Source organism: Streptomyces sp. NBC_00988 (assembly GCF_045162645.1).
Taxonomy (GTDB): Bacteria; Actinomycetota; Actinomycetes; order Streptomycetales; family Streptomycetaceae; genus Streptomyces.
Window position 1 is genome coordinate 6,404,250 of sequence record NZ_CP108730.1, and the last position, 225,561, is coordinate 6,629,810.

The following is a 225,561-nucleotide window of genomic DNA, read 5'->3' on the forward strand; positions in this document are numbered from 1 at the left end:
GCGCCGCAAGGCCAAGGGGTGGTGGAACCAGTACCCGGAGTTGCGCGCCCTGGTGGAGTACGTGGCCCTGGAGGACATCGCGACCGGGGTCCGTACATGGCAAGGCGCCTTTGTCCCGGGCCTGTTGCAGACCCCGGACTATGCACGCGCTCTCGCGATCGGCAACGCCGACTGGGACGACCCGGACGACGTCGAGCGCTTCGTCGAGGCGAAGATCGCGCGGCAGGCACGGCTGACGGACGCGAGCCCTCTCAACCTGTGGGCGGTGGTGGGCGAGGGGGCGTTGCGCCAACTTGTCGGTGGCCGGGAGGTCATGCGGGTCCAACTGGCGCATCTGGCGGAAGTGGCCCGCCGGCCGAACGTCCGGCTTCAGGTGGTTCCGTTCCTCGCGGGTTCCCATCCCGGCATGACCAGTGCCTTCAGCGTCGTGTCGTTCGCCGAGCCCGGTGCGATGGACGTGGTCTATATGGACACGACCTCATCTACCCTGTGGCTGGAGAGCGAGGCCGACGCCGCACGTCACAACACCACGTTCGAGCGGATCGCTCGCAGCGGACTCGCCCTTCGCGATTCCACCGCCCTGATCGAACGCATCCGCAAGGAGCTGTGAGCCGTGTCCCCCTTCGAGTTCGCCAAGTCCACGTACAGCAGCGGTAACGGTGAGTGTGTCGAGGTCGCTCGCAACGTTCCCGGCACGATCGTTGTCCGTGACTCGAAGGACGTGGACGGGTCGATACTCCGGCTCACCCCCACCACCTGGGCCGCGTTCACGGCGCACGTGGGTGCTGTCTAGCCCCGCACCCGCTCCCACATCGGCGAGTGCGCTTCCCTCAAGTGCTCCGTGAACGCGTCGACGACGATCGGGAAGAAGTCGGTGAACCGTTCGCCGGCTGATCCCCCTCCCATCCCGCCCCCGCCGAAGAACGCGTCCAACTGCTCCTCGGTGTGGAACACCGCGCGTGCCTCCGCGCACTCGGCGATCAGGCCCGGCAGCTGCCACGGGCACCATGGGTGGGTGTCCGAGATGACCAGGTGGAGGCCTTCCTCCAACGTGGCGTCCTGCATGTCGTCGTCGACGGCGAGTCCGTCCTGGCCGAAGTAGTTCAGCAAGAACTGGTTCAACCGGGGGAAACGCAGGGCGAGTTCACGGGCGGTCAGGGGTGTTCCGAAGAGCGTTTCCCGGTCGAACGGTGCCTTCCAGCGCTCCACATACGCGGCCACCGCCCGGTAGACCTCGGGTGTGCGGGCCGCCGACTGGGCCCTCGGGAAGTTCGTGAGGGAGGGGTGTCCGCCGGCCGGGTCGTGCGCGAACAGGTCGGCCGCCAGGTGGAGTTGGGTCGCGATCTCGTACAGGTTCCGGCCGCCGTCCTCTCCGGCGTTCCACAGTCCCCGGATCACCGGGAACAGGTCCCGCCGCCACGCTTCGGGGTCGTCAGGGACGGGTTTGCCGTAGTCCCCGTACTGCCTCAGCAGAGTTCGGGCGCCCTCAAGAGCGAAGTACCGCGTCAGCTCCCGGTCGTTCGCCGACATCGCCGACTCAACTCCTCACGTGACGGTCGTACCAGAAAGTCGTACGCAAGCCGCCGTACGACAAAGGGACCCGCCGCTGGAATGCGGCAGGTCCCTCAGTTACGGACAAACAAGCTGACTGGATGTCAGCCGATCGTCGCGAAGCCGTAGTTGAGCAGCTTCGTCGCGTCCGTCGAGCGCTGGGTGACCGACGACGACGCGAGGACCGTGCCGATGACCGTCTTGCCGTTGCGGGTGGCGGCGAAGACGAGGCAGTACTTGGCCTCGGGGCCGGAGCCGGTCTTCACGCCGATCGTGCCGCTGTAGCTGCTGAGCAGGGTGTTCGTGTTGGTCCAGGCAGCCATCGTGCGGGTGCTGCCGGTCTTCGTGATCGTCTTCGCCTTGTACGACTTGGTCTTGACGACCGTCTTGAACGTGGCGTTCTTCATCACGTTGCTGGCGAGCTTCGTCAGGTCGCGCGGCGTCGAGTAGTTGTTGCCGTTGCCGATGCCGTCGAACGAGTCGAACTTGGTGTTCGTCAGGCCGAGGGTCTTCGCCGTCGAGTTCATCTTGCCGATGAACGACTTCACGCGCGCCGCCCGCGTCGAGCCCGAGCCGAACTTGTCGGCCAGCGCGTACGCCGCGTCGCAACCCGACGGCAGCATCAGGCCGTAGAGGAGCTGGCGGACGGTGACCTTGTCGCCGACGATCAGGTGGGCGGAGGAGGCGGTGTTCGCGACGATGTAGTCGCTGTACGCCTTCTGGATGGTGACCTTGGCGTCGAGGTTGAGGTTCGACTGCGAGAGCACGACCTTCGCGGTCATGATCTTCGTGGTGGAGCCCGTCGACCGCTTGGTGTCCGCGGCCTTCGTGTAGAGCGACTTGCCCGTGGCGTTGTTCATCACAAAACCGCCCGCGGCCACGATCGACGGCTTGGTGACAGCCTGCGCGGGTGCCGCGGTCAGGGCGCCGGTCGCGAGCACGGCGCCTGCGGTCACGGTGACCGCGGCGGCTCTGCGGAAACGGCTGCCCTTGATGCCGGTAATGGCAGTAATCAACTGAGGTACCCCGAATACGTTGAATGCCCCTGAGGAGCGGCCAGTTGGAGGGGGGAAAAAGAGGCCGCACGTGTGTGACACGTAAGTAGCACAGAAGGTTGTGCGGTTGCTGGGCCGGGTTCCCCGAATGTGTGAAACGCCCCCGAGAACCGGCCGCGGAAACATACCCCCATGGACGCATCCCCGTAGACGCAACCCCGGCTCCCCTTGGTTCCCCTCAGCCCCCCTCGGTTCCGTCCGCATCCTGGACGTCCGTCCTCATGCGTACGTGTTGTATCTATGCTGTCCTCATGCCGTCGCCGTCCCCCGCTCCGTCCCTCGCCGCCACCGATTCCGCCCCTCTCGCCGTCAAGCAACCCCCGGCCGCCGACCGCGTCTACGCCCACGTCAAACAGGGTGTCCTGGACCGGCGTTACGAAGGCGGAACCCTGCTCACCGAGGGCGAGTTGGCCGAGGCCGTCGGAGTGTCACGGACACCCGTGCGCGAGGCCCTGCTGCGCCTGGAGGTCGAAGGGCTGATCAGGCTCTACCCCAAGAAGGGCGCCCTGGTCCTGCCCGTCTCCTCGCAGGAGATCGCGGACGTGGTCGAGACCCGGATGCTGGTCGAGCAGCACGCGGTCCGCAAGGTCGTACCGGCATCCCCGACGCTCATCGCCCGGCTCGAAGAACTCCTCGACCGGCAGAAGGAACAGGCCGCCGCGGGCGACCTCGCCGGTGCCGCCGTCACCGACCGCTGCTTCCACGCCGAGATCGTCCGCAGCGGCGGCAACGAGATCCTCTCCCGGCTCTACGACCAACTCCGCGACCGGCAGCTGCGGATGGGCGTCGCGATCATGCACTCGCACCCCGACCGCATCGCCAAGACGCTCACCGAGCACGCGGCGATCCTCGACGCGCTGCGCACCGGCGACGCCGAGGCGGCCGCCGGGATCGTCCACCAGCACGTCGACTGGTTCTCCCACCTGGCTCGGGGCGAGGTCCGATGAGCAGCAGCGGTAGCAGCAGTAGTTCCAGTTCCGCCCTCTCCCTTCCCGGTGATCCGCCCGGCGGCCGCGGCGCCCTCGCCGTGTGGGGCATCGGCGTCTCCGTCTACTTCGTCGCCGTCATCTTCCGTACGTCCCTCGGTGTCGCCGGCCTCGACGCCGCCGAGCGGTTCCACGTCAACGCCTCGGCCCTGTCGACGTTCTCGATCCTCCAACTGCTCGTCTACGCGGGCATGCAGATACCCGTCGGCCTCCTCGTCGACAGCCTCGGCACCAAGAAGGTGCTGACCATCGGCGTGGTTCTCTTCACCGCCGGGCAACTCGGCTTCGCCTTCTCGCCCTCCTACGGCACCGCCCTCGCCTCCCGCGCGCTGCTCGGCTGCGGCGACGCGATGACGTTCATCAGCGTGCTGCGGCTCGGCACCCGCTGGTTCCCGGCGCGACGCGGTCCGATGGTCGCCCAGCTCGCGGGCCTCGCGGGAATGGCCGGAAATCTCGTCTCCACCCTGGTGATCGCCCGCCTGCTGCACGGCATCGGCTGGACGGCCGCCTTCGCGGGCAGCGCGCTCGCAGGAGTCGTGGTCCTCGTCCTGCTCCTGCTCTTCCTGAAGGACCACCCGGAGGGCCACGAACCAGCCCCCTTCCCGCACCGGGGCGCCGCCTACGTCCGCCGTCAGATCGCCGCGTCCTGGCGCGAACCGGGCACCCGCCTCGGCCTCTGGGTGCACTTCACCACCCAGTTCCCGGCGATGGTGTTCCTGCTCCTGTGGGGCCTCCCGTTCCTGGTCCAGGCACAAGGACTGTCACGGGCCACCGCCGGCGAACTCCTCACCCTCGTCGTCCTGTCCAACATGCTGGTCGGCCTGGTCTACGGCCAGATCGTCGCCCGGCACCACACCGCGCGGCTCCCGCTGGCACTCGGCACGGTCGGTGCTACGGCGCTGGTGTGGGCGGTCACGCTTCTCTACCCCGGTGACCACGCGCCGATGTGGCTGCTGATCGTGCTGTGCACGGTGCTCGGCTCCTGCGGGCCCGCCTCGATGCTCGGCTTCGACTTCGCCCGCCCGGCCAACCCGCCGGAGCGTCAGGGCACCGCCTCCGGAATCACCAACATGGGTGGTTTCGTGGCCTCGATGACGACCCTGTTCCTGGTCGGCGTACTCCTCGACGCGACCGGCGACAACTACTCGATCGCCTTCTCGGTGATCTTCGTCCTCCAGGCGGTCGGCGTCAGCCAGATCCTCCGGCTGCGCCGCCGGGCGGCCCGCCGCGAGAGCGAACGCCTCGTGGCGAGCCGGGTGGAGACGGTCCACGTGCCCGCGTGACCCCGTGCCCGCGTGACCCCGCCCCTTCTCACACCGCTCTCACACGACTTTCTTACGCCAGTACGACGGGTACGACGGGTACCAGCGTGAGGTAGGCGAGCCCCAACACGCCCCGGTAGCTCATCCATTGGGCCCGGTGCCGGTCGAGGCGCTCGCGCGTCCCGGCGGCCAGCGGATGGTCGCCGTGCCCGGCGAGCCACACCTCCGCGTCCGCCTGGTACGCCGACTCGAACTCCTCCCACTCGTCCGCGTTCGCCGTCTCGGTCCACTCGGGCCGGAACCCGGCCGCCACCGCGTGATCGACGAGCGTCGCCAGGCCGTAGTGCTCGTCGGCGCGCGCCTCCGGCCACATACCGGCCAACTCGGCCGTCGTAGGCGGGCGTTGCCAGAACCCCTCACCCAGCAGCACACGTCCCCCGTCGGCGACGAGCCGCCGCAACTCCCGCAGGGCCTCGACAGTGTGCCGGGGAGGCTCCTCGGCACTGAGGGCCTGGCTCGCGCCCAGACACAGCACGAGATCGGCCGGCCCGCGCACTGTCCCCACGGCCGACTCCTCGACGAACTCGACCCGCTCCGCGAGCCCCAGCGCCTCGGCATCGCGCCGCCCACGCGCCAGATCCCGCGCGTTCACGTCGACCCCGACACCCCGCGCTTCCGGTACGGCGGTCAGGACCCGGAGCATCAACTCGCCCCAGCCACAGCCGATGTCGAGCACCGTGCGCGGCCCCGCACCGGCCAGTCGCCGTACGATCCCGGCGGCACGCGCCTCGGAGAGCGGGCTGTGGAAGGCGAGCCGGGTGAGCCGGGGAGGCCCGTCGTCAGGCCCGGCACTGTCAGCGGTCCCGGTGTTCTCGGTTTTGGACGTCACGTCAGACATGCGGCGGAGGCTAGCCACAGACGGGCGGCCGGCGACAACGAATTTCCGCGCTGTCCCGCCCCGCTGCTCCCGCTCCCCCTTGGTGACTGCTACTTGGTGACGGTGAAGTTCCGCAGTATCGAAGCCGACAGCTCCGGGTCGCCGTCCGCCTTGACGCGGTCGGACACCGAGTCGAGGGAGACCCGTCCGCAGGCCAGCCGGACGTACGTCTCCCAGTCGAGGATCAGGGTCGCGGCGGGGCCGAGCGCGGGGGCCGTCTCCAGGGTGCCGCGGCCCTGGATGTCGACGCGGATCGTACGGAGGAACTCGATCGGACCGTGCACGTCGAAGACGACCGCCGAGCTGCGCGGTGCGCCCGAGTCGTCGGCGACGACCTTCGGGAGCGCGGCGAGGAGCACGTCGCGGGCGACGTGCGCGCCGGGCGAGTCGAGGTTGCCGGGGCGGCCGAGGGCGGCGCGCAGATCCTGCTCGTGCACCCACACGTTGAACGCGTGGTTCCGCATCGACTCTTCGAGCGTGACCTCGGTGCTGACGTGGCCGCGCACCTTCGTGCCGGGTTCGCGCGACTCGTTCCGCAGCTGACGGTTGCGGCGGATGATCGTGTACTCCAGCTCGGACGTCATCTCCGGCGCCGTGTGGTGGCGTCGTACGTCGACCTGCATCTCCATGTACCGCTGGTGCTCGTTGGTGACGTGGTAGAGGTCGCGCGGGAGGGTGTGGATGGGGCGCGGGTCGCCGAGCATCTCGTTGTCCAGCCCGATGACATGGGAGACCACGTCACGCACCGACCAGCCCGGGCACGGCGTTCGCCGGTTCCACTCTCCCTCCACGAGCGGGGTGACCAGCTCGGATATCGCGTCGATGGAGTGGGTCCAGGCGTCGGCGTAGGGCTGGAGAGTGGGATGCAGACTCACGGAACGGGACCCCTCGGCGGTCGGTACAGGTCGGGTGGCGGGCGGCGTTGCCAGCGGGAGGTGGCTGTCGGCGGGTGTCTTGGAACGCTAAGTTACGCTGCTGTGAGGCACCCCGGCAGTGCTTTCGTGTGACGATCGTAGGCCCGTGTGAACGGCTCGAATGCCAGGACGGTGGTAGTGTGCGCGCCTCTCTCCTTCAAATCGCCGTAGAAGAGGGCGAATCGGTCGAATCTCGCCGGGTTCGGATGGCGTCCCTCGTCCGCGAGCAGGCCGGTGCGGATCTCGTCGTCCTGCCGGAGCTGTGGACGACGGGTGCGTTCGCCTACGAGCGGTTCGCCGAAGAGGCGGAGCCCCTCGAAGGCGCGACCTACGAGGCGATGGCCAAGGCGGCGAGCGACGCGGGCGTGTGGCTGCACGCGGGCTCGATCCCCGAACGAGACCCTGACGGCCCCCTCTACAACACGTCCCTCGTCTTCTCCCCCTCCGGTGAGCTTGCCGCCGCCTACCGCAAGATCCACCGCTTCGGCTTCGACAAGGGCGAGGCCGTACTGATGGGCGCGGGCAGCGAGCTGGTGACGGTCCGTCTGCCCGAGACGGTCATCGGTCTTGCCACCTGCTACGACCTCCGTTTCCCCGAACTCTTCCGCGGCCTCGTCGACGCCGGCGCCGAGACCCTCGTCCTCCCCGCGGGCTGGCCCGAACGCCGCCGCTCCCACTGGACCCTGCTGGCCCAGGCCCGCGCGGTCGAGAACCAGTCCTTCGTCCTCGCATGCGGAACGGCCGGTACCCACGCCGGAGTTCCCCAGGCCGGTCACTCGATCGTGGTCGACCCCTGGGGCGAGGTCCTCGCGGAGGCGGGCGCGGGGGAGGAGATCCTCACGGTGGACTTCGACCCCGCGAAGGTCGCGACGACCCGGGACCAGTTCCCGGCCCTCAAGGACCGGGTACTGGGGCTGGAGCGTCCGCGGCGAGCCGGGTGAGAAGCGGATTCCGTCAGGGTGTTCCGTCAGGGCGTCACTCCTCCCGATCGGGGCGTCAGTCCTCCCGCTCCTTCTCCGCCAGGTGGATCACGCAGACCGCCACCGCGATCAGCAGAGCCGCGTCCGCGTCGTCCCGGACGATGTCGACGCCGTAGGTCTCCCGGATGTGGAGCCAGCGGCGGGAGATCTGGGCGAGGAGTTCGCCGTCGTAGTCGACGCCGAACTCGCGGTCGAGGATCTTGCCGCTGACGTCGAGTTCGGTGCCGTCGACCAGGGACACCTTGTAGTGGTTGCGCAGCAGGGAGAACCGCTTGTGTCTGATGGTCGCCAGGGGCTCACCGTCCCGTTCGATGACCATCGTGTCGCGCAGGGCGAGCATCTTCTTGTGGATGTCGATGAGCACGCGCCCGTGCGTGTCCTTCAGCTCGAAGGTGTCCCGGATGCGCATGGCCTTGCCGTCGACCAGGAACACCTTGTTGCCGTTCTGGTCCTCGATCCAGTAATCCTCACCGAAGCCGAGGATCCGATCGCGTACGAGGAATCTCATGACATTACGGCTTCCCCGGCAGCCGGTCCGAAACGCCGCCGATAGGCCGACGGGCTCAATCCGGTCTCCCTCCGCAGCCGCACCCGCAGGTTCGCGCCGGTCCCCAGGCCGCACCTCGCCGCGACCACGTCCAGCCGTTCCTCCCCGCGCTCGATCAGCCGGCACGCCAGCGCCACCCGCTCCCCGGTCAGCCAGGCGAGCGGCGTCGTCCCGAGCTGCGAACGGAAGCGCCGGTGCAGGGTCGCCGGACTGACCGCGGCCCGGCCCGCCAGTTCGGCCACCGTCAACGGCTCCCCCAGCCGCTCCTGCGCCCACGCGAGCAGCGGCGCGAGCGACTCGTCGGGCACATCGGGCAACGGCCGCTCCACGAACTGCCGTTGCCCGCCGTCCCGGTGGGCCGCGAAAACGAGCCTCCTGGACACCGCGTTGGCGATCTCGGCGCCATGGTCACGCCGTACGACATGCAGCCCCAGGTCGAGCGCGGCGGCGCTGCCGGAGGCGGTGAGGATGTCCCCGTCGTCCACGAAGAGGACGTCCGGTTCGAGCCGCACGCGCGGGTGCAGGACGCGGAAACGGTCGGCCCACATCCAGTGCGTGGTCGCCCGGCGCCCGTCGAGCAGCCCGGCCTCGGCGAGCGCGAAACTCCCGGTGCACAGGCTCATGACACGCGCCCCGCGCGCGTGGGTGCGCCGGATGGCGTCGAGAACGGCGGCCCCGCGCGGTACGACGTTGTCGGGCCGGCCCGGTACGACGAGGGTGTCCGCCGTGTCCACCGCGTCCAGGCCGTGCGCCCCGGTGAGGGTGAAGAACCCGTGGTTCATCCGCACCTCACGCGCGGGCGTGCACACCAGCACCTCGTACAGCGGCCCGGGCAGCCCGAGTTCGGGCCGCGGTAGCCCGAACAGCTCGGTGGCGACACCGACCTCGAAGGGGTTGGTGCCCTCGTCGACGATCACGGCGACCTGATGCGGGCGATGCGGGCGCTGAGAGGATCCTTGCGGCATGTGCGATTCCTAGCACTCGTGAGGCCGCCCCGACACCCCGCAGGCTGACCCCATGACATCCACGGAACCCGTCTCCCTCCCCGCCGCCCTCGCCTCCTTCACCGACCGGTGGAGCCCCCGCATCGTCACCACCGTCAACGACTACGACGTCCGCGTCGCCAAGGTCGAGGGCGAACACCTCTGGCACACCCACGACCACACCGACGAGTTCTTCCTGGTCCTGGAGGGCGAACTGCACATCGCGCTAAGGGAGTCGGCAGGCTCGGGTGAACGCACGGTCGTCCTCCCCAAGGGCAGCGTCTTCACGGTCCCGCGAGGCACGGAACACAAGCCCTACGCCCCCGTCCCGTCCGAGATCCTCGTCCTCGAACCCACGGGCACGCTCTCGGTCGGCGACCACCACGACGAGATCCCGGACCACGTGGACGCCACGACGGGGCACGCGCTGTCGTGACTGTCAGTGGCCGGTGGCACTCTTGATCCATGACCGACGCATCCTCGCCCCGCACCTCCCGACGCGCCCGCGTCCGCGCCCCCGAGCTCACCGGCAAGGGCGGCTGGCTGAACACGGGCGAGAAGCAGTACAGCCTCGCCGACCTGCGGGGACGCATCGTCATCCTGGATTTCTGGACCTTCTGCTGCATCAACTGCCTGCACGTCCTGGACGAACTCCGTGAGCTGGAGGAGAAGCACCGGGACACGGTCGTGATCATCGGCGTGCACTCGCCGAAGTTCGTGCACGAGGCCGAGCACCAGGCGGTCGTGGACGCGGTCGAGCGGTACGGCGTCGAGCATCCGGTGCTGGACGACCCGGAGTTGGCCACCTGGAAGCAGTACGCCGTCCGCGCGTGGCCGACGCTCGTCGTCGTCGACCCGGAGGGGTACGTCGTCGCACAGCACGCGGGCGAGGGGCACGCGCACGCCATCGAGCGGCTGGTGGAGGAGCTGGAGACCGAGCACACCGCGAAGGGCACGCTACGGCGCGGGGACGGGCCGTACGTGGCACCGGAGCCGGAGCCGACGGTCCTGCGTTTCCCGGGCAAGGCGCTGGCCCTGCCGTCGGGGACCTTCCTGGTCAGCGACACCACCCGGCACCAACTCGTCGAGCTGGCGGCGGACGGCGAGACGGTCGTACGGCGGATCGGGTCCGGGGAGCGTGGCCTGCGCGACGGTTCGGGCGACTCCGCGACCTTCAACGAACCCCAGGGCCTCGCCCTCCTCGACGACGGCTCCGTAGTCGTCGCCGACACCGTGAACCACGCCCTGCGGCGGCTCGACCTCGACACCGGCACCGTCACCACCCTCACGGGCACTGGCCGTCAGTGGATGCAGGGCGAGCCCACGTCCGGCCCCGCCCGCGAGGTCAGCCTCTCGTCCCCCTGGGACGTGGCCTGGTGGCGGGGCAAGGTGTGGATCGCCATGGCCGGAGTCCACCAGCTCTGGGCCTACGACCCCGCCGCGGACTCCACCGACCCCACCGTCGCCGTCACCGCCGGCACCACCAACGAGGGGCTCGTCGACGGACCCGGACCCGAGGCCTGGTTCGCGCAGCCCTCCGGACTCGCCGCGACCGCCGACCGGCTGTGGCTGGCCGACTCCGAGACGTCCGCCCTGCGCTGGGTGGACCTTGACGGGGCCGTCCACACCGCCGTCGGCACCGGACTCTTCGACTTCGGGCATCGCGACGGAGCGGCCGAACAGGCGCTGCTCCAGCACCCGTTGGGCGTCACCGCGCTCCCGGACGGCTCGGTCGCGATCAGCGACACGTACAACCACGCCCTGCGCCGCTACGACCCCGCGACCGACGAAGTCACCACGCTGGCCACGGACTTGAGGGAGCCGAGCGACGCCGTGCTCGTCGGCGACGACATCCTGGTCGTCGAGTCCGCCCGGCACCGGCTGACCAGGCTGCGCCTGCCGGAGGAGGCCGTGCGCGTCGAGTCCGTCGCCCACCGCACCCGGCGCGCGGCCACCGAAGTCGCCCCCGGCGAGCTGAAGTTGGACGTCATCTTCCAGGCCCCGGCCGGGCAGAAGCTCGACACCCGCTACGGCCCCTCGACCCGGCTGCTCGTCTCCGCGACCCCGCCCGAGCTGCTCCTCGCCGGCGAGGGCGCGGGCACGGACCTGAACCGCACCCTGACCCTCGACCCGGCCGTAGCGGAAGGCGTGTTGCACGTCTCCGCGATGGCCGCCTCGTGCGATGACGACCCTTCCAACGAATACCCCGCCTGCCATGTCCACCAGCAGGACTGGGGCGTGCCAGTCCGCCTCACCGAGGGCGGGGCGGACCGTCTCCCCCTCGTGCTGGCCGGCATGGATGACCGAGACGACCAGGACGCCTGAAACGGGAGATCAGCGGCAAGGGCTTAGCGGCGGCGCGGGCGCGGGGCCAGCTTGTAGACGGCCATCCCCGCCGCCACCAGCGTGGTCGCCGCCACCATCATCGCCATGCTGTTCAGCCACAGGCCCGTCGCGGCCAGGGTGGCCCCACCGGCGCCGGTCGTGCCGGCGCCGACAACTCGTCCGTACATGAATATTTCTCCTTGAGTGATGTGAGAGACGTGAGGCTGTGTGAGGGGTGGACTAGGTGGCCACCCACTTCTCCTCGCTGCGGCGGGCCAGGCCCCACAGGGAGGTGAAGTAGACGGCGTGCTGGAAGAGGTCGTAGAGCATCTCCGGGACCATCAGCGCGGCCACCAGGACCGCGACGGGTCCGGCGCGGCGTACGGAGACGATCTTCTCGACCACGAAGATCAGGCCGATGGCGGTCCAGAACGGGGAGATGCCCGGGAAGCCGTAGATCGTCGTGTAGGTGGCCATGAAGGTCAGGTAGACGAGGAACGACAGGGCGCCGAAGCCCATCAGGAACTGCTGGAGGAAGTAGCGGGCGGTGACCTTGGTCCAGCCGTAGTCGCGGAGGTTCTCCAGGGCGCCGCGCTGCCAGCGGAGGCGTTGGTGCCAGAGTTTGGGGAGGCTGGTCATGACCTCGGTGGTGACCGCGCAGCCCGCCGGGGACATGGCGCGGTAGCCGAGGGTCTTGACCGCCTTGGTCATCTCGTCGTCCTCGGTGAGGGAGGCGAGGCTGTAGTAGCCGTCGCCGCCGCCGATGCGACGGTCGTGGCGGGCCTGACGCACCTCGCGCAGGACGCGGGCGCGGAACATCGTGCCGGTGCCGGTGAGGACCTGGGCCTTGCCGCCGGTGCGGTTCAACTCCCAGGCGTAGCGCTGGAACTCCATGCGCTGCAGGAGGCCGAGGAGTCCGCCGCCCTGTTCGCCGTAGAAGACTCCGCCGACGGCGCCGACCTTGCGGTTGAAGGTGGCCATCGCGGTCTCGCTGAACCAGGGGTTGAGGACGGTGTCCGCGTCCTGGACGAGCAGCAGGTCGCGTTCTTCGAGGTGGGGCAGGACCCAGTCAATGGCCTGGTTGAGGGCGCCGGCCTTTTTGTGCAGGTTGCCCTGCGTGGCGAAGACTTCCGCTCCGTGCGACGCGGCCACGGCGGCGGTGTCGTCGGTGCAGTTGTCCGTGACGACGACGATGAGGTCGGGTTTGCGGGTCTGGCGCCACAGGCCCTCGATCGCGGCGCCGATGCGGTCCGCTTCGTTGTGGGCCGGGATGAGGACCACCAGCCGTGGTTCGAGCACGGCAGCGGCCTCCCCCGTGAAGATCGTGAGACGGGCCCGGGGCTGCCTCTCCCCGGACCCTCAACTGCTCAGAGTCTTCACGAGGTTCACACAACCGCACAATACGACTTGCGTCACGGATTGCTCACGGTTGTCTGTGGATGTCTTGTGCGGGCGATTCGGCCCGAGTGCGGACTACGCCCACGTATCCACCGTGTACCCGCTCCGGACTACGTTGCTCAGGCGCCGCGGTAGCCGCGCGTCTCGTCGTCCTCGACGACGGTCGTCGAACCCGGTATCACCACGCGTCGGCGCCGGGCCATGCTGCTGAACGTCACGACCCCGATCAGCCCGACGACCATGAGAATGATGCCGACCAGGTCGAGATTGACCCCCTGCATGTGCCAGTCGGTCGCGAACGTGAGGATCGCGCCGACGGCGATGAGGATGATGCATCCGCCCAGGCCCATGAGTGTCGCCTCCCTGTCCGGTCCGGTCGGCCCGGTCCGCCTCCGGGTACCCGGGACGGCAACACCCATGCGCCAGGCGGGAGTTGACTAACCCTCCAGGAACGCGGTCAGCGCGTTGGCCAGCAGGAACGGGTCCTGGTCGCCGCAGAGTTCGCGGGCGCTGTGCATCGAGAGGATCGCCACGCCGATGTCGACGGTCTTGATGCCGTGCCGGGCCGCGGTGATCGGGCCGATCGTCGTGCCGCAGGGCATGGAGTTGTTGGAGACGAAGGTCTGGAAGGGCACGCCGGCCTTCTCGCAGGCGGCGGCGAACACCGCGCGGCCCGAACCGTCCGTGGCGTAGCGGTTGTTGACGTTGACCTTGAGGATCGGTCCGCCGTTGACCCGCGGGTGGTGCGTCGGGTCGTGCCGCTCCGCGTAGTTCGGGTGCACCGCGTGCCCGGTGTCGGAGGACAGGCAGACGGTTCCGGCGAAGGCCCGCGCCCGGTCCTCGTACGACCCGCCGCGCGCGAACACCGAGCGCTCCAGGATGCTGCCGAGCAGCGGCCCGTCCGCGCCCGTGTCGGACTGCGAGCCGTTCTCCTCATGGTCGAAACCGGCGAGCACGGGGATGTACGGCAGGTTCTCGCGGGCGGCGGCGGAGGCGAGCGCGGCCGCGCCGGCGTGCAGAGACAGCAGGTTGTCCATGCGCGGACCGGCCACCAGGTCCTGGTCGCGGCCCAGGTAGGCGGGCGCCTCCACGGAGTGCGTCATCAGGTCCCAGCCGGTGACCTCGCCCGGCGTGAGCCCCGACTCCTCCTCCAGGAAGGCGATCAGGTCGCCGTCGCGGACGTCGTCGCCGAGGCCCCAGATCGGCTGGAGGTGCCGCTGCTTGTCCAGCTTGAGCCCCTCCGCCGACACGGAACGGTCCAGGTGGATGGCGAGCTGGGGCACCCTGAGCAGCGGCCGGTCCACGTTCACCAGGCGCGTCGAACCGTCCCGCAGGGTCAGCCGGCCGGCCAGACCGAGATCGCGGTCCAGCCAGGAGTTGAGGAGCGGCCCGCCGTAGATCTCGACGGCGACCTGGCGAAAGCCGTGCCCGCCGGTGTCGGGACGCGGCTTGACCCGCAGGTTCGGGGAGTCGGTGTGCGCGCCGACGATGCGGAAGGGGGTGTGGGGGACCGCACCTTCGGGGACGAACCAGGCCACGATCGCGCCACCACGCAGCACGTACTTGCCGCCGGTCCCCGCGGCGGACCCTGATGTCCCGGTGTCCCAGGCGTCCGTCTCGGCGACCTGCCTGAATCCCGCCTTCTCCAGCCGCTCGGCGGTGTTCGCCACGGCGTGGTACGGCGTGGGACTCGCCGCCAGGAAGGACAACAGGTCGTCGGTGTGGCCGCGGTCGAAGCGGGAGGGTTCGCTCATGGGGTTCACCTTAACGACGTACGAGGGCCCGCTCCCGGCGCCGGGAGCGGGCCCTCGCAGGGGCGATGTGGGGTTTCGCGAAGCTGTTCCGGTCTGTCCCGGAACGTGGTGCGGGGCTGGTGCGAGGCTGTCTAGAAGGCTGCCTCGTCCAGCTCCATCAGGTCCAGTTCTACGCCCTCGGCCACCTTCCGGGCGAGGGTCAGGCCGGGCAGAACATTGGCCGCGAAGAACTTCGCAGCCGCGATCTTGCCGGTGTAGAACGGCTTGTCCTTTGCCGACGCCGTCTCCAGCTTCTCGGTGGCGATCGCCGCGCCCTTGAGAAGCAGGTAGCCGACGACGACGTCACCGGAGGCGAGCAGCAGGCGGGTGGTGTTGAGGCCCACCTTGTAGATGTTCTTGACGTCCTGCTCGGTCGCCGCGAGGTCGGTCAGCATCAGGCCGACGATGGCCTCCAGCTCGACGGCCGCCTTGGCGAGGTGCTCGCGGGCGCCCGCCAGGTCCTCGCCGCCCGTGCCCAGCGCGAGGAACTTCTTGATGTCCTCGGCGAGGGAGTTGAGGGCCGCGCCCTGGTTGCGGACGATCTTCCGGAAGAAGAAGTCCTGGCCCTGGATCGCGGTGGTGCCCTCGTACAGGGTGTCGATCTTGGCGTCCCGGATGTACTGCTCGATCGGGTACTCCTGGAGGAACCCGGAGCCGCCGAAGGTCTGCAGCGACTGCGCGAGCTGCTCGTAGCCCTTCTCGGAGCCGTACCCCTTGACGATCGGCAGGAGGAGGTCGTTGAGCGCGTGCTCGGTGGCCGTGTCCTCGCCCTCGGCCTCCTTGACGGCGATCGCGTCCTGGATCGACGCGGTGTACAGCACGAGGGCGCGCATGCCCTCGGCGTACGCCTTCTGCGTCATCAGCGAGCGGCGCACGTCCGGGTGGTGCGTGATGGTGACCTTGGGCGCGGCCTTGTCGCCGAAGGCCGCCAGGTCGGAGCCCTGGACGCGCTCCTTGGCGTACTCAAGGGCGTTGAGGTAGCCGGTCGACAGCGTCGAGATGGCCTTCGTGCCGACCATCATGCGGGCGAACTCGATGATCCGGAACATCTGGCGGATGCCGTCGTGCTTGTCGCCGATGAGCCAGCCCTTGGCCGGGTGCCGGTCGCCGAAGGTCATCTCACACGTGTTGGACGCCTTGAGGCCCATCTTGTGCTCGACGTTCGTCGCGTACACACCGTTGCGCTCGCCCAGCTCGCCGGTCTCGACGTCGAAGAGGAACTTCGGCACGAGGAAGAGGGAGAGCCCCTTGGTGCCCGGCCCATGCCCCTCGGGCCGCGCGAGCACGTAATGAAGAATGTTCTCCTCCATGTCGTGCTCACCGGAGGTGATGAAGCGCTTGACACCCTCGATGTGCCAGGAGCCGTCGTCCTGCTGGACGGCCTTGGTACGGCCCGCACCGACATCGGAACCCGCGTCGGGCTCGGTCAGCACCATGGTGGACCCCCAGGTCCGCTCCACGGCCAGCTGCGCGATCTTCTTCTGTACGTCGTTGCCCTCGTCGTAGAGGATCCCGGCGAAGGCCGGCCCGGAGCAGTACATCCACACGGCCGGGTTCGCACCGAGGATCAGCTCCGCGTACGACCAGATCAGGGAGGGCGGGGCGGTCGTACCGCCGATGGCCTCGGGGAGGCCGAGCCGCCAGTACTCGGACTCCATGAAGGCCTTGTAGCTCTTCTTGAAGGAGGCGGGCACCGGCGCGGTGTTCGTCTCCGGGTCGAAGACCGGCGGGTTGCGGTCGGCGTCGGCGAAGGACTCCGCCAGCTCGTTCTCCGCGAGCCGGGTCAGCTCCGCCAGGACGCTCTTCGCGGTGTCCGTGTCCATCTCCGCGAACGGACCGGTTCCGTACAGCTTGTCGCGCCCGAGGACCTCGAAGAGGTTGAACTCGATGTCGCGGAGATTCGACTTGTAGTGCCCCATGGCGACGACTCCGTAGAAAGATATGTACGTCGAGACTGGTACGACGAGACGTGTACTAAGCAGTAGCTACGATGATGCTACCCGTCGGTAATAAGACGCAACCCCAAGCCGTCCATCTGTGACTCGTTACTCTTGCGGGCATGTACGGCTACGACCAGAACGTGGGCGCTCAGCAGGGGTACGTCCCGCCCCAGCAGCAGATGGCCGGCGGCGTGGGCGGCTACGGCCAGCAGCCGCCGCTCTACCCCGAGCCGTCCCCGCCCTCGCTCGCGGACGCGGTGCGCGCGTTCACCACCGGGCAGATGGCGGCCGAGGACTTCCAGCAGGTCTTCGCGACCTCCAAGGTGTACTGCCCGCGCGGCGACAACCCGGGCTTCCTCGCACTCCACAACACCCAGCAGCCGGTGATCCCGATGTTCACCTCGCTCAAGGAACTGCGCCGCTACGCCGGCAAGGAGTCCAAGTACTTCGTGATCACCGGCGCCGAGGTCATCGACCTGCTGCCGACGGGCTACGGCTTCGTCGTCGACATGGAGGGCGAGCACCGGATGGTGTTCGACGCGAAGGCGGTCGAGCAGATGGTGGAGTTCGCGATGCGCCGGATGTACGGCTGAACAACTGCCCTAGTCGCTGAAGTCGGGGTCCCGATCCGACGAGATGTCGACGGGGTTTCCGGTGCCGCCAGGGCGTGCCCCGGTTGGCTGGAAGTGTGCGGTTCCGTCAGACAGCGGACGCGGCACACCGACGGGGGCCCGCATGGCGGCGGCACGGAACGTACTCATCACAGGTGGCTCGGCGGGGATCGGGCGGGCCTGCGCCCGGCGGTTCGCGCGCGGCGGCGACCACGTCTGGTTCACGTACCACTCGGGGCGGGAGCGCGCGGCCCGGCTGGTCGCCGAACTGGCCGGCACCTGCCGGCACCCGGCCCGGGCCTTCGAGTTCCGCCAGGGCGAGTGGGCCGACCACGAACGCCTGGTCGCGGAACTGCCCGGACCGGTCGACGTGCTCGTCAACAACGCGGCGGTCGGCTCGAAGACCGTCGAGCACTACGTCCCCGGGCCCGGCCACACCCAGGACGCGGCGTTCCTCCAGATCAACGCGGTCGGGCCGCTCTGGCTCACCGAGCAGTTGTTGCCGGGGATGCGGGCGCGCGGGCGCGGCACGATCGTCAACGTGGCCAGTGTCGGCGGGGGCGTCGCACAGTTCCCCGGCTTCCGGATCGCGGACGGCATGAGCAAGGCCGCCCTCGCCTACCTCACCCGCCACCTGGCCGCCGAGCTGGTCCACGACCCCGTCGACGTCGTCGCCGTCTGCCCCGGCGCGGTGGACACCCCCATGTTCGAGGCCAGCACCCTGGCCGGCCTCACCCCGCAGGAACGCGCGGCCCTGGAATCCACCCTGCCCCGAGGCCGCCTGATCGACCCCACGGAGATCGCCGACCTGGTCTGGCACCTGACCGGCCCACTGGCCGGTCTCCTCCACGGAGCGGTGCTCGACGCGTCGATGGGCCTCGGGGTACGGCCGGGCCTGCTCGGCGAAGTGGCGGAGGGCGCGGGGGCGGAGCGGTGACGGCGAGTTCCTGCCGGGGGATCGGTCCGGCCGTCGGCTCTCGCGGGTTGGTCTCGGCTTCCCGCCGGACCCCGCGTCGCGTGGTTGATCTTCCTGTGGGCAGGGTCGTCCGGTCGGTTCCGGTCGTGGGTTCCCGGGCGTTGGTCACGATGCCCTGTCGGGTCGCGCGTTCTGTGGTCGGTTCGCGTGCGGGCGGGGGCGTGCGGTTGGTTCCGGCTTCCGGGCGGGGGGCTGGGCCGGTCGCTGGTTCTCGGGCGTTGGCCTCGGTTTCCTGTTGGGGCGCGCGGCGGGTGACTGGTTCGCGTGCGGGCGGGACCCTCCGGTCGGTCCCGGCCTCCTGCGCGGGCGCGGGTCCGGTCGCCGCTCCTCACGCGTCGGCCCCGGCTGCCCGCCGGCCCCCGCGTCGCGTCGCCGCTTCGCCCACGATCGGAGTCGGCCCGTGACCCCGGTCTCCCGGCAAGCCGCGACTTCCCAAGTCTCCCGGCAGGCCGCCCGTCTGGTCGCCGGGTCGCCCGCCATCGCGGAGGCGCACTTCCGGGCGGAGGCGCTGCCGTACCACCCCCGGCTGCGGCCCGACGGCTGGCTCAATCTCGGTACCGCGGAGAACCGGCTCGTCCAGGACCTGCACACCGAGCCGCCCCGCCCGCTGACGGCCCGCGACACCCGTTACGCGCCCCTGTACGGCACCCCGGAGCTGCGCGCGCACCTCGCGCGGCACCTCACCGCGCCGGGTGAGCGGCCGGTCGACCCCGAGGACCTGGTCGTGGTGGCCGGGGCGACGGCGGCCCTGGACGTGGTGGCGACGGTGCTGTGCGACCCGGGCGAGGCGATCGTCGTGCCCACGCCCTGCTACGGCGCCTTCGACACGGACCTCGGGGGCCGTTCGGGCGCCCGGCTGCTCCTCGCCCCGCCGGACGGCGAGGACGGTCACGGGCTCTCCGTACGCGCCGTCGACCGGACGCTTGCCGAGGCCCGGCGCGACGGCGTGGAGGTACGGGCCGTGGCACTGGCGTCCCCGGCCAACCCGACCGGAGAGGTCCATCCGCCCGCGCGACTGCGGGAGTTGACGGAGGTCGCGGCCCACCACGGCGTGGACGTCGTAGCGGACGAGATCTACGCGGGCTCGGTGTTCGGGCCGCGCCCGTTCACCAGCCTGCGCACGGTCGCCGGGCACGCGCGCGTGCACACCGTGTGGGGCTTCGCGAAGGACTTCGGGCTGCCCGGCTTCAAGGCGGGCGTCCTGCACACCACCGACCCGGAGACCCGCGCCGCCGCCCGCGCCCTCGCCTACTTCGCCCCCGTCTCCACCCACACCCAGGCCCACCTCGCCACCCTCCTCGCCGACCCCGCGCGCGTGCACGCGTTCCTCGCCGAGAACAGCCGCCGCCTCGGCGCCTCGTACGCCCGGGCCGCGGCCCTGCTCGACGCCTTCGGCATCCCGTACGCCCCCGCGCAGGCGGGCTGTTCGATCTGGGCCGACCTGGGCGACCGGCTGCCCCGCCCCGGCTTCGCCGGCGAACGCGCGCTGTGGCGGGAGATCCTCGACCGCACCCACGTCAGCATCCTGCCCGGCGAGGCCTTCCACGCCCCCCGCCCCGGCTGGTTCCGCGTCTGCCACTCGCTCGACGCGGCCCTAGTGGAGGAGGCACTGACCCGTCTCGGCCGCCTGCTCAGCGAGAAGGGAGCACACCGTGACGACGCACGACACCACACCGGGCCCGCTCGACCGCTGGTATGAGCAGGCGGGCGTCCGCACCGGGGTGCGCCGCATGTTCCACGAGGAGACCGAGCGCGGCCGGGTCTTCTTCCCGGCCGCCCTGGTGCCCTACGCCCACCACGAGGCCGTACGGGAACTGCCGCCCGAGCGGCTGCGCGAGCTGACCGTGCGCCACCTCTACCAGTTCCTGCTGTCCACGACCCACCTGGAGACCCGGGTCGTCAACACGGCCGCCGAGGCCGTGGCCAACGGCCGCACCGGACTCGACCTGCCCGCCGCGCTGCGCCCGGACGCCTTCAAGGTCTATTGCGACGAGGGCTACCACGCCCTCTACAGCCTCGACCTGGCCGACCAGATCGCCGCCGTCACCGGCATCGCGATACCGGACCAGGACTACGGCGGCTTCGTCGAGCGGTTACGGACGTCCGCGCACCGCGCGCTCCCCGGCGCGCCCGCGCTCGCTGGACTCCTCCAGGCGGTGGTGTTCGAGACGCTGATCACGGCCGTCCTGAACGAGGTGCCGGGCGACCCGTCCGTGGTTGGCGTGGTGCGCGACCTGCTGCGCGACCACGCCCGGGACGAGGGCCGTCACCACCGTTTCTTCTCCGCCCTCTTCCGGGAGCTGTGGACCCACCTGTCCGCCGCCGACCGGATGGCCGCCTCCCACGCCCTGCCCGAACTGATCCGGGCCGCCCTGACCTGGGACCTCGCCCCCGTCCGCACCTCCCTGCGGCTGGCCGGCCTCGACCCCGACACCGCCCGCCGGGTCGCCGACGACTGCTGCGGGCCCGGCCCGGACCCCCGCCGCCTGAACGAGACCGCCCGCTCGACGCTACGGCTCTGCGCGGCCGTCGGCGTCTTCGAACTCCCGGGCATCCGCGAGCACTTCGCGGCCCACGGCTTCCGCGACGACGGCCCCGAGGAGACCCCGTGAACCCGACCCCGACCACCGCCACGACTCTCACCTACGGCACCTACCTGCGGCTGCCGCAGCTCCTCGGCCAGCAGTTGCCCCTGGCCCGGGCCGCGCACGACGAGCATCTGTTCATCACCGTGCACCAGGTGCACGAACTCTGGTTCAAGCAGCTCCTCGTCGAGCTCACGGACGCCCGCGACCGGATGCTGGCGGGCGAGAACGCCGTGGCGGTACGGCGGCTGCGCCGCTGCCGCGAGATCGAGCGGGCGCTGCTCGACGCGCTGGCGCTGCTGGACACCATGGCGCCGGGCGACTTCGAGGCGTTCCGCAGTGCGCTCGGCACGGCCAGCGGCGGGCAGTCCGCGCAGTTCCACGAGATCGAGGCGCTCTCGGCCCGCCGGGACCACCGCACCCGCTCGATGCGCTGGCTGACGGAGGCCGAGCGGGCCCGGCTGGACCGGCGGCTGCTGGAGCCGACGCTGTGGGACGGGTTCCTCGCGGCCCTCGCGGGCCTCCCGCGAGCGGGCCGGGCCGCGGCCTTCCGCGGCGAGGGACCGCTCGGGGAACTGGCGGACGCGCTGCTCGGCCATGACGAGGGCTGGGTGCTGTGGCGGGCCCGGCACGTCCTGGTCGTGGAGCGGCAGATCGGCAAGGGCCGGGGTACGGCGGGCAGTTCGGGGGCCGCGTATCTGCGGGAGCGCACCGGCGAACGGTTCTTCCCGGAGCTGTGGGAGGCTCGGGGCGCCGTGCTGTGAGCCCCTGATGTGCCCGCTGTGCGGGCGGGTCGGGCGGAAGTCCGGAGGGAATGTCCTCCGGGCTTCTTCTGTTGTGGGGTAGCAGAAAGTTCAACGCTCAACTAAACTCGACGCACAAGGAGGTCCCGACATGCCTGCAGTGACCGTAGAGAACCCGCTGACCCTGCCCCGCGTGGCCGCGCCGGCCGACGCCGTGGCACGTCCCGTGCTCGCCGTCTCGACCGCGCCCAGCGGTTTCGAGGGTGAGGGCTTCCCGGTGCGCCGCGCGTTCGCCGGGATCAACTACCGCCACCTCGACCCGTTCATCATGATGGACCAGATGGGCGAGGTGGAGTACGCGCCGGGCGAGCCCAAGGGCACCCCGTGGCACCCGCACCGCGGCTTCGAGACCGTCACCTACATCATCGACGGCGTCTTCGACCACCAGGACTCCAACGGCGGTGGCGGCACCATCACCAACGGCGACACCCAGTGGATGACGGCGGGCGCGGGCCTGCTGCACATCGAGGCGCCGCCGGAGTCGCTCGTCGTGTCCGGCGGTCTCTTCCACGGCCTGCAGCTGTGGGTGAACCTCCCGGCCAAGGACAAGATGATGCCCCCGCGCTACCAGGACATCCGCGGCGGCCAGGTCCAGCTGCTCACCACCCCCGACGGCGGCGCGCTGCTGCGCGTCATCGCCGGTGAGCTGGACGGCCACCAGGGCCCCGGTATCACGCACACGCCGATCACGATGATCCACGCGACGGTGGCACCGGGTGCGGAGGTCACCCTGCCCTGGCGCGAGGACTTCAACGGTGTCGCGTACGTCCTGGCGGGCAAGGGTTCGGTCGGTGCGGAGCGGCGCGCGATCCACATGGGCCAGACCGCGGTCTTCGGCGCGGGTTCGTCCCTGACCGTCCGCGCGGACGAGCAGCAGGACGGGAACACCCCGGACCTGGAGGTCGCGATCCTCGGCGGCCAGCCGATCCGCGAGCCGATGGCCCACTACGGCCCGTTCGTCATGAACACCCGCGAGGAACTCCAGCAGGCCTTCGAGGACTTCCAGAAGGGCCGGCTGGGGACGATCCCGGCCGTGCACGGAATGGGTGAGGGCGGCCTGTAAGCCTCACCGGAGCAGAAGTGACCGAAGCCCCGTCCTTGTGTGGACGGGGCTTCGGCCGTGTTGGCTTGGCGCCGGGATCCAGATTTCTCGGAGTCCGGCGGCCGGCGGATGTCGAGAACGTGCCACCGGCTCCGTCCCAGGGACATCAGCGGCCACCACCGGCCGTACAGGGCAGCCGCACGGGAACAAGGAGAGATCACCATGGCGATTCAGCGGATGGACAACGTAGGCATCGTCGTCGACGACATGGACGCCGCCGTCGCGTTCTTCGTGGAACTCGGTATGGAGCTGGAGGGCAGGGCGCAGGTCGAGGGCCTCGTCGCCGACCAGTGCACCGGACTCGACGGTGTCCACTGCGACATCGCGATGGTCCGGACCCCGGACGGCCACAGCCGCCTGGAACTGGCGAAGTACCGCAGCCCCGAGGCGACGAGCGCCGGCCCGCGCGACCGGCCGCACAACATCCTGGGCACCCACCGCGTCATGTTCGCCGTCGACGACATCGAGGACACGGTCGCCCGCCTGCGCCCGCACGGCGCCGAACTCCTCGGCGAGATCGCCCGCTTCGAGGACAGCTACCTCCTCTGCTACGTCCGCGGCCCGGAGGGCATCATCGTCGGATTGGCCGAGCAACTGGGGTGAGGCTCACACGTCCGATCGCAACGTCAAGGGGCGAGGGACGTGTCCTCCGCGCGCACCGGTTCCTCCTGGGCCGGTTCGCGCAGGAACGTGGAGAGCAGCATCGCGAGCACCGGCACCGTGGCGAGTACCGCGAGGGCGCCCCGGGGGCCGTAGTGGGTCGCGATGAGGCCCAGCAGGGGCATGAACAGTCCGCCCGCGCTCATCGCGAGGCCGAGGGTGACGCCGGCGGCGGTGCCGGGGCGGCTGGGGAGGTAGTCCTGGCCGAGCTTGATGAGGACGGCGAACGGGATGTTCGAGATCAGGCCGACCAGCAGCGCGAGGGGCAGCGCGGCGTATTTGTCGTCGCAGATCAGCATCAGCCACAGGGCGGGCAGCATCGCCGCGTTGCCGATCTGCACGGTGCGCACCATGCCGATGCGGTCCGCCAGCCGTCCGCCGAGCAGGGTGCCGGCGACACCGCCGCCGAGTTCGAGTGTCAGGGCGAGGCCGCCGAGGCCGCTGCTCGCCTCCAGGTGGCGGATCCAGTACAGCGAGATGAAGGTGTTCAGCCCGGTCGAGATGGTGGACCGTACGATCTCGACGGCGGTCAGGGCCGCGAACCGGCCCGGCCGGTCCCTGCCCTGGCGCCGGACCGCCCTGACCGCCGTAGCGGATGTGCGGTTGTGGTGGCGGAACAGGACGAAGCCCATGAGGACGGCGGGCGGGATGAAGAGGGCCGTGGCGCTCATCCCGAGGGTGTCCAGGGCCGGTGTGACCAGTGCCGGGGCGATGAAGAAGCCGACGCTGCCGCCCGCGGCGAAGTAGCTCATCGCGGTGGCGCTGCCCCCGGCCGCACGGCGTGCGTCGCGGCCCGCCGGCGGGTGGAACATCGCGATACCGACACCCGCCGTCAGCAGGAGGGCGAAGACCAGCGGGTAGGAGGGCGTCAGTCCGGACAGGCCTGCCCCGACACCCGCCAGGCCGACCCCCAGCGGCGACATCCAGCGCAGCCGGAACCGGTCGGCGAGCAGTCCGATCGGCACCTGCGGCAACGCGCTGCCGAGCGTCGCGGCAAGGGCCAGCCCCGAAGCCTGCACATAGCTGAAGTCCCGCTGCAGCACGAAGTAGGGGACCGCGGCGGGTACGAGGCCCTGGTAGAAGTCGTCGACGGCGTGGGCGCACGCCCAGATCCGCATCCGGCGCCAGTGCCCGGGCGGACCACCCGCCTCACGGGGAGTGTCTGCTTCCTGGATGGTTGTCACGCATCCACGATGGGCGGGAACACCCTCGGCGCGCTTCCCGTATTCTGCCTATCCATGTCGCAGATCCGCCACGAGCCCGTCGCGCCGACCACCACCCGGTTCCTCGGTGGCGGCGAGACCATCACCCGGCACCGCCACGACGACCACCAGCTGATCTACGTCAGCTCGGGCGTGCTCGCGATCACCACGGAACACGGCTCCTGGATCGCCTCCGACGACCGCGCCGTGTGGATCCCGGCGAACACCTGGCACGAACACCGCTTCCACGGCCGGAGCCGCTTCCACACCATCGGTTTCCCCGCCCACGGCAGGGCGCCCCTGCTCGACGCCGGACGCCCCACGGTCATCGCCGTCGACAGTCTGGTGCGCGAACTGCTCATCGCGCTCGCCGGCACCACCCTCACGCAGACCGAGACCCGGCACATCGAGACAGTGCTGCGCGACCGGCTGCGCCGCGTGACGGCCGAGCCCGTCGCCCTGCCCGCGGCCCGCGACCAACGGCTGGCCGACGCCTGCCGCCTCGTCGAAGAGGACCTGCACGAGCCCTGCACCCTTGCCCAGCTCGCCGGCCGCGTGCACACCAGCGAGCGCACCCTCTCCCGCCTCTACCGCGACGAGTTCGGCCTGACCTTCCCCCAGTGGCGCACCCGGGTCCGGATCTTCACCGCGATGGTCATGCTCGCCGAGGGCGCCACCGTCACCGACACCGCCCACGCCTGCGGATGGGCGACGACCAGCGCCTTCGTCCAGACCTTCGCCCGGACGGCGGGCGTCACCCCCGGCACCTACCGCGCGGGCATGGACAGGACCGCGGCCGGCGAGTGAGCGGGTGCTCCGTCCGGGTGACCAGGACCCGGCCGGGGCATGAAGGTGCCGCGCACGGAAAGAGACCGGCTGAAAGTGGACACCGACCGCAAGGAAGTCACCCGTGCGTATCCGCATGAGTCTGGCCGTCGCCACGGCAGCCACCTGTCTCGCCCTGACCGGCGCGGCCAGCCCCTCCCAGGCCCGTACCCCCGCCACCTCCACCGGACAGGCGGCGAGCGCCGCGCAGCACCGCGCGGACGAGAACTGCGGGGCGGGGGAGATCTGCTTCTGGCACGACAGGAACTACTCGGGCACCCCCTGGCGGTGGAGCCCCGCCTCCGGGTACCGGGACATGCCGTCCAACCTGCACGACCACGTGTACTCCTTCAAGGCCAACGCCAACGCGTGCTTCATCGACTGGAGCCCGCAGGAGAAGCGGCCGGTCGTCTCCGGCGACTACGCCAAGGCCTACGACACCAACTTCGGCACGAGGATCGACGCGGTGGGCCCCACCTGCTGAGTCCCTAGGGGAGCTTCTCCCGTCACTCGGGCGGGCCGTCCCCACAGGACGGCCCGCCCGATGCGTGATCGGCTGGGACCGTGCAGCTCCTCCCCGTTCCTGTACGGCGCCTCGCCGCCTGGTGCGCCGTCATCCTGCTCGTCTCCGGGGTCGGCTACGTCGGGATCCGGCTCTGCTCCGAGTTGCGGACCGCCGTGACGCCCGTGCTGCTCGCGCTGCTCGGGACCGCGCTGCTCGGGCCGTTGTACCGGCGGCTGGTGAAGGCGCACGTGAACCGGTCGGTCGCCGCCATGATCACCTGTGTCGCGGTCGTCGCCGTGGTCGGCGGGGCCGTGTACATCGTGGTGGCCGCGCTGATCGACACCGGGGACCAGATCGTGTCCTCGCTCAAGGACGCGGGGAACTCCCTCGCCGACCACTTCGGGGCCGCCGGCACCTCGGTGGACGACCTCGCCTCCAACGCGAAGGAACTGCTCACCAAGTTCGGCGGGACGGCCGCCTCGAACGTCATCAGCGGGGTCAGTGTCGTCGGCGAGACCATCGCCATGGCCGTCCTGGCGCTGCTGCTCGTCTTCTTCTTCCTCCGTGACTCCCACCTCGCCACGGGACTGCTGCGCTCGCTCGCCCCGCACGGCACCGCCGACCTCGTCGAGGCCATGGCCCGCCGTGCCTTCGAGGGCGTCGAGGGATTCATGCGGGGGACCACCGTCATCGCGCTCATCGACGCCCTCTGCATCGGCATCGGGCTGCTCGTCCTGGACGTGCCGGGGGCGTTCGGGCTGGCCGCGCTCGTCTTCGTCGGCGCCTACATCCCCTACCTCGGCGCGTTCCTCTCCGGCGCGGTCGCCGTGCTGGTCGCGCTCGCCGACCGGGGTGTCGTCATCGCGCTGTGGGCCCTCGGGGTCGTCCTCGCCGTGCAGGTGCTGGAGGGACATGTGCTCCAGCCGATGATCCAGAGCCGGACCGTGCAGATGCACCCGGCGGTGGTGATGATCGCGATCACCGCGGGCGCGTCCGTGGCCGGGATCCTCGGCATGCTGCTCGCGGTGCCGTTGACCGCGGCCGCCTTCGGTGTCGTACACGAACTGCGGGAGCGTTACGCGTCCCAGGACCCGAACTCCGAGACGCCGCCCGGGCCTTCGCCCGCGGTGTCCCCGTCGCCGTCGGACTCGTAGAGCTCGAACCAGATGCTCTTGCCCTCGCCCCTCGGGTCCACGCCCCAGGTCTCGGCGAGGAGTTCGATGAGGAGCAACCCCCGCCCGGAGGACGCCAGTTCGCCGGGGTGGCGCTTGTGCGGGAGGTCGTCGCCGGCGTCCGTGACCTCGACCCGCATCCGCCGCTCACCGGACTCGCCGGTCACCTCGGCGGTCAGCAGGGCGTCGGCGTCGGTGTGGACGAGGACGTTGGTGAGCATCTCGGAGACGAGCAGGACCGCGGAGTCGACCTGGTCGGCGCCGGTCCAGTCGTGGAGGAGTTCGCGCAGCTGCTGCCGGGCCACCGCGATCCGCTCGGGTTCGGCCTGCGCGACGGTGAGCACCGTACGGCGGATCTTCGGGGGGACGGTCGTCGTGTCGCCGCAGCCGCAGGCCTCGTCCTCGCGGGACAGCAGGAGTACGGCGATGTCGTCCTCGCGGCGGTCCGCGAGCGGCCCGGTGGTGTGGTGCGAGGAGGGCCCGTGGACGGCCTGGACGAGCGCGTCGGCGAGTTCCTCCAGGTCGCCCTTCTGGTTCTCCAGGATCGTCCGGATGCGCTGCCAGCCCGTCTCCAGGTCGTGGCCGCCGGTCTCGATCAGCCCGTCGGTGCACATCAGCATGGTCTCGCCGGGCTCCAGGGCGAGCGTGGTCGTCGGGTAGTCGGCGTCCGGGTCGATGCCGAGCGGCAGCCCGCCCGCGGTGGGCCGCATCAGCACCGTGCCGTCCGCCATGCGTATCGCCGGGTCGGGATGGCCGGCGCGGGCGATCTCCAGGACGCCGGTCGCCGGGTCGGCCTCGACGTACAGGCAGGTCGCGAAGCGCGGGTCGGCCTTCTCCGCGTCGCCGTTGGTGATGCCGTGCAGGAAGCGGGAGGCGCGGGAGAGGACGGCATCCGGCCGGTGGCCCTCGGAGGCGTAGGCGCGCAGGGCGATGCGGAGCTGGCCCATCAGCCCGGCGGCGCGCACGTCATGGCCCTGTACGTCACCGATGACCAGCGCGATTCTCCCTCCCCCAGAGGGGGTGCCCCCAGGCAGCGGGATCATGTCGTACCAGTCGCCGCCGACCTGGAGCCCGCCGCCGGTCGGGATGTAGCGGGCGGCGACGCTCATGCCCGGGATCTCCGGGCCCAGCGTGGGCAGCATCGAGCGCTGGAGTCCGTCGGTCAGCTCGCGCTCGGACTCGGCGACACCGGCGCGGGAGAGGGCCTGGGCGAGCATGCGGGCGACCGTGGTGAGGACGGACCGCTCGTCGGGCGTGAAGGCGACCGGGTAGGTGAAGGCGGCCATCCAGGCGCCCATCGTCCGCCCGGCGACGGTCAGGGGCAGGAACGCCCAGGACTGCCGGTGGAAGTGCTGGGCCAGCGGCCAGGTGACCGGGTAGCGCTCCTTGTACTGCTCGGGCGTGGACAGATAGACGGCACGGCCCGTCCGTACGACCTCGGCGGCCGGGTAGTCCGTCACCATCGACATGTGCGAGAACGGGTCCTCGTCGCCCGGCTGGTGCCCGTGGTGGCCGACGATCGTCAGCCGGTCGCCCGATACGCCGAACACCGCGAGGCCGTCCGGTGAGAAGCCCGGCATCGACAGGCCCGCCGCGACCCGCAGCACCTCCGCCGTGGACCGCGCCTCCGCCAGCGCCCGGCCCGCGTCCAGCAGGAACGCCTCGCGGGAGCGCCGCCAGTCACCGGTGACCGCCGTCCGCCCGGCCGGTGTGCCCGGCGTGGGCTCGGCGACCTCCTGGAGGGTGCCGATCAGCTCGTACGACCGCTTCTCGGGGTTGTAGGACGGCTTGGAGCGGCTGCGGACGACGCGGATGACCCGGCCCCGCTCGTCCATGATCCGGATGCGGACCTCGGCGAGGGTGCCCTCGGCTACGGCCAGCCCGACGACCCCCGTGATCTCGTTCCAGTCCACGGGGTGGAGTCGGGCCCGTGTCTGGGCCTCCGTGAGGGTGGTCTGTTCGGGGGGCAGCCCGAGCAGCCGTGCGGCCTCGGCGTCCACCGTGACCAGCTCCGAGGCGGTATCCCAGTGCCACAGGCCGGTCGCGAGGGCGGCGAGTACCTCCCCCACGGCGGGCAGGGGCTCACCAGTGCGCATTGCCCCACTCTAAGAAGAGGAGATCGAAACCTGCCACCGAGGGAGCCCGGAGTTAATGGTGGGGAGGCGATCTGTGGGTGGCCGGTACCCTTGGGACGTCCGGGCTCCGGCCCCGGACGTTTCACGTGAAACACTCCCCGATCCGCGAAGGCTGGATGAACGACGATGCATCGGTACAGGTCCCACACCTGCGGCGAGCTCCGCGCCTCTGACGTCGGCACCGACGTCCGGCTGAGCGGCTGGCTGCACAATCGCCGAGACCTGGGCGGCATCCTCTTCATCGATCTGCGCGATCACTACGGCATCACGCAGCTCGTCGCCCGCCCCGGCACGCCCGCGTACGAGGCCCTCGACAAGGTGACCAAGGAGTCGACGGTCCGCGTCGACGGCAAGGTCGTCTCCCGCGGCACGGACAACGTGAACCCGGATCTGCCGACCGGTGAGGTCGAGGTCGAGGTCGGCGAGGTCGAGCTGCTCGGTGCCGCCGCCCCGCTGCCCTTCACGATCAACACCGAGGACGGGGTCAACGAGGAGCGGCGCCTGGAGTACCGCTTCCTGGACCTGCGCCGCGAGCGCATGCACCGCAACATCATGCTGCGGTCCTCCGTGATCGCCTCGATCCGCTCGAAGATGGTCGCCCTCGGCTTCAACGAGATGGCCACCCCGATCCTGTCCGCGACCTCCCCCGAGGGCGCGCGCGACTTCGTGGTCCCGTCCCGGCTGAACCCGGGCAAGTTCTACGCCCTGCCGCAGGCGCCGCAGCAGTTCAAGCAGCTGCTGATGATCTCCGGCTTCGACCGCTACTTCCAGATCGCGCCCTGCTTCCGTGACGAGGACGCCCGCGCGGACCGCTCGCCGGGCGAGTTCTACCAGCTCGACGTCGAGATGAGCTTCGTGGAGCAGGAAGACGTCTTCCAGCCGATCGAGAAGCTGATGACGGAGCTGTTCGAGGAGTTCGGTGGCGGCCAGCCGGTCACCTCCCCCTTCCCGCGCATCCCGTTCCGCGAGTCGATGGTGAAGTACGGCTCCGACAAGCCGGACCTGCGCGCGAAGCTCGAACTCACCGACATCACGGACGTGTTCGCGGGCTCGGAGTTCAAGGCGTTCGCCGGCCAGCACGTCCGCGCGCTGCCGGTGCCGGACGTGGCGGGGCAGTCCCGGAAGTTCTTCGACCAGCTCGGCGACTTCGCGGTCACCCTCGGCGCGAAGGGCCTGGCCTGGGTTCGCGTGACCGAGGACGGCTCGCTTACGGGCCCGATCGCGAAGTTCCTCACGGAGGAGAACATCGCGGAGCTGACGAAGCGCCTGTCGCTGGCCCCCGGCCACGCGGTGTTCTTCGGCGCGGGCGAGTTCGAAGAGGTCTCGAAGATCATGGGCGCGGTCCGTGTCGAGGCCGCCAAGCGCGCGGGTCACTTCGAGGAAGGCGTCTTCCGCTTCTGCTGGATCGTCGACTTCCCGATGTACGAGAAGGACGAGGAGACCGGGAAGATCGACTTCTCGCACAACCCGTTCTCGATGCCGCAGGGCGGTCTGGAGGCCCTGGAGACCCAGGACCCGCTGGACATCCTGGGCTGGCAGTACGACATCGTCTGCAACGGCGTGGAGCTGTCCTCCGGCGCGATCCGGAACCACGAGCCCGACATCATGCTCAAGGCCTTCGAGATCGCGGGCTACGACCGTGACACCGTCGAGGAGCAGTTCGCCGGCATGCTGCGCGCGTTCCGCTTCGGCGCCCCGCCGCACGGCGGGATCGCCCCCGGCGTCGACCGCATCGTCATGCTGCTCGCGGAGGAGCCGAACATCCGCGAGACGATCGCGTTCCCGCTCAACGGCAACGCCCAGGACCTGATGATGGGCGCGCCGACGGAGCTGGACGAGACGCGGCTGCGCGAGCTGCACCTGTCGGTGCGGAAGCCGCAGCCGAAGTAGGAGACATCTGGCGGGAGTTGGGGCTCGGAACCGGCATCGGTTTCGAGCCCTTTCGCTTGCGCACAGGATTCACAGCGTATTCTCATGTTCATGTCATGGCGGGCGCCCCTAGCGTCCCCGGCATGACGGATTCCCGAGTACCCCCCATGGATTCTCAACCCCCCACGGACTCCGAAGTCCCGGAAGACAAGGGCCAGTTGGCACGCCGTACGGTCCTGGTGGCCGGCGGGGTGGCCGTGACGGCGGTGGGCGCCGCCGGAGCGCTGTCGGCGAGCGCCTCGGCGCAGGAGAACGCTCCGCGTCCGCACCCGCCGAAGGCGACCGCCTCGGGGGAGGCGTGCTACACGCTCACCTCGGAGCTGACCGAGGGCCCGTACTACATCGACGCCGACAAGATCCGCCGCGATGTGACCGAGGACCAGGAGGGCATCCCCCTCACCCTCGACCTCAAGGTGATCGACGCGGACACCTGCAGACCGCTGCGCAACGCGGCCGTGGACATCTGGCACTGCAACGCGACGGGCATCTACTCCGGCTACGAGTCGAGCAGCGGTGGCGGTGGCGGCCCCGCCCCCACCGGCGCACCGCCCTCCGGCACCCCGACCGGTGGTCCTCCGCCCGGTGGCGGCGGAGGCCACCAGGAACCGACCGACGACGACCGCTTCCTGCGCGGCACCTGGCACACCGACCGCAACGGCCACGTCACCTTCAAGACGGTCTTCCCCGGCTGGTACCAGGGCCGCTGCGTCCACATCCACGTCAAGGTCCACGTCGACGGCAAGTGGACCGACGCGGGCTACGAGGGTGGCCACACCTGCCACACGGGCCAGCTCTTCTTCGACGAGAAGTCGGTCATCGCGACGTCGGTCCTGGAGCCGTACGTCTCGAACACGGCGACCCGCACGACGCTCACCGAGGACGGGATCTACCCCCAGAACGGCCACGAGGGCGGCCTGCTGTACCTCCAGTACGACAGGCGGCGCATCGGGCGGGGCGTGCGGGGCCGGCTGACGCTGGGGGTGGCGCCGGACGAGACGAACGACGGGGAGGGCGGCGGAGGCCCGGGCGGCCCGGGCCCGTCGGCTTCCGCGTCGCCGTCGGCCTCGGCGAGCTGACCTGACGGACGCACGGCCTCATCCCGGCCCCGTACGCCTCCCGCACCCCTTCCGGCTCACCGCCATGGAAACCTCGCAGCCGACGCACAGGAATATCGATGTGCCCGCACAGAGGCAGGGCGTGTCATGGACGCACGGGGTCGGATCCGCCCGGCCCGTGACCATGTGAAGGCCTGGAGGAAGCGATGGGATACGTCGTGCTGCTCGCACTGCTGTTGATCGCCGGGGCGGCGTTCGCCGTCGTCGTACAGCATCGCTCGCGCCGGGCGCGCGGCGACTCCGACCTGTCCGGCCTGGACGCGGAGGTCGAGGCCAGCGGCTGGGTCCTCCGCCTCGGCGCGAGCCTGTCGGTCCCCGAGGCGAGAATCTGGGCCGGAGCCGGCGAAACGGCGACCCAAGCCCTGACCGACGCCGCCGAGTGCCACCGAGCCGCCGGCGCCCGACTGTCCGCGGCCCACACGGCGGACGAGTACGCGGAGGCGACCCGGGTGGCCAAGGAGGGCCTCGCCCATATCGCCACGGCACGGGCCGCGCTGGGGGTGGCCGCCGTAGCGGCGTAGGCGATCGGCTGTGGTGCTGCACCGGTGGCGTCTGCGGGGTCGGAGCGAGACCCGGGTCACATCCAAGGCCTGTCACATTCCTGCCGGGTCGTTCCGTCAGAGCTGTGTAAGCAGCAGCCACGACAGAACAGAGGAGCCCACCATGGGTGCCCGACTGAACGCCTTCGCCAGTCCTCTCGCCGGTAAGGCCCTGAAGCACTTCGTCGCCGCGGGCAAGGTCATCGAGGACTCGCCGTTGCCCCGTGCGACGCAGGAACTCGTGAAGATCCGGGCGAGCCAGATCAACGGGTGCGGGTTCTGCACCGACATGCACACCAAGGACGCGGCCGCCGCGGGTGAGACGGCGGTGCGGCTCCATCTCGTCGCCGCGTGGCGTGAGGCGACCGTGTTCAGCGACGCGGAGCGCGCCGCGCTGGAGCTGGCCGAGGAAGGGACCCGGATCGCGGACGCGGCCGGCGGTGTCCCGGACGAGGTGTGGCAGAACGCCGCCAAGCACTACGACGACGAGCAGCTCATGGCGCTCGTCTCGCTGATCGCCCTCATCAACAGTTTCAACCGGATGAACGTCATGCTCACGATGCCCGCCGGCGACTACCAGCCCGGTCAGCTCGCCTGACGCGAGCCGAGCAGCAGCGCCGCCAACGCCAGTGCCGCATCCCGGGGTGTGCCCAGGTCCAGGCCGGTCAGTTCGGTGATGCGGGCCAGCCGGTAGTCCACCGAGTTGGGGTGGAGGCCGAGGACCCGGGCCGTGGCTCTGCGGTCCTGGCGTTGTTCCAGGTGGGTGCGGAGGGTGGCCGTCAGGTCCGGGCGGTCGGCGAGGGGATCGAGGAGTGCCGCGATGCGGGCGCTGCCCGCGCTGGGGCGGGACAGGTGGTACTCCAGGAGTACGTCGTCCAAGTGGTGCGGGCCGGGCGCGTGGCCGCAGGCCCTCGCCACCCGCACGATCTCCTCGCCCACCCGCGCCGCGTCCGGGATGTCCTCGGCCCCCGAGGCGACCGTCGCGGCCAGCCGGAGTCCCGGGCCCGCCGCCTCCCGCAGTACGGCCGTCGCCGCGTCCGGCAACTCCGTACGGCCCGGTACGAGCGCGTGGCCGCCGGTGCCGTCCAGCAGCGCCGGTACCTCCGTGCCGAACAGCCGGTCCAGGGCCGTCTGCACCCGGCGCACGAGCCGCCGTACCGCGACACCGCCGGACTGCCGGGGCGCGAACCGCAGGTGTACGACCAGGACCGGACCCTCCCAGCCCTCGGCCTTCCGCGTCCCCTCCAGCAACGCCCTTGCCAGCGACCGGCGTTGCTCACCGCGCTCGGCCGCGATGGCCGCCTGTTCGTCGAGGTAGCTCTCGGTCACCGCGGCGATGACACGGCCCTGCGCGGCGATGAGGGCGCCGCAGAGTTCGGTCAGCGCGCTCTCCTCGCCGGGGCGGGCCGCGTCGGTGAGGGCCTGCCAGAGGACGTGGGCGCCGGATGTGTAGGTGCCCAGGAGGAGTTGGAGGGGCATGCCCTCGTCGGCGCGTTGGTGAGCACGGTCCTGGAAGTAGCGCAGGCCCCCGTCCGCCGTGGGGCGGAGGACCTCGCCGCCGGCCGCGGTCCGCAGGAACTGGCGCAGACCCTGCCGGGCCGTCGCCGTGATCTCCACGTCCCTTACGTCGACGGGCAGTTCCGCGTACCCGTGCAGATCCTCGAAGACGGTGCGGGTCATGCGCCGGGCCAGCTCGTTCACCCTCGGTTCGCAGCGGGCGGCGAGCGAACGGGCGGCCGGAGAAAGGGAGTCCACCCTTCGCAACCTATCCGGAGGCACCACCCGCCACTTGTGACGCGCCCCACTCGGGCTTTACCAAAACCAAAGACTTCGCGCGCTTCCCCGATCCGTACTTCTGACTGTCCGTACCGCCGACGGGCGGTCCATGACACAGGAGGTACGGTGCGCTTTTCGCGGAACGCGACGGGAACGATGGTTGTGGGCGGTGCCCTCAGCCTGACCCTCGTCGCACTGGCCTATCCGGCGATGCTGGGTGTGACCACGGTTTCCAGCTCGGCCACGCGCGTGATCGCCAACACGCAGTGGGGGCCGCTGACCGAGGCCGACCGGGACTTCGTGGTCAAGGTGCGCGCGGCGGGGCTGTGGGAGTACCCCGTCGGCCAGATAGGCCTGAAGAAGGGGGCGAGCCCGGCGGTCATCACCGCGAGCAAGCACCTGATCGACGGGCACGCGGCGCTGGACTCGACCGTCCGCAAGATCGCGCCGATGCTCAACATCACGATCCCGAACCAGCCCAGCCCGCAGCAGCAGGGGTTCATCAACACCCTGAACGGCGACAGCGGCAAGCAGTTCGACACGGACTTCGCCAACATCCTGCGCGTCACGCACGGTTCGATCTTCAACACGATCGCGAAGATCCGCTCCACGACCGAGAACACCCTCGTGCGGATCCTCGCCAACCAGGCCAACGCCACGGTCCTGGACCACATCACGGTGATGGAGGAGACCGGCCTGGTCAACTTCAGCCAGGTCCTCTTCCAGGAGACGACCCCGCCGAAGCTGCCCGCCGTGGACCTGACCCCGCCGCCCCCGGCCGCGGGCCAGCCGGAGGTGGTGCTCACCCCGCCGGTGAACAGCACCACCCAGCCGCCGGTCCTGCCGGGCGAGGCGTCACCCAGCGCCAGCCAGACCCCGACCGTGGGGTGAACCCGCTACAACCCCAGCCACACGGTCGTGTCCGGCGCCAACAGTGCCAACCGCCCCTCGCCCGCCGCCGGTTCGCTGCTCAGCAGCACCTCCCCCGGCGGCAGGGCGACCGGCACGTCCGACAGGTTGGTGACACACCGCCAGCCGTCGGAGCGCGCGAAGCGCAGCACCCCGGGCGGGCTGTCCGCGGCCCAGGTCAGGGACTCCCCTTCGAGCAGCTTGCGGCGCAGCCGCAACGCCGTGCGGTAGAGCTCCAGGGTCGAGCCCTCGGTCCCGTCCTGTGCCTCGACGGCGTACGACGCGAAGCTCGCCGGCTGCGGCAGCCACGCGGGCCCCGCCCCGAAGCCGTACGACGGACCGGCCGAGGTCCACGGCAGGGGGACCCGGCAGCCGTCGCGGCCCTTGTGGGTGTGGCCCTGCTGTTCCCAGATGGGGTCCTGGAGGACCTCGACGGGCAGGTCGGCGACCTCGGGCAGACCGAGTTCCTCGCCCTGGTAGACGTACGACGAGCCGGGCAGCGCCAGCATCAGCAGGGTCGCGGCGCGGGCGCGGCGCAGGCCCGCCGCCGTGTCGACGGGTGGCGTGCGGCCGTTCGACAGGAGCCAGGTGTTGGGGTCGGTGCCCGGTGGGAGCATCAGGCGCGAGGCGTGGCGTACGACGTCGTGGTTGGACAGCACCCAGGTGGCCGAGGCGCCTGCCGCGCGGGCCGTGGCGAGCGAGCCGGTGATCACCTCGCGGAGTTCGGCCGCGTCCCAACCCGCCTCCAGGTACTCGAAGTTGAAGGCCTGGCCGAGTTCGTCCGGGCGCGCGTACAGGGCGCGGCGGGCGGCCGGTACCCAGGCCTCGGCGACCGCCATGCGGGGCGGGGTGTAGGTGTCGAGGACCGTACGCCGCCAGTCGCGGTAGATCGCGTGGACCTCGTCACGGTCGTAGTAGGGGTGGCTGCCCGGCGGGATCGAGTCGAGGACGTCCTCGGAGTTCGCCGCGATGGGGCCCACGTCGCGGAGCGGCTCGGTGAGGTCCTTGGCGAGCGCGTGGGCGACGTCGACGCGGAAGCCGTCGACGCCCCGGTCGGACCAGAAGCGGAGCGTGGTGCGGAAGTCCTCCCGCACCTCCTCGTTGTCCCAGTTCAGGTCGGGCTGTTCGGGCGTGAAGAGGTGCAAGTACCACTGTCCGTCGGGGAGTTGCCGCCACGCGCTGCCGCCGAAGACCGACGGCCAGTCGGTGGGCGGGAGTTGACCGTCCTCCCCGCGTCCGTCCCGGAACACGTAGCGGTCGCGGGCGGCGGAACCGGGCGGGGCGGCGAGCGCCTCCTGGAACCAACTGTGCAGCCGGGAGGTGTGGTTGGGCACGATGTCGACCATGACCTTCAGGCCAAGACGGTGGGCCTCGGCGACCATCGCGTCGAAGTCGTCGAGCGTGCCCAGGCGCGGGTCCACGTCGCGGTAGTCGGCGACGTCGTAGCCGCCGTCGGCGAGTTCGGACGGGTAGAACGGGCTGAGCCAGAGCGCGTCGACGCCCAGCGCGGCGAGATGGCCGAGGCGCTGGGTGATGCCCTTGAGGTCCCCGAGCCCGTCACCGTCGGCGTCGGCGAAACTGCGCGGGTAGACCTGGTAGACGACGGCTTGCCGCCACCAGTCCGGGTCACGGGAGGACAGGCCGGTCACGTGGTCTCCTTATGAATTCCCGCTGCGCTGACGGAAGTTGACAGTCAACTTCCGGTGGACCCACGATGTGCACACGCTGTGGCGCATGTGACCAATGGGCCCGGTGTTTCCTTCGCTGCTCAGCTCCTCCACTCCTTGCCAGGCCAAGATGGGATAAGTATGTCCATAGCGAGTCGTGTCACCGTGCGTCGCCTGTTGGGGACAGGCGCCGCCTCCCTCGCCCTCGCCGCGGCGTCCGTCGGGGCGGCGTCCGGGGCCTGGGCCCACGGCGGTGGCGGTGACGGCTGGGAGTCCGGGGGCCACTACCGGCCCGGTTCCGGCGCCGGCACGGTCACCGAGACCGAGGGCTGCCAGTTCTCGCTGAACGGCACGGACTTCTTCCCCTCGGTCAAGGTCGACGACCAGAACCTGAAGCCCACCGACGACGGCAAGATCCACATCAAGGTCCGCACCGCCGGTGACGCGTCCACCTGCACCGCCTCGCTCGCCTCGTACATCGCCCACGGCCCGACGTTCGCCACCTCCGGCCAGCAGGTCTTCGTCGACTTCGACACGGTGACCGTGAAGAAGGGCCAGACGGACTCGCTCGACATCGCGGTGCCGGACGAGGGCTGCTTCGCGCAGATCGACCTCTACCGCGGCGCGGTCAAGTTCGACGGCAACCCCGCCGCCGGCGACGGCCTCGTCCACGGCGACCTGCCCAAGGGCCCCGACCACACGGTCATCAAGGACAAGCTGATCGCGGCCTGGAACGGCGGCACGAAGGACTGCACGACCACCGAGTCCCAGCCTCCGACCCCGTCGGCCCCGGCCTCGGTCCCCCCGTCGGTCCCCGAGTCCACCCCGCCGGCCTCGGAGTCCTCGACCCCGACCCCGAGCGCCTCCGAGTCGACCCCGGAGTCCGCCACCCCGACCCCGGCCACCTCCGAGTCCACCACTCCCGCGGCGGCGCCCTCGCCCAACGGCGGTGGCGGCGACCTCGCGGAGACCGGCGGCGGCAGCAACACCGGCGCGCTGGTCGGCGGGGCGGCGGTCCTGCTGGCGGGCGGCGGGGCGATCGTGGTCGCCACGCGACGCAGGCGGGCTTCGCACTCGTAGGAGAACAGAACAGTCGGGGACGCATCCCTGAGGGTTTCCTCAGGGATGCGTCCCCGACTGTCCGCGACCTGGTTGTTCCCCGTGCGGAACATGCCGCGTTTTCTGTTCCGGTCGAACGTCAGGTCCGCTGGAAGGCCGAGGACGTGAGGCCGTTGACGGTGGTGTCGCCCTGCTGGAAACCGATGCCGACCTCGTCCACGAACGGGTGCGGATAGTTGAGAGCAGGGGTCGTCAGCGCGTCCAGTTCGGCGAGGTGGGCGGCCTCCAGGACCACGTCGGCCGAGGCAAGGTTGTCCTCCAGCTGTGCCAGGGTGCGGGCTCCGACGAGGACAGAGGTGACGGGCTGTTGCTGACGCACCCAGGCCAGCGACACCCGGGCCACGGTCGTGCCGAGTTCCTTCGCGATGCGCTCCAGCGCGTCCAGGACGACGAACGTCGCCTCCGTCAGCAGCGGAGCGGCATACCCTGACCGCCCGGAATCCGGATGGTCGGTGGCCGTGCGGGAGTACTTGCCGGACAGGACGCCCGAGGCCAGCGGGCTCCAGGGCGTGATGCCCAGGCCGAACGCCCGGGCGGCGCCGAACTGCTCCCCCTCCACGGTCCGGGCGAGCAGCGAGTACTCCACCTGGAGCGCCGCGACGGACTCCCAGCCGCGCAGCCGGGCGGTCGTGGCGGCCTGGCCGACCCACCAGGCAGGCGTGTTGGACAGGCCGAAGCTGCGGATCTTCCCCGTGCGTACCAGGTCGTTCAGGGTCGAGAGCGTCTCCTCCAGCGGGGTGTGCCGGTCCCACATGTGCATCCAGTACACGTCGACGTACTCGGTGTTCAGGCGCCGCAGCGACGCGTCCAACTGCGTGAGGACGGCCTTGCGCCCTGCACCGCCGGCGTTCGGGTCACCGGGGTTCAAGGTGCCACCGAACTTGGTCGCGAGCACGATGCGGTCGCGCACGCCGGGACGTTGGGCGAAATACGCGCCCAGCGTCGACTCCGACGCCCCGCCGTTGTACTGGTTGGCGGTGTCGACGAAGTTGCCGCCCTCCTCCAGATAGCGGTCGACGATGGCGAAGGACTCCTCGGGCGCGGATCCCCAGCTGCCGTCGTCGAAGGTCATCGTGCCCAGAGCCAGGGGGCTCACCCTCAACCCCGTACGTCCGAGCGTGACGTACGTGCTCAGCTTCGTCATGCCGTGCCATCTCCTCTGCCGTGACCGGTACCGGCGACACATCGCCCAAAGCAGAGTCACCTGGGTGGCGAATCCGAGGAAGGCCGCGCCAGAGGGGGTGCCGCATTCCTAGGAGGGGGAGCCTCCCTCGACCGTCTCCAGCCACAGCTTCACGTACCGCTCCACATCCACGTCCAACCCCACGTCCACCAGGGCCTGTTCGCGAGCTCCGTCGTGGATCTCGGACTCGCCGTGACGCGGACGCCGGTCGACGATCGTCTGGCCGCGGGACGGCCCCGGGGCGAGGGAGACCTCGACCGGCAGAAGGCGGGTGGTGAGGCCGCCCGGGTCGGCGACCGCGCAGACCGCGCCCGCGTCGCCGAGGCCGCCGGTGGGGGTGGGGTCGCCGGACGCGGCCGGGTCGCGGTGGGCGAGGAGGTCGCCGGCGAGCTTCAGCCGGGGCTCCGGACTCTCCCGCAGCCGCTGCACATCGGCGGCCGGAACCTGCACCCGCTCGAACACATCCAATCCGTACATCGTGATCGGCACCCCGGCGGTGAGCAGGATCGCGGCCGCCTCCGGGTCGTGCCACACGTTGAACTCCGCGACCGGCGTGGCGTTCCCGACCGCCACCGCGCCGCCCATGAACACGATCCGCTCGATGTTGTCGGTGACCTCCGGGAACGTACGCAGCAGCAGCGCGATGTTCGTCAGGGGCGCGGTCGGGATGAGGGTGACCGGGCTCGGCGAGGCGAGGATCTCCCGGCGCAGCAGCGTCACCGCGTCCACGTCGACGGGCGTACGGGTGGAGTCGGGCAGCCCCATGTCGCCCATGCCGTCCTGCCCGTGGACGTGCGCCGCCGAACGCGCCGGCTCGATCAGCGGCCGGGCCGCACCCCGCGCGACCGGGATGTCACCGGCGCCGGCGTGGTCCAGGACGATCAGCGTGTTCCGTACGACCTGGTCGACGTCGGTGTTCCCGGCGACGCAGGTGACCGCGCGCAGGTCAAGGCCCGGGTGGCGGACGGCGAACAGCAGCGCCAGGGCGTCGTCGACCCCCGTGTCGCAGTCGATGATCACGGGGATGGGCTGACCGGTCACGTCAGGCTCCTCTCGGGGACGGTTCGGCGGATCAAGGCAGTTCAAGGCGGCTGAGCCAGTTCAAGGCAGTTCAAGGCGGTTCAAGGGTGACCTTACGCATCCGCCCACAGCGCGGTGCCGCGCGCCTCGACCCGGGCGCCGATGCGGTGCAGCAGCTCGGCGGGCGCCAGCGGCTCGATCCGCCGCCCGTCCCGCAGCCGTACGGCGACCAGGTCGGCGGCGGTCTCCCGTTCGCCGATCACCGCCTGGTACGGGACGAGTCGCGCCGCCCGGATACGGGCACCGAGGCTGCCCTGGTCGGGAGCGGCCAACTCGGCGCGCAGGCCCAGGAGTTGGGCCTGGCGGAGGAGGTCGTACGCGGGCCCGGTCTGCGCGTCCGACACCGGCAGGACGACCAGCTGCACCGGCGCCAGCCACGCCGGGAACGCCCCGCCGTGCTCCTCCACCAGGTGCGCCACCGCCCGTTCCACACTCCCGATGACGCTGCGGTGCACCATCACCGGCCGGTGTTTCGCGCCGTCGGCGCCGATGTAGTGCAGGTCGAAACGTTCGGGCTGGTGGAAGTCGATCTGGACGGTGGAGAGGGTGGCCTCGCGCCCGGCCGCGTCCGCGATCTGGACGTCGATCTTCGGGCCGTAGAAGGCGGCTTCGCCCTCGGCGGACTCGTAGACGACGCCGGAGGTGTCCAGGACCTCCTTCAGCATCGCGGTGGCCCGCCGCCAAAGGGCCGGATCCGCAACGTACTTGCCGCCTTCCCCCGGCAGCGAGAGACGGTGGCGGGAGGCGCGGATGCCGAGGTCGGCGTAGGCGCGGGTGATGAGGTCCAGGGCGGTGCGGGCCTCCTCGACGGCCTGGTCCAGGGTGCAGAAGATGTGGGCGTCGTTGAGCTGGATGGCACGGACGCGGGTCAGTCCGCCGAGCACGCCGGAGAGTTCGGAGCGGTACATGCCGCCCAACTCGGCGATGCGGAGGGGTAGTTCGCGGTAACTGTGCGAGCGGGACCGGTAGATGAGGGCGTGATGCGGACAGAGGCTGGGCCGCAGCACGACCTCCTCCGCGCCCAGTTTCATCGGCGGGAACATGTCCTCGCTGTAGTGCGACCAGTGCCCGGAGATCTCGTACAGCTCCCGCTTGCCGAGCACGGGCGAGTACACGTGCCGGTAGCCGGCGGCGCGCTCCAACTCCCTTACGTACTCCTCCAGTTCGTGCCGTACGGTCGCGCCGTCTGGCAGCCAGTACGGCAGGCCCGCGCCCATCAGGGGGTCGGTGTCGAAGAGGCCGAGCTCACGGCCGAGACGGCGGTGGTCGTGCGGGGTTTTCTCGCTCATGGGTTCCTCGCTCATGGGTTCCTCGCTCTACGACGGGCGGGGCGAGGAATCCGGCGACGACAAAGCCCCGGGGCACTCGCCCCGGGGCTTCGACTCGGTTCAGCAGTCAGCGCGCCGGGACAGTCTCCGGCGTCGTCGTCCAGGAGGACGGGAACGGCTTGGCGCGCTTCATGCGGCGGACGCTAGCAGCCGTACGGGGACCTCGGCGATGGATTTTCGGGTGCGGCCGGCCCCCACCGGACCCGCACTCGCCCCACAACCGAAGCACTGGCACTCACCCGGACGGCCCGGCGCGCTGGTGGGCGGGCGCGGGCGATGGTGCCGTTGGGGAACGCACCCCGTGCACGACAGCCCGCCCCAGGAGGGACCCTCGATGACCCGTTCCCCGGCCCGTGTCCTCCTCGTCGCGATACTCGCCGCGGGCGCCCCGCTGACCGCGGCCGGCTGCGCGAACGAGGCCATCCTGCACAAGGTGACGACCGCGCCCTCCCCCTCGGCCGTGCGGACGACCCCCGCCGCCCACGCGTCCCCCGCCGCCGCCCCCGTCCTCACCCCGGCCCAGGCGCAGGCCGCGCTGATCACGGACGCGGACCTGGGCGCCCCCTGGACCCCGACCCAGGGCACGGCGACCTGGCGGGACACGCTGCTGAAGGCGAAGACGACGGCACCCGACTGCCAACGGCTCCTGGACGCCCTCTACGCCGACGAACTCCTCGGCACCCCCGCGACCACCCAGGCAGTGACCACCCTCGACGACACCGACGACGAGGCCCAACTCCGTTACCAGGTGGCCGCGTTCCCCCCGGCGGACGTGAACCGCACCCTGGACTGGCTCCGGTCCCTCCCCCAGAAGTGCGCGGCCTTCACGGCGACGACCACCCGCTCCGGCACCCAGACCGTGACGGTCACGGAGGCCACCCCCCCCACCGTCGGCGACGCCCGCGAGGGCCTCCACCTCACCCTCACCGGCACCACCCCCGAGGGCGACCAGTCCACCCTCACCCTCGACACCGCCGCCGTCCGCATCGGCGACGACACCATCACCGTCACGAACGGCGGCCTGGGGAACGTCCCCGTGGACGCGGCCGGCCAGGCGCTGGAGACCGGGGCGCAGCGGTTGACGGAGGTGCAGAGGCAGGGGCGGGTACAGATCTAGGCGTCGACGGGTCGCCGGGCAGCCCGCGCCGCACGCCCGTCCAGGTGCACCACCACGCTCGCGTGGAAACGGTCCACGGATTCGTCGACGCTGCGGATGAAGCCCGATTCGGCGGTGCCCCGGGTGTTGCCCATGCCCCTGAACAGGGACAACCGGAAGCCGGTGATCTGTGCCCCGTTCTTGGGGAGGATGTCGGCCGGTTCCGGACGCAGGCGTTCCAGCGTGCCGCGCGGCCCGCCCGTCTGCCCCTCCAGGAGGGTCTCGACGTGCAGGTCGGCCGGTGCCTCGGCGAGCCGGCGGACCAGCCGCTTGGCCCAGGTGAGGGGGTAGCCCTGGTCGGGTGCGGCGATCTCGATGGACGTGCGCAGCTTGCCGGTGCGCAGGTCCGCGCAGAGGGCGAGGACACCGGGCGTGCCCTCGATACGGAGTTCGGCGTCGAGCCGTCCGTCGACACAGAGCCGGTCGGCCAACGCGTCCCGTCGCGATGCCGGATCGGTACCGCGCTTGGCACGCTGCACGGGCAGCACCTTCTCGCCCAGCTCGCCGCCGAGCCGTAGACACACCTGCCGGACCAGCCGTTCCCAGCTCTCCACGACCTCCACCGCGCGCGGGTCTCCCTGGCACAGGGTCTCCGCGTCGATCGCGTTGCGGACCGGTACCCAGGAGCGGCCCATGTTCTGGAAGCCGTGGCAGCCGGAGTTCTCGTGCTGGAGGTAGTGCAGCAGTTCCTGGAGCAGCCAGGCGTGCGCCGCGTTGCCGACCCCCTCGTGCCGGATCAACAGCTGTGCCTGGTGGGCGACTTCGGCCCAGGACAGATGCCAGAGGGCCACCTTGTGCTTGCGCCGCCCGTCGAGCTTGACCTCCACGAGCGGGCTGCCCTCCAGCTCCACGTCGTTGGAGAGGGTGATGACCGCCTCGTATCCGCGCCGGGCCGCTATGTCGGCGTAGGCCTGCACCTGGTCCAGCTTGAGCGGGTTGCCGTTCGTCTTCGTCTCGACGAGCGCGGTCCACAGCTTGCCCGCCCGCTCGACCCGGATCACCCCGTCGGGCCGCCGAGGCGACTCACCGTTGGGCAGCGTGACCTCGGTGAACGTCTCCATCCGGCCGACCGGCGCACCGAACGCGGCCGTCAACCGCCGCCCGAACTCCGGCACTTGGGCCATCACCGACAGCAGCACGGAGGTCGCCCGGGTCTCCCGCTCGTGGTCGCTCTTGAGCGCGGAGGCCGGGAAGAGCCCCGCACTCCGCCATGAGTCGTTCTCCGCGAGGGACTTCTTGGCCACCTTCGGCAGGGTGACCTTCTTCTTGGCCGTACGGGGGCGAGCGGGACGGGGCGCGGCCTCAACCCCGGCCTTGGCCTCAGCCTCGGGTACCGACTCGGCCGCCGGGCTCGACGGCTGCGCGGGAATCGCGGATACGGCTTCGCGCGTGCGGACGTCGGTATCGGACTCGGTATCGCCCTCGCCGTCAGACGTGTTCTCCGTGCCCGCGTCGTCGTCGATGTCGACGCCGAAGTCCGTTGCCACGCCCGCCAGTCCGGACTCGTAGCCCTGTCCGATCGCCCGGAACTTCCAGTCCCCGCCCCGCCGGTAGAACTCGCCGAAGAGCAGCGCGCTGACCTCACCCGGATCGTCGATCGAGAAACGCAGCAGGCTCTCGCCGGAGCCGTCGGCCAACGTCAGCCGTAAATCCTGCAGTTCGGAGAAACGGGCGCTCTCATAGCGGCTCGCCGCCACGACGATCTGTTCAACTCCGGCCGGAATAGCGGTCAGATCGAACGTGATCCGGTCCTCGCTGCCGTCCGCCGTCGGCGCCTTGCCGAGCAGCTGGACGCTTCCGTCTGCGGCGACGGGGTTGTTGTAGAAGTAGAAGTCCCCGTCGCTGCGCACTTTTCCGTCCGCGGTGAGCAGCAGCACGGAGACGTCCGCGTCGCCCTCTCCCGTCGGACTGCCCCAGCTCAGGCTCATCATCACCGAGCCGACGTCCTCGCTCAGTGACGTCAGACCGACGTTCCCACCCTTGACCATCTCGTGCATGAGGCCCCCCAGATGCACGGCCGCACAGTACTTCCGGCGGCCCCTGTTTCGTAGCGATGTGTGACGCGCTCCACACCCAGCGCATCAGAGGCACCTTAACGCGCAGGAATCACCCGAACCTCCAGAATGCGTCAACGCTTGTCATACGGGTCGGCCGGTTCTTTCACCTGCTTGACCGTTGTCGCGTCGAGTACGGGCGGCCACGCCCCGTCCGTCCCCAGCTTGCCCTTGGGTACCCACACGCCGGTGGCTGTGACCCAGCTGTCGGTCTGCGGGGCGCCGTCCGCCTCGTCGCCGCGGATCTCGACCTTGCTGATCGTCGCGTCGGCCGCGCAGCAGGTGACGAGGAGGCGGGTGAGGTACCAGGTGCCGTTGGAGCCGTGGGTGACGAAGCCGGTCATGCGGAGGGTGCGGCCCTTGAGGGAGTGGCCGGTGTCGTAGATCGCGCGGGAGCTGTACTGGGCGACCGAGATGTCCAGCGGGTTCCCGGCGGGGAGCGCCGAGAAGGTGCCTATCCCTTGCGCCGCCCGTTGTGCCTCCTCGCGTGACGCGCTGTACGAGCCCAGTGCGGGAGGTGGGAAGAGCAGGAGCGCCAGGGCGGGGAGCGTCAGCAGCCAGGCGATACGGGGGCCGCCGTGGGAGTGCGAGTGGGAGTGACCATGGGCGTTCTCCTCTTCCTCGCCCTCCTCTTCCTCACCCTCTTCCGCGTGCTCCTCCTCGTCCCTCTGCCGCATCCCCCGCACCGCCGCCGCGACCCCCAACAGCATCAACAGCACGCCGGATATGACGAGGTACGGCCTCAACGCCGCCTGCACGTACCGCAGATACAGCTCGCTGAAGAGGGAGATCCGTAGGACCGCGCCCCCAATCAGCAACAGCAGGACCGCCGAGCCGTAGCGCCTCACAGCAACCACCAACCCACCAGCGTGCTGCTGACCACCGCCACCAGCCACGTCGTCGAGGAGAAGCGGAAGGCGAAGGCTCGGCCGAAGGTGCCCGCCTGGAGGGCGATCAGTTTCAGGTCGACCATCGGGCCCACCACCATGAACGCCAACTTCGCCGCCGGCGAGAAGCCGCTCAGCGAAGCCGCCACGAAGGCGTCCGCCTCGCTGCATACGCACAACACGACCGCGAGGAACGCCAGCAGTAGGAACGACAGCCAGGACGAACCCGTGAAGATGTCCAGGATCGAGCGCGGTACGGCGATGTTGAAGGTCGCCGCCGCTGCCGCGCCCAGGACCAGGAAGCCGCCCGCGTGCAGGAAGTCGTGCTGCAGGCCTGCCACGAAGGCCTTCACGCCCGTCGGGGAAGAGGCTGCCGTCCGGGTGCGCTTCGGGAGGCGTAGCCACTCCTCCTTGCCGAATCTCGCCCAGAGCCAGCCCATCACCACCGCCGTCGCCAGCGATGCCACCAGGCGGGCCAGCACCATCTTCGGCTGGTTCGGGAACGCGATCGACGTCGCCACCAGCACCACCGGGTTGATCGCCGGGGCCGACAGCAGGAACGCCAGCGCCGCCGCCGGAGCCACCCCCCGCCGCATCAGGCTGCTCGCCACCGGTACCGACGCGCATTCACAGCCGGGGAGTACGACGCCTGCCGCGCCCGCGATGGGGACGGCGAGGGCCTGGTTGCGGGGGAGGAGTTTCGTGAACACCCGCTCGGGGACGAACGCTCCGATCGCCGCCGACACCACCGTGCCCAGCAGCAGGAAGGGGACGCCCTGGACGGCGACCGCCGTGAAGACCGTCCACCAGGCCGCCACGGCCGGGGTGTACAGGTCGATCGCGACCATCGGGCCGAGGACCGAGACGACTGTCGCGATCGCGATCAGCGCCGCGCCGCCCAGGACCGCGTAGACCATGGCGCGTACGGCCAGGCGCAGGCCGTCGACCACGGTCCGTTCGTTCTGCACGCGCACGCGCCTGTCTCATCCCGTTTCGCACGACTACGACCACACGAGTACCGATCCGTTGCACGGTAACCGTCGGCTCTGTGCGGTATCCCCGATTTGTCAAAGAGGAGGCTGTGCGGGGGCCGGGCCGAGGGTCGTCGTGCCGGGGGCGGTGCGGTGGCCGAGGCCGGTGCGGTACGCGTCCAGGGCCGCCTCCACCCGGCCGGTGCGGCGGAGCAGGTCGCCGAGCATCCGGCACAGGTCGGCCAGGTCGCCGGCGGCGCCCGCGCGTTCCAGCAGGCTGAGGGCGCGGACGTAGTGCTCCTCGGCCGCGTCCGTGTCGCGGGCGTCCTCGGCGATGATGCCGAGGAGGCGGTGGGCGGCGGCGGAGTGCAGGGCGCCGCGTTCGGAGCTGAGGTCGCTGAGGACGTCGTGGAGGAGGGCGGCGGCCTCGTCGGACTTGCCGCGTTTGTGGAGTACGTCGGCCAGCTCGACGGCGACCTGACTGCTGTAGAGGGCCGCGCGCTTCGCCGTCAGCATGGCCAGCGCCTGTCTCAACTCGACCTCGGCACGCTCCAGTTCGCCGTCCTGGGCGTAGACGTAACCGCGCATCCAGTGGCAGTTGGCGAGTTCGGTACGGAACTGGAGCTGCCGGTACAGATCGGCGGCCTTGGCAAGGGAGGCGTCGGCCTCGGCGACCTTGCCCTCCGCTATCAGCGTCCGCGCCACCGACCGGTGCATACGGGCCAGCAGCGCCGGGTCCGCCACCTGCGGCGCCAGCGCGAGCGCCAACTCCGCCGCCTGGGCCGCCCTCGCGTGCGCGCCCATGTCCATGTACGGCCCTATCGCGCTCGCGTAGAGCAGCAGCAGGGCATCCGGGTCGTGCAGGCCGCCCCGGTTCAGCTCGTCGAGGGTGGACTCCAACAGGTAGACGGCGTAACGGAGTTCACCGGTGAGGTAGTGGGCGACCGCTCGGCCCCGGATCGCCGGGACGCGGGAGGGGAGCGGTTCGTCGGCCAGTCGTTGCTCGGCGCGCTCGAAGTGCAGGCGGGCGGCGGTCAGGTCGCCGGTGTCGAGGCCGCACTCGCCGAGCCCGAGCAGTGCTATGGCCTCTTCGTCCGCCAGCCCCAGCGACACCGCCTCCTCCAAGAGGTCGGCGTACTGCTCGGTGGCCTCCTCCGACTCCCCTGTGGCCAGGGTGCGTTGGGCCTCGGTCAGGCGCAGGCGGAGTTCGGTGGCGAGGTGGGCGGGGCGGCCGGTCGCCAACTCCTCGTAGGCGACGCCGAGTCGCTCGGCGAGGTGGCGCAACGCGTCGTCGGAGGGGCGGACCCGGCCGGCCTCAAGCGTGGAGATGTACGCGGGCGTGTAGGCGGGCTCGGCCAACTGCCGCTGGGTGAGCCCGCGTTCGTGCCGCAACTGCTGGACCCTGCGCCCGATGACTTCCGGGTCGTCCCGTCTCACCATGCATTAATCATGCCAGTAAGCCGAGTTACAGACTGGCGAGTAACTCAGTTACATGGAGAGCGAGTTGATGAAGTCCTCGAAGTGGGCGCGGTTGATGGTGACAACAGCTCCGCCGGGGTTCTTGGAGTCACGGATCGCGACGCAGGGGGCACCGGTAGCGACCTCGACGCAGTCACCGCCGTTGGTGCCACTGAAGGACGACTTGCGCCACTCAACAGTGCCGAGAGGGGCACACTCGACGCATTCACCGCCGTTGGTGCCGCTATAGCTGGACTTCCGCCACGTCTGTCGGCCGGTCTCCATAACGCTCCTCCATCACGCGTGCGATCAGGTCGGCCGAGTCCTCCACCGAGAGGGCAGCGGCCTGCAATCGAGCGTATCCGACTGAACGTTCCTTGATGACTTCCGGGTTGGCGGTCATGTGCCCCTGGTCGTAGCCCTCGGAGTAGTGGATGTCGGGGTCGTCGTCGAAGCGCAGGAGGGTGAAAGAGCCCATCATTCCGGTGTGCGCGCCCACGGAGAACGGCAACACCTGAATGTTCACCCAGGGGTTGTCCCGGAAGCTCACCAGCCGGGCCAGTTGCTTACGCATGACCTCGCGGTCGCCGACCATCCTGAACAGCACGGACTCGTCCAGAATGACCCACACCGCAGGCGGCTGCTTCTTATCCAGAATGCGCTGCCGTTCCATGCGTGCCGAGACCATCTCCTCGACCTTGTCCGGCTCGTCGACGGCGAGCAGCGCTGCCGCGTACTCCGGTGTCTGGAGAAGGCCGTAGACCAACTGGCACTGATACGTCGAGATGTACGCGGCCTTCGCCTCCATGTCGGCGAACGCCTGGAACCAGTTGGGGAGTTGGCTCCGCAGAACCATGCCGATCATGCGGGTGAAGGACCCGTCCGTCATGAACGCGGCGTCGAGGCGCTCGGCGAAGTTCCGGGTCGGGACCTTCTGGGCCGTCTCGATCTGCCCGATGAGCGAGCCGGTGCAGTAGAGGATCTTGCCGAGGCCCTCCAGCGTGAGACTCGCCGCCTCCCTCAACCGACGGCATTCATAGCCGAAGTAGTCCAACGGGGATGCGCTCGGGTCGAGTTGGCGAACGTGGACCATGCGACAGTCCCCTCCGAGTAGTTACCGGCCTGTCGCCGAGAGTAACTACTTGACGCCGCCTGGGTGATGAGAATCACGAACTCTCCATAACGCTCGTAACGTACGGTGGAGAAATGTCCCCTTTGGCCAAGATCAGCGACTCGTACGCGCCGCGCTTCGCGGAGTTCGCGTTCGAGCCCGCCTTCGTGGCCGCCGTGGACCAGCACGTGGCTGAACTGCGTGAACGCCTCGCGGCGGGCGGCCCGGATCTTTCGCCCCCGCCACCGGACCACGCCGACCTCACGGACTACGCGCTCGGCTTCCTGGACGCGCTCGCGGAACTGGACTGGCGGGAGCCGGTCGGCCACGACTACGCGGTGTGCAGGCTGACCGCCATCAGCTGGCTGGTGCACCGGCACGGGCTGCTCCCCGAGCAGCGCCACGGTGACTGAAAAAGGGTTTCCGGTGACTCAACTCGCCCTGAAGCCCTTCCCGTTGCGCACTCCGACCCTCTAAGTTAGGCACGCATTAAGCGTGTTTAATTCGCTGCTGTTGCCGTCGCTGTCACTGTCGTTGCGAGGTAGGTATGTCCGCGCGTTACGTCAGAGGATTCTGCGCCGCCGTCATCGCTGTCGCCGCCCTGATCGGAGCGGCCGCGGCGAGCCCGGCCAAAGCGGCCGAGCCCGGACCGGCCCACGAGGCCACGCGGGTTCTGCATCTCCACGCGGCCCCGTAGGGCTGCCCCACAGATCTACGCAGGTCACATGCCCGACGACCCGGGCATGTCCCCTCGCCCATCGGTACCCATGTCCGTCCGCTCCCGCACCGGCTGGTTGGTCATCGCGTCCTGGCGGCCCGACTGGTAGGCCGTGAGGCTGCCCCTGGCGTTGGTGGTCTCGCGCTCGGCGGCCATCAGCATGCGTTCCATGCGCTGGCGCATCGGGGTGATCATGCCGCCGCCGACGCCGACGATCAGGATGCCGGCCGCGGTCGCGAGGGCGGCGTAGAGGACCGGCTGGGTGACCGAGGTGGCGATGCCCGCCTGGCCGAGGGCCGCGATCACGCCGAGCGCCATGATGCAGGCCCAGACGATGGTCGCGAGCATCTTGCCGTACGACATGGACGACAGGGCGCTGCCGACGATGCCGCGGACCGCGTTGGCGATGGCCATCGCGACGACGACCAGGACGACCGCGACGATGCCGCGAGGGAGCCAGGCGACGATGCCGTTGATCATCGTGCTGACCGGGTTGGAGCCGAAGACTCCGAGCGCGAGCTGGAGGGTGATCAGCATCAGCGCGTAGTACACGATCTTGCAGACGATGCCGGTCATGTCGTACTTGGAGTCCCGCAAGTACCGTTCCGTACCGGCCCGTTCGGAGAGTTTCTCCGAGCCGACCTTGCGCAGCACCCTGTCCAGGACGCGGGCGATCATCTTCGACACGAACCAGCCGATGGCCAGGATGACCAGGAAGCCGACGAGCTTCGGCACGAACTGCGCGACCTTCGACCAGGCGTCGTTCAGCCCCTGGGTGAAGTTGATGGCGAGGTTGGCTTCGGGAACAGCCATGGGCGGCACTTCCTTCGGTGGGTCCTAGTGGGTACTACCGGCCCCCTTGTTTTCTTCGTTCCTCATCAGTGGAGCAGCGCCGTGCGGGCGTGGCCGCGTGAGCTGGGCCGTACGGGTGAGGAGCGCCCCTCGGCGTGCGTCCTTCAGCGGATGCGGCGGGACGTTCCCCCTGTCCCGCCGCAGGCTCCCGCACGCACATCCGGCGCGCATACGCTGCCCCCGTGACCACTTCCCCCGCCGCGCGCACCGCACTCGACCTCACCGCCGACCTCCCGGTCCCCGACCTGGAGGACTTCTACCGGGACCTGCACCGACACCCCGAGCTGTCCGGCCGTGAACACCGCACGGCCGCGAAGCTCGCCGAACGCCTCACCAAGGCGGGCTACGACACCGTCGAGGGCATCGGCGGCACCGGCGTCGCCGGAGTGCTCCGCAACGGCGACGGCCCGACCGTGCTGCTGCGCGCCGACATGGACGCGCTGCCGGTGCAGGAGGAGACCGGGCTGTCGTACGCCTCCTCGGTCCCCGGCGCGATGCACGCCTGCGGGCACGACCTGCACGTGACCTGGCTGGCGGGCGCGGCCCAGGCGCTGGCCGCCGGGCGGGACACCTGGTCGGGAACGCTGGTGCTGGTGGGCCAGCCCGCGGAGGAGACGGGTTCGGGCGCGGAGGCGATGGTGGCCGACGGCCTGTACGAGCGCGTCCCGCGCCCGGACGCGCTGCTTGCCCAGCACGCGGCGCCGGGACCGGCCGGGTTCTACCCGCACGTGCCCGGCCTGATCATGTCGGCCTCGACGGACATCGACATCGTCGTCCACGGCCTCGGTGGCCACGGCTCACGCCCCGAGGCGACGGTCGACCCGGTCGTCACGGCCGCGTACCTGGTGACCCGCCTCCAGACGGTGGTGTCCCGGGAGATCGCCGCACGTGACTCCGCCGTCCTGACCGTGGGCCGTATCGAGGCGGGCACCCGGCACAACATCATCCCGACCGAGGCCCGGATCTCCCTCAACCTGCGCACCCAGTCCGACGACGTGCGGGAGCGGATGATCGCCGCGATCCGCCGTATCGCGTCCGGCGAATGCCTCGCCGCGGGCTGCCCGCGCGAGCCCGAGGTGACCCTCGGCACCAGCCTCCCCACGATGGTCAACGACGCGGACACCGACCGCCGCATCGCCGCCGTGCACACCGAGGTCCTCGGCGCGGGCACGGTCTTCGACCCCGGCCCGGCGACGGGCAGCGAGGACTTCCCCCGCCTGGTCCCGGACGGGGTGCCGTACTCCTACTGGTTCGTGACGAGCACCCCGGCGGACGTGTGGGACGCGGCCCCCGGCACGGACCTGATGGAGAAGTTCCACGCGGTCCCCAGCAACCACAGCCCGCAGTTCGCACCGGACCTGGTGACGGTGACGCCGGGTGTACGGACCCTGGTGTCAGGCGCGTTGGAGATCCTGACGGTGAACTGACTAGCCCATCAACTGGAGTTGGACCAGGTGCTGCTGTACGTGATCCAGGGCGCCCGCGCGGCGCCCTGGCACCCGGCTCCTCAACTCGGCCAGTTCGGGCCCGAGTTCACGAGCGCGGGCCGGTTCGTGGATCTGCCCCCACTGGTGATGGGCCCGGTCCACGGCCGCCTCGACGGCGACCGCGTCGGGTGACTGCCCCGCCGCCAGCCGAGCCGCAGCCACCGCGAGCCAGGCCCGGCAACTCCGCACCGGATCCCCCGCCAACATCGCGAGATCGGCCCGCACTTCGGTCCAGTGCAGCGCCTCTTCGGAACCCCGGCCGTATGCGCGTACGGCGGCCTGCTCGTGCTCGGCGGCGAGGGCGTCGGCGGCGGTGTGGCGACCGGATTGGACGGCAATGGTGATAACCCCGTGCGGGTCAGTGTTTTTCAGCCCGTCTGGGGGTCCCCCCTCTGGGGGAGTCTGAGGACGAGGCCCCTTCAGGGCCGACGGGGGTCTGGGGGCGGAGCCCCCAGGGACGCCCACCCCAACGCTCCCCGGGGTGGCGAGCACCACGTCCGCATACCCCTCCGCCCCCAGCCGCCCCACCGCCTCCTGATGCAACTGCTCAACCGGCGGACGCCACCCGCTGCGCAGAATCGTCGCGACCGCCTTCATGTACGACGGGACAGCCACGCTGCGCCGAGCCGGCGGCGGTGCGATGCGACCGTAAACGGTGTTCGTGCGGCCCGAGTCGAGTGGATGAGCCCGCAGCCACTGCCAGGTCTCCGCATCCGTGTGCAGGTCGAGGAACAACGTCGTCGTCCCCGGCGCCCGCAACCGCAACTCCTCGCGGACCCAGGCCCACGGGAACGCGGTGTAACGGACGGTCGCCGGCGTCGTACGAGCCAGGGCCAAGTGCGGAAGGTGCTGTTTCCGGTCGAGTTGGAGCTGGCCGGTGACGAACACGGTCAACGGCCCCGGTGCCGTGGCGGCGGCCCGCAACCGGGTCAGTACGGCCTGCGGCTCCAACGGGTCGGCGAGTTCGACAACGTTGGCGGTGTCCGTGCCGGACAGGACGGCCGGGTCGACGGCCGCGAGGACCGGCAGCACGGACGCCGCGTCCACCAGGCGTCCCTTGCCCACCGGCGAGGCCGCGAGCAGCAGCACCGTTCCAGGCATACGTCCTCCCCCGAACCGTCGAACACGGCGATCACGCCGATCACATCATTCACTTCGTACCGCAGCACCGTAACCTCTGCTCACCCTCTGCTGCCGCAAAGGGTGATGTCAGGACCGCCGTACCGCGAAGATCGTGGTGTCGTCGGCGAGATGTCCGCCGCTGTGGCGCAGGGTGCCGTCACGGACGTAGGCGACGAGGCGGTCCGGGTCGGCGAGGTGCGGATCGGCCAGGACACCTTCCGTGACAAGGGACTTGAGCGGGTAGAAGACGCCCGCCCCGTCCCGCGCCTCCGTCACCCCGTCGGTGACCACGAGCAGGGTCTCACCGGGGGCGAGGGTGATCCGGAGCGTCGGCGGCGGCCCGTCCATGTGGGCCAACTCGCCCAGCCCGAGCGGGAGTCCGTGCCCGGGCGGCAGGGACCGTACCCCGTGCGGGCCGACCACCAGCGGGGGTTCGTGACCGAAGTTGACGACCTCGACGGTGTCCGGTTCGGCGACGGGGAAGCTCAGCAGGATGGCTGTCGCGAAGCGGTCGATGCGGTCGTCGTCCTCTTGGCCGAGGGCGGCGAGATGCAGCCCGTGCCGGTGGATCCGGGTCTCCAGCCGCGCGGCGACGGTCGCCAGCTCCGGCTCGTGGTACCCCGCCTCGCGGAACGTGCCGAGCAGCGCCGCCGCGGCCTCCACCGCGCCGAGGCCCTTGCCCTGGACGTCACCGACGAGCGCGCGGGTGCCGTGCAGGCCGGGCTGGATGTCGTAGAAGTCGCCGCCGACGCGGGCGAAGGCATCCGCGGCGAGGTAGACGGCCGCGTGGTCGAGGCCGCCCCAGCCCGGCGGCAGCGGGCGCAGCAGCGTGCGGCGGGTGGTCTCGGCGACGTCCCGCATGCGCAGCATCCGGCGTTCGCCGCGGACCCGGACCACACATGCCAGCACGGCGAGGGCGCCGCCGACTCCGACGAGGATGAAGTCGGGCAGCCCGGTCTGGTACTGGCGCGGCCAGGCGTGGTCGGCGAGGACGTAGGTGGCGAGGCCGAGCACCGCGAACACGGCCGTGCCCCGCACCCCGCAGATCGCCGCCGCGATCCCGGGCACGAGCACGATCCACGAGACGGTCCGGAACTCGCCGCCGGTGTACCAGTCGACCAGCAGGATGGTGATGAGCACCAGCAGCGGCGGTATCCAGGCGACGCTCCGCCCGCGCACCCGCAGCAGGTGCTGCCGCCGGATCGCGTCGGGGTCGCCGTCGAGCGGGGAGCGCCCGAGGTCGCCGTAGCGCACCGGTCTGTGTCCGCGGCCGCTCACGGTGTCAGTATGCGACCGACATCCGGGCGCGCGGGTGCTCGTCCCGCTCCAGTTCGTCGACGAAGGCGACCGCGTAGTCCTCGGCGCTGATGAAGCTGCGGCCCTTGTCGTCGGTCATGAACCGGTCCCCGCCGACGCGGAAGCGCCCGGTACGGGTGCCCGGGGCGATCTCGGCGGCGGGGGAGACGTACGTCCAGTCGAGGCCGTCGTCGAGGGAGCGGTAGTAGGCGAGGACGTCGCGGTGGGCGTGCGCCTCCGGGAGGTAGGCCTCGGGGAAGCCGGGCTGGTCGCTGAGGGCCTGCCCGGGGGCGACCTCCAGACCGCCGGCGCCCCCGACCACCATGAGCCGCCCGACACCGGCCGCGCGGACGCCCGCGACGAGCGCCTCGTTCAGGGCGAGGAAGGGGCCGCGCGGGTCGCTGCCGTCGCGGGGCGGTACGCACGCGGAGGCGACGGCGTCGGCGCCGCGCGCGACCTCGGTCACCTTCGCCGGGTCCGTCGCGTCGGCCGCCGTGGCGGTGACCCCGGGGACGGGCGACTGGCCGGAGCGGCTGACCGCCAGGACCTGGTGGCCGCGGGCCGACGCCTCCGTCGCGATCCGGCTGCCGACCATGCCGGTGGCGCCGAAGAGTACGAGCTTCATGCGCCCCAGCGAAACACGCTGCAACGGAGGCCGCACGCCGACTTGCCACCGCCTCCGCCGGGGTGTGCATTGGTAGTACGGGGAGAGAGAGGAGTGCTCTCATGGCTCATGCGGCACCCACGCCCGGCGGAATGACCGGCCCGGGCAACACCACCGGCCGGGGCGGATTCACCAGCAATCTGCCCGACATCTTCGACGCACGCGTCCACCGCGTGGCGAAGATCGCGATCCCGGTCGTCCTGGGACTCGTCTACGGCTACTGGGCGGCGGCCAACCGTCGCAGCGGCGGCCCCATCACGGGCTGGAACATCCTGTTCGGCTTCGTGACGGCGCTCGCGTTCATCGTGCTGTGCCTGGCGGTCGCGCAGTTCGCGCCGCTGCTCAAGCGCGAACTGCACTCGCTGGTCAAGTCCGGCTTCGCGGGCGCGGCGCTCGGCTTCCTCTACAGCCAGACCGGCGAGAGCGTGCTGCGCTCCACGGCCATCGGTCTCGCGACCACGGCGGCCGTCTTCCTGGTCTTCTTCTACCGCTACTACACACGCGAGGACGGAGAGGGCAACCGCATCCGCTGACCCGGCACAGACAGCAACACCGGCACAGACAGCAACACGTGGGCCCCGGCACCGAGTTGGTGCCGGGGCCCACTCCTTGTGCCCTGTTCTTCTACGGCGCCCAGTTCCAGATGCCGCCGCCGGTCGACGAACCGGAGGAGCTCCAGCTCCACGAGCCCGAGGCGCTCCACGACCCGGAGGCCGACGTGCTCCACGAGGACGAGCTGTTGTCGTTCCAGTTCGGGTCGTTGTTCCAGTTGGAGTTGCCCGAGTTGCCGTTGCCGCCGTCGTGCCAGCCCGGACACGGGTCCGAGCAGGACGGCACGCCCTGGCCGCCGGTGTCGACGAACGCGGCGCTGGCCCAGGCCTGTGCGCCGACGAGCCAGTACCAGTCGGGATTTCCGTTGACGCTCTGTCCCCTGACCACGCATTGGACGCGGTCCTGACTGCCGGGTGAGAGCGCGTCGACGACGGGCGAGTGGGTGGTGGGCGACTCCCGCACGTTCAGTTCCGTGCGGGACACGATGGTGCCCCAGATCGGACTGCCGCCACCGCCACCACCGCCATGTCCTTCGGCGTACGTGGTCGGTGCTGCCGCTGCCGTGGTGCCCGCCGCCGCGACGGCGAGAGTGCCACCGGTGAGCAGGGCCGCGGCCAGAGTCCGCAGGGCCGGAGTGGTGCGCATGTTCGGCCTCCTTCTCCCCAGCTCCAGGAAACACCCGTTCGGGTGAAGCCTCCACCCGAGAGCGGACTCCCCAGTTCCGCCAAGGGTTCCGCGACCGGGACCGCCCATTCGGCTTGACATTTAACCCATACGCAGTCAAAAAACCCCGACCCGCTCGCATACGACGCCCCCCGGCCGTGTCCTGAGGAGATGCCCCCACGTCTCCGGAGCGCCCTGTCGGCCGTCCTCGTCGCCCTCTCCTGCTTCCTCACGCCCTTCGGCGCGCTGGCGGCCTGGGCGGCGTACGGCCTGACCGACTCCGGCCGCTACGTCACGACGATGGCACCCCTCGCATCGGACCCGGCCGTACGGAACGCGATCGCGGACACGGTCGGCGCGGGCATCCTGCGCGAGGTGCGGATCGGCGGGATCCAGGTCGGCGGAGCCACGGTCGGCGGGGTCCGGATGAGCGCGACACGGGGCGTGATGGCGCCGTTCGTGCACGACGCGATGCGCTCCTTCACCGAGACCGAGGCCTTCCGCGTGGCCTGGGACGAGGGCAACCGGGTCACGCACGACGCCGTCCTGAACGCCCTGCAGGACGAGGGACGGTCCGGCACCGTCACCGTCGACCTCGCCCCCGTCACCGCCCGGGTCAAACACCAACTCGCCCACGAGAACCTCCCGTTGGCGAACAACATCCCCGTCCAGCACACCCGGGTCGAGGTTCTCCCGGCCGGTGAACTGGGCCCGCTCCGGAGGGAGTTCCACGTGCTTGAGGTCGCCGGCTTCTGGCTCCCCGTGGCCGCCGCCGTCTTCGCCGTCACCGGTATCGCCGTCGCCGTGCGCCGCCGTCGCGCGATCACCGCGACCGCGCTCGGCACGGCCCTCGGCGGCGCGCTGCTCGGCCTCGCGCTCGCGATCGGCCGCCACTTCACCGTCGCCGACCTGCCGGCCGAGCTCTCCGGCGCGGCGGGCGGCGCGATCTACGACGCCCTGACCGCGACCCTGCGCAAGGTCGCCTGGCTGCTGCTGGGCGTGGGCCTGACGGTGGCCGCGCTGGCCTGGCTCACCCGATACGCCCGCCCCGTACGGGAGTTCCTGCTCCTCCGCCTCCTGCGAGACCGGCGAGCGTCCGCAACGCCCGCCGCAGATCGGGCACAGCAGCCGACGCAAGCCCAAGTCTGACCGCGTCCGGGGTCACCTTCGGATCGACGCTGAAGGCGGTCCCGGGCGTGACGGCGATCCCGTGCGCCGCCGCGGCGGCGGTGAAGGTGTCGGCCCGCCACGGCGCGGGCAACTCCCACCAGGCGTAATAGGTCAGCGGATCGGCCCGTACGGCGAACCCGCCCAACTCCTCGCCCACCAGCCGCTGTCGGGCCGCCGCGTCCGCCCGCTTGGCCGCGACCAGCCGTCCCACGGTCCCGTCCCCCATCCACCGCACCCCGGCCTCCAGCGCGAACCGCCCCGCGCTCCACCCACCCGACCGGATCGCGGCGCCCACGGCCTCGACCCGCCCCTCCGGCACGACGAGGAACCCGACGGTGAGCCCCGGCGCGACCCGCTTCGACAGCCCGTCCACGACGTGCACGAGACCGGGGGCGTGGGCGGCGAGCGGCGCGGGGGAGTGCGGATGGAGGAAGGACCAGATCCGGTCCTCGACGACGGGCAGCCCCAACTCCCGCACGACATCGGCGATTTCCCGTTTCCGCGCCTCGCTGGTCGTCACGGAGGTCGGATTGTGGAGCGTCGGCTGGAGATAGAGCGCGGAGAGGGGCGCTGTCCGATGCGCGGCGACGACCGACTCCGGGCGCAGCCCGTCCCCGTCCGCCTCCAACGCGACGAGCACGACCCCGAGCCGCCCCGCGATCTCCCTGACCAGCGGATACGTCAACGGCTCGACCCCGACGCGGCCACCCGGCCGGACGAGGGAGGCGAGGGTCGCGGCGATGGCCTGCCGGGCGTTGCCGCTGAAGAGGACGCGGTCGGGGGCGGGCCGCCAGGCGGGCGTGGCCAGCAGCTCCGCCACCGCCTCGCGAGCCGCCGCCGTGCCGGTGGCCGGGGCCGGGCGCAGCGCCTCGGTCAGCACGTCCGGGCGGAGCAGCGGCGCGAGCGCCGGGGCCAGCAACTCCGACTGGCCCGGCGCGGAAGGGTAGTTGAGCTCCAGGTTCACCGGGGCGGTGGTCGCCGCCTCGACGATCGCCTGCCCGTACGGCCCCGCCGCCGCGGCCCGGACGAAGGTGCCGCGGCCGACCTCCCCCACCACCAGCCCCCGGCGCACGAGTTCGGCGTAGACGCGCCCCGCCGTGGAACCCGCGATCCCGTGCCGACGGGCGAACGCCCTCTGCGGGGACAGCCGTTGGCCCGGCCGGAGCCGTCCGGAGGCGATGTCGTCCGCGATGCGGTCGGCGATCCGCCGGTAGTCGCCCACGGAGCCACCCCTCTCTCTCGTCTCCACATCGTCGTCGCTCGTCTTCTCTCAGCACATTGCACCGAGAGCAAAGATTTTATTGCACCGAGGAGTTGGGCGGATCTAGGGTCGATCACATGCCACCCCTTACTTCCCCATATCTCCCCCTTGTCCTCATCCACGGCCACCCCTTCGACCACACGATGTGGACCCCGCAGATCGAGGCGTTCTCCCCCGCCCGCCGGGTCATCGCCCCCGACCTGCGCGGCTACGGCAGTTCTCCCGCACCTTCCACCGTCACCCGTTTCTCGGACTTCACCACCGACATCGAGGAACTGCTGGACGAGCTGAAGGTGGAGACGTTCGTGCTGGCCGGGCTGTCCATGGGCGGCCAGATCGCGATGGACTGCTACGGCCGGTTCGGCGAGCGCGTCCGGGGCCTGGTCCTCGCCGACACCTTCCCGTCGGCGGACACCCCGGAGGCCGCTCGTACCCGCGAGGCGACGGCCGACCGGCTCCTCCGCGAGGGCATGTGCGGCTACGCCGACGAGGTGCTGGAGCGGATGGTGGCGCCGACCGCGGACCCGCAGGTCAAGGCGCACGTCCACCGCATGATGACGGCCACCGCCCCCGGGTCCGCCGCTGCCGCGTTGCGCGCCCGTGCCCAACGCCCCGACTACCGCGACCTGTTGACCCGGGTGACGGTCCCGGCCCTGGTGGTCGTGGGCGCCGACGACACCTACACCCCCGTCTCCGACGCGGAGGCGATGCACGCGGCGCTCCCGGACTCCACGCTGCGGGTGATCGAGGATGCGGCCCATCTGCCGAACCTCGAACGCCCCGAGGAGTTCAACGGGATCCTGGGGGAGTTCCTGGCACACGTGGGATGATTCGGGCATCTGCGTCCACCGGCGGAAGGTAACCCCTTGGGCACCGCGACCACCGAGTGGACCGCCGCCGACTTCGTACCCGAACGCCACCGCGCACGCCGCTTCTGGCGATGGTGCGCCGGACTGCTGTTCACGGGCGCGAGCGTGGTCGTGGGTTGCCGCACGGCCGACACGGACGCCATCACTCCCGTCCCCCAACTCCTCGCGTTCTTCCCCTGGTTGCTCGCCCCGACCGGCGTCGGACTGTTCCTCTCCCTCTTCACCCGCTGGCGGCTCGGACTGGTGTGGGGCGTCGCGCTGCTGGGCCTGCTGGCGTGGTTCATCGAGCCGTACGGGAAGAGCGGTGACCCGAGCGGTCCTGCGATCGCCGAGTTCCGCGTCCTGACCTCGAACGTGGAGTTCGGGCAGGGGACGGGCTCCCTGGTGCCGGTGATCCGGCGGGAGCGGCCGGACGTGGTGTTCGTCGAGGAGTGCGAGTACACCTGCCAGGCCACGCTGCGAAGGGACTTCGGCACCGAGTTCCCGTACCGGCAGGCGGTGGCGGCGGCCGGTTCGCACGGGTCGGTCATCCTGAGCCGCTTCCCGCTCAAGGGCACGAAGGGCGTCACCGGCACGATGGGCATGCCGGGCGCGGTGGCCGACGTGGCCGGTCATTCCGTACGGCTCCAACTCGCGCACCCCATGCCCCCGTTGCCGAACCAGGTCGGTCTCTGGCGCCGAGAGCTGGGCAGGCTCCGTACCTTTGCCGCCGCTGATTCGACCACCCCCACGATCCTGGCCGGAGACTTCAACTCCTCCCAGGACCACGCGGCCTTCCGCCGCATCCTGGACACCGGCCTGCGCGACGCGGCCCGCATGGCCGGGCACCCGCGCACCCCCAGTTGGCCGGAGCGGTTCACCCCCACCTTCGGCACCCAGATCGACCACGTCCTGCTGTCACCGGACTTCTCCGCGAACAGCGCCCGTTTCCTCGACATCGCCGACACCGACCACCGCGCCCTGCTGGTCGACATCACGCTCCACCAGCACGAATAGCCCGGGCGCGATCCTTTCTCCACGGGACGCGACGCTCATAATGGGCGCATGTCCCGCGAGTTCCCCATCGGCCTCACACCCCCCGACTGGCTGGTGAGGAACCTCCAACCCCAGCAGGCCCCCCTCAACTGGCCGGCCATCGCCCGCGCCGCCATCGCGATGGCCCTCCCCTTCACCATCGGCCTGGCCGTCGGTCAACCGGCCTACGGCGCCCTCGCCTCCATGGGCGCCCTCTCCGGCGTCATCGGCGACACCGCCGACGCGTACCGCATGCGCATCCTCAACATCGCGATCCCCCAGCTCTTCGGCGCCATCGGCGTCACGCTCGGCTCCGCGGTCTACGGCCACGGCTGGTACGCGGTCGCCGCGCTCACCGGCATCGCGCTCGTCTCCGGGATGATCTCGACGATCGGCGCGGTGGCCTCCGTATCGGGCCTGCTCCTGCTCCTCAACTCGGTGATCGGCGCGGGACTTCCGCTCCCCGGCGCGTGGTGGCTGGCCCCCGCGCTGATGTCCGGCGGCGGCCTCCTGGTCCTCCTCCTGGCCCTGCTGGCCTGGCCGTTGCGTTCCGGGATCCCGGAACGATCGGCGGTCGCGAACACCTACCGCACCGTCGCCGACCTCCTCGCCACCTGCGGCGACGACCCGACAGCGGCCTACGACGCGGCCCGCCGGGCAGTCACCCAGTCCCTGAACCAGTCGTACGACCTCGTCCTCGCCCGCCGAGCCCGCCACCACGGCCGCAGCCCCGAACTGACCCGCCTGCTGGCCCAGTTGAACGCCATCACCCCGGTGGTGGAGGCGGCCCCCGCGGTCCACCAGTCCGGCCAACCGCTACCGCCCCAGATCCGAGAGACGGTCCGCCACCTGGCCCACGCCGTGGAAACCGGCTACACGGGCCCGATAGGCCTCGACCTCCCCACCCCCACCGGCGAGACGACCCGCGCGGTCGACCACGCCCTGCGCCACGCGGCCGAGGTCGTCACGGCCCCGGACGTGGACCCGAGGGGCATCGACGACCGCCTGGGCCGCCCGGCGGCGCTCCGCATCCGCACGGCGAGGGCGGCGCGGAATGTGTTGCTGTCCTCGGGCTCCTGGCGCTACGGCCTACGCCTGGCGGTCTGTATCGGCCTCGCGCAGGTCCTGGTATCCACGGTCCCGGTCCCCCGCTCGTACTGGGTAGCCCTGACCATCACCTTCGTCATGAAGCCCGACTTCGGCTCGGTCTTCTCCCGGGCACTGCTGCGAGCGCTCGGCACGGTGGCGGGACTGGTGATCGCGGCGGCGGTGCTGTCGGTGGTGCCGAGGGGCTGGTGGGACGTCCTGGTCCTGCTCCTCCTGGCCCCGCTGATCCCGGCCCTGACCCCCCGCGGCTACGGCTACCAGACGATGGCGATCACCCCGGTGATCCTGCTCCTCTCCGACGTCCTGAACCACCAGGGCACGGCGCTGCTGCTGCCCCGGCTGGTGGACTCCCTGATCGGCTGCGGGATCGCGCTGGTGGCCGGTTATCTCCTCTGGCCGGAGAGCTGGCACACGCGGGTGGGGGACCGGTTGGCGGAGGCGGTGGCGGACACGGCGGGGTATGTGGAGTCGGCGTTCGGTAAGTCGGAGGGTTCCGTGGTGGGGGCGGGGGCGGAGGTCGATCCGGCGGCCCGCGCTCGTATGCGCCGCCGCCTCTACCGCGACCTGTCCGTCATCCGTACGGAGTTCCAGCGCGCTCTCACCGAACCCCCGCCCACCGGCCGCCTCGCCGCCGGCTGGCTCCCGCTGGTCGTGGCCGTAGAGCGGATCGTCGACGCGACGACGGCGGCGAGGGTACGGGTGAAACACGGAGCACCACCGCCGTCACCGGCCGAGGTGACCCAAGTGGCGCGCCAGCTCCGGGAGTTGTCGGAGGGCGTACGCGAGTCGGAGGTGCTGGTGGAGGTCCGTACGGATCTGACGGGCCCGGCGGAGAGCGTGTTGGAGCCGTTGCGGCAGGAGGTGGCGGCGGCACGGGCGATCGCGTCGCCGCACTGAGGCACAAACAGGCAGGTGAACGGGTGAGCGAAGTGGTGGCTGAAACAGGGGGTGTTGACGAGACGCGTCTCATGCGCCTTGCCCATGCCTAAGATCGCCGTCCGGGGCCGCTAACCTTACGTGTCCGTCCTGGCCAGGGATTGACGGCTTCAACTCACGCGAAGGGTTGCGCACATGGGCATTCTCACTCTCCTGCGGAATGCATTCGGCAGGTCACGCAAGGAGCGTGCCGCCGGAGCAGAGGGTGCGGAACGCACTCCTTCGCAAGAGCAGCCGACCGCGGTGGCTGTGGAACCGGACGCGAAGGTCCCGTCCCCCTCCACCGAACCCGACCTCACCTCGACGCCGAAGCCGTCACCCGCGGCAACGGCCACGGCCACGGTTCCGGAGCCCCGCCCGTCCTCCACCCTGGAGGACGACGAGCACGAGCTCGTGGCGCTGGCCTTCGACAACGTGTCGGTCCCGAAGCCGGCGACGTCGGCGGAAGGAGCGGAGGGTACCGGGGCTGCGGCCGAGCGCGAGCCGGTGGCGGCGACGGAGGCTGTCGCCGAGCCGACCGCCGAGCCGGTGACCGAAGTGGTTGCCGAGCCGACTGCTGAGGTGGTTGCCGAGCCGGCTACCGAGGTGACTGCCGAGCCGGTGACCGAGGTCGTGGTTGAGCCGACGACTGAGGCTGTTGCTGAGCCGGTCGTTGAGGCGAAGGCAGAGGCAGAGCCTGCGGTTGAGGTGGCGCCGGAGGCGGAGGCCGAAGCGGAGCCGGTCGCGGAAGTCGAGCCGGTTGTCGAGCCCGAGGCGGAAGTCGCGCCTACGGCTGAGGTAACGCCGGAGGCAGAGGCCGAGCTGGTCGCCGAGTCTGTCGCTGAGGTGGCACCGGAAGCCGAAGCTGAGCCCGTCGCGGAGACCGAGCCCGAGGTGGCGCCGGTCGCCGATGTCACGCCGGAACCGGAAGCCGAGCCGGAGCCCGCCGCGGAACCGGTGACTGCCGAGGTGACCGAACCGTCGGCTCCCGAGGCAGCTGAGCCGGTGGTCGACGAGGTGACCGACGAGGTGTCCGAGCCGGTCGCAGCCGAGGCCACCACCCCCGAACCCGCCGCGGAACCGGTGGCAGAACCCGTTGCCGAACCCGCAGCGGAACCAGTCGCCGCAGACGCGGACGCAGACGCAGCCGTGCCCACCCCCCTGGCCGCGGCCGCCGACGGCGAGTCCGCCCCGCAGGGGTCACCCGCACCCGACGACGAAAGCACCACCGGCGCTGCGGGTGGGGAAACGGTCGAGGCCGATGGCGTAGCCGAGGCGGTAGGGACCGGTTCCGCCGCGCTCGCCCTCTCCAAGGCCAACCTCACCGGTACCCGAGCGAAGCTCTACCTCGTCCTGGACCGCTCCGCGAGCATGCGCCCGTACTACAAGGACGGTTCCGCCCAGGCCCTCGCCGACCAGGCCCTCGCCCTGGCGACCCACCTGGACCCCGACCCCACCCCCAACGTCCACGTCGTCTTCTTCTCCACCGAGGTCGACGGCACCACGGACCTCACCCCCACCTCCCCCGAGAACGCGATCGACGAGGCCCACGCCGGCCTCGGCCGCATGGGCCGCACCAGCTACCACGCCGCCGTAGAAGCCGTACTCGCGCACTACGACAAGAACGCCACCCCGGGCACCCCCGCCCTCGTCGTCTTCCAGACGGACGGCGCCCCGGACGCCAAGACCCCGGCCACCCAGTCCCTCACGGACGCGGCCAAGTCCCACGCCTCCGTGTTCTTCGCGTTCGTCGCGTTCGGCGACCACGAGAACAAGGCCTTCGACTACCTCCGCAAGCTGAAGACCGACAACACGGCCTTCTTCCACGCGGGCCCGACCCCCCTGGAGCTCACGGACGCGGAGCTCTACGACGGCGTACTGATCGACTGGCGCCCGTAACCGCACAGCCGTAGGACAACGTGCCGCCCGCTTCCCACCCCGTAAAACGGGAGGCGGGCGGCACACCCATGTCGGATACGATTTCAAGGTTCGCAGTAACAGCAACACACCGACCTGGGAGCAGCCCCCCGATGGCTCGACACCTCATCACCAGCGCCCTTCCGTACATCAACGGGATCAAGCACCTGGGCAACATGGTGGGGTCCATGCTCCCGGCGGACGTGTACTCCCGCTATCTCCGCCAGCGCGGCCACGACGTCCTCTACATCTGCGCGACGGACGAACACGGCACCCCGGCCGAGCTGGCCGCGAAGGAGCAGGGTCTCCCCGTAGCGGAGTTCTGCGCGCAGGCGCACGACGCGCAGAAGGCGGTCTACGACGGCTTCGCGCTGGCCTTCGACTACTTCGGCCGCAGCTCCTCCCCGCAGAACCTGGAGATCACCCAGCACTTCGCCCGCCGCCTCAACGAGAACGGCTTCATCGAAGAGCGCGCGATCCGCCAGGTGTACTCGCCCGCCGACGGCCGCTTCCTCCCGGACCGCTACGTCGAGGGCACCTGCCCCCACTGCGGCTACGACAAGGCCCGCGGCGACCAGTGCGAGAACTGCACCCGGGTCCTGGACCCCACGGACCTCATCAACCCGCGCTCGGCGATCTCCGGCTCCACGGACCTGGAGGTCCGTGAGACCAAGCACCTCTTCCTCCTCCAGTCGAAGCTCCAGCACGAGGTCGAGGAGTGGGTCGCGGCCCACGAGGAGGAGTGGCCGCAGCTCGCGTCCTCCATCGCCCGCAAGTGGCTCACCGAGGGCCTGCACGACCGCGCGATCACCCGCGACCTGGACTGGGGCATCCCGGTCCCCGCCGACACCTGGCCGGAGCTGGCGGCGGAGGGCAAGGTCTTCTACGTCTGGTTCGACGCCCCGATCGAGTACATCGGCGCGACGAAGGAGTGGTCGGACGCGGCCCCCGCCGGTGAGACGCGCGACTGGAAGTCGTGGTGGTACGAGAGCGACACCGGCGAGAACCCCGTCCGCTACACGGAGTTCATGGCCAAGGACAACGTCCCGTTCCACACGGTGATGTTCCCGGCCACGCAGCTCGGCGTACGCGAGCCGTGGAAGAAGGTCGACTACGTCAAGGCCTTCAACTGGCTGACGTACTACGGCGGCAAGTTCTCCACGTCCCAGAAGCGCGGCGTCTTCACCGACCAGGCCCTGGACATCCTCCCGGCGGACTACTGGCGCTACTTCCTCATCGCCAACGCCCCCGAGTCCGACGACTCGTCCTTCACCTGGGAGCACTTCACCGCCACGGTGAACAAGGACCTGGCCGACACCCTCGGCAACTTCGTCAACCGGGTCCTCTCCTTCTCGAAGAAGCGCTTCGGCGACGAGGTCCCGGCGGGCGCGGCGGCGGGCGAGGCGGAGAGCAAGCTGGGCGAACAGATCGCGGACCTGCTCGCCGAGTACGAGACCCAGATGGAGTCCCTCCAGTTCCGCAAGGCCGCGGCGGCACTCCGCGCCCTGTGGTCGGCCGGCAACTCCTACCTGGAGGAGAAGGCCCCCTGGCTGGAGATCAAGACCGACCCGGAGGCCGCGGCCCTCACCCTCCGCACCGCGATGAACCTGATCCACCTCTACGCGGTGGTCTCCGAGCCCTTCATCCCGTCCTCCTCGGCGGCGATGCGCGCCGCCTTCGCCCTGCCGTCGGACACGGCGACATGGATCTCCGCGGACGAGGCGAAGTCACTGTCGGCCGTCCCCGCGGGCACCCCCTTCACCGTCCCCCCGGTCCTCTTCGCGAAGCTCACGGACGAGGACCTGGAGACGTACAAGGAGCGCTTCGGCGGAGACAAGGTCGGCGGAGACAAGGTCTGACCCGGTTGAACCCGGCGTGACTCCTCGGACTTCTCAGCCGAGCACGCTGAACGTCTCCTCCGCCCGATCTCGCCGCGCCGTCAACTCCCAGGCGGCGTCGGCGATTTCGTCCGGGTCGAGGGTTCGGTCACCGATGTTCCCGAACCGCTCCGGGGCGGCCGTCACCAGCTGATGGATGTCACCCCGCTCGATGAGTCCGCCGATGCACAGGTTGCCGACGTAGATCTTCCGGTCGGCGAGTGCCGCGTTGAGGGTCAGGGCGTAGTTGCGCAGGGCGGCGGACGAGACGGCGAGCGCGCCGAGCGTGGGCATCGGCACTACGGCACTGAGCCCGCCCGCGAACACCAGCGCGCCGCCGCCGCGCTCGACCATGCCGGGCAGCACCTTGTTCACCACGTCGACGGCCGGATACATCCAGCTCATCGCCTCCCGGACGTCGGCGGAGTCGGTCTCGGTGATCGACTTGGGGCGCGCGTCGAGGTCGAGGGCGCCCGGCCCGTAGTAGACGACGTCGATGTGCCCGTGCCGCTCCGCGACGGTGTCGAGAACCGACCCGAGCCGCTCGCTGTCGCGCACGTCGGCGACGTAGGACTCGGCTTCGATTCCCGCCGCCGCGAGCGACGCGACGTAGTCGGCGTGCCGGGTGTCGCTGCGGGAGACCAGCGCCACCGCGTACCCCTCGCGGCCGAAGCGATGGGCGACGGACATGCCGAGGCCGGGTCCGACGCCGATGACGACGGCGACCTTGGGTTCTGACGAGGTGGGTGCGGACATGGCGGAGCCCTTCGAAGGCGGAGGGGTACGACGGCGGACGTGCAGGACGGTGGACGGGTAGGACGGTGGACGGGTAGGACGGGGGACGGGTGCACGGATACGGGTAAATTGAGGACAGCCTCAACTTAACCTCGACCGTAGCACTCAACCTGAGGCCTGTCTCAAGTTCGTATGATGAGGCCATGCACCAGCCCGCACCGGCACCCGCCCCCGGCTCTCCCCCCAAGCCCCTGCGGGCCGACGCCGCCCGCAACCGCGCCAAATTGCTCGCCGCCGCAACGGAGTTGTTCGGTGAGCGGGGTCTGGACGCGCCGTTGGAGGAGATCGCGCGGCGGGCCGGGGTCAGCATCGGGACGCTGTACAACCACTTCCCGAGCCGGGAGGCGTTCTGGGAGGCGATCTTTCCCGAGCGGCTGGCGACGTTGGAGCGGGTCAACGAGGCGGCGCTGGCGGCCCCGGACGCCTGGGACGGTTTCGTCGCGTACCTGGAGGGGCTCTTCGCGCTGCAGGCCCAGGACCGGGGTCTCAACGACGCGCTGGCGCAACGGTTCCGGGCGGCGGGGGAGGTCGAGAAGGCCTGCAACCGCGGTTTCCGGCACGCGGAGCTGATCATCCAACGGGCCCGGGACAGCGGGCAGTTGCGCCCCGATTTCGAGCCGGAGGACCTCGTCACCCTGATCTGGGCGATGTCCCAGGTGATCCGGGAATCGATGGAGACGGCGCCCGACACCTGGCGCCGCTGCCTGGCGTTCTTCCTCGACGGTCTGCGGGCGGGTGCGGCCCACCCGATCGAGGTGCCACCCTTGACCCAGGGGCAACTCGGCGAGGTCGCACGGTCTCGCTGACCGACCCCGTCGTAGACGTGTTCGCGCCAACCCGTAAGGTTCCGCCATGGCAGTCCCCGAGGTCATTCCGATCGCCTACGAGCCGAATCAACGCAGCGGCGCCGTCGGCCGCTACGCGGACGGCCAGTTCCTGGCGTCGGTCACCTACGCGTTCCCCCAAGGCTTCCGTCCCGACGACGGCTGGGAAGAGCAGAAACGTCTCTACACGGTGCTCCACACCTTCGATCCCGCGGGCCGCTACCGCGACTCGGAGATCTGGTGCGCCGGTACCTGGGCCGAGCAGCAACGCGCCCCGCACGGCGACGATTCGGTCCTCTCCCAGGCCCGCATCCACCTGGCGAAACTGCTCCGCGCCCTCCCCCGCCGCAGTTACACCGACATCGCGATCCGCCCCTTCCAACGCACCGTCGACGGCGTCCTGTTCGGCCTCCTGGTCGAGGAGGACGAGGAGGGGAGCTGGGCGGAGCTGTATCCGGACCGGCACTGCTTCGGGCCGCCGTGGGACGGCACGTACGACAGCTGAGCCGCAACTCCCTCGCACCTGGCGGGTGTTCTCGCTTCGGCAGGTGCAAGGGCGGCTCGCTGCTCGCTGATTGCCGATCGCCGATTGCTGGTTCCTAGGACAGGACGCCGGCGCCGGTGGTCGTGGCGAGTTCCGTCGGCAGGTTCTTGGCGGAGGTCTCCAGGCCTGCCGTGAGGGTCGGCGTCCAGTTGACGGTGGTCTTCAGCTTCTTGGAGTTGGCGGCGTTGTAGGCGGCGACGAGGTTGGTGGCAGTCCCGTTCACGAGATTGCCGCCACCGGCGATGGACCCGGTCCCGTCACCGCTGAACAGCTTGCCGACCTTCTGACTCGCGGGAATCCTCCAGTAGTTGTCCTCGGCGACGACCTGCGCCTTGGCGCGCGAGTTGACGCTGTACTGGAGGACGTACCCGTTGAGGTTCGTGGTGTCGTAGAAGTTGTTGTAGATGTGGATCTGCCCGATCCGGGCGAGCGGAGCGCGCTGCACGATGCCCTTCCACACGTTGTGGTGGATGGAGACGCGCAGCTTGCCGACGCTGTCGGTGTCGCTGCTGCCGATGAGCATCGTCTTGTCGTGGTTGGTGAACTGGTTGCGCTCGACGGTCACCAGGTCCGAGCCCTTGGTGATGTCGAGGTCGCCGTCGTGGATCTGGTACTGGCGGCCGTAGTAGGTGGGGTCGGAAGTGTCGAGTCCCGGCGCGTCGGTGAACGTGTTGTGGTCCGCCCAGACGTGCGTGGCACCGCGCAGTGTCACGGCGTCGTACTGCGAGTTCCAGTTGCCGCTGGCCCCGTCCGTCGGGTCCCACTGCGGGAAGCAGTCCTGGGTGGCGGCGAAGGTCAGGTTGCGCACGATGACGTTGTCCACGCCCTGTATCTGCAGCATGCCGCCGGTGATCCCGGCCTTGGTGCCGGGCACGCCCACGACGGTGGTGTTGGCCGGCACCTTGAAGACGATGTTCTTCGCCTGCTTGGCCTGCGCGGCGGCCCGCGCCTTCTCCTGCGTACCGGAGGGCAGCTTGGAGGTGCCGTAGGCGGAGGGGGCGAAGGCCTTGAGGTAGGCGGACAGCGAGTACCCGGTCCCGGAGGAGTAGTCGGCGCAGCTCAACTTCTTCCCCGAGTCATCGGTGTTGGCGTCGATCGTGCCCTTGACCTTCACGATCCGCGGGGTCGTGTCGCTCGTGGACCCCAGCGCCTTCACGAGCTGCGCGCGGGTGCTCACGGTGAAGGTGTGCGCGGCGTCGGCCTTCGCGCCGCCGGTGGTACCGGTCCCGGATGAGGCCCAGCCGTCCTTGGCCGCGAGCTTCTGGTGGTACAGGTCGGCGGTCGCGGTGGTACTGGCCGCGTTCGCGTTCAGCACGAGGATGCCGGCGCCGATGCCCGCGGCGGTCGCGGCGGCGGTGACGACGATCGTGCGGCGCTTGCGGAGGGAGCGGCGGTGGGACGGGGAGGAGGGAGCGGTGGCGGCCACGGGGAGTCCTTCGGTGCGGTGAGGGGGTTACGACTCCTCAGTGGCCGTCAGGATCAAGAAGGTTGCCGCGAGCCGCCAACTTTCTTGATCCTGCGCACAGTTACGACCTACGGCCTATGACGACGCTGATGCCGATGCCGACGCGCTCGGCTGGGTGTCCGTGCTGTCGTGGGTCTCGTCCGGGGCGACGCCCATCGTCAGGTGGGCGCGGACACCCTTGGCGATGCGCTTCTTGTCGTAGTCGAGGTAGAGCAGGCCGCCTTCGTGGCCGTTCTGCGGATAGATCGTGTCCTCGGTGAGGGTGGTGCGGGTGGTGGTGTTCGTGGAGTACGGCGTCACGGCGGCCGACGCGAGCACGGACTTCTCGTCGAAGAAGAGCTGCCCGGTGTGGCAGGTGTGCCCACCCTCATAACCGGCGTCCGTCCATGTCCCGTCCACGTGCACCTTGACGTGGATGTGGACGCAACGGCCCTGGTACCACCCCGGGAACACCGTCTTGAAGGTGACGTAGCCGCGCTTGTCGGTCTTCCAGGTGCCGCGCAAGTACCGTTCGTCGTCGGTCGGTTCGGAGTGACCGCCGCCGGTTCCGCCGGAGGGGGCGCCGGACGGGGGTTCGCCGGTAGGAGTACCGGACGGTGTGTCGGTCGGGGTTCCCGAGGGCGCGTCGGTGGGGGCGCCGCCGCCTCCACCACCTCCGCTGCCCATCGCCTCGTAACCGGAGTAGATGCCGAGTGCGGTGCAGTGCCAGATGTCGACGGCCGCGTTCTTGACCGGCTTGCAGGTCTCCGAGTCGATCACCTTGAGGGTGAGGGTCATGGGAATGCCCTCCTCGTCCTCGGTGATGTCCTGGCGGATCTTGTCGGCGTCGATGTAGTACGGCCCCTCGGTGGTCTCCGAGGTGAGCGTGTAACACGTCTCGCCGGCACTCGCCTTGCTCCTACCGGGCGCGGTGGGGGTCGCCCCGTCCGCGAACGCACTCGCGGCGAGCCCGCCGCCCACACCGACCGCGGCGACAGCGGCTCCGCCCACGACGACGACCTTGCGCCGGGTCAAGTCCCGTTTGTGCGCGGGGGATTGGCTACGCGGTTGTTCCGGCGACTGGTTGGCTGTTTCGTTTCCCGTCATGCCCGGACGGTAAGTAAGAGGCCTGTAAGAAGCATGGGTGTGGGCTGTGGTTTCCCATGAATCCTGAAGACGTCTCCTCAGCGGGGGCCGGTGCGCTGGTCGCGCATGCGGTGGAGGAGGGCGGCGAGGGTGATGGGGGTGAGGGGGAGTATTCGCCCCGGGGCGTCGCTCTCGCGTAGGAGCAACGAGGTCTCACCACAGGCGAGTTCGACGCAGTCGTTGCCTTCACCGCCGCCGGAGAAGGATGACTTCTGCCACTGAGCGGGGGTGATCATGGCTCTTCCTCACAGATTCTTGGCCAACTGGTGAATGAGGTCACGTGACGGCGCTGGGTCGAGCGACTCGCCCTTCACTTTACGGAAGAGCTTTCGAAAGTGCTCCAGTTGGGCCTCGGAGTCGAGGAACGCGGTGCCGTGCGGAGCGTCACGCACCACGGTGTCCAGGCGGGGTACCACTCCACCCAGGTGCACCATCGCACCACCGGCTCCCGCGAAGGCGTCCAGTTCGAAGGGGATGACCCGCACTGTGACGTGTTCCGCCTCCGACAGCTCCAGGATGCGGGCCAGTTGAGCACGGAAGGCGGTCCGGCCGGCCACCCTGATACGGAGCGCTGCCTCGTGGATCACGGTCTCGTACGGGATGGGGTCGAGGCCCTCGATGATTACCTTCCGCTTCATCCTGTGGGCCACTCGGTGGTCCAACTCGCTCTCGGGGAACTCCGGGTTCATATATGAGAAGAGGTCGCGCGCGTAGGCCTCCGTCTGGAAGAGGCCGGGCACATGCGTGACCGCCACGTCGTGCCGGAACGTCGCGTGATGATCCAGCTCGGCGAGGTCGAAGTAGGCGGTGGGAAGAACGCCTCGGTACTCCTCCCACCAGCCGTTCGTCCTGTCTGTCGCCATGGCCACGAGAGCGCCGACCAATTCGCCGTCCGCGCAGGCGAAATTGGCGGCAAGCCGGCGCACGGTGTCCTCGCTGACCCCGGCCACGCCGGACTCGATCTGACTCAGTCGCCCTGCATCGGTTCCCAGCGCCGCCGCTGCTTCGCGTCCCGTGAACCCGGCTGCCTCACGGAGTTTCCGCAGTTCGGAGCCTAGGCGTGCCTGTCGCGCGGTGGGCTGATGTCTCCGCGGCATGGATTCCCTCTCGTTCCTCAACAGCCCTGGGACGGTGCCCCGTTCGTGGGCAGATTACGGCAATAGCTTGCACTGGACCAATGTTGGACCCTACCGTCGGTGATGCGCCGCACACCCTGCGAAACCCCGGGTGACCGGAAGCGCACCGCTCCGTCCTGCCGCGACGGCTGCGGCACTGCCACCGCCCCCGGACATCAACTCCCCACCCCGCGTAAGGAGTTCACGCATGCCCGAAACCGAACACCCCGCCCCCTGGGAGTACTCCCTCAACATCCCCAACGACCCCCGCTCAGTCACCGTCTGCCGCCGCACCCTCCGCCTGATCCTGACGATGCACGGACTGATCGGCCTGGTCGACACCGCCGAACTCCTCGCAACGGAGCTGGTGGGCAACGCCGTTCGCCACACGGAGGGTCCCGCCGCCCTGCGAGTCTCCTGGGCGCCCAGCGTCCTCCGCATCGGTGCCTGGGACGCGAACCCCGAACCCCCGGAACCCCCAAGGGAGTTGGGCAAGCTCCTGGACCTGGAGGAGGGCCGGGGGCTGGGCCTGGTCAAGGCCTGCGCCGACCTCTGGGGCTGGCAGCCCCTGTCCAGGAACGGTCACCGGGGCAAGTACGTCTGGTGCGAACTGGGCCGCTCGGCCTGAACGTCCCTCTGTTGAAGGCAAGTTGAAGGCAAGTTGAAGGCAAATGGAGGAGCACCATGGGTTTCGTCAACTACTTCCCCGGCCGGGGCCACCTCATGGAGCGGGCCTACCTCGCAGGCGAGGCCAAGGGTGCAGCCAAGGGAGTCCTGCGCGTCCTGGAAGTCCGTGGGTTGGCCGTCTCCCACGATCTCCGCGAGCGCATCACCACCTGCACCGACCTCGACCGCCTCGACGACTGGCTCGAACGCGCCGGCACGGTCGACCGCGCGGAGGAACTGTTCGCCGGAGAGACGGACGACGCGGAGGGTCCAGAGGACGCCACCACCCTCTGAGCCTGCCCCCGCCCCCCGATCCCGCCGCTTGACCCGCCCCCCAACACCCTGTCATTGACGCAATGTTGACCGGTGTATGGCACAGCATTGGCGAACCCCCGCTATACGTTCGGCCCCATGCCACCACTCCCCCCACACCCCCAGCAGCGGGCCCGCCAGCAGGCCCCCCTCCCCGTCCTCCCGTACCGCAAGCCCACCAAGGGCCGTGACTACTGGGTGCTGAACGACGTGCTTCCGGATGCGGATGCCGTACGGGAGCGGTGTCTCGCGAAGGACGACTGGGTCAAGGGGTATCCGTACACGTCGGAGACCTGGCCGGGGCTGCGCACCATGCCGGGGCTTGAGCCGGCCGAACTGGGGCGGATCGAGCGGCTGGTGAAGCAGGCGATCGGGGTCAAGGAACTGTGGGTGGAGAAGGCGCCCGGCGGCGGGACGCTCAACCACAACTGCATCCAGGTCGTGGGAGAGGGCGAGAGTGAACCCCGGCCGCACACCGATTCCCGCGCCCTGTGCCGGTACGCCGCCGTGCTCTACCTCAACCCCTCCGTGCCGAAGGACTGCGGGACCAGCTTCTACCGGCAGCATCTCCCCGGTGGACGCCTCGGCGGCAACGTCGTCCAAGCCCCGCACAACAACCTCGTCGAGGCTCTGGGGACGCGGTTCGTGGCGCCGGACGCCTTCGAAGAGGACGTGCGCGTGCCGCACAAGTACAACAGCCTGCTGCTCTACCACGCCAACCTCGTGCACAGCGCGACCGGTTACCACGGCAGCACGCTGGAGGAGAAGCGGATGACCGCCGTCTTCTTCTGGATGGCCTGACCCCAACACCCCCGTTCCTACGGCGACTTCCGCCCCCGCCCCTCCGTCAGCACCGACGAAGAAGAACCCCGCTGCCTCATCCACACCCCGAACGAGAGCGTCGACCCGACGGAGATCGAGCACATGGCACACGTAGAGGCGCTGTTTCTACGGGAGTTCGCGAAGTCGCGGGGCCGCTGACGGCGCACCGGCACGCGGTGGCGCCGAGGACGCGTCAACCGGTCGCGACGGACGTTCCGCCCCAGTCCTCCGGGGCGACGTCGGCGAGCGTCTCCGAGAACGTCCACCGGTGGCCCGCGAGGTCCTGGGCCGTGTACTGCCGTTCGCCGTACTCGAAGTCGGTCGGTTCCATGATGATGCGTGCGCCATGGTCCCGGGACCGCTCGTAGTGGGCAGCGACGTTCTCCACCCGCACCGTCACCGAGTGGGTGACCTCGCCGGGGCGCGGCGGGCGGCGATCATGCCCCACGTCTCCGACGATCACGGCACCGTCGCCGAACGCGAGCTGTGCGCGGTGGTCCTCCCCGATCCGGACCCGCTCGGCGAACCCGAAGGCCGCACCGAGCCAGGCGACCGCCTCGCGGACATCGGGATAGATCAGGACGGGGATGACCGTCGACGCCGGAATGGAGCGATTCGGCTTCATGGCTGGCTCCCGTCGTTCTGGCCGCGCCGCGCGACCGAAGTACGGACGCACCAGCGGACGCGGAAGAAGGTCGTCCCACCTCTGCCTCAATCTACGCCCTAGTACCGCAGCGCCGTCCCGACGTCCGCCTTCACGCCGCCCGACAGCTTGCGGTTGCTGCGGGCGGTCGCCGTAGCGGATTTGTGGGCCGGGATGTGGGATACGGTGACGACGACGGTGTCGAGCAGGTTGCCGCCGTCGTCCTTGAACTCCACTTGTACGGCGAAGGACTTGGCCGAGCTGTCGGTGTTGTCGACGGTGACTTCTACGGTGCTTCGGCCGGCCGAGTCGGTGGTGGGGGTGGCGAGTCGGACGGCGTCCTTCGCGTCGACGCCGTTCTTCACGTCGTCGAGCTTGCGGCCTGCCTCGGCGGTGGCCGACGCGATCGCGCCGGTGGCCTGGGCGCCGATGGACGCGACGGCGGAGGCGGCCTTGCTGGTGACGGAGGCGGGAGTGCTGTCGTCAGAACAACCGGTCAACCCGGCCAGACCGGTTAGGCCAAGGGTGACAGCTGCCGCCACCCGCACCGCACCGCGCCTGTTCCAGGCCATGTCGCCTCCATGAGTGTCGGGTCGTCCCCCAGGTGGTCCCACCAGTGAAGGCCCGTTGCCGTACGGCCGCATGCCGGCGTCACCCGAACGGCACCGCGCTGCTCGCGGCCCCGGGCCATCGGGGGTGCGCTGGCAGTCACACGCGCGGAGGAGGCAGGGGTGACGGAACTCGACCGGCTGCGGGCGCGGGTGGCCGAACTGGAGGCGGACCGGCGGCGGGGACCGGGGCGCCGGGTGCGTTCGCTGGTCGCGATCCTGCTGGTCGTCGTCGGGTGTGTCCTCGCGCCACTCGGCGTCGTGGCCGCGTGGACGGCGGACACGGTGGGGGACACGGACCGTTATGTGAAGACCGTGGCGCCGCTCGCCTCCGACCCGGACATCCAGAACGCCGTCGCGAACCGGGTGACCTCGGCCGTGATGGACCACCTCGATCTCACCGCGCTGCTGTCCGGTGCGGCGCCCGACTAACGCCCGCTGCTGGAGAAGGCGTTGGGGGCGCTGGGCGGTTCGCTGGAGGACTCGGTCCGTGCCTTCGTCCACGACAAGGCGCAGGCGGTCGCGGCCTCGAAAGCCTTCGCCACGATCTGGAAGGACGCCAACCGCCGTGTCCACAGCACTGTGGACAAAGCCCTGACCGGCGGCGGCGGCGGGGGCGGTGCGGTACGGCTCGACGACGGCGCGGTGACGCTCGACGTGGGCCCGGTGGTGGACCAGGTGAAACAGCGGCTCGTCGACGAGGGGATGACGGTCGCCGGGAAGATTCCCGAGATCCGCACGTCGATCACGCTGCTCAAGAGCGACGACCTGGGTAAGTACAAGACGTACTTCCGTCTGCTCCAACTCGCCGGTACCTGGCTGCCGTTGGTGGCGGTGCTGCTCGTCGCGGGCGGTGTCCTGCTGGCGATACGCAAGCGGCGCGCGCTGGTGACGGGCGCGCTGGGCGTGGCCGCCACGACGGCCCTGCTCGGCATCGCGCTACGGGTCTTCCGGGCCGTCTACCTGGACGCGCTCCCGGCGGGAGTGTCACCGGGGGCGGCCGGCGCGGTGTACGACGCGCTGACCCGTTTCCTGCACACGACCGTACGGATGGTCGTGGCGCTGGGCGTGGTGGTCGCGCTGGGCGCCTGGCTGACGGGTCCGGGCCGCCGGGCCGGTCTCGTACGACGGCTGTGGACGTCCGGGATCGGGGCGGTGCGGGCGGTGGCCGACGGGGCGGGGCTGCGGACCGGGCCGGTGGGGCCGTTCGTGCGCCGGTACCGGGCGTGGATCAGCTGGGTGCTGGTGGGCGGGGCGCTGCTGGCGTATCTGCTGTGGTCGTATCCGACGGGGTGGGTGGTGGTGGGGCTGGGACTGGTGGTGTTGTTCGCGCTGGCGGTGGTGGAGTTCCTCGCGGCGGAACCGGGGCCGGGGCCCGAACCGGGTGCCGCGTCGGGTGTCACCCGTATGGCGTAACTCCCCTGGTGGAGGGGGTGCGGCGGCCGGATGGTCGAAGCACCACACACCACAGAGAGGTGGGGTACGGCCATGACCCAGCAGCCGCACTCGACGCAGCAGCCGCACTCGCCGTCCGCCGGCGGCCAGGAGCAGCCCCAGGCCTGGAACGACTCCGGCCAGGCCCCCGGCACCCGCGGTCACGTCCCGCCCCCGCCCGGCGGCGGCCTCGCGATGGGCGGCGCGGTCTTCGCCGGCGTCCTGATGCTGATGAACGGCGTCATCGCCATCCTCCAGGGCATCTCCGCGCTGGCCAAGGACGACGTCTACACCCGCGTCGGCGACTACATCTACAGCATCAACCTCACCGGCTGGGGCGTCATCCTGATCTGCCTCGGCGCGGTGGGCGCGATCACCGGCTGGGGCATCCTCCGGGGCATGAGCTGGGCCCGGGTCTGCGGCATCGTCCTCGCGAGCCTCAGCGCCATCCTCCAGTTCATGTTCCTCCCGTACGCCCCGGTCTGGTCGGTGATCATGATCGCGATCGACGTGTTCGTGATCTGGGCACTGGCGGCGTACAGCCCGGCGCGGGCCGGAGCGCAGCAGTAGCACCTGGGAAAGCCCCGCACGGCAATGGAGCCGCGCGGGGCTTCCGGAGGTTCTTACGAAACAGGGACGTCCGGCGCCCGGAGCCGGTGCGGGGCGGCATCGGCGGGGGCGGGGTGCGAGGCTGGCCCCATGCAGCAGTCGTACGAGAAGGTCGGGAAGGCCGAGGGGGCGCTCGGTGCCCGGGTGCTGGTCGTCGACGACGATCCGACCGTCGGCGAAGTCGTCTCCGGGTATCTCGACCGGGCCGGGTATGTCGTGGAGCGGGCCGCCGACGGGCCGGAGGCGCTGGCCCGGGCCGACGCTCACTGGCCCGATCTCGTCGTGCTCGATCTGATGCTGCCGGGGATGGACGGGCTGGAGGTCTGCCGGCGGATGCGGGGGCGTGGGCCCGTGCCGGTGATCATGCTGACCGCCCGGGGGGACGAGGACGACCGGATCCTGGGGCTGGAGGTCGGGGCCGACGACTACGTCACCAAGCCGTTCAGTCCCCGGGAGCTCGTGCTGCGGGTGGAGTCCGTGCTGCGGAGGTCCCGGACGCCCGTCGGGTCCGCCATCCCGCTGAGCGCCGGCGGACTGGGCGTGGATCCCGCCGCCCGCCGCGCCACCAAGGACGGCGTCGAACTCGCCCTCACCCACCGGGAGTTCGATCTTCTCGCCTTCTTCCTGCGGCATCCGGGGCGGGTGTACGGGCGGGAGGACCTGATGCGCGAGGTGTGGGGGTGGGACTTCGGTGATCTGTCGACCGTCACCGTGCACGTGCGGCGGTTGCGCGGGAAGGTCGAGGACGATCCGGGGCGGCCGCAGTACATCCAGACGGTGTGGGGGATCGGGTACCGCTTCGATCCCACCGGCACCGAGGGGGACTGACCGCTCATGCGCGACGCCCTGCTCATCGCTCTGTTCGCCTTTCTCGGAGCCGCGGCCGCCGGGGTGCTCGGTGCCGGCGCCCTGTGGTTGCTGCGGCGGCGGTCGCTCACCGCGTCCGTGTCCGTCGTCGCCGCGGTCGCCGTGACCGCGATGCTCGCCGGGACGCTCGCCGTGGCACAGGCGATGTTCCTGTCCCGGCACGATCTGTCCGTGGTCACGACCGTGGTCGCGATGGCCGCCGTGGTCTCCCTGCTCACCGCGCTGCTGCTCGGCCGCTGGGTCGTCGCCCGCAGTCGTGAACTCGCCCTCGCCGCCCGCGACTTCGGCGACGGCGGCGACTACTTCGCCCCCGCGCGCCCCGCCACCGCCGAACTCGCCGACGTCAGCCGCGAGTTGGCCGCCACCAGCGCCAAGCTCGCCGAATCCCGCGACCGCGAGCGGGCGTTGGAGTCCTCGCGCCGCGAACTCGTCGCCTGGATCTCCCACGACCTGCGCACCCCGCTGGCCGGTCTGCGCGCGATGTCCGAGGCCCTGGAGGACGGGGTCGCCGCCGATCCCGGCCGCTACCTCCGCCAGATCCGCACCGAGGTGGAACGCCTCAACGACATGGTCGGCGACCTCTTCGAACTCTCCCGCATCCACGCCGGATCGCTCGCCCTCACCCGCTCCCGCATGTCCCTGTACGACCTCATCGGCGACGCCCTCGCCGGCGCGGACCCGCTCGCGCGCGAGCACGGCGTACGGCTGGTCGGCAACCGGATCGAACCGGTGCCCGTCGAGGTCGACGGCAAGGAGATGAGCCGGGTGCTGGGGAATCTGCTGGTCAACGCGATCCGGCGGACGCCCGCCGACGGCACCGTGGCCATCGCCGCCGAACGGTCCGCCGACGGGGTCGTGCTGTCGGTGACGGACGGGTGCGGCGGGATTCCCGAGGACGATCTGCCGCGCGTCTTCGACACCGGCTGGCGCGGCACGCACGCCCGGACCCCGCCCGCCGGGGCCGGGCTGGGGCTCGCGATCGTCCGCGGGATCGTCGAGGCGCATCAGGGGCGGGCCGCCGTACGGAACGTGTCGGGCGGCTGCCGGTTCGAGGTGACGTTGCCCGCGGCGGAGGTGTGAGCCGACCCCAGGGTGAACCTGCGCGGTGAGCCCCGGGTCAGGTCACACGTGGCCTATGCCGCCCCCGCCGAAGGAACCGCTCCTCCCGGGCAGCCAGCGCAGCCGGCTCTGGTCCTTTCCCGTTCTGGTCCCGGAGTGATGGAGCTGGTACGGCATCAGCCGCTCCTTCTCCTCCGAGGCGACGGGCATCTCGTCGGGCTCCCGCATCTCGCGCATCTCGTGGACGGCGCCGCCGACGGGGAGGTGGGGCTGCTCCTCGGGGAGCGGCCGTGGAAGTTCCTGGTCCCGGACCTTCATGCCGAAGTAGATGGCCCAGACCAGCGCGCCTGCGATCAGCAGGCCACCGAGAAAGGCGGCGCCCAGGTCGAGCGTGTTGTGCGACGCGGCCAGCAGTTCATACGTTGCCGTGCTCATACTTCGAGTATCACTCTTTCGGTGGGAATGTGGTGATCCGGGTCAGATAGTTCGCCACTTCTGCCGGGTCCCGGGTCAGCAGTGCCATGTGGTTGTCGGGGCGGACCAGGACGAGCGCCGGGTCGGTGACGCCGTACGCCCGCCGCGCGTGACCCTCGTGGTCCCGCAGGTCGCCGCCGTCCACCGTGAACGCCTGGAGCAGGTCGCCGTGCTCGGCCCCCAACTTGCCGACCGCGTCCGCGAGTTCGGAGCCGAAACCGAGCAGGGTGAAGCGTGGGTCCGCGTACACCTGGAAGAGCCGGACCGGGTTGCCGGCGGCGTCCAGACACGGGGCGTCGGGGGCGCGGTCGCCTGGGCGCAGGACGGCGGGGTCGCCGGTGGTGGCGGGGGCGGCGAGGGAGCTCCAGCGGTAGCCGGTGCCCATCGGGGGCGGGGCGGCGGCCTCGACGCCGGTGCCGGGTTCCCTGACCGCTTCGCGTACCCGGGCGTACAGGTCGGTGCTGATGCCCAGGGTCCAGGCGGCCACCGGGAGGCGCTCCTCCTCGTAGGTGTCCAGGAGGCCGGGGCCCGCCCGCCCGGCGGTCGCGAGAGCGAGTTTCCAGCCCAGGTTGTAGGCGTCCTGGATGCCGGTGTTCATGCCGAGGCCGCCGGCGATCGGGTGGATGTGGGCGGCGTCCCCGGCCAGGAAGACCCGGCCGACGCGCATCCGGTCGACCATGCGGACGTTGACCCGCCAGACGGAGAGCCAGGTCGGGTCGGTCAGCGTGACGCCGGGCACGCCCGCGTACCGGTCGAAGATCCGCTGGAAGCCCTCCAGCGACGGCGGCAACGGCTCGCCGCTCGCGTCGAGTTCGGGGCCGGCCTGGAACTGGAAGGAGTTCGTGCCGGGCATGGGGCAGAGCATCACGCCGCGCCCGTCCGACGCGAACCACTGATGCCAGACGTCCCGGCTGATCCCCTCGGCCTCGACGTCACCGACGACCATCGACTGCGTCTCCTCCGTCGTACCGTCGAAGCGCACCCCCATCGCCCTGCGCACCCGGCTGCGTCCGCCGTCGCAGCCGACGAGATGGCCGGCCCTGATCCGCTCCCCGTCGGCGAGGACGGCCGTGACACCGTCCTCGTCCTGCTCGAACCCGGTGACCTCCGTGCCGGCTTCGACGCCGACCCCGAACTCCGCGAGCCGCTCGCGCAGGAGTTCCTCCACCTGCCACTGCCCTATGAGGACCCCCCGCTCGTACGGCGCGTCGGGGGTGGGGCGGGCGTCCGCGAAGGGGTCCGTGTCGTTCACGTGCGCGCCGTCGAAGTACTTGCGGAACGGCAGCCGTGTCGTCCCGGCGGCGAGGGCGCGCTCGGTGACGCCGACGTCCTCCAGGACCTCCAGGGTGCGCGGCTGCAGGCCCTTGCCCCGGGATTCCCGGTGCGGGGCGGGTGCCGCGTCCACGATCCGCACCCCCGCACCGCGCCGGGCCAGCTCGATGGCGAGGGTGAGGCCGGTCGGTCCGGCGCCCACGATCAGCACACCTTCGTTCCGCACCACGTCGCCGGTCATGAGGGGTCCTCTCGTCGTCGTGCGTCCATGGAACATCGGCCGGCAAGAAAATGCAACCCGGTCTCAGAAGATTCTCGGTCTCATTCAATCCCGAGCCTCATCTCCGTGTAGGCTGGCTCGCATGGACGAACCCGCCGGTCTGCGCGAGCGCAAGAAGGAACGCACGCGGAACCTCATCGCTCAGGAAGCCCTGCGTCTCTTTCGCGCGCAGGGTTTCGACGAGGTGTCCGTCGTCGAGGTCGCGGCGGCGGCCGAGGTCTCCAAGGCCACCCTGTTCCGGTACTTCCCGACCAAGGAGGACCTGGTCCTGCACCGTTTCGCCGACCACCTCGGCGAGGCGGCCCGGGTGGTGCGCGAGCGCCCGGCCGGTCTGACCCCGACGGCGGCCCTGCGCGACCACTTCCTCGCCGGACTCGCCGCCCGGAACCCGATCACCGGCCTGAACGACCACCCCGAGGTGCTGTCCTTCCAGGACCTCATCTACCGCACGCCCAGCCTCCACATCGGCATGCGGCTGCGGTACACCAGCCAGGACATCGACGCGCTCGCGGACGCCCTGCCGGCCGGCGGCGGCTCCGGCTCCGGCGGTGCGCCACCGATCGTCAGACGCCTGGCCGCGGCCCATCTGATCGCCGTACAGCAGGAGTTGGGGCAGGAGAACTGGCGGACGATCACGTCGGGACGGACCGCCGACGAGGCGTACGACGACGCCGTCGTGGCCGCGGAGGGGGCGTACGGGCAGCTCATGACGGGGCTGGACGCCGTGTAGTCGGCGGACATGCGGACAGCCCCGCCCCGAGGACGCACGGTCCTCGAAGCGGGGCTGCTCTGCGCCCGGCGAACCCCAATACCTGGGGAAACCTGGGCTAGTTGGAGAAGTACAGGTACTTCCACCCGGTGTACGTCGTCGAGTTGACGTTGTCGCCGGACGAACCGTTGATGTACGCGGCCCGGATACGGGCCTTGATGCCGGACTCGCCGGGGGCGCCGAGGTTGACCGCGACCTTGCCGTTCGTGTTCAGGGCGAAGTACTCCGAGTCGGAGTCGTACCACTGACCGTTGTAGTAGACCTGCAGGTCGAGCCGCTCCTGGCGGTTCTTGTAGTAGGTCATCGTCGTGGTGACGACCGGCGCCGAGTTCTTGTGGAACCAGTAGTACGACGTCGAGCCGATCTTCGCCTTCTTGTAGTGCTTGGTGATCGCGGTGGAGACCTTGACCTTGGCGTACGCCGTGGCCTTCACCGTCTTGGACGCGTAGCGGGCGTCACCGGCGAAGACCGCGCTGACTGCGGTGTCGCGGGTCATGTCCACGGTCACCGTGATGTTGCCGCTGGAGTTGACCTTGCCGGTCTTGACCAGCTTCTTCGGCTTGTCGCTGCCGAAGGGGTCCGAGTAGATCGCGACCGTGCGGTTCTTGTACGTCTTGCCGAGGTGCGCGGTGAACTTCACGTCGGCGCCGTACGAGTACAGCTTGCCGTTGTTGTTCAGGCTCAGGGTCGTGGCCGAGCGGGAGACGGCGACCTTGTCGGAGGCGCTGACCGCCGCGTGCCCGGCGTCGCCCGCGTAGGTCACCTTGTACGTGACCGTGCCGCCGGCCGGCGGGGTGTCCGTGAAGGAGTAGGTGCCGTTCGCCTTCACCGTGACGGTGGGCAGCGCCTTGCCCTTCGTGGACTCCAGGTCGGTGCGCGTGACCTGGAGCTTCGCACCGGCCGGGAGTGCGACCGTCGCCGAGAGCTTGCCGGTGACGGTGAGCTTCTTGGCGCGGGGGGCGGAGGAGGGGGCGCTGACCGTGAGGGTCGGGACGTTCTTGTCGGGGTCGGTCAGCACCTTGAGCGTGTAGCCGCCGCCGGACTTCCCGACGAGCGCGAAGATCCGCGAGCTGTCCGGGGACCAGGTCAGGTCAGCCGTGCCGTAGGAACCGATCGAATACGAGCGGATCGGCTTCGTCGTGGAGGGCCGGTACGTCGTGATCTTGTCGCCGTAGGCCTGGGCGATGAACCCGTTCCGGGCCACGTCGGCCTGCTGGCCGGCCGGAAGGGTGCCGGACTGCGTGAACTTGCCGTCCGCGTAGGCGTCCAGGAGCTGGCCGTTGACCAGCACCTGGTCGGCGCCCGCGACGAGGTCGATGTCGCCGATGCCGTTGTTCAGGGTGTAGTCGCCGTCGTACCAGGCGGTGAGCGCGGGCGTGCCGCTCGATACGTCGACCACGGCCATGGAGTCGGTGGAGATGCCCGTCTCGCCGATGGCCAGTACGCCGGGCCGCAGCGGGTCGGTGTCCAGCAGGGCCTGGCCCCAGATACCGACAGAGGTGCCCTCGGTCGGGAACTGCGCCATCGTCACCGGGTCGGTGCCGCTCGCCGGGTCCACCGTCGGGTCCACGGAACCGAGGTCGCCGTCCCACTGGTCGCCGTAGGTGAACCACACCTTGCCGCCGGAGAAGGCGATGTGGCGCGGGCCGGTGTCGGTGGGTATCGCGTAGCGGGTCTTCACGTCGAGGGTGGCCGCGTCGATCGCCACGATCTCGTGGGTGTTCTGCACCGCCGCGTACACGGTGGCCCCGTCGTCGGAGACGGTCAGGCCGGTGACCGAGCCGATGCCGCCCACCGAGGCGAGGACGTTGCCCGCGTAGTCGGTGGCCGCGACCGTTCCGGCCGAGGTGTCACCGACGAAGACCCGCTTGAGGGCCTCGTCCGCGACCAGGCCGCCGGGCGAGGTGACGTTGGCGGTCGCCGCCGAGGCCGTACCTGTCGCTACGACGCTGAGCGCCGCCGAACCTAGAAGGACCGCGAGCGCTGTCGCGGTCGAGATGCTGCGCATCCGCACGTGCTGTTCCCCCCACAAGGAAAACCGGTCCGGGGACCGGGAGTTGAGAGCGCCGCGCAACACCCGGACGTGACCGCGGATGAGAGACGCGGTGACGCGCGGGGCGCGGCTGCTGGGAGCAGCGTATGACATGGCTGTGACAGCTGGGAAAGGAGTTATGGGGTTCTCGTGTACGCGCGGTGTTCGGGAGACCCTCGCTCGCCATGACGAGGGGGCGTCGATGAGCGCTGCTGCCGGGCGACGGCGGGTGCCGGTGTGGCTGGGGATCGGTGTGGTCGTGCTCGCGGTGGTGGGCGGCGGGGCGCCTGGCTGCCGCGGGACGAGCTGTTCCATCCGCTCGGGGACGCGCGGGCCTGCGCCGGGAGCGACCTGAGACTGCCGGGCGTGATCACCCGGGGGCGCGACGATCCCCGCCGACGCCAACTGCGTCCACCCGCGTACCGGCCCGGGTCGTGGTCAACTGCACCACGCCCTGAGCCGGTTCTGTGACGTCGGCGGTACGTCAGTTCTGGTGGACGACGTTGTGGCCCGGCCCGCCCGACAGGACGTCCGTGCCCGTGCCGCCCCACAGGGTGTCGTTGCCGGAGTTGCCGTAGATCGTGTCGGCGCCGGCGTCGCCGTAGAGGACGTCGTTGCCCGTGCCGCCGTAGATGAAGTCGTTCCCGGCGCCGCCGTGGATCCTGTCGTTGCCCGCGCCGCCGTCCGCCGCGTCGCCGGTAGTGGTGATGGTGTCGTTGCCGTTGCCGCCCTGGGCGATGGTCCCCGCGGCGGCCTTCAGGGTGTCGTTGCCGTCGTCGCCCCAGCCCACCGAGTACTTGCCCAGGGTGAGGGTGTCGTTGCCGGTCCCGCCCGAGACGTAGTTGCCGTCGACGCTGCCGTCGTCGGTGGCCTTGTCGTTGCCGGCGCCCAGGTCGACCGAGGCGAAGTAGTAGGTCTGGTCGGTCTTGTTGTGGTAGGCGAGGGTGTCGTTGCCGTTGCCGAGCGTCAACTGCACGGTGGGGTACGGGTCCTGGCTGTCCAGGGTGGTCACCGTGCAGGAGACCTTGGTGTGGTCCGAGGCGCTCGGGTACGTGCAGCCCGTGCCCGCCTTGATGGTGACGACGTCGTCGATGACGTACGTGATGGTCGAGAGGTTGCCGGTCGTCGCGGTGACGACCACCTTGTTGGCCTGGCCCGCGGCGGCCGTGTACAGGACCTCGTTGCCGCCGTTGCCGAGCGCGGCGGTGGCCGGCACCGTGGCCGCGCCCGCCGTCCCGGCGAGGAACAGCGGGGCGGCCAGCGCGGTGCCGAGCGCGAGCGTCAGCGCTGAGGCGGAACGCAGCGTACGGCGACGGGAAGAACGAGAGGACATCGCACAACCTCCGTGGAACGTAAGGGGAGTTGACGGAAATCGAGGTGCCCGAAACCGGTGGATCCGGATCCCGGCACAGCGTCTGACCGCCCCTCCGTGTCCTTGGTTGTGCGTCCTTTCGCACGGGTGGCGTGTCCCCGCGAAGTGTCAGCCGTGATTCAGCGCGAATTCATGAACTGGCCCGCCGATCACCTACAACCCTCGCTAAGGGGTACGGGCCAGTTCGTCTGCGTCACGGTGGAACGCCCACCGCAACTCCGGTTCCATCACGCCCCGGAAGACCCGCCGCACCGGCGGGGTGCACAGCGCGGTCACGACGACGGCGGCGACCACGGTCACCGTGACCTCGCCGAGGGGGCCCCGCATCCATGAAGGGTCGTACCAACCCCAGGACTTGGCGCCCTGCGCGACGAACCCGTGCAGCAGATAGCCGTAGAGCGTGCCCGCGCCCAGGGCGGTGAACCAGGTGCGGCGGCGCGGCACCCAGGCGAGGAAGCAGGCGACCAGGAGCGTCGAGCAGGTGAACAGGGCCAGCGTCATGAGCGGCCCTTCCCAGCCGGGCGCGCCGAGTTGCTCCGCGCTCGCGTTGTGGAACAGCCAGGCGTAGTCGAAGCGCGGGACCGCCCAGTACGCCACGGCGAGCGCGACGACGAACACCGGCACCGCCAACTGCCGTACCTCGGGCCGCCGTACGAGCTGGAAGTGCTCCGGCTTCAGACACAGCCCGAGCACGAAGTACGGCAGGAACTGCAACACCCTTTGCAGATCAAGGTCGTTGCCGATGGACGGGGACAGCGTCGCCAGCATCGCGATGACCAGCGCTACCGGCAGCGGCCGGCGTACGTGCTTCCAGATCGGTGTCGTGAGCCGCCAGACGAACAGCGCCGCCAGGAACCACGTCAGATACAGCGGGTCCAACAGGCTGACGGCGCGGTCGGGTTGGTGGTCCGTCCAGCGCGTGTAGAGCGTGTACGCCGTCTCGAACACGACGTACGGCACGACAACTCCCCCCAGCAGCCGCCTGATCTGCGGCGGCGTCGCGCGGAAGCTCCGCGAGAAGTACCCGGAGATCACGATGAACGCCGGCATGTGCACGGCGTACACGAGCGTGTACAACGCGGTGACGCTACGGCTGCCGGAGCGCAGCGGCTCCCAGGAGTGGCCGATCGCCACCAGCACGATCGCCAGGTATTTGGCGTTGTCGAAGAAGGGGTCGCGTTGCTTTCCGGGAGCGCGCTCCGCCGCGGGGACGGTGGTGGGGGCGGGGGACGGCAGGGTGGAACCGTGGGCCCGAGGGGAGCCGGGGGTCTCGGCGGAGGCGGTGGAAGAAGCACGCATTCGGCTCGCCTCACCGCTCCGCGGCGGTTCAAACATCCCGCGCGCCTCTTTTTTCTCACCCTCTTCTCGCCCCCTTCCTGCCTCCTGCGGGCAGCCTGGCCTGCCGGAACGCTGCCGGAGACCGCACACGCGCCTGACACGCCCGCGCTGCCACAGTCGTCGTATGACCGAAGCCCGTGAGGTGACCTGCCGTCCCCGCTCGCGCCGCGCCCTGTGGGTCTCCGTCGCGTTCGGGGCGGCGGGGGCGGGCGCCGCCGGGGTGTGGACGGCGTACCGCGGGCCGGAAGGGGTGGCACTCGCGATCGGCGCGTCGCTCGGGCTCATCGGTCTCGCGGCGCTCCACGTGGTCACCGCCCGGGTGGACGCCGACGCGCACGGTCTGCGGTCCCGGACGTCGCTACGGCGGTGGAGCGTGCCGTGGGCCGAGGTCGCCGATCTGCAGATACGGCTGAAGAGCCACTCGCGGGGCGCCCAGAGCCGTCGCGTCAGCGTGCTGCTGCGGAACGGACACAGACGGACCCTGCCGCTGCCGACGGACTCGTCCGGACTCCTGGACTTCCACGACCAGTTGGACGCTCTCCGCGCACTGCATCACCGCTACGGAACCGACGTTCCGGAGTCTGCTTCGGCGAGTGTCCGCGTCGTCTCGGACCGTACAGCCGGGCGCGTCCGGGCCGTGGCGGCGGGCTGGTGCGTGGGGCTGCTCATCGTGGCGGCCGCGGTGGCGGCGTCCGTGTCGGGCGTCGCGGCGGACCAGCGGGCGTGGGAGGCGGCCGTCCCGTGCACCACCGCGACGCCCGACGCGGAGCGCGGGGAGTGTCTGACCTACGTGCCGGCGGTGATCGCGCGGACCGACCCCCACCCGCCCAAGGAGACCAGCTGGGTGTACTTCGCCGACAACCGGCCGTTCGAGCGCATCATGGTCCCGCGCGAGGCGGCCGACGGTTTCCACGCCGGGGACAAGGTCCGACTGACCTTCTGGCGCAGCGACGTGATGGCGATCACCGGATCGCGGTACGTCTGGCACGAGGACGTCCAGTCCGCCGGAGGGATGGCCGCCGTCGCGGCCATCGCCGCCCTGGCCGCGGGTTACCCCGCCGCCCAACTGCTGCTGAGCCTGCGCGGCCGCCGCCTCCCCGGCGACGAAGTCCTGCCCTCCGCCCTGCCGTTCACGCTCGTCCTCGCCGGTACGGCCCTGTGGCTGCTGCCCCTCTGCTACCTGCACCCCACGACCCTGTTCGGCTCCGCCCCGACGATCGCATGGGCGGCGGCGGGCACGCTCGGCACGGCGGCGCTCGTCGTCTGGGCCTGGCGCGCGACCCGCGTCCGCGCACCGCAACCGGCCGAAGTGACGGCTGCACTACCCGCGTTGGACGGGGAGGTGTTCCTGTCCGCCCGCTTCCTGGAACACACCGACTACAACCCGCACGGCTTCGGCACCCACATCGCCCTCGGCGCCGGCCCGCCCGCGGTGACCCCGGGTCCGGGCCGGTTCGCGGCGCGCCGGATCCCGGTGGAACGGCTCACCGTCCGGACGGTACGACGGGTGCGCGGCGGCGACGGCGACACCGTGCCCGGCGACTGGCACATCGCCGAACTCGACGACGGGGGGCGGCTGGTGAGGCTGGCGGCGGCGCCGGACGACCTGGCGCGCGTGCTGCGCGAGCTGGCGGTGGTGCACGAGCCGTCAGTGCGCGAGCCGTCGTAGACATCGTGGAAGGGGTTCTCGGCGGGGTGTCGTAGAGGCGTTCTTTGCCAGGAGATGGCATTCCCGCTGGTCAGCCTGTCACTCGGGGGAGTTATCGTCCGACCTGCTTGTTCACACTTTCCACAGGAGCTTCATGCGCCTCAAGCAGGTCTCGCTCACGGCGGCGATATCGGTCGTCGCCGGGCTGACCACCGCAACCGTCGGCCTCACCGGCACCGCCGCCTGGGCCGACAGTACGGCCGCGCTGCCGTTGTCCCACTACGCGCACCTGCTGGTCGACACCGCTCACCAGCACCTCTTCTTCAGCCAGGGCGCCGGTTCGACCGGCATCGTGGTGACGGACCTGGCAGGCAACCCCGTCACCACCCTCACCGGCGAACAGGGCGCCACAGGGCTGGCGTTGTCCCCGGACGGCGGCACGCTGTACGCGGCGCTCGCGGACGGCGACGCGGTCGCCGCGATCGACACGGCGACGCTGACCGAGTCAGCGCGCTATGGGACCGGGACGGGGAGCGGGCCCGTCTCCGTCGCGGTGGCGGGCGGGAAGGTCTGGTACGGCGGGACGGTGGACGGCAGGGGAGCCGTCGGGTCCGTGGACCCGGCCGCCGCCGAACCGGTCGCAACACCCCAGTCAGTGCTGGCCAATTGGCCCGACGCGCCGCAGCTCGCGACGGGCGGCGGTGTGCTCGCGGCCGAGGAGTTGAGCACGAACACCACCGACGTGGCCACCTTCGACGTCTCCTCCGGCACGGCGACCGCCATGACCCATCTGGGGGTCTCCGGCGGTTCGAGCACCGGCTTCCAGGTCACCGGCGACGGCAAGAAGGTGCTGCTCGCCGATTCCAGCGACGTCGCCCTGCGGGCCTACCGCACGGCGGACATGGCGATGGCCAACCCCTCCGTGTACTACACCGGCGGAATTCCCTCCGGGCCCAACTCGCTCACCCTCGACACCGACGGCACGATCGCCGTCGGCAGCACCGAGGGCTCGGCGCCCGGGGTGTACCTCTACGCGGGTTCCCAACTCGCCGAGAACTACGTCAAGTTGCCCGCCGGGACGCTGGCCCCCGACGGCCTGATGTGGGGAGGCGACGGCGGGACGCTCTACGGCGTCACGCAGGACTCCTCGGGCGCCTACACCCTCAACGTGCTGAGCGCGCCCAAGCTCACCGACACCCAACTGGCCCTGGGCTTCTCGGGATACGCGGTTCCCACCCGCCCGTACACGCTCACCGGCTCACTCACCACCAAGGGGTTCGTCCCGGCCGGCGCGAAGCTCCAAGTCACCCGGGACGGCACCGAGTTGCCCGACGCGACCGTCGGCGCGGACGGCACGTTCTCGATCAGCGACACCCGGGCCGACGAGGGCACGAACATCTACCAGGTGTCGTACGCCGGGGACGAGGCGCACCGGCCCGCGACCGTCTCCCGGAGACTGGACGTGGCACGGCTGTCGACCACCATCGACTACCCGGCGGTCAGTTCGGCGACGCCCCACTCGGTGGTCTTCACCGGCACCCTGTGGAGCTCGATGCTCGGGGACACCTTCCCCGAGGGGGCCGTCGTTCAGGTGTCCCGGACGAACGAGGAGACCCAGGAGACGGTCCGGCTCCCGTCGGTCACCGTCGGTCCGGCCACCTCGACGTACACGGTCACCGACGCCCCGGGCACCGCCGGACGATTCACCTACCACCTCACCTACGCGGGCGACGCCCTGCACCAGCCGTCGTCCGGCGAGCCGTCCCTGATCGTCTCGCCGTACACCCCGACCCTGACCCTCAAGCCCCCGACGACCGCCACACGCGGCGCCGCGCTGACCTTCGGCGGCACCCTGGGCGACGCCCCGTACCCCGCGGGCGAGACGGTCACCGTGTCCCGCACGGACGCGGCCCACACCTCAACTCCCGTCACCTGGACGGTTCCTGTGGGTACGGACGGGAAAATCACGGTCAAGGACACCCCGTCCATCGGCGGCGCCAACACCTACAAGGTCGACTACCCGGGCGATGCCGCCCACCAGGCGGCCACCGCGTCCTCGACCGTCCAGGTGTCCCGCGCCGCGACGGCCGTGTCCGTCACCAGCAACGAGTCGACGTACACCTACGGCGCGACGGCCACCGTCACCGCCCACCTCGGCACGACGTACAACAGCCGTACGGTGTCGATCTACGCGACGCCCGCGGGCGGCAAGAAGACGCTGGTGAAGACCGCGGCCGTCGACAGCAAGGGCAACCTGAAGGCGACGTACAAGCTCACCCACAACACGACGTTCACGGCGTCCTTCGCGGGCGACTACCGCTACGCCCCGGCGACGGCCACCCGCGCCGTCCACGACCAGGTGGGGATCGCCGAGAAGCTGGGCGGTTACTACACCAGCACCAAGTACGGCACGGTCACCTACCGCGTCTACCACCACACGGTGAAGCCGCAGGTGACCGGCACGGTGACGCCGGACAAGTCCGGGCAGTGCCTGCGGTTCCAGGCCCAGGAGTACTACAACAGGGCCTGGCACACGCTCACCACCTCCAGCTGCTTCTCCCTGGCCACGGGCAGCGTCGGGGCGACCAGCCTGAGCCTCACGAACGCGGTCAACCAGAAGTTCCGGGTGCGGACCGAGTATGTGGCGAGCGCGAAGGACACGACCAACGTGAGTACGTGGGGAGGGTGGCTGTACCTGACGGTCAGGAACTGACCGCCAGGTACAGGCAGTTGGGACCCGTCCGGCGTCGGCCGGCCCTGGTCGGGTCCGCTGCTACGGTCGCACGCATGACGCTCTCGGTCCTCCCGGCCAGGCTGTTGATCTACGAGTGCATCCGGTCGACGAGGTTCTTGACCGCGTCGAGCGGTCTCTGCATGTGCGCTTGCTGCCGGACACGGTGGTGCGCAAGCGTCGTTCCGCGGGGGCTCGGACAGACCGTGACACCTGGGTACGGATCGAGCGACGCCTGCTCGACAAGATCCCCGACCAGGGATGGAACGGTACGGAGTCCGCCGCACGTCTGGAAGGCATCCCCCGGCCCGAGTGGCACGGATGCGTGGTCTGGCGGGACCCGGCCGGACCGGTGATGTGGCGGGCCGACGAAACCGAGCTTCTGCCGGGAGTTCCCGGCGGCGCCGCCGTGTTGAGCGCGGCCCCGGGGGCTGCCGGACGAGTGGTGGACCGCGTTGAACACCTCGTTGGACGCTCTGGCGGCACAGAACACGAAGCGTGTCGCCACACCGGACACCGTCACCATCACCCAGGCCCTCGTCACCGAGTCCATCCAAGGTGCCTTCACCGGCGACTTCGATACGACCGTCGAGCGCTGGGTGCCGGCCCATGCGGATCTGAACTGGGCCAACATGACCGCGCCGACGTTCAGCCTCTTCGACTGGGAGGACTGGGGCAACGCCCCGCTGGGGCCTGGACTCGGCCTCGCTCTGGGCGAGTTCGCTTGCCGTCCCGGCTCTGGCCGACCGCGTACGGCACGAACGCCGGTCCGACTTCGGGAGCCGCGAGGGCAAGTTGATGACGCTGTTCGCCTGCTCGAAGATCCTTGGGCCGTATGCGCAGCTGGAGGACCCGGGACGGGGACCTGCCCGGTGCATGGCCGAGCGGGTCATGGGAGAGCTTCAGGCAGGCTGAGCGCAGGAGCGGTCTCGGAGGAGTGTCCGAGGCTTGCCCGGATCACCCTGTCGCTCGCGCGCAGAGCCGCCGTCAGTTCTCCTCCCAGGTCGTCCGAGATGGTCTCTGCCCCAAGGGCACAGGCACGCTCCAGTGCATGGCAGTCCTGTACTTGCCGGTCTGTGGCGATCGCGGTGAACAGGGGATGCGCCAGGTTCTCGCGGGCCGCGTAACCGTCTCCGGCGTCCGTCATCCTGCGGTGCAGGTCGTCCACGATGCGATGAGCGGCGGGCGCCTTGGCGGAACCGATCGCGTCAAGGACGGTAAGTCCGAGTCGGGTGTCGAAGACGGTCATCCCGGGTTCGCTCTTCCGCTCGGAGCAGGTCGTCAGCAGGCTCGTCAGGTGGCCGTCGACCAGTTGCCCGGCGTCTCGGCGGCACAGGACAGACAGGCATGTGGTGACGGCTTGCTCCCATGGATCGCCGGGCATCGTGGCGGTGAGGAGAGCAGTGGCCCGTGCCGTGTCACCCTCAACTAGGGCGGCCAGTACGGCGACTTGGCGTCCGTCGAGCATCCGCTGGCCTACGCCGCGGTGGGCTTCGATGTGTGTCAGGGCCTCGGCCCAACGTCCCTCGGTGGTGAGGGTCCGCGTGCCGTCGGCGAGGAGCACACGCCACAGCCACGCCTGGACCTCGTGGCGGTCTTCGTCGGTCGCGGTGAGGTCCGCCGGTACCGCGATGCCCTCGAACCCAGCCGCTGCGCCCGCGCCGACGGCGTCGTACAGGTCGAGCAGTCGTTGGCGTCCGTCGTCGCCGTGGCCCGCGCGGATCTGGAGGCGGGCGAGGTTGACGACCGGTTCCAGCCCCCGAATAGCACTCATGCCGGGCAGGGGGCAGGCGCCGAGGTAGGCGGCGGCGTGCTGGTGGCACATCTCGCGGGCGAGGTCGGGGAGGTCGAGGTCGGAGGCGATGAGCGCGGCTTGGTTGTAGACGGCCGATGCGAGGCCCTGGTTGGTCTCCCTCACTGCAGTGTTGGCCAGGTCGGTGAGCGCGCGTACGCGCTGAGGCAGAGGTAGGCAGGCGGGCCGGAATCGGGCGACGAGTGGGAAGCGCTGGGCTATAGGTCCGTGCGGGTCCATCTACTCCTCCGGCGCGAGTGGGAACTGGTGAGGAGACGGTGGCCGCCAGTCGTACGCCGGCGGCCACCTTCCGCTACGTGCCGGGCGTCACTGCCAGTCGACGACGATGCGGTTCAGCGGCGTGTCGAGAGTGAAGGGGTCGGGGCGCTGCTCGATGGCGGGAGCGTCGAGGGGCTGGATCTCGAACGTGGCCTCGCGGCTGCGGTATTCGCGGTCCCAGGTGCGGATGGCGTCGGCCACCTTCGCGGCCAGTTCGTCGCTGCCGGGACCGTGGCCGATGACCCCGAACTCCCAGAGCTTGCCGCCCTCGGGGGTCTTCTCCTTCGACGGGCGCCGCGCCAGGTAGGTGACGGCGCCCTTGTTCACGACAGCGGTCGACGAGGGGTAGGGGTCCTCGGTGAGCAGGTCGCCCTTGGCGCTCTGGGGGAACAGCATCCGGATCAGGCCGGAGGGGAGGGAGCAGGTGACGAAGAGTTCCATCCACTCCGGTGACTCCATGGCCTGGACTGTCATGCCGGTCCATTCCTCGGTGCGCGGCTGGTCGAGGACACCGGTCAGCGCGTGGGCGTTGATGTTCAGCCCGGCCGGGGCCTGAAGCCGTACTGTCCCGTCCGCGCTGAGCGGGATGACTCGGCGGTCGTCGTCGGCGATGCCTCGCCTGAGCGGCATGAAGGTGTTCATCTCGCTGCCGAGGGAGACCCATCGGCCGTCGCGCTGCTCGTAGGCGATGGAGCGGGACACCGTGCCCTTGAGTCGCTGGGGGACGAGGAGCCGTCCGCCGGGGGCGAGTTGCCGCAGCCAGGCGTGCGGTACGCCGTGGGCACCGACGGTGGCGATGATCCGGTCGTACGGTGCTCCCTCGGCGTAGCCGAGTGCTCCGTCGCGGGTTACGGCCTCGACGTTGGTGATCCCGGCGGCGGCGAGGTGTGCGCGGGCGCCGTCCACGAGGTCGTCGTCGACGTCGAGGGTGGTCACGTGTCCGTTCGCGCCGACCAGGTGGGCGAGCAGTCCGGCGTTGTAGCCGGTGCCTGCGCCGAGTTCGAGGACGCGCTGGCCGGTCTGAACGTCGAGCTGGTCCAGCATGAGGGCGACGACGCTTGGCTGGGAGGCGCAGGAGATCGATGTGCCGTCGGTGTCGTACTTGATGTGCACCGGTGTGTTGGCGTAGGCGTCTTCGAGCGATACTTCAGGCACGAACACATGGCGGGGCACGGTCCGCAACGCGGTCTCGACGGCGGTCGTGCGGGCGTGACCCTCCGCGCGAAGCTGGTCGACCAGGGCGTTGCGGAGGCGCTCGGCGTCTACTGCGGGGGTGGTGATCGTGTCGGGGTTCACCGCGCTGACGCTATCGACGCCGGCGTTTGCCGCGCCGGGCGACGCGGTGTTGTCACTCGTTCCCATGACTACCTCTCGTGCGATGTTGGACAGTGCGCTCTGGTCGTCCCGGAGGAGACCGGCGCGGTTGGCGTGGAAGATCACGTGGTGGGCGATGACGGCCCGCAGGCCGCGGGTGAGTCCGGCGTTCGCGGCGAGGGAAGCGAGTGCGGCGCCCGCCCTCTCGAACGCGGAGACCCACCCGTCGTGCCCGGCGAGCGGGCCGGTGGAGCAGCACAGTCCGTGGGCTTCGGCGGTCATCAACTTCCGCATGGAGGGCACAAGTTCGGTGTCCCGCCCGAGGGTCGGAGGCGTGGCAGCCGGTCGGAGAGCGGCGACCTTCGCCCACACATCACCCTGCTCGAACCAGTCCAGGCCGGCCGCCCGCATCATCGCGCTCGCCAGCAGCACGCTGGTCTCCCTGCGGCCCAGATGCTCCGGACCGGGCTGGTAGGTGAGCAGATGGCGGCTGTCTTGGTGGAACAGGTCGTGGGCAATGTTCATGGCCTCGGGGCCGCCGAAGGCGTCGGTCTCGGGTTCGTAGACGCAGGGCAGCCACGACACGACCGTGCCGTCGTCGACGAGATCACTCAGCAGCGCTTCGACGATGGGTGAGGGCTCATCGGCGACGTAACGCAGCGGCCAGGGCTGCTTGTTCATGAACCACCAGCCGGTGAGATGACCGTCCGCTTCAGCCGCAAGCAGCACGGGGGCGAGGCATTCGGCGATGGCTCGCTGGCCGCTCTCACGGTCGACGAAAGTGATGTTGTGTTGCTGCCAGCGGTCGGGGCGGTCCGGGGGCATGCGGAGGTCCTTCGGTCGATGCGGTCAGGCGATGAGCAGGCAGGCGTCCCAGGCGGATCGGGGTGGTGTGGCGGTACTGGGCGCGATGACGGCCAGGGCGATGCCTGCGGCGCCGTCGAGGAAACCGGGGCCTCGCTCCTCGTCCCGTATGAGCGTCGAGGCGGCGTGTGCGGGGTCGGTTCCCGGCGGGTGAACTACGGCCAGGAGTACGGGAATTGCAGCGCGGAGGCGTCCGACGGTCGCGGGGTGGGCGTTGTCAGCTGCGCGGGCGGCGATGTGTGCGAGGCCGGCGAAACCGTGGCACAGGCCGTTGTCCGTCGTGGCCGTCAACTGGGCGGGATCGGTGAGGGCGGTCACGAGTGAGTTCTCCGCGTCGACCTGGCGACCGGCGTCGCCGAGGGCGAGCGCGGCAAGTTGCTGGGCGCGGGCGAGACCGGCAGTGCCGTAGCACCATGACGGTCGCCGAGGTGCGGACGGACCAAGTCGGCCTGAGCGCAGCTCACTTCGGGTGATCCAGTACGGCCACCTCGGTCCTCGGCCGGTGTCCTCTCGCCAGTGGTCCAGCCAGACCAGGATCCGTCCCAGTGCCTCGGTATGGCCGTTGACGAAGGTGCCTTGCCCGGCGGCGAGTGCCAGCAGTGCGAGCACGCCTCCGATGCCGTGTGCCATGCCGTTGTTGGCGTGGCCGCCGGGGAAACGGTGGTCCGGGCTGCCTGAAGGTCCCATGGCCGTCCACCAGCCCGGCATCAACTCGCCGTCGTAGGTGATCGGTTGAGTGAGGCGTACGCAGTAGTCGAGTACGGCGCGGAGCGCGGTGGCACTGGAGCTTCGGTGCAGGAGATAGGCACCGTAGCCGGTCAGGCCACGGATGGTGTCGAACTCGGCGAGCGCCGGGAGGAGTTCGGCGTCGATGCGTCGGTGTGCGGCGTCGAGGCGAAGGTTCACGTCGGTGGTCAGCTGGTGGTCGAGAGTGCCGAGGGCGCGCTGGTAGGCGCCGGGCAGGTGATCGGCGGCGCGGGCCAGGGCGTGGGCGAAGGCGGGTGCGCCGTAGAAGGGGTGGCTGTCGGGGCCGCTGGTGAACGGTTCGCGGGAGGCGGCGGCGAGCCAGTCGTGGACGCGCTGCCAGGGGCCCAGTCCGGCTGCGGCTCGCTCGATGTGCAGGAGGGCGATACCGGGAAGGCCGTAGGCAAGGTGCTGCCTATGGGAGATCGCCTGCTCAAGGCGTGTCATGTGGGGGTCGGCGAGTTGGTCGGCGACGGCTGCTGCCAGGTCGAGCGCGGTGTGGGTGGTCACGATGTCCTCCCGGTGGCGCGTGCTGTCCACGCCAGGGCGGCGGCGCGGGCGAGATAGAGGCAGACCTCTTCCTCGGGGAAGTTCACCGCGATGTGCCGTACGAAGTGGACGTGCAGCAGGGAGGTCAGGACGTCGTCGACGGCGATGCCCGCGGTGTCCGGGCCGGGCAGGTGCAGCCGGTAGGCGGCGAGCGCTGCATCGCGGTCGGCCCACGCCGACACGATGGCTGATCCTCCTGGGGCTGTGCGCAGGGCTGCCCAGTCGTCGGCAGGGTCGGCGAGACGTACGGCGTCGGTGAACTGCGGGCGGGGTACTGGCGCGGGGGCTCTGGGCGGGACGTGGTCGATCAGCCAGCGCATCCCGGCTTGAGCGCTGCCGAGGAACGCGGAAGCGATGGCGACGGAGTGTGCGGCCACCAGCGTGCGCTCGTGTGGACGCCGTGGCTGGGAGAGCTGGGCCAGGACTGCGCGCGAGTCCGCCCGGAAGACTTCCTCGGCCGCGTTCCATGCGGCACCGGAGCCCCAACGGCCCATCTCACGATAGGAGGTTGGGTAGCGCAGGTCGGCCACCAGACCGGCGCGGCGCAGTTCGTCAGCCCATGCGCTCACCGTCCGGGCCGTCTCGGCGAATGCCTCCGGAGTGGGGAGTTCGATGCGTAGGCGTAAGTGCTGTTCGGGATCCCGGAAGCGGATGAACCACCATAGCGGGGCGCCGAGTTGTGTGAGGAGTTCGGGCAAGTGGCGGGAGAGCAGGGCGTCTTGGCGGCGGGGGTCTCCGTACAGGGTGGCCAGGAGCACCGACGAGGCGGCCGGTGTCTGGATCTGGGCCGGTGAGAGGGCACGGGCTTGGGTGGGAGCGGGCAGGGGTGGCCACGCTGGTGGCCGGGTCGCCTTGAGGGGCACCACAACCTCGTGGATACGGCCATCGCACCAGCCAAGTGCCTCGGGTTCCAGGGCCTCGACGAGCACGGCCAGGTGGGTACGGTCGAGATGCCGGCGTAGCAGCGTGCGGTGGCCGGCCTGGTCGAGGTCGAGGAACAACCGCCGGTCGTCCTCAACCAGGAAAACCCGCCGAGGGAGCCGCCGTTGGGCTCGCCAGTCGGTGAGTGCGGTGTTCCACTCGGCCCGAGGGCGTGCACGGCTGGGCAGTTCGGGTGCTTCCAGTCGCCAGCGGGCCGGGGCCAGCACTGTGCGCCCGTACCGCAGACGCGGAAGAAACGGCATTGCCGCTGCAACACCCCAGTCGAACATGGTGACTTGCGCGCACTGGGCGCGGGACAGCTCGGTGATGAACCTTGCCAAGGGCGGAGTGTGCGTGTGCAGGTTCAGCGCGTGCATCCCGACGGCCTCGATGCGCTGGCCGCGCTCGGGGGCGGCGAGGTACATACGGCGGCCGTCGCACCCCACCGCTAGGTCCTCGGGCGTGAGGACATCGTCGCCGGGAGCACGGTGTTCTTGCAGGCTGATCACGGTGGGCAGGATCTGCGGGACGCGGGTGACGTGGGCGTTCTCGGGGAGCAGCGGTGGGAAGGAGAGCTGTGTGGGCACGGTATTGCCGTCCGCGGCCGGGAGATCGGCAAGCTCCGCGGCCAGGGCCTGACGGTCGCCGGGGGCCAGCACGCTGAGGAACCGGCCGGTAGAGATGCCGACGCCGCGTGACACGCTCACGACCTCCAGCCGGAACCGCCCGCGCTGCAACTCCCGCAGGCTGGCCGCGTGCACCCGTACCCCGATCTCCAAGTGCGGTGGCAGTCGCCGCTCTTCGGGTCCCATGTCCAGGGCCGCGATCAGCTCGTCGGTGAGGCGTACCTCGTCGCGGCCGTCGAGCGCGGCGGCCTGCGCGAGCCGTACGAGGGTGTCATCCCGGGCGGAGACGCGAGGCCGACGCGTGCCGGCCGGAGTGCCTGGGTAGCCGTCGGGATAGCCGGTGCCGCTGTCCGCCACGGCCTCCGCGAGCGGCACCAGCGTGCCGATGCCGTACTGCTCGTAGAACCGTTGGTGGTACTCGTTCCACGCGGCGGTCCCGTACGGGCAGGTGCTCACCCGGGTCAGGACGAGGGCGGCGCGCTCGACCTCTCGGGCTACGGCGTTAGGCAGAACGATCTGCGCGTCCAGTCGCAGGTCGAGCGCAATGGGGTGGCGACGCAGTCCGGGTACGAGTTGCCGCATCTGATCCGCGACGCTGTGCCGGCCGCCCCGCGTGGCGCACTCCTCCAGGCCCTCGCGAACAGCGCGCAGCTCACGCACTGTCTCCGCGACCGGGGCGAGGGTTGCGGCGTCGATCGCGTCGAGCTGGGCAAGCAGATACCCGAGTACGTCGGTCTCGGTGCTCGGTGCGTGCAGACTCGTGATCAGCACCCGCCGCCGGATCAACTCCCATAGCAGAGCACGCGACTTCACGTGCCCGGCTTCAGGGAACTCCGCCCGGAGGTTGTCCAGGAGAGCGCCGAAGCGGATCGGCGCCCGCATCGCGGCAAGGACCGTACGCACAGGGTCGGTCAGGGCCATGGACGCCTCGACCGCGCGAGTCCGGTCGTCCTGGACATCGGGCTGGAACGGCACGATGAGCCGGTCTCCTCGGGTCGTCACGGTGTTGTTGACGACGACAGGCAGCCGTTCGAGCAGGTCCGGGCACGACTCCAACTGCTCGATCACGGAGTCCAGCCACTCCGCCCCCGCGCGGCCGACGGCGACGTGTTTCGCTCCCCAACCTGCCCGCGCTTGCGGACCGAACTCCGCGGTGGCCACGCCGGCGAACAAGCCGAAAGGTGTTGCCCGATGCTCGGACCGCAGCAGATAGCGGGCCACGGACAGCGCCGTACGTCGCACGACGCGCGAGGACGGTTTCTCGGAAGTGCACACGCTCCGTACCTGTACGGCCAGGGCTGGGCTGGCGTGTTGCAGGGCTTCAACGACGTCCTCGTCGGACCAGACCGTGCGCAGCCACGAGATGCTGGCGGCTGATGCGTTGGACGAGTGATCGTCGAGGTCAGGCAACGGAGGACACGGCAGTGTCGGCCGGGCAACGGCTCGTACGAGAGCGGTCGTGCCGGTTCGGAACGCTGAGGGCGGAGCAGCCACTACTACCTCCGTGAGCGAGGGACGGACGGGCGGTGCCGTCACGCCGTAGAGCGCGACGGCACCGGACCGGAGAGGCCCGAAGCCTCGGGTCAGGCGACGTTGGTGGTGCAGGCGCCGCACGTGGAGCCGCAGTTGTCGTCGGTCAGGTTGACCAGGCCCGCCGGGTCGGCGATCTCGACGAGCGAGACGTCGAGGTCGAAACCGTCCGTTGCCGCGGGGGCCTGCTGGCTCACCAGGGTGGTGCTCGGTACTACGGTGCTGCGCGTCATGCCAACTCCCTTGAATGGTTGTGGTGTTGCGGTGGCGCCCGCCTCCGGCTGCACGGCACAGAACCGCACGACCGGAAGCGGGAGTCTGGTCAGCCGGCCGTCCGGCAGTTGGGTGCGCAGACCCAGAGCCGGAACGGCAGGCCCAGATGGTGCACGTCACCCAGGACCCGCCCGCTCGCCCCCAGGTACCGGGCACAGTGGGCGCACTCCATCGCCATCTGCTGTCGGGGCCGGAGGCGGGCGATGTCCGGGAGAGGCTGGGTCAAGGCGGCCGGAGTGCTCACTCGTCGCCCTCGATGAGGAGTTCGGCCCAGACCTCTTTGCCCCACGGGTGCTTGCCCGAGCCGTGCAGGTCATAGCCCCAACGGTCGGCGACGGCGTCGATGAGGAACAGGCCACGCCCTGACTCGTCGTCGTCATCCGGGGGACCAAGAACTGGCAGGCGCGAAGGTGCCCGGTCCGCCACCCCGACGCGTATCCGTTCCGGGCTCGGCCGCCCGATCATCAATCGGATCGAGTGGCACGAGGTGTGCCTGACGGCGTTCGCGATCAGCTCCGAGATGATCAGCGCGGCGCGGTCGGCGAGGTTGTCGAGGTGCCATACGCCGAGGGCGTCGCGAACGAGCTTGCGGCCGATCTCGGCCGTGGACGGCTCGCACGGGAAGGTCTGGCTGTAGGCGGGGTGGCCGATGGGGGCGGCCTGAACTGGCGTACTGAGACTCGTCATTGGGCGTGGGGCCTTCGTGTTGTCTCGGCGCCCGGCTCGCCCCCCTCGGCAGGTGTCAGGGGCGGCCCGGGCCGGTCAACAGCCGCCCGCACATGGGTGACGGGCAGCCAGCAACCAGACAACTCCCGTCTACGGCTGGTTGGTTAGGGCGTTCAGCCGCCCTCCTGGCGCTGCCGCCTAGGGCGATTTGACCTGCCATTTACCTGGCGGGTGCGGGGATGTGAGAGCTACCGTGCGGACATGGACACCACGCGCAACACCGTCCTGGAGGCGTGGATGGCCGAACACGGCTACAGCTCCAACGGCCTTGCCGACACGGTGAACAGGGCTTTAGAGCGACTCACCGGGAGACCCGGCGGCCTCGACGGATCATCGGTCAGGGCCTGGAAGGCGGGCCGGGTCAAGTGGCCAAAGTCGGCTACCCGTAAGGCACTTGAGGACGTCAGCGGTCTGCCCGCCGTCGCCCTAGGGTTCGTGCCATGGGGCCGGGCTCGGCCCACCCCAGCCCCATCGCAGCAGGAGGACCCCGACATGAAGCGCCGTACCCTCGTCGGCGGAATCGCCGCGGCTGCCGCCGCAGCAGCCACGCCCGGCACCGCATCCCCCCGCCGTATCGGCATGAGCGACGTCGACCGCCTCCAGAAGCGCTTCGCTGAACTCATCGCCAGCGACCACCGCCACGGCGGCCAACTCGGCATCGAGCACCGGGCCGCCGCACTCGCCGACGAAGCGCTCAACCTCCAGAACGCCGGCACCGCCACCCAACGCGTACGCAGCAACCTCTACGCCTCCGCAGCCGCCTTCCGCTCCTCGGCGATGTGGGCCGCCATCGACGGCCGCCGCTACGACGACGCCAAGGCGCACATGCGCGAGGCCCAGGCCCTCGCCGAGATGTCCGGTGACCAGGCGATCAAGTTCCGCATCTGGAGCCACGCGGGCACCATGTACCGGCACATGGGCCGCCCCGCCGACGCGTTCGCCGCCAACGACGTCGCCCGCAACCTCCACCTCACCCGCCGCGACCTCCTGTTCGCGTCCCTCGGCCTGGCCCGCCAGGGCGCCATCCACGGCGCGGCACAGGATCACGCCGGCACCCGCCGTGCTTTCGAACAGGCGCAGGACGCCATGCTGCGCGCCGACCCCGCCGACTACCGCCCGGTGTGGATGCTCGCCTTCTATGACCAGGCCGAGCTCGACCACCTGGCCCTATCCGCGTACTTGGCACTTGGCGACTACCCGACCGCCGAGTTCCACGCCCACCGTTGCCTGTCCGCCCTCCGGCCCCACATGGCCCGGTCCAGGGCCATCACTACGACCCGACTCGCACACGCCCAACTTGCGCAGGGCGCGCCGGAAGCTGCGACGACTACGGCGATGAAGGTCCCCGTCGATGCCGCCACCCAGCACGCCCGAGTGACGCGCATGCTGCAGGAGTTCGGTGCTGCATTGCGCGCTACCGCGCCGGGCAGTACCCCCGTGCAGACGTGGACCGAGCATGCCGCCACCTGGAGGATGGCTGCCTAATGCTGGTGTCAAGCGATGAGTTGAAGCGGCGTCCGGGTTTCGTAGGGGTGACGGTCTCGCAGGATCGCGTAGAGGACGTTGACCTTGCGGCGGGCCAGGGCGATGGGGGCCTGGCGCTGCCGTTTGTTTTCGGCTCGCTCGCTCCATCCCGGAGTCGCGAACTCACGGGACGCACTCAAGAAGGTAGGGCCGCATGACCACCGCGTCCGCCGTCGAATTGCGCACGGTCACCACTCTCGACACCGTCCGCGGCGATCTCCTCGATGTGTACGCCGAGGTGCGCGCCCCGCTGCTGCACCTGCCGAACTACGCGGTCACCGCGTTCGGTGAGCGCCTGGACCGGCACGCTACCGAACCGGGGTTCACGGCCGTCCTCGCGTACGCGGACGGGCACCCGGTCGGCTACGCCTACGGCAACACCATCAAGCACGGCGACCGGTACTGGCAGCGCACCACCCCGGCCCCGCCGGAGAAGTACACCGAGCGTCCGGCCGTAGCCCTGAAGGAGATCGGCGTCCGGCCGGTCTGGCGGAAGACCGGCACCGCCCGCCGTATCCATGACGCATTCCTCGCCGCACGCGAGGAGCCGCTCGTCACGCTCATGGTCAACTCGGCGGCTGGCGACGGAAAGGTCCGCGCCCTCTACGAGTCGTGGGGGTACGAGGACATCGGGCAGAGCCAGCCGTCACCGGCCTCCCCAGTCCTTACCGTGATGATTCGTGCCAGCCACTGACTGCTCCACGAACAAACGAGCCGCACCCCCGACTCTCCACTCTTGGCGGGCGGCAGCTGCCACGCCGGTTACTACTCGTCTAGCCCTCCTTGGGCCCCGCCTGCTGCACCACCTCGAACGTCCACAGCGTCGAGTCCGTCGAGGCGGGCCTCGGCCGCTCACCCTGCGCGCCGCCCTCCTGGGGTGCGCCCCGGTGCGCGGCCTGCCCCATTCCCGACATCCAGTTCTGGAAGTCCTCCTCGGCGCGCCAGCGCGTGTACACGAGGTAGGTGTCGGTGCCCTCGACGGGACGGAGCAGCTCGAACCACTCGAAGCCGTCGGAGCCGTCCACCGTTCCGGCGCGGTTCGCGAAGCGCTTCTCCAGCGTCTCGCGCTGCTCCTCGGGGACGGTGAGTACGTTGATCTTGACGATGCTCATGGGTCCATTCTCCCAGTCGGCGCCGGTCCGGTTCCGTCGTGGGTCACCCGCCGGACCAGGTCCACCCAGGTGGCCTGGAGGCGGGCGGTCGGGATGCCGCATCCGGCGTGCAGATAGTCCCCGGTCTCGAAGTCCGCGAAGGCGAGCAGCGCGTGCGCGAGCATGTCGGGGTCCGCGTCGACTCCCGTCTCCCGGAGGAGAGTTGAGACGTGGCGGTGGAAGGCGCGGCCGGCCTCTCCGTCATGGGGCACCAGCAGCTCACGCCCTGACCTCACGCCGTGGCGCGTCGGGCCCGGACGTCCTCCCTGAACGTCCGCCGATACGCCTCCGGCGGCACCCCCAGCACCCGGTTGAAGTGCCGCCGCAACGTCGCCCCACTGCCCAACCCGCAACCGGCGGCGACCTGGTCGATCCCCTGGTCGGTCCGTTCGAGCAACTCCTGGGCGCGGTTGACCCGTTGGACGAGGAGCCACTGCAGGGGAGTGGTGCCGGTGACCGCGTGGAAGTGGCGGGTGAGGTTGCGCGGGCTCATCGCCGCGCGCCGGGCGAGGTCGGTGACCGTGAGCGGTTGGTCGAGGCGGGCCGTCGCCCAGGCCAGCAGTTCCGTGAGGGCATGTTCCGTGCCGTGGTGCGTGCCGTGCGACACCGGTGCCGGGATGAACTGGGCCTGCCCGCCCAGCCGGTGGGGCGGTACGACCAGTGTGCGGGCGAGTGTGTTCGCCACCGCCGCGCCATGATCGGTGCGTACGACGTGCAGGCACAGGTCCATCGCCGCCGACTTGCCCGCCGAGGTGAGCACGGTGCCCTCGTCGACGTAGAGCACGTCGGGTTCGACCTGGACCTCGGGATGGCGGGCGGCCAGGACGTCGGTGTGCGCCCAGTGGGTGGTGGCGCGGCGCCCGTCCAGCAGTCCGGCGGCGGCCAGCACGAAGGCACCCGTGCAGAGCGAGACGATCCGGGCGCCGGCCTCGTGGGCATCCCCAACTGCCTCTACCAGTGCGGGTGTCGGCTCCTCGTCCACGTCGTGGCAGGCCGGGACGATGACCGTGTCGGCGGTGGCGAGCGCGTCGAGTCCGTGGCGGGTGTCCGCGCGCAGCCAGCCCCCGACCCCGGCTGCGGCCGGACCGCACACGGTCAGCTCGTACCAGGGCTCGGCGATCCCCCGATCCACACCGAACACCTCGTAGGCGGAGGCCAGTTCGAAGAGCGGGGTGCCGTCCGCGACGGCCAGTGCCACCCTGTGCCCGGTCGGCTTCTCATCTGCGCTCATGTCCGAAACTGTACGGGCATCGTCATTCCAGCCACTGGAGCGCCGAGCGCCCGACCGCGACCCTTGATCCATGACCACGGATCACCGCACCCAGCCGAGCACCACTCCCGCGACTCCCGCCCGTGTCAGCGTCATTGGCGCCTACGGCCACACCGGCCGCTTCGTCGTCGCGGAGCTCCGGCGTCGTGGTCTCGTCCCGATCCTGTCCGGACGCGACCCTCAACGGCTCGCCGCGCTGGGGGAGTTGTACCCGGACCTGGAGACCCGCCCGGCCACGGTCGACGACCCCGCCTCCCTCGACCGCGCCCTCGCCGGCGCGGCCGCGGTGATCAACTGTGCGGGCCCGTTCGCCTCGACGGCGGCCCCGGTGATCGACGCGGCACTGCGCGCTGGAGTGCCGTATCTCGACGTCACGGCCGAGACCGAGGTGGTCCTGGACACGATCGCCGCCTACGGCGACCGCGCCCGCGAGGCCGGTGGCCTGGTCGTCCCGGCGGTGGCGTTCTACGGCGGTCTCGGCGACCTCCTCGCGACGGCGGCGATCGGCGACTGGATGACCGTAGACGGGGACGGGGACGGCGACGGAGAGGCGGACGGACGCGGGCGCCGGCACGGAGCCGCAGCGGCAGCCGCGGACAGGATCAGCATCGCCTACGCCCTCAGCGACTGGCGCCCCACCGACGGCACGCGCGTCACGGGCCAGGTGTCGTCGGGCCGTCGCTCCGGCGGCCGCATCCTCTACGCGGACGGCCGTCTCCAGACCCGGGCCGGTGACGCACCCCGCGCCGACTGGACGTTCCCGGACCCCGTCGGAACCCAGCCCGTGGTCGGCGAGTTCACGATGGCCGACAGCGCGACCATCCCAACTCACCTCCCCGTACCGGACATTGACACCTGCATGACGGTGTCCGCCGTAGAGGACCTGCGCTCCGCCGACACGTCCGGGCCCGTCGCCGTGGACGACTCCGGCCGTTCCGCGCAGACCTTCCTCGTCGAGGTCGTGGCGACGCGCGACGGCGAGACCCGCCGTGCCGTCGCCTCCGGCCAGGACATCTACGCGGTCACCGCACCCCTCGTCGTGGAGGCGACCTGCCGCGTGCTCGCCGACCCGCACCGGCCGTCCGGGGTGGTCACCGCCGGTGCCCTCGCGGACGCGCGTGGCTTCCTCAGCGCGCTGGCGCCGGGGCACTTGACGCTCGACTTCACGAACTGACATGACCCCGGGGGCGGTTGTGCGTCGAACGGCCGCCTCCAACCGCCCTCTTTCGGGTGATCTGCGAGCTACATAACAGACGTAACGTTTCCTCACTTCGCTCTCTGAGCTGCGCTTTTGTGGAAAACGGGCCGAAACTGTTCACGTGTTCGCATCGCGCCGCGCCCCCGCCCCGATCTTGATCCGATCTACAGTCGTGCACGCTCGTCCAAGATCACTTCCCCATCGAGGCGTGTGTGACCTTCCGACTGCCCAGCGCAGCCCCGCTCTTGAGAACGCCGCAGACGGCCGTCCTTGAGGGCATCGCCGGTTTCGTCCCCCCGGACGCGGTGCCGAACCACGCCCTGCCCGCCGCGTGGGACGTCGACGACGCCTGGGTCCGCCGGCGCACCGGCATCGGCGAACGCCGCCGCGCGGCACCGGGTGTGACCACCGGCGACCTCGCGCTGGAGGCCGCAGGCCGCGCGCTCGCGGTCGCCGGCGGACCCCTGGTCGACGCCGTGATCGTCGCCACCTCCACCCCCGACCGGCCCATGCCCGCCATGGCACCCCGACTGACCACCCGCCTCGGCCTCGGTGAGATCGCCGCCTGGGACGTCTCCGCCGCGTGCAGCGGCTTCGTCTACGGCCTCGCCGCCGCCGTCGGCACCCTGACCTCGGGGTGCGCGGACCGGGTCCTGCTGGTCGCGGCCGAGGTGTACTCGACCCTGCTCGACCCGCAGGATCGTTCCGCCGGAATCCTGTTCGGCGACGGCGCCGCCGCGGTGGTCCTACGGCGCGGTGAGCGCGACGAGCCGGGCGCCGTACTGGCGCTGGACCTCGGCAGCGACGGTTCGGGCGAGGAGCTGATCCAGGTGCCCGGCGGTGGTGCGCGGGAGCGTTCCCGGCCCGGTGAGTTCGGTCCGGGCGACCGTTACTTCCGGATGCGGGGGCGTGAGGTGTTCCAGCATGCGGTGACCCGTATGACCCAGTCCGCCCACACCGTGCTCAAGCGCGCGGACTGGGCGGCCGACGATGTGGACCGGTTCTGCGCCCATCAGGCGAACGCCCGCATCCTGTCCGCCGTCGGCGACCGCATCCCGGTACCCGGCGAACGGCATGTCACCAACATCGCGCGCGTCGGCAACACCGGCGCCGCGTCCATCCCGCTGGCCCTGGCCGACGCCGCAGCGCGGGGTGAACTCCGCGCCGGGGAACGGGTGTTGCTGACCGCCTTCGGCGCCGGACTCACCTGGGGCTCGGCAGCCCTGGTGTGGCCGGAACTGCCGACCGTGCCGCACATCGACACACCTTGTGCGGATGCCGCGGCCCTACCTGTTGCCGACCGGGCCGTACCCGCTGCCGACCCGGCCCTAAGGATCCAGATCGCCTGAGACCGACCCCGCTTGAGACCGACCCCGCGTGATACCCGCTCCGCCTGAGACCCGTCCCGCTTGAGACCCGTCCCGCTTGAGACCGCCCCCGCGTAATACCCGCCCCGCTTCAGACCCTCCCCCGCCTGAGCCCAACCCCGCCCGTCCCCCGGCGTCGTGCCCGCCGCCCCCGCCCACCGGCGTCTGCCCTGCAAAAAACAGGTCGGACGACTTGGTTCCGGAAGTTCACTCGCCCCGCTCACCCCGCCCGCCCCGTCGAAAGGAACCCCATGTCCCCCGTCCAGACCGCCGTGACCGCCGTACTCACCGAGAAGTTCGAGGTCAACGCCGAGAGCATCCGGCCGGAGGCCACCCTGGAGAGCCTCGACCTCGACTCCCTCGCGCTGGCCGAACTCGCTTTGGCGCTCCAGGAGCAGCTCGGGGTTCCGGTTGCGGAGGAAGAGGCCGCCAAGAACAGCACCGTGGGTGAGCTCGTCGCCGCGCTGAACGCCAAGCGGGAGCGATGAAGGCGGCGTCCGCGCCCGTGTCCGTCACCGGCCTGGGGCTCATCACCCCGGCCGGGGTCGGCCGCGAGGAGACCTGGACGGGGGTCCTGAGCGGGCGGTCCGCCGGTGCCACGGACCCCGAACTCAAGGGCTGCGCCGTGGACTTGTCCTGCCGTATCCCGCTGATGACCCCGGAGCAGGCGCGGATCGGCGGCGGGAAGGCCTGGCGCATGGGCCGGTTCAGTCAGCTCGCCGTGCTCGCGGCGCGTGAGGCCGTGGCCGACGCCGGGCTCGACCCGGCCGGGTGGGACGGGGCGCGGGTCGCCGTGGTGATCGGTTCGGGGCTGGCCGGGGCCGCGCATCTGGAGGACCAGACGATCCGCCATCACCAGGGCGGTCCCGAGCTGGTGTCGCCCGCGCTCGTGCCCATGCTGATCTCCAACATGGCTGCCGGGGAAGTGTCGTTGGACCTCGGCGCGCATGGTCCGTCCCTGGCGACCGAGACCGCGTGCGCCTCCGGGGCCAGTGCCCTGGCCGTCGCACGGGGGCTGCTGCTCGCCGGGCTGTGCGACATCGCGGTGGCGGGTGGCACGGAGGCGGCCGTCACCCCGGTGATCGCCTCCGGTTTCCAGCGGATGGGCGCGCTGTCGTCCCGGGTCGACGAACCCGCCGCCGCCTCACGGCCGTTCGCCGCGGACCGGGACGGGTTCGTGATCTCCGAGGGCGCCGCGATCCTCGTCCTGGAACGGGAGGCGGACGCGCGGGCCCGTGGGCAGCGGCGGTACGCCCGTCTCGCGGGCGCCGGTCAGACGTCCGACGCGCATCACCCGACTGCCCCCGCCCCGGGGGGAGTTCACGCCGAAGCCGCGCTGCGGTCGGCGCTCGCGGAGGCGGGGCTGCGCCCGGCGGACGTCGATCACGTCAACGCGCACGGGACCTCGACCTCGCTCAACGACCTGACCGAGGCGGAGTTGATCGCGCGGGTGCTGCCGCACCGGCCGAGTGTCACCGCGGCCAAGGGAGTTCTCGGGCACAGTCTCGGCGCGGCCGGCGCCATCGAGGCGGCGCTCACCGCACTGACCATCCACCGCTCCACCGTCCCGCCGATCGCCAACCTCACCCCGGACAACCTCCCCTTCGACCTGGACTGCGTCACGGGCGCGCCCCGCGAGCAGCGCGTCCGGGCCGCCGTCAGCCACTCCTTCGGGTTCGGCGGGCACAACGTGGTGCTGCTCCTCACCGCCGAGGACTGACGACAACTGACCGAGGGCTGACCCGGATCGAAGCGAAGAGGGCCCAATGACCGTTCACAGCACCATCGTCCACGCCACCGTCCACATCCCCGAGGGACGCCAGAGCGTGGCCGCGGTGGAGGACCGTTTCCGGGCGGGCAGCCCCGCCGTACCCCTGTCGCGCGGGGTGCTCCAGCGCATGTACGGGCTGGCCGAGCGCACCGTGGCCGACGACCTGGAGCAGCCCTCCGACCTGGCCGCGCACGCGGCCCGGCGCCTGTTCGAGGACACCGGCACCGAACCGGGCGACGTGGACCTGCTGCTCTACTCCGGCATCCTCGCCGACATGGAGGAGCCGGCCACCGCCCATGTCGTCGCAGACAAACTCGGCCTGGGCTGCCCGGTGTTCGACCTGAAGAACGCCTGCAACGGAGTCCTCAACGCCCTTGAGGTCGCGGACGCGTTCATCCGGAGCGGGCAGTACCGGCGGGTGCTGGTGACCACCGCCGAGGTCAGCACCCGGGAGAGCCGCTGGCAACTGGACGACCCCGCCGACCTGTTGACCGCGCTGCCCAGCCTCAGCACCGGTGACATGGGCTCGGCCCTGCTGGTGGAGGCGGGCGACCGGCCCGGCATCCTCGGGTCGCGGTTCTTCGCCAACTCCTGGGGCTGGCGCGCGGCGACCCTGCCCAACCCGTACGCGCAGCACCGCACACTCGGCCATCTCCGCATCGACTCCGCCCAGTTGGTGGGGTCGTTCGAGGGGCTGCCCGCGAAAGTGCGGGGCGCGCTGCGGGAGTTGGACGTCCAGGGCGACGACCTCGACCTCGTCTGTGTGCACCAGCCGTCGGTGCCGTTCACCAAGGTCGTCTGCGACTGGGTGGGCGTGGACCAGAGCCGCATCCTGGCCACCTTCCCCACCCACGGCAACGTGGCGACCAACACCATCCCCCTCCAGCTCGCCACCGCCCTCGACAGCGGCCGCCTCCAACGCGGCGACCTGGTCGGCATGTTCGGCTTCGCGAGCGGGGCCAGCGCGGGAGTGGTCGTCTGCCGCTGGTGAACGCCCTTGGGGAAAGCCGCCGGTGAACCGCGACACCCCCCGAGCCCCCGACACCGTACGAACGCGAAGGCACAAGGCACCATGACCACGACCCGCACCCCCCAAACCCCTCAAAAATCCCACACACCCCGCATTCCGCCCCTCCCGCCCGCCCAATGGCCCCCGGTCCTACGGTCGTTGCTCGCCGACTCCCGGCAGGACGGCCCCGGCCGGGAGAACCTGTTCGGCACCCTCGCCCACCACCCGGTCCTCGCGCACGCCTGGCTCTCCCTGGCCCGTGTCCTCACCCACGAGGGCACCCTCGGCCACCGCGGACGGGAGTTGATCGTCCTGCGGGTGGCCCACCGGTTGGACGCGCCCTACGTCCACGGTCGGCACCGCACCCGGGCCGAGGACGCAGGACTGACGTCCGCGGAAATCGACGCGACGGCGGTCGACCTGGCCGTCCACCCCTGGCAGCCGGAGGACCGCGCCCTCCTGGAGGCGGCCGACCTGCTGGCCGTCAACTCCTTGATCCCCGAAGGACTTTGGGAGCGCCTGGCCCGCGCCCTCAACCCCGAGCAACTCGTCGAACTCCTGGTCCTGGCCGGCCAGACCGCCACCATGTGCACGACGCTCAACACCCTCCGCACCCCCTCCGACCGGCAGCCCTCGCTCACCGTGCTCCTGGACCGGGACCGCTGTTGCAGCGCGGGTCAGTGCGTCGGCGTCGCGCCCGAGGTGTTCGAGCAGGACGAGTCGGACGGCCGGGTCGCCCTGCTCGTCCCGGAGCCGGACGCGCGGTACGCCGACGAGGTGCGCTTCGCCGCCGACCTGTGCCCCAGCGGGGCCATCACGCTCGTCGACCACGAGGAGACAGCCCACCCATGACCGCCCCCACCCTCACCGTCCCGGCCCTCAACCTCCCGGCTCCCTACGGCAGTTGCCCCTTCTCCCCGCCGCCCGCCTACACCGCCGCCGCCCGCGAGGCCGCCGTCACCCGTGCCGTGCTGCCGGACGGCACCGCGTGCTGGCTGGTCACCGGGTACGACGAGGTACGGGCCGTGCTGGCCGACGCCCGCTTCAGCGCGGACGCGCGGACACCGGGGTTCCCGTTCCTCTCCGCCGGACAGCGTGAACTGGCCACCGCCAAGCCGAGTTTCATCCGCATGGACGACCCCGAGCACGCCCGACTGCGCCGGATGGTCACCAAGGACTTCCTGGTCAAGCGGATCGAGGAACTGCGGCCGGGCATCCAGGACATCGTCGACCGGGCCGTGGACCGCATGACCGAGGGACGCACCTCGGCCGACCTGGTGGCGGACTTCGCGCTGCCGGTCCCGTCGCTGGTCATCTGCCTGATGCTCGGGGTGCCGTACGAGGACCACGACCTGTTCCAGTCGCTCAGCCGTACCCTCCTCGACAACCGCACCACCCGCCCGGAGGCGGAGCGTGCGCACGCCCGACTCATGGGCTACCTCGCGGAGTTGGCGGAGCGCAAGCGTCGCGAACCCGGTGACGACATCCTCAGCCGGCTCGCCGCCCGCGAGGACCTGACCGACCAGGAGACCGCGTCGCTCGGCTTCCTGCTCCTGGTCACCGGGCACGAGTCCACGGCCAACATGACGGCCGTCAGCGTGCTCGCCCTGCTGCGCCGCCCCGACCAGGTGGAACTCCTTCGCGAGAACCCGGAGTTGGTGCGCGGCGCCGTGGAGGAACTCCTGCGTCACCTCACGATCATCCACCTGGGCCTCGGCCGGGCGGCGACCGAGACCGTGCGGGTGGGCGAGGTGACGATCCCGGCGGGCGAGGGTGTGATCTGCATGCTGTCCACCGCCAACCGCGACGAGCAACTCTTCGCGTCCGGTGCCGACTTCGACCTCACCCGCGACGCCCGCCGCCATGTCGCCTTCGGCTACGGCATCCACCAGTGCCTGGGCCAGACCCTGGCCCGGGTGGAACTCCAGATCGTCCTCACCACGCTGCTACGACGCCTGCCCGGTCTGCGCCTCGCCGTTCCCGCGGACCAACTCACCTACAACCAGGACAACATCGTGTACGGGCTGCGGGAACTCCCGGTGGTCTGGGCCTAGGTCAGGTCAGAACACCCGGGGTGAGGTCGACCTCGCATCGTGTGGGGGTTCGGGGTGGGTCCCTTCGGAGTCCCGTGAATCCGATCACCCTCAAGTGCCTGGTCTGTACACTCCGTTACCCGTCAGGACCGTGTGTGAGGGCGAGGGGTGGGACGGTGCCGGTGACACCAGCGGCCGGGGACAGGATCGACGGCCGGTATCTCCTGCACGAGCCCATCGGTACCGGCGGCATGGGCGTCGTATGGCGGGCGTGGGACGAGCGGCTGCAGCGCTGGGTCGCGGTCAAATGCGCACGCCTGGACGACGATCGGGCCACACGACGGCTCATGGACGAGGCGCGCAACGCGGGGCGGCTGCACCACCCGAACATCGTGGCCGTCTTCGACTACATCGACGAGGGCAGCACCTGCTGGATCGTCATGGAGTACGTCCCCTCCCGCAGCCTCGCCCAACTCATGGCGGACCGCGGCCCGTTGGCGCCCGAGGAGGCCGGGTCGATCGGCTGCCAGATCGCGGACGCGCTGGTGAAGTCGCATCGTGCGGGCGTGGTGCACGGCGATGTGACCCCGGAGAACATCCTCGTCACCGACGAAGGCGTCGCCAGACTCACCGACTTCGGGATCTCCCGGGCCCTGTGGAACGACGTCACCCAGAGTGCGACGGGCAGCGTGCGCGGCAAACCCCGGTATCTGGCCCCCGAGGTGGCCAAGGGGCAGCCGGTCGGCCAGAAGGCGGACGTGTTCTCCCTGGGTGCCTCGCTGTTCACGGCGGTCGAGGGGCAGTCGCCGTACGGCGAGGCCGAACACCTGATGACGTATCTGGCCCGGGCCGTCGAGGGACGCATCGAGCCCACGAGCCGGGCCGGTCAACTGACTGGACCACTGGGCGAGTTGCTGGAGGTGGAACCCCGGAACAGGCCCGACGCCGCGCAGGCGCTCAAGCTGCTGCGGCACGCCACCCCGCCGCCTGCGGACGTCCAGGACCGCATCGACCGCGGCACCGTCGCTCTCACCTCCCCGACCCTCCGGCTGGGCCAGGCCCTGCGCCGTACCCGGGACGCCGTCACGGTCCCGACGCGACGCCCGCGCGCCCTGGCGATCACGGCCGCGGCGGTGGTCACGACCGGCGCGCTCGCGGCCGGGCTGGTGTTCCTCGCCCCCTGGGACTCGAAGGGCGCGGACGGCAAGGACACCGCCCGGACCGACGCGAAGGCCTCCGCCTCGGCGCGGGCCGGCACCATCGGCGACGAGCGAACGGCCGACCCCTGCGGGCTGATCGACGCCGCCTCGCTGAGCCGCTTCGGCGAGACCGTGCTGGACCCGGACTACGGGGAGCTCGACCGGTGCGACGTCATCGTGCTCAACAACAGCGGTGACGACAACGCGGACGCGCAGATCAACCTCGACTCCGACCGGGACGAGTTCGACCGCATCGAGTCCACCCGGCTGGTACCCGGCACCGACCTCACGGTCGTACGGATCAAGCGGGACGGGGTGTTCTGCGAACGGGCCGTCCTGACCCCCGACGGCAAGCAGATCCGCGTCATCGGGCAGCAGTTCGACGCGAAGACGTCGCCCGACCCGTGCCAGATGGCCGACGCCGCCACCGATCACGTGGTCAGCGTGCTGGCCCACGGCCCGGTGCCCCGGCATGCGTCGGCGCCCGCCGCGAAGTCCCTGGCCAACCTGAACGCCTGCTCGCTGCTCGACGCCGCCGAACTCAAGCGGCTCCCCGGCGTCCAAGTCGACAACGAGGACCGCGGGTTCGGCTCCTGGAACTGCGACTGGTCCAGCGACGGCGACGGAGACCGCGAGGTGGAGATCCAGTTCAGCCGGGACAACTCGCTGGACGGCGACGACGGAACGCTGGTGAACGTCGCCGGCACCAAGAGCTACTACACCGCGAACGAGGACGAGAAGGACAGCTGCACGGTACGCACCCCGCACCGCACCTACACGGACTCCGTCGGCGAGAGCACCACCGAGATCCTCCAGCTGACCGTCTACGCCCCCGAGCCGACCAGGCAACTGTGCGACAGCGCGGCGGAGTTCGCGACCGTCGTCGTACACAACATCGCGAAGAAACTGGCGGAGCGATGAGATGACCCCGCCTGGAACCCCCGATTCACCAGAGGAAACCCCCGACACCCCGCCGGGAGCGTCCGATCCCGTGGGTCCGGGTGGCGGCCGACGCCTGCCCGCCTCCTACGGCAGCCTCGCCCGGGGCGCGTCCGCTCCACTGCCCGGCACGCTCTTCGCGCTCGCGCTGACCGGCGGGATGACCCTGGGCCCCGGGAAGGGCCGCGAGGTCCTGTTCGGCCGCAACCGGCCCGAGGTGCGGCCCGGCGCCGGCTGGACCGACAAACGCGTCGAGCACCTGGTCAACGGCGTACGCACCCGCCTCTCCCGCGACGGCGTGCCCTGGCTGACCCGCGAGGAACTCGGCGAGCCGGTCGGCTACGCCCTCAACGACCAGCTGATCCGGGCCCTGTTGGCGCCGACGACGCTCGTACCGATGGACCTGGCGCTGATCGACGCGGCGTGACACCCCGGTCCACGTCACCCCACCGGCACGGCGGCGGCCGGTCCCCCGATCCGGCCGCCGTCACTCAGTCTGGTACGACCGCCCGGGACCCCTCCCGAGAGCGGGGCGAAGGGTCAGGGCAGCCAGGGCAGTCAGGGCTGCACCGGCATGGTCCAGCAGTTGGAGGTGGTGGACCTGCCCGCGAGGCGGTCGGTGAGCCAGGAGATCGCGGCGCCCTGGTCGGTGAGGAGGGGCGCGAAGTGGTTGAGGAGCGCGCTGCCGACACTGGGCAGGACGACGGGCTTGTACGTGACGTCGCCGCCCAAGGCACACCAGTCGAGGGCGAGTTGGCGGGCCTGCGCGTGCGGGACGAGGTTGTCGCTGACGCCGGTGGCGAGACGGACGGGCCCGGACGGTTTCAGCGTGCCGATGCGCTGCTCGTCGAGGAAATTCTGCAGCGCGGGAGTCGAGGCGATGATGTCGCTGATGGACGACCCGTCGGTGGTCCAACTGCTGCTCCGCGTATAGCCGTAGCCGAGCAGCGCGTCCGCGACGCACATCGTCGACAGATCGGTGAGCGCGGCCTTCCCGGCATCGTTGAGATGCGCCTCCGCGAGGGGCTTCAGATCCGGGTCGGACTGCAGGAACCCGTTGAGCGACCAGCCCAGCGCGCCCGCGAGTTCACTGCCGTCGATGGCCTTGGTGACGGAGGTCAGGTCGGCGGGCGGAGCACCGGCGTAGGTCCCGGCGAGGGTGACGTCGGGGGCGTAGGAGGACTGGAGTTCGGCGGCGGCCGCGGTCGCTCCGCCGCCCTGGCTGTAGCCGTAGAGCCCGACTGGTGAGGCGGTGCTGACCGTTGCCCCGCCGACGGAACGCGCGGCGCGTACGGCGTCCAGCACCGCGTGCGCCTCGTCGATCCGGTTGACGTAGGTGTGCAGCCGATCGGTGGCACCCAGCCCCACATAGTCGGTGACGACGACGGCGACACCCTCGGCGAGGAGCCGGTAGATCGCCAGATCCTCATAACCCACCGAAACCGTCTGGCTGTTGAGGGACAGCGGGTGCTCCAGCCCCATGGACGCCGAGCACTGGTCGCCCTGTCCCAGGGTGCCGGGGGCGACGGCGACGAGGGGGCGCGGGCCGTCGCCGGACCAGTCGGCGGACGGTTCGATGTAGGCACCGGTGACGGCGACGGGCTGCCCGTTCGAGTCGGTGGACTTGTACATCAGGCGGGTCGCGGTGCCGGGCAGGGTGCTGCCGTCGAGGCCGGGCAGGCTCAGGGCGAGGGGGAGGGGCTCGCTGCGGACGAGGGTGCCGTCGGCGGCGGGCAGGGTGGTGGGCGGGTTGTAGAACTCGGGGATGGTGACGCCTCTGGAGACGACCTCCTCCGAAGCGGTGGCGGTCGTGAGGGCGAGGGCCTGGGCGGTGAGGCAGGCGGCGGCGGTGATCGCGGCGGCGAGCAGGTCTCGTTTGCGTGCGGGCATGCGTGCGGGCATGGCGAACCTCCTGTGGAGCGGCCGTCCGGAGAATGGTTCGCCTGGAACTTACCTGCGGGTAAGTTACTCGTGATACCTGTCGGTAGGTTACGTTTCGGTAATGTGACTGACTGTCAGCCGATTCTGTGAGCCGGTTGTCGGCGGGCCGTCATCCCGCCGCCACCGCCACCCGCTCAAGCGACTCGGCTACGGCCTGCGGCTCGCTCACCATCAGGTCGTGACCGGTGTCGATGTCCCACAACCGCCCGGCCGCACGCGCCGGTTCGAGGTCCGCCGGATCGCGGTACGGCAGCGTCGATGTGCGGGTTGGGGTTCGCTAGCCCGCGTCGCCCGCCGACAACCGCCGCGTGATCCGGTCGAACAGTTCCGACAGCGGTTCGCCGACATCTCGGCCGAACTCCGTCAGCCCGTAGGTGACTTGGGGCGGAGTCGTCGGTTCGACCTCGCGCCAGAGCAGGCCGTCCTGGACCAGGGTGCGGAGGGTCTGGGCGAGCATCTTCTCGCTGATTCCCTGGATGCTCTCGCGGAGTTCGTAGAAGCGGAGGCTGTTGTGGCGCAGGGAGATCAGCACCCAGACGCCCCATCTGCTGGTCACGTGGTCGACCATCTCGCGGGCGAGGCAGTCGGTGTGAAACACCTCATACCGCGGACCCGGCTCGGCCCTTCTCTCCTGCACGCCTTCCGTCATGTTATGAGCTTACCTCGGGGTATGTCCTTACCAAAAGTTAGCCCGGCTCCTAGCGTGAAGGCCGTAGAAGTACAGGCGACAAGGAGCTGAACATGATCGTGGTGACCGGGGCTACCGGGAACATCGGCCGACCGTTGACGCGGGCGTTGGCCGAGGCGGGGCAGCAGGTGACGGCGGTGTCGCGACACGCGCCGACGGAGACGGCCACGGCGAAGGGGCCGGTGTCGGTGCCGGACGGCGTCCGGCATATGGTCGCCGATCTCGCCGAACCGGCAGGCCTCAAGCCAGCGTTGGCCGGAGCGAAGGCGCTGTTCTTGCTGCTCTCAGGTGACCTGCACGCCACCGGAGCCAACCCGGCCGACATCATCGCCGTGGCCGAGGCCGCCGGGGTCCGGCGGGTCGTCCTGCTCTCCACCCAGGGCGTGTCGACCAGGCCCTTCGGCGGGACGGGGATCGCGATGCGCGCGCTGGAGGACGTGCTGCGGGAGTCCGGCCTGGAGTGGGCGATCCTGCGGCCGGGCGGCTTCGCCTCCAACGCCCTGTGGTGGGCCGAGTCCATCCGCGCGCGAGGGATCGTAGCCGCGCCCTTCGGCGACATCGGCGTGCCGGTCGTCGACCCGGCGGACATCGCCGAGGTCGCGGCAGCCTGCCTGCTGGACGACCAACACACCGGTGGCGTCTACGAGTTGACCGGCCCGGAGGTGATCACGCCGCGCGGGCAGGCGGAGGCCATCGCCGCCGCGCTGGGTTCGCCGGTACGGTTCCACGACCTCACCCGCGAGGAGGCCAAGGCCGCCATGTCCCAGAGCATGCCGGCGGAACTCGCCGAGGACACCCTGACCATCCTCGGTTCCCCCAGCCCGGCCGAACTGCGCATCAGTCCGGACGTCGAACGGGTCCTCGGCCGCGCCCCGCGCCCGTTCGCGGACTGGGCGGCGCGGAATGTGGACGCGTTCCGCTGATACTTCACGGTGGTGAAGCTGCCCGGATCACAGACCTTGGAGTTCAGCACGAACCCCAAGGGCTCTGATCTGGGGGTTCGTTGCAGTACGGGGAAGGTGTTTACTCGTACCAAAGTCCCGGAAGGGGACCGCGCTTGGTCGTCGCCGGGACTCCGGGTATGACACTGCCCTTGTCGAGGTCGCCCCGGATGTGCAGGTACAGGCTGGGAGTTGGCAGGCCGATGGTCTGGATCCACCCTTTGCCGTGTACGTGCCCCGCCGCGGTCAACTCGGCTGCCTGGCCGTCCGGGGCCATTGCCTTGGCGTAGCTCTGGCTGAGCGTCTCGCCACTGTCGGCGAAGGCGTAGCGAGCTGCGTAGGCGTAGCCCTCGTGGAGCCAGACGTACAGCACGATCGGCTTGTCGAGGACGGTGCGGAACCAGTCGGCGGCAGCCTGGGCGAGCTGGTCCGTCGGTCCGGTGGCGTCAAGTGCCCACGCGTGGGGCCGATCCGGCAGCGTGTACAGCTGACTGTGCAGACGATCGCCCCGGACGCGGTCACCGACCAGGTGCACACCCAGATCGACCAGGCTCAGGTGCCGAGGCTCTGCCCGGTCGGACAGCCGGACCCAGGCGAGCAGCGCCTCCCAGTCCTCGGTGCGCCCGACTTCCCCGGCGACATCGGCCGGCGCCCAGGCCATGCAGTGCCCACTCAGCGCCGAGGCGAAGGCTCTCTCATCGTCGGTGAACTCGTAGTCGTCGTCCGGGTCGTCGACCTCGAACCATGGGTGCTTCCTCATGGGATGGACCCTATGGCGGTGACCGTGCGGACCCTCAACGAGTTTCGGGCGGCCGTGAGTTGCACTCCGTACCGGGGCGCTCCGGCTCGGACTGCCCTGCTGACCCTCGGCCAAGCGGGGTTGGGGATCTCCTGCCGTGCGCCGATTCAGTACTGGCTGCTCCGCGCGCCCTGCCGACAAGCACTCACATCAGCGCGGTCACCGATGGAGTCGCACAGTCTTCACATGGGAGGAAGGCGCACGCTTTCCAAACGGGTGTCGGCGTCGGCGTTGCCATCAATCGAGGGTGCGGAGACCTCGCGTCCGAAAGAAGTGACGACCTGCGCGGAGGGCCAGGAACAGCGTCGTGATCGCCAATACCAGGTTGAGAGTGTCCACAGTCATCATGACGGGGTAGGGCGCGCCCAGCAGGCGCGGCACGTTGGTGCCGATCATCCCCAGGCCCATCAGGAGGGGGAGCCATGCCCAGAAGAAGCGCCTGCCCTGATCGGAACCGGCTCCCTTGCGAACCTTGGTCCGCTCCCACCACCGCCCGCCGAGGCTCGCGAGGACGAGCGCGCACCCCATCGCGACCACGGACCAGTCCATGAACCGCAGCGTCACGGTCCCCTCGATTCGTTCGCGGTCGAATGCGGTTGGGATGGCTGCTGTACGGCAACCGGCTCCACCTCATCGGTCCTGCTGCCGTCGACCACGGCGCAACCCCCCGGCGCCGGCGACGGCGACGAAGAGAGTGCCGCCTACTGTCATAGGGAGGTTGGAGGCGAAGGGCCTCAGAGGGGGGTGTTCAAGGAGGGCCCGGACGAACGCGATTCCGATCAGGGCGGCTGTCAGTGTGATCGCCCACAAGACCAGTACGAGCAACCATGTGCTCCGGGTGCTCAGCCAAGACGTCATGGGGTCATCATGCACCCGACGTACCGTCGCCATCGTCAAGAAGTCACGTTCAACTCGCCTTCAGTGACGGTTTGTTGGGCCCTTGCTCGCCGGCATTTGCGAACGGCGCCCCCGCCGTCTCGGAGCCTGAGCGCCCGGCCGGAGCGAAGCGCAGCCAGGGCTTGATCTCGTCGAGCGGAGAGCTGGGGCGGGACTGGGGAGTCCGCACCCGTGCCGGCTCGGCGTTTGACGGCCGAGCCCGTTGCGAGCACGACGGTTGCGAGGTGTTCACCGCCCGGGAGGCCGGTTCCTCTGGGTGAGCCCGGTTCGGTCCGGGTAGTGCGCGGTTCTCTTCTCCGCACTCTTATATTCCGGCGGGCTGAACATGGTTCGGCGCCCACGACCGGTTACGGCCGCCAGGGCCCAGGTCGATGACCCGGGCCCTGGCCGTACGTGGGGGCTGAAGCAACCTCAGTCCGTCTCGCCCGGCTTCACCACCGTGCTCACGAAGTCGCCGATCGCCCCCAGCGTCGCCCCCAGCGCCTCGATCTGCGGGAAGTGGGCCGCGTCCGGGATCGGGGCGAAGTGGCCGTTGGGGAAGGAGTCGGCGTAGCCGCGGCCGTACTTGAGGGGGGCTATGCCGTCTTCCTCGCCCCAGACGACCAGGACCGGGACCGTGACGCGGTGGAGGCGGCCGCGGAGTTTCGGGTCGTAGGTGAAGTGGTCGCCGCCGTAGACCGCGAGGGTCTTCTGGTTGGCGCCGGCCGCGGCGCGCTGTTCGTCGGTGAAGGAGGCGAAGTCGGGGCGGAACTCGGCGTTGGCGAAGGAGAGTTGGCTGACGCCGGATGGGGCCATGGTGCGCGGGTCCACGACGCGGTTCTCGACCATGTGGGCGTGGATGCCGACCGCGTTCAGGAGGGTCAGGGCGCCGATGCGGCCCTGGTTGTCGCGGAGGGCCATTTCCGCCGCGATCCAGCCGCCGACCGAGTTGCCGATCACCATGACGCCCTTGAGGTCCAGGGTGTCGAGCAGATCCAGGTAGGCGATGGCCAGGTCGGCGACCGTGTCGAAGCGTTCCGGGCGGGGCGTGCCGTCGAAACCCGGGTGGGTCGGTGTGACGACGTACACGTGCTCGGAGAGGGCGGAGGAGATGCCGGCGACCGTGCGCGGGCCCGCGCCGCCGTGGAGTACCAGTACGCCGGTGCCCTCGGTGTTCTCGCCGAACTCCTGGATGGTGACGGTGAGTCCACCGGGGAGGGCGACGGTGCGGGGGGAGGCGGAGGCGGCAGTGGGGGTGGGCATGGTGAGGTCCTTGTCGTTGTTCTCGCTTGCTGAGAGCTGGCTCTCATTAAGGTAGGGGGTGGGCTCTCTTTATGCAAGCCCACTCTCATGATGAGGGTTGCATGTTGGTGTGGATGGGTGTGCGAACGCTCTTGGGGTCCGATGACAAGTACTGGTTGAGACCGTCGTCCGGCGGTCGGAAACGGAGACTCGGTGAAACCGGATGAACCGGGCAAACGGCGCCTCGGCGGGCGCCGCCACCGCGCCAGCGACCATCACGGCGCCGCCAGTGACCATCACGGCGACCGCGGACCTCTCGGCGCCGGTGACGAACACGGCGACAGCGAAGCCCAGTTGACGCGGTCGGCGCGCGGCGACTCGGCGGCCTTCACCCACCTCGTGAAGACCCACTCCTCCGCCCTGCACGGCTACTTCGCCCGGCGGATGCCCGCCGCGTCTGAGGATCTGCTCGCCGAGACCTGGCTGCAGGCGTTCGCCGCCCGGCGCACGTTCGACCCGGCGCGCGGTTCGGCGCGGGGCTGGCTGTTCGGGGTGGCCCACAACGTGCTCGCCCAGCACCTGCGGCGGGCGGGACGGCAGGAGCCCGCACCGGGACCGGATGTCACCGACCCCTGGCAGGTGGTGGACCAGCGGTTGGACGCCGCCGCGATGGCCCCCGCGCTACGCCGGGCACTCGCCGAACTCCCTGTCGAGGAGCGGGAGTTGCTGCTCCTGATCAGCTGGGAGCAGCTCACCCCGACCGAGGCCGCCGCCGTGGTGGGCATCCCGGCGGGCACCGCCCGTTCGCGGCTGCACCGGGCCCGCGGCCGGCTGCGCGACCGCCTCACGATGCCCCGCCCGGCGGGCCGGAACCTGACCGCGACGGGAGACCTCGCATGACCACGTACGACGACACGGAGGCGAACGGTATGAACGAGCGAGGCGCAATTCTGGACTTCCCCGGTGCCGATGAACTGGCGACGGCGGGGCACGTCGAGCCGCTGTCGGAACGGGCGTTGGCCAGGGTGCTGGCCGAGGTCGAGGCGGCCGTAGCGACCGAAGGGGTGGCCGCAACCACCAAGGGGGCGACCGGCGTTGTCGTCGCGATGCCGGAACGGCGGCTGTTCGGGCGGCAGTTCGGGCGCCGCCGGGCCCTGATCGGGCTGCTGACCACGGCCGCGGTGGCGACCGGCGTGGTGACGTACGCCAACAGCGGCACGACCTCGGCGGGTACGGGCACGCACAGCGAGGCGCGTGCGAACACCGCGTCCGTCTTCCTGGACGACATCTCCACGGTGGCCGCCAGCCAGTCGGTCGCCACGGGGAAGTACTGGAGGGACCGGACGACGGTCGGCGACTCGTACATCTCGCAGTCCATGGTCCAGTCCTTCGTCATCAACGGCAAGGTCTCCACGAAGGGGAAGCACCCCGACTGGCAGCTCGGGCCGAAGGACCTCGACTGGAAGGGCCTGGACCAACTGACCACCGACCCGGCGAAGTTGCTTGCGCTGCTGCAGACTCCGCCGCGGCCCAAGAGCATCTCGCCCTTCGACCAGGCGGCCAGCCTGCTCACCGAGTCCCCGGCGGGCCCGAAACTGCGGGCCGGACTCTTCAAGGCGATGTCCGGGCTGAAGGGCGTCAAGCTGGTCGGCCAGGTCAAGGACAGCACCGGACGCGGTGGTACGGCGGTGGAGTTCGCGGAGGCCAAGAGCGTCGGCCGGGTGATCGTCGACCCGAAGACCAGCGCGATCCTGGAGTACACCTTCACCTGGACCGCGGGACCCAGCAAGGGCAAGGTCACCTACCACACGGTCCTGTCGGCGGGCTTCACCGACAAGATCGGCTGATGCGGAACGGGTGGGCGGGGGAGTCCTCTCCTCGCCCACCCGTGTCGGCCGGCAGGACCGCCTACATGGTCCAGGAGAAGCCGGATGCGCTCTCACGGATCTCGGCCGAGCATCGGTCTCCTCGGGCAGGATCGTTCGCCGACGTTGATGTCCGACATCGGCGAGTCGGGGCTCCGAGGGCTCAGCCGGTGAATTCGTCGACGCCGAGGGCGAAGTCCCAGTGGCCGATCCCGTTGCCGGCGAGGCCCACCGTGACCAGGCCCATTCCTTCCAGCCAGCGCGCCATTTTCAGGCCGCCGACGTCCAGCGGGCGCAGCCCGAGGCTCTCGATGAATGCCGCCACGTCCGTCTTGGCCTGGGCGTTGTCGCCGGCGATGAAGACGTTGGGCCGGCCCTTCTCCAGGACCTCACGGAAGATGGTGTTGAACCCCTTCACCACACTGGCACTTGCCGGGGCCACCTTGGCGACCTCCTGCGCGATCGAGGTCTCCCCGCTGTGGGCCAGTCCGTCGAACGTGGCGTTGAAGGGGTTGCTGATGTCGACGATGACCTTGCCCGCGAGGGCCTCTCCGTACTCGGCGACGACCGGGACGACACCGTCGTACAACAGGGCCGTGATGACGATGTCCCCGGCCGGGGCGGTGCCCCACCTGCCTGTCGTCGCGCCGCCGCCCAGCGCCTTGGCCAGGGCGTCGGCCTTGGACTGATCGCGTCCCATGACCTCGACGGTGTTGCCGCCGGCCACCGCGAGCGTGCCGATGGTGCGGGCCATGTTCCCCGTGCCGATGAGGGTGATGCCGCTCATGAGGTGTCCTCTCTTCCTGTTCGTTCCTGGTGGGTGGTTCAGATGGCGGTGGTGCCGCCGTCGGTGACCAGTTCCAGGCCGTTGACGTAGCTGGAGTCGTCGGAGGCGAGGAACAGGGCGACGGTGGCAATTTCTTCGGGGCGGCCCATCTCTCCGCGGGGGATGAGGGACTCGAATGCGGCCTTGGTCGCCTCGTCGAACAGTTCTGCCTGTTTGGCGGTGGCGACCTGGCCCGGAGTCAGGACGTTGACCCGGATCCTGCGGTCGCGCAGTTCGTTGAGCCAGACGCGGGCCCAGGCCTGCTGGACGGCTTTGCTTCCGGCGTAGAGGCTCCAGCCGGGGAAGGCGCCGCGGGAGGCGTTGGATCCGGTCATGAGGATCGAGCCGTTGTCGTTGATCAGCGGCAGTGCCTTCTGCACGGTGAACAGGGTGCCGCGCGCGTTGAGCCAGAACGCGCGGTGGAACTGCTCCTCGGTGATCTCGCCGAGGACCGCGGGTTCGCCCATCCCGGCGCTGGCCCACAGCACGTCGATCGAGCCCTTTTCCCGCTTGACGGTGTCGAACAAGCGGTCCAGGTCGGCCAGTTCGGCCGCGTCACCCTGGACGGCGGTGACGTTGCGGCCGATCAGCCTGACGGCGTCGTCCAGTGCCTCCTGCCGCCGGGCCTGGATGAAGACGTGCGCTCCTTCCTCGACGAACAGCTTGGCGCCGGCCAGTGCCATGCCGGTGGATCCGCCGGTGATCACCGCTACCTTGCCATCGAGCTTTCCCACGACCACTCCGTTGAATTGATGGGTATCCGAAAAAGTGAACCCAGCCGTCAGCCGGCGGGGAAATAATGGCCGTTGTCCAAATCGGCGAGCAGGGCAGGCTGAGCGGGTTCCCAGCCGAGGGCGCGGCGGGTTATGAGATTTGACGCCGGGTAATTCTGCGTGACTATGTTCGCGAGGAATCCGAAATATCCCGGCACCATCAGTATGTCCACGGGAACGCTTACGACGGGCAGGCCCAGACGGCTGCCGATGGCCTCGGCGATCTCGCGGAACGGGATGCCCCCGTCCCCGACCGCGTGCCAGTACTTGCCGGCCGGCCCCTTCTCCAGCGCCAGGCGGAACAAGGAGGCGACATCGCGGATGTGCACGGCGTTCCACAGGTTCGCGCCGTCGCCGGGGTAGCCGACGAAACCCTTCTCCTTCGCGAGCGCGATCAGCACGGGGAGGAAGCCGGCACGATCGGTCGTGCCGTGCGCGATGTTGGCGATCCGCACGATCGAGGACCGCACCCCCTGCTCGGCGAGGCCGACCACGGTGGTTTCCACGACGTTGCGAACCCGCAGGGTGCCCTTGTACTCGTCCCCGCCCGGAAGGGCCGGGTCCTCCTCGGTGACCGGTCGGCCCAGGTCCCCGCCCGAGCCTATGCTCCCCGCCGCGACCAGCGGCTTTCCGGTTCCCGCGAGTGCCTCGCCGTACGCGAGCATGATCGGGAGCTCCGCGGCGGCCACGGCGTCGAGCCCGCCGGAGGGAAGCAGGTCCTGCCTGTGGGCGACGTGGATGACGCCGTCGGAGTCCGCGGCCGCCTCCTTGAGCCCGTCGAGATCCTGGAGGTCGCCGCGACGCACCTTCGCGCCGAGCGCGGACAGCGCCGCCGCGGCGGTGTCCGACCGGGCCAGGCCGGTGACCTCGTGCCCGGCGGCGATGAGCTCGGGGACGATGTACGAACCGGAATGGCCGGTCCCGCCGGTGACGAAAACGCGCATGCTGCTGCTCCTTGTGGGAGTGGGTGGAGGGGCCGTTCGTCTCGTGCCGTGGATCGACTGGCGTGACGTGACGTGATGTGGCGCGAGCGGCGGTGGTGCGGGTGCGCTCAGCTGAGAACGGTGACGCCGAGGGAGAAGTCGGTGTGCTTGACGGAGTGGGCGACGAGGCCCAGCTGCAACAGGGCGACGTTCTCCAGTGCCCGCGCCATGGGCAGCTCGCCGACGTCCAGCGGGCGCAGCCCCAGGCTCTCGATGAACGCCGACACGCGTGCCTTTGCCTGCGCGTCGTCGCCGGCGATGAACACGTCCAAGGTGCGACCCTCGGCCGGGCCGGCCGCCAGAACATGGGAGAACAGGGCGTTGAACGCCTTGACGACATGCGCGTCGGCTGGGGCCGCCTTGGCGATCTCCTGCGCGCCGGAACTGCCGTCGGGGGTGACAAAGCTCTGCAGATCGGGGGCGACGGGGTTGGTGATGTCGATGATGACCTTGCCGCGCAGTGCGTCCCCGTACTCCCTCACCACCGCCGCCGCGCCGGCGTACGGCACGGCGAGGACAACGATGTCCCCGGCCGGGGCGGCGCCGGCCGTCCCGACAGTGGCGCCGCCGAGCGCGCCGGCCAGTTCCTCGGCCTTGGCCGGGTCACGGCCGATGATCTCGACGGCGTTGCCGCCGGCCAGCGCCCGGCCGGCCAGGGCGCCGGCCATGTTCCCCAGGCCGACAATGCTGATGCTGCTCATGGGTGTGCCTGCTTTCTGGAGCTGGACAGGACGCCATGCCCACGCGGTCGTTGTTGACGGTTGTGTCGTCGACGCCTTCGAATGACGCGAATTCAAGTGCCGAATTCAAGTGCCGAATTCAAGTGCCGAATTATTGTGCCGAATTATTGTGCCGAATTCGCGTCGGCCCCATTGGGTACCGACGCTTGGGCCCCATCAGGTACCTATTCAGGCTGTCACTGGCCCGAGTTGGTGTCCAAGACCTCTTTTAGTCGTGGTGATACCCTGAATGCATCACCGGCCGGGAGGCGCCATGGATCTGGATCTGGACCTGCGCAAACTGCGTTACTTCGTCGCCGTGGCCGACCGGTTGCACTTCGGCCGCGCCGCCGATGAGCTGCATATCGCGCAGCCGGTGCTCAGCCGGCAGATCCGCGCGCTGGAGCAGGATCTCGGCGCATCGCTGTTCACCAGGGATCGCCACGGCGTGGCGCTGACCGACGCGGGCCGGCAACTGCTGGTCGACGCCGGTCCGTTGCTCGCCTCCACGCACGCGATCCGCCGCCGGGTGTCCGTGGCCGCTCGCGGCAGCCGGCGGCTGATGGTCGGTTTCCGGGCCGGCATCCCGGTCATCCCGGCGGCGCGGGCGTTCGAGGCCCGGCACCCGGACGTGGTCGTGGACGTGCAGCGGATCGAAGGGGACGACCAGGCCCCGATGCTGCTCGACGGCCGCATCGACGTCGCTTATGTACGGCTGCCCATCGACGAGGCCGGCCTGCGCGTCACCCCGCTGTACACCGAGCCGCGGGTGGCGGTGCTGCCCGCCGGCCACCGGTTGGCCGGCAAGGAGGAGGTCACCGAGGCCGACCTGGCCGGCGAACCGCTCCTCTGGCATGCCGACCCGAGCACGCAGCCCACCAGGCGCCCGCACCCCAACGCCGGGTACCTGGTGCGCGGGGTGGACGAGACGCTTGAGCATGTCGCGGCCGGCCGGGGCATCTCGTTCCTGGCCCGTTCGGCGAGCGTGTTCTCCTCACATCCGGACGTCGTCTATGTGCCCATCCCGGAGCTGGCGCCCGACCAGGTGTGCCTCGCGGTGGCGGCATCGCACACCTCGCCGGTGGTCGACGACTTCGTCACCGCGGCTCAGGCGACGGCCGAGATCACGGCCGAATGCGGGAACTATGAAATGTGGCAGCTCGGAAGCGATGCCGTTTCATAGTGTGGAAGCCGACGCCGCAGTCGCTGTGGTCGCGGGCAGGGTCGTAGAGACCGAAGGTGGAGTGATTCACGGGCCCGTCATTTGAGCGGTTCCGGCGGAGGACGGCCAGGCTGGTCGGTGGAGCGCTTGCCGCGGGCGGACCGGTGGGGCGGTCGGGGCCCTGAATGGTGCGAAGGGCTACGGGCAAGTGTGTGCCTTGTGCGACCGTGGCGTGAGTCTCACCTGGTCGGCGGGGACGCGGAGTGGTTGCGCGGTCGCGGGGTTCCACAGCACGACCTGGCCGTCGGCGACGCCGAACGAGATGTACGGCTTTCCGGCCCGCAAGGTCCCGCCCTTCTCGGTCAGTTCGCCCTTGGGCACCGTGGGAGTGACGCACGTCCATTCCGGGCTGATGCCGAAGTACGGAGGGGGCTGCGTGCCCCGGACGGCCGCCTGCCTCAGTTTGTCGGCCGCTGCCGTCGGTGAGTGCAGGGCCGCCGAGGCGGTCATGACCAGGACCACGACGACACCGAGGGTCGCCATCGCCCCGGCGGTGACGCTGCGCGGGCGGATGAAGTGGAAGTAGCGCGTGATGCCCCAGCCGGCCGCGAGGAACAGGACGGCTCCGAAGGACGGCCAGAGGAGCTTCATGGCGGCGCCCAGTCGCCAGATGCTGCTGACGCTTGTCTCGGCGGGAGTCAGGGAGAGGTCGTCCGCGTAGAGGTCGTGCAGGAACCGGCTGGTGAGGGGGAGCGCCGCCACGGCGAGGGTGGCGATCAGCGGTACGACGCCGGCGATCAGTACCTGCCACTTCCAGCGGCGGACGAGCAGCACCAGACCGACCGCGTAGTAGGCGACGCCGACCGTCGCCACCGCCTGCCCGGTCGTCATGCCGCTCGTGCCTCCGGGGATGCCCACGGCGAAGGGCAGGAACGCCAAGGTCATCGCGAGAACGGCCGAGGCGGAGCGCGGCCGGGTACGTGCCAAGGGCAGCGTGAGCGCGGTCCACCCGGCGACACCCAGGGAGAGGAGAGCCAGTGCCCAGCAGATCGCGACCCCCACCGGCGCCGCGTGCCGGGCCAGCACGAGGAAGAAGACCATGACGATCAGCGGCCCCACGATGAAGACCAGGGCCCGGTTGAGCGCGTCCTCCCCGTGCTGTACGACGCCCGGTCGCCCGCGGCCGTCGAGCGGACGCAGGGCGAGGTCGTCGCGCGTGGTCGTCCCGCGGACCAGGTCGTGGACCAGATCGAGGACGGTCGGCCGGCCGCCGTGCACCCTCACCCCGACGTCGAACAGGCCTGTCCGGACCGCCGAGTCGTAGAGGACCTTGCGCAGCCGCCAGAGGGGTTTCGACCAGCGGGGCGCGTGCGGTGGTGCGGTGGCCCACGCCTGGGCCCGCGTCGCGTGCACCTGCCACTCGGGCTGGAGCGTCCGGTCGGATTCCTCGCGCCGCAACACGCGGTCGTAGACGACGACTTGTGTCTCCCGGCGTACGGCGGCCACGGACCAGGAGGCCTCCCGGTTCGCGCGCCAGGGCGAACCGGTGACCGGGACATCGACCCAGAGGAAGCGGGAGTTCGCCGGATCGGAGTCGAACGCCCGCCGGGCTGTTCGGCGTTCCTTCGGCGACGGTGTCCGGAAGGGCCACCCCACCTCGCGGAAGTGCTGCTCGACCCGCTCCCATTTGGCCGGACCTCCCTGGATCTCGACCAAGGTGACCACTGTGCAGTCGGGGCTTGCCGGGGTCATCAACACCCTTTCCTGTGTGCGACGTTCGGGGAAGCGTAGTTTTTCGTACGGCGGCCACGACGATGCCCGACTGTAAGGGGTCGAAACCCGGCGCCCGCCCCGCGGGGCACTCCGGGTGGGACGGGCTACTTCCTTGCGGTGGCGCAGAGTTCCGTGTCGATCAGCGCGTTCTGCGCCATCTCCGTGGACAGGTCGGACGCGCTGTCGCCCGTCGCCTCCAGGACCACGGTGTGGCGGCCGTCCGGGGTGACTCCGTCGCGGGTGGTGTAGCCCATCAGGTCGCCGGCGTGGCTGTAGTAGACGCCGCCGCAGGTCAGGGGGATCTCCATCAGGCCCAGGCCGTAGCGGGCGCCGGGCCAGACGGGGTCCAGGGACGCGGCTCGGACCGTCGTCTTCATCTCCGCGAGCTGGGCCGGGTGCAGGAGCCTGCCGCCCAGGAGGGCCGAGAAGAAGCGGGTGAGGTCGTTGGTCGTGCTGATCATGGCTCCGGCCGAACCGGCGGCTGTGGGGTTGAGATCGGTGACGTCGATGGTCGGGCCGGATCCGCCGAAGTCCGAGTAGCCGTGCAGGTGTTGGCCGGGGATGCGGGACGAGGTGTCGGGGGCGGAGGTGTCGCGCAGGCCCAGCGGGCGGATGACGCGCCGGGTGACCTCCTGCTGCCAGGTGTGGCCGGTGGCCTTCTGGATGATCATTCCGGCCAGGATGTAGTTGGTGTTGGAGTACTCCCACTGGGTACCCGGCGCGAAGTCCGGGGCGTGTCGCATCGCGATGCCGACCAGCTGCTGCGGGGTCCAGGTGGAGTAGCGGTCCGCCTCGAAGTCCGCCACCGTGCTGATCTCGGGGAAGTCGGCGGTGTAGTTGAACAGTCCGCTGGTGTGGTTCAGCAACTGCCGTACGGTGATGGCGTTTCCGTCGTTCCCGTTGCCGGACACCGTGCCCGGCAGCCAGTGTTCGACCGTGTCGTCCAGCGACACCCGTCCCTCGCCGACCAGTTGGAGCATCACCGTCGACACGAACGCCTTGGTGCTGCTCGCGATCCGGAACTTGTCGGTGACGCGGGCCGTCCGGCCCGTGGCGGTGTCGGAGACTCCGGTCGTGGCGTAACGCCGTCCGTCCGGACCCGTCGACTGGGCCACGACAGCGACGGTTCCCGTCCTCTCGATCGCGTCCACGCTGTGCTGGAGCGTGGTGCGCTGCCGGGACTTCGTGGAGCTCGTGCTGTCCTTGGCGCTCGCCGCGGGCGTCGCCAGGCCGAGGCCGAGCGCGGCCAGTGCCGCTACGGCGGTGAGGTGACGGATCGTCATCATGGGCTGTCCCCTGGGGAGTTGGTGGTCCGGAGCACCGGACTCGCGGTGTGTTCCGGTGTGTTCACCAACCTAGGGAGACGGCACGCGGTGATCGATCCAGCCCGCAGGCCGGTCCGGCGTACAGCCTGCTGTACCAAGGGCCTGGGGAGAACCTCAGCCCAGCCGCCGCAGATCCTCCAGGTAGCGCAGGACGGCCGCGACCCGGCGGTCCACCTGGTCTGTCGGGGACAGGTCGAGCTTGGCGAAGATGCTGCGGATGTGTTTGTGGACGGCGCCGTCGGTGACGACGAGCTTCCCGGCGATGGCGGAGTTGCCCAACCCCTCGGCCATCAGGGCGAGTACGTCCCGTTCGCGCGGGCTGAGCCGGTCGAGGCGGGTGTCCTGGCGGGAGCGGGTGAAGAGCTGGGCGACGACCTCCGGGTCGATGGCGGTGCCGCCGGCCGCCACGCGGTGCAGCGCGTCGAGGAACTCCTCGACCCGGCCCACCCGTTCCTTGAGCAGATAGCCGAGCCCGCTCACCCCGCCGCCGAGCAGCTCGGTCGCGAAGCTCTGCTCGACATACGCCGACAGCACCAGGACCGCCAGGTCGGGGCGTCGGCGCCTGGCCTCGACCGCGGCGACGATGCCCTCGTCGGTGTGGGTCGGCGGCATCCGTACGTCGAGGATGGCGACGTCCGGTTTGTGGACGTCGATGGCGTCGAGGGCTTCGTCCGGGGTGCCGGCGGTGGCCACCACGTCCAGCCCCTCGGCGCGCAGCAACAGGGCGAGGCCCTCGCGCAGCAACGCGTCGTCCTCGGCGATCACGATCCGCATGTCAGTCACGCTCCACAGCTCGCACTCCACAGCTCAAGTTCCGCATTGCAGGCTCCCGTTGCTCGCCATGATCCCCAACTCACCGGCCACAGGGGAGATCCGCGGTCAGGACGGTCGGGCCGCCGGGTGGGCTGGTCAGGGTGAGATGGCCGTCGTGTGCGGCGATACGGCGGCGGATGCCGGTGAGGCCCGAGCCGCTCTCCGCATCCGCGCCCCCTCGCCCGTCATCCTCGACGCGCAGGACGAGGCGGCCGCCGGTGCCGCGTGCCGTGATCGTGGCATGGGCGGCGCCACTGTGCTTGGCGATGTTGGTCAGCGCCTCGGCGACGACGAAGTAGGCGGTCGCCTCGACGGAGGCCGCGCAGCGTGCGGGGACGTCCACGTCGATCCGGCACGGTACCGCGCAGTCCGCGGCGAGGCCGGAGAGCGCGCCCGCGAGTCCCCGGTCGGCCAGTACCGGCGGCAGGATGCCGCGCGCGACCGTCCGCAGCTCGGCCAGCGCCATCTCGGCGGCGGACTGGGCGCGTTCGAGGAGTTCGTCGGCGCCGGCCGGGTCACGGGCCACCATGCGGCGGGCCGCGCCGAGCAACACGGCCACGGAGACAAGGCGGTTCTGCGCGCCGTCGTGCAACGAGCGCTCGATACGCCGGAGTTCGGTGGCGTGCGCGTCGAGGGCGGCGGCTCGGGTGGCGGTCAACTCCGCGACGCGCAGGGAGAGATCGACGTCGGGACCGGCCGCGAGGAGGTGTCGTCCAGGGCCCGACTGCAACCGGGCCATGCCGGGCGTCAGCCCCAGGATGATCGCGATCCAGCCCACGCCCAGCAGCGCCACGGCGAGGGCGTCCGGCCAGGTGTGCGCGTTGCCGATGCCGAGCGACGTGGCCGTCGTGTTCTCCGGCATGAACGTCCAGTACAGCGGGAACGCGCTGTCCCGCACGGCGGTGATCGGCAGCAGGACACCGAGCAGCCCGAGCAGCAGGCCGAGGGTGGAGTGCCGTAGCAGCCAGCGCAGTTCGCGGTGGGTGGTGGCGTCGACGAGGGCGGCCCGCAGCCGGGTGGGCGGTGGCTGCGGGGCCACGACCTCGGGGCCCCGGCGGGCGAGCCGGTCACGTTCGCGTCCGGCCAGGGCGTGCAGGGCGCGCAGCGACACGGGCGCCATCAGCAGCCCCACCCCGACCACGCTCGTCACGGCGGTGAGGGCCAGCCAGAGCAGCAACAGGGCGGCGAGCACAGCTGTGTTGAGGCCGGAGGCGAGCTGGGCGACGGCCCGGCCCGCGGCGCCCAGGGTCCGTAGCGCGATGTCTTTGAAGCTCTCGCGTTGGACCCCCGCCCCACCGCCCGCCTCGCTCGTGCTCGCTGTCATGCGAACGACCCTATGCCGTAGGGGAGTTCTGCGTGGGCGGAGGAAGCGGGGAGTACAGCCTGCTGTACCCCGAACCGGGCGGGCTGCGGGATCGGCCGCGAGGGGTGCTGATCCATAGCGTCGACGACGACAGCCGGACCCCCGGAACGCACCGCTCAGCACCACGGGAGAAGCCCCATGACGTCGCAGACGACGACCACCGAACCCGACCGTCTCACCCGGGGTGAGATCGCCCGCACCCTCCTCTGGACCGTGGTCGTGGCCAGCGCGCTCACCAACATGGCGGCCTCCTTCGGCGGCGCCGACACCTGGGTGCACCTGGTGTGCGGCGCGGTCACCGTCCTGTGCGCGGGCACCCTCGTCGTACGCAACCTGCGGGGCCGGCGATGAACACCACAGTCACCGCCACGACCACCGCCGCCATCGCCCTGGAGGGCGTCAGCAAGGCCTACCCCGGAGGCGTACGCGCCCTGGACGACGTGTCGTTGACCGTGGAACGCGGTACCTTCCTCGCGGTGATGGGGCCTTCGGGCTCCGGCAAGAGCACGCTGATGCACTGCGCCGCCGGGCTCGACTCCCCGACGTCGGGCAGTGTCCGTATCGACGGTCACGAGATCGCCGGGCTGAACGAGACCAAGCGCACCCAACTCCGCCGCGAACGCATCGGGTTCGTGTTCCAGGCGTACAACCTGATCCCCTCCCTCTCCATCGAGGACAACATCACGCTGCCGCTCCGGCTCGCGGGACGTAAAGCGGACCGCGACTGGCTGCGCACGCTGGTGGAACGGGTCGGGCTGGCCGACCGGCTGAGCCATCGCCCGGCCGAGCTGTCCGGCGGGCAGCAGCAACGGGCTGCCGTAGTACGGGCGTTGGTGGCCCGCCCGGCGGTCGTGTTCGCCGACGAACCGACCGGCGCGCTCGACCTGCGCAGCGCCCACGAGGTCCTGGACCTCCTCCGTGACCTCGTGAACGACCTGCACCAGACGGTCGTGATGGTCACCCACGACCCGGCCGCCGCCGCCCGCGCACACCACGTGCTGGTGATGGCCGACGGCCGGGTCGTCGACGCCCTCAAGGCACCGACCGCCGACGAACTGGCGGGCCGTCTCGTCGAGTTGGGGAGGGTCTGAGCCATGTTCCGTCTCGCGATACAGATGGTCGGGCACCGCGTCACCGCGCTGATCGCCGTGGCCTGCGCGGTCCTCGGCGGCGCGGCCCTGATCACCGCCACCGGCGTCCTGGCCGAGTCCGGCCTCCGTTCCCACCTGCCCGCCGGGCGCCTCGCCGGAGCGTCCGTCGTGGTCGCGGCCGACCAGGAGTTCCACCCGCCCGGCGATCTGGCGCTCGCGCTGCCGGAGCGCCGTAGGATCCCGGCCCAACTCGTCGGCGAACTGGGCAAGTTGCCGGGCGTAACCACCTCCGTCGGCGACATCGGCTTCCCGGCCGCGCTCGTCGACGCGCACGGTCGGGTCGTGGCGTCGTCGTCCGGAGGTCCTCAGGTGTCGGGGCACGGTTGGTCCTCGACGAAGCTGCTGGCGGGGGCGCGGGTCACCGGCAGCGCGCCGACCGCCTCCGGCGAGGTCGCAGTGGACAGCGCCACCGCCGCAGCGGCCGGTATCAAGCCGGGCGACCGCGTCCAGGTCGTCGTCAACTCCCGCCCCGCGAGCGCCTATCGCGTGTCCGCCGTGGTCAACGCACCTGGCGCGGGCGTCTACTTCGCCGACAGGACGGCCGTAGGTCTGTCCGGCCGGTCCGGCCGTGTCGATCTGGTGGGCCTCCGCACCGCGCCCGGTGCCGAGGCACGGGTCGCCGCCGAAGTCCGTACGAAGCTGAAGGGCACCGGGCTGCTGACCGTCACCGGAGCGGAGCGGGGCGACACCGCCGCACCCGGCGCCGGAGCCTCACGCTCGCTGCTCGTGCTGCTCGCCGGGTCGCTCTCCGGGATCGTTCTGCTGATCACCGGGTTCGTGATGGCGAGCGCGCTGGCCGTGGCGATCGGTGGGCAGCGGCGGGACCTGGCGTTGATGCGGGCCGTCGGGGCGACCCCGAAGCAGATCCGGCGGCTGGCCGCCGCGCAGTCCACCGTCGTCGCGGCCGTGGCCGTGGCACCCGGGGTGGGGCTCGGGTACCTGCTGGCCGGACAGTTCCGCGGGCTGCTCGCGGACCGGGGGGTCATCCCGGCCGAACTCCCGCTCACCTTCAGCCCGTTGCCCGCGCTCGCGGCGATCGTGCTGATGCTTCTGGCCGTTCAGGCGTCGGCCCGTTGCTCGGCGTGGCGCACCTCGCGGATGCCGGCCACCGAGGCGGTCGCCGAGTCGCGGAGCGAACCGCGTAATCCGTCGCGGGCCCGGACCCGTATCGGCGTGGCCGTCATCGTCGTGGCGACGGTCATGTCGGCCCTGCCGCTGTTCTCCCGCACGGTCATCGGCGCTACGGCCACCTCGCTCGCCGGCATCATCGGGGCGATCGGGCTGGCCATGGCGGGACCGGCGCTGGTGCGGGGCATCGGCGGTGCGGCGGCGCGGGCGACGCGGTACGGGGGCTCCGCGCCGACCTGGCTGGCGATGGCCAACCTGCGCGCCTACGCCCTGCGCAACGCGGGGATCGTCTCCACGCTGGCCATGGCGGTCGTGTTCGTGCTGACGTACACCTTCACGCAGACGACCGTGCTGGCCGCCACCGCTCAGGACACCAGCGCCGGCACCCTGGCCCAACTGCGCCTGAGCGCACCGGGGTTGGGCGGGCTGCCCGACGGCACACTCGCTGCCGTACGGAAGACGGCCGGGGTGAAGGCCGCCGCTCCCGTCGGGACGACCACCGTGGTGTGGGAGTACAAGGAGTTCGGTGACCCGGCGGTCGACTCGGGTTCGGCGACGATCCTCACGCCGGACGCGGCGGGCGTTCTCGACCTCGACGTACGGGACGGCAGCCTGAGTCGGCTGTCCGGCAGGACAGTTGCTGTCAGCAGTGATGTGGCGCGGACGCGTTCCGCGACGGTGGGGCACACGGTGAAGCTGGTCCTCGGGGACGGAACTCGCGTCGACGCCAAGGTAGTTGCCGTGTACGGGCGGGGGCTCGGCTTCGGCACGGTGGTGCTGTCGCACGACCTGGCCGCCGGGCACACGACCGCGGCCCTCGACCAGTCCCTCCTGATCCGCACGGACGGCTCGGCGAAGGCGCGGCAGAACCTCACGGCTCTCGCCGCCGCCCGCCCCGGCCTGACGCTCGGACCCGCCAACTCCCCTTCCACCGGCGGACTCAAGGACGCGCCGCCCGAGGTGTGGATCAACCTCGCCACCATCATCGTCCTGCTCGTCTATCTGCTGCTCAGCATCGCCAACAAGCTGGTCGCGGCCACCGCCCAGCGGCGGGTGGAGCTGGGTGCCCTCCGGCTCAACGGCACGACTCCCCGCCAGATCCGGGCGATGATGCGCCGCGAGGCCGCGATGACCGCCGCCACCGCGCTCACGACGGCACTCCTGCTCTCCGCGATCCCTCTTGCCCTCCTGGGCCAGGGTTTCCTCGGCCGCCCCTGGCCGGCGGGGCCGGTCTGGCTGCTGCCGGGGCTTGCGGTGATGGTCACGGGCATTGCCTTCCTCACCATCGAACTGCCCACCCGGCAGGCGCTGCGGACACCGCCCGCGGATGCGATCCGCGCGTACTGAGCCGGATACGGGAGACAGCGGAAGGCCCGGGTCGACGACCCGGGCCTTCGCGAGGGAACGAGACGGCTCACGTGACGGACTTGTACCCCTGCCAGCCCGAAGCGATCTTCGTACGGCCGCCGAACGACCCCTTGCCGTTGCCACTGTTGCGCCACACGTTGCCACCGGTGTCGCGCGAGACCAGGTCGGCCTTCCCGTCCCCGGTGATGTCGCCGACCCCGACGACCGCGTTGTACGACCCGCCCCAGGCGGAGAACACCTTCACCCGCGCCCCGAACGTCCCCTTGCCGGTGCCGTCGTAGCGGTACAGGTTGTTCGCCTTGTCCTGGACGAGCAGGTCGCCGATGCCGTCACCGTTGAGGTCGCCGGCGCCGACGACCTTCTTGTACGTCTTCCAGTCCGCGTACAGCTTCACGCGCGCCGACAACGTCCCGGTACTGGTGCCCTTGTACAGGTAGACGGTCCCGGTCGCCGTGTTGCGCGCGATCAGGTCCGGCCGGCCGTCCTTGGTCACGTCACCGGTCGAGGTCAGCACGTCGTACTGGTTCCAGCCGGAAGTGCCGAGCGAGGTGTACCGGGTCGTCGGCGTCGGCGCCTTGCCGCAGGCGGGGTGGTAGGCGCGCAGCGCGCCGCTGCTCAGCCTGACCAGGATGTCGTTGCACCGGTCGCCGTCGAGATCGCCGTACGGCACGGACTTCGCGCTCGTCGGCCAGCCGTTGCCGGACACCTTGCTGCCCAACGTGCCCTTGCCGGTGCCGCGTTGGACGGTGAGGGTGCCGGAGGAGCTGAGGGTGACGAGGTCACCGACGCCGTCGTTGCCCGCGTAGTCGCGCGGTGCCGCCGCTCCCGCCGTCACCGTGAGGCTGCCGGAACGGGTGAGGGCGGCGCCCTTGCCGTCGGCGGGCCGGGCGGTGAGCGTCCAGGTGTAGGTGCCGTTGGGGACGAGGCGGCCCGCGGAGTCCTTGCCGTCCCAGGCGGCCTTCAGCAGCCCGCGGGCGTCGGCGCCGGACAAGGTGCGCACGGTGGTTCCGGCCGTGTCGCGGACCGCCACCTGCCATGCGGCGGCGGGCTTCGACAGCCACCAAGTACCGGACCAGCTCGCGGTGTTGGCGGTGACCGTGGAGTCGATCGCGGTCAGCGCGGACGCCGGGAAGCCGGCCGGCACGACATGGACGCGCTGCTCGGTGTCGGTGTACGCGACGCCGCCGCCGAAGCGGTCCACGGTCCAGTCGGTGCCGATCCGGCCCTTGTCCTTGCCGATCTCGGTCCAGTCGGCCACCTTGTGGCTCGGCAGATCGGTGTAGGCGCCGCTCGACGGCAGTCCGCCGTGCAGGTCGAAGAGCGTCAGCCCGCTGGTCGACCCGGTGCCGGCGAGATGCTGGACCAGGTAGCCGTCGCCGAGCAGGACCCCGCCCTGGGGAGCGGTCGCCGTCTGCTTCGTCGTACGGTCGTAGACTCCCGCGCCCCGGGAGACGCCCCCGAAGTCCTCGCAGGTCCAGTACACCCAGCGGCCCACGGCCTGGAGGTCGGCCGGGGTGCAGCCGTTGCGGGTGGTGAAGGATTCCCCGGCGCTGCCGGACGGGAGCCCGGTGGCCGTGATCGTGCTCCCGGTGGCCGTCCCGCTCCACAGGGTGTCGCCCCACACGGCGGCGGCGACCCGTGCGCGCTTCTGGAGCGCCTTCGGCGCCGTCCCGTCCACGGGGAACTCGGCGAGGTACTGCTGACCGGAGGACGCCCCGTCGACGATCGCGTACCGCCCGGAGAGACCCTTCAGCTGCGGGGAGTCGTCGCCGGTGTCGAGGGTGGGGCCCCAGCTCGTGGCGCCGTTGGCGTACAGCATGGTCAGGCCGGACTCGGTGGAGTCCACGCGGCCGTGCCGGCCGGTGCCGTCGGCCAGCAGCTCATTGCCGTCCCGGCCGTTGACCAGGGCGTCCACACTCGACGTGACCACGCCGGGGGTGGTGCCGGTGGCGAGCCAGGTGCTGCGGTACGTGCCCTCGACCGTGGACGGCTCGTACAGCGTGCTGTTGCCGGCCGTGGTGAGGACGCCGCTGCCGAGCGCGAGTCCGTTCACCGTCGCGGGCATCGGCGCCACGGCGGTCACCCGGCTGCGGGTGACCGAGCCGTCGGCGCCCTTGGCGATCCGGTACACGCCCCAGTCGAGGTCGCCCCGCTCGACGTACGTGTCGGCCCCCGCCACGAGGACGGATCCGTCCGGAGCCTGGACGATCTGGTGGGCGGCCGGGTCCATGACCCTGGCCATGGACGTGTCCGTGCCGTCGGAGCTCAGGGCCCACAGGGGCTGGCCCCGGTACAGGTTGTCGCCGGGCGACACCGGTTCCACGCCGAGCAGCTTGTCGCCGACGATCCCGTACGTGGCCTGGTAGCTGAGGGAGCTGGTGTCGAACGTGCGCGGTGCGGTGGACAGGTCGGCACGGTCGTACACGTCGGCCTTGCTGCGCCCGCTCCGCACCCGCACCACCGAGTCGGCGCCCAGCCGGAAGCCGCTCACCTCCCAGCCGTTGTCGGCGTCGACGCGGTCGGGCAGCGCGCTGAGGACGCCGGTGGAGAGGTCGACGAGGCCCCAGTGGCTGTAGCCGTCCCCGTCGGCGCCGGTGTCGTAGCGGAGGATGACGGATCGCGCGTCGCCGTCCTCGACCTGGATGTCGGCGGCGCTGTCGGGCAGCCCGGTGACGGCGGTCTGAGCGGCCTGGCCCCCGTCCTGGACGCGCCACAGCTGATAGGCGTTCGGGTTGCCGTCGGCGGCGGCGGTGCTGGTGAGGACCGTGTCGCCGAAGGTGCCCTGGTAGGTGGAGCCGTCGGGAACCGGCACCACACCGGTGTTGCCCGAGGCGCCCGCGCCCTTGAGGAGGGTGACCCGGGCGTCCGCCGCCGAGTAGAGGGCGACGGTGTCCGAACCGTCCCCGTAGTAACCGGTCTTGAAGGAGGCGGCGTGGGTGAAGTAGCCGGTGTCGATGTCGTACGCGAGCGGGGCGTCCAGCCGCTGCTCCAGTGCGGCGGTGGTGCCGGAGGCGTAGTCCGTCCACAGGAGCCGGTCGTCGCCCTCCTGGGCCCAGAGGAAGCCGCTGGTCCCCGCGTCGAGGATCTGCGTGGCCCTGGGTACGGCGCGGGCCGCGGCGTCCACCACGACCTCTCCGGCCACGGTGGCGAAGGCCGGGGACGGCAGGGCTGCAAGGGGAAGGCTGAGCGTCAGTGCCGCCGCCAGGACGGCCGCGACACGCGCCGGTGGCGGGACGAGGCGCGCCTGACCCGCCCCGAAAGAGGGTCTCTGTCTGTGCCGACGTCGGCCGAGTCGCGCCACGATTCCTCCAGAAGGCAAGAAGAAGGCATGGCGGACGTACGGCAACGCCCTGGCATTTTCCCCCGGCCCCCCGACGGCTCCCCCATGCGCGTAAGGGAAGCGAGCCTAACAGCATGGGCATGACCAAGCCGGTACGAGGTTCAGGCCGTCGGACGAGAGGCCGCGGGCTCGTCAGTGGTGTGGTCGTCATCGGCGCCCGCGCGGCGGGTCCGTCGTCGAACGCCTGTCGGGTCGGTCGGGTGTTGCGGCCGAACACCGGTCCGATCGAGTGGACTCGCAGGGACGCGTACCGCAGGACGGCCTCCCGCCGGACTCCGGATGGTGGCGTTGCACCCCTCAGCCCCGAACCGGAAGAAGCGCCCCCATGCGACGCACTCCGTCCCGACGCCTGTTCGCAGCTGTGCTGCTGGTGGCGTCCGTACTGACCCCGACGATGGCGGCTTCCGCCACCGCCGCGACTCCCGCCGCCACCGCGGTCCGCCTCGCGAGTGTCGATCGGCACAACCACGACGACTGCCCGCCGCACGGCCTCGGCCGCGACCTGACCGCCCGCCTCGACAAAGCGATCGCGGACGTCCGCAAGCAGGCCGCCATCCCCGGTGTCGCCGTCGGGCTGTGGATGCCGGGCAAGGGCTGCTACGTCCGCGCGACCGGCATCGCCGACAAGGCGACGCGGCAGCCGATGAGCACCGACTTCTACTCGCGGATCGGCAGCGAGACCAAGACCTTCACGGTCACCGCGCTGCTCCAGATCGTCGACGAGCGGCGGATCGGGCTCGACGACCCGATCTCGCGCTACGTCAAGGGCGTGCCGAACGGCCGCCACATCACCCTGCGCCACCTGGCCGAGATGCGCAGCGGGCTGTTCCCGTACAGCGCCGACGCCGGCTTCGCGCACGACCTGCTGAGCGACCCGACCCGCACGTTCACCCCGCAGGAGCTGCTCGCGTACGGCTACAAGCACCGCAACACCGCCGCGCCGGGCAAGGTGTTCGTCTACAACAACAGCAACCTGGTCCTCCTCGGCCTGGTGATCGAGAAGGTCACCGGTCACCACGTCGCCGACGTCATCGACCGGCGGGTGCTGCGCCCGGCACACCTGGACCAGACGCTGTTCCCCGACGGCCCGAACGTCCGCGAGTTCCCCGAGCCGCACGCGCACGGCTACACCAACCAGACACTGACCGGCGCGGTCGCCGACTCCACCGACTGGAACCCGAGTTGGGGCTGGTCGGCCGGCGCGATGATCTCGACCATGCACGACCTGCGCAGCTGGGCGAAGACCGTCGCCACCGGGGAACTGCTCAGCCCCGAGACCCAGAAGCAGCGTCTGAAGGTGCTGCCGACCAGCTTCCCCGGCCTCGACTACGGCCTCGGCATCTTCGAGACCGGCGGCTGGATCGGGCACAACGGTTCCATCCCGGGCTACGAGTCCGTGACCGTCTACCTCCCCGCCCTCAAGGCGACCCTGGTCGTGCTGATCAACACCGACATCACCACCGGCGGCCAGGAGCCGTCCACCCTGCTCGCCCGCGCGATCACGCAGATCGCCACGCCCGGCCACGTCTACGACGGCTCGACCCCCACGCGCTAGAGACGCCCCGCCCGCTCGACACCACACCCCCGGGTCACCGACCTGGGGGTTTCGTGTCGGTCCGGGTGGCCCCACCACCCGTTTCGTCCTTCGGCCAATCCGCCCCCCGACCTGATCCGGATTACGCGTGCACCCCCGACCGGCGGGAGGACACGTGACGGAGATGGCGATGGAGCGGACAGCGCGGGACGGACGCCGGACCGCCGTGATCGGTTCCGGGGTGGCGGGGCTGACCGCCGCGTACCTTCTGGGCTCGGCCGGTCACGTCACCCTGTACGAGGCCGACGACCGGCTCGGCGGGCACGCGCACACCCATGAGCTGACGTCGGCGCACGACGGGCGGGTGCACCGCGTCGACTCCGGGTTCATCGTGCACAACCGGCGCACCTACCCACGCCTGCTGCGGCTCTTCGACGAACTCGGCGTCCCCACACAGGAGTCGGAGATGAGCATGTCCGTGAGCTGCGAGGAGTGCGGGCTGGAGTACGCCGGTGCGCGCGGCCCGGCCGGACTGTTCGCCCAGCCCCGCAACCTCCTGCGCCCCCGCTATCTGCGGCTGCTCGCCGAGGTGCCCCTCTTCCACCGCGCGGCCCACCGGCTGCTGGCCCGGGGCGGTGAAGAGGCCCTCACTCTGGGGGAGTTCCTCGACCGGGAGGGCTACTCCGCCTATTTCCGCGCCCACTTCGTCACGCCGATGGTGTCGGCCGTGTGGTCCTGCGACGCCGTCACCGCCCAGCGCTACCCGGCCGCCTACCTGTTCCGCTTCCTGGACCACCACGGCATGCTCTCGGTGAGCGGATCACCGGTGTGGCGCACGGTCACCGGCGGTTCGGGCACCTACGTCGACCGGATCGCCAAGCACATCGGCGATATCCGCACGTCCACTCCCGTCCGGTCCGTACGACGTCACGCCGACCGCGCGGACGTCACCGCCGAGGACGGCACCACCGAGTCCTACGACGCCGTCGTGATCGCCGTCCACCCGGACCAGGCGCTCCGGCTGCTCGCCGAACCGACCGGGCTGGAAAGGGAGTTGCTGGGCGCGTTCCCGTACTCCCGCAACACCACGCTCCTGCACACCGACACCCGGCTCCTGCCCCGCGCCCCGGGCGCCCGCGCCTCCTGGAACCACCTGATGCCGTCGTGCACGGCCGACTCCGGCCAGGTGCAGGTCAGTTACGACATGAACCGGCTCCAACGCCTCGACGCCACCGAGACGTTCGTGGTCACCCTCGGCGGCGAGGACCGCGTCGACCCCGGCCGGGTGCTGGCCCGCATGGTCTACGAACACCCCGTCTACACCCCCGAGTCGGTGGCCGCGCAGCAGCGGCTGCCCGAACTCGCCGGTGACGTCTGCGTGTTCGCGGGTGCCTACCACGGCTGGGGTTTCCACGAGGACGGCTGCCGGTCGGGTGTCGAGGCCGCGGCGGCGCTGGGGGTGCGGTGGTGAACGCCGTACCCGCGCTCTACGCGTGCACGATCAGCCATGTGCGGACCACCCCACGGCGGTACGCGCTACGGCACCGCACGTACATGTGGCTCATAGACCCCGACCACCCGCCCCAACTCCCGCGCGCACTAAGGCCGTTGGCGCGCTTCGACCCCCGTGACCACTTCACCGGGGACCGTCAGTCCGTCCGGGCCGGCCTCGACGCCTTCCTCGCCGGGCACGGCGTCCACCTGGACGGCGGCCGGGTGGTGATGCTCACCCACGCCCGGGTGCTCGGGTACGTCTTCAACCCCCTGACCCTGTACTGGTGTTACGGCCCCGACGGCGAACCGCGCTGCGTGGTCGCGGAGGTGCACAACACCTACGGCGGACGGCACTGCTATCTGCTGCACCCGGACGCCTCCGGCACCGCGCGCGCCGAGAAGAAGCTCTACGTCTCGCCGTTCTTCCCGGTCGACGGCGGCTACCGCATGCGCCTGCCACCGCCCGGACCCCAACTCGCCCTGACCGTCCACCTGGACCGCGAGGGCGGCCGTGCCTTCACGGCGACGGTACGCGGCACCCGGCGCGAGGCGAGCACCGCGCGGCTGCTGCGGCTGGCGCTGCGCCACCCCTGGTCCACCCTCGCCGTGTCGGCCGCGATCCGCGTCCACGGCATACGGCTCTACCTGCGGGGACTGCCCGTTCAGCCCCGAACCGACGACCACCGCGCCCCGGAGAACGTGACATGACGACAGCAGAACCCCGCACCACCCCCCGCGTGCGTACCGCCGCCGTCGACCCCGCCCACTGGCCCGACATCGCCGCCGTACCGCCTGCCTCCCGCGTCCGAACGGCGCTCACTGCGGCCCTCGTCCGACGAGCCCTCGCCCAACTCCCGCTCCGGGCCCGGTTCGCGGGGTTCCCGGACCTCGGCAGGGGCGGCCCGCTGATCGACGTCCGCGACCCGGCCGCGTTCCACGCCCGCATCGGCACCCACGGCCTGGTCGGGTTCGGCGAGTCGTACATGGCCGGTGAGTGGGACGCCCCCGACCTGGTGGCCGCCCTGACCGTACTGGCCGGGCACGCGGCCGAGTTGATCCCGGCCCCGCTGCAACGGCTTCGTGCCCTGTGGGCACCGCGCCACCCGCACGCCGAGCGCAACACCCCCGACGGCTCCCGTGCCAACATCAGCCGCCACTACGACCTGTCCAACGACCTCTTCGCCCTCTTCCTCGACGACACCCTCACCTACTCCTCCGCCGTCTTCCGGGGCTTCCCCGCGAGCCATGACCTCCTCGCGGCGGCCCAACACCGCAAGATCGACCGGCTGTTGGACCTCGCCGACGTGGGCGAGGGCACCCGGCTCCTGGAGATCGGCACCGGCTGGGGCGAACTCGCCCTGCGGGCCGCCGCCCGAGGCGCCCGCGTCACCTCGCTCACCCTCTCCCGCGAACAACGCGACCTGGCCGTCGAGCGGGTGCGCGCGGCCGGTCTCGGCGACCGCGTCTCCGTCGAACTGCGCGACTACCGCGAGGCACTTGGGACCTACGACGCCGTCGTCAGCGTGGAGATGATCGAGGCGGTCGGCGCCGAGTTCTGGCCGGTGTACTTCCGTGCCATCGACCAACGGCTGGCGCCGGGCGGCCGGTTGGCGCTCCAGGCCATCACCATGCCGCACGACCGGATGCTCGCCTCCCAGGACACCTTCACCTGGATCCACAAGTACGTCTTCCCCGGCGGCCTCATCCCCTCCACCGACGCGATCGAGGAGACCGCCCGCGACCACACCGGCCTGCGCCTCGCCCGCCGCGACGCTTTCGGCGCCCACTACGCCGAGACCCTGCGCCTGTGGCGCGAACGGTTTACGGAGCGGGCCGGGGAGGCGGAGGCGCTCGGCTTCGACGAGGTCTTCCACAGGCTGTGGACCTTCTACCTCGCCTACTCCGAGGCCGGTTTCCGCTCCGGCTACCTCGACGTCCAGCAGTACCTGTTCACCAGACCGAACTCCGCCGAGGACGTGGCCCGGCCGTGAACGGCTTCCTCTGGAGCGCCTTCGCCCTCAACCTCGCCTGGTCCGCCGCCGCGGCCTTCGCGGTCATGCTCGTCACCTTCGCGGTAGCGGTGCGCGTGGGGCTGCATCGGATCGTCGACATCGCCTGGGGCCTCGGCTTCACGGCGGTCGCGGCCGTGACCTGCGCGCTGTCCGCCGGTGAGGGCGATCCCGTACGACGGCTGCTGGTGACGTCGTTGACGGCGGTCTGGGGGCTGCGGCTGGCGGTCCACATCGCCCGCCGGGGCCGGGGCCACGGCGAAGACCCGCGCTACGAAAGGCTGTTGGCCAAGGCGCCCGGCAGCCGGAACGCGTACGCCCTGCGCATGGTCTACCTCCTCCAGGGCGCGCTGGTCTGGCTGGTGTCCCTGCCCGTGCAGGCCGCGCAGTACGTGCCTGGCCGGCCTTCGGTGCTCAACTATGTTGCCGGTACGGCGCTGTGGGCGGTCGGCATCGGTTTCGAGGCGGTCGGGGACGCCCAACTGGCCCGTTTCCGCGCCGATTCCGCCAACCGTGGCCGGATCATGGACCGCGGCCTGTGGTCCTGGACCCGACACCCGAACTACTTCGGCGACTTCTGCGTGTGGTGGGGCCTGTTCCTGCTCACCTGCGACTGGCCGGCGGCGGCTGCCGTGTCCGTCGTATCGCCGTTGGTGATGAGCCTGTTGCTGACCCGGGGCAGCGGACAACGGCTGCTGGAACGGCACATGGCCGACCGGCCGGGATACGCCGAGTACCGTGCCCGCACCAGCGGTTTCCTGCCGCGTCCGCCGAAGCGTGAGTGAGCAAGGAGCACCTCATCGAGCCACAGCACGACACCACCCAACATGCCGATCAACACGCTCCGTTCAAGGTGCGCCGACGTCCGCCGCACCCCCGAGCCGCCGTCCTCGTCCTGCACGGCGGCCAGGAGACGAGCGAACGGCCCGCCCGGCCCTGGCAGTTGGCCGCGCTGCGCATGGGCCCGGTCGCACGCGCGGTGATTGCCCAACTGCCGTACCAGGACGTCCTGGTGGCCCAGGCCCGTTACCGCGTCCGCGGCTGGAACGGCGACCGCGCGGACGCGGCCCACGACACCCTGCGCGCGCTGGACGCCCTGGCCGAACTCACCGGCCCCGTACCGACCGTGCTGCTCGGCCACTCCATGGGCGGACGCGCCGCCCTGCGCACCGCCGGTCACCCGCTGGTGACGGGCGTGGTCGCCCTCGCCCCGTGGTGGCCGCCGGGGGAACCCGTCGAGCAGACGGCGGGGCGCCACATCGTCGCCCTGCACGGCGCACGCGACCACGTCACCTCGCCCACGGAGACGGCGGACTGCGTGCGCCGGGCACGGGAGGCGGGCGCGACGCGGGCGGGCCTGGCGTTCATCGCCGACGGCGACCACGGGATGCTCCGCCGCCACGGCCTCTGGCATCACACGACGGCCGCACTGGTCGCCCATCTGCTCGACCCGGGGGCTGTCCCGGAGCCCTTGCCTGCGGGGGGTTACGGGGTGGGGGAGATTCCGGTGCTGTGAGCGGTGTTCCCGCCATAGGATCATGTCCATGACTGAGGCAACGCTCCCCGGCTCAGGCGGGCCCGGCGTGATCGACTCCACGACACACATCCGTGTCGCCCGCCCCTCGCGGGACCTCGCCGCGGCAGAACGCTTCTACGTGGACGGGCTCGGGCTCGACGTCCTGTGGCGGACCACCGAGCACGTCCGGGGTGAGCACGATCTCCTGATGGTCGGTCCGCCCGGCGGGTCCTGGCACTTCGAGCTGACCCACGACCCCGAGCGTCCGCTGGAACCGGCCCCGACCGAGGACGACCTCTTCGTGGTCTACCTGGGCACGCCCGTGGAAGACGTCCTGGTCGAGCGTCTGGTGGCCACCGGCGGCACCCGGGTCCCCGCGCACAACCCGTACTGGGACGAGCACGGAGTGACGGTCGCCGACCCGGACGGCTACCGCCTCGTCCTGTGCTCCCGTACCTGGGGCTAGTCACGCCTCGCGGGTCTTCGCCAGCTCCGCCGCGAACTGCGCCCCGCTGAGCAGCGCGAGGTTCGACAGCCACAGCCAGATCAGGAAGACGACGCTGCCCGAGAGCGAGCCGTAGAGCCTGCTGTAGGCGCCGAGTGTCGTGGCGTACGTCGAGAAACCCGCCGAGACGATCAGCCAGAGGGCCGCGGCCAGTACGCCCCCGGGCAGGCTGTGGCCGCGGCGGCGGGCGCCGGTCGGGCCGGTGTGGAAGACGACCACGACCAGGAGCGCGACCAGACACAGCAGGACCGGCCAGCGCAGCAGGTCCCAGGCCCAGGCCGCGGTCTCGTCCACGCCCGCCATCCGCCCGACGGCCTCCGCGAGCGGGCCGGTCAGCAGCAGCGTGAGCGAACCGACGAGGAGCAGGCCGAGCAGCACCAGCGCGGTGAGCACGATGCGCGGGGCCTTGCGCCAGGGCGAGCGGTGGTCCTGGGTGCCGTGCATGCGGTGCAGGGCGCGGCGGAACACGGCGAGGTAGCTCGTGGACGACCACAGCGCGCTGACGCTGCCCGCCACCAGCAGGGGCCAGGCCGTCCGGTCCGTGCGCAGGACGTGGGTCAGGGCCGCGTGCAGTTCGGTACCGGAGTTGGCGGGCGCGTACGCGGTGACGTGGGTGACGAACTCCTCGGCCGTGTCCGGGCTGATCATGCCGAACGCGATGACCGTGGCCAGCATCGCGGGAAGCACCGCGAGGATCGCGTAGTACGTCAGCGCCGCCGCGTAGTCCGAGATGTCGTCGTTCCACAGCGACACCGGCGTGCGGCGCAGCGCAGGCCACCAGGCCGCCGGCGGCCGGAACCCGGCGATCCGGCGGACCCGGCCGACGTACGACTCAGCGGACATGGGGCGCCCGGTGCGAGGTGGCGCTCAGCCGGAGCCGGGTGTGGGTCGTGTACGGGGCCGCCGCGTCCTCGGCCTCCGCCGTCACCGCGCGCAGGGCGGGCAGTACGGCGTCCGGGGAGGTGTCCGGGTCCAGCCACACCCGTAGCTCCACCTCCAGGCGGCGCCCGCGCCGGGGCAGCACCCGGGCATGTGTGCGTGCGACACCGGGGACGGCCGTCGCCCGTGCCGTCACCGCCTCGGCCAGTGCCCGCGGACGTACAGTGCAGCCGGGGGAGGGCAGGGCCATCCGCCGCCCCGACCCCGAACGCATCTGCCCGAGAGCCCAGTACGCGAACAGCACGGTCAGCCCGATCGACGCGGCCATGACCGTGGGCGTCCACCAGCCCTCGCTCCGCACCTGCGCCAGCCGCCCCGGCTCCAACAGCACGGCATTCGTGCGGGAGTTGGGCCACCAGGTCGGCAACTGGCGCGCGACGGTGCGGTCCGTGGCGGCGAGCAGGGAACCGGTGAGGAGGAGCACAAGTCCGCCCGTGCCGAGGGCGGTTCGGTTGACGGTTGTGTGGGCGGTACGCATCACTGGTCAACTTCCTCGGCCGCAAGGGTCGTTGTGGGTACGGAGGGTGCCGTCGGCGGTTGCCACACCGGTTCCGGGGTGACGGTGACGCGTACTCGGGGTGCGCGGCGCAGCCGACAGGAGGATACGGCGGCGCGGGCTGCTGCCGTCACCGCTGCGGACGCCTCGGCCCGGTCGCCGAAGGCGAGTCGCGCCCGTACGGTGATCCGCCGACGGCGTACCCGGACCCGTACCGCCGTGATGCCGGGCACGTCGCCCACCGTGTCGCGGACCAGGGACCGCACCGCCGAGCGGTCCACGGCGGCGTCGACGCGCCGGGCCGCCGTACGGACGGTGGACCGGTGACGCAGACCCGGAGTGAGGGCGAGCACGATCATCCAGACGCCGAGCAGGGCCGTCAGCCCGCCCGCGATCACGACGGCCGGGTCTCCCGGTCCGTGCCCGGACAGCCAGTGCACCGCCGAGACGCGCCAGGCCGCCGCCGCCCGGTGCGCGGTGTGCACCTGGACCAGATCGAGGGCGAGCGCCCCGCAGACCAGGGCCGCCGACGAGGTCAGCAGGGCGACCGGGGTCCGGCGCCCGGACCACCAACGCCCAGGTGTTCTGGGTGAGTTGGTCTCCACGGCCGGGGACGCCGGAGCGCGGGAGTACCTCGGCGGTGCGAGCGAGGTGACGTCGACGCGCGCGGTCGGTACGTCCAGACCCGTCAACTCCCGGGTACGTTCCACCACATGGCGCTGGACGTCCCGTGCGCCGTCGGCCAGCGGGGCCGGATAGGGGAGCGTCACACCGAGGGACACCTCCGCCCTGCCGCCCCGTACGGTCGCCGCCGCTCTGGCCGTACGGCCGGGCAGCGCCTCGACGGTCGCCCGCTCGGCGATCCTGCGCACCGCCCGCTCCGAGACGGTGGTGGTGCCCCGTTGCGCTGCGGGTGCGGGTGCGGGTGCGGGTACGGCCTCGGCTGGGGCGGTGGTCATCGACGGCTCCGGTCGAACGCGTCCCGTACGTCCTGGACGGTGCCGCCGCGGTCGAACCACCGGCCCACCGCCCAGCCCAGGCCGCCGAGCGCGGCCACGAGCAGGAAGGCGCCGAAGCCGCCGAACCAGCCGGCGAACGCCAGGGCCATGCCCGCGATCATCCCGACGAACGGTGTGCTCATGCCCGTCCACCTCCACCTGTCACCCGATCCACCACTCCTGCCCGTGCCCTCGACCGGCCGCCCTACTCCACCCGGGCCTCGCCGGTGTGCGCGGGCTCGTCGTCGTCGGGCAGATGGACGTCGTTGACGGTGACGTTCACCTCCACGACCTCAAGGCCGGTGATGCGCTCCACGGCGGAGATCACGTTCTCCCGCACGTCCTGGGCGACGTCCATCACGGACACCCCGTACTCGACGACCAGGTCCAGATCGATGGCCGTCTGCCGCTCGCCCACCTCGACCTTCACCCCGCGCCCCACGTTCGGCCGGCCACCGGGTACGCGGTCGCGCACGGCGCCGATGCTCCGCGAGAGACCGCCGCCCATGTCGTGCACGCCGGGGATCTCCCGGGCGGCGATGCCCGCCACCTTCACGACGACGACATCGGCGATCGACGTACGGCCGCGGTCGGCGGCGGGCTGGTCGGCGCCGGTGGCTCCGCCGGACACGGCGGTGGTGGCCGGGTCCTTGGTGGGCCGGACCTGGGTGGCGACCGGTGCGGTCTGCGTGGTCATGGCATACCTCTTTCTGCCTTGTGCGCTGCCTCGTGGCCGATGTGCTCTCACTTCCTCAGACCCGTGCCCGCCGGGTCTGTGACGCGGCGGGCACGGTAAATCCTTCGGGGCGTCAGCCGACCGTCAGCTGGTGGGCATCAGCACCGTGTCGATGATGTAGACGTTGGCGTTGGCCGTCTTGACGTTGCCGCAGACGACCTTCGCGGAGTCGTTGACGGTGTACGACTCACCGGAGCCGGCGGTGGTCAGCTTCGACTTCTCCAGGGTGTCGAAGGAGCCCTTCTCCAGGTTCGTGGGCGTCAGCTTCTGCCCCACCACGTGGTAGGTGAGGATCTTCGTCAGCTGGGCCTTGTCGGCGAGGACCTTGTCCAGGGTGGCCTTCGGGATCTTGGCGAAGGCGTCGTTGGTCGGCGCGAACACGGTGATGTTCTGGGCGTTGTTGAGGGTGTCGACGAGCCCCGCCTTCTTCACCGCGGCCACGAGCGTGGACAGCGCCGGGTTGTTGGAGGCGGCGGTGGCCACCGGGTCCTGCGCCATGCCGTCGAAGGAACCGGAACCGCTCTTCGGGACGGCCGCGCAGCCGGTGCCGAAGGGCTGGTCGGCGGTGGTGGCGTCGGAGCCGCTCATGCTGTTGTCGGTGGTGGCGGCGGACGCCTTGGTGGAGGCGTCGGACTTCGCGGAGTCGCTGCCGCTGTCGGAGCAGGCGCTCAGGACCACCGGCAGCACGGCCGCGGCGGCGAGGGCGACGGCGGTACGACGGATACGGGTGTTCATGCGGGTTCTCCTTGTGATGGGTACGGCGACAGGCGCCGGTACGCGGGGTGGGGAAAGAAGGTCGGTGGGGAAGAGGGCCGGTGGGGAAGAAGGCCGGTGGGACGGACGGTCTGTGGGGTCAGTCGACGGTCACGACCACGGAGTGCCATCCGCTCGCGCCGTCGGGGATGGTCCTGGTCCGTCTGTCGGTCTGCACCGCGCCGGTGCGGTCGGTGGCGCGGACGGTGAGGGTGTGGCCGCCCTTGGTCGCCCGCCAGGGGAAGGACCACTGGCGCCAGGTGTCGCGGGTGTCCTCGGCGGCGAGCCGGGCCTCCTGCCAGGGGCCGTCGTCGACGCGGACCTCGACCTTGTCGATGCCGCGGTGCTGGGCCCAGGCGACCCCGGCCACCATCACCGTCCCCGTTTTCGGCCGGGCGAACGGCTTCGGGGTGTCGATCCGCGACTCGGTCTTGATCGGCGCCCTGCGGGCCCAGCCCCGCTTGACCCAGTAGGGGTCGTAGGCGTCGAACGTCGTCAGCTCGATGTCCTTGATCCATTTGCAGGCCGAGACGAAGCCGTACAGGCCGGGCACGACCATGCGGACGGGGAAGCCGTGGGCGAAGGGCAGCGGTTCGCCGTTCATGCCGAGGGCGAGAAGGGCGTCGCGGCCGTCCATCACGTCCTCGACCGGGCTGCCGATCGTCATGCCGTCCACGGAACGCGCCACCAACTGGTCGGCCGGACCTCCCTCGGAGGGCGGCTCGACCCCCAACTCGGCTAGCAGATCGGCCAGTTGTACGCCGATCCAGCGCGCGTTGCCGACGTAGGGGCCGCCGACCTCGTTCGACACACAGGTGAGCGTGATGTCGCGCTCGACCAGTTCGCGCCGCAGCAGGTCGTCGAAGGTGAGGGTGACGGGGCGCCGTACGCCCTGCCCGTGGATGCGCAGCCGCCAGGTCGTGGCGTCGACCTTCGGCACCACGAGGGCGGTGTCGACGCGGTAGAAGTCGCCGTTGGCGGTGACGAAGGGGCTGACGCCGGGGATCCGGAGACCGGCGCCCTTGGGCACGGTCCGGGCCCGGGAGCCCGGCGGCGGCAGCACCAGGTTCCGGCGGGAGGCGACCGCGTCCCGGCCGTCGGCACCGCTCAGCGAACGGCCGAGCAGCCCGGCACCGGCGGACCCGACGGCGGCGGCACCCGCCGCGATCACGAAACCGCGCCGGTCCCATCCGACACCGGGCGGCGCCACGGCGTCCTGGTCGGCCGGTCCCCGGGGCCGGAGCCGGCCGATCAGGACGTACAGCACCGCGGCGCCGACGACGGCGCCGGCCACGGAGGGCAGCGCGTCCGTGATCCCGGTGGAATCCGGGCGGCCGGTCGCCGCGAGGGCGCCGACGACTCCGAACAGCAGCACACCGGCCGCCCCCGTACGCCGGAATCGCAGCGCGACAATTCCCAGGGCCAGCGCGAAAAGCGCGAGTACCGCGAGAATTCCCAGCTGGAGAAAGAGTTTGTCGTCGGTGCCGAAATGGCGGATCGCCCAGTCCTTCACGGGGGCGGGCGTACGGTCGATCGCCGCGCCCCCGACCGCGACGACCGGCCCGGCCTGCGGACGCGTCCCGCCCGCCACGGCCTCGGCGACCGCGAGCGCGGCGAGTCCCGCCAGCGCACCGCTGAGCGCGGCGAGCGGCAGCAGCGGTGCGGCGGCGGATTTCTTCTCGTTCTCGGTCACGGGGGGAATCCGGCACCGAATGGGGTGAGGATTGGTCGCCCGCCCGATCGGATGAATTTCCTTTTTCGACCCATCCGCGGCCCCTTCGGCTCCGGAAGGAGGAGAAAGGAGAAGAAGCGGGCGCGCTCGCGTCACAGACGCCGCGCGGCCGTGTCCAACCCGCAGACAGACCGGACGAGAGGAGCCGCCCAGTGGCGGGGCCCCGCACACCCGACGCACCACCGGACACCCGGGCCGAGACCGATCACGCCCTGCTGGCGGTCCGGGCCGCGGAAGGGGACGAGGACGCCTTCGCCGTGCTCGTGCAGCGGCACGCCCCCGCGCTGATCCGCCTCGCCACGAGCCTGCTCGGTACCGGCGCGGAGGCCGAGGACGCCGTACAGGACGCCTTCCTCAGCGCCTGGCGACGGCTCCCGGAGTTCCAGGGCCGCTCCGCCTTCGGCACCTGGATGTACCGCATCGTCACCAACCGCTGCCTGAACGTGCTGCGTTCGCGCAGACCCGTGGCCTCGCTGGAGGCGGCCGGTGACGTGGCCGCCGCCGAACACACCACCTCCCCGGCCCGGATCGCCGAGGGCCGCGACGCGGTCCGCGAACTGCGCGCCGCCCTCGACCTCCTCTCGGCCGAACAGCGCGCGTGCTGGGTGCTGCGCGAACTGGACGGCCGTTCCTACGAGTTCATCGCGGACGCGGTCGGCATCAGCCAGGAGGCCGTCCGCGCCCGGGTGTTCCGCGCCCGCCGATCTCTGACCCAAGCACTGGGGGCCTGGCGATGACCGACCGCACCGACCAGCCGAACACCACGCCCACCCAGGCCGACGACGAACTCCTGCCCTGCGGACGGCTGTTGTCGCGGACCTGGGACGACTGGGAGCGGGGCACGGACGACCCGCACCTCCGCACCTGCCCGCACTGCCGCCAGGCCGTGCGCGGACTCGACGACCTGGAGTCCGTGGTGCGCGGCCTGCAGGCGGAGACGGACACCACCGCCTCCGCCTACGACACCGAGCCGCTGACCCGGCGGATCATGGACGTCGTACGCCTCGAACTGCGCCCGGGCCGCCCCCTGCCCCTCGGTGAACCCGCCGAGGACCTCTGGATCATGGAGGCGGTCGCGGCCCGTGCGCTCCGCGCGGCGGCCGAGTCGGTCCCGGGCGTCCGGGCCGGTTCCTGCCGCCTCCGCGACGGCCACGACGCCGGCACGGTCGAGGTCCGCCTCGACATCCACGCCCCGGCCGACGCCCCGCTGCCCGAACTCGCCGCCCGGGTCCGCGAACGCGTGTGGGAGGCGGCGGACCGTGAACTGGGCATGGGGGTCACGGCGGTTGACATCCGCGTGACGGACCTCGTGTCCACGTCTATGCCCGACGACGATGACGACCAGGAAGGCGGTACGGCATGACCGCGCAGCACTCCGAGGACTCCGCGCCGTACGGCCGGCCCGCGCACGCGACGCTCGCCGCGGAGGTCGCCACGGCTGTCGAGGGTGTCTCGGGGGTCGCCTTTCTCCGGCCGGGGCTGACCGACCGGCTGCGGTCGGTGGTGGCGCGGCCCGGGGCGGCGCCCGCCGGGGTGCGGATGACTCCCCCGGACGGTGACGGTCCCTGGCGGGTCGAGATCCACGTCGTCGCGCTGCGCCGGGCCAGGACCGTGGACGTGGCCCGCGGTGTCCGTGACACCGTCGAACGGCACCTGGACACCCTGGCACCGGCACGGTCCGCCCCCCGGGTCACCGTGACGGTGACGGGCCTCGTCTGACCGGCCCGCGGGGCGAGTGGGGCGGCGGTGGGGTGGGGGGAGCCGCGGGCCGGTTCGACGGTGATGCGTACCCCCTCAGGTCGGGAAGGTCAGCAGGGCCAGCGGCGCGGAGGTGGGGTGGGGTGAGTCGCCGTGCGGTTCGACGGTGATGCCCACCGCCTCAGCCCGGGAAGGTCAGCAGGGCCAGCGGCGTGGAGGTGGGGTGCGGGGAGCCGCCGGCCGGTTCGACGGTGATGCCCATGCCGGACGAGCCGTCGACGGCGCCCCGCAGCAGGACGGCCTGGTCGGTGCGGGCGGGGTTCATCAGACCGGCCGACCGCATGGTTCCGGCGTCGTCGAACCACAGCTGGTAGACCTTGCCGCCCGGCGGCCGGGCCATCCCGGAGACGACGAACACGGCCCGGTCCCGGCCGTGCGAGACGACGACGGTCCCGGTGGCACCCCCGGCCAGTCCGGCGGCCCGGGTCCTGGCGTCCGGTGCGGCCAGGACGGCGGCGATCTCGTCCGACGCCTGCACGGCCTGCCGCGCCCGGTCGCGGGCGTCCTCGGCCCGCTGGTGCTGCCAGACGGCCGTACCGCCGAGCGCCGTGGCCGCCGCGAGACAGGCGGCGAGCGCCCAGCGGGAGAGCGTACGGGTCCGCAGGCCGGCCAGCGCGGTGCGGTTCTGGGGGCGCCTGCCGGGGGTCTCCTGGCGGACGGCGGTGATCCGGCGCAGCACCTGCTCGCGCAGCGCGGTCGGGGGCGTCGCGGCGACGGCGAGCCCCAGCCGGGCGGCGGTCGCGCTCAGCTCGGCGGTCTCCTCCGCGCAGGGCTCACAGCCCGCCAGGTGGCGCTCGAAGGCGCTGTTCTCCTCATCGGGCAGCGCGTGCAGGGCGTAGGCACCCGTCAGCCGGTGCAGATCGACGGTCGTCACGCGGTCACCCCCAGGCGGTCGGACAGCGTGTGCGCGGAGTTCGGGCTGGTATGCCGGTAGGGGTCGGTGGTCGTCGTGCGGTCGCGCCGCGCGTGCGGGGCGGGTGAACCGGTCAGCCGGCGGGGGTCGACGGTGGTCACGCGGTCACCCCCAGGCAGTCGCGCAGCCGGATCAGTCCGTCGCGCAGGCGGGTCTTCACGGTTCCCAGTGGCAGCGCCAGCGCCTCCGCCACCTCGCGGTAGGTCAGGCCCCGGTAGTACGCCAACGTGACGGACTGGCGCTGGAGTTCGGTCAGCGTGCGCAGACAGCGCCGTACCTGTTCGCGCTCCAGCCGGGCCTCGACGCGCTCGGCCACCTCGTCGTACTCGGGGAGCTGGGCCAGCAGCGCGGCCTTGTGGTCGCGGGCCGCCGCGGCGTCCACCGAGCGCACCCGGTCCACCGCCCGGCGGTGCGCGAGGGTGAGGATCCAGTTGACGGCGGTGCCGCGGTCGCGCCGGTAGCGGGGAGCCGTCCGCCACACCTCCACCAGCACCTCCTGCGTCACCTCCTCCGACTGCGCCTGGTTGCGCAGCACCGCCCGCACGACCCCCAGCACCGGCCCCGCCACGGCGTCGTAGACACCCGCGAAGGCGTCCTCGTCCCCGAGGGCCACCCGGCCGACCAGTTCCTCCAGGTCGGGCCCTGCGGCCGGGTTTCTGCCGATATGCACTGCTTCTTTCACCGAGGGCCTCCGCGGTCGGGACATGTCCGGGCGTAATCCGTTCCTGCCGGGACCTTGGATTGGATGCGGTGCCAACGAAAACAGGGGGAGAGCGGGTACGGGTCCGGGGCCCGCCGCGGTGCGGGCCCCGGTGTCGGTGCCGGTGTCGGTCAGCCCGCGGCGATGCCCTCGCCGCCGACGGCGTCCGGTACGACGACCGAGCCGATCGCGGTGAGTGCCCCCTTCGGTCCGACCCGGAACTCGTCCACCGTGCCCTGGACTCCCGTCTGGACGTACAGGTACCGGCCGTCCGAGGAGGCCGCCGCGTCCACCGTGCCGGGGTGGGTGGCCGTGTTGCCGAGTGCGGTGAGCCCGCTGCCGGGGCCGACCCGGTAGCCGGAGAGGGTGCCGCTGGCCGCGTTGGAGACGTAGAGCTGGTCACCGGCGGTCACCGCCCAGCAGGTGGCGGTCTGGCCGGTCGGGACGGTCCCCTTCGCGGTCAGTCTGCCGTCGCGGCCGACCGTGAAGGTGCCCACCGAGTTCGTCCCGGCCTCCGTCACCCGGATCCGCCCGGCGGAGTCGAAGGCGAACCCGAACGGCACGGCGCCGGGGGTCGAGGTCACCACCGGCCGCGCGGACGGACCGCTGTGCACGCCGACCGGGAAGACGTCGATGCTCTGCCCCGAGGCCTTGGTGGTGACGACGAGCTTCGAACCGTCCGGGGTGAAGGAGATCTGCCCGACGGCCGAAGTCCCCTTGTCCAGACCGAGTTCGCGGTGCCAGGACGGAACCTTCACCAGCCGTTCGCCGGTCCGCACGAAGCCCTGTACGGAACCGCCGCCGAGCGTGTTGGCGACGTAGACCCGGTTCCCGTGGAACGTGACGCTGACCGGGAAACTCCCGCCGCTGGAGATCTCCTGGACCCGCCGCAGGTGCGTGCCGTCCACGGCGAAGACGGTCACGGTGTCGCTGCCCGCGTTCACGGCGTAGAGCAGCTGGTGGTGCCGGTCGTAGGCGAGCGACCCCTGCGAGGCGAGGTGGTCGGCGACGGTGCCGGCCAGCATGCCGCCCTTGCCGCCGGTGGAGTAGACGCTCTTCTGGGCGAGGGTGCCGTCGGCGGCGCGGGCGTAGGCCACGACGGTGTTCGCGGCGGTGTTGTCGCTCTGCACGAACACCGTTGCGCTGCCGCTGTGTTGAGGGCTGCGGTGTGCGTCGGCGGCGACGGCTGCGGGGGCGGCGAAGAGTGCGGCTGCGGCGAGGGCTGCGCCGGTGCCGATGGCGCGGGTGATCCGGGAAGTGCGGGCGGCGCGGGCCTTGGTGACGGTCATGCGTGCGTACTCCTCTTGCGGAAAAGGGCAGTTGCGAGCCGGCGAGGTGGTCACGCTCGGTGCCGGACGATTCGCAACGCTAGACCGGGAGGAGGGGATTAAACGGTCATAAGGTGCACTTATGGGTCGACGTCCCAGGTTCGTAAGAAGGTCGCGGAGGCCGGTGGAAGGTCACGGCGATCAGTGAGCTTCTTCGAGTTGGCCACCGATCAGGTGACGGTCCATGAAGCGCAACGAGCGAGGCCCCCGGGCTGTTGATCGAGATGTCTGACGTCTCAACCACGCTGCTCGGGGGCCTCGTTGGTCATCTATCCTGCCGCACTCGACCTGCCCCATGCGCTCGTGGAGTGGGTCACGATGCTCATCGTCACCCGTGAGGGTGACCGGCGCTGCAAGCTCCGCCCGTCCCAGCGCGCGATGGTGGCACTGGTGTACCTGCGCGAACACACGACCCTGGCGAAGATCGCTGCCGGGTTCGGGATCAGCGAGTCCACCGCCCACGCCTACACCAGCACGGTCATCCGCCTGCTCGCCGAACGTGCGCCGGGTCTGCTGAAAGTCCTGCGCGAGGCCGATGCGGACTTCGTCCTGCTGGACGGCACGCTCGCCGAATGCGACCGGGTCGGCGACGGACGGGCCGACTATTCCCACAAACACCGCCGGCACGGAGTGAACGTGCAGGTGGTCACCGACCCGGCTGGCCGGCTGCTGTGGCTCTCGCCCGCATTGCCCGGCCGGGCTCACGACCTGACCGCTGCCCGCACCCACCGGATCATCCGCATCTGCGAGCGCCAAGGCGTCCCCATCCTGGCCGACCTCGCCTACCAGGGCGGCGGCCCCTGGGTGACCACGGGCATCAAACGCAGGCCCCTGCAGGAACTCACCCTCACCGAGAAGACCCTCAACCGGGCCCTGGCCGCGGCACGGGCACCGGTCGAACGCGGCGTCGCACGCCTGAAGTCCTGGCAGATCTTCCGCAGATCCCGATGCAGCCCAAACCGCATGACGTCAATCGCCAAAGCCATCCTCACCCTGGAGCGGCAACGCTGAAGAAGCTCAGTGGGCGCCGAACTGCCGTGCCTGCCGGGTGGCGCTCCGCACGTCTCCGGCGAAGGGCTCGCCGTGCCCGGGCAGCAGCAGTTCCGTCATCTGCTCTGCCGCCAGTTGGTCGAGGCGGTCGAGGGCGTCGAGCGCGGCCCCGCTGTCATGGGTGAAGCAGCGGCTCACGATCGTGGGTCCGGTGCGGTCGGTGAAACCGTCCGCGGTGACCAGCGCGTCGCCGGTGAAGAGGAGACCGCGGTCGGCGAAGACGTACGCGGTGCTGCCGGGCGTGTGACCGGGCAGGGCGACGGCCTGCGGGGCGCCGGGAACGTCCTTCAGTACCTGGTCGGCGTCGAAGGTGCGCGCGCCCGGCACCCCGGGCGCGGTGAAGGCGCCGTCGCGGGCCAGTCGTAGCGGAACGGCGAGAGCGGACGGCCGGCGCAGCAGATAGGGAACCATCGAACGCTCGGGCTTGGCATGGCGGTTCGCGCTCCGCGGCCCGTCGCGCAGGATGGCGGCGTCCCGCTCGTGGATCCAGAGCTCGGCGCCGGCTTCCCGGAGGGGCTGGTCCGCCGGCACGTACGAGGAGTGGCTGGCGGACACCCTCACGGCCGTGCTCAGGCCGTAGGGCGAGGGGCCGGGGCGGTGGCCGCGTCGGTGGGGTGCTCGTGCTCGGGGTCGTCCTCGGCGTCCGCGCGGCTGTCCTTGCCGAAGAAGAAGCTCAGTACGACGGTGACGGTGGAGGTGACGGCGAGCCGCAGCGCCCACGCGGCGGCGGAGCCGTCCTCGATGGAGGAGGTGAAGTCGGGCCCGTGGAGCAGCGCGCTGCTCAGCGGGAGCGACCCCGCGCAGCTCAACAGGTAGACCCACAGCGGTGGTTCGTTGGAGGCGATGAGGACCGTGGCCGCGACGACCACGATCACACTGAGTACGACGGTGAGCGAAGTGATGTCCATGGCCGTAAGCATTCCGTCGCCCGGACACCGAGTCGTCGACGCAACGGAGGAACGAGGCCTCTACCCGGAGATAGAGAAGCCCCCGCCGTGAACTCCCCGATCCGCGTGGCGAGTTCTACGCTCGTCCCCGACATGGAGACGACGACACGAGACTGGGCGCTGCCGGTACTGCTCGTCGCCGTGCAGCTGGCGGCGCTCGGCCCCGGGGCCGACTTCCTGGACGTCCGGACACCGGGCCCGGTGGGCGTCGTAGGCCTGCTCCTCGCCGTCACGGTGGAGACCGTCGCCCTGAGCCGACGCCGACACACGCCCGTGCGGGCCCTGTTGTGGACCCTGGGCGCATCGGCACTCGGCCAGAGGACGGCCTACGACGCCTACGCCGACCTGGGTCTGCCCGTCGCCCTGTACTCGGTCGCGGTCCGCTGCCCGGCCGGGGTCACCTCGCGGGCCCTCGCCGTGACCGTGGGCGTGTCCTGGTTGCCGGCGGCCGTACGGTTCGGGTTCCAGCCGGCGCTCGCCACCCAACTGGCCATCGTGGCGGGCACGTACGTCGTCTGCGCGGGCCTCGGGCTGGCGCGCCGGCAGTGGCTGGCGAGGAGGCTGGCGGCGGCCCGTCTGCTGGCCGGCGCGGAGGAGAGCCGGCAGCGGGCCGGTGAGTCCGAACGGGCCCGGCTCGCCCGCGAGTTGCACGACGTCGGCGCACACCATCTGACCTCGGTCGTGGTGACCGTCGACGTGGCCCGCAGACTTGGCGACCGCAGGCCGGAACTCGTCGCCGAGGCACTGGAGTTCGCCGAACGCACCGGCCGCGAGACCCTGACGGCGATCCACCGGCTGGTCGCGGTGATGCGGGACACGCGCCACACCGAAGCCCGCCCGATGACCGACCGCGTCCATGAACTCATCGCCGGATTCGGCCGGTTGGGCCGCCCGATCGCCGCCGAACTGCCCGACGACCTCGCCGGCCCCGCCGCCGAGGCGGTCCACGGCATCATCCGCGAGGCCCTCACCAACGCCCTGCGCCACGCACCCGGAGCGGCCGTACGGGTCGAGGTACAACGCGTGGGCGGAGTGCTGGAGTTGACCGTGGACAACACCGCCGCGCGGGGCTCCGCCGATTACACCGGCATGGGGTCGGGCCGGGGCGTCACGGGGATGCGGGAGCGCGCGGCGGCGGTGGGCGGCGAACTGACCGCAGGGCCTGGTCCCGGCTCCGGTTCCGAGGGTGGTTGGCGTGTCCGTGCCCAACTCCCCGACACCACGGGCCCGTTGCGGTCCGCCGCGCGCCCTCGTCGCCGTGACCATCCGCGGGAGCAGCGGCTGACGGACAGCGCGCTCACGTTCACGGCGACCGTACTTCCGCTGGTTCTTCTGCTGACGGCGGCGGAGGACTGGACCGGGGGCCCGACCGGCGCCGGGGCCATCGCCCTGGTGTCCGCGCTGCTCGCCCTGCACGCACTGCCGCTGCTGTGGCGCCGACGCGCCCCTTGGCTCGTTCTGACCGCGCTGCTGGCGACGTCATGGCTGTGGCCGCCGGCCTGCGCGTTCGCCCGACTGCCGGGCCAGGTGACCCCGTTCCTGGCGGGCGGCCTGCTGGCCGAGACGCTGGCCGTCTACACCCTCGGCGCCTACGGCCGCGGCGCCACCCGCACCTGGCCCGCACCGCTCGTGACCGCGGGCGCGAGCGCCTGCGCACTGACCGTGACGGCCGCCGCCGACGGCGAGTTGGCCGGCGAGCCCGTGTCCGCACTCACCGTGGCGCTGATCGCCGTGCCACTGGGAGTGCTGCTGTGCCTGTTGTTCGCCCTGGCCTGGGGCGCGGGCCTGATCGTCCGCGCCCGACGACTGCGCGCGGTGGCCCGCGACGACCTCGCCCTCAGCAACTCCCTGTGGGAGGCACGCACGGCAGCGGGCGCGGAACGCCACCGACTGGCGGCACGACTGAGGGAAGCGGTACTCCACCGCACATCGACGCTCGTCCAACTCGCCCACCAGGGACGGCTGGAGAGCCATGCGGTACGGCTGGAGGAGGTGGCCGCGGAGGCCCGCGCGACGCTCGCCGCGATGCGGGAACTGCTGCACGAGATGAGCGACACGGACGCGGACATGGACGCAGGCGTGGACGCTGACGCACAGGGCGACGAACACGCACGCGTGACACGACCGACCGCGGCCGACCTCGCGACCCTGTACCGGACCGCGGGCCCCGCCGGCCGGAAGGTGACCGTGCGCGGTCTCCCCGAACAGGCCGCAGGTCTTCCGGAACCCGTGATCCTGACGGCGTACCGACTGCTGGAAACGGCACTCGGCGCGGGCGACCGAGGGCCGGCCCGGATACGACTGCGGCGGCGCCGGGGCGCGCTGCACCTGACGATCACCGGCGTGCGCCTGGCGGTGAACGGCCCCGTCACGGACCGCCTGCGCGCGCAGGCCACCGCCGCGGAAGCCCGCATCGCCTTCGAACAGCCCGGTACGGTACGGGTGTTGCTGCCGCTGCCGGCCGGCCCGAGCCGGCCGCCGGCCCCCGCCGAGGAGGTGTCCCCGTCGCCACACGTGTGATGGTCGTGGACGACCAGGCGGTGGTCCGCGCGGGGTTCGCCGCCATCGTCGACGCGGAACCCGACATGACCGTGGTCGGTGAGGCGGGGGACGGCGCGAGCGCCGTGGAACTGGCCACCCGAGAGGCACCCGACCTGGTCCTGATGGACATCCGCATGCCCGGCATGGACGGTCTGACGGCGACCCGTTTCATCACCGCGCTGGAGACGGCCCCACGTGTCCTGGTCCTGACGACCTTCGACCTGGATGCCTACGTCTACGAGGCACTGCGGGCAGGCGCCTCGGGCTTCCTCCTCAAGGACGCCCAGCCCGAGGAACTCCTGAACGCCCTGCGCGTCGTAGCCTCCGGCGAGGGCATCCTCGCCCCGGCCGTCACCCGCCGCCTGATCGACACCTTCGCCCAGGGCGCACCCCCACCACCCGCGGTCACCGGCGCCCTCACGGCGCTCACCCCACGCGAACGGGAAGTCCTCCTCCACATCGCCTCGGGCCTCGCCAACGCGGAGATCGCGACGGCCCTGGGCGTGACCACGGGGACCGTGAAAACCCACGTCAACGCCCTGCTGACCAAGCTGGGGCTACGGGACCGGGTGCAGGCGACGATCCTGGCGTACGAGAGCGGTCTGATACGGCCGGGGGGCGGCGGGGCCGCCGACTGACCGGCGCCTATCCCGTCGCCCTGGTCGCCAGCCGCCAGATCTGTGCCGCCGTCTCCTCCGCGGACCCGACCGGCGACGGATCGTTCGGGAGTTGGGCGGGCACGGTCGTGTTCTTCTTCTCGCCGGGGCGGTCGGCGAAGAGGGCGACTGTCAGGGCGAGTTGGGGGTCCTGGGTGGTGGACCAGATGGTTCGGCGGGTGATTCCGCCGCCCGCTCCGGCGGTGAAGGAGGTCTGGGGAGCCTTCTGGGCGGAGGGGGTCGAAGGGATCGCCTCTGCGGACGTCTTGGACGGCTCTGACGTCTTGGATGTCTGGGACATCTGCGCGTTCACCATGAACGCTTCCTTCTCGTCCAGCGCGCGCCGCGTGTCAGGGTGCGCGGTGTACACCTGCCGGCCGTCCCGGGTGATCTTCGTGACCGTGTACGGGGTCGCGTACACGCCGTCCGCCGCCACGGTCGCGTAGGCGGAGGCCAGCTTCAGGGGGGTGGGTGCGGGGGTCTTCCGCAGGTCGGCCAACGGGGTGCCGAGGCGGACCTTGCCGAAGGGGTCCAGGGCCGTTCCCGCTTCTACGGCGCCGCCCACCGCGTCGTTGAACGGTTGCCGGGCGTAGTCCGAGCCCCCGTACAGGAGCCGTACCGCCCCGTCGCCGGGCTTGATCGCCACGACCGCCGTGTGCAGTGTGATGCCCTTGCCGTCCTTGCCGCTCTTGCCGGCCTTGAGGTTCTTCACCGCCTCCGTCGTGGCGTCCTGGAGGGCCAGGTCGAACGTGGTGTGCACGGTGTAGCCGCCGCGGGCCAACTGGTCCTCGGTGATGCCGAGCCGGTCGGCGGCCTCCTGCGCCGCCACGTCGATCATGTACTGCCGCTGCCCCTCGGTCGTGCCCGGCGGGTAGAAGCGGAAGGCCGGGAAGGCGGCGTCGGCGCGTTGCTTCGCGGTGATGGCGCCACTCGTCGCCATCGCGTCGAGCACCCATGTCCAGCGCGCCCTGAGTGTCGCGGTCACCTTGGGGTCGGAGCCCGCCTTCTCGTAGTACGACGGGATGTTGACGATCGATGCGAGCGCGGCGCCCTGGGAGACGGTCAGGTTCCGGGTGTCCACGCCGAAGTAGTTGCGCGCCGCTGCCTGGATGCCGGCCGAACCCCGGCCGAAGTAGACCGTGTTGAGGTAGCCCGCCAGGATGTCGTCCTTGGACCGGGTGCGGTCGAGCTTGATCGCGATCAGGGCCTCGCGGGCCTTGCGGGACAGGGACTGTTCGGGGCTCAGCAGGGCGTTCTTCACGTACTGCTGGGTGATGGTGGAACCGCCCTGTCGTTCGCCGCCGGTCAGGGAGGCCAGTACCGCGCGGGCGATGGCTCGGGGCGAGACGCCGTCATCCGTACGGAAGGAACGGTTCTCGGCCGCGATCACCGCGTCCTGGACGTACCGCGGGACCTGTGACAGGGGTACCTCCTGGCGGTCCACCGGGCCGCGTCGGCCCAGGTAGGAGCCCTTGTCGTCGACGAAGACCGTGCTCTGCGTGACGGTCTCCGGGTGCGGCTCGGGGATGTCCGTCAGGCGGTACGCGACGACCGCCGCCGTGCAGAGCGACGCGATCAGCAGGACGAAGGCGATGAGCAGCCGGCGCAGCAGGCGGCCCCGGGTGCGGCGGAGGCGCAGGCGGAGCGGGATGCGCCGTAGACGGGCGCGGGCTCGGGTGCGGATGCGGTGCGAGCCGGTGCGAGGCCGGTTCCAGGGCATCGTGGGGCGCTTCACTTGGCTGCCCCGCTCCGTGCGACGGCCTTGCCTGCCGCGTCGTACACCGTGACGGCGGGGCCACCGTCGACGGAGCTCGCCTTCAACTCCTCCGGCGTCAGCGGTGCGCGCGCGTACCAGACGCCCCAGCCCGGGCTGCCGGCCAGCGTGAGGACCGTACCGGTGATCCTGCGGTCGTCGACGGTGACCTCGACGCGGGCCGGGTCGGCGGACAGGCCGCGGTACAGGCCCGACAGGAAGTACGAAGTGTTGTTCAGCGGGTCGGGCTGCACGGAGACGGTCGGCTGCTTGCTCTCGGCGCTGACCTTCCTGCCGCTCCCGTAGCTGTCCTTGTACTTGCTCCTGTAGGCGTCCTCGTACCTGTCCTCCTCGCTCTCGTCGGTCAGGCCGAGGAACTGGTTGGGCGCTTCCGGCGTCGACCAGTGCTTGCCGTCGGTGGTCAGCCAGACCTGTACGCCCGGTACGGCGTCCACGCGTTCACCGGGCGCGACGATCCGTATCGGGCTCTGCGCCACGTCGGACGCCCCGCCGCCCGACCCGTCCGTGGAGCCGCCGCCCATGAACCGGTCCGCGCCGAACACGACCCCCGGCACGAGCAACAGCCCGCAGGCGACCGCGACTACGCCTCTACGGCGCCGTCGTAGCGCCCGGCCCTGCTGTTCGACGGCATCGAGCCGAACGGCCAACGGGACAAGGCCGGTTGCGGCCTCGGCGAAGAGCCCCCGCAGCCGCTCGGCATCACCCCCGCACACCGCCAGTCCCCGCCGGGCCCGGCTCCTCACCGCACCGGCCGACCAGCCGAGCAACTGGGCGATCTCCGCCTCGCGCAGGCCCTCCCGGTGCAGCAGCACGAGCACGGCCCGTCGGGCCTTCGCGCGGCGCGCCCGGCCCCGCGCCCCGCGCAGGTACTCCTTGACCAGGAACCGTCGTACATAGAAGTCCACGTCGTCCCGAGGTATCCGGTGCCACCGCGCGCACACCCGCACCAGAGTTCTCCGCGCCAACTCGGCCGCCACCCGGGGGTCGTTCGGGCCGCCCGGGTCGCCGGAGAGCAGGTGGGCGGTGGTGACCAGCTCGGGCAGGCGCGCGTGTGCGTACGCGGCGAAGTCATCGGGGGAGTGCGGCACTTCGGGGGTCCTCCGGTACGGCTGTGGGGGAAGTGGATCCAGGGACGCGTGTTTGTCGTCTTTCCTGTGGGGCGTGTGGTGAGGACGCGGCCATCGGGACCTGTACGCACGGCGAGGGCGGTCAGGTTGCACGGGAATTCCAAGACTCCGGTGAGGTCATGACCGAGGACGAGTTCGACGCTTTCTACGCGGCCACGTTTCCCCGTCTGACCGGCCAGCTCTCGGCGTTCACCGGAGACAGGGAGGAGGCGCAGGACGTGGTCCAGGAGGCGTTCGTACGGGCCTGGGACCGGCGCGGGGACTTCCTCGCGGACGAGGCGCCCGAGGCGTGGATCCGTACGGTCGCCATGCGGCTGGCGGTGAGCCGCTGGCGCCGGGCCAGGCGCTGGCTGGAGCTGGTGCGCCGTACTCCACCGCCCGGGGCGGTTCCGGGACCCGACCCTGATCACACGGCACTTGTCGCCGCGCTGCGCCAACTGCCCAAGGCCCAGCGGATGGTGATCGTCCTGCACCATCTGTGTGACGTGAGTGTCGAGCAGATAGCCTCCGACACGGGTGCGCCGGTGGGGACGGTCAAGGCCAGGCTGTACCGGGGACGAGCGGCGCTCGCGAAGCATCTGACGGTCGACGAGGCCGACGGGGCGGGCAGGGCGGGCGAGTTGGGCAAGGCGGACGTGCCGGTTCGGAAGGAGAGCGGGCGTGTCTGACGACCGGACGAACTCCGAACTCTCCAGCGCCCTGGGCGAGTTGGCGGCCGCGAACGAGACCTTCCCGGCTCTCACCGGCGCCGAGGTCCGCGGCCGTGCCGTGCGCCGGGGGCGCCGTCGGATGGCGGGCACGTTGGGCGCGGTCACGGCGGCCCTCGCCCTGGTGGCCTTCGCGCTGACCCTGGACCTCACGGACTCGGCCGACTCCGCGAACCCCGCGGGGCCGGGGGGCAGTCACCGGATCCCGGCGGCCACGCCCACTGTTCCGTCGGCCTCCCCGTCGGTCTCCACGCCTTCCCCCGTGGCGTCGTCCGCCGTCCCGCCCACACCCGTCACCGCAGGCCTCGACCTCCGCAAGCGCGTCCTGATCGTGGGGAAGCGGGCCATGCCGCTCACGGACAGCTCCCTCAACACCCCAAAGGTCGTAGGGCCGTTGACCGTGTACGACAAGCAGCCCGACGTCAAGATCCTCACCGTCGTCGACTCGACCGCCGGCGCCCGCTACAACGCGGAGATCTCCTACGCGGTCGAACTGCGCGACGCCGACAACGAGCCGGTGTACGTCGGCGCCGCCCTCGGCTACGACAAGGAGAACATCGGCAAGTACGAGACCAGCGGCGGCTGGATCGACCTGGACGCGTCCGACGCCAAGTGGTTCTACGCGTCGGTGAAGGCCGGCACCGCGATCGAGGTCACCGGCACCACGTCCTGAACCCAGGGCGCGTCCACCTTGGCCCACAGGTCACTCCTGTCCTGCCCTCAGAACACAGCCGTGGCACAGCCATGGCACAGCAACACGCGGGCGGCGCAGAGCAGTTCAGCGACGCACCTCCTTGGGCCGCCACCCGATGCCCGGGGGTGGTACTCCTGTTGCCACCCCCGGGGCTGGCGGTCGCCGTGTCTTCCGGAGGATGATCGGGCACGCGAAGAGCCCGGCGAGTTCGTTCACCGCGGTCGGCGGGCCTTCATGACGTGAGATGGCGGCGCCGCCCTGCCGGTGGCCTGGCCGCGCAGCGTCGCAGACCCCGAGCCGGAGACAGTCGGAAGCCGTTGTCCCACCGAGTCCGGGGTCCGACTGATCCACCACAGACCTCCCCAATGGCGGCCCCGCTCCTCATGGAACCGATCAACAGTCCTGGAGTCGCCCCGTGCGCGGCACCCGGGCCCGACCGCGGGCCGATGACGCCGGCCCCGGCGCCGGACGGCGCACCGCTTCGGCCGCGCCCCGCGCTCTCGGCATCCACCCGGCCTCCGGGGACGCGCCGCTCCTCAAACAGCCCTAGACAAAGGGCCGTTGGACGTGCGGCCGGGCAGCGGAACCCCGTAGGGTCGTCGGCCGGATCGGTCCCCGAAGCAGCGGAAAGGAACCCACGGTGTCCGACGAAGGACGGCTGATCGCCGACCGGTACCGCATCCTCGACCGGATCGGCCGCGGCGGCATGGCCACCGTGTGGCGCGCCCACGACGAACTCCTCGACCGCCAGGTCGCCGTCAAGAAGCTCCATCCCCAGCCGCATCTCGACGCCGACGCACTCGACACCCTCTTCGAGCGCACCCGCCGCGAGGCCCGCAGCGCGGCCCGGATCAGCCACCCCAACGTGGTCGTCGTCCACGACGTCGTGGACGACGAGGGTCTGCCCATCATCGTCATGGAGTACGTGCCGTCCACCACCCTCGCCGACCTGATCAGGACGCACGGCCCGGTCCCGCCCGAGGAGGCCGCCAGGATCGGCCGTCGCGTGCTCGCCGCGTTACGAGCGGCGCATCGGGCCGGGATCCTGCACCGGGACGTGAAGCCGGCCAACGTGCTGCTCGCCAAGGACGGCCGGGTGGTCCTCACCGACTTCGGGATCGCCCAGGCCGCCGAGACCTCCGCCCTCACCCGCACCGGCCAACTGGTGGGCTCGGTCGACTTCATGGCCCCCGAGCGGCTCGTCGGCGCCAAACCGGGCCCGGAGGCCGACCTCTGGGCCCTGGGCGCCACGCTGTTCCAGGCGGTCGACGGGCGCTCACCGTTCCTCCGGGACACGGTGACGGAGACGATGTACGCCATCGCCATGGAGCCGCCCCCGGAGGTCCGGAGCGCCGGGCCGCTGACCTCGCTCATCCAGGGTCTGCTCATCGGCAATCCGGCCGACCGGATATCGGCCGAGGACGCCGAGGGCCTCTTGCGGCCCGCGGGGACCGACCCGCGACGAAGACAGCCCGCCGTCGCTTCGCCCGCCGTCACTCCGCCCGCCACTACTCCGCCCGCCGCCGGTACGACGGCTGAAGCTCCGGCTGTGGCAGCGGAGTCGGCGGCGGGCTCGACGCCGGCGCCGAGTCCGAGTTCCGCCGACGACCCGGCAGCGGAACGCCCGGAGCCGGCCACGACCGACCCGCAGGCGCCGCGCCCCTCCGGCCGCCGAACGGGCCGTTCGAAGAGGCTGGTCGTGCTTGCCGCGTCGGTTGTCACAGCGGTAGCGGTACTGGTCACGATCGCGATCACGATGCTGGCCGACACGACGAAGGGGAAGAACACCAGCGGCGCCGAAGTGTCGACCGGCCCGCTTCCGGTCGACGGCACCACGCCGTCGCGGTCCGCGGGCACACCGACGGCCTCCGCCACCTCCTCACCGTCGAGTTCTACGAGTGCCGGCCTCAAGTCGCCCACGCCGCACACCTCTTCGCAGGCGTCGACGTCCAAGTCCGGACAGGAGGACGCCACCACGGACCCCGGGGCGGAGAGCCCCACCACGGACAGCGGATCCGGGTCGTCGGTCGTCCCGGCCGTCCATGCCCTGGTGGTCCCCGCCACGGAGAAGTGCCTGAGCGGCGGCGCCGCGACCGAGGGGATCCAGCTGGTCCAGGCCACGTGCGACGACTCCGCGGGGCAGCGATGGCGTATCGGAACGGACGGGACCTTCCGGGCGTCGGGGAAGTGCATGACCGTGGCCGGAGGGGCGAGCGCCGACCGTACCGAGATCCAACTGACCGCGTGCGGCGGCGACTCCAGCCAGCGGTTCCACTTCTCCGGTACGGAACTGCTGGCCGATCAGTCACAGAAATGCGTCACCGTTTTCGGGGGCACGAGCGGCACGGTGGTGGTCCTCTGGGAGTGCAACAACTGGGACAACCAGACCTGGACGGTTCGATGACCCACGGCGCACCTCCGCCGCCCTCGACATCGGCGGTCAGGACTCGACCCCGTGTAACGAATCAGCCGTACGGCAGCAGAACCTTCGTGTCGTCCGGGGCATCGGGACGACGATGCCCCGCATGGCGACGATGAATCACTTCGGCATGACCCTGCGCGGCTGGCGCGAGCGCACGTCACCGCTGGAGAGCGGGCTGGACGCCGGCGGGGAGCGGCGTCTGCCCGGACTGCGCCGCGAGGAACTGGCCCGTCTGGCAGGCATATCGGTCGACTACGTGGTGCGGCTGGAACAGGGCCGCGCGCGCAATCCCTCGGCCCAGGTGGTCGCCGCCCTGGCCAGAGCCATGCGCCTCGACCCGTCCGAGCGTGACCACCTGTTCCGATGCGCCCAGCTCGCACCGCCCTCCGCCGGGAACGTCTCCCGGCACATACCCGTGAGCGTGCGGCGACTGGTACACCAGTTGGGAGCGATTCCCGCCGGGGTCTTCGCCGCCGACTGGACCATCATCGGCTGGAACAGGATGTGGACGGCCGCGGCCGGCGATCCCCGCGCGTACGGCTGGGAGGGGCACAATCTCGTCGCCGGGATGTTCCAGACGAGAGCCAGCCGGGACCGGGACCCGATCGCGGCCTGGCCCGTCCGGACCTGGGGAGGCAGCGAAGCGGAGGAGAAGGTCCTCGTCGCCGATCTGCGTGTGACGGCGGCCGCCCATCCCCAGGACGAACGTCTTGCCTCACTCGTCGAAGGCATGCTCCGACGGGAACCGGCGTTCGCCCGACTGTGGTTCAACGGCACTGCCGCCCCCTGGGCCGGCGACCGCAAGACCATCGAACATCCACTGGTGGGTGACATCACCCTCGACGTCGACGTCCTGATGCCCGCCGGCACCGACCTCCGGATCCTCACGTGTGCGGCCGCCGCCGAGACCACCGACGCGGAGAAGCTGGATGCTCTGCGTGCGGCCTGCGATCTGCCTCGCCCGCCTCACCTGTCGCATCTGCCGCGCACCGGTCCGGCCCGCCCCGATGCGGAGATCCCGGGCCTCGACAGCCTCGACTGAGCACTGTGCCCCGGGCCGCCTACCGCCTCGGCCCCGCGACGGCGTACACCGCGGTACCGGCGACCAGGAGGAGCAGGGCTGTCCCGGTGCCCGCCGGCGTGCCGGCCGGCAACAGCAGCCAGCTCGCCACCCGTGTCGTCGTACTCGTGGCGGCCGGGGCGAAGAACGTGAACGAGAGCCAGGCGAACGGCAGCGTCCACGCGTACTGACCGCCCGCGAGCGCCGCGCCCAACGCGGCAAGTCCCGTCAGCCCCGCGCTGTCCCGGACGACGAACCCGGTGGTGGCCATGGAGGTCCCCACGGGCGTGCCCACCCCCTGTACGGCCAGCAGCACCGCCGCGACCACCGCCCCGGCGAGCAGTACATGCGCCGCCCTGCGCGGCACCCAGCGGATCGCGGCCGTCCGGTCCAGCGCGAGGTCCTGCCCGCTGAACCCGATGGACGTGGCCATCACTCCCGTGGCGAGGACGAGTACGGGCAGCCGTGGATCACCGGACCCTTGGGCGCCGCCCCTGGCGAGTGCCCGCATCGCCGCCGCGCCGATCACCAACGCGGCGAGGGACGCGGGTACTTGACGCGAGCGGGCGTACAGCGTCAGCCACCTCACCGGGAGGCACCTCCCAGACCCCCACCTCACCGGGACGCCCGCCCCGACAAAACGTCGAACGGGTCCCCCTTACAAGCCAGCGCGGCGCCCCGCATGGCGTCGATCCGCGAGACCTGCTCGGCCCGCGGAAGCGCCATGAGCTTCTTCCACACCGGGCGGGCCTTGGTGTCGACCTCGTCGCGCGTTCCCGCGGAGACGCCAGGCAGCGGCTTCAGCTCCCCAAGGACCCACCCGACCGCGACAGCCTGCGCGTACTGGTCTCCCCCGAACCCGCTCCATCCCACCGGAGTACACCCCGGCACCAGCCCCTTGGCGAGCAGGGCCCACGTCAGTTGCCGCGCACCCCGCGCCGCCGTGACGAGGTCGTCGTCGAAGTCCAACAGCACAGTCGTACGCGACCACTTCGGAGTGGAACCCACCGCCTGCACGACGGTGTTCTCCCGCACCGAGACCGGCGCCCGTTCGCCGAGGGCGCCCCGCAGCAGCCGTAGCGCCTCCTTGCCGGGACCGGCCAGTGCGGCGAGCCGGTCTTCGTGCGTCCTCGTCACGCACACCGGCCCCTCGCACACCAGCTCCGCGGCGGCCTTGTCGACGACGTACATCCGGCTCGGGTCGGACGGGAGGACGAGCAGGGCGAGGACCGCGCCCGCGAGGACGGGGGTGAGGGCGATCAGCCGGGCGCGCCGGGTCGCGGCGACCAGGAGCGCGAAGCCGGTCGTGGCCATGCCGAGGACCCAGATCGTCTGCCCGATGTGGACGGGGGCGGAGAGCGTGACGAGGGCGCTGTGGACCTCGTCGACCTCGGGTGACAGGAGGGAGACGCGGTTCGGTTCCGAGGTCGGGAAGCCCGTCGCCGGGTCGGTCGTCGCCGTCCGGCCGAGGGACAGGTGCATGAGGGCGGTGAACGTGAACGCGCCCATGGCCAGCAGGGGTGGGGTGAGCGCGGACGGCAGGGCCCGCCCCGCACCCATGCCCAACACGCCGCCCGCGACGAGGAAGAGCGCCCCCACGAGGGAGATCGGCAGCCAACTGAGGTGCGTGTACTGGGTGTTGGCCAGCACCTGGACCCCGCCCACGAGGACGAGGAGCGCGTAGGCCGAGGCCAGCGTGATCGCCGTCGCGCCCGCCGGTACGGCCGCGCGGTGCCGGGCGGGCCGCGGCGTGCTCGTCAGCAGCTCGACCATCTTCGAACGGTGGTCGCGCAGCCCCTGCAACGCCCCGAACCCCACGGCGAGCGGACACAGATAGAACAGCAGGCTCCGGGTCCACAGGGCCAGGGACGTCCACTGGGCCGTCCACGCCGTGGTGCCGTTCCACCAGGCGGCGTTCACCAGATACAGGAACGCCAGCGCGCTCGTCAGGATCACGCCGCCGGCCCAAGGGGCGACGGAACGTCTCAACTCGATACGCAGGACACGGAAGTTGACGTCGACGTGCGGGACACGGATGTTCAAGTCAGCATGCAGGGAAAGGCCGTTCACCAGGAGCCCCTCTCCCGCTCGGGCTCCGACAGCAGCGCCGAGTAGCCCCGCTCCAACGGGCTGTCGCCCACATGCCCGGGACCACCCGCCGCGGCCAGCTCGTCCGGAGTGCCCTGGAAGACCAGCCGCCCCTCGGCGAAGAGGGCCACATCACTGCAGGCGGCGGCGACGTCCTCGACCAGATGGGTCGACACGACCACACACGTGTCCGCGCCCAACTCCTGCAACAGCTCCCGGAATCGCAGCCGCTGCGCCGGGTCCAGCCCGGCCGTGGGTTCGTCGAGCAGCAGGATCGCCGGGTCGTTGACGATGGCCTGCGCGATCCCGACCCTGCGCACCATGCCACCGGACAGCGCCTTCATCCGCTCCTCGGCCCGGTCGGCCAACCCCACCCGTTCCACGGCGCGTTGGACCGCCCCGGGGATGTCCGCCTTCGGCACCTCCTTCAACCAGGCCATGTACTCGACGAATTCACGCACGGTGAACCGCTTGTAGTAGCCGAACTCCTGCGGCAGATAACCGATCCGGCGCCGCAACGCCCGATGCTCACCCACCCCGCCCGCGGACTCACCGAGCAGCTCCAACGTCCCCCCGGCGGGCCGCAGTACGGTGGCCAACGCCCGTATGAGGGTGGTCTTCCCGGCCCCGTTCGGCCCGAGCAGACCGTGCACACCGGTCCCCAACGACAGGTCGAGCCCGTCGACGGCCATCCGCTTCCGACCGACCCTGACCTTCAACCCCGTGGCCCGAATTTCCCAGGCATAGGGCGTAGGCGCGATGTCGGCCGCGCTCATGGCGGGCATCATGTACTGGTCCTTTCCAAGGGGATTTCCAGTGGCTTTCCAGTGGCTTCTTCAGTGGCTTCTTCGTCGGTCACCGATGGGCTCCCAGCACGGAGTACGCGCCCCGGCGGACGATCACGACCCCCACGCCGACCGCGAGAACCAGCCCCCACACAGCCAGCCCACCCGCCTGCAGCGTGAAGGTCGCACGGCTGGCAACCACGGTCGGGGCGACAACCACGCCGGCCCATACGACGACCACCGCCACGGCGGCACGGGTCACCCCGACGACACCGCCGAGCGCCAGGGTCGTAGAGGTGAAGGCCAGACAGGGCAGCAGCCACTGCGCGGCCGTCACCCCCGGCACCCCCGTAGCCCAACCACCCACCAGCAGCGCGGGAACGACCACGGCAAGCACGGAAGCCGTACGCCGCAGCACCAGCTGAAGCCCGGCCCTGGGCACGGAAGCCGTCAACTCGTAGGCCGGATCGAGCCCTTGAGACCAAGAGGCCGCAACGCCGAGCACGGGCAGAACCGGCGCGAGCAACAACACCAACGACACACGGCCGGACCCCGATCCGAACCCGTAACCACCGCCGACCAGATCGAGCAACAGCGCGAGCACAGCGACGCTCACGACCATCCCCAGCCACGGCACCATCACCGGCGTCAGCCAACTCGACACCCGCACCGACCGATACCGCCGCCGCGCCACGGGCACCCCCAACCGAGGCTCAAGCCCGTCCCACACACTCCCGACGAGCGCCGCCACCCCCGGCACCTCCGCGGCAACGACCGCCGCAAGCCGATCCCGACACACCCGACACGCCTCCAGATGGGCTTCTACGGCCCACACCTCATCGGCGGTGAGGTCGTCGCCGCCGCGCGCGTAGCAGCCGATGATCCGCGTCGACGCATGTTCCACGCTCATGTCAGCCCTCATGTCAGCGCCCTCCGCATCGCGATCCGGGCCCGGCGCGCACGGGTCTTGACCGTGCCCTCGGGCAACCCGAGCAGGACGGAGGTCTCCCGGACGGACAACCCGTCGAGCACCAGGGCCTGCAGTACTTGCCGGAGTTCCGGCGCGAGACACCGCAGCGCGTCCCCGACATCCCCGCCGACGGTCGCCGCGAGCACCTCCTCCTCGGCGCCGGGCGCGGCGTCGACGGAAGCGGCGGCCGGCGGCGGCTCGGCATGATGGGCCCGGCGCCGGAAGGCGTCGACGAGCCGCCGCGCCGCGATCGTCCACAACCACCCCACGGCCGACCCGCCCACCGAGGCCCCCGCGAACGCCCCCGCCGCCCGCCACACCGCCAGATACGTCTCCTGCATCACCTCGGCGACGATCTGCTCGTCGGCACAGCGCCGGCGCAGCCTCACGGCCATCCACGGCGCGGTACGCCGGTACAGCTCGTCGAACGCCGCACGGTCCCCCCTGCCCACCAGCCGCACGAGCCGCTCCTCGTCCCGCTCGCCGAGTGCCTTCCTGACTGCTCTCACACCGGCTAGACGCGGGGCACGGCCCGCAGGTTTTCCGCCTGATGTGAGCCCGGTCACATCACGTGCGCCCCCCCGGCGCAACAAAAAGAGCCCCAGGGCACCGGCCGGGGGCTTCGATCTGGAGCGGGTGACGAGAATCGAACTCGCACATTGACCGTGGTTGACCGGTCTCAAGGGCACGCCGTCACCCGGAAGGCCGCCTTGCAGGAGCACGCGGGAGAGCGGGGTTCGGTGGTGGATCGGTCAGGTGGCCGGCGGGGCCGGGCGTGGGGCGCCGTGGAAGACCTGGCTGGTGTGCCAGGCGCGGTGGCCGGCCGCGACGGGGCGGGCGGCCGACTGCGGGCCGATGACCGGGCGTCCGGCGAGTGCCACGACGTGCTCATGTGCGGCGGTGCTGTGGCCGACGAAGCGCTGCGAGACCAGGATGCGGTGGCTGTCGTCGAGGCCGAGGACCCCCTTGTCGAAGAGCTTGTGGTGCAGGGAGCACAGGCACAGGCCGTTGTCGACGTCGTCCGGTCCGCCGAAGGCCCACCAGCGCACGTGAGCGGCCTCCAGCCCGACGGGCACCGCGCCGATACGGCCGTCGTAGCCGCAGAATGCGCACCGGTACTCGTAGGCGGTCAGCACCAGTTCACGCATCCGTCGGTCCCGCTGCCTTCGGACGGTGGGGAGTTGGCGGGTTTCGGCCGGCTCCAGGTCCAGGCGGAGCACCGGTTCGGGTGGATCGAGATCCGTTCGGCCGTCACGCGTAGAGCAGGGCGAGGCGGATCCGGTCGAGCCCGGCGCGTGAACGTGGCCGTACGCAGACCAGTCCGTGGTCGATCGCCCGCGGCAGTCGCCGCTCGGTTCCGGACCGCTCGGCGACGAGGACCGCCTGCGGCCCGCTGCCTCGCGGCGGACGGTCCGCGTCGTGCGTCACCTTGAGCGTCTGTTCGCCGGGTTCGTGAGCCACTCGCCGGGGTGGAGCGGCTTGTCGGGCCGGTAACAGCCGGACGCCGGACTTGGACAAGTGCGGGTGGCCGAAGGCGGCGAACTCGCCTCAGGCGGCCCGGTGTTGGAAGGTGCGGCGGTAGGACGTGGGCGTGATGCCGAGGGCGTCACGGAATCGGGCGCGCAGGTTGGCGCCGCTGCCGAGGCCGCACCGGACGGCGATCTGTTCCACCTGGAGGTCGGTGGTCTCCAGGAGTTCTCGCGCGCGGTTGATGCGGGCGGTCAGGAGCCATTGGTGGGGGCTGACGCCGGTTTCCTGACGCCACAGGCGGGTCAGGGTACGCGGTGAGACGCCGGCATGGTCGGCGAGGTGGGGGATGGTGAGGTCCTCTTCGAGGTGGAGCAGGGCCCGTTCGCGGGTGTCGGCGAGCGTGGTGGCCCGCGGGGTGGGGAGGGTCCTGTCGATGTACTGGGCCTGTCCGCCGTCGCGGTGCGGGGCGGCGACGATGTCCCGGGCGACGTCGTTCGCGACGGCCGCGCCGAGGTCCTTGCGGACCAGGTGCAGACACAGGTCGATGCCGGCCGTGACGCCCGCGGAGGTCAGGATGGTGTCGTTGTCGATGTAGAGGACGTTGCGGTCGACGCGCACCCGGGGGTAGAGCTCTTCGAGGTCGTCCGCGCTGGCCCAGTGGGTGGTGACGGTGCGGCCGTCGAGCAGTCCGGCCGAGGCGACGGCGAAGGCGCCGGTGCAGATGGAAGCGATGCGTATCCCGGCGCGGCCGGCGAGCTTGAGAGCGGCCCTCACCCGTGGGCGCGGAGGGCGCCGGAAGTCCTCGAAGCCCGGGACGATGATCGTGTCCGCTTCGGCGAGCGCCTCAAGACCCGCGGTCAGCCCGAGGGTGAAACCGGCGCTCGTGGTCACGGCCTCCTCGGTGTCGCCGCACACGGTGAGCTCGTAGGGGGTGTTCGGACGGGCGTTGAAGATCTGCGTGGGGATCCCCAGATCCATGGGCAGCACGCCGTCGACCGCCAGGACCATGACCCGGTGCGTGTTCATGGCCGCAATATTACGTCCGTGGCCAATGCCGCAGGGAAGGCCAGGAAGCGGTCATTGCCCTGACCCGGAGCTGTTCCCGGGACAAATCACCTGTTCAAGCCGATGATCGCGCGGCCGTAAAGCAAGGCTTCCTCCACGCCATCCTGGCCCAAAAAATACGCATGCTGGCAGATGAGCCGTGTCCCGGACGGGAGGTTCCGGAGCAGGATCGGGGAACGAGCACGGGGCAGCCGACTCCTCACACCGGTGGAGCGGTCCCAGAGCCCCGGCCGTGGACGAGGAGCCGGCGATGACTTCGCAGGAGCAGAACGTGGTGGGCCGCTTCTTCGACGTGCGGGGCGGCCAGGTGTACGCCCACGTCCGCGAGGGCGACGGCCCGGCGCTGGTCTTCCTGCACTACTGGGGAGGCTCGCGGCGCACCTGGATCCCGGTGCTGCGGCGGCTGGATCCAGGGCAGGGCTTCGTGGCCTACGACCAGCGTGGCTGGGGCGACTCCACGAGCGTGCCGGGACCGTACGACCTGGAGCAGCTCGCTGACGACGCGCAGCGGGTCGTCGACGCGCTCGGATACTCCAGCTACGTGCTGGTCGGGCATTCCATGGGCGGCAAGGTGGCTCAGCTGCTGGCCGCGCGCAAGCCCGCCGGTCTGCGGGGAGTCGTCCTCGTGGCACCCGCGCCGCCCGCGCCGATCGGGGTGACCGAGCAGGTACAGGAGACGGTGTCCCACGCCTACGACGACGAGGAGGCGGTTCTTCGGAGCATCGACCTGATGCTGACCCGCGGCGGGCTGGCTCCCGAGCTGCGCCGGCAGGTGGTCGAGGACAGTCTGCGCGGCGGCGACGAGGCCCGTCTCCAGTGGCCGCGCCAGGGACTGGTCCAGGACGTGTCGGCCGGCGTCTCGGCCATCGGGGTGCCGGTGCTGGTTCTCGCGGGCAGCGACGACAAGGTCGACCCGCCGACCGTGCTCGCCGAGCACCTGCTGCCGCTGATCCCCACCGCCACGCTGACCGTCCTGAAGGACACCGGCCACCTCTCCCCCCTTGAGGTGCCCGACCAAGTGGCCGCGCACATCGGCGCGTTCGTCGCCCAGCTGTAGGCACACCACCCCAGCCGCACATCCCCAACGACCCCCCCATGCAGGAGACCCACCATGACCACTGACGCACACCTGTCCGTCGCCGAGCAGCTCGACCTCCCCGACACGAGCCTCGCCCAGGAGGCATACGCCTACGCGGCACAGGCCACCCCCGCCTTCGTTCACCACCACAGCGTCCGCAGCTACGTCTTCGCCCGCGCCCATGCACAGAACCAGGGTCTGCACGCCGGCAGCGACTACGACGACGAGCTGCTGTACGTCAGCTGCCTCCTGCACGACATCGGACTGAGCGAGGAGGGCAACGGCGACCAGCGTTTCGAAGTCGACGGCGCCGACCTCGCGGCGGCGTTCCTGCGCGAGCGCGGTGTCGAGGAACGGCGTGTCGCCGTCGCCTGGGACGCCATCGCTCTGCACACCTCCGACGGCATCGCCTCGCGCAAGGGCACGGAGGTGGCACTGGCTCAGGCCGGCATCGCCACCGACATCCTCGGAGCCCGGCGCGAGAGCCTTCCGCCCGGCCTCGCCGACGAGGTGCACGCGCTGCTGCCGCGCCAGGACCTGGCCTACGGGCTCAGCGACGCCATCGTCACCCAGGCCAGGACCAAGCCCCACAAGGCGTCCCCGCTGACCTTCCCGGGCGACCTGCTGCGTCACCACCTGCCCTACGGCGCCCAACCCGGCTGGTACGACCTGATCGCCGCGGCCGGCTGGGGCGACCAGCCGGTCGGTGTCACCGCCCGGCGCCGCGCGGAGACGCCCCAGCAGGTGGGGACCTTGTTCATGGAGTACCTGGAGGCCGGTGACGTCGAGGGTCTGGTGTCGCTGTACGAGCCGAACGCCCACTTCGTCCCCGCTCCCGGAACCCACCTGGTGGGCACGGACGCCATCCGCGGGGCCATGCGGCAGATGGTCGACAGCGGCGCCCGCCTCACGCTCGAACCGCGCGAGATCCGACAGGTCGACGACGTCGCCCTGGTGTCGAACAACGCCGTCCTCACCGGGGTCGGACCGGAGCCGGTGCTCTCCACCACCACCGAGATCCTCCGACGCCGGCCGGACGGCGGCTGGGTCCACGCCGTGGACGACCCGTTCTTCAGCTGACCGCCCCGACCAGGGCTTGCCCGGCGGGCACCCGGCGCCGAGTGATCAGCCCGTCCGCCGCACGGCCCAGGTCGTCACCGCCGCCAGCGCCGCGGTGATCACGGCCATCAGGGGCACGGCCGCGGAGGTCCGGGCCGCGGCCAGGACCAGGACCGCGGCCACGGGCGGGGCCGCGACGGCGGGACCGCGCAGCGGCGGGCCCACGCGCAGCCACCGGACCGTCGCGATCCAGGCGGCGAGGGGTATGCCGACAGCCAGGCCCTGCTGGAGGTGTGTGAGGTGCGCACGGCCGGTGAGGGCGTCGACGGAGACGGCGAGTCCGGCGCCGATCGCCGCGGTCGAGGCGAAGACGAGGTAGTGGCCGTAGCCCCAGATGATCGTCGTACGCATGGAGCGCAGCATGCGCTGGGTGGTCCGGTCGAAGTAGAGCCACCACAGGCTGAGGACGAGCAGCAGACCGCTGCCGGCCAGGACCAGCAGGTCGGGGTCGAGGCCGTCGCGCGCGTCGGCCGCGGTCTGTACGGCGGTGGTCGCGGCCAGCACCGCCTCGCCGAGCACGATCATGGTGAACAGCCCGAACCGCTCGGTGATGTGCTCCGGGTGAAAGGTCGTCACCCGCGCCCGCTCGGCCCAGATCGGGACCAGCAACTCGCCCGCGGCCACCGCCAGTCCGGCATAGAGGTACGTCGGCTGGTCGAAGGCGAGGCGAGCGACCCACCCGGCCTGGACCAGGGCGTAGCCGACGGCGTACCGCAGGGCGGTCGTGCGCCGTTCCGGATCGGCGCCGGCCGCCCGCAGCCACTGCATGACCATGGCCAGCCGCAGGATCACGTAGCCGACGGTGATGACGAGATAGTCGCCGGACTCGAAGGCCCGGGGTACGCCGGCGGCCAGGGTCAGCGCTCCGGCGATCTGCACCATGGTCAGCAGGCGATAGAGGTCGTCGTCGTTGTCGTACGCGGAGGCGAACCAGGTGAAGTTCCCCCAGGCCCACCAGATCGCGAAGAACACCCAGAGGTAGTTGCCCACGGCATGGCCGAGGTGTCCGGAGCTCAGGTCGTGATGCAGATGGGCGGCGGCCTGCGCGACGGCGGCGACGAAACAGAGGTCGAAGAAGAGTTCCAGCGGGGTGGAGGACCGGTACGCCTCGTCGGTCCGGCGGGCCGTCATTCTGCGGAGGTTCAGCACCCGCGGGCCCGTGCTGTCCTTGGTGTCCGTGTCAGGTTCCGGTGGTGAGCAGGTCGTGGGCCGCGACCCACAGTGTGTAGGGGTTCGCCAGCTCGGGATGGGCTGCCGTCATCCGGTCGATGAGCTCGCCCGGTGTGGAGCTGCGTTCCAGTGCCGTCTCGAAGTCGGCCAGGTAGCGGCGGCTCTCGTCGATCTGGCGGTGGGCGTCGTCGTCGGCGGCCCGTGGATCGCGGTGCCCGGCGATCAGTGTGTCGGCCCCCAGTGCCGCCACGGCCTCCAGCGCCCGCGCCCACTCGGCCCGGGAGTCCGGGGTCGATCCCGCCAGCCACATGTGCGTCCGGTTGTAGACGACGTCACCGGAGACGACCAGGCTCAGGCCGGGGACGTGGACGACGCTGGAGTGCCCGGTGTCGGTGGTCCCGACCGGGATCACCGTGGCCGTGGAGCCGCCGATCGGGATCGTGCTGCCGGCCAGCGGCCCGGGCGCGACGGGCCTGTCGGTCAACTGGCCGGGGAAGAACCCGCCCCAGACCCGCATGTACCCCGGCGAGATCTGCTCCTCCATCGCGGGGACGGACTCGGCCAGCGCCACCGGCCTCGCCTGCGGGAACGCCGCCAGGATCTCCGTCAGCCCGAGGAAGTGGTCGGCGTGCGGATGGGTGATGTACACATACCCGGGCTCGCGGTCGTGGGACTTCACCCACGCCGCCAGCTCCCGGCCCTCGCGCACGGTGATGAGGCAGTCGACCAGTACGGCACCGTCGTCGTCGCTGATCAGCGTCGAGGTGGACGGCGGCCAGGTCGCCGGGCCCATCACCTCCTCGAATCCCGGAACCGCACTCGGGATCGGCTTGGCATCCACCACGAACACGTCGAAGTCAAGGCTCATCGTCTTCTCCGGCATCGTTCGGCACAGTCCGCATCACTGACCCGGCTGGACCTCATGGTCACCCTGGGGACGGCGGCGGAGTATCAGCATGTTGACTGCACCGCGAGCCCGAGCCCGAGCCCATGCCATGGCCGGCTGCAGTCACGTTGCTGATACCACTCCACGGTGCGTTGCCGGATGCTGGTGCCCATGAACCCGAACGCGGCCACACCCGGGGGCGGCGCGCGCCCGCTGGCGGACGGCAACCAGGTGCCGGTGCTCGGCCTCGGCGTCTGGCAGGTGCCCGACGGGCCTGCGTGCGTCAACGCCGTGCGCTGGGCACTCGACGCCGGTTACCGGCACATCGACACGGCGCAGGCCTACGGCAACGAGCAGAGCGTCGGCCGCGCCCTCCGCGACAGCGGCGTACCGCGCGACGAGGTGTTCATCACCACGAAGTTCCAGCCGCGCGGCACCGATCCGGTCGCCCAGGCGGAAGCCAGCCTTCGCCGCCTCGGCCTGGAACAGATCGACCTCTACCTCGTCCACTGGCCGGCTGGCGGCCCGACTCGGGCCTGGGCCGGGATGGAACGCGCCAAGGAGCTGGGGCTGGCCCGTTCCATCGGGGTCTCCAATTACGACGTGGCCGAACTCGAAGCGGTGATCGCCGAGGGAACGGTTCCGCCCTCCGTCAACCAGATCCTCTTCAACCCGCCGCACCGCCGGCAGGCGCTCCTGGATGCCTGCGCCCGGTTCGACGTCGCCGTCGAGGCGTACAGCCCGCTGGGCACCGGCCGGTACGTCGACGACACCACCGTCGCCGGGATCGCCCGCCGGACGGGCCGGACACCGGCGCAGGTGCTGCTGCGCTGGGGCCTCCAGCACGGACTCGTGGTCGTGGCGAAGTCGACGCACCGCGACCGCATCCACGAGAACGCGCAGCTCTACGACTTCACCTTGTCGGCCGAGGACATGGCCGAACTCGACGCGCTCGACCGGACCGGCGGCACCGGCCGCGCCCTCGAAGCCAAGTGGTGGTAACACCAGCACCGAAGGAGTACGCCATGCCCATGATCGACGTGTACGCCACAGCGGGCACCTTCACGGACGGGCACCAGCTCGCCAAGGACCTCGCCGCCACCCTGATGGCCATCGAGGAGGTTCCGGACATCCCGATGTTCCGCCGGAACACCGCCGCCTTCCTCCACGAGTTGCCGGCCGGTGACCTCTCGAACGTCGACGGCGAGTCCACCTACGTACGCGTGCAGGTGCTGACCAACGGGGGTGCTCTCGACCGCGACAAACAGCTCGCGGTGGTGAGCCGGTTCACCGGCATGGTCGCGGAGGCCGCCGGTGACCCGACGCTCGCGGACCGTACCTGGGTGCTGCTGACCGAGGCCGTGCCCGGTGGATGGGGACTGGGCGGTCACGCGCACACCAACGACGAACTCGTCGCCGCGGCGCTCAAGCAGATCGCGGAGCTGAAGGCGATGGCCGGGGACCAGTCGTGAGGTAGGCGGGGGCGGTCACGCGTGTTCGCGGATCCAGGCCTCAGCCAGCGTGGTCCAGATCGCGGCCTCGCCGGCGTTCCGGGCGAGGCCGAGGCTGTGCGGGCCGTGGGCGAACACGTGCACGCTGTGCGGGACTTGGCCGGCCGCGAGCGCCGCGGCAAGGCGGTAGGCGTGTTCGACGGGGACGTAGGGGTCCTCCGCGGTGTGCCAGACGAAGAACGGCGGCGCCTCGGACGTGACGAGCGCATCCAGTGACGTCGACCGGCGCAGCCCGGGCCCCGCGTCCTCACCGAGGAGGATCAGCCGGGCCGGACGGTAGGTCTCGGTCTCCATCGAGGTGATGGCGTAGCCGAGCACGGCGAAGTCCACCGCCTCGTCGGGCCCGGCCCCCGGCGCGAGGGCGGCAAGGCCGGCCAGATGACCTCCCGCGGAGAACCCGACGAGACCGATGCGCCGTGCGCCGGCCGCCCGCAGGCGGCGGATCTCGATGCGCAGCGCGTCGAGCGGCTCCGGGTGCCGGGCGTTGAGCGGATAGCGGAACACGCTCGCCCGTACGCCCAGGCCGCCGAGCCAGTCCACCACCGGTTCGGCCTCGTGCGCGGCGTGCACGGCGTACCCGCCGCCGGGCAGGACGATCATGTGGGTGCCGGTCATCAGGGACCGTCGAGGAAGGCGTCGACGTCCGCGGCGAATTCCGCGTGGTGCTGGAACAGGAACCCGTGCGCCGCGTCGGGATAGATCTTCACGCGGGCCTGCGGGACCAGACCGGCGAGCAGGTGGGAGTAGTGCGGCAGGATCATCGGGTCATTGTCGCCGTTCGCCACGAACACGGGCATCCGCAGGCAGCCGAGCCGCTGGAGCTTCGCGTGATCGGGGATCCCCCACGTGCACACCGCGTCGTACTGCGCCTCGCGGGTCGCCCAGTCCGTCGCGGTGTCCCGGTCCGCGCTCCGGGCGCCGTAGATCCGCTGCAGGGTCTGCCGGCCGGCCCGCACGCTTGTCTCGGACCGGGCGAAGAAGACGTTCAGGTACTCCTCGGGGCTGGTCTCGGGGTTGCCGATCGCGCCGATGACCTCGGGGGCCCAGCCGTGCATGCCGTCGGCGCCCTGCGGGGCCGACGAGGCGAGCACCAGCCTTCTGACGAGCGCCGGCCTGGTCAGGGCGATCCGCTGCGCGACGAAGCTGCCGAGGGAGAAGCCCAGGACGTCGACGGGGCCGGGGCCCGGGCCCGGGCCCCCGGTCGACCCGGTCGACCCAGTCGCCCCGATCGCCTCGATGAAGGCGATGGCGTCCCGTGCCATCCGGTCCACGGTGTGCGGAGTCGTTCCGGTGGAGCCGCCGACTCCGGCGTTGTCGAAGGCGATGACACGTCTGCCCGAGGCCAGCGCGTCGATCAGCGCCGGATCCCAGTTGTCGAGGTTTCCACGGAAGTGCTGGAGAAGGACCAGCGGTACACCGGCGCCGTCGTCCGTCGGCCCGGTGTCGCGGTACGCGTAGTCGATGCCGTTCGCGGCCTTGACCCGCTCGTTCGGCAGACCTGAGTACGAGGTGAGCTCCATGACCCGAGCGAATCAGCCGCGGCGCGGCGGCGGAATCCGCATGTTGACTGCACCGGGCCGAGAACGCGCCCCGGCGGGCCCGACGTACGCGTCACAGGGCCCGCAGAAAGCCGACGAGCAGGTGGTTGACCTGGGCGGCGTGCGTCCAGATGATCGCGTGCCCGCCCTCCGGCAGCATCGCGAGGCGGGCGTCGGTCAGCATCGCGGCCAGGCGGTTCCCGGTCGCGCCGGGCGGCATGACCCGGTCCTGGGCGCCCTGCACGATCAGGACGGGGGCCGTGATGCGGGCGATGTCGGCCCGGAAGTCCTCCCGCCAGGCGACCGCGCACCCCAGGGCCGCGGCGGCGGACACCCGCAGCGCGACGTGGAAGCTGTTCTGCCATGCCTGGTCGCTCACCCGGATCCCGCCGAGCGGGTCGGAGCCGTCGCGGTAGTCGGTGTTGTAGTAGTCGATGTTGTAGTGCCGGTCCAGGTAGGTCTTGATCGCCGCCGGGCGGTCGGCGGACAGCTCGCCGAGGAAGGCGTCGAGGGCGCCCGGGGCGATGCCCTCCGGGTTGGCGTCGGACCGGGGCAGGAACGGCGGCAGAGGCGCCAGCAGCGCCGCGCCGCGGACCCGCCGCTGCCCGTACGTTCCCAGGTACCGGGTCACGTCCCCGGTGCCGGAGCAGCAGCCGACGAGTACCGCGTCCCGCACGTCCAGGACGTCCAGCAGTGTGTTCAGGTCGGCGGCGAACGTGTCGTAGTCGTAGCCCGCTGCCGGCCGGCTGGAGGCGCCGCCGCCGCGCCGGTCGTAGCTGATGACGCGGTACCCGGCCGTGAGCAGCGCCGCCTCCTGCTTCTCCCACGAGCGCCCGTCGGCGAGGTAGCCGTGGACCAGGACGACCGGCGGGCCCGCGCCATGGTCCTCGTAGTGGATCCGGATGTCACCGGTGTTCTCCCGGCCGACCGTGACGTACGGCATCACGGACCCGCGTTCCCTCGCGCGCGGGGGCTGACGTAGGGACCGGCGCGGGGGACATCACAGGGGGCAGCGCAGGGCACAGCATCCATAGACTCGACCCTGTGCCGTGCGGTGGCCGTCCGGTATCCGCAACCTGACTGCACACGAGGTGAGGGTGGCGTTTCCGCGATGACCCGCGAGGAGATGTCCCGCAAGGAGCTGACCCGCAAGGACGCGAACCTGATCGGGCGGCGGGAGGAGCTGTCCCTGCTGCGGGAGCTGATCGCCCCGCCCCACAAGGAGAGCCACGTTCTGCTGCTCCTGGGCGATCCGGGTCTGGGCAAGACCGTCCTGCTGGCCGAGGCCGCGCGCGAGGCCGGGGCGGCGGGGATGCGGGTGCTGGCGGCCACCGGCAGCGAGTCGGAGCGGGACCTGGCGTTCGCCGGGCTGCACCAGCTGCTGCGCCCGGTGCTGGACCGCGTGGTGAGCCTGCCGACCCGTCAGGCCGAGGCGCTGCGCGGCGCGTTCGGGCTCACCGACGAGCCCGCGCCGCCCGATGCCCTGCTCACCGGGATCGCCGTACTCACCCTGCTGTCCGAACTGTCCGACGAACAGCCGCTGTTGGTGGCGGCCGACGACGCGCAGTGGCTGGACGGCGCCTCCCTCGACGCGCTCGCCTTCGCTGCCCGCCGCCTGGAATCGGAGCAGCTCGTGCTGCTGGCCGGCGCCCGCGGGACCGTACCTCCCGCCGGTTTCGAGCGGGACCTGCCGCGGCTCCTGCTGCGCCCCCTCACCCGGCCGGACGCGGGCCTGCTCCTGGACGCGCAGCCGCGCCCGCCGCACGGCCGGCTGCGGGAACAGGTGCTGGCCCAGGCGGCCGGCAACCCCCTGGCGCTGATCGAGCTGGCCAGGGTGATCGCCGCGGATCCCGACGCGGGCCGCCGATGGACCGCCGAGCCGTTGCCGCTCACCGGGCAGCTGACCGACCTCATGGCCGCCCAGTACGTCGCTCTGCCCCCGGCGGCCCGATCTGCGCTGCTGCTCGCCGCGGCGGCCGACAGCCCGGACCTGACCACGGCGCTACCAGGGCTTTCCGCCGCGGCGCTCGCCCCGGCGGAAGCGGCGGGCCTGATCCGGCTGGACACGCCGGGCCCGCGGTTCGCCCATCCGCTGACCCGGTCGGCCGTCTACCACGCCGCGCCCTTCCCGGAGCGGGCCGCGGCGCACCGGCAGGTCGCCGACGCGCTCCGCGACCGGCCCGACCGCCACGCCTGGCACCTGGCCGCCGCCGCGCCGGCCCCCGACGAGCACCTGGCCGCGCTCCTCGAAGACAGCGCGGCCCAGGCCCAGCGCCGAGGCGGCGCCGCCGCGGCCGCACGCGCCCTCGAACGCGCCGCCGAGCTCAGCCCGGCCGAAGGCGACAGGGCCCGGCGCCTGCTGGCCGCCGCCGACCTCGCCCTGTCCGCCGGACAGGCCGACTGGGTGCGCGAACTGGCGGGCCAGGTCCTCACGTTGACCTCCGACCAGGACCTGCGCATCGCCGCCCGGCTCGACATCGGCTGGTCGCTGCTGTGGTCCAACCGCAACGCCGAGGCGTTCGACACGCTCCTGTCCGTCGCCGCCGAGGCGTCCCCGAGGCTGCCGGCCCTCGCATGGCAGGCCGCCTGGATGGCCGCCACGGTCGCCCACCAGACCGGGCTCCCCGAAGTCTGCGCGAAGGCACGTGCCGCCCTCGACCTGCTCGACTCCCAGGACGGTCCGACGCCGGCGCCGGCGGCCGAGTACCGGATCTGGATCCGGGCCTGCACGAACCCGTTCGCCGAAAGAGCCGACATCGTCCCCCGCCTACGGCGCACAGCGGAAGGAAAACCCCTCTCGGACCCGGGTACGTTCGGCGCGGCGGCCTGGGTCCTGGACGAGACCGAACTGGCGGTCAGGGTGCTGCGCGAAGCCCTCAGCCGGCTACGCGCCCCGGGCCTCCGCGGTGCCAGCGGCGGCGTGCTGTCGGCACTGGAATGGGCGTACGTCGACAGCGGTCGTTGGGACGACGCACTCGCCGCAGCCCGGGAGGCGGGCGACATCGCCGCCGCCTACAAGATGGAGACCGTCGCGGGCTCGGCCGACCTCACCACGGCCATCGTGGCGGCCATGCGCGGCGAACACGACCAGGTGGCACCGCTGTTGGCCCGCGTGCGCGCCGCCGTGGACACCGGCGAATACCGCGGGTTCGCCGCCAGAATCTGGCAGACAGCAGGTCTGTCGGCGCTGGCCCAAGGCACCTACACGACCGCGTACGCGCAGCTCAGCCGCCTCTTCGCAGCCGACGGCACACCCCTGCACCACCACTTCTCCTACCTCGCCGTCGCCGACGTCGCCGCCGCGGCGGTGCGCGCCGAACGGCGCCTCGAAGCCCGTACGTTGCTGGAGCGCGCGCTGGCTCGGGTGGACGCCGCGCCCGGGCCACGCCTGGCACAACTCGCGGCCCGCGCCCGCGGACTGCTCGCCGAGCCCGACAGCGCCGAAGCCCATTTCGCCGCGCCCCTGGCCGACCCCACCGGAGACACGTGGCCGTTCGAACGGGCCCAACTCCAGCTGGACTACGGGGAGTGGCTGCGCCGACAGCGACGGATCAACGACGCCAAGCCCCTCCTGGTGACCGCCCTGGAAACGTTCCGTCACCTGGGCGCGGCCCCGTGGACCCGGCGCGCGGAATCCGAACTGCGCGCCTGCGGCGTAACGGTGCGACTCCCGCAGGCCGCCCCGGGCGCACTGGACGCCCTCACCGCCCAACAGCGCGAGATCGTCATCCTCGCCGGCCACGGCCTGACCAACGCCGAGATCGCCGACCGCCTGTTCCTGTCCCCCCGCACCGTCGCCTCACACCTGTACCGCTCCTATCCCAAGCTGGGCATCACCGGCCGCCGCCAACTCCGCGACATCATCGACGAGCAGGCCACCCCACGGACCGACAGCAGCCGATGAGCGTGTCCGCCGCCAACGATCCGGGGTTCACCTGGAGCGGGTGACGAGAATCGAACTCGCACTCCCGGCTTGGGAAGCGACGGTGCTCTCGGGGTCAGATTTCGCCTGACCTGGTCGTATGTGCTCTGGCATAGGGATTGAAGGAATCGCTCGTCGTGTGATCGTCGCCACAGAGACGACAAGTGCCGAGCGGACAGGGCTGATTGTGGAACTTTCCCTGCGTGACCGGATACGCGCCGGTGATCCGGAAGCCTTCGCCGAACTGTTCGGCGCGCATGCCCGGGCCGTCTTCGGTCATGCCGCCCGACTCTCGGCGGATCGGAGCACCGCGGAGGACGTGGTGTCCCTGACCTTCCTGGAAGCCTGGCGGCTCAGGGAGAAGCTGAGACCCGAAGCCGCGGCCGTGGACGCCCGAGACGCCGACGTGCCCGACGGCGACGGACTGCGCCCCTGGTTGTACGGCATCGCCACCAACGTTCTGCGCAACACGCGTCGCGCCGCCCGCCGGCACAGCGCCGCGCTCGCCAGGCTCCCCGACCGCCCGGCGGACCGTGACACCCTGCCCGACTTCGCCGACGACGTCGTCGGGCGCATGGAGAAGGCCGAGCGGCTCGCTGCCGCGCAGACCGCGCTCGGCCGGCTGCGCAGAGCCGAGCGGGAGGTGTTCGCACTCTGCGTCTGGTCAGGACTGAGCTACGCGGCCGCGGGAGAGGCCCTCGGCGTGCCGGCGAGCACCGTACGGTCGCGGCTCGCCCGGGCGAGACAGCGTCTACGGACGTTGTCGGAGGCGGAGTTGGCCCGGCACACGTCCGCCGGGCGGCCGGGCAGGTATCCGGGGGAGCCAAGTGCCGCCGTGACACCGGATGTTCCACCTCAGCAGGAAAAGCCGGGACTCGGCCCGCGCACCGGACAGGTACCGGGTGGCCGTCCCGAAACGGCCCGGTCGACTCAGGAGAAGCACCGATGAACCCCGAAGAGCGCGACGAACTGGCCAGGCTGCTGCCGAGCCCGGGTGAGCCGGTCCTGACGAACGACTGCCACGACCTGCTGAAGGACCATCTGATGAGAGAACTCACCGAGTTCAGAGAGTTCACCGAGCCGGCCGCCCCGGAACTCCCGGAACTCCCGGAACTCCCGGACATCGCGACGGCCCTCCGCCGACGAGCGCGCACCCCCCGCCGCCGGTTCGCCGTCATCGCCGTACCCCTCGCCACGGCGGCGGCGATCGTCGCCGCGGTCCTCGCCGGCGCCGTCGGGTCCGGGACCGCCACGAACGACGCGGACGCGGTCGACCTCCTCAACCGCATCGCCGAGGTCGCCGCCGCGAAGAAGTCCGTGCCGGTCAGGGACGACCAGTACGTCTACGTCCGCACTCAGGGCTCCATGAAGTTCTCGGACAAGGACATCCGGGTCCTGCGTGAGGCACGTTGGACCGCCGTCGACGGCAAGCGCGGGGGACTGAGCCGGGTCACGGTGCTGGTGGGTCCGCCGTTCCGGCCCCGGGACCCGTTCTCCTCGTACTCCAAGGGCACGCACGACATGAGGCTGAGCCCCGATCCGAACGTCACCACGTTCCGTGAGCTTCAGGCGCTGCCCACCGACCCCGGCGCACTGCTGGCGAAGATCTACGCGGGCACGAAGGGGGAGGGGCAGACCAGGGAGAGCGCGGCGCTGGAGAAGATCGGCGACATGCTGCCCGACGCCACGCTGCTGCCCGAACTGGACGCCGCGCTCTACCGCGCGGCCGCGAAGATCCCGGGTGTCTCGGTCGTCCCCGACGCGAAGGACTACACCGGCCGCTCGGGCATCGGCCTGAGTTTCAAGGAGCGCGACGGCCGCACGATCTGGGTCTTCGACAAGAAGTCCTACGACTTCCTGGGCTCGGCGGACGAGGCGCTGCTGGACGTCGGGGTCGCGGACAAGGCGGGCGAGACACCGGCCGCATGACTCCCTGTTCCTGGAGAGCCGTCCCGTCCCCCGGCTACCTTGCACCTCGTCGTAGCCTCGCGGGAAGGGCCGTCTCGTCAGCCCAACAGGGCATCACAGGCTAGGAGTTGACTATGGGCGGGCTGGGCGCGCAGGACACGGCCACGAGGCTGCGGGCGATCAGCGACGAGCTGTCGGACCGCTTCTACGAGCGGGCCGACGTGGTGCGGACGCTGGTGGTGACGCTGCTGGCCGGACAGCACTCGCTGCTGCTCGGCCCGCCCGGAACGGCGAAGTCCGAGCTGGCCCGGGAGCTCACGGGCAGGTTCGAGGGGGCGTCCTACTGGGAGATCCTCCTCTCGAAGTTCACCGCGCCGACGAGGATGTTCGGCCCCGTCGACGTCGCCGCGCTCGCCCGGGGTGAGTACCGCCAGGTGTACGAAGGCCGTGCCACGACCGCGCACATCGCGTTCATCGACGAGATCTTCAAGTGCTCCACGGCGGCGCTGAACGAGACGCTGGGCTTTCTCAACGAGCGGATCTACCACCCCGAGAGCGGCGGCGAGCCGATCAACTGCCCCCTGATCGGGGCGATCACGGCGAGCAACGAGCTGCCGAGCGGGGACGACACGGCCGCGATCTACGACCGGCTGTTGGTGCGGATCGAGGTCGGGTACCTGGAAGACCCCTCGCACTTCGCCGCGCTGGTCCGCTCCGCCGTCAGCCGCCCGACGGCCCCGACGCGGACCACGGTCGAGCTGGCGGCGTTGCAGCGGGCCGTGACCGAGGCCGTCCCGGCCGTGGACGTCCCCGACGTGATCGTGGACGCGGTGTGCACCCTGCGGGCCGCCCTGCGCCGCAAGGAACTCGTCGCCTCCGACCGCCGCTGGCGGCAGGCGGTGGGCCTGCTCCAGGCGTCCGCGTACCTCGACGGCCGCCCGGCGGTCGCCGAGACCGACCTGTCGGTGCTGACCCACGTGCTGTGGGACTCCCCGGCCCAACGCCCCACCGTCGAGCGCGAGGTGCTGCATCTGGTCAACCCCGACGCCAAGGAGGCACTCGACCTGGCCGACACCATCGACGAGCTGGAGGCCCAACTCGACGCCATGGCAGGGCAGTCCCGCGAGGCGCTGAGCGAATGGGTCATCAAGAAGGCCCACAACCAGCTCGCCACAGTGGGCAAGCGGCTGGAGAAGCTGCGCGAGGAGGCGGCGACCGCCGGCCGCTCCACCGCCGCCATCGACCGGGTCACCGGCCGCCGGCGCGCCGTCCGCGCCCGCGTCCTCACCGAGGCGCTCGGGATGGACGCGAGCATGGTGCAGGCGCAGCTCTGAACACCGGGGGATCAGGACTCATGGACGAGACACGGGCCAGGCTCGACGAACTGGCCGGCCGGGCCGGGAGGTGGCTGGGCCTGTCCACCGCCGCAGCCGAGCAGCACACCACGGCCGTGGTCGCGGACCGGTTCGACCGGCTCACCTGGCAGGACACCTGTGGGCAGTCGGCCGGACTGCGGGACCTGGCCCAGGAGTTGAACCAGCGTCACGACCACACCACCGACCTCCTGACCGACGCGTTCCTGGCCGCCTACAAGGTCCGCCCGCGGTTGCGTGAGCGCGCGGAGATGGACCCCTCCCGGCTGGTCAACCACCAGGTCATCACCTCGCTCCTGGACTCACCGGAGTTCGCCGAGCTGCACCGGGAGACGGCCGGCGACCCGTACGCCGCCGCCATGGCCGTGCTCGCCCAGGCCGCCGCGCTGCGCCGGATACTGGAGCGCTCCCGGGATGCCCAGGAACAGGCCGAGCAGGCGAAGAAGGCCCGGCAGGCCGCCGAAGGCGCGGCGAGCGCCGTGGACGAGGCGCTCCGGGAGGCCGCCGACCAGGCCGACGAGGACGGCACCGTGCCGTCCCCCGCCGGCGATGCCGTACACCGGGCGATCGAGGCCGTCGGCGCCGCCGAGGCCACCGCGCGGCAGGCCGCCCGGGACGCCACTCAGGCCCTCACGGCGGCGGCCCCCGGTATCCGTGCCACCACGCGCAACGCGGTGGCGAAGGCCACCGAGGGCGCACGGCAGGAGAGCGCGCTGATGCGGGCATGGGGAGTCGGTCCCGGCGAACTGGAGCGGATGCCCTTCGACCAGCGGGCCCGGCTCGCCGAGCGGCTGCGCACCGGCCGGCTCGCCGAATGGGCCGAACTGATCGGCCGTTTCCGGCAGATGGCCGACGGCGAGTGCGCCCGCAAGGTCGAGAACGCCACCGGAGAACTGGTCGGCGTCACCCTCGGCGACGACCTCTCCCGCGTCATCCCCTCCGAACTCGCCAACCTCGGCCTGCCCGCACTGCGCGCGTGTTCGCCGCGCGCTACGCCGCCGGGGAGCTGATGCTCTACGACAGCCAGGGCGAGCAGAGCACCGGCCAGGGCGCCGTCATCGCGTGCGTCGACACCTCGCACTCCATGTACGAAGCGGGGCCCGGCGGAGTCACCCGGGAGGCGTGGGCCAAGGCATGTGCCCTGGCGCTCCTCGACCAGGCCCGTCACGCGGGGCGCGACTTCGTCGGCATCCTGTTCTCCGCCGCCGACAAGCTCCAGGTCTTCCGCTTCCCGGCCGACCGATCGGCCGGCATCGCCCAGGTCCTCGACTTCGCGGAGACCTTCCTCGGCGGCGGCACCAGCTACCAGCGCCCGTTGTCGGCGGCCGGCGAACTGTTGGAGGCGGAGTTCAACGACACCACCCGCGCTCGCGGGGACATCGTGATGCTCACCGACGACGACTGCGGCGTCACCGAGACATGGATGCGCGGCTGGAACGAGGCCAAGCAGCGGCTGGGCTTCCGCGTCTTCGGCGTGGCCATCGGCGCCCCGCGCGTCGCCGAAGCCGACTCGGTCCTGCACGCCCTGTGCGACAACCTCCGCTCCATCGAGGACTTCACCGACGTCCACGCGGCCGCCGACCTCTTCCGCGTGATCTGACCCGGGCCTCCTCCCCGTTCGGCGGTGCCATGCGTGCATCCGCACTCTCGATGGCCAAGAAGGCCCCGCAGGACGGGTGTGTCGTCGCGCACTGTGTATGTGCTCTCCTCGTCGGTGTGCCTTCGGTACGGTCAAGGTCCGGGCCGGCGCCGACCCCGGCCCGGACCTTGACCGGTGTTGGGCAGCACACCGTGGCGGGGTACAGGCCGCATGTGCGCTGCCGACCCGCCCGCGGCCGTTGGGGAACGCCGACGGGCGGTGACCGGCCCGAAGGGGTGGAGACGGGCCGGTCGATGTCCGCGCGGCGGACCGAAGAGGCGGACGCGCGAACTCCAGGAATCTAGCCCGTGGCAGCCGCCGCGCACGATCCACTGAGCGCGGCTGCTGTCCGCGCAGCGCGGGGCGATGGTGTGGGCCGTGGTCACCCGGAACGCAGTGTCTGCGAGGGCAACTCGCCGAAGCGCGCTCGGTAGCGGGACGCGAAGCGGCCCAGGTGGTCGAAGCCCCAACGATGGGCGACCTCGCTCACGTTCACCTCGCCCGGTGTGCCGCTGCGCAGCTCGTCGTGGGCGCGGCTGAGGCGGACGTCGGTGAGGTAGGCCAGCGGGGTCATGCCGACGTACTGCTGGAAGGCTTCTTGGAGTCGCCGCACGCTCACTCCGGCGAGCACGGCCAACTCTCCTACCGTGAACGGGTGTTGCGGCATGCTGTGCATGGCCTCGACAGCACGCTTGACGGGGCCGGGGCGCAGGGCGGAGTCCGGTCGGTCGAGCTCGTCGCGGTAGCGGTGGCCGGTGGCGAGGAGGAGCCCGGTCAGCAGGGCCTCCTGGAGCGGGCGGGCGACCATCGGCCGGGTGAGCAGCCCGCCGTCCTGTATCTGGTCGAACACCGCGCGGATCATCCGTACCCAGCTCAGGCCCGCGCCGTGCGCGACGTCCAGTTCGGGTGTGAGGACGACGGGGGTGCGCAGCGGTCGGCCGAGAAGGCGTTCGAGTTGACCGTTGAGGGCCTTGGGGTCGATCTTCACGGCCAGCATGGAGCAGTCGGTGCTCACTCGATCCAGGGCCGTGTCGCCGTACGGCTGGAAGACGGCCGCGTTCGCGGCGGTCGCCACCGCGTTGGTGTGCGTTCCTTGCCGCCAGGCCAGGTGGCCACCCATGGGGACGTCCACGTGGTAGGAGCCGAGTTCTCCGAACCGTATACGCACCTCCGCGCCGAAAGAGAGTCGTCCGAGTGTGAGCGGACCGAGTGCGGCGATGTCGTACCGGGCCGTGAACTCGGCACTGCCGTCGGGCACGTCGATGAAGTTGGCGTAGAAGCGTTCCTGGATGACCTGCCGAGCCTCGTCCACATCCGTCGTCCGGAACTTCAGCACTCCCTGGCCCTGGTTGGGTGAGTGGTGCATACCGCAACCTCCTGCGCCGTTGGACCGTACGAGAAACGGTGCACATTATCGCCACCCATCGCCTGCCGCCGTGCCCCTGTTTTTCCGTCCCACGGCAGACATGGCCGGAACGAGACGTCGCCTCGGGCTGCCCCTGTCGAAGATCTTGGAGCGCTGAAGACCCGTTGCCGACGGCCCGCCAGGACTTCGGGCGAGGGATCCCGTGCCGGTTCAGGAGGTTCCGGAATGCGGTCGGTGGCCGGCCGCGGGCACTCCGCCGGCCGATGGCAGACCACTGAGGCGCTCGATCTCTTCGTATCAGCCGTTGTCAGGACACGCGGAGGGCCCACCACCCTAAAATTGGTCTAGACAACAAAGAACCCCCGGGTCATCGACCTGGGGGCTCGTGCTGGAGCGGGTGACGAGAATCGAACTCGCACTCTCAGCTTGGGAAGCTGATGTTCTACCACTAAACTACACCCGCGAAAAACGCCGGTTGAACCGGTGTCGGAACGCCCGGCCACTGTACCGCATGTCAGGTCCCCGGCGCTGAGGCCATGGGGGTGCGGCTGCGTTCCGCAGGGCGGACGGGGCTGCGGCGGGGCGGAGTTGGGGCGTACGGTGGAGGCGTGGAAGAGGGTCTGGGTGGGACCGGAGTGCCGCCTGGAGAGTCGTTCCTTTCATCCCGTAATGTGGCATTTGGCGTCCGGCGAGCAGCAGCCGGGCGCGGCTCTTGGGGAAGGGACTCATGGACTTGATGGAGCGCACCGTCGTCCGATGTGCCGATGGGCACGTGTTCAGTACCGCTTCGTTCCCGATGCAGCAGGCGGAGCGGCTCGGCCCCGGCCGGCTCGTGAGGTGTCCGCGGTGTGCCCGGCTCCGCAGTGTGGTGCTGGTTACCTTGGAGAAGCAGTAGCCGTAGAACCGGCAGTAGTAGCGGTATCAGCAGCGGTATCGCGGTAGTCGCTGGCGCGCGGGTCCGTCCGATTGTGGTCGGTCCGCGCGTCTTGCGTATCCTCGGGGCGTGCTTCTCTCAGACAAGGACATCCGGGCCGAGATCGACGCCGGGCGGGTCCGGATCGATCCCTACGACGAATCCATGGTGCAGCCGTCGAGTGTCGACGTGCGCCTCGACCGCTACTTCCGGGTGTTCGAGAACCACCGCTACCCCCACATCGACCCGTCCGTCGAACAGGCGGACCTGACGCGGCTGGTGGAGCCGGAGGGCGACGAGCCGTTCATCCTCCACCCCGGCGAGTTCGTGCTCGCCTCGACCTACGAGGTAGTCACCCTCCCCGACGACCTCGCCTCGCGCCTCGAAGGAAAATCCTCCCTCGGCCGGCTCGGGCTCGTCACGCACTCCACCGCCGGATTCATCGACCCCGGTTTCTCCGGCCACGTGACGCTGGAGCTCTCCAACCTCGCGACCCTCCCGATCAAGCTCTGGCCGGGCATGAAGATCGGCCAGCTGTGCATGTTCCAGCTCAGCTCGGCGGCCGAGTTCCCCTACGGCAGCGAGCGCTACGGCTCCCGCTACCAGGGCCAGCGCGGCCCGACGGCCTCCCGTTCCTTCCTCAACTTCCACCGGACGCAGGTATGACCGCGGCCGCCGTGCGGGAGAACCTGACCTACGAGGCGTTCGGCGTCGCCGTGCGCGAACTCGCGCAGACCATCGCCGACGACGGCTACGAGCCCGACGTCATCCTCAGCATCGCCCGCGGCGGAGTCTTCGTCGCCGGCGGCCTCGCCTACGCCCTCGACTGCAAGAACATCAGCCTCGTGAACGTCGAGTTCTACACGGGCGTGGGCACCACCTTGGAAATGCCCGTCATGCTCGCGCCCGTCCCGAACGTGATCGACTTCTCCGACAAGAAGGTCCTGATCACCGACGACGTCGCCGACACCGGCAAGACCCTCAAACTGGTCCGCGACTTCTGCCTCGACACCGTCGCCGAGGTCCGCAGCGCGGTCGTCTACGAGAAGTCGCAGTCGCTGGTGAAGTGCGAATACGTGTGGAAGCGCACCGACGAGTGGATCAACTTCCCGTGGAGTGTGTTGCCCGTAGTACGTAAGTCGGGCGAGCCGATCACGCCGTCAAAAGAAGCGCTCTGACCTGTACCTTCTCCAGGGCTCTGAGAGAGTCCCTCGCTGGATCGGCGAGGGACTCTCTTGCTGTCCCGATACGCGGGCGATTGTTGGGGTTGCGGTACCTGGCTGCTGCACTGCAGGATCCCGGCGGGGGTGATCATGGAACGGCGTGTGCTGGAATCGCTGTTGGCCGGTGACGACGAGGCGTCCGTGATCGCTCTGGCCACCCTCCGGAGTGGCGCTACCTACTGGGTGGCGGACCGGGCACAACCCGCAGGCCAGCATGCCGGAGTCTTCAATCGCCGTCTTCAGCGCATGCGGATGCACGGACTCGAACCTCTTGGGCTGGAACGAGCAGTGCAGCTCGTCCGCGAACATGGCCAGCCCGTGCGCACAGGGCTGATCGATGCTGCCGACCGGAAATGGACCACCCTGCTCTTCCTCACCGAGGAAGGCAGCGCACTGGTGGCCTGTGCCGGCTGGCCGCTGCCGCTGGTCAGGAAGCCACCGCTCTAGGAGCGAGGTTGGGCTGTTGCGGGCGTGACTGGGGATTCCCCGCCTTGGGTGTCGACTGCCGGCATCTCCTCACGACTTCGGTCTGAGCCGGGACGAATACGGCCGAGGCTTCTACTCCTGATCCAGCAACCCGGCCAACCCAGCCGGGGAATGGCGGCAAGCGCGGAGACCGGCCTCTTCTCTCATGTGTCCGCACCGTCGGTGGCCGGCAGGAGCGCCGCCAACTCGGTGTCGTCCGGGCGGTGGACCGCCTCGGCCGCCTTACGCAGAACGGCGCGGTCGACCTTGTCCGCGTCCGCGATCAGATGAACCACCACGGCGTCGATGGGCACGGCGTACTCGTGGCTGCCACCTGCCTTGCGGTACCAGGCGTCGCCGTCGTGCTCACAAGTGACCCGCTTGTCCGACACCTCGCCCAGTGGCTGCTTGGGGCAGCTCTCCGCTGTCAGTGTGCCGTGACCTGCGAAGAGGCCGAACTTGGTGGCACCCTCCTCGGACCGATACGCGGTAACAAACTCGTCCTCGTACTCGCCGACCGACGCTTGGAACACGGTGTAGCCGGAGACCTTGGTGACATAGACGAGTTCCGGAGCCACGCCCCAGACGCGCGCGGCGGCGTCGAGGTCGGCGCTGTCGGCGGCCGTCCGGCCATTCTTGTCCGCGTCGCATCCCGTGAGGAGAACTGGCAGCAGGAAAAGGGGGAGCAGCGCACGCGCGGGTCGCATCATGCCCACAGCTTTTCGCATGGACATGCCGCAGCCACAACTGATTTCCGGATTCCCCCACCCACATTCCCTGCGCATTCCTGCTCGATCGGAGACGCCGGGGGCACGTTCAGTCTTCGGCCTGACTGGGCGCCGTGAGGTCTACCCATATCCACGGCTTGTGGTCCCACGCACGCACCTCGCCTACGACGAGGTCGACAGTCGCCCCGACCGTTGGCAGCTCCTGCGCGAGGTGCTGCACTCCCGGCTCGCTGCCGCGGCGAATCATGTCCAGTGAGGCGCCCACTGGCTCGTATCCGTTGAGTTTCGCCGTGAGGCCCCAAGGCTGGTGACTGGTGATCGTTGCTTGGAGTGTCTCGCCTTGCCGAAGTTCGGTCAGGGGACGCCTTGATCCATCTGTCATGGCGGCATGATCTCAATGCCGCCGACGACAGTCAGCCACGATGGCGGAAGCGTGGTGGCTGGCACCTTTGGACTGTGTTGCCTCCGGTACCTAGGTCGGGGGAAGCGGCGAAGCCGAACAGGGAAGCGGTCTGAACTGCGGGTACCCCGTAGACCAAAGAAAGAGCCCTTTCGATAGATCATCGAGGGGGCTCTCGTGCTGTACAGCAGGATGTCCCCATCAGGGTCGGGCGTTGACCTTGCCTGCGACAATGCACCCATGAATGACGCCTCTGGGCCGCAGACCTTCGCTTCGCCGCTCAAGCCCGTCGACCTGCGCACCATCGCGCCTGAACGTGATGCCTTAGCAGGGTGGCTCGACTACCATCGCGCCGAGCTGCTGAGGAAGCTCGATGGGTTGACCGAGGAACAGGCTGCCCAGCGTGTTGTTCCGTCCCTCACCACCCTGCACGGATTGGTGCGACACCTCACCAAGGTCGAGTTCGTCTGGTTTGTCGACGTCATCAAGCAGAGCGAGGAACCCGCGCCCTTCGGTTGGCCGAAGCGCAAGGACGGTGACTTCCTGGTGGACGACGGCGCGACCCTGGCCGAGGACGTCGCGCGCTATCTGGCCGCCTGCGAGCGCAGCCGCGAGATCTTCGCCGGGGTTTCACTGGACGATGTTTGTACGCACCATCGATTTGGGGATCTCGACGTGCGGTGCATCATGATGCACATGATCAGGGAATACGCCCAACACAGCGGCCACGCGGACGTCATCCGCGAGCTCATCGACGGCAGTACGCAGAGCTGAGTCCAGCTGGGTTTTCGAGTGCGCCACGGGCACGGGAAGTACAGTCCAGATGCCCCATGCCCTACACACTGGCTCCTGGGCGTCTTCGCGCTCCACCCTGAGCTTGGGAAGCTGCGGGCATTTGAGGACGGTTCAATGGTTGACCTGCGTGAACGGCTGTGACGGCTTCCGCGACCGTATAGGCCGCCAGGCCTAGGTCACACGATCAGGAAAGCTGCCCGGCCTCGTGCAGCGAGTCGAAGGCCATCTCGTCGACGGCCGAGACTCGGTCCCGGTCGGCGTAGCGGAACCATGCCTTCTCGGCGATCTCCCTCGACGGGATCAGCTCCCCGCGGTGATCGGCGGTGTAACAGATCATCCGGAAGGGGCCGTGATCCGGATGGCCCTCGCCAATCTCGAAAGTGCCGAAGTGCACCATGGAGCCGGGGTCGATCGTCGCCTGCAGTTCCTCGTCGATCTCCCGCACCAGGGTCTCGTCGTCGGACTCGCCTGGCTCACGATGACCGCCCGGGAAGTAGAAGCGATCTCTGCCGTGACTACGCGTCACCAATACCCGGTCGTCCCGAACCAGGATCCACGCCACCTTCTCCGGCACACCGCTGCCATCCGTCATGGCTCGGGACCGTATCGGAGGGCATCGTCTGCGTCAGCACCGTCCGCACACTGAGCTCGGGAAGCTCGGGTCTTCTGGCGGCAGTTGCCGGATCTGCGGTGGAGCGGTGTTGGAACTCCGGACACACTCGCGCAAGTCCCCGCTGTTCCCCGTGATTCCCCGCAGGATCTGGCACGCGAATGGCACGACTTCTTCGATCCGGAGCACCCTGGACGGAGACTGGGCCCTGGAACTCCCGAGCCTTAGCCGACGACAGTCAGCCACGACGGCCGGGTGTCCATCAGAGCAAGTCGTGACGGCGGACGTGTGGTGGTGGGGTCCCTGGAGTGTGTTGCCTCCGGTACGTAGGTCGGGAGAAGCGGCGAAGCCGAACAGGGAAGCTGTCTGACCTGCGGATGTCGTTGGGGTTGCGGTACTGGTGAGCGAAGAGGCCCCCGGTTGATAACCGGGGGCCTCTTGTCCAGGTGGGTTCGGGTTCGCAGAGTTCTCAGGCGGCGGGTTCTGTTCGGCTGAAGGTCCGTAATCCGCGCCGGGTAGGCTCACGGCGCCATGGAACAGATGCCCGAGAGTGTGGACCGCGACATCCTGGAGCATCGGATCATCGCGGCTCTCAGGACGATCCGCGAAACGCTGGGGTGCACTCTCCACCAGGCGCTCGATGTCTTCGCGCAGCGGTACGAGGAACTTCGCCGCGATCGTCCGGACGACTTCGATGTGAGCCGGAACGAATACGGCCGAGGCTTCTACTCCTGATCCAGCCGACCCAGTCGAAGCGGGCCGCTGACCTGAACGGCCGCTGCTCAGGGGCAACGGAACCCGGCTGGCTCCGTGGGGAGTTACGCACATCTCAGCCGTGGATGTCACTGACCAGGACGGGCATGGGCGGCGGTGGGGTCCACTCCAGTCCATTCTTGGAGAGAGTCGCCAGGATCCATGCTTGGCCGGCCGGGCCTGCCACACTCCAGGTATAGGCCATGGGGCGATTCTGCTTACGCCAGAACTTCCACAGGGGTTCTCGTCTCGCACCCATGGCAACGTTGTGAACAAGGTCGGCAAGCCAGGCGATGCATGCGACGTAGTCATCATCGGGCCAACTGGCCAGTGCCTTGTGCTGCCGGGCCATGGCACGAATGTCGATCACGGCGGAGTAGGTCAGCATGGATATGGCTGCGTGGTCGTCGATGCGCCGATCGTTGGTCATGAGGACCTCCAGTCCGCTGAGGCCACGCACTCTGACGTGAGGCCTACGGAGTGGCCTGGAGCAAGAGTCATTCGTCGTCACACCTCTCCAGTACGAGGCCTATGGACCTCTCTTTGAGTCCGTTGTTCTCGTCCAGGTGAAGGTGAGTGCCATCTGGTGTGGCGTCCTGGGCGAGGGTGAGGAGGTGGCCTGCCAGCGTCCTCAACCCGGCAGCGTTAGCCTCGATGACGACCTCTCCGCCCAGGTTGCGGACTTCGACGCGTGCGCCTTCCTCCCACGTGAAGACTCTGGTGACTCCGTCGGTCACCGTATCTATGCGAGTGGTCATCGACGGAGCAGCGCTGGGTTCACGGGTCATGCCCAAGCATCGCGTACTCAGGGACCGCCAGGCATCGAGGGTGCACGCTTTGCAGCTGTGGTGGTGGGGCGGTGAACGGGGTTGAACGAGACGGAATCTGGGACGGCCTGCCGTGCCCCTACGGGCACGACAGGCCGTGGGGCAGGTCGCAGACGTCGTCGCGCATGTGCAGCCTGCGGAGGTCCTGGACGAGTGCGACGGGGTAGGGATGCATTGCCCACTCGGCGAGATAGCCGGCCTCGCCATGCTCCGTGAGCACAGTGTGGGCCGCTTCCAAAACAGCGTGAGCGAATGCCGAACGCGGATAGGTCGCCTGCCACATCACCGTGCCATGGAAGTCCGGAAGGTCGGGGCTGACGGCGACGTCGGGAAACTTGCAGAGCGTCACGTTGACCGCGTCATCCGTTGTGCGGAGCACCCAGCGAAACTCCTGCGGCTCGGCGTCGAAGAAGAACCGGGCTGAGCGCTGCTGCCCGTACAACTCGCCTGCTCCCGCTACAAGGTCCGCCAACGCGTCAGTGCAGTAGCTGGCGGTCACCGATGCCGTCTGGGAGTCATCGGACAGGTGGCACCTTGCCCAACCATGCCCTGAGAGTTCCCACTTCAACTGAAGGGCACCGGCTGACCCTTGATCCATCGACACGGGCTCAGGCTAGTGGCATCGATTGGCCCTGAGCTTGGGAAGCTGAGGTTATCTGCGGCCCGTTCTGAGGCTGACCTGCGGTGAAGCAGCATCGGGGCTCGGTGGCCGGTCGGTTGGTTCCCCAGTGTTCCCCCTGACTCCCCGCACGATCTGGCACACGTCTGGCACGTGGCCTGTCACCGATCACATGGTGATGTCGGTGCTGTCGGACACAATGCGCGCCATGAGCGACCACTACGAAGTTGTCTTCTCCTCCTTCCTGCGCGACGACACGCCGGCCCCGGTTCTGGCGGCCCTGCGCTGGCATATGGGCATTGACGACGAAGGTCCGGACGACCTGGATCCAGACGATCACCCGTACCCGTTGCTTCTCCCGGGCCGGAGCCGGCTTCCCGGTGGCGACATCGTGTTCCTGGACCGCACGGTGCAGGAGTCCACGTCATCGGGGAAGCTGTACGAGTGGGAGCTGTTCGTGCGCATCTACTGGGTCGATGACCTCACGCTCTACCTCGACACACTGCTAGAGCTGATCGCTCCTTACGTCGCGCGCCGGGGTTACGGCGGCTACATACGCGACGAGTACGACATCGAGGTGAAGACCTTCAAGTTCCATGACGGCACGTACGATCCGGTCAAGATCTAAGAAGGGGCGTTTTCGCCCTCGACGGCAAGAGACATCGCATTTTGCCCGACTGCTGCCCCTGGGGGAAACCCGTATGACCGAGCGCCTCTGACCAGGGGCTTCACTGTTGGCTGCAATGGCTCGGCTGTCGCTGTCGGGCGTCGTCGAGTGACCTCGGGCGCCCTCGCATGGCCCGGAGGCGGCCCCACTCGTGGGGTGTGATCTCGGCTCGCTCCACTGTCAGTGCGGACGGCTATGGTGCCGCCAGCGAGGGTGAGGCTATGGGGAGGGACCATGGGAGCCAAGACGGGCCTGCTCGTATACGCCGACGGCGAGGTGCCGGACCTCCTGCGACAGGCAGGGACGGCGGACCTGGCGCGGACGTCGGCCATGATGCAGCGCCTCTACCCGGCCTGCGACATCGAACCGCACGCGGGTACTGAGCTCTGGGACGGCGTCTACCCGCCGAAAGGCACGGCTTACGCAGCCAGTTGGCCGGGCGTGGATGTCGTGGGCGACCGGAGAGTAATGATCGACTTCCCATCCCAGCTCCCGGAGCACCTGGTCGCAGCGAGCGCCGGCCGACGGCTCGTCCTGCACGCCATGCACAGCGTCGTCGACTGGCTCGCGTTCGCCCTCTGGGAGGACGGCCGACTGCTGCGCTCACTGAGTCTGTCTCCGGACAGCGGGATCATCGAGAACATCGGCGAGCCGCTCCCCTTTGAGCTGCCTTACTGGGCCGGGGACCGTCCCGCCGACGTCATCCCATGGCCTGACGAGGACGAAGAACCGTACGCGTTGCCCTTCCATCCTCTGGAGCTCGGCGAGGACGCGCTGCGCGCGCTCTACGGGTTCGTCCTGGAGGGCCGCCCCGAGCCCGAGGACATCGATGCGGGCAGCATCGCCCTGCACGGATTCCATGTGCGGGACCCGCACGCGCCCGATACCGCAGAACAGGAGGCGCAGCTGCGGAGGGCGATGGAGGCCATGGGCCCGCCTCGCTTCTTCTCGCCGGGACCGGATGGTTCGCTCATCGAGCGCGACGGCTTTTAGCCCACGACCTCTTCGTCCCGAAGCAACTTGGGCGGGGGTGGCGCCTTGGGCTGGTGTGTCTCTCACCTGCGTCGATGGTCCGCAGACGTTCGCGGGCGTCCGCCGCTGTTCGTGGACGTTGTCACGCAGTTAGACACTCACCGTCCGATCGCACGATACGGCAAAGGCACGGTCTGGTCTGGGTTGATCCAGTAGAGAACGGCACGGTGGACGTAGCTGCGGAACTGCGGGCTCTTACAGCCTCTTTGGCGCGAGAAGAGTGGGGTCTTCGGCCGTGTGGTCGAGGAGGCCGGCGGATCCGTTCCGGAACTCGTCCGCCGAGTTGTCGGGCCGGAGACCTGAGGCAGCGGGTCGTGATCGGCTACACCACGGCCGGGGACACGACCGTGGTGTAGCCGGTGCGGCTAGCGCAACAGCCACGCCGCGTGTTTGTCCCGGGCTGCCTGGGCGAGGACTCCACGGAGTGCTTCCCTTGTCCGGCCGCGTGTCTTGACGGCGTGACAGTTCGGGCAGAGGGCGACCATCTGTGAGGGGTGGTCACGGCCTCCGGCGGCGATCTCTTCTACGTGGTCGACTTCGAGGATTGGCCGCCCGTCGTCGGTCAAGTCGTCCGGCTGTCCGGGACACCTGGGGTTTTCGCACCGGCCGTCGCATCTGATGAGGACGGCTTCGCGGGCTTGCGAGATGCGCACCGGCCGGGAGTTGGTACCGCTGGAGCGCTTTCCTCTTGTAGCAGCCTCACGTCGCTCGGCTGCCTCAACGAGTCTGCGGTACTCGGTGCCCCGGTTCGGATGCGGCGCCAGTTCCGCGCGGGGCGGGGGTACGTCAGGCACTCGGGCAAGCCGCTCGCATCGGGCGTGCCGAGGTGAGCCGATGGGGACTCCGCCCTTGCCGCAGACCGGGCACGGCTTGTCGCTCGCGACGGGCAGGTCCCTTCGAGCCGCCGGAACGGTCGGTGATGTGTGTGCGGCTCCTTCTCTCGGGAGCCGTGCAGGTGTCTGGGGTAGATCGGGGGCGGGTTCATGCGGCCGGGCTCGCGACTCCATCTCTGCGCGGGCAGCGAGTTGGGCCCGGTAGACCTCGTCCAGTGCGCCCCGTACGCGGCGGGGCTTCTTCTTCGGCTGCTTCTGCGGCTTGCTGGTGAGAGGCGGGGTCTGGGCCTTGGGCTGCTTTTGCTTCCGAGGCTTCTGCCCTTTCCCGCCTTCCGCCTGGGGCCTCCTGTTGATCCGGATGAGGTCCCGTCGCATTTCGCGGGTGACCAGCCTGCGCTTCGGCAGGCGTCCACCTTCAGGCGGTGCGGCTGCCTCGCTCTTGCGGCTTCCGGCCTTCTCCTTGGCCTTGTTCAGGGCTTGACGGCGCACTTCGGCCTGCTCTGCGATGCGGGCGGTATCGCTTGCCCTTCGCGCTTCGACCTCTTCGGTAGAGAGTCTGGTTGCGCGGGCCAGGGCTTCGGCGATTCTCTTGCTCGACGCCATATCACCTTCCTTTCGTGCCTTCACCTGGTGTCGCACCAGGCTCACCTGAGTGGTCTCGACTGCGAGCGAAGGTGTTCCAACCATCCGGGCCAGCGCTGCGCTGCCGCCTTCGGTGGCGAAGGCCCTCACCTCCTCTCATAAGGACGGGAGGTGGTGTACGGCCTCTATGTAGTTCTCAAGTATCAGCGCCTCCGGGATGGGTCATGTCCCCCTGGTCCGTCGAACCGCCGGTCGTGCGTCGCACCGGTCAGGTCCTCGACGCCTGAGCGGTGGCGGTATCTCCTACGACGACGAAGGGCTCCCGGTGCGTGCCGGGAGCCCCTCGTCGTCGTAGCGGGAGAACTGTCGTAGCGGAGAAGCGCTAGAACGTGCCCAGTTTCACGATCGACAGCAGGGCGATGAGCTGGATCGCCGATGCGCCCAGGGCCTTGGGCCAGGGGAGGTCGTGGGAGCGGCTGACCATCATCGTGAGGAGGGCGCCGGCCGCCACCCAGGTGGCCCAGCCGAGGGCCTGGACGAAGGTCGCGTTGCCGCCGAAGAACATGGCGAAGACCAGGCGGGGGGCGTCCGTGAGGGACATGATCAGCATCGACAGGCCTACTGTGGGCTGCCAGGCTCCGTCGCCGCCCAGTTGGCGCGCCAGGGTGTGGGTGACCACGCCCAGGACGAAGGACGACAGCACCATCGCCACGGCCGTGATCAGGACGATCGGGACCGCGTTCGCCAGGGTGGCGCTTATCGCGTCCGCGCGGGCGCCGTCGAAGCCGAAGACCGCGAGCAGGCCGTAGAGGAACGTCACGATCAGGGCGGGGCCCCACATCGTGTAGTCCCGCATCTGGAGGAAGGTCTGCTGGGGGGCGAGGACGATGCCTCTCAGCAGGTCCTTCCAGTGCAGGCGGGGGCCGACCGGGCCGGTGGGCGCCTGGGCCGAGCCCGCGCGGTACGTACCGCCCTGGGTGTACGGGTCCTCCCCTACGGCGAAGGCCTGGGTGCTGCCCGGGTTGTTCGCCGCGTACGGGTCCGGGGTGCCGGGGTGGGCGCCCTGTCCGTACCCGCCGCCGTCACCGAAGTACTCCGGCTCGTCGCCGTAGGCGCCGTTGCCGCCGTTCCCCTGGGACCACTGCCGGTTGCCGCCCGCAGGGCTTCCGTACTGCGGTTGCTGCTGCGGGTACGGCTGCGGTGCCGCGGGGTAGCCGTACGGCTGTCCCTGCGGCGCCGGGGGCGCCTGCTGCCCGTACGGAGGTTGTTGAGGGCGCGCTTGCGGGGCCCTGCCGTCCCGGCCGCCGCGTCCGATCCTGAATCCAGCCACGTCATCGAACGTACCTGGTTCCACGGAGACACGTGTCGGGCCGGGGGTTTCGGGCGGGGCTTTGCTGCCGACCTGTGACATCCCCTAAGGGGAGTCCGGTGGGAGCCCTGAGGGGGTGACAGGGGCCGGGCCCGGGCCGGCCGTGGTGGACGGTCGGCACGGGCCCGGCGGAGAAGAAGCGCAGGCCGGGGCGGGTCCTAGTCGGCGAAGAGAGAGCCGAACTGGGCCGTGCCCGAGGTGGAGACGCCCACCGAGGTCACGGAGAGGGCGCGGGAGCCGGTCGTACCGATCTTCGTGCCGGTGGAGGGCAGGTAGGTCACCGCTCCGTCGCCGCCGTCCTCGGCCTGGCCGATGATCAGGTCCGCCTTGCCGTCGCCGTTGACGTCGTCGAGCTTGACGTCCTCGCCGAACAGGTCGTTCTTCTCGTCCGTGCCCGGGACACCCGCCGTGCTCTGGGCGAAGGACTGGAGGCCGGTGGAGGTGTTGATGCCGCTCGCGGAGCCGTACATGACGGTGACCATGCCGGCGTTGGAGACGCTGCCGAGGTCCTCCGCCGGGGTGGAGACCACGAGGTCCTGGTAGCCGTCGCCGTTGACGTCACCCAGGTCCAGGTCCCAGCCGAAGCCGTCGCCCTTCTCCGAACTGCCGGGTACGTTCCCGGTGTTCTGGGTGATGCCGGTGGTCGAGGCCGGGCCGGACGCGGAACCGTAGGTGATGCTGGCCTTGCCGCCGTTCGCGGCGTCGGGGACGGTCTGGCCGTCGCTGGTGGTCGCGTCCCAGTCGGCGCCGGTGACGATGTCGCCGTAACCGTCGCCGTTGATGTCGCCGATGCCGGTGACGATGCCGGGCTTGAGGGTCTTGACGCCGGTGACGCTCAGGCCGGTCGTGCTGCCGGGCAGGTAGTAGTTGGTGTTCCAGCCGTTGTCGGTCTGCGTCTCGTAGCCGTCGACCACCAGGTCGGTACGGCCGTCGCCGTTCACGTCGCCGGCGGTGAGCTGCTCCGGGCCGTACGGGTAGCCGGAACTTCCGGGCAGGATCGGGGGCTTGACGGTGTAACGGCCGCCGGGCTGGCCGGTGGAGCTGCTGAAACCGCCCTTGTAGACATAGAGGGTGGCGGCCGAACTGCCCACCGCCAGGTCCGCCTTGCCGTCGCCGTCGAAGTCGCCGGCCGCCAGGGACAGGCCCCAGTAGTCGTGCGAGGAGACGGCCGGGTCCGGTACGTCGCTGCTCTTGCCGGTGAGGCCGCTCGCCGAGCCCCACAGGATCGCGAGGGCGCCGCCGTCGGTGTCGGTGCCGACCTTTTCGCTCGGCGAGGCCACGGCGAGGTCGTCGTACCCGTCGCCGTTGAAGTCGGCGTACGCCGTCGCGCCGCCGAACCAGTCGCCGGCCTCGGCGGTGCCGGGCACGGTGCCGGAGTTCTGGCTGATGACCGAGCGCTTGGCCGAGGTCACGCCGGTGGCGCTGCCGTACAGCGCGACTATCTGGCCGGCGTTGGCGTGGCCGCTGACGTAGGCGCCGGGGGCCGAGGCCACGACGTCGCCGAATCCGTCGCCGTTGAAGTCGGCCTTCGCGACCTTGAACGAGTCGGCGGCGGTGGCCGTCGTCGCCGAGAGCGTGAGCAGACCGCCCGTGAGCGCGGCCGCGGCGGCCGTCGCGAGGGCGAGGCGCAGGTGCGGGTGATGCTTCTGGTGCATGCGGGGTTCTCCTGCGGCATGCGGGGGATGCGTGGCGGGCATCCGCGTCGATGGGGTGCGGACCGTCCGTGTTTGCCGGGAGTTGTCCTTGGCTTCACGGGTGGTTGGCGATCAGGAGACCTGTGGTGGTGCGTAAAGGTTGTACGTGACTTCGGAGGTGGGCGGGGTTCTCGGGTCGGGTGCGGCGATGACACCTGCGGGGGCTCAACTTGCCGCTCTGAGCTGCCACTTGCGTACGTTGTGAAGTGACGGGTTGGGCCGCCCGCTTCTTGGTCAGTGTCGGGATTGCGTGAGTCGAGTAAAGGGCGCTCCCTGCGGTCGCGTCGGCTGCGCCGATTGCGCTGCGCTTCACCCTTGACTCGTCTCACGCAATCCCGTTTCAGAAGCGAGCGGGCGGCCCCGAGGGATGGGTGGCCAGGCAGGAATCCCCTTGCCTGTACTGGGTTCCGGGCCGGTGCGTGGGGGCGCTCGCGTTTCGCCAGCACGCCGGTGGGTTCAGCGGCTACCGGTCGGTGGGGGGCGCGCTGCCGTCCCGCCTGTATGCCGGTGGGCTCAGCGGCTACCGGTGGGTGGGTGGTTGCTGGAAGCCGGGGGTAAATCTAACCACTGTCGCAGGCTTTGACCGGTTAGAGATGACCCCGGCTTCCGGAGAGGACCGGGTCGGGGGCGGGGTCGGGGGTGAGGGCGGCGCGTTGGCGTCCCGCCTGCACGCCGCCTCGGCTCAGCGGCTGTCGGTCGGTGGGGGCTTGCTGCGCAAGACGCCACCAGGCCAAGGGGCCAAGGGGCAAGGAGGGGCGCCGGGGGCGTGGCCGGGGGTGTGAGGGGAACGCGCTCGCGTCTCGCCTGCGTGCCGGGCGGGTTTGGCGGCTACCGGCCGGTGGTGCGCTAGGGGACTGACCTCGACCCCACAAGCAACGGGTCGTGGGCAACAGGTAGTCAGGTAGTAGTGGGTGATAGGCAGTTCTGGGCCACAGGCATAGGGGAAGGCTCCGGGCCGGTACTGGGCGGCAGCCCGGATGATGGCCCCCATCTGCCGATTACACCTCCCCGGGATACCCGGCTCGCGGCGATGTGACAGTCGAAGCGGAAGTGTCACACTTCTCCGACCCACCCAGCCCGGCCCCCGTCGTGGCCCCGGCATCTCTGGAGGCTGGGGTCATTTCTAACCACTCAAAGGGTGCTGGAGTGGTTAGATTTACCCCCGGCTTCCAGCAACCACCCACCCACCGTTGGCCGCTGAGCCCACCGGCATGCAGGCGGGACGGCAGCGCGCCCCCCGCCCCCCCACCGACCGGTAGCCGCTAAGCCCATCCGGCGTGGAGGCGAGACGCGAGCGCGTCCCTCCACACCGGCCCGCCACGCAGTACAGGTACGGGCCTCCCTACCTGGCCACCCGTTCCTCCGGGCCGCTCGCTCGCTTCTGAAACGGGCTGGAGCGGCCCTAGTCAAGGGTGGAGCGCAGCGGAATCGGCGTAGCCGACGCGACCGTAGGGAGCGCCCTTTACTCGGGCCGCGGAAGCACGACACTGGCCAAGAAGCGAGTGGCCCAACGGTCACGTATCAAGCTGCGTCCACCATCCCTACGGCGTGTCTTACGACGTGCAGACGTTCTTGAGTTCGCTCGCTGCCGCGTCGATCTTGCTGGAGTCGGGGTTCGTGTCGCCGTTCAGGATGGCCTTGTTGTAGTCGGAGATCGCCTTGTTGAGGTTGTCGACCGCCTTGTCGACCTTGGTGTTGTCCGAGTCGGCGTCGATCTTGGCGATGGATTCGTTGTCGTGGATCGCCCTGAGGCTGTCGGAGATCGTGTTCCAGTTCTTGAGACAGTTCAGGGAGTTGGAGGTGTCGGAGGTGTCAGAGGGGTTGGTCGGGTCGCAGGCCGTCAGGAGTCCGGCAGTGAGGGCTATGGCTGCGGCCGTGGTGGCGAGGGTGGCCGTACGGCGGATGCGGATGCGGTGGCGGTTCGTGGTCATGGAAGTCCTTCGGGGTGAGTTCTGCCGGGGGGACTGCGGGGGCATCGGGGCGGGGTCAGGCCCAGGGCTCTTCCACCCGCGCCTTGGCGGTCTGCTCGCGGCGGCCCGCTATCAGGCCGCCCGCCGCGCCCAGGGAGACCAGGCCCATCCCGGCCGCGGTCGCGATGCCCTTGACGCCGTCCATGGAGAGGTAGCAGAACGCGGCCACACCGCCGTTGAAGAGGAACAGGAACCACAGCGTCGACCGCTTCGACAGGAACGCCTTGATCTTCGGCTTCTTCGCGATGCGCGAGCCGGCCAGGAGGGAGACGGCGATACCGGTGTAGGTGGCGGCGTTCTTCGCCGTACCGTCCAGCACCGCCCCGGAGGCCGTGCTCGCGGCGAGGCCGCCGACGAAGAACGACCACAGCAGCAGGTTGGCGACGAACGACTTCACGGCGGCGAGCAGCGACTTCACGGGATTTCCTTCGGCGGGGATCGGAGGAGAGGGGGTGTGATCTCTGACCTCTACGATCCCGTCGCGCGCTCGCCGTCACGAGGGACCGTTCTCCCGAATGCATGGTGTAGCGCGCTACACCATGGGACGGGATCGGGGGCGGGGGACGGTACGACGATGCCCCGCACCCCTTCAGCGAGGGGGCGGGGCATCGTCGTAGACGACTGGCTGGTTACTTCACCGGCTGGGGCTCCGGGGCGTTTTCCGGTTCTGCGGTGCCTGCCGGGGGCTCGTCGTCGGACGGCTTCCTGACCGAGTCCAGGAGGAGTTGGGCCACGTCGACCACCTGGATCGATTCCTTGGCCTTGCCGTCGTTCTTCTTGCCGTTGACCGAGTCGGTGAGCATGACCAGGCAGAAGGGGCAGGCCGTTGAGACGATGTCCGGGTTCAACGACAGGGCTTCGTCGACGCGTTCGTTGTTGATGCGCTTGCCGATGCGCTCTTCCATCCACATGCGCGCGCCGCCGGCTCCGCAGCAGAAGCCGCGTTCCTTGTGGCGGTGCATCTCCTCGTTGCGCAGGCCGGGGACGCTGGCGATGATCTCGCGCGGGGGCGTGTAGATCTTGTTGTGGCGGCCCAGGTAGCAGGGGTCGTGGTAGGTGATGATGCCCTCGACCGGGGTGACCGGGACCAACTTGCCCTCGTCGACGAGGTGTTGGAGCAGCTGGGTGTGGTGGATGACCTCGTAGTCGCCGCCGAGCTGCGGGTACTCGTTGCCGATGGTGTTCAGGCAGTGCGGGCACGTCGCGACGATCTTCTTCGCCGACTTCGGCTTCGCGGACTCCGCTACGACCTTGCCGTCGTCGTCCAACTCCTCGCCGAACGCCATGTTCAGGGCCATGACGTTCTCCATGCCGAGTTCCTGGAACAGCGGCTCGTTGCCGAGCCTCCGCGCCGAGTCGCCCGTGCACTTCTCGTCGCCGCCCATGATCGCGAACTTCACGCCCGCGATGTGGAGCAGTTCCGCGAAGGCCTTCGTCGTCTTCTTGGCGCGGTCTTCCAACGCGCCGGCGCAGCCGACCCAGTACAGGTACTCGACCTCGGTCAGGTCCTCGATGTCCTGGCCCACGACCGGGACCTCGAACTCGACCTCCTTGAGCCACTCCAGGCGCTGCTTCTTCGCCAGGCCCCAGGGGTTGCCCTTCTTCTCCAGGTTCTTGAGCATCGTCCCGGCCTCGGACGGGAACGCGCTCTCGATCATCACCTGGTAGCGGCGCATGTCGACGATGTGGTCGACGTGCTCGATGTCCACCGGGCACTGCTCCACGCACGCGCCGCAGGTGGTGCAGGACCACAGGACGTCCGGGTCGATGACCCCGTTCTCCTCCACCGTCCCGATCAGCGGGCGTTCCGCCTCCGCGAGAGCCGCCGCGGGGACGTCCTTCAGTTGCTCCTCCGTCGCCTTCTCCTCGCCCTCCATCGACTTGCCGCCGCCCGCCAGCAGGTACGGGGCCTTGGCGTGCGCGTGGTCGCGGAGGGACATGATCAGGAGCTTGGGGGACAGGGGCTTGCCGGTGTTCCAGGCCGGGCACTGCGACTGGCAGCGGCCGCACTCCGTGCACGTGGAGAAGTCCAGCAGGCCCTTCCAGGAGAACTGCTCGACCTGGGAGACGCCGAAGACGTCGTCGTCGCCCGGGTCGGTGAAGTCGATCGGCTTGCCGCCCGACGTCATCGGGAGCAGGGCGCCGAGGGAGGTCTCGCCGGTCGCGTTCCGCTTGAACCAGATGTTCGGGAACGCCAGGAAGCGGTGCCAGGCCACGCCCATGTCCGTCTTCAGGGCGACCGTGATCATCCAGATGAAGGAGGTCGCGATCTTCACGCCCGCGAAGAGGTACGTGAGGTTCTGGAGTGTCGAGACGTCCAGGTGGCGAAGGGCCGACACCACGGGGTACGAGATGAAGAAGGAGGCCTCGTAGGCGTCGACGTGGTGCTGGGCTCCCTCAAGGGCGTGCAGCATGAAGATGCAGACGCCGACGATCAGGATGACGGCCTCGACGAAGTACGCCTGGCCGAAGTTCGAGCCGGCGAAGCGGGACTTGCGGCCCGGCTTGTTCGGCTTGCTCAGCTGGCGGATCACGATCAGGGCGAGGATGCCGAGGACCGTCATCGTGCCGATGAACTCGACGAAGACGTTGTACGGCGCCCATTCGCCGATGACCGGCAGCAGCCAGTCGGCCTGGAAGAGCTGGCCGATGGCGTTGACGATCGTCAGCAGCAGTGAGAAGAAGCCCACCGCCACGAACCAGTGTGCGACGCCGACGACACCCCAGCGGTTCATCCGGGTGTGGCCGAGGAACTCCTTGGCCACGGTGACGGTGCGCTGGACGGGCTCGTCCGTGCGGGTGCCCGCTGGCACGTTCTGGCCGAGTCGCATGAAGGTGTAGATCTGCAGGACGGCGCGGGCGAACAGCGCCACACCGACCACGATCAGTACCAGCGACACGATGATCGCGGCGAGTTGCATTTCAGGGCTCCTCGGGCCTGCGAGGGGTCATGGCATTACCGCCCAGCACATTACTAAGCGGTAACTTAATCGGTTCGACCGAGACTACCCCTATCTTGCGTCGCACTGTAGCCAGCCGTGCGGTGATGTGTGTCGCTGAGGGTTGCCTAAAAAGACCTGCTCCGGGCTTGTTCCCAAGCTTGTTACGGTCCGATCGTGTTATTCGTACTGAATTGGTACATTTGCGTCTAATTTGGATCCGTGCTCTACGGGATTCTCGCCGCCACGACCGCCCTGCTCCTCGCCGCCGTCCTCGCCGCACTGCTCCGGGTGCCCGCCCTCAAGGCCGGCCTCGTCGACCGGCGGCGCCGGACGCGACCGGTACCGCTGCTCGGGGGACTGGCCGTCGTGCTCGCCGTCGTATCGGTGACCTGGGCGTGCGACTGGACCGCCGTCGCCCCTCTCGGTGACGGGGTCGGTGGACTGCTCGGCGCCGGGTCCGCCGTGGCCGCGCTCGGGCTCGTCGCCGACGTGTGGCGGTTGAAGACGAGGTTCCTCGTCCTCGGTACGGCTGTCGCGGCGGTCTGTGTCGTGCCGTACGGCGAGATCGGGGTGCCCGGTGGGCTGCTGGCCGCGGTCTGGATCGTGTTCGTCGCCGGTGCCTTCAAGGGGCTCGATCACGCCGACGGGCTCGCCGGGACCGTGGGGGTGGTCACCGCCTTCGGGGTCGGGGCCTGTGCCGCGATGGAAGTGATGGACGGGCTCGCGGTGTTGCTGAGTGTGCTGGCCGCCGCGCTCACCGGGTTCCTGATGCACAACTGGCATCCCGCGCGGATCGCGCTCGGCGCGTGCGGGTCGTTGTTCACGGGGTTCGTGCTCGCCTCGGCCGCCGTGGTCACGCAGGCCGGGCGCGGGTTCGCGTCCAGTGCGGGGGTGCTGTTCGCGCTGACCGCGGTCGCCAGTGCCGATGCCGTACTCGTGTTGCTGTCGCGACGGCTGGCCGGGCGGGCGCTGTTGCGGGGCGGGCCCGATCATCTCGCCCATCGGCTGCGGCGGTTGGGGCTCACTCCGCAGGGGGCGGTGGTGGTCCTGGCCGTCGGGGGGTTCTGCGGGGTGCTCGTCGGGGTGCTCGTGCACAACGGGTGGGTGGGCGAATCCGCTGTCGTGTGGGTGGCGGGCGGGGCCCTGGTCGTCGTGTTCGGACTGCTTAAAGTCACTGTCTACGGGGCGCGACGTGCCGTGTCCACGCAGGTCAGGGCGCAGTTGCGTGTAAGGAACGGATAAGAGTTGAGCCTGGTCGACTCAGCTCTGTTGACCCAGCGGTGAGTCTCGTGCACACTTGAGTCCGTTCCACTCAAGTCATTGCTGGAGGAATCAACCATGGCACGTGCGGTCGGCATCGACCTGGGCACGACTAACTCCGTCGTCAGCGTTCTTGAAGGCGGCGAGCCCACCGTCATCACCAACGCAGAGGGCGCCAGGACCACGCCGTCCGTCGTCGCCTTCGCCAAGAACGGCGAGGTGCTCGTCGGAGAGGTGGCCAAGCGCCAGGCGGTCACGAACGTTGACCGGACCATCCGTTCCGTGAAGCGCCACATGGGCACGGACTGGAAGATCGAGCTGGACGGCAAGAGCTTCAACCCGCAGCAGATGAGCGCCTTCATCCTGCAGAAGCTGAAGCGCGACGCCGAGGCCTACCTGGGCGAGAAGGTGGCCGACGCGGTCATCACCGTCCCGGCGTACTTCAACGACTCCGAGCGCCAGGCGACGAAGGAGGCCGGCGAGATCGCGGGCCTGAACGTCCTGCGCATCGTGAACGAGCCGACCGCCGCGGCGCTGGCGTACGGCCTCGACAAGGACGACCAGACGATCCTCGTCTTCGACCTCGGTGGCGGCACCTTCGATGTGTCCCTCCTGGAGATCGGCGACGGCGTCGTCGAGGTGAAGGCCACGAACGGCGACAACCACCTCGGTGGCGACGACTGGGACCAGCGGGTCGTCGACTACCTGGTGAAGCAGTTCGCCAGCGGTCACGGCGTGGACCTGGGCAAGGACAAGATGGCCCTGCAGCGTCTGCGCGAGGCTGCCGAGAAGGCCAAGATCGAGCTGTCCAGCTCCACCGAGACCTCGATCAACCTGCCCTACATCACGGCGTCCGCCGAGGGCCCGCTGCACCTGGACGAGAAGCTCACCCGCGCCCAGTTCCAGCAGCTGACGGCCGACCTGCTGGAGCGCTGCAAGACGCCGTTCCACAACGTCATCAAGGACGCCGGCATCTCCATCAACGAGATCGACCACGTCGTCCTCGTCGGTGGCTCCACGCGTATGCCCGCCGTCGCCGAGATCGTCAAGGAGCTGACCGCCGGCCAGGACGCCAACAAGGGCGTCAACCCGGACGAGGTCGTCGCCATCGGCGCGTCCCTCCAGGCCGGTGTCCTCAAGGGTGAGGTCAAGGACGTCCTGCTCCTCGACGTCACCCCGCTGTCCCTCGGTATCGAGACCAAGGGAGGGATCATGACCAAGCTCATCGAGCGCAACACCACGATCCCGACCAAGCGGTCCGAGATCTTCACCACCGCCGAGGACAACCAGCCCTCCGTGCAGATCCAGGTCTACCAGGGCGAGCGCGAGATCGCGGCGTACAACAAGAAGCTCGGGATGTTCGAGCTGACCGGTCTGCCGCCGGCCCCGCGCGGTGTCCCGCAGATCGAGGTCTCCTTCGACATCGACGCCAACGGCATCATGCACGTCACGGCCAAGGACCTCGGCACCGGCAAGGAGCAGAAGATGACCGTCACCGGCGGCTCCTCGCTGCCGAAGGACGAGGTCGACCGCATGCGCCAGGAGGCCGAGCAGTACGCGGACGAGGACCACCGCCGCCGCGAGGCCGCCGAGTCCCGCAACCAGGGCGAGCAGCTCGTCTACCAGACGGAGAAGTTCCTCAAGGACAACGAGGACAAGGTCCCCGGCGAGGTCAAGACCGAGGTCGAGGCCGCCGTCGAGGAGCTGAAGGCCGCGCTGAAGGGCGAGGACACCGCCGAGATCCGTACCGCCACCGAGAAGGTCGCCGCGGTCTCGCAGAAGGTCGGCCAGGCCATGTACGCCGACGCCCAGGCGACGCAGGCCGCGGGCGGCGACGCCCCGGGTGCCGAGGCGCCCAAGGCGGACGACGACGTGGTGGACGCCGAGATCGTGGACGACGAGCGCAAGGACGGTGCCGCGTGACGGAGGAGACCCCGGGCTTCGACGAGAAGCCTGATGTCCCTTCCGGCGCCACCCCCGACGACGCCGAGCCGCAGGCCGCCTCCCCCTCCAGCAGTGGGGAGGGGGCGGCCCCGGCAGGGGACGCAAGTGCACAGATCGCCGGTCTGACGGCCCAGCTGGACCAGGTGCGCAAGGCGCTCGAAGAGCGCACCGCGGACCTCCAGCGGCTCCAGGCCGAGTTCCAGAACTACCGCCGCCGGGTCGAGCGGGACCGCATCGCGGTCAAGGAGATCGCCGTGGCGAACCTCCTGACCGAACTGATGCCCACGCTCGACGACATCGGCCGCGCGCGGGAACACGGTGAACTCGTCGGCGGTTTCAAGTCGGTGGCGGAGTCGTTGGAGACCGCCGCGGCGAAGATGGGACTGCAGCAGTTCGGCAAGGAGGGCGAGCCCTTCGACCCGACGATCCACGAGGCCCTGATGCACTCGTACGCGCCGGACGTCACGGAGACGACCTGCGTGGCGATCCTGCAGCCCGGGTATCGCATCGGCGAGCGCACCATCCGCCCCGCGCGGGTGGCGGTCGCGGAGCCGCAGCCCGGCGCCGCGCAGACCGGCAAGGCGGAGGACGAGTCCGAGGCCGCCGACGAGAAGGACAACGGCCCTGAAGAGGGCTGACGCACCGAGCGAAGAGAAGGAGGGACGTCGAGGATGAGCACCAAGGACTTCATCGAGAAGGACTACTACAAGGTCCTCGGCGTCCCCAAGGACGCCACCGAGGCCGAGATCAAGAAGGCGTACCGGAAGCTCGCCCGCGAGTTCCACCCGGACGCCAACAAGGGCAACGCCAAGGCCGAGGAGCGCTTCAAGGAGATCTCCGAGGCCCACGACATCCTCGGTGACCCCAAGAAGCGCAAGGAGTACGACGAGGCCCGCGCCCTGTTCGGCAACGGCGGCTTCCGCCCGGGGCCGGGCGGCGCGGGCGGCGGCAACTTCAACTTCGACCTGGGCGACCTCTTCGGAGGCGGCGCCCAGGGCGGTGGTGGCGCCGGGGGAGCCGGCGGCTTCGGCGGTGGGATCGGTGACGTCTTCGGGGGCCTGTTCAACCGCGGCGGCACGGGCACGACCCGTACGCAGCCCCGGCGCGGCCAGGACATCGAGTCCGAGGTCACGCTCAGCTTCACGGAGGCCATCGAAGGGGCCACGGTCCCGCTGCGGATGTCCTCGCAGCAGCCCTGCAAGGCCTGTTCGGGCACCGGCGACAAGAACGGCACACCGCGCGTGTGCCCGACCTGCGTCGGCACCGGCCAGGTCGCGCGCGGCTCCGGCGGCGGTTTCTCGCTCACGGACCCGTGCCCGGACTGCAAGGGCCGCGGCCTGATCGCCGAGCACCCGTGCATCGAGTGCAAGGGCAGCGGACGCGCCAAGTCCTCACGGACCATGCAGGTCCGGATCCCCGCGGGGGTCACGGACAGCCAGCGCATCCGGCTGCGCGGCAAGGGCGCACCGGGTGAACGGGGTGGTCCCGCAGGCGACTTGTACGTCATGGTGCACGTCGACGCGCACCCCGTGTTCGGCCGCAAGGAAGACAACCTCACGGTGACGGTCCCGGTGACGTTCGCCGAGGCGGCACTGGGCGGCGAGGTCAGGGTGCCCACCCTGGGCGGGCCCCCGGTGACGCTGAAGCTGCCCCCGGGCACGCCCAACGGCCGGACGATGCGCGCCCGCGGCAAGGGCGCGGTCCGCAAGGACGGCACCCGGGGTGACCTCCTTGTGACCGTAGAGGTGAGTGTCCCGAAGGACGTCACGGGGAATGCTCGTGACGCACTGGAGGCGTATCGAGAGGCGACCGCGGGCGAGGACCCGCGGGCGGAGCTGTTCCAGGCCGCGAAGGGAGCATGAGAGTGATGGACGGCCGTCGACGCAACCCGTACGAGCTGACCGAGGAGACCCCGGTCTACGTCATCTCGGTGGCGGCCCAGCTCTCCGGCCTGCACCCGCAGACGCTGCGCCAGTACGACCGCCTCGGCCTGGTCTCCCCGGACCGCACGGCCGGGCGCGGTCGCCGTTACTCGGCCCGCGACATCGAACTGCTGCGCACCGTCCAGCAGTTGTCGCAGACCGAGGGCATCAACCTGGCCGGCATCAAGCGCATCATCGAGCTGGAGAACCAGGTCGTCGCGCTCCAGCAGCGCGTCGCCGAGCTCCAGTCGGCGGTCGAGGGCGCGGCGGCGACGATGCAGCAGCGCGAGGCCGCGGTGCACGCGTCGTACCGGCGCGACCTGGTGCCGTACCAGGAGGTCCAGCAGACCAGCGCGCTGGTGGTGTGGCGGCCGAAGCGGCAGTCCTCGGACTGACGTCCACTCACTCACGGAAGGGGCCCGGAGGTTCGACCTCCGGGCCCCTTCCGCGTGCTCAGCGCGTCAGGGCCGGCCGTCGTGTGTCTGGCTGGGTTCATTCGGTCCTCTGCCGGATCGACGCGGCAGGGGGTGGCCGCTGATGATCACGACTCGTGGGGAAAGGAGTTGGTTGTGCTGATCTTTGCCTTCTCATGAACTCCCGTTGAGTGGAGGGTCCGTAAAGAGCGTTTGGATGGGGTTCCGCAGCGTCTCCACATACCAAACGGAACGTGGCGTTGCCATCTCGTTAAGTAGTTCCGCTTGACGCCGGTGGTCGTGGCCGCGTTGGCTTTTCAGTCACCTGGGTTGCAATGCTGCACCCACGTCCGCACGGCACCAGAAGTGAGCTCCCAATGCGTCGTATCGCCATATCCGTGGCCGCGTCCTCGCTGGCCCTCCCCCTGGCCGCCTGTGGCGTGCTCAACTCGTCGGGGAGCAGCACGGACGCGACTCCGGCGAAGGGCAACGACATCACGGTGGGTGTGCTCATGCCGGAGAAGACGAACACGCGGTACGCGGAGTTCGACTACCCGATCATGAAGGCGAAGATCCAGGAACTCACCTCGAACAAGGGCAAGGCCGAGTACGAGAACGCCGGTGGCGTCGCGGCCACGCAGGACAAGCAGATGCAGAAGATGATCGACGAGAAGGTCGACATCATCGTGCTCGACGCCGTCGACTCGCACGCCATCCGGACCATGGTGACGAAGGCCAAGACCGCCGGCATCCCGGTCATCGCCTACGACCGGCTGGCCGAGGGGCCGATCGACGCGTACGTCTCCTTCGACGGCGAACTGGTCGGCGAGGTGCAGGGCCGCTCCCTGGTCGAGGCGCTGGGCAGCAACGTGGACACCTCCGACAAGATCGTCATGATCAACGGCTCGCCGACCGACCCCAACGCCGCGGTGTTCAAGGGCGGGGCGCTGTCCGAGCTGCAGGGCAAGGTGACGATCGCCGAGAGCTACAACACCAAGGCCTGGGACCCGGTCGTCGCCCAGCAGGAGATGACCGAGGCGATCGGCAAGCTCGGCAAGAACAACATCGCCGCGGTGTACTCCGCCAACGACGCGATGGCCGGCGGCATCATCAAGGCCCTGAAGAACGCGGGCCTGACGAAGATCCCGCCCGTCACCGGCCAGGACGCCGAACTCACCGCCGTGCAGCGGATCGTCACCGGCGAGCAGTACATGAGCGTCTACAAGCCGTACCCCGACCTCGCCGAGGCCGCCGCGAAGATCGCGGTCGCCAAGGTGCAGGGCAGGGACATCGAGTTCGACGCCCTGACCCGTGACACGGTCGACAGCCCCACGAACAAGAAGATCCCCTCGCAGCTGGTGTCCGTGGTCGCGCTGACGCAGGACAACATCAAGACGACGGTGGTCGCGGACGGGATCTACAAGATCTCCGACATCTGCACGGCCGACTACAAGTCCGCGTGCTCGTCCATCGGACTGAAGTAACCCGCCCGCCCCGTACGGGAGTTCACACCACCCGGGAGTTCACGCCACCCGCGTGAACTCCACCGTCACCTCCGGCGGTCCGCCCGCCACCCCCCGGTAGATCCCCTTGTGCGGGGTCACGTCGTCGTAGTCCCGCCCGCGCCCCACCACCACATGGGACTCGTCGGGCCGGGTCCGGTTGGTGGGGTCGTAGCCGCACCAGTCGCCCGCCCAGTACTCGATCCAGGCGTGGCTCTGGCCGGCCACCGGGCGGTGCAGCTCCGCCTCCCGCTCGGGGTGGAGATAGCCCGAGACGTAGCGCGTGGGCAGGCCCAGGCCCCGCAGCAGGGCGATGGTCACGTGGGCGATGTCCTGGCAGACGCCGGCGCCCTGTTCCCAGGCCTCGGCCGCGGAGGTGTTCACGCCGGTGACGCCGGGGAGGTAGGCCACCCGGTCGGCGACCAGCGCGGAGACAGCGATCGCCGTCCCGTGCGGATCGAGCCCTACGGCCGCCTTGCGCGCCTTCTTCAGCAGCTTCGGCGGGACCGTCGTACGGACCGTGGGGCCGATGAACTCCAACAGGCGTGAGTTCGTGGTCCGTTCGGTCACCTCCTGCCAGGTGGGGGAGGGGCCGAGCAGCTCCGGCGGGGACGTCTCGACCAGGCTCGACGCGGTGATCGTGAGGTCCGCGTGCGGGTCCATCAGGTCGAAGCCGGTGACCTGGGTGCCCCAGTAGTCCCAGTACGACCAGGTGGGGGTCGTGGGGTTCACGGTCACCCGCGCGTCCAGCGTCGTCTGGCCGGGGAGTGTCAGCGGGGTCATCCGCACCTCGTTGTGGGAGGAGACGGCCGCCTGGGCGTACGACACGCGGGTGGTGTGGCGGATGCGAAGCCTACGGGTCATCTCAGGCTCCTTCCTGGGCCCACTCGACGGGCCCCTGGTACGGGAAGAACAACTCCGCGACCGCCTCCGCCGAGTCCATGCAGGCGTGCTGCAAGTCCTTGAGGAGGGCGGGCAGTTGCTCTTCCAAGGCGTGCGAGTCCAGGTATTCGAGACGGGTGCGCAGCCGGCCGATGGGACGGCGCGCCGGGTCCTGCCGCTGCCGGCCGAGCGCGGTCAGGCACTCCTCGGCCGTCGTCAGCGCGTGCAGCGCCGAACGCGGGAAGTCCCGGTCCAGCAGCAGGAATTCGGCCACGCGTGGGGTGTCCCCGAAACCGCCGTACACGCGCGCGTACGCCTCGTCGGCGCCTGAGGCGCTCAGCAGCGTCGGCCAGTCGGGCGCGTGCGCCGCGTCCAACACCCTTACCGACAGCAGCCGTACGGTCATGTCCACCCGTTCGAGGCTGCGGCCGAGGACGACGAAACGCCAGCTGTCGTCGCGGCTCATCGTGGAGTCGGCGAGGCCGAAGAACAACGCGGCGCGTCTGCGCACGAGTTCGAGATAGGCGTAGGGGCCCGTACGGCGGGCCGCGAGGCGTTGGTCGGCCAGGGCGTGCCAGGTGGAGTTGAGGCACTCCCACATCTCCGAGGAGACGGCTTCCCGGGCGCTGCGGGCGTTGAGGCGGGCGGCGCCGAGCGCGCCCTCGATGGAACAGGTGGACCGGGCGTCGAAGGCGAGCTGGTCCAACACCTGCTGCATGTCGACGCGTTCGCCGCCCGCGTCGACCCCGAGGATCGCGTACAGCGACCGGCAGGCCACGTCCTCGTCGCGCCAGGGGTCCTCCAGCAGGCGGTGCAGATAGGCGTCGAGGATGCGCCCGGTGGTGTCGGCGCGCTCGACATAACGGCCCGTCCACGTCAGGGCCTCGGCTATCCGGGAGAGGATCACGTCGTTCACTGCTGCGCCCCTTCCTGTACGACCGTGGGGTTGCCGTCGGGGCCGAGCTGGCGGGGTGCCACCTCGGGCAGTCCGCCCTCCGGGAAGAGCGACGCGGGCTGTTCGGCGGGTCCCTCCGCGAGCACCCAGGTGTCCTTGGAGCCGCCGCCCTGGCTGGAGTTGACGATCAGGTTGCCCTCCTGGAGGGCGACGCGGGTGAGGCCGCCGGGCAGCACCCAGACGTCGGTGCCGTCGTTCACGGCGAACGGGCGCAGGTCGATGTGGCGCGGTGCCATGCGTTCACCCGCGAGGGTGGGGGAGGTGGACAGCGCCACCGGGCGCTGGGCGATCCAGCCGCGCGGGTCGGCGGCCACTGCTTTGCGAGTGCGTTCGAGCGTCTTCGCGTCCGCCTTGGGGCCGATGACGATGCCCATGCCGCCCGCGCCGTCGACGGGCTTCACGACGAGTTGGTCGATCTGGTCGAGGACCGCCTCCAACTGCCCTGGCTCGTCGGGCCGGTAGGACTCCACGTTGGGGAGAATCGGTTCCTCGGAGAGGTAGTAGCGGATGAGGTCGGGGACGTAGGTGTAGAGGAGCTTGTCGTCCGCGATGCCGTTGCCGACCGCGTTCGCGAGTGTGACGTTCCCGGCCTGGGCGGCGTTCATGATGCCCGGGCAGCCGATCACCGAGTCGGGGCGGAAGTGCAGCGGGTCGAGGAAGTCGTCGTCGAGCCGCCGGTATACGACATGGACGGGCACCTCGCCGCGCGTGGTGCGCATCCACACCCGGTTGTTGCGGCAGACGAGGTCGTGCCCCACCACCAGCTGCACGCCCATCAGCCGCGCGAGCAGGGCGTGTTCGAAGTAGGCGGCGTTCCCCGGTCCCGGGGTGAGGACCACGACCCGGGGGTCCTGGGTCCCGGCGGGCGCGGCGGCGCGCAGGGCGGCCAGCAACCGCCCCGCGTACCCGTCGACGGGGACCACGTGCTGCTCGGCGAAGAGCGAGGGGAAGATCCGCGTCATGGCTCTGCGGTTCTCGATGACGTACGAAACCCCGCTGGGGACCCGCACGTTGTCCTCCAGGACCCGGAAGTCCCCGGCCTCGTCCCGTACGAGGTCGATGCCGGCGACGTGGATGCGGACCCCGCCCGGTGGCTCGACGCCCTGCGCGGCCCGATGGAAATGGGCCGAGTTGAGGAGCAGCCGCCAGGGCACCACGCCGTCCTCGAAGGCACGGCAGTGCGCGTACGCGTCGGAGAGGTAGGCCTCCAGGGCCCGCACCCGCTGCGCCACCCCGCGCTGGATGAGATCCCACTCCAGCGCGTCGATGATCCGGGGCACCAGGTCCAGGGGCCAGGGCCGTTCCTCGCCCGCGAAGGCGTAGGTCACGCCGCGGTCGGTGAACGCGCGGGCCATCTGGTCCGCGCGGAAGCGCAGTTCACTCGGCTCGATGGGCTGGAGTGCCGCCAGTACCGGCTCGTAGGCGGTTCTGACCTCACCCGGCCGCACAAACATCTCGTCCCACGCATCGGCCAATGCGTATGCGTCAAATATGTCCGCCATGAGGGGACGTTAAGTGCGATACGTAACACCGTGATCTCTGAGTGATTTCCGGCAGCTCACGCGGAAAGTGATACGGCGAGGGACTCGGAGCTACCGGCCGGACACCCCCCCCAGCTTGTTGCAAGGTGAGGCGCGGAGGCCGGGAGATAGGGGTTGATATCGGCGGTTTTCGGGGGCTGTTCGAGGGGGAGCCGTGTTGCGGAGCAGGACCGGTCCGCGCATAGTTGCGCTGCAAAGAGCCGGGAACCGGGGGTGGGATGGGCGATGGCCGGGCACGGGACGGACGAGCATCCACACGGTGCTGACCGACTCTGCGACGCCGGGGACCGTGTGTACTCCCGGGCCGTACGGCGGGGCCGCGTACCGCGCACGGACGCCGAACCGGTGCCGTGCCTGCTGGAGCTGGCCCTCCTCCACCCGGACCCCGACGACATGGACTGGCTGGTCCCGACCGCCCCGCAGGAGGTCATGACCCGGCTGCTGCGCGGGGTCTACGACGAGGTCAGCGAGAGCCACCGGCGGGTGGGTTCGGCGGTCGCCGCCTTCGAGTGGTACGCCGGTCTCGGCCGCCGTATCCAGGCGTCCGCGATGGCGTCGGCGTCGCTGGAGGGCGGTGCCGCGATCCGCGTCCTGGACGGGCTCTCCCGGATCCAGGCGGCGATGGACGACGCGACGGAGGCCTGCACCGGCGAGGTCCTCACCGTCCAGCCCGGCGGCATCCGCCGCGAGCCGGAACTCACGGAGGGCCTGCACCGGGCGCTCGCCCTGCGCGCACGCGGGGTACGGATGCGCGACCTGTACACCCACGTGGCCCGGCACGGCCAAGGCCTGCTGAACTACCTGGAGTTGATGGGCGACGCGGTGGAGGCGAGGACGCTCGACGAGGTCGTCGACCGCCTGATCCTCTTCGACCGCAAGGTCGCCTTCATCCCCGCCAACGCCGACCACACGATGGCCCTGGAGCTGCGCCACCCGGCGCTGATCGACTACTTCGTCACGGTCTTCGACCGCCTGTGGCGCCTGGCGATCCCGGTCGCCGCCGCCCTGCCGGACACCGGCATCGAGGGCATCTCCCACCGCGAACAGTCCATCGCCGCCCTGCTCGCGGACGGCCACCAGGACGCGGTGATCGCGGAACGGCTCGGCATAAGCGTGCGGACGTGCCGCGCCCACATCGCCCGCCTGTCGGAGACCCTGGGCGCGGCGAGCCGTACCCAACTGGGCGTACGCATAGCCCAGGTGGGCCTGGACGGCGCCCCGTCCCGCCTGCCGGACGTCCCCGTCCAGCTCACCCCGGCGGATCGAGAATCCCCGACCGCCCGATGAGATAGCCGAGTTGGGCCCGGCTCTCGCTGCCGAGGGTGGCGGCGAGTTTGGCTATGTGGACGCGGGCGGTGCGGATGTTCATGCCCAGGCGGTCCGCGATGACCGCGTCGGTGTGGCCTTCGACGAGGAGGCCGGCTATGGCGCGCTGGCGCTGGCTGATGCCGTTGGGGGAGAGGCGTCGGACCGCTGTGGGGTGCATCGGGGTGGCGAGGTGCCAGAGGCGGTCGAAGACGTTGACGAAGTAGTCGATCAGCGCGGGGTGGCGGACTTCCAGGGCGAGGCTGCGGTCCCTGCTGGCGGGGACGAAGGCGACCGCGCGGTCGACGACGATGAGACGGTCGGTCACCTCGTCCAGGGTGCGGGCCTCCGCGTCGCCCCGTAGCTGCTCGTAGCGGGACAGGACGAGCGGCCGGTGGCGCTGGGTGTGCTGGTAGAGGGCGCGGATGCGGCCGCCGCGGTCCAGGAGGGCCTGGTCGCGGACGAGTGCGACGGCCTGGGCTTCCTGACTGCGGGGGGTGATGTTGGGCTGGATGGTGAGGAGCTCGCCCGTGGCGTCCGCCATGGCCTCGGTGATGGCCTGGTTGATGCGTTCCTTGTCACCGAGGAGCGCGAGCGTCGGGGTCTCCACGTCCGCCGTACGGGAGCCGTCGAGCCGTAGCAGTGGCGCGAAGGCGGTCTCCAGGCGCTCTTCGAGGCGCCGCTCGTCCGCGACGCGCTCGGCCGACCGCCGCAGCAGTCGGTGGAGCACGGAGGCGGGGGCGACGGGCCGTAGCCAGCCGGGGTCGTCCCCGAGGTCGGGCTGCAGCAGGCCGAGACCCGCCAGACACGGTGCCTCGTCGGTGTCGTCGACACGCACCCGCCCGGCGCGCAGCGCGCGGGCGTACAGGCTCAGGCCTGCCCCACAGAGGTCGTCGGCTCCGTGCGTGTGCGCCTCGGTCACAGTGGGCTGTCTCCTCCCGCCGGGTGGTCTTGGTTCAGGATCCCCGACTGGGCTATGAGAAAGCCGAGCTGGGCGCGGCTGCCGCTGCCCAGGGCCGTGGCGAGCTTGGCGATGTGGGCCCGGCACGTCCGCACGTTCATGCCGAGGCGGCGCGCGATGGCCTCGTCGACGTGGCCCTCGATGAGGAGCTTGGCGATGGAGTGCTGGATGTCGGTGATGCCGTCGGGAGCGGTTTCGTAGGGGG

Annotated in this window: 212 protein-coding genes, 1 tRNA gene and 4 pseudogenes (2 of these 217 running past the window's edge); 105 read left to right on the top strand and 112 right to left on the bottom strand. The window is 70.6% G+C overall.

Annotated elements, in window-relative coordinates:
* Positions 1-610 carry the 3' portion of a DUF5753 domain-containing protein gene (locus tag OG496_RS29360; protein WP_405976726.1) on the top strand. It extends 254 nt beyond the left edge of the window, so 610 of the gene's 864 nt are visible here — the last part of the coding sequence; the start codon falls outside the window, past its left edge; it ends in the stop codon at positions 608-610.
* Positions 611-613: 3 nt separating this feature from the next.
* Positions 614-793, top strand: a complete 180-nt coding sequence (locus OG496_RS29365) for a DUF397 domain-containing protein (RefSeq protein ID WP_405973012.1) — start codon at positions 614-616, stop codon at positions 791-793.
* On the opposite strand, the gene OG496_RS29370 is transcribed toward OG496_RS29365, so the two are convergent.
* Complete coding sequence (locus OG496_RS29370) at positions 790-1,530, bottom strand: hypothetical protein (protein WP_405973013.1); 741 nt, start codon at positions 1,528-1,530, stop codon at positions 790-792. The genes OG496_RS29365 and OG496_RS29370 overlap by 4 nt on opposite strands.
* 125 nt (positions 1,531-1,655) lie before the next feature.
* Complete coding sequence (locus OG496_RS29375) at positions 1,656-2,567, bottom strand: D-alanyl-D-alanine carboxypeptidase family protein (RefSeq protein ID WP_399395239.1); 912 nt, start codon at positions 2,565-2,567, stop codon at positions 1,656-1,658.
* 290 nt (positions 2,568-2,857) lie between these two features.
* Here OG496_RS29375 and OG496_RS29380 point away from each other — a divergent pair, with 290 nt between their 5' ends.
* Positions 2,858-3,553 carry a GntR family transcriptional regulator gene (locus OG496_RS29380; RefSeq protein WP_405973014.1) on the top strand — a complete coding sequence of 232 codons (696 nt, stop codon included), beginning with the start codon at positions 2,858-2,860 and terminating at the stop codon, positions 3,551-3,553.
* Positions 3,550-4,875, top strand: coding sequence for a nitrate/nitrite transporter (locus tag OG496_RS29385; RefSeq protein ID WP_405973015.1), 1,326 nt, complete (start codon positions 3,550-3,552; stop codon positions 4,873-4,875). The genes OG496_RS29380 and OG496_RS29385 overlap by 4 nt, the downstream gene beginning before the upstream one ends.
* 52 nt (positions 4,876-4,927) lie before the next feature.
* Here the strand turns inward: OG496_RS29385 and OG496_RS29390 are convergent, their stop codons facing one another.
* Both OG496_RS29390 and OG496_RS29395 read right to left on the bottom strand, forming a co-directional pair.
* The gene (locus tag OG496_RS29390) at positions 4,928-5,752 is read right to left on the bottom strand and encodes an SAM-dependent methyltransferase (RefSeq protein WP_405973016.1); all 825 of its coding nucleotides are present in this window, start codon (positions 5,750-5,752) and stop codon (positions 4,928-4,930) included.
* Between the two features lie 89 nt (positions 5,753-5,841).
* Complete coding sequence (locus tag OG496_RS29395; RefSeq protein WP_366494717.1) at positions 5,842-6,666, bottom strand: maleylpyruvate isomerase family mycothiol-dependent enzyme; 825 nt, start codon at positions 6,664-6,666, stop codon at positions 5,842-5,844.
* 179 nt (positions 6,667-6,845) lie between these two features.
* Between OG496_RS29395 and OG496_RS29400 the strand changes: the two genes are divergently transcribed.
* Positions 6,846-7,646: a carbon-nitrogen family hydrolase gene (locus OG496_RS29400; RefSeq protein ID WP_405973017.1), complete on the top strand. Its 801-nt coding sequence runs from the start codon at positions 6,846-6,848 to the stop codon at positions 7,644-7,646.
* Positions 7,647-7,701: 55 nt separating this feature from the next.
* On the opposite strand, the gene OG496_RS29405 is transcribed toward OG496_RS29400, so the two are convergent.
* Both OG496_RS29405 and OG496_RS29410 read right to left on the bottom strand, forming a co-directional pair.
* Entirely contained in the window at positions 7,702-8,193 is a 492-nt protein-coding gene (locus tag OG496_RS29405) for an LURP-one-related family protein (protein ID WP_366494715.1), read from the bottom strand.
* Positions 8,190-9,197 (bottom strand): GlxA family transcriptional regulator, encoded by a 1,008-nt coding sequence (locus OG496_RS29410; protein ID WP_405973018.1) that lies wholly within the window; start codon positions 9,195-9,197, stop codon positions 8,190-8,192. Before OG496_RS29410 ends, OG496_RS29405 begins: the two co-directional genes overlap by 4 nt.
* A gap of 52 nt (positions 9,198-9,249) precedes the next feature.
* Between OG496_RS29410 and OG496_RS29415 the strand changes: the two genes are divergently transcribed.
* Both OG496_RS29415 and OG496_RS29420 read left to right on the top strand, forming a co-directional pair.
* The gene (locus tag OG496_RS29415) at positions 9,250-9,651 is read left to right on the top strand and encodes a cupin domain-containing protein (protein ID WP_405973019.1); all 402 of its coding nucleotides are present in this window, start codon (positions 9,250-9,252) and stop codon (positions 9,649-9,651) included.
* 29 nt (positions 9,652-9,680) lie between these two features.
* Complete coding sequence (locus OG496_RS29420) at positions 9,681-11,540, top strand: thioredoxin-like domain-containing protein (protein ID WP_405973020.1); 1,860 nt, start codon at positions 9,681-9,683, stop codon at positions 11,538-11,540.
* 23 nt (positions 11,541-11,563) lie between these two features.
* Here OG496_RS29420 and OG496_RS29425 read toward each other — a convergent pair whose 3' ends face one another.
* The 5 genes from OG496_RS29425 to OG496_RS29445 all read right to left on the bottom strand — a co-directional run bounded on the left by OG496_RS29425 (position 11,564) and on the right by OG496_RS29445 (position 16,650).
* Positions 11,564-11,728 (bottom strand): hypothetical protein, encoded by a 165-nt coding sequence (locus tag OG496_RS29425; protein ID WP_363094603.1) that lies wholly within the window; start codon positions 11,726-11,728, stop codon positions 11,564-11,566.
* A gap of 52 nt (positions 11,729-11,780) precedes the next feature.
* The gene (locus tag OG496_RS29430; RefSeq protein WP_405973021.1) at positions 11,781-12,839 is read right to left on the bottom strand and encodes a glycosyltransferase; all 1,059 of its coding nucleotides are present in this window, start codon (positions 12,837-12,839) and stop codon (positions 11,781-11,783) included.
* 218 nt (positions 12,840-13,057) lie between these two features.
* Entirely contained in the window at positions 13,058-13,288 is a 231-nt protein-coding gene (locus tag OG496_RS29435; RefSeq protein ID WP_405973022.1) for a DUF6458 family protein, read from the bottom strand.
* Positions 13,289-13,375: 87 nt separating this feature from the next.
* A complete protein-coding gene (locus OG496_RS29440) occupies positions 13,376-14,692 on the bottom strand; it encodes a M18 family aminopeptidase (protein WP_405973023.1) in 1,317 nt (438 codons plus the stop codon).
* 131 nt (positions 14,693-14,823) lie between these two features.
* Positions 14,824-16,650 carry an acyl-CoA dehydrogenase gene (locus OG496_RS29445; RefSeq protein WP_366494707.1) on the bottom strand — a complete coding sequence of 609 codons (1,827 nt, stop codon included), beginning with the start codon at positions 16,648-16,650 and terminating at the stop codon, positions 14,824-14,826.
* 140 nt (positions 16,651-16,790) lie between these two features.
* Here OG496_RS29445 and OG496_RS29450 point away from each other — a divergent pair, with 140 nt between their 5' ends.
* From OG496_RS29450 to OG496_RS29480, 7 genes are all read left to right on the top strand, one after another.
* The gene (locus OG496_RS29450; RefSeq protein ID WP_019073480.1) at positions 16,791-17,264 is read left to right on the top strand and encodes an SseB family protein; all 474 of its coding nucleotides are present in this window, start codon (positions 16,791-16,793) and stop codon (positions 17,262-17,264) included.
* A gap of 142 nt (positions 17,265-17,406) precedes the next feature.
* Positions 17,407-18,219: an SDR family NAD(P)-dependent oxidoreductase gene (locus OG496_RS29455; RefSeq protein ID WP_405973024.1), complete on the top strand. Its 813-nt coding sequence runs from the start codon at positions 17,407-17,409 to the stop codon at positions 18,217-18,219.
* Between the two features lie 439 nt (positions 18,220-18,658).
* On the top strand, positions 18,659-19,957 hold the full coding sequence (locus tag OG496_RS29460) for an aminotransferase class I/II-fold pyridoxal phosphate-dependent enzyme (protein ID WP_366494704.1): 1,299 nt from the start codon (positions 18,659-18,661) through the stop codon (positions 19,955-19,957).
* Positions 19,911-20,870, top strand: coding sequence for a diiron oxygenase (locus tag OG496_RS29465; protein ID WP_405973025.1), 960 nt, complete (start codon positions 19,911-19,913; stop codon positions 20,868-20,870). The genes OG496_RS29460 and OG496_RS29465 overlap by 47 nt, the downstream gene beginning before the upstream one ends.
* Positions 20,867-21,607 (top strand): tryptophan 2,3-dioxygenase family protein, encoded by a 741-nt coding sequence (locus tag OG496_RS29470; protein ID WP_405973026.1) that lies wholly within the window; start codon positions 20,867-20,869, stop codon positions 21,605-21,607. The genes OG496_RS29465 and OG496_RS29470 overlap by 4 nt, the downstream gene beginning before the upstream one ends.
* A gap of 130 nt (positions 21,608-21,737) precedes the next feature.
* A complete protein-coding gene (locus OG496_RS29475) occupies positions 21,738-22,709 on the top strand; it encodes a pirin family protein (protein WP_078622785.1) in 972 nt (323 codons plus the stop codon).
* A gap of 201 nt (positions 22,710-22,910) precedes the next feature.
* Positions 22,911-23,351, top strand: a complete 441-nt coding sequence (locus tag OG496_RS29480; protein ID WP_405973027.1) for a VOC family protein — start codon at positions 22,911-22,913, stop codon at positions 23,349-23,351.
* A 23-nt stretch (positions 23,352-23,374) separates the two neighbouring features.
* Here OG496_RS29480 and OG496_RS29485 read toward each other — a convergent pair whose 3' ends face one another.
* Positions 23,375-24,526, bottom strand: coding sequence for an MFS transporter (locus OG496_RS29485; protein ID WP_405976727.1), 1,152 nt, complete (start codon positions 24,524-24,526; stop codon positions 23,375-23,377).
* A gap of 120 nt (positions 24,527-24,646) precedes the next feature.
* Here OG496_RS29485 and OG496_RS29490 point away from each other — a divergent pair, with 120 nt between their 5' ends.
* From OG496_RS29490 to OG496_RS29500, 3 genes are all read left to right on the top strand, one after another.
* A complete protein-coding gene (locus OG496_RS29490; RefSeq protein ID WP_405973028.1) occupies positions 24,647-25,417 on the top strand; it encodes an AraC family transcriptional regulator in 771 nt (256 codons plus the stop codon).
* Positions 25,418-25,520: 103 nt separating this feature from the next.
* On the top strand, positions 25,521-25,919 hold the full coding sequence (locus tag OG496_RS29495; RefSeq protein ID WP_405973029.1) for a peptidase inhibitor family I36 protein: 399 nt from the start codon (positions 25,521-25,523) through the stop codon (positions 25,917-25,919).
* An 80-nt stretch (positions 25,920-25,999) separates the two neighbouring features.
* Complete coding sequence (locus tag OG496_RS29500; RefSeq protein ID WP_399395261.1) at positions 26,000-27,094, top strand: AI-2E family transporter; 1,095 nt, start codon at positions 26,000-26,002, stop codon at positions 27,092-27,094.
* On the opposite strand, the gene OG496_RS29505 is transcribed toward OG496_RS29500, so the two are convergent.
* Positions 27,016-29,208, bottom strand: coding sequence for a SpoIIE family protein phosphatase (locus tag OG496_RS29505; protein WP_405973030.1), 2,193 nt, complete (start codon positions 29,206-29,208; stop codon positions 27,016-27,018). The genes OG496_RS29500 and OG496_RS29505 overlap by 79 nt on opposite strands.
* A gap of 165 nt (positions 29,209-29,373) precedes the next feature.
* Here OG496_RS29505 and aspS point away from each other — a divergent pair, with 165 nt between their 5' ends.
* The 4 genes from aspS to OG496_RS29525 all read left to right on the top strand — a co-directional run bounded on the left by aspS (position 29,374) and on the right by OG496_RS29525 (position 33,428).
* Entirely contained in the window at positions 29,374-31,137 is a 1,764-nt protein-coding gene (gene aspS / locus OG496_RS29510) for an aspartate--tRNA ligase (protein ID WP_405973031.1), read from the top strand.
* 146 nt (positions 31,138-31,283) lie between these two features.
* Positions 31,284-32,252 (top strand): intradiol ring-cleavage dioxygenase, encoded by a 969-nt coding sequence (locus OG496_RS29515; RefSeq protein ID WP_405976728.1) that lies wholly within the window; start codon positions 31,284-31,286, stop codon positions 32,250-32,252.
* A 185-nt stretch (positions 32,253-32,437) separates the two neighbouring features.
* Positions 32,438-32,812, top strand: coding sequence for a hypothetical protein (locus OG496_RS29520; RefSeq protein ID WP_366494693.1), 375 nt, complete (start codon positions 32,438-32,440; stop codon positions 32,810-32,812).
* Positions 32,813-32,954: 142 nt separating this feature from the next.
* Positions 32,955-33,428 (top strand): carboxymuconolactone decarboxylase family protein, encoded by a 474-nt coding sequence (locus tag OG496_RS29525; protein WP_405973032.1) that lies wholly within the window; start codon positions 32,955-32,957, stop codon positions 33,426-33,428.
* Here the strand turns inward: OG496_RS29525 and OG496_RS29530 are convergent.
* A complete protein-coding gene (locus OG496_RS29530; RefSeq protein ID WP_405973033.1) occupies positions 33,416-34,585 on the bottom strand; it encodes a PucR family transcriptional regulator in 1,170 nt (389 codons plus the stop codon). The genes OG496_RS29525 and OG496_RS29530 overlap by 13 nt on opposite strands.
* Before the next feature lie 183 nt (positions 34,586-34,768).
* Between OG496_RS29530 and OG496_RS29535 the strand changes: the two genes are divergently transcribed.
* Positions 34,769-35,497: a DUF4142 domain-containing protein gene (locus OG496_RS29535; RefSeq protein ID WP_366494915.1), complete on the top strand. Its 729-nt coding sequence runs from the start codon at positions 34,769-34,771 to the stop codon at positions 35,495-35,497.
* Between the two features lie 5 nt (positions 35,498-35,502).
* Here the strand turns inward: OG496_RS29535 and OG496_RS29540 are convergent, their stop codons facing one another.
* The gene (locus tag OG496_RS29540) at positions 35,503-37,164 is read right to left on the bottom strand and encodes a glycoside hydrolase family 13 protein (protein WP_405973034.1); all 1,662 of its coding nucleotides are present in this window, start codon (positions 37,162-37,164) and stop codon (positions 35,503-35,505) included.
* A 159-nt stretch (positions 37,165-37,323) separates the two neighbouring features.
* Here OG496_RS29540 and OG496_RS29545 point away from each other — a divergent pair, with 159 nt between their 5' ends.
* A complete protein-coding gene (locus OG496_RS29545; RefSeq protein WP_405973035.1) occupies positions 37,324-38,262 on the top strand; it encodes an LAETG motif-containing sortase-dependent surface protein in 939 nt (312 codons plus the stop codon).
* A 118-nt stretch (positions 38,263-38,380) separates the two neighbouring features.
* Here the strand turns inward: OG496_RS29545 and OG496_RS29550 are convergent, their stop codons facing one another.
* The 3 genes from OG496_RS29550 to thrS form a co-directional block, all read right to left on the bottom strand.
* Positions 38,381-39,445, bottom strand: a complete 1,065-nt coding sequence (locus tag OG496_RS29550) for an aldo/keto reductase (RefSeq protein ID WP_366494688.1) — start codon at positions 39,443-39,445, stop codon at positions 38,381-38,383.
* 108 nt (positions 39,446-39,553) lie between these two features.
* Complete coding sequence (locus tag OG496_RS29555; RefSeq protein WP_405973036.1) at positions 39,554-40,525, bottom strand: nucleoside hydrolase; 972 nt, start codon at positions 40,523-40,525, stop codon at positions 39,554-39,556.
* Between the two features lie 92 nt (positions 40,526-40,617).
* Positions 40,618-41,853, bottom strand: coding sequence for a threonine--tRNA ligase (gene thrS, locus OG496_RS29560; protein WP_405976729.1), 1,236 nt, complete (start codon positions 41,851-41,853; stop codon positions 40,618-40,620).
* Between the two features lie 373 nt (positions 41,854-42,226).
* Between thrS and OG496_RS29565 the strand changes: the two genes are divergently transcribed.
* Positions 42,227-43,009: a hypothetical protein gene (locus OG496_RS29565; protein WP_405973037.1), complete on the top strand. Its 783-nt coding sequence runs from the start codon at positions 42,227-42,229 to the stop codon at positions 43,007-43,009.
* On the opposite strand, the gene OG496_RS29570 is transcribed toward OG496_RS29565, so the two are convergent.
* The 6 genes from OG496_RS29570 to OG496_RS29595 form a co-directional block, all read right to left on the bottom strand.
* Entirely contained in the window at positions 43,006-45,045 is a 2,040-nt protein-coding gene (locus tag OG496_RS29570) for a TerD family protein (protein ID WP_405976730.1), read from the bottom strand. The two genes, OG496_RS29565 and OG496_RS29570, sit on opposite strands and share 4 nt — an antisense overlap.
* Positions 45,046-45,176: 131 nt before the next feature.
* Positions 45,177-45,950, bottom strand: a complete 774-nt coding sequence (locus tag OG496_RS29575) for a TIGR03943 family putative permease subunit (protein WP_405976731.1) — start codon at positions 45,948-45,950, stop codon at positions 45,177-45,179.
* Entirely contained in the window at positions 45,947-46,906 is a 960-nt protein-coding gene (locus tag OG496_RS29580; RefSeq protein ID WP_405976732.1) for a permease, read from the bottom strand. The genes OG496_RS29575 and OG496_RS29580 overlap by 4 nt, the downstream gene beginning before the upstream one ends.
* A gap of 150 nt (positions 46,907-47,056) precedes the next feature.
* Positions 47,057-48,400, bottom strand: a complete 1,344-nt coding sequence (locus OG496_RS29585; protein ID WP_365301355.1) for a tetratricopeptide repeat protein — start codon at positions 48,398-48,400, stop codon at positions 47,057-47,059.
* A gap of 48 nt (positions 48,401-48,448) precedes the next feature.
* Entirely contained in the window at positions 48,449-48,703 is a 255-nt protein-coding gene (locus OG496_RS29590; protein WP_405973038.1) for a DUF397 domain-containing protein, read from the bottom strand.
* Positions 48,663-49,511 carry a helix-turn-helix domain-containing protein gene (locus OG496_RS29595; RefSeq protein ID WP_405973039.1) on the bottom strand — a complete coding sequence of 283 codons (849 nt, stop codon included), beginning with the start codon at positions 49,509-49,511 and terminating at the stop codon, positions 48,663-48,665. The genes OG496_RS29590 and OG496_RS29595 overlap by 41 nt, the downstream gene beginning before the upstream one ends.
* A gap of 113 nt (positions 49,512-49,624) precedes the next feature.
* Here OG496_RS29595 and OG496_RS29600 point away from each other — a divergent pair, with 113 nt between their 5' ends.
* Both OG496_RS29600 and OG496_RS29605 read left to right on the top strand, forming a co-directional pair.
* Positions 49,625-49,942 (top strand): DUF6401 family natural product biosynthesis protein, encoded by a 318-nt coding sequence (locus OG496_RS29600; protein WP_405973040.1) that lies wholly within the window; start codon positions 49,625-49,627, stop codon positions 49,940-49,942.
* A 134-nt stretch (positions 49,943-50,076) separates the two neighbouring features.
* Positions 50,077-50,226 carry a hypothetical protein gene (locus tag OG496_RS29605; protein WP_366494678.1) on the top strand — a complete coding sequence of 50 codons (150 nt, stop codon included), beginning with the start codon at positions 50,077-50,079 and terminating at the stop codon, positions 50,224-50,226.
* Between the two features lie 24 nt (positions 50,227-50,250).
* Here OG496_RS29605 and OG496_RS29610 read toward each other — a convergent pair whose 3' ends face one another.
* A complete protein-coding gene (locus tag OG496_RS29610) occupies positions 50,251-51,060 on the bottom strand; it encodes a mechanosensitive ion channel family protein (RefSeq protein ID WP_405973041.1) in 810 nt (269 codons plus the stop codon).
* A 221-nt stretch (positions 51,061-51,281) separates the two neighbouring features.
* Between OG496_RS29610 and OG496_RS29615 the strand changes: the two genes are divergently transcribed.
* A complete protein-coding gene (locus OG496_RS29615) occupies positions 51,282-52,526 on the top strand; it encodes an amidohydrolase (RefSeq protein WP_405973042.1) in 1,245 nt (414 codons plus the stop codon).
* Here the strand turns inward: OG496_RS29615 and OG496_RS29620 are convergent, their stop codons facing one another.
* The 3 genes from OG496_RS29620 to OG496_RS29630 form a co-directional block, all read right to left on the bottom strand.
* A complete protein-coding gene (locus OG496_RS29620; protein WP_405973043.1) occupies positions 52,527-53,687 on the bottom strand; it encodes a hypothetical protein in 1,161 nt (386 codons plus the stop codon). It abuts the gene before it with no gap.
* A 108-nt stretch (positions 53,688-53,795) separates the two neighbouring features.
* Positions 53,796-54,986 (bottom strand): PP2C family protein-serine/threonine phosphatase, encoded by a 1,191-nt coding sequence (locus OG496_RS29625; RefSeq protein ID WP_405973044.1) that lies wholly within the window; start codon positions 54,984-54,986, stop codon positions 53,796-53,798.
* A gap of 4 nt (positions 54,987-54,990) precedes the next feature.
* A complete protein-coding gene (locus OG496_RS29630) occupies positions 54,991-55,629 on the bottom strand; it encodes an NAD(P)-dependent oxidoreductase (RefSeq protein ID WP_405973045.1) in 639 nt (212 codons plus the stop codon).
* Between the two features lie 101 nt (positions 55,630-55,730).
* Between OG496_RS29630 and OG496_RS29635 the strand changes: the two genes are divergently transcribed.
* Positions 55,731-56,201 carry a hypothetical protein gene (locus OG496_RS29635; protein ID WP_405973046.1) on the top strand — a complete coding sequence of 157 codons (471 nt, stop codon included), beginning with the start codon at positions 55,731-55,733 and terminating at the stop codon, positions 56,199-56,201.
* 91 nt (positions 56,202-56,292) lie between these two features.
* On the opposite strand, the gene OG496_RS29640 is transcribed toward OG496_RS29635, so the two are convergent.
* Positions 56,293-56,865 (bottom strand): SH3 domain-containing protein, encoded by a 573-nt coding sequence (locus tag OG496_RS29640; RefSeq protein ID WP_405973047.1) that lies wholly within the window; start codon positions 56,863-56,865, stop codon positions 56,293-56,295.
* 189 nt (positions 56,866-57,054) lie between these two features.
* Between OG496_RS29640 and OG496_RS29645 the strand changes: the two genes are divergently transcribed.
* Positions 57,055-58,032 carry a hypothetical protein gene (locus OG496_RS29645; protein ID WP_366494670.1) on the top strand — a complete coding sequence of 326 codons (978 nt, stop codon included), beginning with the start codon at positions 57,055-57,057 and terminating at the stop codon, positions 58,030-58,032.
* Here OG496_RS29645 and OG496_RS29650 read toward each other — a convergent pair.
* On the bottom strand, positions 57,914-59,275 hold the full coding sequence (locus OG496_RS29650) for a PLP-dependent aminotransferase family protein (protein WP_405973048.1): 1,362 nt from the start codon (positions 59,273-59,275) through the stop codon (positions 57,914-57,916). The genes OG496_RS29645 and OG496_RS29650 overlap by 119 nt on opposite strands.
* 116 nt (positions 59,276-59,391) lie before the next feature.
* Here OG496_RS29650 and OG496_RS29655 point away from each other — a divergent pair, with 116 nt between their 5' ends.
* The 5 genes from OG496_RS29655 (at position 59,392) to metG (ending at position 66,995) form a co-directional block, all read left to right on the top strand.
* The gene (locus tag OG496_RS29655) at positions 59,392-60,144 is read left to right on the top strand and encodes an alpha/beta fold hydrolase (protein WP_405973049.1); all 753 of its coding nucleotides are present in this window, start codon (positions 59,392-59,394) and stop codon (positions 60,142-60,144) included.
* A gap of 36 nt (positions 60,145-60,180) precedes the next feature.
* On the top strand, positions 60,181-61,179 hold the full coding sequence (locus tag OG496_RS29660) for an endonuclease/exonuclease/phosphatase family protein (protein WP_405973050.1): 999 nt from the start codon (positions 60,181-60,183) through the stop codon (positions 61,177-61,179).
* A gap of 48 nt (positions 61,180-61,227) precedes the next feature.
* The gene (locus tag OG496_RS29665; RefSeq protein ID WP_405973051.1) at positions 61,228-63,201 is read left to right on the top strand and encodes an FUSC family protein; all 1,974 of its coding nucleotides are present in this window, start codon (positions 61,228-61,230) and stop codon (positions 63,199-63,201) included.
* 174 nt (positions 63,202-63,375) lie between these two features.
* Positions 63,376-65,118: a VWA domain-containing protein gene (locus OG496_RS29670; RefSeq protein ID WP_405973052.1), complete on the top strand. Its 1,743-nt coding sequence runs from the start codon at positions 63,376-63,378 to the stop codon at positions 65,116-65,118.
* 131 nt (positions 65,119-65,249) lie between these two features.
* The gene (gene metG, locus OG496_RS29675; RefSeq protein WP_405973053.1) at positions 65,250-66,995 is read left to right on the top strand and encodes a methionine--tRNA ligase; all 1,746 of its coding nucleotides are present in this window, start codon (positions 65,250-65,252) and stop codon (positions 66,993-66,995) included.
* A 33-nt stretch (positions 66,996-67,028) separates the two neighbouring features.
* Here metG and OG496_RS29680 read toward each other — a convergent pair whose 3' ends face one another.
* Positions 67,029-67,769, bottom strand: a complete 741-nt coding sequence (locus OG496_RS29680; protein ID WP_405973054.1) for an SDR family NAD(P)-dependent oxidoreductase — start codon at positions 67,767-67,769, stop codon at positions 67,029-67,031.
* A 182-nt stretch (positions 67,770-67,951) separates the two neighbouring features.
* Between OG496_RS29680 and OG496_RS29685 the strand changes: the two genes are divergently transcribed.
* The gene (locus tag OG496_RS29685; protein ID WP_405973055.1) at positions 67,952-68,614 is read left to right on the top strand and encodes a TetR/AcrR family transcriptional regulator; all 663 of its coding nucleotides are present in this window, start codon (positions 67,952-67,954) and stop codon (positions 68,612-68,614) included.
* Positions 68,615-68,660: 46 nt separating this feature from the next.
* Complete coding sequence (locus OG496_RS29690) at positions 68,661-69,137, top strand: hypothetical protein (protein ID WP_366494660.1); 477 nt, start codon at positions 68,661-68,663, stop codon at positions 69,135-69,137.
* A gap of 94 nt (positions 69,138-69,231) precedes the next feature.
* On the opposite strand, the gene OG496_RS29695 is transcribed toward OG496_RS29690, so the two are convergent.
* From OG496_RS29695 to OG496_RS29710, 4 genes are all read right to left on the bottom strand, one after another.
* Complete coding sequence (locus tag OG496_RS29695) at positions 69,232-70,602, bottom strand: polysaccharide lyase family 1 protein (RefSeq protein ID WP_405973056.1); 1,371 nt, start codon at positions 70,600-70,602, stop codon at positions 69,232-69,234.
* 114 nt (positions 70,603-70,716) lie between these two features.
* A complete protein-coding gene (locus tag OG496_RS29700) occupies positions 70,717-71,727 on the bottom strand; it encodes an intradiol ring-cleavage dioxygenase (protein WP_399395302.1) in 1,011 nt (336 codons plus the stop codon).
* A 77-nt stretch (positions 71,728-71,804) separates the two neighbouring features.
* Entirely contained in the window at positions 71,805-72,002 is a 198-nt protein-coding gene (locus OG496_RS29705; protein ID WP_405973057.1) for a DUF397 domain-containing protein, read from the bottom strand.
* 9 nt (positions 72,003-72,011) lie between these two features.
* On the bottom strand, positions 72,012-72,863 hold the full coding sequence (locus OG496_RS29710) for a helix-turn-helix domain-containing protein (RefSeq protein ID WP_405973058.1): 852 nt from the start codon (positions 72,861-72,863) through the stop codon (positions 72,012-72,014).
* Positions 72,864-73,089: 226 nt separating this feature from the next.
* Between OG496_RS29710 and OG496_RS29715 the strand changes: the two genes are divergently transcribed.
* The 3 genes from OG496_RS29715 to OG496_RS29725 all read left to right on the top strand — a co-directional run bounded on the left by OG496_RS29715 (position 73,090) and on the right by OG496_RS29725 (position 74,660).
* On the top strand, positions 73,090-73,509 hold the full coding sequence (locus tag OG496_RS29715; RefSeq protein WP_405973059.1) for an ATP-binding protein: 420 nt from the start codon (positions 73,090-73,092) through the stop codon (positions 73,507-73,509).
* Positions 73,510-73,565: 56 nt separating this feature from the next.
* A complete protein-coding gene (locus tag OG496_RS29720; protein ID WP_405973060.1) occupies positions 73,566-73,841 on the top strand; it encodes a hypothetical protein in 276 nt (91 codons plus the stop codon).
* A gap of 117 nt (positions 73,842-73,958) precedes the next feature.
* Positions 73,959-74,660, top strand: coding sequence for a DUF6445 family protein (locus OG496_RS29725; RefSeq protein ID WP_366494652.1), 702 nt, complete (start codon positions 73,959-73,961; stop codon positions 74,658-74,660).
* Between the two features lie 214 nt (positions 74,661-74,874).
* On the opposite strand, the gene OG496_RS29730 is transcribed toward OG496_RS29725, so the two are convergent.
* Both OG496_RS29730 and OG496_RS29735 read right to left on the bottom strand, forming a co-directional pair.
* Positions 74,875-75,306, bottom strand: coding sequence for a VOC family protein (locus OG496_RS29730; protein WP_405973061.1), 432 nt, complete (start codon positions 75,304-75,306; stop codon positions 74,875-74,877).
* Positions 75,307-75,404: 98 nt separating this feature from the next.
* A complete protein-coding gene (locus tag OG496_RS29735) occupies positions 75,405-75,896 on the bottom strand; it encodes a hypothetical protein (RefSeq protein ID WP_405973062.1) in 492 nt (163 codons plus the stop codon).
* 117 nt (positions 75,897-76,013) lie between these two features.
* On the opposite strand from OG496_RS29735, the pseudogene OG496_RS29740 reads away from it, so the two are divergent.
* From OG496_RS29740 to OG496_RS29755, 4 genes and pseudogenes are all read left to right on the top strand, one after another.
* A pseudogene (locus OG496_RS29740) lies at positions 76,014-77,348 on the top strand (hypothetical protein).
* Between the two features lie 72 nt (positions 77,349-77,420).
* Positions 77,421-77,936: a hypothetical protein gene (locus tag OG496_RS29745; protein WP_405973063.1), complete on the top strand. Its 516-nt coding sequence runs from the start codon at positions 77,421-77,423 to the stop codon at positions 77,934-77,936.
* Between the two features lie 129 nt (positions 77,937-78,065).
* Positions 78,066-78,803 carry a response regulator transcription factor gene (locus OG496_RS29750; RefSeq protein WP_405973064.1) on the top strand — a complete coding sequence of 246 codons (738 nt, stop codon included), beginning with the start codon at positions 78,066-78,068 and terminating at the stop codon, positions 78,801-78,803.
* Between the two features lie 6 nt (positions 78,804-78,809).
* Positions 78,810-79,922 carry a sensor histidine kinase gene (locus OG496_RS29755; RefSeq protein ID WP_405973065.1) on the top strand — a complete coding sequence of 371 codons (1,113 nt, stop codon included), beginning with the start codon at positions 78,810-78,812 and terminating at the stop codon, positions 79,920-79,922.
* Positions 79,923-79,964: 42 nt separating this feature from the next.
* On the opposite strand, the gene OG496_RS29760 is transcribed toward OG496_RS29755, so the two are convergent.
* Together OG496_RS29760 and OG496_RS29765 are read right to left on the bottom strand one after the other, a co-directional pair.
* Entirely contained in the window at positions 79,965-80,336 is a 372-nt protein-coding gene (locus tag OG496_RS29760) for a DUF6479 family protein (protein WP_405973066.1), read from the bottom strand.
* 10 nt (positions 80,337-80,346) lie between these two features.
* Positions 80,347-81,888 (bottom strand): FAD-dependent monooxygenase, encoded by a 1,542-nt coding sequence (locus tag OG496_RS29765; RefSeq protein WP_405973067.1) that lies wholly within the window; start codon positions 81,886-81,888, stop codon positions 80,347-80,349.
* A 121-nt stretch (positions 81,889-82,009) separates the two neighbouring features.
* Between OG496_RS29765 and OG496_RS29770 the strand changes: the two genes are divergently transcribed.
* The gene (locus tag OG496_RS29770) at positions 82,010-82,657 is read left to right on the top strand and encodes a TetR family transcriptional regulator (RefSeq protein WP_399395315.1); all 648 of its coding nucleotides are present in this window, start codon (positions 82,010-82,012) and stop codon (positions 82,655-82,657) included.
* 97 nt (positions 82,658-82,754) lie between these two features.
* Here the strand turns inward: OG496_RS29770 and OG496_RS29775 are convergent, their stop codons facing one another.
* From OG496_RS29775 to OG496_RS29785, 3 genes are all read right to left on the bottom strand, one after another.
* Positions 82,755-84,704 (bottom strand): YncE family protein, encoded by a 1,950-nt coding sequence (locus tag OG496_RS29775; RefSeq protein ID WP_405973068.1) that lies wholly within the window; start codon positions 84,702-84,704, stop codon positions 82,755-82,757.
* A 508-nt stretch (positions 84,705-85,212) separates the two neighbouring features.
* Positions 85,213-86,061 (bottom strand): calcium-binding protein, encoded by an 849-nt coding sequence (locus OG496_RS29780; protein WP_405973069.1) that lies wholly within the window; start codon positions 86,059-86,061, stop codon positions 85,213-85,215.
* Between the two features lie 204 nt (positions 86,062-86,265).
* Positions 86,266-87,399, bottom strand: a complete 1,134-nt coding sequence (locus tag OG496_RS29785) for an acyltransferase family protein (protein WP_405973070.1) — start codon at positions 87,397-87,399, stop codon at positions 86,266-86,268.
* Positions 87,400-87,562: 163 nt separating this feature from the next.
* Here OG496_RS29785 and OG496_RS29790 point away from each other — a divergent pair, with 163 nt between their 5' ends.
* The 3 genes and pseudogenes from OG496_RS29790 (at position 87,563) to OG496_RS29800 (ending at position 92,732) form a co-directional block, all read left to right on the top strand.
* Positions 87,563-89,107 carry a PH domain-containing protein gene (locus tag OG496_RS29790; protein WP_405973071.1) on the top strand — a complete coding sequence of 515 codons (1,545 nt, stop codon included), beginning with the start codon at positions 87,563-87,565 and terminating at the stop codon, positions 89,105-89,107.
* 133 nt (positions 89,108-89,240) lie between these two features.
* A complete protein-coding gene (locus tag OG496_RS29795) occupies positions 89,241-91,799 on the top strand; it encodes a hypothetical protein (RefSeq protein ID WP_405973072.1) in 2,559 nt (852 codons plus the stop codon).
* 115 nt (positions 91,800-91,914) lie between these two features.
* Positions 91,915-92,732, top strand: a pseudogene (locus OG496_RS29800) (hypothetical protein).
* On the opposite strand, the gene OG496_RS29805 reads toward OG496_RS29800, so the two are convergent.
* The 7 genes from OG496_RS29805 to OG496_RS29835 form a co-directional block, all read right to left on the bottom strand.
* Positions 92,707-93,849 carry a hypothetical protein gene (locus OG496_RS29805; protein ID WP_405973073.1) on the bottom strand — a complete coding sequence of 381 codons (1,143 nt, stop codon included), beginning with the start codon at positions 93,847-93,849 and terminating at the stop codon, positions 92,707-92,709. The pseudogene OG496_RS29800 and the gene OG496_RS29805 sit on opposite strands and share 26 nt — an antisense overlap.
* An 87-nt stretch (positions 93,850-93,936) precedes the next feature.
* On the bottom strand, positions 93,937-96,027 hold the full coding sequence (gene fxlM / locus OG496_RS29810) for a methyltransferase, FxLD system (protein ID WP_405973074.1): 2,091 nt from the start codon (positions 96,025-96,027) through the stop codon (positions 93,937-93,939).
* Between the two features lie 24 nt (positions 96,028-96,051).
* A complete protein-coding gene (locus tag OG496_RS29815; RefSeq protein WP_405973075.1) occupies positions 96,052-97,320 on the bottom strand; it encodes a lanthionine synthetase C family protein in 1,269 nt (422 codons plus the stop codon).
* Positions 97,317-100,271 carry a lantibiotic dehydratase gene (locus OG496_RS29820; RefSeq protein ID WP_405976733.1) on the bottom strand — a complete coding sequence of 985 codons (2,955 nt, stop codon included), beginning with the start codon at positions 100,269-100,271 and terminating at the stop codon, positions 97,317-97,319. The genes OG496_RS29815 and OG496_RS29820 overlap by 4 nt, the downstream gene beginning before the upstream one ends.
* A gap of 218 nt (positions 100,272-100,489) precedes the next feature.
* A complete protein-coding gene (locus tag OG496_RS29825) occupies positions 100,490-100,669 on the bottom strand; it encodes an FxLD family lanthipeptide (protein WP_405973076.1) in 180 nt (59 codons plus the stop codon).
* 89 nt (positions 100,670-100,758) lie between these two features.
* Positions 100,759-100,935, bottom strand: a complete 177-nt coding sequence (locus OG496_RS29830) for a hypothetical protein (protein ID WP_405973077.1) — start codon at positions 100,933-100,935, stop codon at positions 100,759-100,761.
* A 14-nt stretch (positions 100,936-100,949) separates the two neighbouring features.
* A complete protein-coding gene (locus OG496_RS29835) occupies positions 100,950-101,396 on the bottom strand; it encodes an ATP-binding protein (protein ID WP_405973078.1) in 447 nt (148 codons plus the stop codon).
* Positions 101,397-101,636: 240 nt separating this feature from the next.
* Between OG496_RS29835 and OG496_RS29840 the strand changes: the two genes are divergently transcribed.
* Both OG496_RS29840 and OG496_RS29845 read left to right on the top strand, forming a co-directional pair.
* On the top strand, positions 101,637-102,920 hold the full coding sequence (locus OG496_RS29840) for an XRE family transcriptional regulator (RefSeq protein ID WP_405973079.1): 1,284 nt from the start codon (positions 101,637-101,639) through the stop codon (positions 102,918-102,920).
* Between the two features lie 193 nt (positions 102,921-103,113).
* On the top strand, positions 103,114-103,653 hold the full coding sequence (locus OG496_RS29845) for a GNAT family N-acetyltransferase (RefSeq protein WP_405973080.1): 540 nt from the start codon (positions 103,114-103,116) through the stop codon (positions 103,651-103,653).
* 79 nt (positions 103,654-103,732) lie between these two features.
* Here OG496_RS29845 and OG496_RS29850 read toward each other — a convergent pair whose 3' ends face one another.
* From OG496_RS29850 to OG496_RS29860, 3 genes are read right to left on the bottom strand one after another with little or no spacing between them, the layout of a single operon-like run.
* Positions 103,733-104,071 (bottom strand): antibiotic biosynthesis monooxygenase family protein, encoded by a 339-nt coding sequence (locus tag OG496_RS29850; RefSeq protein ID WP_405973081.1) that lies wholly within the window; start codon positions 104,069-104,071, stop codon positions 103,733-103,735.
* Positions 104,068-104,346, bottom strand: a complete 279-nt coding sequence (locus tag OG496_RS29855; protein ID WP_405973082.1) for a hypothetical protein — start codon at positions 104,344-104,346, stop codon at positions 104,068-104,070. Before OG496_RS29855 ends, OG496_RS29850 begins: the two co-directional genes overlap by 4 nt.
* Positions 104,343-105,341, bottom strand: coding sequence for a helix-turn-helix domain-containing protein (locus OG496_RS29860; RefSeq protein WP_405973083.1), 999 nt, complete (start codon positions 105,339-105,341; stop codon positions 104,343-104,345). Before OG496_RS29860 ends, OG496_RS29855 begins: the two co-directional genes overlap by 4 nt.
* Positions 105,342-105,411: 70 nt before the next feature.
* On the opposite strand from OG496_RS29860, the gene OG496_RS29865 reads away from it, so the two are divergent.
* The 9 genes from OG496_RS29865 to OG496_RS29905 all read left to right on the top strand — a co-directional run bounded on the left by OG496_RS29865 (position 105,412) and on the right by OG496_RS29905 (position 115,323).
* Entirely contained in the window at positions 105,412-106,554 is a 1,143-nt protein-coding gene (locus tag OG496_RS29865; protein ID WP_405973084.1) for a saccharopine dehydrogenase family protein, read from the top strand.
* A 236-nt stretch (positions 106,555-106,790) separates the two neighbouring features.
* On the top strand, positions 106,791-107,927 hold the full coding sequence (locus OG496_RS29870) for a beta-ketoacyl-ACP synthase III (protein WP_405973085.1): 1,137 nt from the start codon (positions 106,791-106,793) through the stop codon (positions 107,925-107,927).
* Positions 107,928-108,196: 269 nt separating this feature from the next.
* A complete protein-coding gene (locus OG496_RS29875) occupies positions 108,197-108,433 on the top strand; it encodes a phosphopantetheine-binding protein (protein ID WP_405973086.1) in 237 nt (78 codons plus the stop codon).
* Positions 108,430-109,665 carry a beta-ketoacyl-[acyl-carrier-protein] synthase family protein gene (locus OG496_RS29880; protein ID WP_405973087.1) on the top strand — a complete coding sequence of 412 codons (1,236 nt, stop codon included), beginning with the start codon at positions 108,430-108,432 and terminating at the stop codon, positions 109,663-109,665. The genes OG496_RS29875 and OG496_RS29880 overlap by 4 nt, the downstream gene beginning before the upstream one ends.
* 46 nt (positions 109,666-109,711) lie before the next feature.
* Positions 109,712-110,707 carry a 3-oxoacyl-ACP synthase III family protein gene (locus OG496_RS29885; protein ID WP_405973088.1) on the top strand — a complete coding sequence of 332 codons (996 nt, stop codon included), beginning with the start codon at positions 109,712-109,714 and terminating at the stop codon, positions 110,705-110,707.
* Positions 110,708-110,788: 81 nt separating this feature from the next.
* A complete protein-coding gene (locus OG496_RS29890) occupies positions 110,789-111,577 on the top strand; it encodes a ferredoxin (protein ID WP_405973089.1) in 789 nt (262 codons plus the stop codon).
* Positions 111,574-112,779: a cytochrome P450 gene (locus tag OG496_RS29895; protein ID WP_405973090.1), complete on the top strand. Its 1,206-nt coding sequence runs from the start codon at positions 111,574-111,576 to the stop codon at positions 112,777-112,779. Before OG496_RS29890 ends, OG496_RS29895 begins: the two co-directional genes overlap by 4 nt.
* A 155-nt stretch (positions 112,780-112,934) precedes the next feature.
* A complete protein-coding gene (locus OG496_RS29900; protein ID WP_405973091.1) occupies positions 112,935-114,878 on the top strand; it encodes a protein kinase domain-containing protein in 1,944 nt (647 codons plus the stop codon).
* A 1-nt stretch (position 114,879) separates the two neighbouring features.
* Positions 114,880-115,323, top strand: a complete 444-nt coding sequence (locus tag OG496_RS29905; protein WP_405973092.1) for a hypothetical protein — start codon at positions 114,880-114,882, stop codon at positions 115,321-115,323.
* A 131-nt stretch (positions 115,324-115,454) separates the two neighbouring features.
* On the opposite strand, the gene OG496_RS29910 is transcribed toward OG496_RS29905, so the two are convergent.
* Both OG496_RS29910 and OG496_RS29915 read right to left on the bottom strand, forming a co-directional pair.
* On the bottom strand, positions 115,455-116,786 hold the full coding sequence (locus OG496_RS29910; protein WP_405976734.1) for a lipase family protein: 1,332 nt from the start codon (positions 116,784-116,786) through the stop codon (positions 115,455-115,457).
* A gap of 328 nt (positions 116,787-117,114) precedes the next feature.
* Positions 117,115-117,486, bottom strand: a complete 372-nt coding sequence (locus OG496_RS29915) for a winged helix-turn-helix transcriptional regulator (RefSeq protein ID WP_405973093.1) — start codon at positions 117,484-117,486, stop codon at positions 117,115-117,117.
* A gap of 92 nt (positions 117,487-117,578) precedes the next feature.
* Between OG496_RS29915 and OG496_RS29920 the strand changes: the two genes are divergently transcribed.
* Positions 117,579-118,448, top strand: coding sequence for an SDR family oxidoreductase (locus tag OG496_RS29920; RefSeq protein ID WP_405973094.1), 870 nt, complete (start codon positions 117,579-117,581; stop codon positions 118,446-118,448).
* A 100-nt stretch (positions 118,449-118,548) separates the two neighbouring features.
* Here the strand turns inward: OG496_RS29920 and OG496_RS29925 are convergent, their stop codons facing one another.
* From OG496_RS29925 to OG496_RS29935, 3 genes are all read right to left on the bottom strand, one after another.
* The gene (locus OG496_RS29925) at positions 118,549-119,226 is read right to left on the bottom strand and encodes a hypothetical protein (RefSeq protein WP_405973095.1); all 678 of its coding nucleotides are present in this window, start codon (positions 119,224-119,226) and stop codon (positions 118,549-118,551) included.
* Between the two features lie 276 nt (positions 119,227-119,502).
* Positions 119,503-119,814, bottom strand: a complete 312-nt coding sequence (locus OG496_RS29930; protein WP_405973096.1) for a hypothetical protein — start codon at positions 119,812-119,814, stop codon at positions 119,503-119,505.
* Positions 119,815-120,573: 759 nt separating this feature from the next.
* The gene (locus OG496_RS29935) at positions 120,574-121,404 is read right to left on the bottom strand and encodes an alpha/beta fold hydrolase (protein ID WP_405973097.1); all 831 of its coding nucleotides are present in this window, start codon (positions 121,402-121,404) and stop codon (positions 120,574-120,576) included.
* Positions 121,405-121,596: 192 nt separating this feature from the next.
* Between OG496_RS29935 and OG496_RS29940 the strand changes: the two genes are divergently transcribed.
* Both OG496_RS29940 and OG496_RS29945 read left to right on the top strand, forming a co-directional pair.
* Positions 121,597-122,283 (top strand): RNA polymerase sigma factor, encoded by a 687-nt coding sequence (locus tag OG496_RS29940; protein WP_405973098.1) that lies wholly within the window; start codon positions 121,597-121,599, stop codon positions 122,281-122,283.
* Positions 122,280-123,230 (top strand): hypothetical protein, encoded by a 951-nt coding sequence (locus OG496_RS29945; protein ID WP_405973099.1) that lies wholly within the window; start codon positions 122,280-122,282, stop codon positions 123,228-123,230. The genes OG496_RS29940 and OG496_RS29945 overlap by 4 nt, the downstream gene beginning before the upstream one ends.
* Positions 123,231-123,411: 181 nt before the next feature.
* Here OG496_RS29945 and OG496_RS29950 read toward each other — a convergent pair whose 3' ends face one another.
* The 4 genes from OG496_RS29950 to OG496_RS29965 all read right to left on the bottom strand — a co-directional run bounded on the left by OG496_RS29950 (position 123,412) and on the right by OG496_RS29965 (position 126,531).
* Positions 123,412-124,035, bottom strand: a complete 624-nt coding sequence (locus OG496_RS29950) for an NADPH-dependent F420 reductase (protein WP_405973100.1) — start codon at positions 124,033-124,035, stop codon at positions 123,412-123,414.
* 38 nt (positions 124,036-124,073) lie between these two features.
* Positions 124,074-124,808, bottom strand: coding sequence for an SDR family NAD(P)-dependent oxidoreductase (locus OG496_RS29955; protein ID WP_405973101.1), 735 nt, complete (start codon positions 124,806-124,808; stop codon positions 124,074-124,076).
* Between the two features lie 47 nt (positions 124,809-124,855).
* Positions 124,856-125,791 (bottom strand): SDR family oxidoreductase, encoded by a 936-nt coding sequence (locus tag OG496_RS29960; protein WP_405973102.1) that lies wholly within the window; start codon positions 125,789-125,791, stop codon positions 124,856-124,858.
* 107 nt (positions 125,792-125,898) lie between these two features.
* Positions 125,899-126,531, bottom strand: a complete 633-nt coding sequence (locus tag OG496_RS29965) for an NADPH-dependent F420 reductase (protein ID WP_405973103.1) — start codon at positions 126,529-126,531, stop codon at positions 125,899-125,901.
* 298 nt (positions 126,532-126,829) lie between these two features.
* Here OG496_RS29965 and OG496_RS29970 point away from each other — a divergent pair, with 298 nt between their 5' ends.
* Entirely contained in the window at positions 126,830-127,732 is a 903-nt protein-coding gene (locus OG496_RS29970; RefSeq protein ID WP_405976735.1) for a LysR family transcriptional regulator, read from the top strand.
* Between the two features lie 177 nt (positions 127,733-127,909).
* Here the strand turns inward: OG496_RS29970 and OG496_RS29975 are convergent, their stop codons facing one another.
* From OG496_RS29975 to OG496_RS29990, 4 genes are all read right to left on the bottom strand, one after another.
* Positions 127,910-129,463 (bottom strand): hypothetical protein, encoded by a 1,554-nt coding sequence (locus OG496_RS29975; RefSeq protein ID WP_405973104.1) that lies wholly within the window; start codon positions 129,461-129,463, stop codon positions 127,910-127,912.
* Positions 129,464-129,588: 125 nt separating this feature from the next.
* A complete protein-coding gene (locus OG496_RS29980; protein WP_405973105.1) occupies positions 129,589-130,770 on the bottom strand; it encodes a serine hydrolase domain-containing protein in 1,182 nt (393 codons plus the stop codon).
* A gap of 153 nt (positions 130,771-130,923) precedes the next feature.
* Positions 130,924-131,583 (bottom strand): response regulator transcription factor, encoded by a 660-nt coding sequence (locus OG496_RS29985; protein ID WP_366494598.1) that lies wholly within the window; start codon positions 131,581-131,583, stop codon positions 130,924-130,926.
* A 79-nt stretch (positions 131,584-131,662) separates the two neighbouring features.
* Positions 131,663-132,946 carry a sensor histidine kinase gene (locus tag OG496_RS29990; RefSeq protein WP_405973106.1) on the bottom strand — a complete coding sequence of 428 codons (1,284 nt, stop codon included), beginning with the start codon at positions 132,944-132,946 and terminating at the stop codon, positions 131,663-131,665.
* A gap of 177 nt (positions 132,947-133,123) precedes the next feature.
* Between OG496_RS29990 and OG496_RS29995 the strand changes: the two genes are divergently transcribed.
* Genes OG496_RS29995 through OG496_RS30005 form a run of 3 tightly spaced genes read left to right on the top strand, consistent with a single transcriptional unit; the run spans position 133,124 to position 136,611 of the window.
* Positions 133,124-133,336: a hypothetical protein gene (locus OG496_RS29995; RefSeq protein WP_405973107.1), complete on the top strand. Its 213-nt coding sequence runs from the start codon at positions 133,124-133,126 to the stop codon at positions 133,334-133,336.
* A complete protein-coding gene (locus tag OG496_RS30000) occupies positions 133,333-134,076 on the top strand; it encodes an ABC transporter ATP-binding protein (RefSeq protein WP_366494594.1) in 744 nt (247 codons plus the stop codon). The genes OG496_RS29995 and OG496_RS30000 overlap by 4 nt, the downstream gene beginning before the upstream one ends.
* Positions 134,077-134,079: 3 nt before the next feature.
* Entirely contained in the window at positions 134,080-136,611 is a 2,532-nt protein-coding gene (locus OG496_RS30005) for an FtsX-like permease family protein (RefSeq protein ID WP_405973108.1), read from the top strand.
* A 67-nt stretch (positions 136,612-136,678) separates the two neighbouring features.
* Here OG496_RS30005 and OG496_RS30010 read toward each other — a convergent pair whose 3' ends face one another.
* Positions 136,679-139,933, bottom strand: a complete 3,255-nt coding sequence (locus tag OG496_RS30010; protein ID WP_405973109.1) for an FG-GAP-like repeat-containing protein — start codon at positions 139,931-139,933, stop codon at positions 136,679-136,681.
* 364 nt (positions 139,934-140,297) lie between these two features.
* Between OG496_RS30010 and OG496_RS30015 the strand changes: the two genes are divergently transcribed.
* From OG496_RS30015 to OG496_RS30045, 7 genes are all read left to right on the top strand, one after another.
* Positions 140,298-141,527 carry a serine hydrolase domain-containing protein gene (locus OG496_RS30015; protein WP_405973110.1) on the top strand — a complete coding sequence of 410 codons (1,230 nt, stop codon included), beginning with the start codon at positions 140,298-140,300 and terminating at the stop codon, positions 141,525-141,527.
* Positions 141,528-141,690: 163 nt separating this feature from the next.
* Positions 141,691-142,977 carry an NAD(P)/FAD-dependent oxidoreductase gene (locus tag OG496_RS30020; RefSeq protein WP_405976736.1) on the top strand — a complete coding sequence of 429 codons (1,287 nt, stop codon included), beginning with the start codon at positions 141,691-141,693 and terminating at the stop codon, positions 142,975-142,977.
* Complete coding sequence (locus OG496_RS30025) at positions 142,974-143,708, top strand: DUF1365 domain-containing protein (protein ID WP_405973111.1); 735 nt, start codon at positions 142,974-142,976, stop codon at positions 143,706-143,708. The genes OG496_RS30020 and OG496_RS30025 overlap by 4 nt, the downstream gene beginning before the upstream one ends.
* On the top strand, positions 143,705-144,991 hold the full coding sequence (locus OG496_RS30030) for a class I SAM-dependent methyltransferase (RefSeq protein WP_405973112.1): 1,287 nt from the start codon (positions 143,705-143,707) through the stop codon (positions 144,989-144,991). The genes OG496_RS30025 and OG496_RS30030 overlap by 4 nt, the downstream gene beginning before the upstream one ends.
* Positions 144,988-145,794, top strand: coding sequence for a DUF1295 domain-containing protein (locus tag OG496_RS30035; protein WP_405973113.1), 807 nt, complete (start codon positions 144,988-144,990; stop codon positions 145,792-145,794). Before OG496_RS30030 ends, OG496_RS30035 begins: the two co-directional genes overlap by 4 nt.
* A gap of 68 nt (positions 145,795-145,862) precedes the next feature.
* Positions 145,863-146,525, top strand: a complete 663-nt coding sequence (locus tag OG496_RS30040) for an alpha/beta family hydrolase (protein WP_405976737.1) — start codon at positions 145,863-145,865, stop codon at positions 146,523-146,525.
* A 28-nt stretch (positions 146,526-146,553) separates the two neighbouring features.
* Positions 146,554-146,991 carry a VOC family protein gene (locus OG496_RS30045; RefSeq protein WP_405973114.1) on the top strand — a complete coding sequence of 146 codons (438 nt, stop codon included), beginning with the start codon at positions 146,554-146,556 and terminating at the stop codon, positions 146,989-146,991.
* Here the strand turns inward: OG496_RS30045 and OG496_RS30050 are convergent, their stop codons facing one another.
* The 7 genes from OG496_RS30050 to OG496_RS30080 form a co-directional block, all read right to left on the bottom strand.
* Positions 146,992-147,873 (bottom strand): YihY/virulence factor BrkB family protein, encoded by an 882-nt coding sequence (locus OG496_RS30050; protein ID WP_366494582.1) that lies wholly within the window; start codon positions 147,871-147,873, stop codon positions 146,992-146,994.
* Entirely contained in the window at positions 147,863-148,447 is a 585-nt protein-coding gene (locus tag OG496_RS30055) for a hypothetical protein (protein WP_405973115.1), read from the bottom strand. The genes OG496_RS30050 and OG496_RS30055 overlap by 11 nt, the downstream gene beginning before the upstream one ends.
* The gene (locus OG496_RS30060; protein ID WP_405973116.1) at positions 148,447-149,424 is read right to left on the bottom strand and encodes a DUF6286 domain-containing Asp23/Gls24 family envelope stress response protein; all 978 of its coding nucleotides are present in this window, start codon (positions 149,422-149,424) and stop codon (positions 148,447-148,449) included. The genes OG496_RS30055 and OG496_RS30060 overlap by 1 nt, the downstream gene beginning before the upstream one ends.
* Positions 149,421-149,606, bottom strand: a complete 186-nt coding sequence (locus tag OG496_RS30065) for a hypothetical protein (RefSeq protein WP_327402562.1) — start codon at positions 149,604-149,606, stop codon at positions 149,421-149,423. Before OG496_RS30065 ends, OG496_RS30060 begins: the two co-directional genes overlap by 4 nt.
* A 62-nt stretch (positions 149,607-149,668) precedes the next feature.
* On the bottom strand, positions 149,669-150,160 hold the full coding sequence (locus tag OG496_RS30070) for an Asp23/Gls24 family envelope stress response protein (RefSeq protein ID WP_399395376.1): 492 nt from the start codon (positions 150,158-150,160) through the stop codon (positions 149,669-149,671).
* 123 nt (positions 150,161-150,283) lie between these two features.
* A complete protein-coding gene (locus OG496_RS30075; protein ID WP_405973117.1) occupies positions 150,284-150,934 on the bottom strand; it encodes a fasciclin domain-containing protein in 651 nt (216 codons plus the stop codon).
* A gap of 118 nt (positions 150,935-151,052) precedes the next feature.
* Positions 151,053-152,645 carry a molybdopterin-dependent oxidoreductase gene (locus tag OG496_RS30080; protein ID WP_405973118.1) on the bottom strand — a complete coding sequence of 531 codons (1,593 nt, stop codon included), beginning with the start codon at positions 152,643-152,645 and terminating at the stop codon, positions 151,053-151,055.
* Positions 152,646-152,836: 191 nt separating this feature from the next.
* On the opposite strand from OG496_RS30080, the gene OG496_RS30085 reads away from it, so the two are divergent.
* Genes OG496_RS30085 through OG496_RS30095 form a run of 3 tightly spaced genes read left to right on the top strand, consistent with a single transcriptional unit; the run spans position 152,837 to position 154,403 of the window.
* Complete coding sequence (locus OG496_RS30085; RefSeq protein ID WP_405973119.1) at positions 152,837-153,421, top strand: RNA polymerase sigma factor; 585 nt, start codon at positions 152,837-152,839, stop codon at positions 153,419-153,421.
* Positions 153,418-154,047, top strand: a complete 630-nt coding sequence (locus OG496_RS30090; protein ID WP_405973120.1) for an Asp23/Gls24 family envelope stress response protein — start codon at positions 153,418-153,420, stop codon at positions 154,045-154,047. The genes OG496_RS30085 and OG496_RS30090 overlap by 4 nt, the downstream gene beginning before the upstream one ends.
* Entirely contained in the window at positions 154,044-154,403 is a 360-nt protein-coding gene (locus OG496_RS30095; RefSeq protein ID WP_405973121.1) for a hypothetical protein, read from the top strand. Before OG496_RS30090 ends, OG496_RS30095 begins: the two co-directional genes overlap by 4 nt.
* 160 nt (positions 154,404-154,563) lie before the next feature.
* Here OG496_RS30095 and OG496_RS30100 read toward each other — a convergent pair whose 3' ends face one another.
* The 4 genes from OG496_RS30100 to OG496_RS30115 form a co-directional block, all read right to left on the bottom strand.
* Complete coding sequence (locus tag OG496_RS30100; protein ID WP_405973122.1) at positions 154,564-155,316, bottom strand: anti-sigma factor domain-containing protein; 753 nt, start codon at positions 155,314-155,316, stop codon at positions 154,564-154,566.
* Positions 155,313-155,456, bottom strand: coding sequence for a hypothetical protein (locus tag OG496_RS30105; protein WP_405973123.1), 144 nt, complete (start codon positions 155,454-155,456; stop codon positions 155,313-155,315). Before OG496_RS30105 ends, OG496_RS30100 begins: the two co-directional genes overlap by 4 nt.
* Positions 155,453-156,037 (bottom strand): ECF RNA polymerase sigma factor SigK, encoded by a 585-nt coding sequence (gene sigK / locus OG496_RS30110; protein ID WP_366494571.1) that lies wholly within the window; start codon positions 156,035-156,037, stop codon positions 155,453-155,455. The genes OG496_RS30105 and sigK overlap by 4 nt, the downstream gene beginning before the upstream one ends.
* 149 nt (positions 156,038-156,186) lie before the next feature.
* Positions 156,187-157,344 (bottom strand): lactonase family protein, encoded by a 1,158-nt coding sequence (locus OG496_RS30115; RefSeq protein ID WP_405973124.1) that lies wholly within the window; start codon positions 157,342-157,344, stop codon positions 156,187-156,189.
* Positions 157,345-157,644: 300 nt separating this feature from the next.
* Here OG496_RS30115 and OG496_RS30120 point away from each other — a divergent pair, with 300 nt between their 5' ends.
* Positions 157,645-158,394 carry a transposase family protein gene (locus tag OG496_RS30120; protein ID WP_405973125.1) on the top strand — a complete coding sequence of 250 codons (750 nt, stop codon included), beginning with the start codon at positions 157,645-157,647 and terminating at the stop codon, positions 158,392-158,394.
* Positions 158,395-158,400: 6 nt separating this feature from the next.
* Here OG496_RS30120 and OG496_RS30125 read toward each other — a convergent pair whose 3' ends face one another.
* Together OG496_RS30125 and OG496_RS30130 are read right to left on the bottom strand one after the other, a co-directional pair.
* Positions 158,401-158,988 (bottom strand): MBL fold metallo-hydrolase, encoded by a 588-nt coding sequence (locus tag OG496_RS30125; RefSeq protein ID WP_405973126.1) that lies wholly within the window; start codon positions 158,986-158,988, stop codon positions 158,401-158,403.
* 14 nt (positions 158,989-159,002) lie between these two features.
* The gene (locus tag OG496_RS30130) at positions 159,003-159,341 is read right to left on the bottom strand and encodes a hypothetical protein (protein ID WP_405973127.1); all 339 of its coding nucleotides are present in this window, start codon (positions 159,339-159,341) and stop codon (positions 159,003-159,005) included.
* Between the two features lie 87 nt (positions 159,342-159,428).
* Here OG496_RS30130 and OG496_RS30135 point away from each other — a divergent pair, with 87 nt between their 5' ends.
* Both OG496_RS30135 and OG496_RS30140 read left to right on the top strand, forming a co-directional pair.
* Positions 159,429-161,900 (top strand): sensor histidine kinase, encoded by a 2,472-nt coding sequence (locus OG496_RS30135; protein WP_405973128.1) that lies wholly within the window; start codon positions 159,429-159,431, stop codon positions 161,898-161,900.
* Entirely contained in the window at positions 161,900-162,559 is a 660-nt protein-coding gene (locus OG496_RS30140; protein WP_405973129.1) for a response regulator, read from the top strand. The genes OG496_RS30135 and OG496_RS30140 overlap by 1 nt, the downstream gene beginning before the upstream one ends.
* Positions 162,560-162,566: 7 nt before the next feature.
* On the opposite strand, the gene OG496_RS30145 is transcribed toward OG496_RS30140, so the two are convergent.
* Together OG496_RS30145 and OG496_RS30150 are read right to left on the bottom strand one after the other, a co-directional pair.
* Complete coding sequence (locus tag OG496_RS30145; RefSeq protein ID WP_405976738.1) at positions 162,567-164,297, bottom strand: transglycosylase domain-containing protein; 1,731 nt, start codon at positions 164,295-164,297, stop codon at positions 162,567-162,569.
* Positions 164,298-164,308: 11 nt separating this feature from the next.
* Positions 164,309-165,439 carry a sigma factor-like helix-turn-helix DNA-binding protein gene (locus OG496_RS30150; protein WP_405973130.1) on the bottom strand — a complete coding sequence of 377 codons (1,131 nt, stop codon included), beginning with the start codon at positions 165,437-165,439 and terminating at the stop codon, positions 164,309-164,311.
* Positions 165,440-165,597: 158 nt separating this feature from the next.
* On the opposite strand from OG496_RS30150, the gene OG496_RS30155 reads away from it, so the two are divergent.
* The 4 genes from OG496_RS30155 (at position 165,598) to OG496_RS30170 (ending at position 170,343) form a co-directional block, all read left to right on the top strand.
* Positions 165,598-166,146: a SigE family RNA polymerase sigma factor gene (locus OG496_RS30155; protein ID WP_366494560.1), complete on the top strand. Its 549-nt coding sequence runs from the start codon at positions 165,598-165,600 to the stop codon at positions 166,144-166,146.
* Positions 166,139-166,858: a hypothetical protein gene (locus OG496_RS30160; protein WP_405973131.1), complete on the top strand. Its 720-nt coding sequence runs from the start codon at positions 166,139-166,141 to the stop codon at positions 166,856-166,858. The genes OG496_RS30155 and OG496_RS30160 overlap by 8 nt, the downstream gene beginning before the upstream one ends.
* 661 nt (positions 166,859-167,519) lie before the next feature.
* Entirely contained in the window at positions 167,520-169,283 is a 1,764-nt protein-coding gene (locus tag OG496_RS30165) for a protein kinase domain-containing protein (RefSeq protein WP_405973132.1), read from the top strand.
* A gap of 121 nt (positions 169,284-169,404) precedes the next feature.
* The gene (locus OG496_RS30170) at positions 169,405-170,343 is read left to right on the top strand and encodes a helix-turn-helix transcriptional regulator (protein WP_405973133.1); all 939 of its coding nucleotides are present in this window, start codon (positions 169,405-169,407) and stop codon (positions 170,341-170,343) included.
* 19 nt (positions 170,344-170,362) lie between these two features.
* Here OG496_RS30170 and OG496_RS30175 read toward each other — a convergent pair whose 3' ends face one another.
* The 8 genes and pseudogenes from OG496_RS30175 to OG496_RS30210 form a co-directional block, all read right to left on the bottom strand.
* Complete coding sequence (locus tag OG496_RS30175; protein ID WP_405973134.1) at positions 170,363-170,950, bottom strand: hypothetical protein; 588 nt, start codon at positions 170,948-170,950, stop codon at positions 170,363-170,365.
* A 26-nt stretch (positions 170,951-170,976) separates the two neighbouring features.
* Entirely contained in the window at positions 170,977-172,431 is a 1,455-nt protein-coding gene (locus OG496_RS30180) for a hypothetical protein (protein ID WP_405973135.1), read from the bottom strand.
* On the bottom strand, positions 172,428-173,234 hold the full coding sequence (locus tag OG496_RS30185; RefSeq protein WP_405976739.1) for an ABC transporter ATP-binding protein: 807 nt from the start codon (positions 173,232-173,234) through the stop codon (positions 172,428-172,430). Before OG496_RS30185 ends, OG496_RS30180 begins: the two co-directional genes overlap by 4 nt.
* 70 nt (positions 173,235-173,304) lie before the next feature.
* Entirely contained in the window at positions 173,305-174,144 is an 840-nt protein-coding gene (locus OG496_RS30190; protein ID WP_405973136.1) for a zf-HC2 domain-containing protein, read from the bottom strand.
* Positions 174,145-174,152: 8 nt separating this feature from the next.
* A complete protein-coding gene (locus OG496_RS30195) occupies positions 174,153-174,713 on the bottom strand; it encodes an RNA polymerase sigma factor (RefSeq protein WP_405973137.1) in 561 nt (186 codons plus the stop codon).
* A gap of 243 nt (positions 174,714-174,956) precedes the next feature.
* Positions 174,957-175,415 (bottom strand): annotated as a pseudogene (locus OG496_RS30200) (phosphorothioated DNA-binding restriction endonuclease); the annotation flags it as partial.
* 40 nt (positions 175,416-175,455) lie between these two features.
* On the bottom strand, positions 175,456-175,665 hold the full coding sequence (locus tag OG496_RS30205) for a hypothetical protein (RefSeq protein ID WP_405973138.1): 210 nt from the start codon (positions 175,663-175,665) through the stop codon (positions 175,456-175,458).
* Between the two features lie 87 nt (positions 175,666-175,752).
* Positions 175,753-176,700, bottom strand: coding sequence for a helix-turn-helix domain-containing protein (locus OG496_RS30210; protein ID WP_366494550.1), 948 nt, complete (start codon positions 176,698-176,700; stop codon positions 175,753-175,755).
* A 289-nt stretch (positions 176,701-176,989) separates the two neighbouring features.
* On the opposite strand from OG496_RS30210, the gene OG496_RS30215 reads away from it, so the two are divergent.
* Entirely contained in the window at positions 176,990-177,796 is an 807-nt protein-coding gene (locus tag OG496_RS30215) for an alpha/beta fold hydrolase (RefSeq protein ID WP_405973139.1), read from the top strand.
* A gap of 54 nt (positions 177,797-177,850) precedes the next feature.
* Positions 177,851-178,897 carry a nuclear transport factor 2 family protein gene (locus OG496_RS30220; RefSeq protein ID WP_405973140.1) on the top strand — a complete coding sequence of 349 codons (1,047 nt, stop codon included), beginning with the start codon at positions 177,851-177,853 and terminating at the stop codon, positions 178,895-178,897.
* Between the two features lie 45 nt (positions 178,898-178,942).
* Here OG496_RS30220 and OG496_RS30225 read toward each other — a convergent pair whose 3' ends face one another.
* Together OG496_RS30225 and OG496_RS30230 are read right to left on the bottom strand one after the other, a co-directional pair.
* Positions 178,943-180,067: a low temperature requirement protein A gene (locus OG496_RS30225; RefSeq protein ID WP_405973141.1), complete on the bottom strand. Its 1,125-nt coding sequence runs from the start codon at positions 180,065-180,067 to the stop codon at positions 178,943-178,945.
* A gap of 49 nt (positions 180,068-180,116) precedes the next feature.
* Positions 180,117-180,974, bottom strand: a complete 858-nt coding sequence (locus tag OG496_RS30230; RefSeq protein ID WP_405973142.1) for an MBL fold metallo-hydrolase — start codon at positions 180,972-180,974, stop codon at positions 180,117-180,119.
* A gap of 189 nt (positions 180,975-181,163) precedes the next feature.
* On the opposite strand from OG496_RS30230, the gene OG496_RS30235 reads away from it, so the two are divergent.
* Positions 181,164-181,994, top strand: a complete 831-nt coding sequence (locus OG496_RS30235) for an aldo/keto reductase (protein WP_405973143.1) — start codon at positions 181,164-181,166, stop codon at positions 181,992-181,994.
* A gap of 23 nt (positions 181,995-182,017) precedes the next feature.
* Positions 182,018-182,464: a 4-oxalocrotonate tautomerase family protein gene (locus OG496_RS30240; RefSeq protein ID WP_405973144.1), complete on the top strand. Its 447-nt coding sequence runs from the start codon at positions 182,018-182,020 to the stop codon at positions 182,462-182,464.
* Between the two features lie 15 nt (positions 182,465-182,479).
* Here the strand turns inward: OG496_RS30240 and OG496_RS30245 are convergent, their stop codons facing one another.
* The 3 genes from OG496_RS30245 to OG496_RS30255 form a co-directional block, all read right to left on the bottom strand.
* Entirely contained in the window at positions 182,480-183,118 is a 639-nt protein-coding gene (locus OG496_RS30245) for a prolyl oligopeptidase family serine peptidase (RefSeq protein ID WP_405973145.1), read from the bottom strand.
* A complete protein-coding gene (locus OG496_RS30250; RefSeq protein ID WP_405973146.1) occupies positions 183,118-184,023 on the bottom strand; it encodes an alpha/beta fold hydrolase in 906 nt (301 codons plus the stop codon). The genes OG496_RS30245 and OG496_RS30250 overlap by 1 nt, the downstream gene beginning before the upstream one ends.
* 91 nt (positions 184,024-184,114) lie before the next feature.
* Complete coding sequence (locus OG496_RS30255; protein WP_405973147.1) at positions 184,115-184,984, bottom strand: alpha/beta fold hydrolase; 870 nt, start codon at positions 184,982-184,984, stop codon at positions 184,115-184,117.
* Between the two features lie 168 nt (positions 184,985-185,152).
* Here OG496_RS30255 and OG496_RS30260 point away from each other — a divergent pair, with 168 nt between their 5' ends.
* The 5 genes and pseudogenes from OG496_RS30260 to OG496_RS30280 all read left to right on the top strand — a co-directional run bounded on the left by OG496_RS30260 (position 185,153) and on the right by OG496_RS30280 (position 192,844).
* Positions 185,153-187,945 carry an AAA family ATPase gene (locus OG496_RS30260; RefSeq protein ID WP_405973148.1) on the top strand — a complete coding sequence of 931 codons (2,793 nt, stop codon included), beginning with the start codon at positions 185,153-185,155 and terminating at the stop codon, positions 187,943-187,945.
* 205 nt (positions 187,946-188,150) lie between these two features.
* Positions 188,151-188,912 carry an RNA polymerase sigma factor gene (locus OG496_RS30265; protein WP_405976740.1) on the top strand — a complete coding sequence of 254 codons (762 nt, stop codon included), beginning with the start codon at positions 188,151-188,153 and terminating at the stop codon, positions 188,910-188,912.
* Positions 188,909-189,892: a CU044_5270 family protein gene (locus tag OG496_RS30270; RefSeq protein WP_405973149.1), complete on the top strand. Its 984-nt coding sequence runs from the start codon at positions 188,909-188,911 to the stop codon at positions 189,890-189,892. The genes OG496_RS30265 and OG496_RS30270 overlap by 4 nt, the downstream gene beginning before the upstream one ends.
* Before the next feature lie 113 nt (positions 189,893-190,005).
* Positions 190,006-191,205: an AAA family ATPase gene (locus OG496_RS30275; RefSeq protein WP_405973150.1), complete on the top strand. Its 1,200-nt coding sequence runs from the start codon at positions 190,006-190,008 to the stop codon at positions 191,203-191,205.
* 20 nt (positions 191,206-191,225) lie between these two features.
* Positions 191,226-192,844, top strand: a pseudogene (locus OG496_RS30280) (VWA domain-containing protein).
* Positions 192,845-193,265: 421 nt separating this feature from the next.
* Here the strand turns inward: OG496_RS30280 and OG496_RS30285 are convergent.
* Both OG496_RS30285 and OG496_RS30290 read right to left on the bottom strand, forming a co-directional pair.
* Positions 193,266-194,249: an AraC family transcriptional regulator gene (locus tag OG496_RS30285; RefSeq protein WP_405973151.1), complete on the bottom strand. Its 984-nt coding sequence runs from the start codon at positions 194,247-194,249 to the stop codon at positions 193,266-193,268.
* 389 nt (positions 194,250-194,638) lie between these two features.
* A tRNA-Gly gene (locus tag OG496_RS30290) sits at positions 194,639-194,712 on the bottom strand.
* A gap of 540 nt (positions 194,713-195,252) precedes the next feature.
* On the opposite strand from OG496_RS30290, the gene dcd reads away from it, so the two are divergent.
* The 3 genes from dcd to OG496_RS30305 all read left to right on the top strand — a co-directional run bounded on the left by dcd (position 195,253) and on the right by OG496_RS30305 (position 196,832).
* The gene (dcd, locus tag OG496_RS30295) at positions 195,253-195,828 is read left to right on the top strand and encodes a dCTP deaminase (RefSeq protein WP_033284765.1); all 576 of its coding nucleotides are present in this window, start codon (positions 195,253-195,255) and stop codon (positions 195,826-195,828) included.
* Complete coding sequence (locus OG496_RS30300; RefSeq protein WP_405973152.1) at positions 195,825-196,340, top strand: phosphoribosyltransferase; 516 nt, start codon at positions 195,825-195,827, stop codon at positions 196,338-196,340. The genes dcd and OG496_RS30300 overlap by 4 nt, the downstream gene beginning before the upstream one ends.
* A gap of 147 nt (positions 196,341-196,487) precedes the next feature.
* The gene (locus tag OG496_RS30305; RefSeq protein WP_405973153.1) at positions 196,488-196,832 is read left to right on the top strand and encodes a hypothetical protein; all 345 of its coding nucleotides are present in this window, start codon (positions 196,488-196,490) and stop codon (positions 196,830-196,832) included.
* Between the two features lie 182 nt (positions 196,833-197,014).
* On the opposite strand, the gene OG496_RS30310 is transcribed toward OG496_RS30305, so the two are convergent.
* The gene (locus tag OG496_RS30310) at positions 197,015-197,560 is read right to left on the bottom strand and encodes a hypothetical protein (RefSeq protein ID WP_405973154.1); all 546 of its coding nucleotides are present in this window, start codon (positions 197,558-197,560) and stop codon (positions 197,015-197,017) included.
* Between the two features lie 658 nt (positions 197,561-198,218).
* On the opposite strand from OG496_RS30310, the gene OG496_RS30315 reads away from it, so the two are divergent.
* A complete protein-coding gene (locus tag OG496_RS30315; RefSeq protein ID WP_405973155.1) occupies positions 198,219-198,752 on the top strand; it encodes a DinB family protein in 534 nt (177 codons plus the stop codon).
* A gap of 205 nt (positions 198,753-198,957) precedes the next feature.
* On the opposite strand, the gene OG496_RS30320 is transcribed toward OG496_RS30315, so the two are convergent.
* Positions 198,958-199,365 carry an NUDIX domain-containing protein gene (locus tag OG496_RS30320; RefSeq protein ID WP_405973156.1) on the bottom strand — a complete coding sequence of 136 codons (408 nt, stop codon included), beginning with the start codon at positions 199,363-199,365 and terminating at the stop codon, positions 198,958-198,960.
* 549 nt (positions 199,366-199,914) lie between these two features.
* Between OG496_RS30320 and OG496_RS30325 the strand changes: the two genes are divergently transcribed.
* The gene (locus tag OG496_RS30325) at positions 199,915-200,118 is read left to right on the top strand and encodes a hypothetical protein (RefSeq protein WP_405973157.1); all 204 of its coding nucleotides are present in this window, start codon (positions 199,915-199,917) and stop codon (positions 200,116-200,118) included.
* 94 nt (positions 200,119-200,212) lie between these two features.
* On the opposite strand, the gene OG496_RS30330 is transcribed toward OG496_RS30325, so the two are convergent.
* The 3 genes from OG496_RS30330 to OG496_RS30340 form a co-directional block, all read right to left on the bottom strand.
* Positions 200,213-200,566 (bottom strand): hypothetical protein, encoded by a 354-nt coding sequence (locus tag OG496_RS30330; RefSeq protein ID WP_405973158.1) that lies wholly within the window; start codon positions 200,564-200,566, stop codon positions 200,213-200,215.
* Between the two features lie 67 nt (positions 200,567-200,633).
* Entirely contained in the window at positions 200,634-200,873 is a 240-nt protein-coding gene (locus OG496_RS30335; RefSeq protein ID WP_405973159.1) for a hypothetical protein, read from the bottom strand.
* Between the two features lie 169 nt (positions 200,874-201,042).
* Entirely contained in the window at positions 201,043-201,462 is a 420-nt protein-coding gene (locus OG496_RS30340; RefSeq protein WP_405973160.1) for a hypothetical protein, read from the bottom strand.
* Between the two features lie 328 nt (positions 201,463-201,790).
* Between OG496_RS30340 and OG496_RS30345 the strand changes: the two genes are divergently transcribed.
* Together OG496_RS30345 and OG496_RS30350 are read left to right on the top strand one after the other, a co-directional pair.
* On the top strand, positions 201,791-202,210 hold the full coding sequence (locus OG496_RS30345) for a hypothetical protein (protein ID WP_405973161.1): 420 nt from the start codon (positions 201,791-201,793) through the stop codon (positions 202,208-202,210).
* Between the two features lie 273 nt (positions 202,211-202,483).
* Positions 202,484-203,242 (top strand): DUF6928 family protein, encoded by a 759-nt coding sequence (locus OG496_RS30350; RefSeq protein WP_405973162.1) that lies wholly within the window; start codon positions 202,484-202,486, stop codon positions 203,240-203,242.
* A gap of 404 nt (positions 203,243-203,646) precedes the next feature.
* On the opposite strand, the gene OG496_RS30355 is transcribed toward OG496_RS30350, so the two are convergent.
* The 6 genes from OG496_RS30355 to OG496_RS30380 form a co-directional block, all read right to left on the bottom strand.
* Positions 203,647-204,801, bottom strand: coding sequence for an HNH endonuclease (locus OG496_RS30355; RefSeq protein WP_405976741.1), 1,155 nt, complete (start codon positions 204,799-204,801; stop codon positions 203,647-203,649).
* Positions 204,802-205,078: 277 nt separating this feature from the next.
* The gene (locus OG496_RS30360; protein WP_405973163.1) at positions 205,079-206,107 is read right to left on the bottom strand and encodes a Yip1 family protein; all 1,029 of its coding nucleotides are present in this window, start codon (positions 206,105-206,107) and stop codon (positions 205,079-205,081) included.
* 116 nt (positions 206,108-206,223) lie between these two features.
* The gene (locus OG496_RS30365; protein ID WP_405973164.1) at positions 206,224-207,720 is read right to left on the bottom strand and encodes an FG-GAP and VCBS repeat-containing protein; all 1,497 of its coding nucleotides are present in this window, start codon (positions 207,718-207,720) and stop codon (positions 206,224-206,226) included.
* A gap of 1,592 nt (positions 207,721-209,312) precedes the next feature.
* A complete protein-coding gene (locus OG496_RS30370) occupies positions 209,313-209,690 on the bottom strand; it encodes a hypothetical protein (protein WP_405973165.1) in 378 nt (125 codons plus the stop codon).
* A gap of 55 nt (positions 209,691-209,745) precedes the next feature.
* Positions 209,746-210,147 carry a hypothetical protein gene (locus tag OG496_RS30375; RefSeq protein ID WP_366494539.1) on the bottom strand — a complete coding sequence of 134 codons (402 nt, stop codon included), beginning with the start codon at positions 210,145-210,147 and terminating at the stop codon, positions 209,746-209,748.
* 211 nt (positions 210,148-210,358) lie between these two features.
* Positions 210,359-212,650, bottom strand: a complete 2,292-nt coding sequence (locus tag OG496_RS30380; protein WP_405973166.1) for a (Fe-S)-binding protein — start codon at positions 212,648-212,650, stop codon at positions 210,359-210,361.
* Between the two features lie 240 nt (positions 212,651-212,890).
* On the opposite strand from OG496_RS30380, the gene OG496_RS30385 reads away from it, so the two are divergent.
* The 6 genes from OG496_RS30385 (at position 212,891) to OG496_RS30410 (ending at position 219,694) form a co-directional block, all read left to right on the top strand.
* Complete coding sequence (locus OG496_RS30385) at positions 212,891-213,913, top strand: MraY family glycosyltransferase (RefSeq protein ID WP_405973167.1); 1,023 nt, start codon at positions 212,891-212,893, stop codon at positions 213,911-213,913.
* 96 nt (positions 213,914-214,009) lie between these two features.
* Entirely contained in the window at positions 214,010-215,854 is a 1,845-nt protein-coding gene (gene dnaK / locus OG496_RS30390; RefSeq protein WP_328680990.1) for a molecular chaperone DnaK, read from the top strand.
* On the top strand, positions 215,851-216,513 hold the full coding sequence (grpE, locus tag OG496_RS30395) for a nucleotide exchange factor GrpE (protein WP_366494536.1): 663 nt from the start codon (positions 215,851-215,853) through the stop codon (positions 216,511-216,513). Before dnaK ends, grpE begins: the two co-directional genes overlap by 4 nt.
* 33 nt (positions 216,514-216,546) lie before the next feature.
* A complete protein-coding gene (gene dnaJ, locus OG496_RS30400; protein ID WP_366494535.1) occupies positions 216,547-217,737 on the top strand; it encodes a molecular chaperone DnaJ in 1,191 nt (396 codons plus the stop codon).
* 5 nt (positions 217,738-217,742) lie between these two features.
* Entirely contained in the window at positions 217,743-218,192 is a 450-nt protein-coding gene (locus tag OG496_RS30405; protein ID WP_329254535.1) for a heat shock protein transcriptional repressor HspR, read from the top strand.
* Between the two features lie 395 nt (positions 218,193-218,587).
* The gene (locus OG496_RS30410; protein WP_405973168.1) at positions 218,588-219,694 is read left to right on the top strand and encodes a sugar ABC transporter substrate-binding protein; all 1,107 of its coding nucleotides are present in this window, start codon (positions 218,588-218,590) and stop codon (positions 219,692-219,694) included.
* A gap of 39 nt (positions 219,695-219,733) precedes the next feature.
* Here the strand turns inward: OG496_RS30410 and OG496_RS30415 are convergent, their stop codons facing one another.
* Genes OG496_RS30415 through OG496_RS30425 form a run of 3 tightly spaced genes read right to left on the bottom strand, consistent with a single transcriptional unit; the run spans position 219,734 to position 223,051 of the window.
* Complete coding sequence (locus tag OG496_RS30415; RefSeq protein ID WP_366494533.1) at positions 219,734-220,576, bottom strand: transglutaminase family protein; 843 nt, start codon at positions 220,574-220,576, stop codon at positions 219,734-219,736.
* Between the two features lies 1 nt (position 220,577).
* Entirely contained in the window at positions 220,578-221,510 is a 933-nt protein-coding gene (locus OG496_RS30420; RefSeq protein WP_366494532.1) for an alpha-E domain-containing protein, read from the bottom strand.
* On the bottom strand, positions 221,507-223,051 hold the full coding sequence (locus tag OG496_RS30425; RefSeq protein ID WP_405973169.1) for a circularly permuted type 2 ATP-grasp protein: 1,545 nt from the start codon (positions 223,049-223,051) through the stop codon (positions 221,507-221,509). The genes OG496_RS30420 and OG496_RS30425 overlap by 4 nt, the downstream gene beginning before the upstream one ends.
* A 264-nt stretch (positions 223,052-223,315) precedes the next feature.
* Between OG496_RS30425 and OG496_RS30430 the strand changes: the two genes are divergently transcribed.
* Positions 223,316-224,377, top strand: a complete 1,062-nt coding sequence (locus tag OG496_RS30430; RefSeq protein ID WP_366494530.1) for a helix-turn-helix transcriptional regulator — start codon at positions 223,316-223,318, stop codon at positions 224,375-224,377.
* Here the strand turns inward: OG496_RS30430 and OG496_RS30435 are convergent.
* Both OG496_RS30435 and OG496_RS30440 read right to left on the bottom strand, forming a co-directional pair.
* Positions 224,340-225,317 (bottom strand): LuxR C-terminal-related transcriptional regulator, encoded by a 978-nt coding sequence (locus OG496_RS30435; RefSeq protein ID WP_399394085.1) that lies wholly within the window; start codon positions 225,315-225,317, stop codon positions 224,340-224,342. The two genes, OG496_RS30430 and OG496_RS30435, sit on opposite strands and share 38 nt — an antisense overlap.
* Positions 225,314-225,561 carry the 3' end of a helix-turn-helix transcriptional regulator gene (locus tag OG496_RS30440; protein ID WP_366494527.1) on the bottom strand. It continues 754 nt past the right edge of the window, so 248 of the gene's 1,002 nt are visible here — the last part of the coding sequence; the start codon falls outside the window, past its right edge; the stop codon is at positions 225,314-225,316. The genes OG496_RS30435 and OG496_RS30440 overlap by 4 nt, the downstream gene beginning before the upstream one ends.

What these genes read in the sequence shown, in the direction of transcription:
- OG496_RS29590 (WP_405973038.1), bottom strand. Translation starts at nt 48,703, where the DNA reads ATGGAGACCGGCCGACAGACGTGGCGGAAGTCCAGCTATAGCGGCACC.
- OG496_RS30115 (WP_405973124.1), bottom strand. Translation starts at nt 157,344, where the DNA reads ATGACCGTCACCAAGGCCCGCGCCGCCCGCACTTCCCGGATCACCCGC.
- OG496_RS29840 (WP_405973079.1), top strand. Translation starts at nt 101,637, where the DNA reads ATGGACACCACGCGCAACACCGTCCTGGAGGCGTGGATGGCCGAACAC.
- OG496_RS30255 (WP_405973147.1), bottom strand. Translation starts at nt 184,984, where the DNA reads ATGCCGTACGTCACGGTCGGCCGGGAGAACACCGGTGACATCCGGATC.
- OG496_RS30050 (WP_366494582.1), bottom strand. Translation starts at nt 147,873, where the DNA reads ATGTCCGCTGAGTCGTACGTCGGCCGGGTCCGCCGGATCGCCGGGTTC.
- OG496_RS29805 (WP_405973073.1), bottom strand. Translation starts at nt 93,849, where the DNA reads ATGGACCCGCACGGACCTATAGCCCAGCGCTTCCCACTCGTCGCCCGA.
- OG496_RS30185 (WP_405976739.1), bottom strand. Translation starts at nt 173,234, where the DNA reads ATGCCCGCCATGAGCGCGGCCGACATCGCGCCTACGCCCTATGCCTGG.
- OG496_RS29600 (WP_405973040.1), top strand. Translation starts at nt 49,625, where the DNA reads ATGTCCCCTTTGGCCAAGATCAGCGACTCGTACGCGCCGCGCTTCGCG.
- OG496_RS29785 (WP_405973070.1), bottom strand. Translation starts at nt 87,399, where the DNA reads ATGCGTGCTTCTTCCACCGCCTCCGCCGAGACCCCCGGCTCCCCTCGG.
- OG496_RS29710 (WP_405973058.1), bottom strand. Translation starts at nt 72,863, where the DNA reads ATGCCGCGGAGACATCAGCCCACCGCGCGACAGGCACGCCTAGGCTCC.
- OG496_RS29960 (WP_405973102.1), bottom strand. Translation starts at nt 125,791, where the DNA reads ATGCGCGTTTTCGTCACCGGCGGGACCGGCCATTCCGGTTCGTACATC.
- OG496_RS29595 (WP_405973039.1), bottom strand. Translation starts at nt 49,511, where the DNA reads ATGGTCCACGTTCGCCAACTCGACCCGAGCGCATCCCCGTTGGACTAC.
- OG496_RS29770 (WP_399395315.1), top strand. Translation starts at nt 82,010, where the DNA reads ATGGACGAACCCGCCGGTCTGCGCGAGCGCAAGAAGGAACGCACGCGG.
- OG496_RS30410 (WP_405973168.1), top strand. Translation starts at nt 218,588, where the DNA reads ATGCGTCGTATCGCCATATCCGTGGCCGCGTCCTCGCTGGCCCTCCCC.
- OG496_RS29835 (WP_405973078.1), bottom strand. Translation starts at nt 101,396, where the DNA reads ATGACGAGTCTCAGTACGCCAGTTCAGGCCGCCCCCATCGGCCACCCC.
- OG496_RS29920 (WP_405973094.1), top strand. Translation starts at nt 117,579, where the DNA reads ATGATCGTGGTGACCGGGGCTACCGGGAACATCGGCCGACCGTTGACG.
- OG496_RS29985 (WP_366494598.1), bottom strand. Translation starts at nt 131,583, where the DNA reads ATGCGGATCGTGATCGCCGAGGACGACGCGTTGCTGCGCGAGGGCCTC.
- OG496_RS29950 (WP_405973100.1), bottom strand. Translation starts at nt 124,035, where the DNA reads ATGAGCGGCATCACCCTCATCGGCACGGGGAACATGGCCCGCACCATC.
- OG496_RS29865 (WP_405973084.1), top strand. Translation starts at nt 105,412, where the DNA reads ATGACCACGGATCACCGCACCCAGCCGAGCACCACTCCCGCGACTCCC.
- OG496_RS30005 (WP_405973108.1), top strand. Translation starts at nt 134,080, where the DNA reads ATGTTCCGTCTCGCGATACAGATGGTCGGGCACCGCGTCACCGCGCTG.
- OG496_RS29905 (WP_405973092.1), top strand. Translation starts at nt 114,880, where the DNA reads ATGACCCCGCCTGGAACCCCCGATTCACCAGAGGAAACCCCCGACACC.
- OG496_RS30155 (WP_366494560.1), top strand. Translation starts at nt 165,598, where the DNA reads ATGACCGAGGACGAGTTCGACGCTTTCTACGCGGCCACGTTTCCCCGT.
- OG496_RS29925 (WP_405973095.1), bottom strand. Translation starts at nt 119,226, where the DNA reads ATGAGGAAGCACCCATGGTTCGAGGTCGACGACCCGGACGACGACTAC.
- OG496_RS29745 (WP_405973063.1), top strand. Translation starts at nt 77,421, where the DNA reads ATGACCCAGCAGCCGCACTCGACGCAGCAGCCGCACTCGCCGTCCGCC.
- OG496_RS30325 (WP_405973157.1), top strand. Translation starts at nt 199,915, where the DNA reads ATGGAACAGATGCCCGAGAGTGTGGACCGCGACATCCTGGAGCATCGG.
- OG496_RS29860 (WP_405973083.1), bottom strand. Translation starts at nt 105,341, where the DNA reads ATGAGCGCAGATGAGAAGCCGACCGGGCACAGGGTGGCACTGGCCGTC.
- OG496_RS29455 (WP_405973024.1), top strand. Translation starts at nt 17,407, where the DNA reads ATGGCGGCGGCACGGAACGTACTCATCACAGGTGGCTCGGCGGGGATC.
- OG496_RS29515 (WP_405976728.1), top strand. Translation starts at nt 31,284, where the DNA reads ATGGATTCTCAACCCCCCACGGACTCCGAAGTCCCGGAAGACAAGGGC.
- OG496_RS29915 (WP_405973093.1), bottom strand. Translation starts at nt 117,486, where the DNA reads ATGACGGAAGGCGTGCAGGAGAGAAGGGCCGAGCCGGGTCCGCGGTAT.
- OG496_RS30140 (WP_405973129.1), top strand. Translation starts at nt 161,900, where the DNA reads ATGGTCGTGGACGACCAGGCGGTGGTCCGCGCGGGGTTCGCCGCCATC.
- OG496_RS30225 (WP_405973141.1), bottom strand. Translation starts at nt 180,067, where the DNA reads ATGACGGCCCGCCGGACCGACGAGGCGTACCGGTCCTCCACCCCGCTG.
- OG496_RS30285 (WP_405973151.1), bottom strand. Translation starts at nt 194,249, where the DNA reads ATGCACCACTCACCCAACCAGGGCCAGGGAGTGCTGAAGTTCCGGACG.
- OG496_RS29795 (WP_405973072.1), top strand. Translation starts at nt 89,241, where the DNA reads ATGCGCCTCAAGCAGGTCTCGCTCACGGCGGCGATATCGGTCGTCGCC.
- OG496_RS30130 (WP_405973127.1), bottom strand. Translation starts at nt 159,341, where the DNA reads ATGGACATCACTTCGCTCACCGTCGTACTCAGTGTGATCGTGGTCGTC.
- OG496_RS29980 (WP_405973105.1), bottom strand. Translation starts at nt 130,770, where the DNA reads ATGATGACGATCCGTCACCTCACCGCCGTAGCGGCACTGGCCGCGCTC.
- OG496_RS30430 (WP_366494530.1), top strand. Translation starts at nt 223,316, where the DNA reads ATGGCCGGGCACGGGACGGACGAGCATCCACACGGTGCTGACCGACTC.
- OG496_RS29780 (WP_405973069.1), bottom strand. Translation starts at nt 86,061, where the DNA reads ATGTCCTCTCGTTCTTCCCGTCGCCGTACGCTGCGTTCCGCCTCAGCG.
- OG496_RS29635 (WP_405973046.1), top strand. Translation starts at nt 55,731, where the DNA reads ATGGCTCATGCGGCACCCACGCCCGGCGGAATGACCGGCCCGGGCAAC.
- OG496_RS30405 (WP_329254535.1), top strand. Translation starts at nt 217,743, where the DNA reads ATGGACGGCCGTCGACGCAACCCGTACGAGCTGACCGAGGAGACCCCG.
- OG496_RS29475 (WP_078622785.1), top strand. Translation starts at nt 21,738, where the DNA reads ATGCCTGCAGTGACCGTAGAGAACCCGCTGACCCTGCCCCGCGTGGCC.
- OG496_RS30315 (WP_405973155.1), top strand. Translation starts at nt 198,219, where the DNA reads ATGAATGACGCCTCTGGGCCGCAGACCTTCGCTTCGCCGCTCAAGCCC.
- OG496_RS30095 (WP_405973121.1), top strand. Translation starts at nt 154,044, where the DNA reads ATGACCGCGCAGCACTCCGAGGACTCCGCGCCGTACGGCCGGCCCGCG.
- OG496_RS30330 (WP_405973158.1), bottom strand. Translation starts at nt 200,566, where the DNA reads ATGACCAACGATCGGCGCATCGACGACCACGCAGCCATATCCATGCTG.
- OG496_RS29545 (WP_405973035.1), top strand. Translation starts at nt 37,324, where the DNA reads ATGTCCATAGCGAGTCGTGTCACCGTGCGTCGCCTGTTGGGGACAGGC.
- OG496_RS29550 (WP_366494688.1), bottom strand. Translation starts at nt 39,445, where the DNA reads ATGACGAAGCTGAGCACGTACGTCACGCTCGGACGTACGGGGTTGAGG.
- OG496_RS29440 (WP_405973023.1), bottom strand. Translation starts at nt 14,692, where the DNA reads ATGAGCGAACCCTCCCGCTTCGACCGCGGCCACACCGACGACCTGTTG.
- OG496_RS29890 (WP_405973089.1), top strand. Translation starts at nt 110,789, where the DNA reads ATGACCACGACCCGCACCCCCCAAACCCCTCAAAAATCCCACACACCC.
- OG496_RS29665 (WP_405973051.1), top strand. Translation starts at nt 61,228, where the DNA reads ATGTCCCGCGAGTTCCCCATCGGCCTCACACCCCCCGACTGGCTGGTG.
- OG496_RS30270 (WP_405973149.1), top strand. Translation starts at nt 188,909, where the DNA reads ATGAACCCCGAAGAGCGCGACGAACTGGCCAGGCTGCTGCCGAGCCCG.
- OG496_RS29750 (WP_405973064.1), top strand. Translation starts at nt 78,066, where the DNA reads ATGCAGCAGTCGTACGAGAAGGTCGGGAAGGCCGAGGGGGCGCTCGGT.
- OG496_RS30030 (WP_405973112.1), top strand. Translation starts at nt 143,705, where the DNA reads ATGACGACAGCAGAACCCCGCACCACCCCCCGCGTGCGTACCGCCGCC.
- OG496_RS29790 (WP_405973071.1), top strand. Translation starts at nt 87,563, where the DNA reads ATGACCGAAGCCCGTGAGGTGACCTGCCGTCCCCGCTCGCGCCGCGCC.
- metG (WP_405973053.1), top strand. Translation starts at nt 65,250, where the DNA reads ATGGCTCGACACCTCATCACCAGCGCCCTTCCGTACATCAACGGGATC.
- OG496_RS29850 (WP_405973081.1), bottom strand. Translation starts at nt 104,071, where the DNA reads ATGAGCATCGTCAAGATCAACGTACTCACCGTCCCCGAGGAGCAGCGC.
- OG496_RS29420 (WP_405973020.1), top strand. Translation starts at nt 9,681, where the DNA reads ATGACCGACGCATCCTCGCCCCGCACCTCCCGACGCGCCCGCGTCCGC.
- dnaJ (WP_366494535.1), top strand. Translation starts at nt 216,547, where the DNA reads ATGAGCACCAAGGACTTCATCGAGAAGGACTACTACAAGGTCCTCGGC.
- OG496_RS29435 (WP_405973022.1), bottom strand. Translation starts at nt 13,288, where the DNA reads ATGGGCCTGGGCGGATGCATCATCCTCATCGCCGTCGGCGCGATCCTC.
- OG496_RS29705 (WP_405973057.1), bottom strand. Translation starts at nt 72,002, where the DNA reads ATGATCACCCCCGCTCAGTGGCAGAAGTCATCCTTCTCCGGCGGCGGT.
- OG496_RS30230 (WP_405973142.1), bottom strand. Translation starts at nt 180,974, where the DNA reads ATGAGCCTTGACTTCGACGTGTTCGTGGTGGATGCCAAGCCGATCCCG.
- OG496_RS29565 (WP_405973037.1), top strand. Translation starts at nt 42,227, where the DNA reads ATGACCCGTTCCCCGGCCCGTGTCCTCCTCGTCGCGATACTCGCCGCG.
- OG496_RS29720 (WP_405973060.1), top strand. Translation starts at nt 73,566, where the DNA reads ATGGGTTTCGTCAACTACTTCCCCGGCCGGGGCCACCTCATGGAGCGG.
- OG496_RS29930 (WP_405973096.1), bottom strand. Translation starts at nt 119,814, where the DNA reads ATGGACTGGTCCGTGGTCGCGATGGGGTGCGCGCTCGTCCTCGCGAGC.
- OG496_RS30220 (WP_405973140.1), top strand. Translation starts at nt 177,851, where the DNA reads ATGACCACTGACGCACACCTGTCCGTCGCCGAGCAGCTCGACCTCCCC.
- OG496_RS29880 (WP_405973087.1), top strand. Translation starts at nt 108,430, where the DNA reads ATGAAGGCGGCGTCCGCGCCCGTGTCCGTCACCGGCCTGGGGCTCATC.
- OG496_RS30235 (WP_405973143.1), top strand. Translation starts at nt 181,164, where the DNA reads ATGAACCCGAACGCGGCCACACCCGGGGGCGGCGCGCGCCCGCTGGCG.
- OG496_RS29445 (WP_366494707.1), bottom strand. Translation starts at nt 16,650, where the DNA reads ATGGGGCACTACAAGTCGAATCTCCGCGACATCGAGTTCAACCTCTTC.
- OG496_RS29995 (WP_405973107.1), top strand. Translation starts at nt 133,124, where the DNA reads ATGACGTCGCAGACGACGACCACCGAACCCGACCGTCTCACCCGGGGT.
- OG496_RS30370 (WP_405973165.1), bottom strand. Translation starts at nt 209,690, where the DNA reads ATGACCACGAACCGCCACCGCATCCGCATCCGCCGTACGGCCACCCTC.
- OG496_RS30415 (WP_366494533.1), bottom strand. Translation starts at nt 220,576, where the DNA reads ATGACCCGTAGGCTTCGCATCCGCCACACCACCCGCGTGTCGTACGCC.
- OG496_RS29410 (WP_405973018.1), bottom strand. Translation starts at nt 9,197, where the DNA reads ATGCCGCAAGGATCCTCTCAGCGCCCGCATCGCCCGCATCAGGTCGCC.
- OG496_RS29620 (WP_405973043.1), bottom strand. Translation starts at nt 53,687, where the DNA reads ATGCCTGGAACGGTGCTGCTGCTCGCGGCCTCGCCGGTGGGCAAGGGA.
- OG496_RS30250 (WP_405973146.1), bottom strand. Translation starts at nt 184,023, where the DNA reads ATGGAGCTCACCTCGTACTCAGGTCTGCCGAACGAGCGGGTCAAGGCC.
- OG496_RS30355 (WP_405976741.1), bottom strand. Translation starts at nt 204,801, where the DNA reads ATGGTTGGAACACCTTCGCTCGCAGTCGAGACCACTCAGGTGAGCCTG.
- OG496_RS29570 (WP_405976730.1), bottom strand. Translation starts at nt 45,045, where the DNA reads ATGCACGAGATGGTCAAGGGTGGGAACGTCGGTCTGACGTCACTGAGC.
- aspS (WP_405973031.1), top strand. Translation starts at nt 29,374, where the DNA reads ATGCATCGGTACAGGTCCCACACCTGCGGCGAGCTCCGCGCCTCTGAC.
- dnaK (WP_328680990.1), top strand. Translation starts at nt 214,010, where the DNA reads ATGGCACGTGCGGTCGGCATCGACCTGGGCACGACTAACTCCGTCGTC.
- OG496_RS30240 (WP_405973144.1), top strand. Translation starts at nt 182,018, where the DNA reads ATGCCCATGATCGACGTGTACGCCACAGCGGGCACCTTCACGGACGGG.
- OG496_RS29875 (WP_405973086.1), top strand. Translation starts at nt 108,197, where the DNA reads ATGTCCCCCGTCCAGACCGCCGTGACCGCCGTACTCACCGAGAAGTTC.
- OG496_RS30070 (WP_399395376.1), bottom strand. Translation starts at nt 150,160, where the DNA reads ATGACCACGCAGACCGCACCGGTCGCCACCCAGGTCCGGCCCACCAAG.
- OG496_RS30045 (WP_405973114.1), top strand. Translation starts at nt 146,554, where the DNA reads ATGACTGAGGCAACGCTCCCCGGCTCAGGCGGGCCCGGCGTGATCGAC.
- OG496_RS29370 (WP_405973013.1), bottom strand. Translation starts at nt 1,530, where the DNA reads ATGTCGGCGAACGACCGGGAGCTGACGCGGTACTTCGCTCTTGAGGGC.
- OG496_RS29680 (WP_405973054.1), bottom strand. Translation starts at nt 67,769, where the DNA reads ATGTCCGCACCCACCTCGTCAGAACCCAAGGTCGCCGTCGTCATCGGC.
- OG496_RS29490 (WP_405973028.1), top strand. Translation starts at nt 24,647, where the DNA reads ATGTCGCAGATCCGCCACGAGCCCGTCGCGCCGACCACCACCCGGTTC.
- OG496_RS29385 (WP_405973015.1), top strand. Translation starts at nt 3,550, where the DNA reads ATGAGCAGCAGCGGTAGCAGCAGTAGTTCCAGTTCCGCCCTCTCCCTT.
- OG496_RS30300 (WP_405973152.1), top strand. Translation starts at nt 195,825, where the DNA reads ATGACCGCGGCCGCCGTGCGGGAGAACCTGACCTACGAGGCGTTCGGC.
- OG496_RS29485 (WP_405976727.1), bottom strand. Translation starts at nt 24,526, where the DNA reads ATGCGGATCTGGGCGTGCGCCCACGCCGTCGACGACTTCTACCAGGGC.
- OG496_RS29895 (WP_405973090.1), top strand. Translation starts at nt 111,574, where the DNA reads ATGACCGCCCCCACCCTCACCGTCCCGGCCCTCAACCTCCCGGCTCCC.
- OG496_RS30060 (WP_405973116.1), bottom strand. Translation starts at nt 149,424, where the DNA reads ATGACCACCGCCCCAGCCGAGGCCGTACCCGCACCCGCACCCGCACCC.
- OG496_RS30275 (WP_405973150.1), top strand. Translation starts at nt 190,006, where the DNA reads ATGGGCGGGCTGGGCGCGCAGGACACGGCCACGAGGCTGCGGGCGATC.
- OG496_RS29725 (WP_366494652.1), top strand. Translation starts at nt 73,959, where the DNA reads ATGCCACCACTCCCCCCACACCCCCAGCAGCGGGCCCGCCAGCAGGCC.
- OG496_RS29405 (WP_366494715.1), bottom strand. Translation starts at nt 8,193, where the DNA reads ATGAGATTCCTCGTACGCGATCGGATCCTCGGCTTCGGTGAGGATTAC.
- OG496_RS29965 (WP_405973103.1), bottom strand. Translation starts at nt 126,531, where the DNA reads ATGAGCAGCATCAGCATTGTCGGCCTGGGGAACATGGCCGGCGCCCTG.
- OG496_RS30260 (WP_405973148.1), top strand. Translation starts at nt 185,153, where the DNA reads ATGACCCGCGAGGAGATGTCCCGCAAGGAGCTGACCCGCAAGGACGCG.
- OG496_RS30055 (WP_405973115.1), bottom strand. Translation starts at nt 148,447, where the DNA reads ATGCGTACCGCCCACACAACCGTCAACCGAACCGCCCTCGGCACGGGC.
- OG496_RS29605 (WP_366494678.1), top strand. Translation starts at nt 50,077, where the DNA reads ATGTCCGCGCGTTACGTCAGAGGATTCTGCGCCGCCGTCATCGCTGTC.
- OG496_RS29520 (WP_366494693.1), top strand. Translation starts at nt 32,438, where the DNA reads ATGGGATACGTCGTGCTGCTCGCACTGCTGTTGATCGCCGGGGCGGCG.
- OG496_RS30170 (WP_405973133.1), top strand. Translation starts at nt 169,405, where the DNA reads ATGGCGACGATGAATCACTTCGGCATGACCCTGCGCGGCTGGCGCGAG.
- OG496_RS29760 (WP_405973066.1), bottom strand. Translation starts at nt 80,336, where the DNA reads ATGAGCACGGCAACGTATGAACTGCTGGCCGCGTCGCACAACACGCTC.
- OG496_RS30190 (WP_405973136.1), bottom strand. Translation starts at nt 174,144, where the DNA reads ATGAGCGTGGAACATGCGTCGACGCGGATCATCGGCTGCTACGCGCGC.
- OG496_RS29630 (WP_405973045.1), bottom strand. Translation starts at nt 55,629, where the DNA reads ATGAAGCTCGTACTCTTCGGCGCCACCGGCATGGTCGGCAGCCGGATC.
- OG496_RS29415 (WP_405973019.1), top strand. Translation starts at nt 9,250, where the DNA reads ATGACATCCACGGAACCCGTCTCCCTCCCCGCCGCCCTCGCCTCCTTC.
- OG496_RS30145 (WP_405976738.1), bottom strand. Translation starts at nt 164,297, where the DNA reads ATGCCCTGGAACCGGCCTCGCACCGGCTCGCACCGCATCCGCACCCGA.
- OG496_RS30245 (WP_405973145.1), bottom strand. Translation starts at nt 183,118, where the DNA reads ATGACCGGCACCCACATGATCGTCCTGCCCGGCGGCGGGTACGCCGTG.
- OG496_RS30015 (WP_405973110.1), top strand. Translation starts at nt 140,298, where the DNA reads ATGCGACGCACTCCGTCCCGACGCCTGTTCGCAGCTGTGCTGCTGGTG.
- OG496_RS29685 (WP_405973055.1), top strand. Translation starts at nt 67,952, where the DNA reads ATGCACCAGCCCGCACCGGCACCCGCCCCCGGCTCTCCCCCCAAGCCC.
- OG496_RS30310 (WP_405973154.1), bottom strand. Translation starts at nt 197,560, where the DNA reads ATGATGCGACCCGCGCGTGCGCTGCTCCCCCTTTTCCTGCTGCCAGTT.
- OG496_RS29700 (WP_399395302.1), bottom strand. Translation starts at nt 71,727, where the DNA reads ATGACGGGAAACGAAACAGCCAACCAGTCGCCGGAACAACCGCGTAGC.
- OG496_RS29825 (WP_405973076.1), bottom strand. Translation starts at nt 100,669, where the DNA reads ATGACGCGCAGCACCGTAGTACCGAGCACCACCCTGGTGAGCCAGCAG.
- OG496_RS30075 (WP_405973117.1), bottom strand. Translation starts at nt 150,934, where the DNA reads ATGAACACCCGTATCCGTCGTACCGCCGTCGCCCTCGCCGCCGCGGCC.
- OG496_RS29910 (WP_405976734.1), bottom strand. Translation starts at nt 116,786, where the DNA reads ATGCCCGCACGCAAACGAGACCTGCTCGCCGCCGCGATCACCGCCGCC.
- OG496_RS29645 (WP_366494670.1), top strand. Translation starts at nt 57,055, where the DNA reads ATGCCCCCACGTCTCCGGAGCGCCCTGTCGGCCGTCCTCGTCGCCCTC.
- OG496_RS29730 (WP_405973061.1), bottom strand. Translation starts at nt 75,306, where the DNA reads ATGAAGCCGAATCGCTCCATTCCGGCGTCGACGGTCATCCCCGTCCTG.
- OG496_RS30350 (WP_405973162.1), top strand. Translation starts at nt 202,484, where the DNA reads ATGGGAGCCAAGACGGGCCTGCTCGTATACGCCGACGGCGAGGTGCCG.
- OG496_RS29845 (WP_405973080.1), top strand. Translation starts at nt 103,114, where the DNA reads ATGACCACCGCGTCCGCCGTCGAATTGCGCACGGTCACCACTCTCGAC.
- OG496_RS29765 (WP_405973067.1), bottom strand. Translation starts at nt 81,888, where the DNA reads ATGACCGGCGACGTGGTGCGGAACGAAGGTGTGCTGATCGTGGGCGCC.
- OG496_RS30425 (WP_405973169.1), bottom strand. Translation starts at nt 223,051, where the DNA reads ATGGCGGACATATTTGACGCATACGCATTGGCCGATGCGTGGGACGAG.
- OG496_RS29885 (WP_405973088.1), top strand. Translation starts at nt 109,712, where the DNA reads ATGACCGTTCACAGCACCATCGTCCACGCCACCGTCCACATCCCCGAG.
- OG496_RS29450 (WP_019073480.1), top strand. Translation starts at nt 16,791, where the DNA reads ATGTACGGCTACGACCAGAACGTGGGCGCTCAGCAGGGGTACGTCCCG.
- OG496_RS29690 (WP_366494660.1), top strand. Translation starts at nt 68,661, where the DNA reads ATGGCAGTCCCCGAGGTCATTCCGATCGCCTACGAGCCGAATCAACGC.
- OG496_RS29640 (WP_405973047.1), bottom strand. Translation starts at nt 56,865, where the DNA reads ATGCGCACCACTCCGGCCCTGCGGACTCTGGCCGCGGCCCTGCTCACC.
- OG496_RS30065 (WP_327402562.1), bottom strand. Translation starts at nt 149,606, where the DNA reads ATGAGCACACCGTTCGTCGGGATGATCGCGGGCATGGCCCTGGCGTTC.
- OG496_RS29655 (WP_405973049.1), top strand. Translation starts at nt 59,392, where the DNA reads ATGCCACCCCTTACTTCCCCATATCTCCCCCTTGTCCTCATCCACGGC.
- OG496_RS30360 (WP_405973163.1), bottom strand. Translation starts at nt 206,107, where the DNA reads ATGTCACAGGTCGGCAGCAAAGCCCCGCCCGAAACCCCCGGCCCGACA.
- OG496_RS30020 (WP_405976736.1), top strand. Translation starts at nt 141,691, where the DNA reads ATGGCGATGGAGCGGACAGCGCGGGACGGACGCCGGACCGCCGTGATC.
- OG496_RS30215 (WP_405973139.1), top strand. Translation starts at nt 176,990, where the DNA reads ATGACTTCGCAGGAGCAGAACGTGGTGGGCCGCTTCTTCGACGTGCGG.
- OG496_RS29990 (WP_405973106.1), bottom strand. Translation starts at nt 132,946, where the DNA reads ATGACAGCGAGCACGAGCGAGGCGGGCGGTGGGGCGGGGGTCCAACGC.
- OG496_RS29775 (WP_405973068.1), bottom strand. Translation starts at nt 84,704, where the DNA reads ATGCGCAGCATCTCGACCGCGACAGCGCTCGCGGTCCTTCTAGGTTCG.
- OG496_RS29525 (WP_405973032.1), top strand. Translation starts at nt 32,955, where the DNA reads ATGGGTGCCCGACTGAACGCCTTCGCCAGTCCTCTCGCCGGTAAGGCC.
- OG496_RS29380 (WP_405973014.1), top strand. Translation starts at nt 2,858, where the DNA reads ATGCCGTCGCCGTCCCCCGCTCCGTCCCTCGCCGCCACCGATTCCGCC.
- OG496_RS29935 (WP_405973097.1), bottom strand. Translation starts at nt 121,404, where the DNA reads ATGCCCACCCCCACTGCCGCCTCCGCCTCCCCCCGCACCGTCGCCCTC.
- OG496_RS29425 (WP_363094603.1), bottom strand. Translation starts at nt 11,728, where the DNA reads ATGTACGGACGAGTTGTCGGCGCCGGCACGACCGGCGCCGGTGGGGCC.
- OG496_RS30365 (WP_405973164.1), bottom strand. Translation starts at nt 207,720, where the DNA reads ATGCACCAGAAGCATCACCCGCACCTGCGCCTCGCCCTCGCGACGGCC.
- OG496_RS29610 (WP_405973041.1), bottom strand. Translation starts at nt 51,060, where the DNA reads ATGGCTGTTCCCGAAGCCAACCTCGCCATCAACTTCACCCAGGGGCTG.
- OG496_RS29735 (WP_405973062.1), bottom strand. Translation starts at nt 75,896, where the DNA reads ATGGCCTGGAACAGGCGCGGTGCGGTGCGGGTGGCGGCAGCTGTCACC.
- thrS (WP_405976729.1), bottom strand. Translation starts at nt 41,853, where the DNA reads ATGAGCGAGAAAACCCCGCACGACCACCGCCGTCTCGGCCGTGAGCTC.
- OG496_RS29755 (WP_405973065.1), top strand. Translation starts at nt 78,810, where the DNA reads ATGCGCGACGCCCTGCTCATCGCTCTGTTCGCCTTTCTCGGAGCCGCG.
- OG496_RS29945 (WP_405973099.1), top strand. Translation starts at nt 122,280, where the DNA reads ATGACCACGTACGACGACACGGAGGCGAACGGTATGAACGAGCGAGGC.
- OG496_RS29715 (WP_405973059.1), top strand. Translation starts at nt 73,090, where the DNA reads ATGCCCGAAACCGAACACCCCGCCCCCTGGGAGTACTCCCTCAACATC.
- OG496_RS29390 (WP_405973016.1), bottom strand. Translation starts at nt 5,752, where the DNA reads ATGTCTGACGTGACGTCCAAAACCGAGAACACCGGGACCGCTGACAGT.
- OG496_RS30320 (WP_405973156.1), bottom strand. Translation starts at nt 199,365, where the DNA reads ATGACGGATGGCAGCGGTGTGCCGGAGAAGGTGGCGTGGATCCTGGTT.
- OG496_RS29975 (WP_405973104.1), bottom strand. Translation starts at nt 129,463, where the DNA reads ATGACCCCGGCAAGCCCCGACTGCACAGTGGTCACCTTGGTCGAGATC.
- OG496_RS30345 (WP_405973161.1), top strand. Translation starts at nt 201,791, where the DNA reads ATGAGCGACCACTACGAAGTTGTCTTCTCCTCCTTCCTGCGCGACGAC.
- OG496_RS30210 (WP_366494550.1), bottom strand. Translation starts at nt 176,700, where the DNA reads ATGAACACGCACCGGGTCATGGTCCTGGCGGTCGACGGCGTGCTGCCC.
- OG496_RS29505 (WP_405973030.1), bottom strand. Translation starts at nt 29,208, where the DNA reads ATGCGCACTGGTGAGCCCCTGCCCGCCGTGGGGGAGGTACTCGCCGCC.
- OG496_RS29670 (WP_405973052.1), top strand. Translation starts at nt 63,376, where the DNA reads ATGGGCATTCTCACTCTCCTGCGGAATGCATTCGGCAGGTCACGCAAG.
- OG496_RS29580 (WP_405976732.1), bottom strand. Translation starts at nt 46,906, where the DNA reads ATGGTCTACGCGGTCCTGGGCGGCGCGGCGCTGATCGCGATCGCGACA.
- OG496_RS29480 (WP_405973027.1), top strand. Translation starts at nt 22,911, where the DNA reads ATGGCGATTCAGCGGATGGACAACGTAGGCATCGTCGTCGACGACATG.
- fxlM (WP_405973074.1), bottom strand. Translation starts at nt 96,027, where the DNA reads ATGCCCCCGGACCGCCCCGACCGCTGGCAGCAACACAACATCACTTTC.
- OG496_RS29585 (WP_365301355.1), bottom strand. Translation starts at nt 48,400, where the DNA reads ATGGTGAGACGGGACGACCCGGAAGTCATCGGGCGCAGGGTCCAGCAG.
- OG496_RS30000 (WP_366494594.1), top strand. Translation starts at nt 133,333, where the DNA reads ATGAACACCACAGTCACCGCCACGACCACCGCCGCCATCGCCCTGGAG.
- OG496_RS30090 (WP_405973120.1), top strand. Translation starts at nt 153,418, where the DNA reads ATGACCGACCGCACCGACCAGCCGAACACCACGCCCACCCAGGCCGAC.
- OG496_RS30380 (WP_405973166.1), bottom strand. Translation starts at nt 212,650, where the DNA reads ATGCAACTCGCCGCGATCATCGTGTCGCTGGTACTGATCGTGGTCGGT.